This is a genomic window from Kribbella sp. NPDC050124, from assembly GCF_044460355.1.
In the GTDB taxonomy this organism is placed as follows: Bacteria; Actinomycetota; Actinomycetes; order Propionibacteriales; family Kribbellaceae; genus Kribbella.
Map to the genome: position 1 here is coordinate 166,271 of NZ_JBITJU010000001.1, position 224,817 is coordinate 391,087.

General features: G+C 68.7%; 221 protein-coding genes, 1 tRNA gene, 2 pseudogenes and 1 riboswitch (2 of these 225 only partly in view). Of the genes and pseudogenes, 95 read left to right on the top strand and 129 right to left on the bottom strand.

Features of this window, described 5'->3' with window-relative positions; all coding sequences use genetic code 11:
- Positions 1-542 carry the 3' portion of a type IV toxin-antitoxin system AbiEi family antitoxin domain-containing protein gene (locus ACIBL3_RS00865; protein WP_396351071.1) on the top strand. 442 nt of this gene lie to the left of the window's left edge, so 542 of the gene's 984 nt are visible here — the last part of the coding sequence; its start codon lies off the left edge, out of view; its stop codon occupies positions 540-542.
- Positions 543-634: 92 nt separating this feature from the next.
- Here the strand turns inward: ACIBL3_RS00865 and fbaA are convergent, their stop codons facing one another.
- Together fbaA and ACIBL3_RS00875 are read right to left on the bottom strand one after the other, a co-directional pair.
- The gene (fbaA, locus tag ACIBL3_RS00870) at positions 635-1,660 is read right to left on the bottom strand and encodes a class II fructose-bisphosphate aldolase (RefSeq protein ID WP_396351072.1); all 1,026 of its coding nucleotides are present in this window, start codon (positions 1,658-1,660) and stop codon (positions 635-637) included.
- Between the two features lie 192 nt (positions 1,661-1,852).
- The gene (locus ACIBL3_RS00875; RefSeq protein WP_396351073.1) at positions 1,853-2,575 is read right to left on the bottom strand and encodes a GntR family transcriptional regulator; all 723 of its coding nucleotides are present in this window, start codon (positions 2,573-2,575) and stop codon (positions 1,853-1,855) included.
- A gap of 139 nt (positions 2,576-2,714) precedes the next feature.
- On the opposite strand from ACIBL3_RS00875, the gene ACIBL3_RS00880 reads away from it, so the two are divergent.
- Both ACIBL3_RS00880 and ACIBL3_RS00885 read left to right on the top strand, forming a co-directional pair.
- Positions 2,715-3,734, top strand: a complete 1,020-nt coding sequence (locus ACIBL3_RS00880) for an SIS domain-containing protein (RefSeq protein ID WP_396351074.1) — start codon at positions 2,715-2,717, stop codon at positions 3,732-3,734.
- Positions 3,735-3,850: 116 nt separating this feature from the next.
- On the top strand, positions 3,851-4,267 hold the full coding sequence (locus ACIBL3_RS00885; RefSeq protein ID WP_396351075.1) for a VOC family protein: 417 nt from the start codon (positions 3,851-3,853) through the stop codon (positions 4,265-4,267).
- Here the strand turns inward: ACIBL3_RS00885 and ACIBL3_RS00890 are convergent.
- Positions 4,264-5,046 (bottom strand): IclR family transcriptional regulator C-terminal domain-containing protein, encoded by a 783-nt coding sequence (locus ACIBL3_RS00890; protein WP_396351076.1) that lies wholly within the window; start codon positions 5,044-5,046, stop codon positions 4,264-4,266. The genes ACIBL3_RS00885 and ACIBL3_RS00890 overlap by 4 nt on opposite strands.
- Positions 5,047-5,107: 61 nt before the next feature.
- On the opposite strand from ACIBL3_RS00890, the gene ACIBL3_RS00895 reads away from it, so the two are divergent.
- From ACIBL3_RS00895 to ACIBL3_RS00920, 6 genes are read left to right on the top strand one after another with little or no spacing between them, the layout of a single operon-like run.
- On the top strand, positions 5,108-5,938 hold the full coding sequence (locus ACIBL3_RS00895) for a CoA transferase subunit A (RefSeq protein WP_396351077.1): 831 nt from the start codon (positions 5,108-5,110) through the stop codon (positions 5,936-5,938).
- The gene (locus ACIBL3_RS00900; RefSeq protein WP_396351078.1) at positions 5,931-6,686 is read left to right on the top strand and encodes a CoA-transferase subunit beta; all 756 of its coding nucleotides are present in this window, start codon (positions 5,931-5,933) and stop codon (positions 6,684-6,686) included. Before ACIBL3_RS00895 ends, ACIBL3_RS00900 begins: the two co-directional genes overlap by 8 nt.
- On the top strand, positions 6,679-7,719 hold the full coding sequence (locus tag ACIBL3_RS00905; protein ID WP_396351079.1) for a maleylacetate reductase: 1,041 nt from the start codon (positions 6,679-6,681) through the stop codon (positions 7,717-7,719). The genes ACIBL3_RS00900 and ACIBL3_RS00905 overlap by 8 nt, the downstream gene beginning before the upstream one ends.
- Complete coding sequence (locus tag ACIBL3_RS00910; protein WP_396351080.1) at positions 7,716-8,906, top strand: thiolase family protein; 1,191 nt, start codon at positions 7,716-7,718, stop codon at positions 8,904-8,906. The genes ACIBL3_RS00905 and ACIBL3_RS00910 overlap by 4 nt, the downstream gene beginning before the upstream one ends.
- 11 nt (positions 8,907-8,917) lie before the next feature.
- Positions 8,918-9,787: an intradiol ring-cleavage dioxygenase gene (locus ACIBL3_RS00915; RefSeq protein WP_396351081.1), complete on the top strand. Its 870-nt coding sequence runs from the start codon at positions 8,918-8,920 to the stop codon at positions 9,785-9,787.
- Positions 9,784-11,514: an FAD-dependent oxidoreductase gene (locus ACIBL3_RS00920; protein ID WP_396351082.1), complete on the top strand. Its 1,731-nt coding sequence runs from the start codon at positions 9,784-9,786 to the stop codon at positions 11,512-11,514. Before ACIBL3_RS00915 ends, ACIBL3_RS00920 begins: the two co-directional genes overlap by 4 nt.
- On the opposite strand, the gene ACIBL3_RS00925 is transcribed toward ACIBL3_RS00920, so the two are convergent.
- From ACIBL3_RS00925 to ACIBL3_RS00935, 3 genes are all read right to left on the bottom strand, one after another.
- Positions 11,503-11,688 (bottom strand): hypothetical protein, encoded by a 186-nt coding sequence (locus ACIBL3_RS00925; protein WP_396351083.1) that lies wholly within the window; start codon positions 11,686-11,688, stop codon positions 11,503-11,505. The two genes, ACIBL3_RS00920 and ACIBL3_RS00925, sit on opposite strands and share 12 nt — an antisense overlap.
- Before the next feature lie 129 nt (positions 11,689-11,817).
- Positions 11,818-13,008, bottom strand: coding sequence for an alpha-amylase family protein (locus ACIBL3_RS00930; protein ID WP_396351084.1), 1,191 nt, complete (start codon positions 13,006-13,008; stop codon positions 11,818-11,820).
- Positions 13,005-13,625, bottom strand: a complete 621-nt coding sequence (locus tag ACIBL3_RS00935) for a TrmH family RNA methyltransferase (protein ID WP_396352290.1) — start codon at positions 13,623-13,625, stop codon at positions 13,005-13,007. The genes ACIBL3_RS00930 and ACIBL3_RS00935 overlap by 4 nt, the downstream gene beginning before the upstream one ends.
- 72 nt (positions 13,626-13,697) lie before the next feature.
- Between ACIBL3_RS00935 and ACIBL3_RS00940 the strand changes: the two genes are divergently transcribed.
- Positions 13,698-14,387: a DedA family protein gene (locus tag ACIBL3_RS00940; RefSeq protein ID WP_396351085.1), complete on the top strand. Its 690-nt coding sequence runs from the start codon at positions 13,698-13,700 to the stop codon at positions 14,385-14,387.
- Between the two features lie 78 nt (positions 14,388-14,465).
- Positions 14,466-15,455 (top strand): UDP-glucose 4-epimerase GalE, encoded by a 990-nt coding sequence (galE, locus tag ACIBL3_RS00945; RefSeq protein ID WP_396351086.1) that lies wholly within the window; start codon positions 14,466-14,468, stop codon positions 15,453-15,455.
- A 7-nt stretch (positions 15,456-15,462) separates the two neighbouring features.
- Here the strand turns inward: galE and ACIBL3_RS00950 are convergent, their stop codons facing one another.
- The 5 genes from ACIBL3_RS00950 to pyrE all read right to left on the bottom strand — a co-directional run bounded on the left by ACIBL3_RS00950 (position 15,463) and on the right by pyrE (position 21,337).
- Positions 15,463-15,840 (bottom strand): hypothetical protein, encoded by a 378-nt coding sequence (locus ACIBL3_RS00950; protein ID WP_396351087.1) that lies wholly within the window; start codon positions 15,838-15,840, stop codon positions 15,463-15,465.
- Positions 15,841-15,967: 127 nt separating this feature from the next.
- Complete coding sequence (locus ACIBL3_RS00955; RefSeq protein ID WP_396351088.1) at positions 15,968-18,952, bottom strand: AfsR/SARP family transcriptional regulator; 2,985 nt, start codon at positions 18,950-18,952, stop codon at positions 15,968-15,970.
- 213 nt (positions 18,953-19,165) lie between these two features.
- Positions 19,166-20,020, bottom strand: coding sequence for a LemA family protein (locus tag ACIBL3_RS00960; RefSeq protein WP_396351089.1), 855 nt, complete (start codon positions 20,018-20,020; stop codon positions 19,166-19,168).
- A 55-nt stretch (positions 20,021-20,075) separates the two neighbouring features.
- Positions 20,076-20,795 (bottom strand): hypothetical protein, encoded by a 720-nt coding sequence (locus ACIBL3_RS00965; protein ID WP_396351090.1) that lies wholly within the window; start codon positions 20,793-20,795, stop codon positions 20,076-20,078.
- The gene (gene pyrE, locus ACIBL3_RS00970) at positions 20,795-21,337 is read right to left on the bottom strand and encodes an orotate phosphoribosyltransferase (protein WP_396351091.1); all 543 of its coding nucleotides are present in this window, start codon (positions 21,335-21,337) and stop codon (positions 20,795-20,797) included. The genes ACIBL3_RS00965 and pyrE overlap by 1 nt, the downstream gene beginning before the upstream one ends.
- 132 nt (positions 21,338-21,469) lie before the next feature.
- Between pyrE and tdh the strand changes: the two genes are divergently transcribed.
- On the top strand, positions 21,470-22,519 hold the full coding sequence (gene tdh / locus ACIBL3_RS00975) for an L-threonine 3-dehydrogenase (RefSeq protein ID WP_396351092.1): 1,050 nt from the start codon (positions 21,470-21,472) through the stop codon (positions 22,517-22,519).
- Positions 22,519-23,703 (top strand): glycine C-acetyltransferase, encoded by a 1,185-nt coding sequence (locus tag ACIBL3_RS00980; protein WP_396351093.1) that lies wholly within the window; start codon positions 22,519-22,521, stop codon positions 23,701-23,703. Before tdh ends, ACIBL3_RS00980 begins: the two co-directional genes overlap by 1 nt.
- Before the next feature lie 3 nt (positions 23,704-23,706).
- Here the strand turns inward: ACIBL3_RS00980 and ACIBL3_RS00985 are convergent, their stop codons facing one another.
- Positions 23,707-24,639 (bottom strand): hypothetical protein, encoded by a 933-nt coding sequence (locus ACIBL3_RS00985; RefSeq protein ID WP_396351094.1) that lies wholly within the window; start codon positions 24,637-24,639, stop codon positions 23,707-23,709.
- Between the two features lie 299 nt (positions 24,640-24,938).
- On the opposite strand from ACIBL3_RS00985, the gene ACIBL3_RS00990 reads away from it, so the two are divergent.
- From ACIBL3_RS00990 to ACIBL3_RS01000, 3 genes are all read left to right on the top strand, one after another.
- Entirely contained in the window at positions 24,939-25,325 is a 387-nt protein-coding gene (locus ACIBL3_RS00990) for a hypothetical protein (protein WP_396351095.1), read from the top strand.
- Positions 25,326-25,356: 31 nt separating this feature from the next.
- On the top strand, positions 25,357-26,442 hold the full coding sequence (locus tag ACIBL3_RS00995) for a winged helix DNA-binding domain-containing protein (RefSeq protein ID WP_396351096.1): 1,086 nt from the start codon (positions 25,357-25,359) through the stop codon (positions 26,440-26,442).
- 62 nt (positions 26,443-26,504) lie between these two features.
- Positions 26,505-27,329: an aldo/keto reductase gene (locus ACIBL3_RS01000; protein WP_396351097.1), complete on the top strand. Its 825-nt coding sequence runs from the start codon at positions 26,505-26,507 to the stop codon at positions 27,327-27,329.
- 111 nt (positions 27,330-27,440) lie between these two features.
- On the opposite strand, the gene ACIBL3_RS01005 is transcribed toward ACIBL3_RS01000, so the two are convergent.
- Positions 27,441-28,370, bottom strand: a complete 930-nt coding sequence (locus ACIBL3_RS01005) for a LysR family transcriptional regulator (protein ID WP_396351098.1) — start codon at positions 28,368-28,370, stop codon at positions 27,441-27,443.
- Between the two features lie 101 nt (positions 28,371-28,471).
- Between ACIBL3_RS01005 and ACIBL3_RS01010 the strand changes: the two genes are divergently transcribed.
- Both ACIBL3_RS01010 and ACIBL3_RS01015 read left to right on the top strand, forming a co-directional pair.
- A complete protein-coding gene (locus ACIBL3_RS01010) occupies positions 28,472-28,729 on the top strand; it encodes a hypothetical protein (RefSeq protein ID WP_396351099.1) in 258 nt (85 codons plus the stop codon).
- Positions 28,686-29,579 carry a LysR family transcriptional regulator gene (locus ACIBL3_RS01015; protein ID WP_396351100.1) on the top strand — a complete coding sequence of 298 codons (894 nt, stop codon included), beginning with the start codon at positions 28,686-28,688 and terminating at the stop codon, positions 29,577-29,579. Before ACIBL3_RS01010 ends, ACIBL3_RS01015 begins: the two co-directional genes overlap by 44 nt.
- Before the next feature lie 6 nt (positions 29,580-29,585).
- Here ACIBL3_RS01015 and ACIBL3_RS01020 read toward each other — a convergent pair whose 3' ends face one another.
- Both ACIBL3_RS01020 and ACIBL3_RS01025 read right to left on the bottom strand, forming a co-directional pair.
- On the bottom strand, positions 29,586-30,329 hold the full coding sequence (locus ACIBL3_RS01020) for a hypothetical protein (RefSeq protein ID WP_396351101.1): 744 nt from the start codon (positions 30,327-30,329) through the stop codon (positions 29,586-29,588).
- Between the two features lie 72 nt (positions 30,330-30,401).
- Complete coding sequence (locus ACIBL3_RS01025; RefSeq protein WP_396351102.1) at positions 30,402-31,166, bottom strand: SDR family NAD(P)-dependent oxidoreductase; 765 nt, start codon at positions 31,164-31,166, stop codon at positions 30,402-30,404.
- Between the two features lie 54 nt (positions 31,167-31,220).
- Between ACIBL3_RS01025 and ACIBL3_RS01030 the strand changes: the two genes are divergently transcribed.
- Complete coding sequence (locus ACIBL3_RS01030; RefSeq protein WP_396351103.1) at positions 31,221-31,874, top strand: pyrimidine 5'-nucleotidase; 654 nt, start codon at positions 31,221-31,223, stop codon at positions 31,872-31,874.
- 3 nt (positions 31,875-31,877) lie between these two features.
- Here ACIBL3_RS01030 and ACIBL3_RS01035 read toward each other — a convergent pair whose 3' ends face one another.
- Genes ACIBL3_RS01035 through ACIBL3_RS01045 form a run of 3 tightly spaced genes read right to left on the bottom strand, consistent with a single transcriptional unit; the run spans position 31,878 to position 34,979 of the window.
- Complete coding sequence (locus ACIBL3_RS01035; protein ID WP_396351104.1) at positions 31,878-32,714, bottom strand: carbohydrate ABC transporter permease; 837 nt, start codon at positions 32,712-32,714, stop codon at positions 31,878-31,880.
- Positions 32,711-33,661: a carbohydrate ABC transporter permease gene (locus tag ACIBL3_RS01040; protein ID WP_396351105.1), complete on the bottom strand. Its 951-nt coding sequence runs from the start codon at positions 33,659-33,661 to the stop codon at positions 32,711-32,713. Before ACIBL3_RS01040 ends, ACIBL3_RS01035 begins: the two co-directional genes overlap by 4 nt.
- Positions 33,662-33,665: 4 nt before the next feature.
- Positions 33,666-34,979: an ABC transporter substrate-binding protein gene (locus ACIBL3_RS01045; protein WP_396351106.1), complete on the bottom strand. Its 1,314-nt coding sequence runs from the start codon at positions 34,977-34,979 to the stop codon at positions 33,666-33,668.
- Positions 34,980-35,177: 198 nt separating this feature from the next.
- On the opposite strand from ACIBL3_RS01045, the gene ACIBL3_RS01050 reads away from it, so the two are divergent.
- The 3 genes from ACIBL3_RS01050 to ACIBL3_RS01060 all read left to right on the top strand — a co-directional run bounded on the left by ACIBL3_RS01050 (position 35,178) and on the right by ACIBL3_RS01060 (position 39,111).
- Entirely contained in the window at positions 35,178-35,879 is a 702-nt protein-coding gene (locus tag ACIBL3_RS01050; protein WP_396351107.1) for a FadR/GntR family transcriptional regulator, read from the top strand.
- Positions 35,880-35,976: 97 nt separating this feature from the next.
- A complete protein-coding gene (locus ACIBL3_RS01055; protein WP_396351108.1) occupies positions 35,977-37,935 on the top strand; it encodes a glycosyl hydrolase family 28-related protein in 1,959 nt (652 codons plus the stop codon).
- A gap of 24 nt (positions 37,936-37,959) precedes the next feature.
- Positions 37,960-39,111 carry a pyridoxal phosphate-dependent aminotransferase gene (locus tag ACIBL3_RS01060; RefSeq protein WP_396351109.1) on the top strand — a complete coding sequence of 384 codons (1,152 nt, stop codon included), beginning with the start codon at positions 37,960-37,962 and terminating at the stop codon, positions 39,109-39,111.
- 131 nt (positions 39,112-39,242) lie between these two features.
- Here the strand turns inward: ACIBL3_RS01060 and ACIBL3_RS01065 are convergent, their stop codons facing one another.
- From ACIBL3_RS01065 to dnaK, 10 genes are all read right to left on the bottom strand, one after another.
- Positions 39,243-39,842, bottom strand: coding sequence for a hypothetical protein (locus ACIBL3_RS01065; protein WP_396351110.1), 600 nt, complete (start codon positions 39,840-39,842; stop codon positions 39,243-39,245).
- A gap of 108 nt (positions 39,843-39,950) precedes the next feature.
- Entirely contained in the window at positions 39,951-40,304 is a 354-nt protein-coding gene (locus ACIBL3_RS01070; protein WP_396351111.1) for an ArsC/Spx/MgsR family protein, read from the bottom strand.
- Between the two features lie 17 nt (positions 40,305-40,321).
- Positions 40,322-40,897, bottom strand: a complete 576-nt coding sequence (locus tag ACIBL3_RS01075) for a hypothetical protein (protein ID WP_396351112.1) — start codon at positions 40,895-40,897, stop codon at positions 40,322-40,324.
- Positions 40,898-41,090: 193 nt separating this feature from the next.
- Positions 41,091-43,673, bottom strand: coding sequence for an ATP-dependent chaperone ClpB (clpB, locus tag ACIBL3_RS01080; protein ID WP_396351113.1), 2,583 nt, complete (start codon positions 43,671-43,673; stop codon positions 41,091-41,093).
- A gap of 225 nt (positions 43,674-43,898) precedes the next feature.
- Positions 43,899-45,158 carry a hypothetical protein gene (locus tag ACIBL3_RS01085; RefSeq protein ID WP_396351114.1) on the bottom strand — a complete coding sequence of 420 codons (1,260 nt, stop codon included), beginning with the start codon at positions 45,156-45,158 and terminating at the stop codon, positions 43,899-43,901.
- 86 nt (positions 45,159-45,244) lie between these two features.
- Positions 45,245-45,781, bottom strand: coding sequence for a GNAT family N-acetyltransferase (locus tag ACIBL3_RS01090; protein ID WP_396351115.1), 537 nt, complete (start codon positions 45,779-45,781; stop codon positions 45,245-45,247).
- Between the two features lie 249 nt (positions 45,782-46,030).
- A complete protein-coding gene (locus ACIBL3_RS01095; protein WP_360514720.1) occupies positions 46,031-46,486 on the bottom strand; it encodes a heat shock protein transcriptional repressor HspR in 456 nt (151 codons plus the stop codon).
- The gene (dnaJ, locus tag ACIBL3_RS01100; protein WP_396351116.1) at positions 46,486-47,655 is read right to left on the bottom strand and encodes a molecular chaperone DnaJ; all 1,170 of its coding nucleotides are present in this window, start codon (positions 47,653-47,655) and stop codon (positions 46,486-46,488) included. The genes ACIBL3_RS01095 and dnaJ overlap by 1 nt, the downstream gene beginning before the upstream one ends.
- Positions 47,656-47,682: 27 nt before the next feature.
- The gene (gene grpE / locus ACIBL3_RS01105; protein ID WP_396351117.1) at positions 47,683-48,396 is read right to left on the bottom strand and encodes a nucleotide exchange factor GrpE; all 714 of its coding nucleotides are present in this window, start codon (positions 48,394-48,396) and stop codon (positions 47,683-47,685) included.
- The gene (gene dnaK / locus ACIBL3_RS01110) at positions 48,393-50,252 is read right to left on the bottom strand and encodes a molecular chaperone DnaK (RefSeq protein ID WP_396351118.1); all 1,860 of its coding nucleotides are present in this window, start codon (positions 50,250-50,252) and stop codon (positions 48,393-48,395) included. The genes grpE and dnaK overlap by 4 nt, the downstream gene beginning before the upstream one ends.
- A 268-nt stretch (positions 50,253-50,520) precedes the next feature.
- Between dnaK and ACIBL3_RS01115 the strand changes: the two genes are divergently transcribed.
- The 3 genes from ACIBL3_RS01115 to ACIBL3_RS01125 all read left to right on the top strand — a co-directional run bounded on the left by ACIBL3_RS01115 (position 50,521) and on the right by ACIBL3_RS01125 (position 52,605).
- A complete protein-coding gene (locus tag ACIBL3_RS01115) occupies positions 50,521-50,994 on the top strand; it encodes a GNAT family N-acetyltransferase (RefSeq protein WP_396351119.1) in 474 nt (157 codons plus the stop codon).
- A 184-nt stretch (positions 50,995-51,178) separates the two neighbouring features.
- A complete protein-coding gene (locus ACIBL3_RS01120) occupies positions 51,179-51,571 on the top strand; it encodes a phosphoribosyltransferase family protein (RefSeq protein WP_396351120.1) in 393 nt (130 codons plus the stop codon).
- A gap of 158 nt (positions 51,572-51,729) precedes the next feature.
- On the top strand, positions 51,730-52,605 hold the full coding sequence (locus ACIBL3_RS01125; protein ID WP_396351121.1) for a DUF559 domain-containing protein: 876 nt from the start codon (positions 51,730-51,732) through the stop codon (positions 52,603-52,605).
- A gap of 63 nt (positions 52,606-52,668) precedes the next feature.
- Here the strand turns inward: ACIBL3_RS01125 and hutI are convergent, their stop codons facing one another.
- From hutI to hutH, 9 genes are all read right to left on the bottom strand, one after another.
- Positions 52,669-53,832: an imidazolonepropionase gene (hutI, locus tag ACIBL3_RS01130; RefSeq protein WP_396351122.1), complete on the bottom strand. Its 1,164-nt coding sequence runs from the start codon at positions 53,830-53,832 to the stop codon at positions 52,669-52,671.
- A gap of 118 nt (positions 53,833-53,950) precedes the next feature.
- A complete protein-coding gene (locus tag ACIBL3_RS01135; RefSeq protein WP_396351123.1) occupies positions 53,951-55,261 on the bottom strand; it encodes a formimidoylglutamate deiminase in 1,311 nt (436 codons plus the stop codon).
- The gene (locus ACIBL3_RS01140) at positions 55,258-56,445 is read right to left on the bottom strand and encodes an allantoate amidohydrolase (RefSeq protein WP_396351124.1); all 1,188 of its coding nucleotides are present in this window, start codon (positions 56,443-56,445) and stop codon (positions 55,258-55,260) included. The genes ACIBL3_RS01135 and ACIBL3_RS01140 overlap by 4 nt, the downstream gene beginning before the upstream one ends.
- Complete coding sequence (locus tag ACIBL3_RS01145; RefSeq protein WP_396352291.1) at positions 56,442-57,374, bottom strand: ABC transporter substrate-binding protein; 933 nt, start codon at positions 57,372-57,374, stop codon at positions 56,442-56,444. The genes ACIBL3_RS01140 and ACIBL3_RS01145 overlap by 4 nt, the downstream gene beginning before the upstream one ends.
- A gap of 97 nt (positions 57,375-57,471) precedes the next feature.
- Positions 57,472-58,122 (bottom strand): ABC transporter permease, encoded by a 651-nt coding sequence (locus tag ACIBL3_RS01150; protein ID WP_396351125.1) that lies wholly within the window; start codon positions 58,120-58,122, stop codon positions 57,472-57,474.
- A gap of 1 nt (position 58,123) precedes the next feature.
- Positions 58,124-58,783: an ABC transporter permease gene (locus ACIBL3_RS01155; RefSeq protein ID WP_396351126.1), complete on the bottom strand. Its 660-nt coding sequence runs from the start codon at positions 58,781-58,783 to the stop codon at positions 58,124-58,126.
- A complete protein-coding gene (locus tag ACIBL3_RS01160) occupies positions 58,780-59,778 on the bottom strand; it encodes an ABC transporter ATP-binding protein (RefSeq protein WP_396351127.1) in 999 nt (332 codons plus the stop codon). The genes ACIBL3_RS01155 and ACIBL3_RS01160 overlap by 4 nt, the downstream gene beginning before the upstream one ends.
- 128 nt (positions 59,779-59,906) lie before the next feature.
- Positions 59,907-61,562: a urocanate hydratase gene (gene hutU / locus ACIBL3_RS01165; RefSeq protein WP_396351128.1), complete on the bottom strand. Its 1,656-nt coding sequence runs from the start codon at positions 61,560-61,562 to the stop codon at positions 59,907-59,909.
- 16 nt (positions 61,563-61,578) lie between these two features.
- A complete protein-coding gene (hutH, locus tag ACIBL3_RS01170) occupies positions 61,579-63,126 on the bottom strand; it encodes a histidine ammonia-lyase (protein WP_396351129.1) in 1,548 nt (515 codons plus the stop codon).
- 105 nt (positions 63,127-63,231) lie between these two features.
- On the opposite strand from hutH, the gene ACIBL3_RS01175 reads away from it, so the two are divergent.
- From ACIBL3_RS01175 to ACIBL3_RS01190, 4 genes are all read left to right on the top strand, one after another.
- A complete protein-coding gene (locus tag ACIBL3_RS01175; RefSeq protein WP_396351130.1) occupies positions 63,232-64,128 on the top strand; it encodes a GNAT family N-acetyltransferase in 897 nt (298 codons plus the stop codon).
- A complete protein-coding gene (locus tag ACIBL3_RS01180) occupies positions 64,125-64,319 on the top strand; it encodes a hypothetical protein (RefSeq protein ID WP_396351131.1) in 195 nt (64 codons plus the stop codon). The genes ACIBL3_RS01175 and ACIBL3_RS01180 overlap by 4 nt, the downstream gene beginning before the upstream one ends.
- 23 nt (positions 64,320-64,342) lie before the next feature.
- Positions 64,343-65,101 carry an IclR family transcriptional regulator gene (locus tag ACIBL3_RS01185; RefSeq protein ID WP_396351132.1) on the top strand — a complete coding sequence of 253 codons (759 nt, stop codon included), beginning with the start codon at positions 64,343-64,345 and terminating at the stop codon, positions 65,099-65,101.
- Positions 65,102-65,168: 67 nt separating this feature from the next.
- On the top strand, positions 65,169-66,716 hold the full coding sequence (locus tag ACIBL3_RS01190) for a carboxylesterase/lipase family protein (RefSeq protein ID WP_396351133.1): 1,548 nt from the start codon (positions 65,169-65,171) through the stop codon (positions 66,714-66,716).
- Between the two features lie 92 nt (positions 66,717-66,808).
- Here ACIBL3_RS01190 and rpsN read toward each other — a convergent pair whose 3' ends face one another.
- A complete protein-coding gene (gene rpsN, locus ACIBL3_RS01195) occupies positions 66,809-67,114 on the bottom strand; it encodes a 30S ribosomal protein S14 (protein WP_396351134.1) in 306 nt (101 codons plus the stop codon).
- Complete coding sequence (gene rpmG, locus ACIBL3_RS01200) at positions 67,114-67,281, bottom strand: 50S ribosomal protein L33 (RefSeq protein ID WP_360449989.1); 168 nt, start codon at positions 67,279-67,281, stop codon at positions 67,114-67,116. The genes rpsN and rpmG overlap by 1 nt, the downstream gene beginning before the upstream one ends.
- Positions 67,282-67,355: 74 nt before the next feature.
- Here rpmG and ACIBL3_RS01205 point away from each other — a divergent pair, with 74 nt between their 5' ends.
- From ACIBL3_RS01205 to ACIBL3_RS01215, 3 genes are all read left to right on the top strand, one after another.
- On the top strand, positions 67,356-68,462 hold the full coding sequence (locus ACIBL3_RS01205) for a CobW family GTP-binding protein (RefSeq protein WP_396351135.1): 1,107 nt from the start codon (positions 67,356-67,358) through the stop codon (positions 68,460-68,462).
- Positions 68,459-68,704: a type B 50S ribosomal protein L31 gene (locus ACIBL3_RS01210; protein ID WP_396351136.1), complete on the top strand. Its 246-nt coding sequence runs from the start codon at positions 68,459-68,461 to the stop codon at positions 68,702-68,704. The genes ACIBL3_RS01205 and ACIBL3_RS01210 overlap by 4 nt, the downstream gene beginning before the upstream one ends.
- Before the next feature lie 160 nt (positions 68,705-68,864).
- Positions 68,865-70,277, top strand: a complete 1,413-nt coding sequence (locus tag ACIBL3_RS01215) for an aromatic amino acid lyase (RefSeq protein WP_396351137.1) — start codon at positions 68,865-68,867, stop codon at positions 70,275-70,277.
- Here ACIBL3_RS01215 and ACIBL3_RS01220 read toward each other — a convergent pair.
- From ACIBL3_RS01220 to kdpF, 8 genes are all read right to left on the bottom strand, one after another.
- On the bottom strand, positions 70,274-71,485 hold the full coding sequence (locus ACIBL3_RS01220; RefSeq protein ID WP_396351138.1) for an SGNH/GDSL hydrolase family protein: 1,212 nt from the start codon (positions 71,483-71,485) through the stop codon (positions 70,274-70,276). The genes ACIBL3_RS01215 and ACIBL3_RS01220 overlap by 4 nt on opposite strands.
- A gap of 118 nt (positions 71,486-71,603) precedes the next feature.
- A complete protein-coding gene (locus tag ACIBL3_RS01225; protein WP_396351139.1) occupies positions 71,604-72,446 on the bottom strand; it encodes a hypothetical protein in 843 nt (280 codons plus the stop codon).
- A 79-nt stretch (positions 72,447-72,525) separates the two neighbouring features.
- Positions 72,526-73,203, bottom strand: a complete 678-nt coding sequence (locus ACIBL3_RS01230; protein ID WP_396351141.1) for a response regulator — start codon at positions 73,201-73,203, stop codon at positions 72,526-72,528.
- Positions 73,204-73,219: 16 nt separating this feature from the next.
- Entirely contained in the window at positions 73,220-75,799 is a 2,580-nt protein-coding gene (locus tag ACIBL3_RS01235; protein WP_396351142.1) for a DUF4118 domain-containing protein, read from the bottom strand.
- Between the two features lie 17 nt (positions 75,800-75,816).
- Positions 75,817-76,449: a potassium-transporting ATPase subunit C gene (locus ACIBL3_RS01240; RefSeq protein ID WP_396351143.1), complete on the bottom strand. Its 633-nt coding sequence runs from the start codon at positions 76,447-76,449 to the stop codon at positions 75,817-75,819.
- A gap of 13 nt (positions 76,450-76,462) precedes the next feature.
- Positions 76,463-78,499 carry a potassium-transporting ATPase subunit KdpB gene (gene kdpB / locus ACIBL3_RS01245; RefSeq protein ID WP_396352292.1) on the bottom strand — a complete coding sequence of 679 codons (2,037 nt, stop codon included), beginning with the start codon at positions 78,497-78,499 and terminating at the stop codon, positions 76,463-76,465.
- 38 nt (positions 78,500-78,537) lie between these two features.
- Positions 78,538-80,199 carry a potassium-transporting ATPase subunit KdpA gene (kdpA, locus tag ACIBL3_RS01250; RefSeq protein ID WP_396351144.1) on the bottom strand — a complete coding sequence of 554 codons (1,662 nt, stop codon included), beginning with the start codon at positions 80,197-80,199 and terminating at the stop codon, positions 78,538-78,540.
- A complete protein-coding gene (gene kdpF, locus ACIBL3_RS01255; protein WP_396351145.1) occupies positions 80,199-80,288 on the bottom strand; it encodes a K(+)-transporting ATPase subunit F in 90 nt (29 codons plus the stop codon). Before kdpF ends, kdpA begins: the two co-directional genes overlap by 1 nt.
- Positions 80,289-80,586: 298 nt before the next feature.
- On the opposite strand from kdpF, the gene ACIBL3_RS01260 reads away from it, so the two are divergent.
- On the top strand, positions 80,587-81,207 hold the full coding sequence (locus tag ACIBL3_RS01260; protein WP_360514631.1) for a hypothetical protein: 621 nt from the start codon (positions 80,587-80,589) through the stop codon (positions 81,205-81,207).
- A gap of 1 nt (position 81,208) precedes the next feature.
- Here ACIBL3_RS01260 and ACIBL3_RS01265 read toward each other — a convergent pair whose 3' ends face one another.
- The 5 genes from ACIBL3_RS01265 to ACIBL3_RS01285 form a co-directional block, all read right to left on the bottom strand.
- The gene (locus ACIBL3_RS01265; RefSeq protein WP_396351146.1) at positions 81,209-82,018 is read right to left on the bottom strand and encodes a PhzF family phenazine biosynthesis protein; all 810 of its coding nucleotides are present in this window, start codon (positions 82,016-82,018) and stop codon (positions 81,209-81,211) included.
- 63 nt (positions 82,019-82,081) lie between these two features.
- On the bottom strand, positions 82,082-82,474 hold the full coding sequence (locus ACIBL3_RS01270) for a RidA family protein (protein WP_396351147.1): 393 nt from the start codon (positions 82,472-82,474) through the stop codon (positions 82,082-82,084).
- 226 nt (positions 82,475-82,700) lie between these two features.
- A complete protein-coding gene (locus ACIBL3_RS01275; protein WP_396351148.1) occupies positions 82,701-83,576 on the bottom strand; it encodes a GNAT family N-acetyltransferase in 876 nt (291 codons plus the stop codon).
- A 43-nt stretch (positions 83,577-83,619) separates the two neighbouring features.
- Positions 83,620-84,180 carry a cysteine dioxygenase gene (locus tag ACIBL3_RS01280; RefSeq protein WP_396351149.1) on the bottom strand — a complete coding sequence of 187 codons (561 nt, stop codon included), beginning with the start codon at positions 84,178-84,180 and terminating at the stop codon, positions 83,620-83,622.
- Entirely contained in the window at positions 84,177-85,082 is a 906-nt protein-coding gene (locus tag ACIBL3_RS01285; protein WP_396351150.1) for an amidohydrolase family protein, read from the bottom strand. The genes ACIBL3_RS01280 and ACIBL3_RS01285 overlap by 4 nt, the downstream gene beginning before the upstream one ends.
- 113 nt (positions 85,083-85,195) lie before the next feature.
- On the opposite strand from ACIBL3_RS01285, the gene ACIBL3_RS01290 reads away from it, so the two are divergent.
- Complete coding sequence (locus ACIBL3_RS01290; RefSeq protein ID WP_396351151.1) at positions 85,196-86,203, top strand: LacI family DNA-binding transcriptional regulator; 1,008 nt, start codon at positions 85,196-85,198, stop codon at positions 86,201-86,203.
- Between the two features lie 64 nt (positions 86,204-86,267).
- On the opposite strand, the gene ACIBL3_RS01295 is transcribed toward ACIBL3_RS01290, so the two are convergent.
- Positions 86,268-87,101, bottom strand: coding sequence for an SDR family NAD(P)-dependent oxidoreductase (locus ACIBL3_RS01295; RefSeq protein WP_396351152.1), 834 nt, complete (start codon positions 87,099-87,101; stop codon positions 86,268-86,270).
- Entirely contained in the window at positions 87,098-87,934 is an 837-nt protein-coding gene (locus ACIBL3_RS01300; protein WP_396351153.1) for an SDR family NAD(P)-dependent oxidoreductase, read from the bottom strand. Before ACIBL3_RS01300 ends, ACIBL3_RS01295 begins: the two co-directional genes overlap by 4 nt.
- Before the next feature lie 119 nt (positions 87,935-88,053).
- Between ACIBL3_RS01300 and ACIBL3_RS01305 the strand changes: the two genes are divergently transcribed.
- A complete protein-coding gene (locus ACIBL3_RS01305) occupies positions 88,054-88,596 on the top strand; it encodes a helix-turn-helix transcriptional regulator (RefSeq protein ID WP_396351154.1) in 543 nt (180 codons plus the stop codon).
- A 163-nt stretch (positions 88,597-88,759) separates the two neighbouring features.
- On the opposite strand, the gene ACIBL3_RS01310 is transcribed toward ACIBL3_RS01305, so the two are convergent.
- The 3 genes from ACIBL3_RS01310 to ACIBL3_RS01320 all read right to left on the bottom strand — a co-directional run bounded on the left by ACIBL3_RS01310 (position 88,760) and on the right by ACIBL3_RS01320 (position 93,872).
- Positions 88,760-91,474 (bottom strand): M36 family metallopeptidase, encoded by a 2,715-nt coding sequence (locus tag ACIBL3_RS01310; protein ID WP_396351155.1) that lies wholly within the window; start codon positions 91,472-91,474, stop codon positions 88,760-88,762.
- Between the two features lie 80 nt (positions 91,475-91,554).
- Positions 91,555-92,556 (bottom strand): hypothetical protein, encoded by a 1,002-nt coding sequence (locus ACIBL3_RS01315; protein WP_396351156.1) that lies wholly within the window; start codon positions 92,554-92,556, stop codon positions 91,555-91,557.
- 119 nt (positions 92,557-92,675) lie between these two features.
- Positions 92,676-93,872 carry a hypothetical protein gene (locus ACIBL3_RS01320; protein WP_396351157.1) on the bottom strand — a complete coding sequence of 399 codons (1,197 nt, stop codon included), beginning with the start codon at positions 93,870-93,872 and terminating at the stop codon, positions 92,676-92,678.
- A 308-nt stretch (positions 93,873-94,180) separates the two neighbouring features.
- On the opposite strand from ACIBL3_RS01320, the gene ACIBL3_RS01325 reads away from it, so the two are divergent.
- Genes ACIBL3_RS01325 through ACIBL3_RS01350 form a run of 6 tightly spaced genes read left to right on the top strand, consistent with a single transcriptional unit; the run spans position 94,181 to position 100,735 of the window.
- On the top strand, positions 94,181-95,473 hold the full coding sequence (locus ACIBL3_RS01325) for an ABC transporter substrate-binding protein (RefSeq protein WP_396351158.1): 1,293 nt from the start codon (positions 94,181-94,183) through the stop codon (positions 95,471-95,473).
- On the top strand, positions 95,470-96,336 hold the full coding sequence (locus ACIBL3_RS01330) for a carbohydrate ABC transporter permease (protein WP_396351159.1): 867 nt from the start codon (positions 95,470-95,472) through the stop codon (positions 96,334-96,336). The genes ACIBL3_RS01325 and ACIBL3_RS01330 overlap by 4 nt, the downstream gene beginning before the upstream one ends.
- Positions 96,333-97,145, top strand: coding sequence for a carbohydrate ABC transporter permease (locus tag ACIBL3_RS01335; RefSeq protein ID WP_396351160.1), 813 nt, complete (start codon positions 96,333-96,335; stop codon positions 97,143-97,145). The genes ACIBL3_RS01330 and ACIBL3_RS01335 overlap by 4 nt, the downstream gene beginning before the upstream one ends.
- Positions 97,142-97,774 carry a hypothetical protein gene (locus ACIBL3_RS01340; RefSeq protein WP_396351161.1) on the top strand — a complete coding sequence of 211 codons (633 nt, stop codon included), beginning with the start codon at positions 97,142-97,144 and terminating at the stop codon, positions 97,772-97,774. Before ACIBL3_RS01335 ends, ACIBL3_RS01340 begins: the two co-directional genes overlap by 4 nt.
- Positions 97,758-100,253 carry a GH116 family glycosyl-hydrolase gene (locus tag ACIBL3_RS01345; RefSeq protein ID WP_396351162.1) on the top strand — a complete coding sequence of 832 codons (2,496 nt, stop codon included), beginning with the start codon at positions 97,758-97,760 and terminating at the stop codon, positions 100,251-100,253. Before ACIBL3_RS01340 ends, ACIBL3_RS01345 begins: the two co-directional genes overlap by 17 nt.
- Before the next feature lie 17 nt (positions 100,254-100,270).
- Positions 100,271-100,735: a hypothetical protein gene (locus ACIBL3_RS01350; RefSeq protein ID WP_396351163.1), complete on the top strand. Its 465-nt coding sequence runs from the start codon at positions 100,271-100,273 to the stop codon at positions 100,733-100,735.
- Positions 100,736-100,800: 65 nt separating this feature from the next.
- Here ACIBL3_RS01350 and ACIBL3_RS01355 read toward each other — a convergent pair whose 3' ends face one another.
- On the bottom strand, positions 100,801-101,178 hold the full coding sequence (locus tag ACIBL3_RS01355; RefSeq protein ID WP_396351164.1) for a DUF779 domain-containing protein: 378 nt from the start codon (positions 101,176-101,178) through the stop codon (positions 100,801-100,803).
- 4 nt (positions 101,179-101,182) lie between these two features.
- Entirely contained in the window at positions 101,183-102,706 is a 1,524-nt protein-coding gene (gene adh, locus ACIBL3_RS01360; protein ID WP_396351165.1) for an aldehyde dehydrogenase, read from the bottom strand.
- A gap of 90 nt (positions 102,707-102,796) precedes the next feature.
- Between adh and ACIBL3_RS01365 the strand changes: the two genes are divergently transcribed.
- The 5 genes from ACIBL3_RS01365 to ACIBL3_RS01385 all read left to right on the top strand — a co-directional run bounded on the left by ACIBL3_RS01365 (position 102,797) and on the right by ACIBL3_RS01385 (position 109,888).
- A complete protein-coding gene (locus tag ACIBL3_RS01365) occupies positions 102,797-104,248 on the top strand; it encodes a GAF domain-containing protein (protein ID WP_396351166.1) in 1,452 nt (483 codons plus the stop codon).
- Between the two features lie 77 nt (positions 104,249-104,325).
- A complete protein-coding gene (locus ACIBL3_RS01370; RefSeq protein WP_396351167.1) occupies positions 104,326-106,482 on the top strand; it encodes a (Fe-S)-binding protein in 2,157 nt (718 codons plus the stop codon).
- Positions 106,483-106,571: 89 nt separating this feature from the next.
- Complete coding sequence (locus ACIBL3_RS01375) at positions 106,572-107,360, top strand: hypothetical protein (RefSeq protein WP_396351168.1); 789 nt, start codon at positions 106,572-106,574, stop codon at positions 107,358-107,360.
- Between the two features lie 97 nt (positions 107,361-107,457).
- Complete coding sequence (locus ACIBL3_RS01380) at positions 107,458-109,023, top strand: alkaline phosphatase D family protein (protein WP_396351169.1); 1,566 nt, start codon at positions 107,458-107,460, stop codon at positions 109,021-109,023.
- Positions 109,024-109,033: 10 nt separating this feature from the next.
- Positions 109,034-109,888 (top strand): NEW3 domain-containing protein, encoded by an 855-nt coding sequence (locus ACIBL3_RS01385; protein WP_396351170.1) that lies wholly within the window; start codon positions 109,034-109,036, stop codon positions 109,886-109,888.
- On the opposite strand, the gene ACIBL3_RS01390 is transcribed toward ACIBL3_RS01385, so the two are convergent.
- A complete protein-coding gene (locus ACIBL3_RS01390; protein ID WP_396351171.1) occupies positions 109,885-110,679 on the bottom strand; it encodes an SDR family NAD(P)-dependent oxidoreductase in 795 nt (264 codons plus the stop codon). The genes ACIBL3_RS01385 and ACIBL3_RS01390 overlap by 4 nt on opposite strands.
- A 100-nt stretch (positions 110,680-110,779) precedes the next feature.
- Between ACIBL3_RS01390 and ACIBL3_RS01395 the strand changes: the two genes are divergently transcribed.
- The 4 genes from ACIBL3_RS01395 to ACIBL3_RS01410 all read left to right on the top strand — a co-directional run bounded on the left by ACIBL3_RS01395 (position 110,780) and on the right by ACIBL3_RS01410 (position 114,323).
- Positions 110,780-111,523: an Arc family DNA-binding protein gene (locus ACIBL3_RS01395; RefSeq protein ID WP_396351172.1), complete on the top strand. Its 744-nt coding sequence runs from the start codon at positions 110,780-110,782 to the stop codon at positions 111,521-111,523.
- Positions 111,520-112,347, top strand: a complete 828-nt coding sequence (locus ACIBL3_RS01400; RefSeq protein ID WP_396351173.1) for a DUF4097 family beta strand repeat-containing protein — start codon at positions 111,520-111,522, stop codon at positions 112,345-112,347. The genes ACIBL3_RS01395 and ACIBL3_RS01400 overlap by 4 nt, the downstream gene beginning before the upstream one ends.
- 100 nt (positions 112,348-112,447) lie before the next feature.
- A complete protein-coding gene (locus tag ACIBL3_RS01405; RefSeq protein WP_396351174.1) occupies positions 112,448-112,675 on the top strand; it encodes a hypothetical protein in 228 nt (75 codons plus the stop codon).
- A 136-nt stretch (positions 112,676-112,811) separates the two neighbouring features.
- Positions 112,812-114,323, top strand: coding sequence for a hypothetical protein (locus ACIBL3_RS01410; RefSeq protein WP_396351175.1), 1,512 nt, complete (start codon positions 112,812-112,814; stop codon positions 114,321-114,323).
- 51 nt (positions 114,324-114,374) lie between these two features.
- Here the strand turns inward: ACIBL3_RS01410 and dcd are convergent, their stop codons facing one another.
- On the bottom strand, positions 114,375-114,950 hold the full coding sequence (gene dcd / locus ACIBL3_RS01415; protein WP_396351176.1) for a dCTP deaminase: 576 nt from the start codon (positions 114,948-114,950) through the stop codon (positions 114,375-114,377).
- Positions 114,951-115,267: 317 nt separating this feature from the next.
- On the bottom strand, positions 115,268-115,711 hold the full coding sequence (locus ACIBL3_RS01420; protein ID WP_396351177.1) for a MarR family winged helix-turn-helix transcriptional regulator: 444 nt from the start codon (positions 115,709-115,711) through the stop codon (positions 115,268-115,270).
- Between the two features lie 391 nt (positions 115,712-116,102).
- On the opposite strand from ACIBL3_RS01420, the gene ACIBL3_RS01425 reads away from it, so the two are divergent.
- Positions 116,103-116,176 (top strand) — tRNA-Gly (locus ACIBL3_RS01425).
- Between the two features lie 107 nt (positions 116,177-116,283).
- Here ACIBL3_RS01425 and ACIBL3_RS01430 read toward each other — a convergent pair.
- From ACIBL3_RS01430 to ACIBL3_RS01440, 3 genes are all read right to left on the bottom strand, one after another.
- Entirely contained in the window at positions 116,284-116,997 is a 714-nt protein-coding gene (locus ACIBL3_RS01430; protein ID WP_396351178.1) for a phosphatase PAP2 family protein, read from the bottom strand.
- A gap of 69 nt (positions 116,998-117,066) precedes the next feature.
- Positions 117,067-117,822: a CPBP family intramembrane glutamic endopeptidase gene (locus ACIBL3_RS01435; protein WP_396351179.1), complete on the bottom strand. Its 756-nt coding sequence runs from the start codon at positions 117,820-117,822 to the stop codon at positions 117,067-117,069.
- Positions 117,823-117,824: 2 nt separating this feature from the next.
- Positions 117,825-118,445 (bottom strand): TetR/AcrR family transcriptional regulator, encoded by a 621-nt coding sequence (locus ACIBL3_RS01440; RefSeq protein WP_396351180.1) that lies wholly within the window; start codon positions 118,443-118,445, stop codon positions 117,825-117,827.
- A 150-nt stretch (positions 118,446-118,595) separates the two neighbouring features.
- On the opposite strand from ACIBL3_RS01440, the gene ACIBL3_RS01445 reads away from it, so the two are divergent.
- Together ACIBL3_RS01445 and ACIBL3_RS01450 are read left to right on the top strand one after the other, a co-directional pair.
- A complete protein-coding gene (locus ACIBL3_RS01445; RefSeq protein WP_396351181.1) occupies positions 118,596-120,551 on the top strand; it encodes a hypothetical protein in 1,956 nt (651 codons plus the stop codon).
- Positions 120,552-120,638: 87 nt separating this feature from the next.
- The gene (locus ACIBL3_RS01450) at positions 120,639-123,158 is read left to right on the top strand and encodes a polysaccharide lyase family 8 super-sandwich domain-containing protein (protein ID WP_396351182.1); all 2,520 of its coding nucleotides are present in this window, start codon (positions 120,639-120,641) and stop codon (positions 123,156-123,158) included.
- Here ACIBL3_RS01450 and ACIBL3_RS01455 read toward each other — a convergent pair.
- The 9 genes from ACIBL3_RS01455 to ACIBL3_RS01495 form a co-directional block, all read right to left on the bottom strand.
- Positions 123,136-123,612, bottom strand: coding sequence for a MarR family winged helix-turn-helix transcriptional regulator (locus ACIBL3_RS01455; protein ID WP_396351183.1), 477 nt, complete (start codon positions 123,610-123,612; stop codon positions 123,136-123,138). The genes ACIBL3_RS01450 and ACIBL3_RS01455 overlap by 23 nt on opposite strands.
- The gene (locus ACIBL3_RS01460; RefSeq protein ID WP_396351184.1) at positions 123,612-124,214 is read right to left on the bottom strand and encodes a DJ-1/PfpI family protein; all 603 of its coding nucleotides are present in this window, start codon (positions 124,212-124,214) and stop codon (positions 123,612-123,614) included. Before ACIBL3_RS01460 ends, ACIBL3_RS01455 begins: the two co-directional genes overlap by 1 nt.
- Positions 124,215-124,280: 66 nt before the next feature.
- A complete protein-coding gene (locus ACIBL3_RS01465; protein ID WP_396351185.1) occupies positions 124,281-124,673 on the bottom strand; it encodes a type II toxin-antitoxin system VapC family toxin in 393 nt (130 codons plus the stop codon).
- Positions 124,673-124,906, bottom strand: a complete 234-nt coding sequence (locus tag ACIBL3_RS01470) for a hypothetical protein (protein ID WP_396351186.1) — start codon at positions 124,904-124,906, stop codon at positions 124,673-124,675. Before ACIBL3_RS01470 ends, ACIBL3_RS01465 begins: the two co-directional genes overlap by 1 nt.
- Positions 124,907-124,930: 24 nt before the next feature.
- Entirely contained in the window at positions 124,931-126,103 is a 1,173-nt protein-coding gene (locus tag ACIBL3_RS01475; RefSeq protein WP_396351187.1) for an MFS transporter, read from the bottom strand.
- Positions 126,100-127,125: a MerR family transcriptional regulator gene (locus ACIBL3_RS01480; protein ID WP_396351188.1), complete on the bottom strand. Its 1,026-nt coding sequence runs from the start codon at positions 127,123-127,125 to the stop codon at positions 126,100-126,102. Before ACIBL3_RS01480 ends, ACIBL3_RS01475 begins: the two co-directional genes overlap by 4 nt.
- Before the next feature lie 33 nt (positions 127,126-127,158).
- Positions 127,159-127,677, bottom strand: coding sequence for an AAA family ATPase (locus tag ACIBL3_RS01485; protein ID WP_396351189.1), 519 nt, complete (start codon positions 127,675-127,677; stop codon positions 127,159-127,161).
- Between the two features lie 47 nt (positions 127,678-127,724).
- Positions 127,725-128,882: an anhydro-N-acetylmuramic acid kinase gene (locus ACIBL3_RS01490; protein ID WP_396351190.1), complete on the bottom strand. Its 1,158-nt coding sequence runs from the start codon at positions 128,880-128,882 to the stop codon at positions 127,725-127,727.
- 1 nt (position 128,883) lies between these two features.
- Entirely contained in the window at positions 128,884-130,182 is a 1,299-nt protein-coding gene (locus tag ACIBL3_RS01495) for an MFS transporter (protein WP_396351191.1), read from the bottom strand.
- Between the two features lie 151 nt (positions 130,183-130,333).
- Between ACIBL3_RS01495 and ACIBL3_RS01500 the strand changes: the two genes are divergently transcribed.
- The 3 genes from ACIBL3_RS01500 to ACIBL3_RS01510 all read left to right on the top strand — a co-directional run bounded on the left by ACIBL3_RS01500 (position 130,334) and on the right by ACIBL3_RS01510 (position 133,241).
- Positions 130,334-130,828: a SigE family RNA polymerase sigma factor gene (locus tag ACIBL3_RS01500; RefSeq protein WP_396351192.1), complete on the top strand. Its 495-nt coding sequence runs from the start codon at positions 130,334-130,336 to the stop codon at positions 130,826-130,828.
- The gene (locus ACIBL3_RS01505; RefSeq protein ID WP_396351193.1) at positions 130,825-132,183 is read left to right on the top strand and encodes a hypothetical protein; all 1,359 of its coding nucleotides are present in this window, start codon (positions 130,825-130,827) and stop codon (positions 132,181-132,183) included. Before ACIBL3_RS01500 ends, ACIBL3_RS01505 begins: the two co-directional genes overlap by 4 nt.
- A gap of 146 nt (positions 132,184-132,329) precedes the next feature.
- Positions 132,330-133,241, top strand: a complete 912-nt coding sequence (locus ACIBL3_RS01510) for an endo-beta-N-acetylglucosaminidase H (protein WP_396351194.1) — start codon at positions 132,330-132,332, stop codon at positions 133,239-133,241.
- On the opposite strand, the gene ACIBL3_RS01515 is transcribed toward ACIBL3_RS01510, so the two are convergent.
- Positions 133,238-133,759, bottom strand: a complete 522-nt coding sequence (locus tag ACIBL3_RS01515; protein WP_396351195.1) for a histidine phosphatase family protein — start codon at positions 133,757-133,759, stop codon at positions 133,238-133,240. The two genes, ACIBL3_RS01510 and ACIBL3_RS01515, sit on opposite strands and share 4 nt — an antisense overlap.
- Before the next feature lie 190 nt (positions 133,760-133,949).
- Here ACIBL3_RS01515 and ACIBL3_RS01520 point away from each other — a divergent pair, with 190 nt between their 5' ends.
- From ACIBL3_RS01520 to ACIBL3_RS01545, 6 genes are all read left to right on the top strand, one after another.
- On the top strand, positions 133,950-135,809 hold the full coding sequence (locus ACIBL3_RS01520) for an acyl-CoA dehydrogenase (protein ID WP_396351196.1): 1,860 nt from the start codon (positions 133,950-133,952) through the stop codon (positions 135,807-135,809).
- Positions 135,810-136,009: 200 nt separating this feature from the next.
- Positions 136,010-137,224 carry a hypothetical protein gene (locus tag ACIBL3_RS01525; protein ID WP_396351197.1) on the top strand — a complete coding sequence of 405 codons (1,215 nt, stop codon included), beginning with the start codon at positions 136,010-136,012 and terminating at the stop codon, positions 137,222-137,224.
- A complete protein-coding gene (locus tag ACIBL3_RS01530; protein ID WP_396351198.1) occupies positions 137,221-137,877 on the top strand; it encodes a hypothetical protein in 657 nt (218 codons plus the stop codon). Before ACIBL3_RS01525 ends, ACIBL3_RS01530 begins: the two co-directional genes overlap by 4 nt.
- On the top strand, positions 137,874-139,100 hold the full coding sequence (locus ACIBL3_RS01535) for a hypothetical protein (RefSeq protein WP_396351199.1): 1,227 nt from the start codon (positions 137,874-137,876) through the stop codon (positions 139,098-139,100). Before ACIBL3_RS01530 ends, ACIBL3_RS01535 begins: the two co-directional genes overlap by 4 nt.
- Positions 139,101-139,212: 112 nt before the next feature.
- Positions 139,213-139,986, top strand: a complete 774-nt coding sequence (locus ACIBL3_RS01540; protein WP_396351200.1) for a DUF4097 family beta strand repeat-containing protein — start codon at positions 139,213-139,215, stop codon at positions 139,984-139,986.
- Between the two features lie 286 nt (positions 139,987-140,272).
- Positions 140,273-140,521 carry a DUF6458 family protein gene (locus tag ACIBL3_RS01545; RefSeq protein ID WP_360514471.1) on the top strand — a complete coding sequence of 83 codons (249 nt, stop codon included), beginning with the start codon at positions 140,273-140,275 and terminating at the stop codon, positions 140,519-140,521.
- Here the strand turns inward: ACIBL3_RS01545 and ACIBL3_RS01550 are convergent.
- Positions 140,511-142,295 (bottom strand): NHL domain-containing thioredoxin family protein, encoded by a 1,785-nt coding sequence (locus ACIBL3_RS01550; RefSeq protein ID WP_396351201.1) that lies wholly within the window; start codon positions 142,293-142,295, stop codon positions 140,511-140,513. The two genes, ACIBL3_RS01545 and ACIBL3_RS01550, sit on opposite strands and share 11 nt — an antisense overlap.
- An 80-nt stretch (positions 142,296-142,375) precedes the next feature.
- Between ACIBL3_RS01550 and ACIBL3_RS01555 the strand changes: the two genes are divergently transcribed.
- A complete protein-coding gene (locus tag ACIBL3_RS01555; protein ID WP_396351202.1) occupies positions 142,376-143,218 on the top strand; it encodes a hypothetical protein in 843 nt (280 codons plus the stop codon).
- Here the strand turns inward: ACIBL3_RS01555 and ACIBL3_RS01560 are convergent, their stop codons facing one another.
- The 6 genes from ACIBL3_RS01560 to ACIBL3_RS01585 all read right to left on the bottom strand — a co-directional run bounded on the left by ACIBL3_RS01560 (position 143,219) and on the right by ACIBL3_RS01585 (position 149,805).
- Positions 143,219-144,853, bottom strand: coding sequence for a hypothetical protein (locus tag ACIBL3_RS01560; RefSeq protein WP_396351203.1), 1,635 nt, complete (start codon positions 144,851-144,853; stop codon positions 143,219-143,221). It lies immediately after the preceding gene.
- 146 nt (positions 144,854-144,999) lie between these two features.
- Positions 145,000-145,899, bottom strand: coding sequence for a carbohydrate ABC transporter permease (locus tag ACIBL3_RS01565; RefSeq protein ID WP_396351204.1), 900 nt, complete (start codon positions 145,897-145,899; stop codon positions 145,000-145,002).
- Positions 145,896-146,798: a carbohydrate ABC transporter permease gene (locus ACIBL3_RS01570; RefSeq protein ID WP_396351205.1), complete on the bottom strand. Its 903-nt coding sequence runs from the start codon at positions 146,796-146,798 to the stop codon at positions 145,896-145,898. The genes ACIBL3_RS01565 and ACIBL3_RS01570 overlap by 4 nt, the downstream gene beginning before the upstream one ends.
- A gap of 44 nt (positions 146,799-146,842) precedes the next feature.
- Positions 146,843-148,123: an ABC transporter substrate-binding protein gene (locus tag ACIBL3_RS01575; protein ID WP_396351206.1), complete on the bottom strand. Its 1,281-nt coding sequence runs from the start codon at positions 148,121-148,123 to the stop codon at positions 146,843-146,845.
- 205 nt (positions 148,124-148,328) lie between these two features.
- Positions 148,329-149,360: a zinc-dependent alcohol dehydrogenase family protein gene (locus ACIBL3_RS01580; RefSeq protein WP_396351207.1), complete on the bottom strand. Its 1,032-nt coding sequence runs from the start codon at positions 149,358-149,360 to the stop codon at positions 148,329-148,331.
- 4 nt (positions 149,361-149,364) lie between these two features.
- Positions 149,365-149,805 carry a deazaflavin-dependent nitroreductase gene (locus tag ACIBL3_RS01585; RefSeq protein WP_396351208.1) on the bottom strand — a complete coding sequence of 147 codons (441 nt, stop codon included), beginning with the start codon at positions 149,803-149,805 and terminating at the stop codon, positions 149,365-149,367.
- A gap of 58 nt (positions 149,806-149,863) precedes the next feature.
- Between ACIBL3_RS01585 and ACIBL3_RS01590 the strand changes: the two genes are divergently transcribed.
- Positions 149,864-150,325: a MarR family winged helix-turn-helix transcriptional regulator gene (locus tag ACIBL3_RS01590; RefSeq protein ID WP_396351209.1), complete on the top strand. Its 462-nt coding sequence runs from the start codon at positions 149,864-149,866 to the stop codon at positions 150,323-150,325.
- Here ACIBL3_RS01590 and ACIBL3_RS01595 read toward each other — a convergent pair.
- From ACIBL3_RS01595 to paaN, 3 genes are all read right to left on the bottom strand, one after another.
- The gene (locus ACIBL3_RS01595; RefSeq protein WP_396351210.1) at positions 150,313-150,831 is read right to left on the bottom strand and encodes a flavin reductase family protein; all 519 of its coding nucleotides are present in this window, start codon (positions 150,829-150,831) and stop codon (positions 150,313-150,315) included. The two genes, ACIBL3_RS01590 and ACIBL3_RS01595, sit on opposite strands and share 13 nt — an antisense overlap.
- Before the next feature lie 13 nt (positions 150,832-150,844).
- A complete protein-coding gene (locus tag ACIBL3_RS01600) occupies positions 150,845-152,215 on the bottom strand; it encodes a serine hydrolase domain-containing protein (RefSeq protein WP_396351211.1) in 1,371 nt (456 codons plus the stop codon).
- A gap of 148 nt (positions 152,216-152,363) precedes the next feature.
- Positions 152,364-154,034 carry a phenylacetic acid degradation protein PaaN gene (gene paaN / locus ACIBL3_RS01605; protein WP_396351212.1) on the bottom strand — a complete coding sequence of 557 codons (1,671 nt, stop codon included), beginning with the start codon at positions 154,032-154,034 and terminating at the stop codon, positions 152,364-152,366.
- Between the two features lie 109 nt (positions 154,035-154,143).
- On the opposite strand from paaN, the gene paaI reads away from it, so the two are divergent.
- The 3 genes from paaI to paaK are packed head-to-tail and all read left to right on the top strand — an operon-like array spanning position 154,144 to position 157,090.
- Positions 154,144-154,578, top strand: a complete 435-nt coding sequence (gene paaI / locus ACIBL3_RS01610; protein WP_396351213.1) for a hydroxyphenylacetyl-CoA thioesterase PaaI — start codon at positions 154,144-154,146, stop codon at positions 154,576-154,578.
- On the top strand, positions 154,568-155,773 hold the full coding sequence (pcaF, locus tag ACIBL3_RS01615; protein ID WP_396351214.1) for a 3-oxoadipyl-CoA thiolase: 1,206 nt from the start codon (positions 154,568-154,570) through the stop codon (positions 155,771-155,773). Before paaI ends, pcaF begins: the two co-directional genes overlap by 11 nt.
- Before the next feature lie 15 nt (positions 155,774-155,788).
- A complete protein-coding gene (paaK, locus tag ACIBL3_RS01620) occupies positions 155,789-157,090 on the top strand; it encodes a phenylacetate--CoA ligase PaaK (RefSeq protein WP_396351215.1) in 1,302 nt (433 codons plus the stop codon).
- On the opposite strand, the gene ACIBL3_RS01625 is transcribed toward paaK, so the two are convergent.
- The 3 genes from ACIBL3_RS01625 to ACIBL3_RS01635 form a co-directional block, all read right to left on the bottom strand.
- Complete coding sequence (locus ACIBL3_RS01625; RefSeq protein ID WP_396352293.1) at positions 157,049-157,678, bottom strand: hypothetical protein; 630 nt, start codon at positions 157,676-157,678, stop codon at positions 157,049-157,051. The genes paaK and ACIBL3_RS01625 overlap by 42 nt on opposite strands.
- 6 nt (positions 157,679-157,684) lie before the next feature.
- Positions 157,685-158,329 carry a DUF433 domain-containing protein gene (locus ACIBL3_RS01630; RefSeq protein ID WP_396351216.1) on the bottom strand — a complete coding sequence of 215 codons (645 nt, stop codon included), beginning with the start codon at positions 158,327-158,329 and terminating at the stop codon, positions 157,685-157,687.
- Between the two features lie 306 nt (positions 158,330-158,635).
- Positions 158,636-159,319 (bottom strand): DUF433 domain-containing protein, encoded by a 684-nt coding sequence (locus ACIBL3_RS01635; protein ID WP_396351217.1) that lies wholly within the window; start codon positions 159,317-159,319, stop codon positions 158,636-158,638.
- A gap of 200 nt (positions 159,320-159,519) precedes the next feature.
- Here ACIBL3_RS01635 and ACIBL3_RS01640 point away from each other — a divergent pair, with 200 nt between their 5' ends.
- The 3 genes from ACIBL3_RS01640 (at position 159,520) to ACIBL3_RS01650 (ending at position 161,336) form a co-directional block, all read left to right on the top strand.
- Complete coding sequence (locus tag ACIBL3_RS01640; RefSeq protein WP_396351218.1) at positions 159,520-160,050, top strand: DinB family protein; 531 nt, start codon at positions 159,520-159,522, stop codon at positions 160,048-160,050.
- Entirely contained in the window at positions 160,047-160,547 is a 501-nt protein-coding gene (locus ACIBL3_RS01645; protein ID WP_396351219.1) for a DinB family protein, read from the top strand. Before ACIBL3_RS01640 ends, ACIBL3_RS01645 begins: the two co-directional genes overlap by 4 nt.
- A 162-nt stretch (positions 160,548-160,709) precedes the next feature.
- Positions 160,710-161,336 (top strand): TetR/AcrR family transcriptional regulator, encoded by a 627-nt coding sequence (locus tag ACIBL3_RS01650; protein ID WP_396351220.1) that lies wholly within the window; start codon positions 160,710-160,712, stop codon positions 161,334-161,336.
- Here ACIBL3_RS01650 and ACIBL3_RS01655 read toward each other — a convergent pair.
- The gene (locus ACIBL3_RS01655; protein WP_396351221.1) at positions 161,323-164,574 is read right to left on the bottom strand and encodes a BTAD domain-containing putative transcriptional regulator; all 3,252 of its coding nucleotides are present in this window, start codon (positions 164,572-164,574) and stop codon (positions 161,323-161,325) included. The two genes, ACIBL3_RS01650 and ACIBL3_RS01655, sit on opposite strands and share 14 nt — an antisense overlap.
- Before the next feature lie 74 nt (positions 164,575-164,648).
- Here ACIBL3_RS01655 and ACIBL3_RS01660 point away from each other — a divergent pair, with 74 nt between their 5' ends.
- A complete protein-coding gene (locus ACIBL3_RS01660) occupies positions 164,649-165,998 on the top strand; it encodes a serine hydrolase domain-containing protein (protein ID WP_396351222.1) in 1,350 nt (449 codons plus the stop codon).
- 105 nt (positions 165,999-166,103) lie between these two features.
- Here ACIBL3_RS01660 and ACIBL3_RS01665 read toward each other — a convergent pair whose 3' ends face one another.
- The 8 genes and pseudogenes from ACIBL3_RS01665 to ACIBL3_RS01700 all read right to left on the bottom strand — a co-directional run bounded on the left by ACIBL3_RS01665 (position 166,104) and on the right by ACIBL3_RS01700 (position 172,331).
- The gene (locus ACIBL3_RS01665) at positions 166,104-166,502 is read right to left on the bottom strand and encodes an NYN domain-containing protein (protein ID WP_396351223.1); all 399 of its coding nucleotides are present in this window, start codon (positions 166,500-166,502) and stop codon (positions 166,104-166,106) included.
- Between the two features lie 338 nt (positions 166,503-166,840).
- Positions 166,841-167,286, bottom strand: a pseudogene (locus ACIBL3_RS01670) (VOC family protein).
- Between the two features lie 32 nt (positions 167,287-167,318).
- Positions 167,319-167,705, bottom strand: coding sequence for a PPOX class F420-dependent oxidoreductase (locus tag ACIBL3_RS01675; RefSeq protein WP_396352294.1), 387 nt, complete (start codon positions 167,703-167,705; stop codon positions 167,319-167,321).
- A 52-nt stretch (positions 167,706-167,757) separates the two neighbouring features.
- Complete coding sequence (locus ACIBL3_RS01680) at positions 167,758-168,258, bottom strand: pyridoxamine 5'-phosphate oxidase family protein (RefSeq protein WP_396351224.1); 501 nt, start codon at positions 168,256-168,258, stop codon at positions 167,758-167,760.
- A 121-nt stretch (positions 168,259-168,379) separates the two neighbouring features.
- Complete coding sequence (locus ACIBL3_RS01685; protein ID WP_396351225.1) at positions 168,380-169,195, bottom strand: ABC transporter permease; 816 nt, start codon at positions 169,193-169,195, stop codon at positions 168,380-168,382.
- Positions 169,192-170,181, bottom strand: a complete 990-nt coding sequence (locus tag ACIBL3_RS01690; RefSeq protein WP_396351226.1) for an ATP-binding cassette domain-containing protein — start codon at positions 170,179-170,181, stop codon at positions 169,192-169,194. Before ACIBL3_RS01690 ends, ACIBL3_RS01685 begins: the two co-directional genes overlap by 4 nt.
- A 99-nt stretch (positions 170,182-170,280) precedes the next feature.
- Entirely contained in the window at positions 170,281-171,597 is a 1,317-nt protein-coding gene (locus ACIBL3_RS01695) for a nitrate/nitrite transporter (protein ID WP_396351227.1), read from the bottom strand.
- Positions 171,594-172,331 (bottom strand): GntR family transcriptional regulator, encoded by a 738-nt coding sequence (locus tag ACIBL3_RS01700; protein ID WP_396351228.1) that lies wholly within the window; start codon positions 172,329-172,331, stop codon positions 171,594-171,596. Before ACIBL3_RS01700 ends, ACIBL3_RS01695 begins: the two co-directional genes overlap by 4 nt.
- Positions 172,332-172,595: 264 nt before the next feature.
- Here ACIBL3_RS01700 and ACIBL3_RS01705 point away from each other — a divergent pair, with 264 nt between their 5' ends.
- Positions 172,596-174,035, top strand: coding sequence for a S8 family peptidase (locus tag ACIBL3_RS01705; RefSeq protein ID WP_396351229.1), 1,440 nt, complete (start codon positions 172,596-172,598; stop codon positions 174,033-174,035).
- A 107-nt stretch (positions 174,036-174,142) separates the two neighbouring features.
- On the opposite strand, the gene ACIBL3_RS01710 is transcribed toward ACIBL3_RS01705, so the two are convergent.
- The 3 genes from ACIBL3_RS01710 to ACIBL3_RS01720 form a co-directional block, all read right to left on the bottom strand.
- Positions 174,143-174,973: an EamA family transporter gene (locus tag ACIBL3_RS01710; RefSeq protein WP_396351230.1), complete on the bottom strand. Its 831-nt coding sequence runs from the start codon at positions 174,971-174,973 to the stop codon at positions 174,143-174,145.
- Positions 174,974-175,057: 84 nt separating this feature from the next.
- Positions 175,058-175,372, bottom strand: coding sequence for a hypothetical protein (locus ACIBL3_RS01715; protein WP_396351231.1), 315 nt, complete (start codon positions 175,370-175,372; stop codon positions 175,058-175,060).
- Positions 175,373-175,402: 30 nt separating this feature from the next.
- Entirely contained in the window at positions 175,403-176,230 is an 828-nt protein-coding gene (locus ACIBL3_RS01720) for an epoxide hydrolase family protein (protein ID WP_396351232.1), read from the bottom strand.
- 102 nt (positions 176,231-176,332) lie between these two features.
- Between ACIBL3_RS01720 and ACIBL3_RS01725 the strand changes: the two genes are divergently transcribed.
- Complete coding sequence (locus ACIBL3_RS01725; protein ID WP_396351233.1) at positions 176,333-176,908, top strand: CGNR zinc finger domain-containing protein; 576 nt, start codon at positions 176,333-176,335, stop codon at positions 176,906-176,908.
- 100 nt (positions 176,909-177,008) lie between these two features.
- Here the strand turns inward: ACIBL3_RS01725 and ACIBL3_RS01730 are convergent, their stop codons facing one another.
- The 4 genes from ACIBL3_RS01730 to ACIBL3_RS01745 form a co-directional block, all read right to left on the bottom strand.
- Complete coding sequence (locus tag ACIBL3_RS01730) at positions 177,009-178,403, bottom strand: dihydrolipoamide acetyltransferase family protein (RefSeq protein WP_396351234.1); 1,395 nt, start codon at positions 178,401-178,403, stop codon at positions 177,009-177,011.
- Positions 178,403-179,380, bottom strand: a complete 978-nt coding sequence (locus ACIBL3_RS01735) for an alpha-ketoacid dehydrogenase subunit beta (RefSeq protein WP_396351235.1) — start codon at positions 179,378-179,380, stop codon at positions 178,403-178,405. The genes ACIBL3_RS01730 and ACIBL3_RS01735 overlap by 1 nt, the downstream gene beginning before the upstream one ends.
- Positions 179,380-180,546, bottom strand: coding sequence for a pyruvate dehydrogenase (acetyl-transferring) E1 component subunit alpha (pdhA, locus tag ACIBL3_RS01740; RefSeq protein WP_396351236.1), 1,167 nt, complete (start codon positions 180,544-180,546; stop codon positions 179,380-179,382). Before pdhA ends, ACIBL3_RS01735 begins: the two co-directional genes overlap by 1 nt.
- A 352-nt stretch (positions 180,547-180,898) precedes the next feature.
- Positions 180,899-182,098 (bottom strand): phytase, encoded by a 1,200-nt coding sequence (locus ACIBL3_RS01745; RefSeq protein ID WP_396351237.1) that lies wholly within the window; start codon positions 182,096-182,098, stop codon positions 180,899-180,901.
- 153 nt (positions 182,099-182,251) lie between these two features.
- Between ACIBL3_RS01745 and ACIBL3_RS01750 the strand changes: the two genes are divergently transcribed.
- A complete protein-coding gene (locus ACIBL3_RS01750; RefSeq protein WP_396351238.1) occupies positions 182,252-183,199 on the top strand; it encodes an EamA family transporter in 948 nt (315 codons plus the stop codon).
- Positions 183,200-183,689: 490 nt separating this feature from the next.
- Positions 183,690-184,286, top strand: a complete 597-nt coding sequence (locus ACIBL3_RS01755) for a hypothetical protein (protein WP_396351239.1) — start codon at positions 183,690-183,692, stop codon at positions 184,284-184,286.
- A gap of 1,067 nt (positions 184,287-185,353) precedes the next feature.
- Here ACIBL3_RS01755 and ACIBL3_RS01760 read toward each other — a convergent pair.
- Together ACIBL3_RS01760 and hisC are read right to left on the bottom strand one after the other, a co-directional pair.
- On the bottom strand, positions 185,354-186,070 hold the full coding sequence (locus tag ACIBL3_RS01760) for an SDR family NAD(P)-dependent oxidoreductase (protein WP_396351240.1): 717 nt from the start codon (positions 186,068-186,070) through the stop codon (positions 185,354-185,356).
- Positions 186,067-187,146, bottom strand: coding sequence for a histidinol-phosphate transaminase (gene hisC, locus ACIBL3_RS01765; RefSeq protein ID WP_396351241.1), 1,080 nt, complete (start codon positions 187,144-187,146; stop codon positions 186,067-186,069). The genes ACIBL3_RS01760 and hisC overlap by 4 nt, the downstream gene beginning before the upstream one ends.
- Before the next feature lie 188 nt (positions 187,147-187,334).
- On the opposite strand from hisC, the gene ACIBL3_RS01770 reads away from it, so the two are divergent.
- A complete protein-coding gene (locus ACIBL3_RS01770) occupies positions 187,335-188,207 on the top strand; it encodes a dimethylarginine dimethylaminohydrolase family protein (protein ID WP_396351242.1) in 873 nt (290 codons plus the stop codon).
- Positions 188,208-188,253: 46 nt separating this feature from the next.
- Here ACIBL3_RS01770 and ACIBL3_RS01775 read toward each other — a convergent pair whose 3' ends face one another.
- Positions 188,254-188,856: a PEGA domain-containing protein gene (locus ACIBL3_RS01775; RefSeq protein ID WP_396351243.1), complete on the bottom strand. Its 603-nt coding sequence runs from the start codon at positions 188,854-188,856 to the stop codon at positions 188,254-188,256.
- A complete protein-coding gene (locus ACIBL3_RS01780; protein ID WP_396351244.1) occupies positions 188,856-190,454 on the bottom strand; it encodes a phage tail tip lysozyme in 1,599 nt (532 codons plus the stop codon). The genes ACIBL3_RS01775 and ACIBL3_RS01780 overlap by 1 nt, the downstream gene beginning before the upstream one ends.
- Before the next feature lie 183 nt (positions 190,455-190,637).
- On the opposite strand from ACIBL3_RS01780, the gene ACIBL3_RS01785 reads away from it, so the two are divergent.
- Positions 190,638-191,306 (top strand): GntR family transcriptional regulator, encoded by a 669-nt coding sequence (locus tag ACIBL3_RS01785; RefSeq protein WP_396351245.1) that lies wholly within the window; start codon positions 190,638-190,640, stop codon positions 191,304-191,306.
- Here the strand turns inward: ACIBL3_RS01785 and ACIBL3_RS01790 are convergent.
- The 8 genes from ACIBL3_RS01790 to ACIBL3_RS01825 form a co-directional block, all read right to left on the bottom strand.
- Positions 191,290-193,407, bottom strand: a complete 2,118-nt coding sequence (locus ACIBL3_RS01790; protein ID WP_396351246.1) for a hypothetical protein — start codon at positions 193,405-193,407, stop codon at positions 191,290-191,292. The two genes, ACIBL3_RS01785 and ACIBL3_RS01790, sit on opposite strands and share 17 nt — an antisense overlap.
- Positions 193,404-194,618, bottom strand: coding sequence for an enolase C-terminal domain-like protein (locus ACIBL3_RS01795; RefSeq protein ID WP_396351247.1), 1,215 nt, complete (start codon positions 194,616-194,618; stop codon positions 193,404-193,406). Before ACIBL3_RS01795 ends, ACIBL3_RS01790 begins: the two co-directional genes overlap by 4 nt.
- Positions 194,615-195,370 (bottom strand): SDR family NAD(P)-dependent oxidoreductase, encoded by a 756-nt coding sequence (locus ACIBL3_RS01800; RefSeq protein ID WP_396351248.1) that lies wholly within the window; start codon positions 195,368-195,370, stop codon positions 194,615-194,617. The genes ACIBL3_RS01795 and ACIBL3_RS01800 overlap by 4 nt, the downstream gene beginning before the upstream one ends.
- Before the next feature lie 9 nt (positions 195,371-195,379).
- Complete coding sequence (locus tag ACIBL3_RS01805; protein ID WP_396351249.1) at positions 195,380-196,189, bottom strand: carbohydrate ABC transporter permease; 810 nt, start codon at positions 196,187-196,189, stop codon at positions 195,380-195,382.
- Positions 196,176-197,105 carry a carbohydrate ABC transporter permease gene (locus ACIBL3_RS01810; RefSeq protein WP_396351250.1) on the bottom strand — a complete coding sequence of 310 codons (930 nt, stop codon included), beginning with the start codon at positions 197,103-197,105 and terminating at the stop codon, positions 196,176-196,178. Before ACIBL3_RS01810 ends, ACIBL3_RS01805 begins: the two co-directional genes overlap by 14 nt.
- Complete coding sequence (locus ACIBL3_RS01815) at positions 197,102-198,388, bottom strand: ABC transporter substrate-binding protein (protein ID WP_396351251.1); 1,287 nt, start codon at positions 198,386-198,388, stop codon at positions 197,102-197,104. Before ACIBL3_RS01815 ends, ACIBL3_RS01810 begins: the two co-directional genes overlap by 4 nt.
- A gap of 191 nt (positions 198,389-198,579) precedes the next feature.
- Positions 198,580-199,278 (bottom strand): FadR/GntR family transcriptional regulator, encoded by a 699-nt coding sequence (locus tag ACIBL3_RS01820; RefSeq protein WP_396351252.1) that lies wholly within the window; start codon positions 199,276-199,278, stop codon positions 198,580-198,582.
- Complete coding sequence (locus ACIBL3_RS01825; RefSeq protein WP_396351253.1) at positions 199,275-200,423, bottom strand: DUF4185 domain-containing protein; 1,149 nt, start codon at positions 200,421-200,423, stop codon at positions 199,275-199,277. Before ACIBL3_RS01825 ends, ACIBL3_RS01820 begins: the two co-directional genes overlap by 4 nt.
- Positions 200,424-200,571: 148 nt before the next feature.
- Here ACIBL3_RS01825 and ACIBL3_RS01830 point away from each other — a divergent pair, with 148 nt between their 5' ends.
- Together ACIBL3_RS01830 and ACIBL3_RS01835 are read left to right on the top strand one after the other, a co-directional pair.
- Complete coding sequence (locus ACIBL3_RS01830) at positions 200,572-200,958, top strand: phage holin family protein (protein WP_360514317.1); 387 nt, start codon at positions 200,572-200,574, stop codon at positions 200,956-200,958.
- A 1-nt stretch (position 200,959) separates the two neighbouring features.
- A complete protein-coding gene (locus ACIBL3_RS01835; RefSeq protein WP_396351254.1) occupies positions 200,960-201,394 on the top strand; it encodes a low molecular weight protein-tyrosine-phosphatase in 435 nt (144 codons plus the stop codon).
- Here the strand turns inward: ACIBL3_RS01835 and ACIBL3_RS01840 are convergent.
- Together ACIBL3_RS01840 and ACIBL3_RS01845 are read right to left on the bottom strand one after the other, a co-directional pair.
- Positions 201,391-202,602, bottom strand: coding sequence for a pyrophosphate--fructose-6-phosphate 1-phosphotransferase (locus ACIBL3_RS01840; RefSeq protein WP_396351255.1), 1,212 nt, complete (start codon positions 202,600-202,602; stop codon positions 201,391-201,393). The genes ACIBL3_RS01835 and ACIBL3_RS01840 overlap by 4 nt on opposite strands.
- Before the next feature lie 98 nt (positions 202,603-202,700).
- Positions 202,701-203,138, bottom strand: a complete 438-nt coding sequence (locus tag ACIBL3_RS01845; RefSeq protein ID WP_396351256.1) for an Lrp/AsnC family transcriptional regulator — start codon at positions 203,136-203,138, stop codon at positions 202,701-202,703.
- Between the two features lie 87 nt (positions 203,139-203,225).
- On the opposite strand from ACIBL3_RS01845, the gene ACIBL3_RS01850 reads away from it, so the two are divergent.
- From ACIBL3_RS01850 to ACIBL3_RS01870, 5 genes are all read left to right on the top strand, one after another.
- Complete coding sequence (locus tag ACIBL3_RS01850; protein ID WP_396351257.1) at positions 203,226-204,140, top strand: DMT family transporter; 915 nt, start codon at positions 203,226-203,228, stop codon at positions 204,138-204,140.
- A gap of 244 nt (positions 204,141-204,384) precedes the next feature.
- Complete coding sequence (locus tag ACIBL3_RS01855; protein ID WP_396351258.1) at positions 204,385-205,077, top strand: response regulator transcription factor; 693 nt, start codon at positions 204,385-204,387, stop codon at positions 205,075-205,077.
- Positions 205,074-206,726, top strand: coding sequence for a sensor histidine kinase (locus ACIBL3_RS01860; protein ID WP_396351259.1), 1,653 nt, complete (start codon positions 205,074-205,076; stop codon positions 206,724-206,726). The genes ACIBL3_RS01855 and ACIBL3_RS01860 overlap by 4 nt, the downstream gene beginning before the upstream one ends.
- Before the next feature lie 149 nt (positions 206,727-206,875).
- Positions 206,876-208,288, top strand: coding sequence for a S1C family serine protease (locus ACIBL3_RS01865; protein ID WP_396351260.1), 1,413 nt, complete (start codon positions 206,876-206,878; stop codon positions 208,286-208,288).
- A gap of 360 nt (positions 208,289-208,648) precedes the next feature.
- A complete protein-coding gene (locus ACIBL3_RS01870) occupies positions 208,649-209,353 on the top strand; it encodes a pirin family protein (RefSeq protein ID WP_396351261.1) in 705 nt (234 codons plus the stop codon).
- Here the strand turns inward: ACIBL3_RS01870 and ACIBL3_RS01875 are convergent.
- Positions 209,350-209,682 carry an L-rhamnose mutarotase gene (locus tag ACIBL3_RS01875; RefSeq protein ID WP_396351262.1) on the bottom strand — a complete coding sequence of 111 codons (333 nt, stop codon included), beginning with the start codon at positions 209,680-209,682 and terminating at the stop codon, positions 209,350-209,352. The two genes, ACIBL3_RS01870 and ACIBL3_RS01875, sit on opposite strands and share 4 nt — an antisense overlap.
- Before the next feature lie 139 nt (positions 209,683-209,821).
- On the opposite strand from ACIBL3_RS01875, the gene ACIBL3_RS01880 reads away from it, so the two are divergent.
- From ACIBL3_RS01880 to ACIBL3_RS01895, 4 genes are all read left to right on the top strand, one after another.
- A complete protein-coding gene (locus ACIBL3_RS01880; RefSeq protein WP_396351263.1) occupies positions 209,822-210,580 on the top strand; it encodes a VOC family protein in 759 nt (252 codons plus the stop codon).
- Between the two features lie 204 nt (positions 210,581-210,784).
- Entirely contained in the window at positions 210,785-212,689 is a 1,905-nt protein-coding gene (locus ACIBL3_RS01885; protein ID WP_396351264.1) for a penicillin-binding transpeptidase domain-containing protein, read from the top strand.
- A 34-nt stretch (positions 212,690-212,723) separates the two neighbouring features.
- Entirely contained in the window at positions 212,724-213,134 is a 411-nt protein-coding gene (locus tag ACIBL3_RS01890) for a nuclear transport factor 2 family protein (RefSeq protein ID WP_396351265.1), read from the top strand.
- Between the two features lie 82 nt (positions 213,135-213,216).
- Positions 213,217-213,567, top strand: coding sequence for a zf-TFIIB domain-containing protein (locus ACIBL3_RS01895; protein WP_396351266.1), 351 nt, complete (start codon positions 213,217-213,219; stop codon positions 213,565-213,567).
- Between the two features lie 28 nt (positions 213,568-213,595).
- Here the strand turns inward: ACIBL3_RS01895 and ACIBL3_RS01900 are convergent, their stop codons facing one another.
- Positions 213,596-214,009, bottom strand: coding sequence for a PaaI family thioesterase (locus ACIBL3_RS01900; protein ID WP_396351267.1), 414 nt, complete (start codon positions 214,007-214,009; stop codon positions 213,596-213,598).
- A 28-nt stretch (positions 214,010-214,037) separates the two neighbouring features.
- Positions 214,038-214,352 (bottom strand): WhiB family transcriptional regulator, encoded by a 315-nt coding sequence (locus tag ACIBL3_RS01905; protein ID WP_396351268.1) that lies wholly within the window; start codon positions 214,350-214,352, stop codon positions 214,038-214,040.
- Positions 214,353-214,427: 75 nt separating this feature from the next.
- On the opposite strand from ACIBL3_RS01905, the gene ACIBL3_RS01910 reads away from it, so the two are divergent.
- Positions 214,428-214,895: a GNAT family N-acetyltransferase gene (locus tag ACIBL3_RS01910; protein WP_396351269.1), complete on the top strand. Its 468-nt coding sequence runs from the start codon at positions 214,428-214,430 to the stop codon at positions 214,893-214,895.
- Positions 214,896-214,927: 32 nt separating this feature from the next.
- Positions 214,928-216,001 carry a DNA polymerase IV gene (locus ACIBL3_RS01915; protein WP_396351270.1) on the top strand — a complete coding sequence of 358 codons (1,074 nt, stop codon included), beginning with the start codon at positions 214,928-214,930 and terminating at the stop codon, positions 215,999-216,001.
- A gap of 29 nt (positions 216,002-216,030) precedes the next feature.
- Here ACIBL3_RS01915 and ACIBL3_RS01920 read toward each other — a convergent pair whose 3' ends face one another.
- The 3 genes from ACIBL3_RS01920 to ACIBL3_RS01930 all read right to left on the bottom strand — a co-directional run bounded on the left by ACIBL3_RS01920 (position 216,031) and on the right by ACIBL3_RS01930 (position 218,612).
- Positions 216,031-216,600 carry a dihydrofolate reductase family protein gene (locus ACIBL3_RS01920; RefSeq protein WP_396351271.1) on the bottom strand — a complete coding sequence of 190 codons (570 nt, stop codon included), beginning with the start codon at positions 216,598-216,600 and terminating at the stop codon, positions 216,031-216,033.
- An 84-nt stretch (positions 216,601-216,684) separates the two neighbouring features.
- Positions 216,685-217,524: an amidohydrolase family protein gene (locus ACIBL3_RS01925; RefSeq protein ID WP_396351272.1), complete on the bottom strand. Its 840-nt coding sequence runs from the start codon at positions 217,522-217,524 to the stop codon at positions 216,685-216,687.
- On the bottom strand, positions 217,521-218,612 hold the full coding sequence (locus ACIBL3_RS01930; protein ID WP_396351273.1) for a mandelate racemase/muconate lactonizing enzyme family protein: 1,092 nt from the start codon (positions 218,610-218,612) through the stop codon (positions 217,521-217,523). The genes ACIBL3_RS01925 and ACIBL3_RS01930 overlap by 4 nt, the downstream gene beginning before the upstream one ends.
- 131 nt (positions 218,613-218,743) lie before the next feature.
- Between ACIBL3_RS01930 and ACIBL3_RS01935 the strand changes: the two genes are divergently transcribed.
- The 4 genes and pseudogenes from ACIBL3_RS01935 (at position 218,744) to ACIBL3_RS01950 (ending at position 221,186) form a co-directional block, all read left to right on the top strand.
- Positions 218,744-219,439, top strand: coding sequence for a GntR family transcriptional regulator (locus ACIBL3_RS01935; protein WP_396351274.1), 696 nt, complete (start codon positions 218,744-218,746; stop codon positions 219,437-219,439).
- A gap of 25 nt (positions 219,440-219,464) precedes the next feature.
- Positions 219,465-220,316 (top strand): fumarylacetoacetate hydrolase family protein, encoded by an 852-nt coding sequence (locus tag ACIBL3_RS01940; RefSeq protein ID WP_396351275.1) that lies wholly within the window; start codon positions 219,465-219,467, stop codon positions 220,314-220,316.
- Between the two features lie 80 nt (positions 220,317-220,396).
- Positions 220,397-220,804, top strand: a pseudogene (locus ACIBL3_RS01945) (class I SAM-dependent methyltransferase); the annotation flags it as partial.
- A gap of 4 nt (positions 220,805-220,808) precedes the next feature.
- On the top strand, positions 220,809-221,186 hold the full coding sequence (locus ACIBL3_RS01950; RefSeq protein ID WP_396351276.1) for a VOC family protein: 378 nt from the start codon (positions 220,809-220,811) through the stop codon (positions 221,184-221,186).
- A gap of 314 nt (positions 221,187-221,500) precedes the next feature.
- Here the strand turns inward: ACIBL3_RS01950 and ACIBL3_RS01955 are convergent, their stop codons facing one another.
- The 4 genes from ACIBL3_RS01955 to ACIBL3_RS01970 all read right to left on the bottom strand — a co-directional run bounded on the left by ACIBL3_RS01955 (position 221,501) and on the right by ACIBL3_RS01970 (position 223,471).
- Positions 221,501-221,884 carry a hypothetical protein gene (locus tag ACIBL3_RS01955; protein ID WP_396351277.1) on the bottom strand — a complete coding sequence of 128 codons (384 nt, stop codon included), beginning with the start codon at positions 221,882-221,884 and terminating at the stop codon, positions 221,501-221,503.
- A 90-nt stretch (positions 221,885-221,974) separates the two neighbouring features.
- A complete protein-coding gene (locus tag ACIBL3_RS01960) occupies positions 221,975-222,523 on the bottom strand; it encodes a histidine phosphatase family protein (protein ID WP_396351278.1) in 549 nt (182 codons plus the stop codon).
- Positions 222,520-223,269, bottom strand: a complete 750-nt coding sequence (locus ACIBL3_RS01965; RefSeq protein WP_396351279.1) for a CbtA family protein — start codon at positions 223,267-223,269, stop codon at positions 222,520-222,522. The genes ACIBL3_RS01960 and ACIBL3_RS01965 overlap by 4 nt, the downstream gene beginning before the upstream one ends.
- Positions 223,270-223,273: 4 nt before the next feature.
- The gene (locus ACIBL3_RS01970; protein ID WP_360478643.1) at positions 223,274-223,471 is read right to left on the bottom strand and encodes a CbtB-domain containing protein; all 198 of its coding nucleotides are present in this window, start codon (positions 223,469-223,471) and stop codon (positions 223,274-223,276) included.
- 52 nt (positions 223,472-223,523) lie between these two features.
- Positions 223,524-223,589: riboswitch (cobalamin riboswitch) on the bottom strand.
- A gap of 107 nt (positions 223,590-223,696) precedes the next feature.
- Here ACIBL3_RS01970 and ACIBL3_RS01975 point away from each other — a divergent pair.
- On the top strand, positions 223,697-224,338 hold the full coding sequence (locus tag ACIBL3_RS01975; RefSeq protein ID WP_396351280.1) for a LysE family translocator: 642 nt from the start codon (positions 223,697-223,699) through the stop codon (positions 224,336-224,338).
- Here ACIBL3_RS01975 and ACIBL3_RS01980 read toward each other — a convergent pair.
- A protein-coding gene (locus ACIBL3_RS01980; protein ID WP_396351281.1) for an MFS transporter crosses the window boundary here: on the bottom strand, positions 224,319-224,817 show its 3' end. It continues 890 nt past the right edge of the window; only the last 499 of its 1,389 coding nucleotides appear in the window; its start codon lies beyond the right edge, outside the window; it ends in the stop codon at positions 224,319-224,321. The genes ACIBL3_RS01975 and ACIBL3_RS01980 overlap by 20 nt on opposite strands.

The window sequence follows — 224,817 nt, forward strand, 5'->3', positions numbered from 1 at the left end:
CGACGGCACCGGGCCCGCCTGCCGTCGTCCTGACTGAAGCCGCTCTGTACGCCGGTTTGGTCACCAGCCGGTCGCTCAAACGCGCTGTGGCCGACCACGGCAACGATCGCGCGGTCAAGGCGATCTCGCGCGCCGGCCTGGAGTCCGCGTCGGTGGCAGAAGCCCGGCTCCGACTCATCCTGGCCGACGCCGGCCTGCCTGCACCCGCACCCGTGCCACCGCCAGATTCCATGGACGGCGACGACAGCGGTACGGCGGGCTCCGTCGACGTCCCGGATGCCCTCTGGTTCCCCGACGAGCGCACCGTGATCGAGTTCGAGCCGCGTTTCCCGTTCTGGTGCGAGGCGTCCGAGCCGGACGAGGGGGAGCCGGCGGCGACGGTCCCCGATCCGGCGGCGCCCGACCCGATCGAGCGCTGCGCGATCTCCTGGAAGGACCTCGACGACCCACGACTCGTCGTCGACCGGGTCAGAGCCGCCTTCACCCGAGCGTCCCGCCGTACCGGCATCAGGCAGTTCAACCTCGCCCGCGCCCGAATGTGAGCGAAGGGCATTCAGCCCGGATGTGAGTGAGGGGCCGACCGCAAGTGCGGTCGGCCCCTCGAAAACCTCAACTCTGTCAGGAGGAACAGATGTCAGGCGTTCAGCGACGTGCCCGTGGAGCGGAGGCTCTCGCAGGCCTCGGCGACGCGCTCGGCCATGCCGGCCTCGGCCAGCTTGCCCCAGGCGCGCGGGTCGTAGGCCTTCTTGTTGCCGACCTCGCCGTCCACCTTCAGCACACCGTCGTAGTTGCTGAACATGTGGGCCGCCGCCGGCCGGGTGAACGCGTACTGCGTGTCGGTGTCGACGTTCATCTTGATCACGCCGTGGTCGACCGCGGCGCGGATCTCCTCCAAGGTCGAGCCGGAGCCGCCGTGGAAGACGAGGTCGAACGGGCGGTCCTTGCCGACCTTGGCGCCGACCTGGTCCTGGATCTCCTTCAAGATCTCCGGCCGCAGCTTGACCGCACCCGGCTTGTAGACGCCGTGCACGTTGCCGAAGGTCAGCGCGGTGATGTAGTGGCCGTTCTCACCGGTGCCGAGCGCCTCGACCGTGGCCAGGCCGTCCTCGACGGTGGTGTAGAGCTTCTCGTTGATCTCGTTGGCGACGCCGTCCTCCTCACCGCCGACGACACCCACCTCGATCTCCAGCACGATCTTCGCCGCGGCCATCTTGGCCAGCAGGTCCTTGGCGATCTCCAGGTTCTCCTGCAGCGGCACGGCCGAGCCGTCCCACATGTGCGACTGGAACAGCGGGTTCTCGCCCCGGGCGACGCGCTCGGCGGAGATCTCCAGCAGCGGCCGGACGAAGCCGTCCAGCTTGTCCTTCGGGCAGTGGTCGGTGTGCAGCGCGATGTTCACCGGGAAGTTCTTGGCGACCTCGTGCGCGTACGCCGCCAGCGCGACCGAGCCGGTCACCATGTTCTTCACAGTAGAACCGGACAGGTACTCGGCGCCGCCGGTGGAGACCTGGACGATGCCGTCCGAGCCCGCCTCGGCGAAACCGCGGATCGCGGCGATCAGCGTCTGCGACGAGCTGACGTTGATGGCCGGGTAGGCGAAGCGGTTCTGCTTGGCCTTGTCCAGCATCTCGGCGTAGACCTCAGGGGTGGCAATAGGCATGTCTCGCGGTACTCCTCACAACACTGTTTCTGTGGGTTGAGCTCCAGTATCGCCGTCGGGTACCTCGTCGTACCCGGCGGCCCGCCTGCCGGACCGGCCCGGTGGCCGGGGAGCGTTCGGCAGGGATGCAGACCAGTTGATGAACAGGACCGGTCCAGTTCGTTGCGTCCCGATGACGTCTTCGGGTCGGGCTCAGGCCGACGACCCGGACCTCGGTCCGCGCGGGGTCAGGGCCATGTGCAGCCGGTAGCGGTCGGCCCGGTAGGCCGACCAGGACAGTTCGACGACCTTGCGGCCGGCGAAGGTGGTGCGCTCGAGGACCAGCAGGGGTGCCCGCCTGGCCACGCCGAGGACCCGGGCGACGTGACCGTCGGCGTTGTCCGCCCGGACGGTCTGCTCGCCGGAGGTGACGACGACGTCGTACTCGCTGGCGAAGACGTCGTACAGGGTGCCGAGCTCACGGCCGAGCAGGCCGGGGAAGAGCGCGGACGGGTAGTAGCCGATCTCGTACGCCATCGGCGACGCGTCGGCGGTGCGGAGGCGTTCGACCCGGATCACCTTGGTGCCCTTGGCGACCCGCAGTCCCTTCGCGGTCTCCTCGGAGGCCTCGATCTCGGTGGCCGACAGCACCACCGTGCCGGGTTCGAGGCCGCGGGCCCGCATCTCCCGGGAGAACGAGGTGAGGTGCAGCTGAGAGTCGACCTGGGGACCGGTGACGAACGTCCCCTTGCCGTGCACGCGTTCCAGCGCGCCCGACTCGACCAGGTCGCTGATCGCCTGCCGGACGGTCACCCGGGAGACGTTCAGCTTGTCCACCAGGGCGCGTTCGGAAGGGATCGGGTCCCCGGGGTGCAGCTCGACGTCGATCAGCCGTTCCAGCACCGATCGGACCTGGGCCCGCTTGGTCGCCACCATCGAATCTCGATCCTCCAGACCTGGGCGGGTCTCGGGGGTGCCCCGGGACGCCGCTCACTGCTATCGTGCGCAGCATACCTGTTAAGACCAGATAGGACCAGTGATCGTAGTGGTGTCTGTTCCCGCCCAGGAAACCCAGATGGCGCGCGAGATCGCCGAGCAGCCGGCCGCGCTGGCGGCCACGTTCGAGCACGTCCTGCCCCTGCGGCACGACATCACCCGGCTGGCCGCCGGGCGCCGGCACGTGATCTTCGTGGCCCGCGGATCGTCGGACAACGCCGGCGTCTACGGCCGCTACCTGACCGAGATCCACGCCGGCCGGCAGGCGTCGCTGGCGGCCCCTTCGGTGGCCACCCTGTACGGCGCGAACCTCGACCTCTCGAACTCGCTGGTGGTCGCGGTCAGCCAGTCCGGCGCGACCCAGGAGATCGTCGACACGGCCGAGTGGGCCAAGCGCAACGGCGCCGCGATCGTCGGCATCACGAACGACGGCGACAGCCCGCTCGCGTCGACGGCCGACGTCGCGCTGATCACCCAGGCCGGCCAGGAGCTCGCCGTACCGGCGACCAAGACCTACACCACGCAGCTCGCGGCGATCACCGTCGCCGTCGACGCGCTGGCGCAGAAGCCAGGCACCCTGGACGCCGACATCGCCCGGGTTCCGGACGCCGCGTCGCAGATGCTCGAGGGCTCGGTCGAGGAAGCCGCGGACCTGCTCGCCGGTGCGCAGGACGTCCTGGCCAGCGGTCGTGGCCTGACCTTCGGCACCACGCTCGAGGTCGCCCTCAAGCTGGAGGAGACCTGCCTGCAGCCGGTCCGCGGTCTGTCGTACGCCGATCTGAAGCACGGACCGATCGCGGTCGTCGACGCGGACCTCGTCACGATCCTGGTCGCCGCCGGCGAGGGCCCCGCGCTGCCCGGCATGACCGAATTGGCCGGCATCGTCCGCGAGAAGGGCAGCAAAATCCTCGGCATCGGTGGCGACCCGACCTTCGCGTCCCGGTGCGACGTCAACCTGGCCGGCCCCGACCTCCCCGAGACGCTCGCTCCCCTGGCCCTTGTCATCCCCGCCCAACGAGCCATCGAGTCCCTCGCTCGCAAGCTGGGCCTCAACCCCGACGCCCCCCGAGGCCTCCGCAAGGTCACCCAAACCGACTGACGGGAACCGTCAGCAACCTGCTCGAGAAGTCGCCGGAAAAAGTGCTCATTCGGTGAGCACTTTGGGTGGAAAAGTAGTGGTCATCAACCGGGAGACACCGAGGAAGGACCACTGAGATGTTGCGAGGATTTGCGACCGTCAGCTTCTACGCCGCCGACCTGGGGGCCGCGCGGGAGTGGTACACGAAGTTGCTGGGGATCGAGCCGTACTTCGCGGTGCCGAACGTCGACAACCCGGCGTACCTGGAGTGGAGGTTCGGGGACTTCCAGTGCGAGCTGGGGATCATCGACGCGAAGTACGCCCATCACACAGTTGCGAACGGCCCGGCCGGCGCGATCATCCACTGGCACGTCGACGACCTGGAAGGCACCCTCGACCGCCTGCTCGCGCTGGGCGCCACCCTGATCGAAGGCATCACCGAACGCGGCGACACCGGCTTCCGTACGGCGTCCGTCGCCGACCCGTTCGGCAACGTCATCGGGATCATGAACAACCCGCACTACCTGGAGGTCCTCGCCGAAATGAAGGCTTAGAGATGGCCGCGGTGGGTCAGGGCGGTGGTGATCTGGCCGGCCGTGGACCGGAGGTGGGGAAGGACCTCGGTGCAGAGCGAGGTCGGGGTGGAGCGGGAGGCGTGGGCGGAGACGTTGAGAGCGGCGATCGTGCGGCCCCGGGAGTTGTGGATCGGGGCCGCGATGGAGCGGAGGCCGAGCTCGAGCTCCTGGTCGACAAGGGCGTACCCGTCAGTGCGAGCGCGCGTGATGACGTCCCGCAGCTCGTCGGGCGAGGTGATGGTGCGGTCAGTGAGCGGTTCGGGCTCGACGGATGTCAGGTAGGCGGTCAGCTCGTCCTCGGGCAGGCCGGCCAGGAGGACGCGGCCCATGGAGGTCGCGTACGCCGGCAGCCGAGCGCCGACGCCGAGCGCGACTGTCATGATACGGCTCGTCGGCACGCGGGCGACGTACACGATGTCGGGTAGGTCGAGGGTCGCGATGGAGCAGGACTCCCGTGTCGTCGCGCTGAGCTCCTCCATGAACGGACCGGCGAGCTCGCCGAAGTCCAACGACGACAAGTAGGCCCAGCCGAGCGCGAGCACACGCGGCGTCAGCGAGAAGCGACGGCCGTCACTGCTGACGTACCCGAGCTCCACCAGCGTCAGCAGGATCCGGCGCGCCGTCGCCGGCGTGATCCCCACGTCGCGCGCGACCTCGCTCAGCGTCAGCGACGGCGCGTCCGCCGAGAACGCGCGGATCACCGCAAGGCCGCGTTCCAGGCCTTGCAGGAACGTACCTGTGGACGCCTCACCGGCCATCGGCTAGCCTTTTCGTTGAAAGAAGAACTTTTCGCTCAGCGAAATCCTAGCGGAGCAGCGCATGCCAAGTCCAGTTCCACTCGGCGAAGCGATCGCGGCCCACGTGCACGACGGCGACACCGTGGCGCTCGAAGGCTTCACCCACCTGATCCCGTTCGCGGCCGCCCACGAGATCGCCCGGCAAGGCCGCCGGCATCTGACGCTCGTCCGGATGACACCCGACCTCATCTACGACCAGCTGATCGGGCTGGGCGTCGCGGACGAGCTCGTGTTCTCGTACGGCGGCAACCCCGGCGTCGGCTCACTCCACCGACTCCGTGACGCGGTCGAGAAGCACTGGCCGCACCGGCTCGTCGTCCACGAGCACAGCCACGCCGGGCTCGCCAATGCGTACGTCGCCGGTGCGGCTCGACTGCCGTTCGCCGTACTGCGGGGATATCGCGGGACGGATCTGGAGGAGCAGCGGGACATCATCAGCCGGGTCACCTGCCCGTTCACGGGTGAGGAGCTGGCCGCGGTGAAGGCCGTGACGCCGGATGTCGCCGTGATCCACGCCCAACTGGCGGACCGCGACGGCAACGTCATGCTCTGGGGCATCACCGGCGTACAGCGCGAGGCGGTGCTGGCGGCGAAGCGGGCAATCGTCACCGTGGAAGAGGTGGTGGACGAGTTCCCGGACCGCACCGGCGCGGTCGTCCTGCCGAACTGGGTGCTGTCGGCGGTGAGCGTCGTACCGGGTGGGGCCTGGCCGTCGTACGCCGCCGGCTACTCCGTTCGCGACAACGACTTCTACCAGCAGTGGGACGCGATCTCCCGCGACCGTGCGGCGTTCCTGGAGTGGGCGCGGGCCAACGGACTTCCGGCGGCGCAGGAGGTGACTGCAGATGCCTGACAACTGGGACAGCGCGGACATGATGAACGTGGCGGCTGCGCGTGAATTGCTGGACGGGGACGTCTGTCTGGTGGGGGTCGGGCCGCCCAATCTCGCGGCCAACCTGGCTCGGCGGACGCATGCGCCCAACTGCCGGTTGGTGTACGAGTCGGGGGCCATCGATGCGAAGCCGCGGCGGTTGCCGTTGTCCATCGGGGACGACGATCTGGCCGCGACGGCGACCGCCGTGGTGTCGGTGCCGGAGATGTTCAACTACTGGGTCGGCGCCGGGCGGATCGACGTCGGGTTCCTCGGGGCGGCGCAGATCGACCGGTTCGGGAACATCAACACGACGGTGATCGGCGAGCACGAGAACCCCAGGACCCGGTTGCCGGGTGCGGGCGGAGCGCCGGAGATCGCGGCCGCGGCTGGGCGGGTGATCGTGATCGTGAAGCAGTCGCCGCGCACGTTCGTCGAGCAGGTCGACTTCGTCACCTCCGTCGGGTACGGCCCGACCGGGCGCGAACGGCAGGCGCCCGGTGCCGGTCCCACGCTGGTCATCACCGATCACGGCGTACTCGAGCCGGATCCGCAGACCAATGAACTCACGCTGACCAGGCTGCATCCAGGCGTCACCGTCGAGCAGGCCCGTGCGGCGACCGGCTGGCCGCTGAAGGTTGCCGACAGCATCAAACAGATCGATCCCCCGACCAGTACCGAGTTGGCCGCCCTCCGCCGGCTCCGCAACCGGGAGGACCTCGATGCCTGAGACAGCGGGTGGATTCGAGCACACGTTCCTACCAGGCCGGGTGGTGCTCGGGGCTGGATCCCTGGATCGAGTGGCCGCTGAGGTCGAGGGGCTCGCAGTACGGCGGGTGCTGCTGATCGCCACCCGGTCCGCGCGAGATGCGGCGGACGTGGTCGAGGTCGAACTGAGGGACCGCTTCGCCGGCCGGATCGACGGTGTGACGCAGCATGTTCCGACCGAGGTCGCCGAGAACGCACGAACAAAGGCACGAGACATCAACGCCGACGGGGTAGTTGCGATCGGTGGCGGATCGGCAATCGGGCTGGCGAAGGCGATCGCGCTGGCCACCGGAGTGCCGATCGTGGCAGTTCCGACGACCTACGCGGGGTCTGAGATGACGCCGGTCTGGGGACTGACGTCGAGCGAAGGCAAGACCACCGGATCGGATCTCACGGTCCTGCCGAAGGTTGTCGTCTACGACCCCATCCTCACGCTCCAGCTACCGAAGAACGTCACGGCAGCAAGCACGGCCAACGCGCTCGCCCACTGCGTCGAGGCCGTCTGGACACCGAAGGCCGACCCGATCACGGAGACCCTCGCGGTCGAAGCGGCCCGAGCACTCACCACCGGACTCAGAGCAGTCCTGCAGGAGCCAACCGACATAGATGCCCGAAGCAATCTCCTGTACGGCGCGTGTCTGGCCGGCCAGGCGTTCGCGAACTCGGGCTCGGACCTGCATCACAAGCTGTGTCACTACCTCGGCGGCACGTTCAACCTCCCGCACGCCGAGACCCACGCAGTGGTCCTCCCCCAGGTTGCAAGGGTCAAGGCGCCGGCCGTCCCCAGAGCGAAAGCCCGGTTGGAAGACGCCTTGCAGACAAGCGATCTGGCCACCGGCCTGTTCGACCTGTTCGCCGAGGCCGGCATCCCGACCAGCTTGAAGCAACTCGGCCTCACCCAGGACCAGGCACGGGATGCCGCCAAGGCCTTCGACGCCGACGACATCCTCACCCGCGCCTGGCAAGGCACCAGGCCTGAAGGAGTAGCCAGATGAGATCCGCCTACATCCTGGACGCCGTTCGCACCCCGGTCGGCAAGCTGGGCGGCGCCCTCGCGTCCGCTCGCCCCGACGACCTCGCCGCGGCAACCCTCAAGGAACTCGCGACCCGCAAGCAGCTCGACCCCGCCGAGCTGGACGACATCTTCCTCGGCAACGCGAACGGCGCCGGCGAGGAGAATCGCGACGTCGCGCGCATGGCCGCGCTGCTCGCCGGCTTCCCCACCAGCGTTCCCGGTACGACGGTCAACCGCCTCTGCGGCTCCGGCCTCGAAGCGGCGATCCAGGCGGCTCGGGCGATCGAGACGAACGATGCCGACCTGGTCATCGCCGGCGGTGTCGAGTCGATGAGCCGAGCACCGTGGGTGCTGCCGAAGCCGGACCGCGCGTATCCGCACGGCAGCCTGACGGCCGAGTCGACGTCCCTCGGCTGGCGGCTGGTCAACCCGAAGATGCCGAAGGACTGGACGATCTCGCTCGGCGAGGCGACCGAGCGCTTGGCGGAGAAGCACAACATCAGCCGCGAAGCCCAGGACGTGTTCGCCCTCGAGAGTCACGAGAAGGCCGCCAAAGCCTGGGCAGCCGGCACGTTCGACGCGGAGCTCGTGCCCTGGGACCGTCTCGACGTCGCCGGACCACCGCTGACCAGGGACGAGTCGATCCGCGACGGTGGCACGCCGGAATCCATGGCGAGACTCAAGCCGGCGTTCCGCCCCGATGGCACCGTTACAGCGGGGAACGCCTCGACGTTGAACGACGGCGCCTCGGCCGTGCTGATCGGCAGTGAGGAGGCTGCTGACCGGCTGGGCGCGGTACCGATGGCGCGGATTGTCAGCAGGGCGGTTCATGCGGTCGATCCGCAGTACTTCGGCATCGGACCGGTCGAGGCGTCCGAGAAGGCACTGCGCAAAGCAGGCATCGGCTGGGACGACCTGAAACTCGTCGAGCTGAACGAGGCGTACGCGGCTCAGAGTCTCGCGTGCCTGCAGCAATGGCCCGGGCTGGACCGCGACAAGGTGAACGTGAACGGCGGAGCGATCGCCCTCGGCCATCCGCTCGGCAGTTCCGGAACCCGCATTCTCACCACCCTCGCCCACGAGTTGGTCCGGCGCGGCGGTGGCTACGGCCTGGCGACGTTGTGCATCGGCGTCGGCCAGGGCCTGGCGATGGTGATCGAAGCATGAGGAGCAACCAGATGGATCTGCAAGGCGACGACCTCACCGAGGCGGTGGTCGCGAGCTTCGACCAGAGTGTCGATCCGCGCACCAGGACCGTGATGAGCGCGCTGGTGCGGCACCTGCACGCATTCGCCCGCGAGGTGGAGCTGACCGAGGAGGAGTACTTCACCGCGATCGACTTCCTGACCCGGACCGGACAGATCTCGACCGGAACCCGACAGGAGTTCGTGCTACTGGCCGACGTACTCGGGCTGTCGATGCTGACCGTGGGCCTGGAGAACCGCAAGCCGCCGCAGGCCACTCAGTCGACGGTGTTCGGCCCCTTCTTCGTCGAGGGATCGCCGGAAGTCGAGCTCGGCGGCGACATCGCGAACGGCGCGCCCGGACAGCCCTGCCTGGTGAGTGGGCGCGTCCTGAACACCAAGGGCGAGCCGATCGCCAAGGCGAAGGTCGAGACCTGGCAGGCCGACGAGGAGGGCTTCTACGACGTCCAAAAGGACCTCGACGGACCGCAGAACCGCGGCCACCTGACGACCGATGCTGACGGCAACTACTCCTTCTGGGCGGTGAAGCCGGTCGCCTACCCGATCCCGGACGACGGCCCGGTCGGCGAGCTGCTCCGGGCCGGCGGCCGTGGACCGATGCGGCCGGCCCACATCCACTTCATGGTCACCGCCCCCGGGTACGCGCGGCTGATCACCCACGTGTTCGCGGCCGGTGACGAATTCCTCGCGAACGACGCGGTCTTCGGCGTCAAGGACTCGCTGATCGCCGACTTCACCGAGCATCCGGCCGGCGCGCCGGTACCGGACGGCAAAACTCCCGACCAGCCCTACTTCACCGTCCACTACGACTTGGTGCTCGCCACCACCGAGGAGACTCAGTGATCACCACGGATGTCCTCATCGTCGGCAGTGGCCCGGCGGGCGGCGCGGCGTCGCTGTTCCTGTCCACGTACGGCGTCGACAACGTCGTCCTCACCCGGTACGGCTGGACCGCCAACACCCCGCGTGCCCACATCACCAACCAGCGCACGATCGAACTGATGCGGGACATGGGCATCGAGGACCAGGTGATGGACAAGGGCACCGAGCACGCGCTGATGGGCGAGACCGCGTTCTGCACCAGCCTCGCCGGCGAGGAGATCGGCCGGATCCGCACGTGGGGCACGCATCCGCGCCGACTGGCCGACTACACCGAGGCGAGTCCGACGCTCCCGGTCGACCTGCCGCAGACGTTGTTCGAGCCGATTCTGCTCAGTACGGCGGCCAGTCGAGGCGCCCGGTTGCGGTTCAACACCGAGTACCTCTCGCTGGAGCAGGACGACGACGGCGTCACCGCGACCGTCCGCGATCGCTTGAGTAACACGACGTACCAGATCCGGGCGAAGTACCTGATCGGCGCGGACGGTGGTCGCAGCAAGGTCGCGCAGGACGTCGGGCTGCCGATGGCCGGCGCGATGGACATTGAGGGCTCGATGAACATCGTCTTCGAGGCCGACCTGTCTCGATACGTCGCCCACCGCCCGAGCGTCCTGTACTGGGTGCTGCAACCGGGCGCGCAGATCGGCGGCATCGGCGCCGGACTGATCCGGATGGTCCGGCCGTGGAACGAGTGGCTGATCGTGTGGGGTTACGACATCAACCAGCCGGCGCCCGTGGTCGACGAGGCGATGGCGACCGAGATCGTGCACAACCTGGTCGGCGACGACACCATCGACGTGAAGCTGAAGAGCACGTCGGTGTGGAGCGTCAACCACATGTACGCCCAACAAGCCACGGTCGGGCGCGTGTTCTGCATGGGTGACGCGATCCACCGGCACCCGCCGAGCAACGGCCTCGGCTCGAACACCTCGATCCAGGACGCGTACAACCTGGCCTGGAAGCTGTCGCTGGTGCTCAAGGGCCACGCGTCGCCGGACCTGCTGACGACGTACGACGAGGAACGGGTGCCGATCGCCCGGCAGATCGTGGAGCGGGCGAACAAGAGCCGCACGCAGTTCGGCCAGATCTTCCGCGCCCTCGGGATGACGCCGGACGCGCCGCCCGGGCGGACGATCGAGTCCCGCAAGGACGAAACCCCGGAGGGCGCCGCCCAGCGCGAGGAGCTGCGGACCGCGATCGAGCTGAAGGACTACGAGTTCAACGCCCACGGGGTCGAGCTCGGCCAGCGGTACACGTCGGACGCGGTGATCGGTGACGGTACGGCGGAACCGTCGTACGAGCGTGATCCGGAGCTGTACTACCACCCGACGACCTGGCCGGGGGCCCGGATTCCGCACTGCTGGCTGACCCGCGGCTCGGAGACCGTGAGCACCCTCGACGTCGTCGGCAAGGGCCGGTTCACGCTGCTCACCGGGATCGGCGGCGACGCGTGGGTGAAGGCGGCGCAGTCCGTCTCGGAGCATCTCGGCGTACCGATCGAACCGTTCGTGGTCGGCCCGGGTCATGAGCTGGATGATTTGTACGGCGACTGGGCCCGGGCGCGCGAGATCCCGGACGAGGGCTGCCTCCTGGTCCGCCCGGACGCGCACATCGCCTACCGCGCTTTCGACCTCCCCGAGGACGCCACCGACGTACTCGAGCAAGTCATGAACACGCTGCTAGGCCGCTGAGGTTTCGGCCTCCCGGAGGATCCGGTCGAGGATCGCCGCGATCTCGGCGGTCTCGGCGTCGAGCAAGGTGATCAGGGCCACCCGCGAGGTTTCCGTGCGCGCCTCGAGCGCCGCCGCGCTCAGGGCGCGCACGGTCCCGAGCTCATGGATCAGCTCATCCCACAGAGAACTCATCAACTACCCCCTTTTCCCGTCACAAACCCAGTACGGCATGCACGATGCACGCCGCCCCGCCCGAGTTGGGGCTGACTTTGGTCGAGAAGCCTCACTGACACCTCAACAACGCCGAGGCGGCTGCGGAGGTTACGGAACCGTCAGGAATCTCCAGCTGTGCGCCGGCACCTCGGCCGCGTGATCCGGGAAGGACTGCGCCGCGTCCGAGATGTTGAGCAGCAGCACCAGTTCCGAGTCGCCATCGGTCGACCGGAGCGCGATCGTCTCGTTGGTGAGGTGCTCGACCTTCGTCCGCGCCCGGGTGAGCCACGGGTGGCGCCGCCGTACGCCGATCAATTCCTGATGCAACCGGTACGTCGGCCAACCGCCCGGCTCCAGCCCACCGGGAGTGTCCGGGAACTCCGGCCGGATCGCGTCGTCACCGCCGACCCGATCCTCCTTCAGCCCACGAAAGCCCTGCTCGTCACCGGAGTAGATGCTCGGTACGCCGCCAACCGCGAACAGAATCGCGAGCGCATGACCAAGATGCCGCCCATCCTCCAACTGGGTGGCGATCCGGGTCACGTCATGGTTGCCGACGAACGTCTGCGGCACGAACGTGTCCAGCAACGCGTCATGCCGCCCCAGTGCATGAGCGAGCTCGTAGAAGTTCCCGTCGTTCAACGAGCTCCAGATCGCCTTCCACAACTCGTACTGCGTAACCGAGTCCAGCCCGCTCTCCGCGACGTACGCGGCGTAGTCCCCATGGATGACCTCGCCGAAGAACCACGCGTCCGGATACGCCGCCCGCGGGATCACCGCCCGCCAGAACTCAGGCGGTACGGCGTACGCGACATCGAGCCGCCACGCGTCGACACCACGGCCGAGCCAATGCGACAGGACGTCCTTCACGTACTGCGCGACCGCGGGCTGACCGTGATCCAGCGCGACCAGATGCTCGTGTCCTTCGAAGGTGTCGAACGACCCGTCCGCGCGCCGACGGAACCATTCCGAGGGCCCGTTGAAGGACCAGGCGACGTGATTGAACACTCCGTCGAGCGCGACGCGGAGACCACGCTCGTGGGCTTCGGCGATCAGCCGGTCGAAGTCGGCGTCGTCGCCGAGCCGCGGGTCGATCCGGAAGTGGTCCACGGTGTCGTAGCCATGCGTCTCGGACGCGAACACCGGGCCGAGCAGCAGTCCTGTGCAGCCAAGCTCGACCGTGTAGTCGAGCCAGCTCTCCACTCTGCCGAGGCGGTGGACGACGGCTGGGCTCGCGGTCTGCTCTGCGCCGGTGAAGCCGAGGGGGTAGATCTGCCACCAGATCATGTTGTCGGTCATGGCTTTTGGTCGAAGGTGTGGCGGCGGATCCAGGCGTGCAGGGCGATCGCGGCGGCGGCGCTGGCATTGATCGAACGGGTGGAGCCGAACTGTGCGATGGAGAGAACGGCGGTGCAGATCGCGTGCGCCTCTTCGGTGAGGCCCGGTCCTTCCTGGCCGAAGAGCAGGACGCAGGCGGAGGGGAGTTCATAGGTCTCCAGCGGGACCGAGCCGGGCAGGTTGTCGATGCCGATCACGGGCAGCTGGTGCTCGGCGGCGTACGACGCCAGGTCCTCGAGGCGGGGGTGGTGGCGGACGTGCTGGTAGCGGTCGGTGACCATCGCGCCGCGGCGGTTCCACTTGCGGTTGCCGACGATGTGGACCTCGGCGGCGAGGAAGGCGTTCGCGGTCCGGACGACCGAGCCGATGTTCAGGTCGTGCTGCCAGTTCTCGATCGCGACGTGGAACGGGTTCCGCTGCTTGTCCAGGTCGGCGACGATCGCCTCGAGCGTCCAGTACCGGTACTTGTCGACCACGTTCCGTCGATCACCGTGCGCGAGCAGTTCCGGGTCGAGCCGCGGATCGTCCGGCCGCTCGCCCTGCCACGGCCCCACGCCGACCTCGTTCGGGCCGACCATGTCCGCACCGATCAGATCCCGCTTTGAGTCTCCAGGAAGCTCACGCACAGGTTGGGACGCTACCCTGTCCGCGTGCTTTCTCTTGTCGCGATGCTGATGCCGAACTGGATGGACCCGGAATACCTGCTGACCTGGCTGGGTGACTGGGCCCTCTGGGGCACGGCAGCGGTCGTGTTCATCGAGTGCGGGTTGCTGTTCCCGATCCTGCCCGGTGACTCGCTGCTGTTCGCCGTCGGCCTGTTCATCGCGCACGGCACGATCGACGTGCCGTTGTGGCTGGCCTGCGTCATCCTCACTGTCGCGGCGTTCCTCGGCAACGTGTCCGGCTACTACATCGGCCGGGCGCTCGGGACCACCCTGTTCACCAACCCGAACGCGCGGTTCCTGAAGCCGAAGTACATCGAGCAAACGCATGAGTTCTTCGAGAAGTACGGCCCGCGCGCGCTGGTGCTGGCCCGGTTCGTCCCGATCGTGCGCACCTTCATCACGATCGTGGCCGGCGCCGGCAAGATGGACCCGCGGAAGTTCTTCGTCTGGACCGGCGTCGGCGCCGTCCTCTGGGCCACCGGCCTGACCCTGCTCGGCCACGCCCTCGGCCAGGTCAAGTTCATCCACGAACACCTCGAGTCCGCGATCCTCCTGATCGTCCTCGTCTCCGTGGTCCCCATGTTCGTCGAATGGTTCCTCGCCAAACGCCGCGCCCGCAACACCCCCGCCGACCCCACCCCCAAACACGCCGCCACCAACAACGTCAGCGAGTAGCCCCACCCCACGCGTGCAGCAGCTCCGGAGCGGGTAGGTAACACTCCCGGGGCAGACGACGCGGAGCTGGGGGCGACGATGAGCTGGTTGGTGACCGGAGGCGCGGGCTACATCGGCGCTCACGTCGTCCGCGAGTTGCAGCACGCAAACGACAACATAGTCGTCGTGGACGACCTGTCAGCAGGCCACCGAACTCGGCTGGATCGCAGCGTGCCATTTGTCGCCGGGTCGGTCCACGACACTTCGCAGTTGGTCCGGGTGATGGCCGCACACAACGTGGAGGGTGTTGTCCATCTCGCTGGTCACAAAGGCGTCGCGGAGTCGACTCGCCATCCGCTCGATTACTACCGCCACAACGTGCACGGTCTCCACAGCGTGCTGACTGCCATGCTGCGCGGCGGTGTCCGCCGGATCTTGTTCTCGTCCAGTGCGGCGGTCTATGGCCCAGTCACACCGAGTCCGGTCACTGAAAGCGCTGTCACCCAGCCGGCCTCGCCGTACGGATCGACCAAGCTGGCTGCCGAACATCTGCTCCGGGACGCGGCAGCCGCCCATGGCGTCGATTGGGCGGTACTGAGGTACTTCAACGTCGGTGGCGCCGCCGCACCGGCGCTCGCCGACACAGGCGCGGACAATCTCATCCCGCGGTTGCTCGATGCCGCGGAAACGGGCGATGCCGTCGCGGTGAACGGCATCGATCATCCGACTCGGGACGGCACGTGCGTGCGGGACTACGTTCATGTCGCCGACGTCGCCCACGCGCATCGCTACGTGCTCGACCAGCTGAGGAACGGTCCGCTTGCCACGATCTACAACGTCGGGAGCGGTATCGGCGCCAGCGTCCTGGAGGTCATCGACGCGGTACGCCGGGCCACTGGACGGCCGGTGCCCTGGCGCGCGACCGAGCCTCGGGTCGGCGACGCAGCTGAGGTGGTCGCCAACCCGGCGAAGATCCGAACGGAACTGGGCTGGTCTGCAGTTCACGATCTTGACGACATCACCCGCAGCGCCTGGGCGGCACGCGCCACCGGTCGCGCACGAACGCCTCATGGCGGTCGCGTGACGTGACCGCCGGTCAGTGGGCGAAGGGGAAGTGGGGGTGGGACCAGACCCAGTCGGTGGTGAGGGTGGTGAGGGGGGCTACTTCTACTGGGGGGCGGAGGAGGGGGCCGACCACCTGGCCGGAGCCGAGTGAGCAGGCTACTCGGATCCGGTCTGCCGCCTGGTACCAGACCAGCGCCCCCCGTGGCGCCGCGCCCTCCTGGAGGAGGGCATGGTGGTCGAGCCATCGCACCGCGTCGACGGGATCGTGCCAGCCGCTGTCCTGGGCGTAGCCGAAGGCCATCCGCTGGAACTTCAGCGGCCAGTCCTGCCAGGCCGCCGAGCCCACCCGTTCCAGCTGCCAGTTCAGCGCCGCCTCGACGTCCCGCGGGTTCGCCACCCGCCGTTCCACGACAACCTCCCCCCAGCGCGGAGCACTTCGGCCATAGCCAGTCCTTCCCCCGAGTCCCCGAAACCCGACGGCCTGTGTTGCCGTGGTGGGACAGATCCTGGTCGGCGGGGATACACCCGCCGTACATTCAGCCCGCGGCCGAAGTGGCGTCGAAGCTGGCGAGCTCGCGCCGGCACTCGGCGGCGCGGACGTCGTTGCCGGCCTGCTGCCAGACCCGCGCGGCCCGGTCGAGAGTACGGCGGGCCGAGTCGAGGTTGCCCGTGGACAGGTACAGCTGCCCGAGGTGCTGCGCCGCTTGCCCCTCGACGCTGCGGTCGCCGAGCCGGTGCCCGATGTCGATCGAGTCCAGCAGCATCTTCCGCGCCGCCGCGACCTCGCCGCGCTCCATCAGGGTCTGTCCGAGATCGGCCCGGGTGTACGCCGCGCAGTGGTCGTCGCCCATGCCGTTGAAGATCTTCAGCGCCGTCCGCAGTTGCCGCACGGCGTCGTCGTACCTGCCCTGACGGGCCCGCAGTGCCGCGATCCGTCGCCGTACCTTGGCCTCGCGGTGGCTGTCGACCCGCCGTACGGCGATCAGGAAGGCCTGGGCCAGGTAGCGGCCGGCCGTCGCGGTGTCGTCGCGGGCCAGCCAGATGTTCGCGATCGCGCTCCGGGCGAGCGCCTCGGCGTTCGCGTTGCCGGCCTCGACGAACGCCTCGACGGCCTGCTCGTACTGCTCGAGCCCTTCGTCCGGCCGGCCGCGTTCGCGCAACCAGGTCCCGAGGCCGACCTTCGCGATGCCCTCGCCGAGCCGGTCCCCGACCTCGGCAGACAGCTGCGCGGCCGCGTCGAGGTGCCGCCAGGCGGTGTCCCAATCGTCCTGGTACAGCGCGAGTTGGCCGAGGTTGCGGTGCATGATCGACTCACCGCGCCGGTCTCCGCAGGCGATCGCGCTGAGCAGACCCTGCTGGTGCGACCCGTTCCAGTCGTCGAAACCGGCCCGCATGTCCAGGTACGGCGCCCACGCCGAGGCGATCCGCCACGCCTGGTCGTGCAACCCGTTCTGCGCGGCGGCCCGGATCGCCGGCACGAACGTGCTGCGCTCACTGTCGAACCACGCGATCGCGTCGGTCTCGGTGAACGGCGAGGGATCCGGTCCGGTCACCGGACCGGTGTGCTCCAAGGCGCCGAAGTACACGAAGGCGAGCGCGGCGTTGGCCCGGCGGATCTTGTTCAGGATCGCGTCCAGCACGGTCGTGACGTCCTGGACCGCCTGTGCTTTCTGCTCCTCGTCGCCGACCCCGATCGCGTGCAGTCGCAGCAGGTCGTGGACCCGGTAGCGCGCCGTACCGCGGTGGTCGACCGAGCTGATCCGGACCAGGTTGACCTCGATCAGCCGGTCCAGACTGCGCCGTACGGCGGCCTCCGACGCAACTGCCTCGAGCGCACGCGCCGAGAACACCCCGACCGCGAAGTGGCCGATCAGCCGGTAGAGCCGGGCCTCCTCCGGGTTGAGCGCGTCGTAGCTGAGATCCGCACTCGTCCGTACGGCGAGCTCGCCGATGCTGAGCTCGTCGAGCCGGGACGTCTCGTCGCGCAACCGGCGGGCCAGCTCGCGCGGACTCAGGTCCGGCCGCTGGGCCAGCCGGCTGCCGACGATCCGGATCGCCAGCGGCAGGTTCGCGCAGGCAGCCAGGATCTCCTCCGCCGCGGGCGACGTCCGGTCGACGCGACCGGCGCCGGCGACCAGGTCGAGCAGAGCGGCTGCCTCGGCGTCGTTGAAGGTGTCGAGCGGCATGCTGTCCGCACCGGCCAGGTCCATCAGCCGGTTGCGGCTGGTGACGACGACGGCGGACGCTCCGGTACCGGGCATCAGGGGCGTCACCTGGCTCGCCGTGGCCACGTCGTCGAGGATGATCAGCACCCGGCGGCTGGCCAGCTCGGACCGCAGCATCGCCGACCGCCGCTCGGGGTCGGCGGGGATCGCGTAGTCGGGCAGGTTCAGGCTGAGGAGCAGGTCGGTGAGGGCTGCCGCCGGATCCCGCGGCTGCGTCGCACCGTGCATGTCCAGATAGATCTGCCCGTCGGGGAAGGACTCCCGGACCAGATGGCCGAGCCGAACGGCCAGCGAAGTCTTCCCGGTGCCGGGTGCACCTGAGATGACCGCGATCGGCGGACGGACCGGGTCGCGGCCGCAGACCAGGTCGCGCAGCTGGTCGAGCTGATCCTGGCGACCGCTGAAGTCGGGCAGGTCGAGCGGCAGTTGGCTCGGCGGTCGCTGCGGATCGGTCAGCTCCGGCGCCGACATGGGGCCTGGCTGTGAGACGTCCGGCTGGCCGCGTTCCGCGGTACGTGCGTCTGGGATGCCAGGGTTCGGCCAGTTGGCGGAGCGTCCGTTCTGGGCGCGGGCGCCGGCCGCTTCGAGCTCCGGACCGGGCTTGATGTCGAGCTCATCCGCGAGCGTCTGCACTGCTTTCGCGTACGCCGCTCGCGCTTCACCGACCCGTCCAGCGGCCAGGAGCGCGTCGACGAGTCGCCGCCAGAGCTGCTCGTCGTACGGGTCATCAGTGAGGCGCGCGCTGAGCAAAACGGCCGCACCACTCGCGTCGCCCTGCTCCAGCCGCAGGTCAAGCAGTGTGTCGACCAGACCGCGGTGCTGCGCCTCCAGCCGGGCCAGGGAGCCCTCCCACGCAGCCGGGACGGACAGGTCCTCGAGCGGGCGACCGCGCCAGAGCGAATAGGCCCGCGACAGCACCTGCATGGCCTGGCGACCCTCACCGGCGTCGCGGAGGTGCCCGCCTTCGGCGAGCAGCGACTCGAACAGGCTGGCGTCGAGCTCGTCGACACCGACCTCGATGCTGTAGCCGGCGGCCGACGTGTCGATCGGCGCGGGCAGCCCGGCCTCCTGCAGGACACCACGCAGCGCCCGGACATAGGTGCGGATGTTCGCGGTCGCCGAACGCGGCGGACTGTTCTCCCAGAGCGCGTCGGCGATCAGATCGGTCGAGACGAACCGGTTCGGGTGCAGCAGCAGCGTGGCCAGCAACTGACGCGGCTTGGCCGCCCGGAGCGGCTGGCCCTGGACATGGATCAGGCGCAGAGGTCCGAGGATTCCGTACCTCAGACTGTCCACATGCCTGCCCTCTCCGCTCGGACGACCTATCGTGGCATCCCGCCGTGCCCGCCGGAAGGACCGATGTACGCCGGATGTATCTCAGTGCGGCAGTGTTGACATCGGTACCGGGGGGAGGCAGGCCCGGGTGTGGCGACTGACCGCCGTCGCTCCCGGGTCTGGCACTGGGCGAGAGTTCGGGTTCGGGGGACCCGGACCACGGGGAACCGGTGCCTACTGGCCACCGGTGAACGGCGGCTGGCCGTCCTGCGGGCTGGGGGAACCCGCAGGCGGGCCGCCCACCGGTGGCTGGCCCTGGAACCCGGGCTGGCCCTGGTACTGACCCGGCTGGCCCTGGTACGGCGCCTGCCCCTGGCTCTGTTGCTGCGGATAGGCCGGGAACTGCGGCTGCCCCTGGTAGTTGCCCTGGTCACCCGGAATCTGCGGGTGGATCTGGCCGGACGACTGCGGCCCGGCCTGCATCTGCGGCGGCGCCTGCTCACCGGCGACCGATCCGATGGTGCCGAACGAGACCTGCGGGACCGAACGGACCTGCTCGTCGTTCACCTCGAAGTAGCCGGCCTTCTCGAACTTGAAGCCGTTCGCGATCAGGTTCGACGGGAACGCCTCGACCCGGGTGTTGTAGTCGCCCACGTTGGCGTTGAAGAACCGCCGCCCGGCCGCGATCCGGTCCTCGGTGTCGGTCAGCTCACGCTGCAGGTTGAGGAAGTTCTGGTTCGACTGCAGCTGCGGGTAGGCCTCGACCGAGACCATCAGCTGACGCAGCGCACCGGACAGCTCGCTCTCCGCCGCGGCCCGCTGCTCCGGCGGGGCGCCCTGCACGTTGACCGCCTGGGTGCGCAGCCGGGCGACCTCCTCGAACACGTGCCGCTCGTGCGCGGCGTACGCCCGGACCGACTCGACCAGGTTCGGGATCAGGTCGTAGCGCCGGTGCAGCTCGACGTCGATCTGCCGCCACGACTCCTGGATCAGGTTCCGCTGCTTGACGAACCGGTTGTACGACACGATCAGCGCGATTCCCACAATCACGACGACCGCAACGACCGCGATGACGACGAAGGTCAGCATTCCCCTGCTCCCGAGTGTTGGCGATGCTCAGAAGCGACTCTACGGCTGATCCGTGTCAGTAGGTCTGTGGCGGCTGCGGAGCCCGCGGGTCCACACCCGCGTAGTCGCGCCAGACGTACGGCGGAACCTGCTCGAGTACCTGCTGCAGCAGGGACAGCCGGTTCATCACCTCGGCCGGGTTGTGCGCGCCCTGGTCCCAGCCGACCAGGGAGTTGCCCTCCATCCGCCAGCCGATCTCGCCGCGGGCCAGCAGCAGCTCCATCATCCGCGGCGTCACCACCGCGTGCCCGAACCGCTCGTCGTCCGCCTTCACCCGGAACGCCCGGTTGAACTGGTCGCTCTCGAACTGGAGGTCGCGGAACCCGAACGCGTTCGCCACCGCCCCGCCGAAGATCCCCTCATGGGTGACCTCCAGGTGCGGCAGCGCCCCGGGCAGCTGCAGTACGACGACGCCGAACTTGTGCGTCGTGGTCCGGCGGTGGCCCTTCGAGTTCCTGGTGTGCGTCTGGTAGCTGTAGTCGAAGGCAACCATCTGGTGCCCGTTGAACGCCCCGGACAACACGTTCGTCGCCCGCCGGTTGTCCCCGGTCTGGAACGGCGTACCCGCCCACTGGTTGGCCAGCCCGTTGTTGGCCGGCACGTACGACCAGCCGTTCTGGCCGGCGAACGCGGCGAACTGCTCGCGGCGCTTCTTCGCCGCCAGGTAGTTGAAGTAGAAGATCCCGGCGCCGACCACGAAGGCGATCAGGATCATGACGACCGGGTTGAGCTCCATCAGAGGCCCAGGTCCTCGAGGCCGAACACCGAGCGGTACTCCAGGCCTTCGGACTCCACCGTCTCCTGCGCCCCGGTCGCCCGGTCCACGATCACCGCGACCGCGACCACCTCGGCGCCGGCCTCGCGCAGCGCCTCGACCGCGGTCAGCACCGAGCCACCGGTGGTGGACGTGTCCTCGACCGCGAGCACCCGGCGGCCCTTCACGTCCGGCCCTTCGATCCGCCGCTGCAGACCGTGCGTCTTCTCGGCCTTGCGTACGACGAACGCGTCCAACCGGCGGCCTTGCTGGGCGGCGGCATGCAGCATCGACATCGCGACCGGGTCGGCACCGAGGGTCAGTCCGCCGACGGCGTCGTACTCGAGGTCCTTGGTCAGCTCGAGCATCGCCGGGCCGATCAGCGGAGCCGCGGCGGCGTCCAGCGTGATCCGGCGCAGGTCGACGTAGTAGTCGGCTTCCTTCCCCGACGCCAGCGTCACCTTGCCGTGCACGATGGCCTTGGTTTTCACCTGCTCCAGCAGGCCGTCCCGGTCGTAGCTCATGGCGCACCAGCCTAGACCCGCGTGGCGGACAAGCATGCAGAGGATCTGCAAAGGCTGTGTACGACGTGTCGATGGACGCCGGTGGTTGCCCGGGACGACGATGTGGACGATCGTCGAAGGTGGAGGTGTGCCGTGAAGGCACTGGTGAAGGCCGAGGCAAAGCCCGGCCTGTGGTTGCAGGACGTGCCCGAGCCCAAGATCGAGGCCGACGAGGTGCTGATCAAGGTGCTCCGCACCGGGTTGTGCGGCACCGACCTGCACATCCAGAGCTGGGACCACTGGGCGCAGAAGAACGTGCCGGTGCCGATGGTGACCGGGCACGAGTTCGTCGGCGAGGTGGTCGAGATCGGCGTCGGTGTCCGCGACGTCGCTGTCGGTGACCTGGTCAGCGGCGAGGGTCACCTGGTCTGCGGCCGCTGCCGCAACTGCCGGGCCGGCCGCCGCCACCTGTGCATCAAGACCCGCGGCCTCGGCGTCCACGTGCCGGGCGCCTTCGCCGAGTACGTCGCGCTGCCCGCGAGCAACGCGTGGGTGCACAAGGACCCGGTCGACCTGGATGTCGCGGCGATCTTCGACCCGTTCGGCAACGCCGTACACACCGCGCTGTCGTTCCCGCTGGTCGGTGAGGACGTGCTGATCACCGGCGCCGGGCCGATCGGCGTGATGGCCGCCGCGGTCGCGCTGCACGCGGGTGCGCGCAACGTGGTGATCACCGACCTCTCGGAGTACCGGCTGGACCTCGCTCGCAAGATCGGCGTCACCCACGCGGTCAACGTCGGCGAGGAGTCGATCGCGGACGCCCAGCAGAGCCTCGGCATGCGGGAGGGGTTCGACGTCGGGATGGAGATGTCCGGGCAGCCGGCCGCGCTGCGGGACATGCTCGCGAACATGACCCACGGCGGGCGGATCGCGATGCTCGGGCTGCCCTCGGACGAGATCGCGATCGACTGGAGCACGGTGGTGCTCAACATGCTGACCATCAAGGGCATCTACGGCCGGGAGATGTTCGAGACCTGGTACTCGATGTCGGTGATGCTGGAACGCGGCCTGGACCTGACCCCGGTGATCACCCACCGGTTCGGGTACGGCGACTTCGAGCAGGCCTTCGACGTTGCCCGGCAGGGGCAGTGCGGCAAGGTGATCATGGACTGGACTCGGGACACGTTGGAGGAGAAGCACTGATGTTCGGGCGGATGCGGGACGACCTGACGGTGACCATCGGCGAGATCCGGGACGCCGGGCTGTACAAGTCCGAGCGGGTGATCACCTCACCGCAGCAGGCGTTGATCTCGGTTGCCACTGGCAACGAGGTACTCAACTTCTGCGCCAACAACTACCTCGGCCTGGCCGACCACCCCGAGGTGATCGCGGCCGCCCGGGCCGCCCTGGACCAGTGGGGCTTCGGGATGGCGTCGGTGCGGTTCATCTGCGGCACGCAGCAGATCCACAAGGACCTGGAAGGCGCCCTGAGCAACTTCCTCGGCAGCGAGGACACCATCCTCTACAGCTCCTGCTTCGACGCCAACGGCGGTCTGTTCGAGACGCTGCTCGGCGCCGAGGACGCGGTCATCTCCGACGAGCTCAACCACGCCAGCATCATCGACGGCATCCGGCTGTCCAAGGCCAAGCGGTACCGCTACAAGAACCGCGACATGGCCGACCTCGAGGCCCAGCTCAAGGACGCCGCCGACGCCCGCTACCGGCTGATCGCCACCGACGGCGTCTTCTCGATGGACGGGTACGTCGCCCCGCTCGACGAGATCTGCGACCTGGCCGAGCGGTACGACGCCCTGGTCATGGTCGACGACTCGCACGCGGTCGGTTTCGTCGGCCCGGACGGCGCCGGCACCCCGTCCCTGTTCGGCGTGAAGGACCGCGTCGACGTCATCACCGGCACCCTCGGCAAGGCCCTCGGGGGCGCGTCCGGCGGCTACGTCTCCGGTCGGCGCGAGATCGTCGAGCTGCTCCGGCAGCGCTCCCGCCCGTACCTCTTCTCCAACTCCCTGGCTCCCTCGGTGACCGCTGCGTCGCTGAAGGCCCTGGAGCTGATCGGCGGCTCCAGCAACCTACGCGACAAGCTCACCGCGAACACCAAGCTCTTCCGCACCAAGATGACCGAAGCCGGCTTCGACGTCCTGCCCGGCGACCACCCGATCTCCCCCGTCATGATCGGCGACGCCGCCGAGGCGGGCCGGCTCGCGGACAAGCTCCTCGAGCTCGGCGTCTACGTCATCGGCTTCTCCTACCCCGTCGTACCGCACGGCAAGGCCCGCATCCGGGTCCAACTGTCCGCGGCACACTCCACCGAAGACGTCGAGCGCGCCATCGCCGCCTTCATCGAAGCCCGCGCGGCCCTCGCCGGGTAGGCGTCACGCCAACGGGTCCGGTACGCCAAGGACCTGCTCGAGCCGCCAGGCGACCGCGCCGAGCTCTTGGCTGAACGTGTCCGGACGGCCGGATGCCAGCAGGTCCCGGATCTCGCCCCGTGCTGCCCGTACGGCGTCTCGCAAGGTGATCGCCCGTTGTTGGGCGGACTCGTCCGGTGCCGCCGGTTCGAGAGCTGTCAGGCGATCCTCGACCGCGGCGACCCGGCCCTCCGCGATGTTCCAGGCGCCGGCCGCTGCCGCGGGCGACGGTTGCTGACGGAGTTCCGGAATGAGCACCCGGGCGAACCACGCGACCTCTTCCTCGGCGGCGGCGAGGTCGGCCCGCCAGTCACGGCGGTGGCTCGCCCTGACGAGCAGGGGTATGCCGACGGCGAGCGCGAGCACGATCAGTCCTAGCACCCACAACCAGGCGGGCGTGCCGTCCGACTCGGCCGACGTGGGCTCGACCGACGGCGAGATGGTCGACGGCGGGCCTGTTGGGCTGGCCGCCTGGGTCGGAGCGGTGGTCTGCGCACGCTCCGATGACTCAGCGGAGGTCGGTTCTTGTGCAGGCTGAGTCGGCGACGGGGCCGCCTGGGGTACTGAAGACCGGGCGGGGCTGGGCGGCGCCGCTTGGGTCGGCGATGGGGCAGCCTGGGTTTCGGACGACCGGGTGGACTCCGGCTGGGTTGGCGACGGGGGCTCCGACCTCTCGGGTGGCGACGTGGTCTCGCCGCGCTCCGGTGACCGGGTACGCGTGGGTTCGGCGCTGGCCGTGGTCTCCTCGCGGTCCGGAGAGCGGGTGGGCTCCGGGAGCGTCGCCGTCGGCGACGGCACCGATCGCGTCGCCGTCGGCACCGGCCGGTCGGCAGATCCGGTGTCTCCGCACGAGCCGAGCAGCAGGGCGGTCACCGCCAGACCAACCGCTCGCACCATCAGCGACACCGGAGCCCCTCCGTTCTCTCCGGACGAACATCGCATCCCCGCCGCGCCGCGGCCTCATCCACCTGGGGCGATCTTCGGAGCTGCGGCTAGTCTGATTCGGTTCATCCTGGTGAGGGAGCGTCATGCGTCGGGTGCTGGTTGTTGCCGGGGTTGTGTTGTTGTGCGTCGTGGGATGCGGTGAGGAGCAGCCGGTTGCGGTCACTTCGACGAGTACGCCGGTCGCAACCCCCAGCGTGGTGACTCCCACCGTGGCGCCGAGTGCTCCAGCGGCGACGACCAAGCCTCGGCCGTTGAGCATGACTGCGGCGGCGAAGCGGTACCTCGAGGTGACTCGGCCGTACAACGTGGCGCTGGAGCGTTTCGAGAAGGCGGCCAACAGCGGCGCCTCGGTGAAGACTTTGCAGGCGCGGGCGCGAGCGGTCGCCGCCACGAACCTCGCGGAATCGCGAGCGCTGCAGTCGATCGCCTGGCCGGGCGAGGTCTCGGCTCAGATCGCGGCACTGGCCCGCGCCGACGCGGCCGCCCGCCCGCACTGGTTGCAGGTGGCCGCGGCCGACGGCCTCTCGGAGATGGCCCGGCACGTGAAGCTCGCTTCCGCAGAGAGCGGCAAGGCCCCCGCCGCCGAGATCCGCCGGCTGCTCGGTCTCCCGAAGTACGACGAGAAGGACTACAGCTGACTTTGTCGGTGCTGCCGGGCAGGATTCCTGCATGGCGGTTCTGAGTGCGAAGGCGGTCAATCGGGCGACGCTGGCCCGGCAGATGCTGGTGGAGCGCGCCGACGTGTCGGCGGTGGATGCTGTCGGGCGGCTCGCGGGAATGCAGGGGCAGGAGCCCAAGCATCCGTACGTCGGGTTGTGGTCCCGGGTCGACAGGTTCGCCGAGGCGGACTTGGATCAGGCCGTCGAGGAGCGAGCCGTCGTACGGGCGACGCTGTTCCGCGGCACGCTGCATCTGGTGACCGCGGAGGACTATCTGCGGTTCCGGACGACCTTGGCGCCGGTGCTCGAGGCGGGGCTGCGGATGCTCCAGGAGCGCGGCGAGGGGCTCGAGCCGGAGAAGGTGGTCAAGGCTGCGCGGAAGCTGCTGGCCAAGGAGCCCTTGACCTTCACCGAGGTGCGAGACGCGTTGCAGAAGGAGTTCCCGGCGGTGAACGAGCGGGCGCTCGGGTTCTGCACCCGGATGATGGTGCCGCTGGTGATGTACCCGACCGGCGCCCGCTGGGGCTGGCCGGCGAACGCGCGCTTCACGCCGGCCGAGGAGTGGGTGGGCGGGAAGCTGCACACCAAGGCCGAGCCGGAGGAGCTCGTCGTTCGCTACCTGGAGGCATTCGGCCCGGCGACGCCGGCGGACTTCCAGACCTGGTCCGGCCTGCCGAAGGCGAAGCCCTTGTTCGACGGACTCGAGCTCGAGGAATTCACGGACGAGGCCGGCAAGCCGCTGTACGACGTACCGGATGGGCCGCGGCCGGATCCGGACACGCCGGCCCCGGTCCGGTTCCTGCCGGAGTTCGACAACCTGCTGCTCGCGCACGCCAAGCGGGAGCGGATCATCGCGGACAAGCACAAGCCGGCCGTGTTCACGAAGAACCTGCGGGTCAAGGCGACGTACACCGTGGACGGCGTGGTCGCGGGCCTGTGGACGGCGGCGACCAAGCGTGGTGTGGCGACTCTCACGCTTACGCCGTTCGGGCGTACGACGAAGAAGACGATGGCCGAGCTGGAGCGCGAGGGAGCCGGACTGCTGCGGTTCCTGGAGCCAGATGCGAAGACCCATGAGGTGGTTACGGACAGCTGATGAGGTTGTTGTCACACGTCGGATGACTGGGCCGGAACCCTCCGGCCCGGTGGAATAGACGAATGAGCACAGTCCCCACCATCACTCTGGACAACGGTGTCGAGATCCCGCAGCTGGGCCTGGGGGTCTGGCAGATCGAGGACGACCTCGTCACCGATGTCGTGACGACCGCGTTCGAGACCGGCTACCGGCACATCGACACGGCGGCGATCTACGGCAACGAAGCAGGCGTCGGGCGGGCGATCGCCGCGGCGGAGCTGCCCCGCGACGAACTCTTCATCACCACCAAGCTCTGGAACAGCGACCAGGGCTACGACACCACGCTGAAGGCGTTCGACGCGAGCCTGGAGCGGCTCGGTCTCGAGTACGTCGACCTGTACCTGATCCACTGGCAGTCGCTGAAGAAGGACAGGTACGTCGACACCTGGAAGGCGTTCGAACAGCTGTACGCCGACAAGCGGATCCGCGCGATCGGGGTGTCGAACTTCCACGAGCCGGCGCTGCGGCGGCTGTTCGACGAGACCACGATCCGGCCGGCGGTGAACCAGATCGAGCTGCACCCGGCGCTGCCGCAGGACGAGCTGCGCGCGTTCAACGCGGAGAACGACATCGTCACGCAGGCCTGGAGCCCGCTGGCGCAGGGCGAGCTGCTGAGTCAGCCGGCGTTGAAGACGCTGGCCGAGAAGCACAGCAAGACCCCGGCTCAGGTCGTCATCCGCTGGCACCTGCAGCTCGGCAACGTGGTGATCCCGAAGTCGAAGACGCCGAGCCGGATCCAGGAGAACTTCGAGGTCGTCGACTTCCAGCTGGACAACGACGACATGGCCGCGATCGCCGACCTCGAGACCGGCGTCCGCACCGGCGCCGACCCCGACACCTTCGGCTGACCCCTCCCGACCCGCCACCACCCCTCCCGACCCGCCACCATTCCAGGGGATAACCCCTGAGCTTGTGGGTTATCCCCTGGTATACGAGCAGAGAACCCTGCATTCGAGGGGTTATCCCCTCGAACGCGGGGAGGGGGTGGCGGCGGGTTGCAGGAGGTCCAGGAAGCGCGACAGAACCGGGGATCGGTTGTCCGGGGACCAGGCGACGCAGAGTTGCCAGGGTGGTAGGTCGTCGGACAACTCGCGGTAGACGACCGCCTCCGGGTTCGACGGCGGGGTCGGGCCGATCAGCAGGGAGACACCGAGGCCGGCCGCGACCAACGACACGATCGTCTGGACGTCGGCGGCCTCCTGCTCGATCCGCGGCGTGAACCCGGCGGCCCGGCAGTAGCCGACGATCGAGTCATGGACGACGGGCCCGCTCAACCGGGTGTAGAAGACGAACGGATCCTCCGCGAGCTCCTCGAGCCGGATCCGCTTCCGCCGCGCGAGCCGATGTCTTGCCGGAAGTACCGCGACCAACGGGTCGTTCGACACCACCCGGGTCAGCAGACCGTGCATCCTTCCGGCCGTGGTTCGCGCACCTTCCGGGGTCGTCGGGCGCATCAACCCGACGTCGATCCGGCCGTCCCGCAGTGCCTCCGTCTGCCGGATCGTCGTCACGCTCTCCAGATCGAGCACGACCTCCGGATAGGCCTGCCGGAACGTGCCCAGCAACCGCGGCAGCACCTCGAACGTCGCCGACTGCACGAACCGCAATCGCAAGGTCCCCAGCTCACCCCGCTGCGTCCGCTGTGCGGCCCGGACCGCCTCGTCGGACCGCCGCAGCAGATCCTGCGCATCGGCCAGAAAACTCTCGCCGGCCGCGGTCAGCACGAACCGGCGCTTCACCCGGGCGAACAACTCGACACCCAGGTCGCGCTCCAGCGCCGCGATCTGCCGGCTGAGCGAAGGCTGGGTGAGATGCAGCCGTGCGGCGGCCCGGCCGACGTTCATCTCCTCGGCCACCACCACGAACGAGCTGAGCTGGCGCAGTTCCATGACGACGATCATGCACCAGACACATCAACTGTGCGAAGAACTTTCATTGGACGTATCAAGACTCCGGTTCCTAGTGTCGAAGGGTCGAAAGGAACCACCTGATGTACCTCTTCCCAGTCACTGTCATCGAAAAGGTCGCAGCGGAGTCCCGGTCCGGGCTGGCCGGCGCGCCCACCGTCCCGTACGAACCGCCCCGTCCACGCCGCCACCCGCTCCGCGCCGTCCGTCGCCTGCTCAAGCCGGAGGTCGTCGAGACTCGTCCAGCGCTGACGTTGCTGGACGGCGGCGGCCAGGAGCTGTGCGAAGCTGAGCTTCGTGATCGAGGTTCGAAGGTTGCGGGTGCTGCGCGCGCTTGCTGATCACGGCACCGTGACCGCGGCCGCCGAGGTGCTGCACCTGACGCCCTCGGCGGTCTCGCAGCAGTTGGCGGCCCTGGAGACCGAGGTCGGCCAGGAGCTGCTGGAACGCCGCGGCCGCCGGGTCGCGATCACCTCGGCCGGGCGCTTGCTGCTCGCCCACACCGACACGATCCTCGCCGAGGTCGAGCGGGCCGAGGAGGCCATGCGGCTGCACGCCAACGGCGCGACCGGCGAGGTCCGGGTCACCGCGTTCGCGACCGCAATCACCTTGCTGGTCGCGCCCGCCCTGGCCCGCCTGCGCGAGACCAACCCCGGCCTCGACCTCGTCATCCGCGACGCTGAAGGCCACCAGGGCATCACCCAGTTGCTCGACGGCGACGCGGACATCGCCATCGCCGTCGAGCACCGCGGTTCCCCCCGCCCGGACGACCAGCGGCTGGTCCGGATTCCCTTGTACGCCGAGCCGTTCGTCGCCGTACTCCCGCCGTCCCACCCGGCCGCGGCGGCCGACGTGATCGAGCTGCCGATGCTCGCCGGTGACGACTGGGTGATGCCGTCGCCCGGCAATCCGATCCGCGACGTCGTCCTGCTGGCTTGCGAGCAGGCCGGCTTCCAGCCTCGCGTCGTCCACCAGTCCGACGACTTCCACGCGGTCGCGGCCCTGGTCGCGGCCGGCGGTGGCGTGTCCCTCGTCCCACGGCTCGCCGTACCGGCGCTCGCGGTCACTCGCCCGCTGACCGAGCCCGTCCCCACCCGCCGCGTCTACGCCGCCGTGCGCTCGAGCCGGGCGGATCACCCACTCGTCACCGCAACCCTCGCAGTCCTCGCCGAGGTTGCCGAGAAGCTCTGACCCGGCTCAGCTGAGTCGGTCGGCGGCTGTGCGGGCCAGCTTCTCGAAGTTGGCGGCCTTCATACCGTCGCCCATCTCGCTGAAGGCGAGCACCGAGACGACAGCGCCGTCCCGCGTGACGGCGTACGGGAAACCGCCCGGCTCGCTGCCGGGGTCGGACGGGAGCGGGTAGTCGTACCAGCGCAGGATGACGGTCGCGTCACCGACCGGCAGCGTCCGGTTCTCGGTCAGCTCGCGGGCGTGCGTCGGCGCGGGCACGAGTGCCTTGCAGGACTTGATCGTCGCGACGATCTTCGCGTACGCCGCCTTGGCCGCGGCCTCGTCGTCGTACCGGGTGATCCACTGGCCGCCAATCGCGTCCATCCCGGTGCTGAAGTTCCGGTTCAGGCTGCCGCGGACGCCGTTGCCGCGAATCGAGGACGGACCGCAGATCGGGTCGGCCGACGCCTTCGTCGCATCCCAGCCCCACTGGGGATCCGCCTTGTCGACATCGGCTCCGGTCAGCAGCATCGAGTTCTTCAACGTCGCGGTCGTTGCCTGCTGCACCGGCTTCGGCACCGCCGACGGCGTCTCCGCCGGCTCCGGAATCGACCGCTCCGCCGACGGCGGCGTCGTCGTCACCGTCACCGTCGTCTGCCCGCCCGCCGTCGGCGTCCCCCCGTCGGATTGGTTGCCACAAGCCCCCAAGACCAACCCCGCCGACACCACGGCGACCGCCGTCACCAGCCGCCGCATTCCCCCAGTACCCATGATTTCCTGACCCTCTCCCCTGTTGGATGTGCCCGATAAGACGCACCCCAAGAGGAGTTGGTTGGAACTCGGTCAGCGGCGGCGGCCGTCGAGGCCGACGGTGGAGTAGCGGGCGATCAAGGTGCGGGGGACGTAGCGGGCGGCGGCGGTGAGGAGTTTGTAGCGGATGGAGGGGACGGAGATCGCCTTGCCGCGCATCAGGTCCTTCCAGGCGGCGTCGACCAGATCGTCCGCGTCGAGCCACAGGAACGACGGGATGATCGTCTTGTCCATCCCCATCCGGTCGTGGTACTCCGTGTGCACCAGCCCCGGGCACAGCGCCATCACCGCGACCCCCTTCGAGTGCAGCTCGGTCGCCAGCCCGGCGGAGAACGTCGTCACCCACGCCTTGTGCGCGCTGTAGGTCCCCCGCTGCAGGAACCCGGCGATCGACGACACGTTGATCACCGCACCCGACCCGCGCTCGATCATCGGCAGTACGGCGGCATGCGTCAGCCGCAGCACCACCCGGACCAGCAGGTCGAACTGCTTCTCCTCGACCTCGACCGGGTTGGCCCAGAACGGCTTCTTCTGCCCGAACCCGGCGTTGTTGACCAGCACCTCGATCGGCCCGGTCCGGAACCGCTCCTCCACCTTGGCGAGGTCGTCCCGGTCGGTGAGATCGGCGGCCAGCACTTCGCAGGCGACCCCGTGCAACCGGGTGAGCTCGGTCGCGGTTTCCTTCAGCCGTGCCTCGTCCCGCGACACCAGCACCAGGTCGTAACCCTCCAGCGCCAGCTTGTCCGCGAACGCCCGGCCGATCCCGGTCGCCGGCCCGGTGATGAGCGCAGTCGCCACGTTCTCTCATCCTCCCGTCGATGACTCCTCCCAGTCTGTCACTACTCTGGACGGGTGCTGGCGGACATCGACACCTGGGTGCTGGATCTCGACAACACGCTCTACCCTGCCGACTCGGCGCTGGCCGAGCAGGTCACGCACGGCATCCTGTCGTCGGTGGCCGAGTTCTACGGCACCGACGTGGTCGGCGCCCGGCAGATCCAGGCCGAGCTGGTCGCGCAGTACGGCACCTCGCTACGTGGTGCGATGACGACGCGGAACATCGACCCGCACGAGTTCCTCAGCTTCGAGCGGCGGATCGACTACACCGTGCTCACGCCGGACCCGGCGCTGGCGAAGGCGCTCGGCGCGCTCCCGGGACGCCGGTACGTCTACACGAACGGGTCGGCGTACCACGCCGAGCAGGCGCTCCGGCAGCTCGGCCTGACCGCCTGCTTCGACGGCATCTTCGACATCCTCGCCGGCGACCTGATCCCGAAGCCGTACGAGGAGAGCTTCGACGCCTTCCTCGCCCGCTTCACCGTCGATCCCGGCCGGGCGGCCATGTTCGACGATCTCCCGGTCAACCTCCAGGTCCCGTACGCGCGGGGCATGGCCACGGTCCTGGTCTCGGGCTTCGTCGACGGCGGAGCGCCGTACCGGGAGATCGGGAGCAGGCAGTGGCAGGTCCGGGACCTCGCCGCCTTCCTCAGCTCTCTGAGGAACTAGTCTTCACTCCTTGACGGCGCCCGCGGTCAGGCCCTCCACGATGTAGCGGCTGGCGACGGCGAACAGGATCATCGTCGGCACGATGCTCAGGACTGCGGCCGCCGACATCGAGCCCCAGTCGATGTTGTAGCTGCTGATGAAACCGTTCAGCGCCGCCGGGATGGTCTTGTTGCTGTCGCTGTTCAGCAGCGTCACGGACAGGAACAGCTCGTTCCAGCAGTTGACGAAGTTGAAGATGTACGACGCCGCGATCCCCGGCGTCATCACCGGCACCAGCACCCGGAACAACGCCGACAACCGCGAGCACCCGTCCACCATCGCCGCCTCCTCCAGCGAGGCCGGCACGTTCTCGAAGAACCCGCGCAGCATGACCGTGCACAGGGGGATCGACATCGCGACGTACACCAGGACCAGGCCCCAGCGGTTGTCGACGAGGTACATCCGGGTCATCAGGATGTAGAGCGAGCCGAGCGCGATGAACCCGGGGATCATCTGCGTCACCAGGAACGCGCCCATCACCGCGCCCTTGGAGACGAACTCGAACCGCGCCAGCACGTACGCCGACAGGAGTGAGACCACCGTGGCCAGCGCAGCCGCGACCGTGGACACGATCAGGCTGTTGCCGACGAAGACACCGAAGTTCGAGGTGCCGAACAGGCCGCGGTAGTTCTCCAGCGACCAGGCACTCGGCCAGTACTTCAACGGGTAGGCGAAGATCGTGCCCGGGTCCTTGAAGGACGTGATCAGGATCCAGTACAGCGGGAACACCGTGAAGACCAGGCAGATCCCGAGCCCGCCGAACTTCACGATCCGGCCGGCCAGGGTTTCGGAGCGGATCATCGGAGCGCCTTCCTCGGCCGGATCGCCATCAGGTAGAAGACGGCGAACAGCAGCAGCACGAACACGACCATCACGCCCATCGCGGACGCGCGCCCGTAGTCACCCTCCTGGGTCACCTGGATCATGTACGACGTGACGATGTGCGTCTCGTTCGCCGGACCGCCGCCGGTCATACCGAAGATCAGCTCCGGTGAGTTGAAGATCCAGATCACCCGCAGCAGCACGGTCAGCGCCAGCGTGGTCCGGATCGACGGGATGGTGATGCTGAACAGCGTCCGGACCTTGCCGGCGCCGTCGATCGCGGCCGCCTCGTACAACTCCTCCGGCACCGACTGCAGCGCCGCGAGGATCATGATCGCGAAGAACGTCACGCCGTACCAGACGTTCGCGACGATGACCGCGAACATCGCGTACCGGGCGTCGGCCAGCCACGGCACCGGGGCGTCGATCAGGTGCGTCTTCATCAGCAGGTCGTTGACCACGCCGAACTCGCCGTTGAACATCCAGCGGAACAGGATGCCGATCAGGAACCCCGACACCGCCCACGGGAAGAACACCAGCGCCTGGTAGGTGCCGCGGAACCGGAACCGCCGGCGCAGCCAGAGCGCCATCGTGAAGCCGATCAGGAACTGCGGCACCAGCGAGCCGACCACCCAGACGACCGAGTTCTTCACGGTGCCGCGGAACATCTCGTCGTGCAGCAGCGTCCGGAAGTTGTCCAGGCCGACCCACGAGGTGTCCGACAGGTCGTTCAGGTTGTAGTTCCGGAACGCCATCTGGATCCCGCTCAGCAGCGGGTAGTACGTGAACAGGCCCACGAACACCAGCGCGGGCAGCATGAACGCGAACAGCACCAACGCCGTCCGCCCGGTGAACCGCTTCCTGCTGACCGGCCGCCTGGTCGCGGGTGGCTGCACAGCCGGCCGGTCAGTTTCAGTCAAAGCCATCGGCTCAGTTCCCGGCCCACTTCTTCGTCCAGTACTCGTCCCAGCTCTTCAGGATCTCGGCCGGCTGCGCCTTCCCGGTGATCAGCTTCTGTACGTCGGCATCGGCCTTGTTGCCCCACTCCGTCGACCACGGCACCCCGCGCGGCTGCGTCACCACGACGTAGGTGTCCGGCGACTCGTTCATCGCCACGTACGACGCCCACGGTCCGTCCTTGAAGAACGGGTCGTCAGCCGCCGACTTCAGGATCGGGACCAGGCTGTTCTCCTTCGAGAACGTCATCGCGGAGTCGCCGGAGGTCAGGAACTTCACCAGTTCCACGGCCTCCTTCTTGTGCGTGCTGCCCTGCGCGACACCCCAGCCCGCGTTCGCCAGCGGTTGCGCCGCCTTCCCGGTCGGTCCGACGGGGAGAGGCGCCGTACCCCACTGGTCTTCCTTGATCGTCTTGGACTGCTTGACGGTCGCGATCACCTCGGGGTCCTGGAGCAGGAAGCCCGTGGTCCCGGAGGTGAAGCCCTGCACCATCTCCGGGTAGCCCCAGCTGACCGACGACGGCGGCGCGGCGCCCTTGAACAGGTCGAGGTACAGGTTGAGCGCGTCGACCGCCTTCGGCGACGAGAAGATCGTCTTGCCGTTGGTGAGCTTGAACGCGTTGTCCCGGTTGATGTCGTCGATCACGTAGCCGGAGATCACCGCGATCGCGTTGCCGCCGGCGCCGAGACCGCCGCGGAACGAGTACCCGTACACGTTCTTCGACGGGTTGTTGATCTTCTTCGCCTGCTCGACCAGCTCGGCCCAGCTCTTCGGCGGGCCGCCGAACCCGGCCTGCTGGACCAGGTCCTTGCGGTAGAACAGGGACAGGCCGTAGAAGCCGTACGGGACCATGTACGACTTGCCGCCCTCCTGGGCGACCTTGAGCGCGTTCGGGGTGAGCGCCTGCAGGCCGTCCCAGCCCTTCAGGTCCGGCGCCATGTCGTAGATCCACTTGTTGGTCGAGAACGGCCCGACCGTGGTGTCCCGCACCTCGAGTACGTCGACCCCCTTGCCGGACTGCAGCATCTGCTGGATCTTCTGGTCCGCCTGGTTGGTCGGCGGCGAGATCAGCTGCACCTTGACGCCGGCGTTCTGTCCCTCGAAGTCGGCGATCAGCTTCTTCAGCAGCGTCGTCCGGGTCGGGTTGGTCAGGCTCTCGACCATCTGCAGCGTGACCTGACCGTCGGCCTTCTCGGCCGGGCCGGGACCGCAGGCGGTGAGCAGCAGCGCGGCGGCCGTCGCCGCGGCGGCAAGCGGTGCGAACATCGTGCGTGGCCGGTGGGGCATGGCACGTCTCCTCAGGGGATGTGGGCCAGGGGATGACTTTTCTGGCATCAGATGACTTTGGCCTGACATCTGATGAATCGGTCGACCGTCTCTGCACCCTAGCGACCGTCACGCGGGAACGACAAGATGTTAGCGAGAATGTGACCACGAGTGGTCTGAGGACTTACTCTTTCAGGTGAAGACCCGAGGAGGTGGCAGATGGCAGCCACGGACAAGGCCCTGGCCGGCCTGCGCCAGATGATCGCGTCCGGCACGCTCGGGCCGGGGGCGAAGTTCCCGCCGGAGCCCGAGCTGTGCGATCACCTCGGCGTGTCCCGCAGTTCGCTGCGGGAGGCGGTCCGGTCGCTGGCCGCACTCGGCGTGATCGAGTCCCGGCACGGCTCCGGGACGTACGTCTCGGCCCTCGACCCGGCCGAGATCATCAGCCGGTTCTCGCTCTCGGTCGAGCTGATCCCGCTCGAGGGCGTGCTCGAACTGATGGAGGTACGGCGAGTGCTCGAGGCACACGCCACCGCGGCGGCCGCCGCCCGGCAGGACCCGGACCTGGAGCGGCGGCTGAGCGAGATCCTCGACAAGCTGGAGGCGACCACGGACGCCACCGAGATCCAGCTCCTGGACGCCGAGTTCCACGGTGCGATCTGCACCGCCGGCGGCAACCCGACAGTCACCGCCCTGACCGGCGTGATCCGGGGCCGCGGCGGTCACTACCGCATCTTCGAACCCGGCGCCGACTTCGACGCGATCAAGCAGACCAGCGACCGCGGCCACCGCGCGATCCTTGCGGCGATCGCCCGCCGCGACCCCGCGGCCGCAGCCACCGCCGCGTCCGCCCACATCGCCCAGACCGAACTTTGGCTCCGGGCACTCCGTCCGGAACCTCAAGTCGAGCCCTCTGGGTGACTGGCAAGAAATTTCTCAAGACTGTCGAGATCTTGCGCAGTGCTGCGCGGGTGCATAACCTCCAGGCGCCGGTTGTTCGTCTGGAGGGGATCCGCCAATGTCCCGATCACGCCTACGTGCCGTCGCCGTCGTCCTGACGACCGCTCTTCTCGGAGCAGTTCTCACCGCTCCCGCTGACGCCACTCGCCCGGCGCCGAGGATCACCCGCGCCGGACTCGATCCCGCCTTGGTCGCGGGACGCGGCGCGGACGTCGCCTTCGTCGAGCAGGAGGCCGAGAACGCCTTCCACACCGGGGAAAAGCTCGGACCGAGTCGCGAGGCCTACACGCTCCCGGCCGAGGCTTCCGGACGAACCGCAGTACGACTGACGTCGACGCAGTACGTCGAGTTCACCCTGACCGGGCCGGCCAACGCGTTGACCCTGCGCTACAGCATCCCGGACGCGCCGGCGGGCGGCGGGATCCAGGCGCCGCTCGACGTGACGGTGAACGGCAAGCACCGGCAGACGATGACGCTGACGTCGGAGTACGCCTGGCTGTACGGCATGTATCCGTTCTCGAACGACCCGAACGTCGACCCGATCCCCGGCTGGTGGAAGCCCGAGCCGGACCCGGTCGCCAAGCCGTTCCGGCCGAACCACTTCTACGACGAGCAACGCCTGCTGCTGGGCCGGACCTACCAGCCCGGCGATCGGGTCCGGTTCGCCGTACCGCGGAACACTCCGGCTGCCTGGTACGTGCTGGACCTCGCCGACTTCGAGCTGGTCGGCGCACCGAAGCAGCAACCGCGGAAGTCGCTGTCGGTGCGGTTGTTCGGCGCCGACCCGACCGGACGGCGCGACGCGGCGCCCGCGATCGAGCAGACGATCGCCGCGGCCAAGAAGATCGGCTGGTCGGTGTTCATCCCGCCGGGCACGTACCAGGTCAACCGGCACATCGTGGTCGACCAGGTGACCGTCCGCGGCGCTGGCAGCTGGTGGACGATCATCAAGGGCAAGGTCCTTCCGCTGCCCGAGCCCGCGCCGGACAAGTCGGTGCACAGCGCACCCGGTTTCTACGGCAAGTACGCCGCGGACGGCGGCAGCACCCGCGTCCACCTGGCCGACTTCGCGATCGAAAGCGACGTACGGGAGCGGATCGACACCGACCAGGTGAACGGGATCGGCGGCGCGATCGGCGGCGGCTCGATCATCGAGAACCTCTACCTGCACCACACCAAGGTCGGTATCTGGCTGGACGGCCCGATGGACGGGCTGCTGATCCGGAACAACATCATCACCGACGCGATCGCCGACGGCATGAATCTGCACCTCGGCGTCTCGAACGTCCGGGCGACCAACAACTTCGTCCGCAACAGCGGTGACGACGGGCTCGCGATGTGGTCGGAAGCCAACCCGGACGGCCTGGTCAACCACGACAACGTCTACGACCACAACACCGTCCAGACGCCGGTCCTGGCGAACAACATCGCCATCTACGGCGGTCGTGACAACGCCGTCACCGACAATCTCGTCGCCGATCCGATCCGCGAGGGCAGCACCCTGCATGCGGGCTCGCGGTTCAACTCGACGCCGTTCGAGGGCACGCTGACGTTCGCCCGCAACACCACCGTCCGCGGCGGTCCGCGCGACCTGAACTGGGATCTCGGCCTCGGCGCGATCTGGTTGTACGCCTTGCAGTCCACGATGTCCGGGCAGATCGAGATCCGGGACAGTTCGTTCCTGGACTCGACGTACAACGCGATGCTGTTCGTCGTCGACTGGCCGGTGAAGGACACCTACGCGATCGAGAACGTTGCGGTGCGCAACATCAAGGTCGACGGCACCGGGACGAACGTGGTCAACGCCCGGGTCGGCGGCTGGGCGACGTTCGAGAACGTCGACGCCCGTAACGTCGGGGCGCCGTTCGTCAACAACTGCGGGACGTTCCAGTTCGACGGGACGCCGGAGTTCGACGTACGGCTGCTGTCCGGCAACGACGGCGACTGGACCGGCGCAACCTGGTGCGAGGACCGGCCGGCCGTCGTACCGCCCCCACCACCTGCTCCCTGGAACTGATGGTGTCGCGCTAGTGTCGGGGGCATGCGCGGACACGCTCAGCGGTTGACGGGGCTCGGGACGACGATCTTCGCGGAGATGTCGGCCCGGGCGGTGGCGACGAACTCGGTCAACCTCGGGCAGGGGTTCCCGGACCGGGACGGGCCCGACTCGCTGCTCGAGGACGCGATCAGCGCGATCCGGGCGGGCGCCAACCAGTACGCACCGGGTCGCGGCGTACCGGTGTTGCGGCAAGCGATCGCCGATCACCAGAAGCGCTTCTACGACCTCTCGTACGACCCTGACACGCAGATCCTGGTCACCACCGGCGCGACCGAGGCCGTCGCCGCCGCGCTGCTCGCGTACGTCGAGCCCGGCGACGAGGTGATCGCCTTGGAGCCGTACTACGACTCCTACGCGGCCGGCATCGCGTTCGCGGGCGGACGTCGCGTCCCGGTCACCCTGCGCGCGCCCGACTTCCGCCTCGATCTCGACGAACTCCGCGCCGCCGTCACCCCGCGCACCAAGGTCCTGCTGATCAACTCCCCGCACAACCCGACCGGCACCGTCCTCACCGACGACGAGCTCCGCGGCATCAGCACGATCGCCGTCGAGCACGACCTGGTCGTCATCACCGACGAGGTCTACGAACACCTCGCGTACGACGGACTCGAGCACCGGCCGCTGGCGTCGTACGACGGAATGGCCGAACGCACCGTGTCGATCAGCAGCGCCGGCAAGACGTTCGCCGTCACCGGCTGGAAGATCGGCTGGGTCACCGGGACGCCGGACGTGGTGACCGCGGTGACCACGGCCAAGCAGTTCCTCACCTTCACCTCCGGCGCGCCGTTCCAGCCCGCCGTCGCCGGTGCGCTTGCCCTAGGCAACGAGTACTACGACGCCCTGCGCGCCGACCTGCAGTCCCGCCGCGACCTGCTCTGCGACGGCCTCGAGGAACTCGGCTTCGGCGTCCACCGCCCGCAGGGCACCTACTTCGTCACCACCGACATCCGCCCCCTCGGCCACACCGACGGCATCGACTTCTGCCGCATGCTCCCCGAACGCACCGGCGTCGTCGCCATCCCCCACCAGGTCTTCTACGACAACACCACCACCGGCCGCCCCCTGGTCCGCTGGGCCTTCTGCAAACAACCCGAAATCCTCCAAGAAGCCCTAACCCGCCTCCAAAAACTCTGACGCCCGGCGTGTGGATGTCACACGACAGCCGCCGCTCCCTTGTGGCATACTCGAGCTAGCTCGCCACGCGCTGCTTGGTGAGAAGTGAAGCTGGGATTCCCACCGGATGATGGGGCCCAGCTTTCGCGCTTCTACCGCACCACGATGCGCTGAACGCTGACCACCTCGGACAACGCCAGCAGCCACCGCGGCTCTCCCAGGTTGGCCGCCGTCACGGCACCTGCCACTGCATCCGGCAACCAGAGCATTGGTTCCTGTAGCGGCCGTGCGAACTCGATCGAGGTCCGGTATGACAACAGGCCCTTGCGCCGCGCACTGTCGACCAGGCTGCGGTCCCGCTTGTCTTGTGAGGGCGCTCGCGACTCGAGCCACGCCTGGCTGACACCGAGTTGATCCAGCTCGTACAGGAGGTGTTCGAGGCAACAACGTCTGGCGCGTTCCTGCTTCTGACGGTGGACTGGCGAGCCGACCACGACGATCGCCATGACGCTGAGCGCGGCGACAGTCTCGGCGATCAGGTCCCTGCGCTTGGCGGATTCGGCCACCCAGTGCAGCCGCACGATCTTTCGCTCCGTTAGCGCGAGAAGCTGCGTACGGAGGTCGTCGATTGCGCCTTGGTCGGCAAGGACTGCTGCGAGCGTGTACGTGCCTGACAGGTGATCGTTGCCGACGATGACGGATTCGTCGACCCAGGCGATCAGCGAGTGGTCCGGCGCAGTTGGGGTGGGCACCCGTCGGATTGTGCAGGAGTTGGCGGGTGCTTGCGTGGCGCCATCCACAGGGGTGGTGGGGCAGCCTGGGGCAGGGCGGGGCAGATCGGGTCGAGGCCCGGGGTTCGGCTACTTCGGGAGGAAGTGGGAGAGGGATTCGGGGTCTCGGGTTATGGCGGTGGTGTTGTCGTCGGCGGTGAGGATGGGGCGTTGGATGAGGATGGGGGTTTCGACCATGGCCTGGATCCAGGTGGGGCGGGTTTGTGGGGTTCGGGGGAGGGTGCGGAGGGGTTTGGCTTCGGGTTCGTTGTGGCGGACGAGGTCCCAGGGTTCGAGGTTGAGGCGTTTGAGGACGGCGGTGAGTTCCTCGGCGGTGGGCGGGTCGTCGAGGTAGCGCCGGACGGTGTAGGAGATGCCGGCTTCGTCGAGGGTCTTGGTGGCGGCGCGGCATTTTGAACAGGCTGGATTGATCCAGATCTCCACGGAGTGCAGTCCTTCGGTCAGCGGTGGTGGAACCAGAGCTTGGTCGGTTGCTGGAGCATCAGGACCAGCAGCGTCACGTGGATGGCGAGGCCGAGGATGCTGTTGGGGAGTGCCATCAGGCCGCCGGCGATGCCGGTCGCCGCGACGGCGATGAGCATGTAGCGCGCCCAGGCGTGGCGTCTGCGGATGTAGATGGCCGGGAGGATGTAGGCGACCGCGCAGACCAGGATGACCCCGACGACCAGGCCTTTCGCGTCCTTGGAGCCGGCGACGATCTCGGCGACCTGCTCACCCGCGGAGGTGAGCGCCAGGCCGCCGAGGAGGATGCACAGGGCGCCGAGACCGAGCGAGATCACGGAGGCGATGGTCACCTGCTTGGGTGGCCCCGGCTTCTGGGCGTACGGGTTCTGTCCGGCTCCGTAAGCACCGCGGTACGCGCCAGGCCGATCGCCGTACGTGCCCGGCCGGTCGCCGTACGGCGGTCCGCCCGGCGGCTGTGATCCGGGAGCGGGCGGCCCTCCGGGTGCGCCGAAGACGCCCTGGTACGGCCCGGGGCGGTCTTCGCCGGAGTTGTTGCCCTGCTGCTCGGTCATGCCCTGAAGAGTTCCTTCCACCAGCCCCCTGCCCTGATCCTCCCAGATAGACCAAACCCCGCCACCTTCATCGCACGATGATGTCCAGCTGGGGGAAGGCCAGGCGGGGTTGGTAGGCGATGACGTAGAGCCCTAGGTGATTCTCCGGTAGCTCGCAGGTGGTGCAGGTGTGCACCACCTGCGAGCTGTTGGGTCAGGCGCGGGTTACGTCGAGGGCGTCCTTGGCTTCGTTGAGGGTCACCTGGACGGTGTCGCCGTCCCGGATCTCGCCGGCGAGGAGGTTGCGGGCCAGTTCGTCGCCGATGGCGGACTGGACCAGGCGGCGGAGGGGGCGGGCGCCGTACACCGGGTCGTAGCCGGTCATGGCGAGCCACTCCATCGCGCCCTCTTCGACGTCGAGGGTGATCCGGCGGTCGGTCAGGCGGCGCTGCAGGGCGGTGATCTGGAGCGCGACGATCTGGGTCAGCTCCTCGCTGCCCAGGGCGTCGAACAGCACGATCTCGTCCAGCCGGTTGATGAACTCCGGCTTGAACGACTGCCGCACCACCGCCATCACCTGGTCACGCTTGGCCTTGTCGTCCAGCGCCATGTCGGCCAGGTACGCCGAGCCGAGGTTGCTGGTCAGGATCAGGATCACGTTGCGGAAGTCGACCGTACGACCCTGCCCGTCGGTCAGCCGACCGTCGTCCAGCACCTGCAGCAGGATGTCGAAGACCTCGGGGTGCGCCTTCTCCACCTCGTCGAGCAGGATCACCGAGTACGGGCGCCGCCGGACGGCCTCCGTGAGCTGGCCACCCTCCTCGTACCCCACGTAGCCGGGCGGGGCACCGACGAGCCGCGCGACACTGTGCTTCTCGCCGTACTCCGACATGTCGATGCGGACCATGGCGCGCTCGTCGTCGAACAGGAAGTCCGCGAGCGCCTTCGCCAGCTCGGTCTTGCCAACACCGGTCGGACCGAGGAACAGGAAGCTGCCGGTCGGGCGGTCCGGGTCGGAGATCCCCGCCCGGGCGCGGCGGACGGCGTCACTCACGGCCGTGACCGCCTCGCGCTGGCCGATCAGCCGGCGACCCAGCTCGTCCTCCATCCGGAGCAGCTTGCCGGTCTCGCCCTCGAGCAGCCGGCCGGTCGGGATGCCGGTCCACATCGCGATCACCTCGGCGATCTCGGTCGGGCCGACCTCCTCGTTGACCATCGCGTCGGGACCCTCGGTGACCTCCGGCTCGGCGTCTGCCTCCTCGAGCTCCTTGGTCAGCTGCGGGATCTCGCCGTACAGGATCCGGGCCGCGGTCTCCAGGTCGCCGTCGCGCTGGGCGCGCTCGGCCTGGCCGCGCAGCTCGTCGATCCGCTCCTTGATCTCGCCGACCCGGTTGAGGCCGGACTTCTCCCGCTCCCAGCGGGACTCCAGCGCGCGCAGCTCCTCCTCTCGGTCGGCGAGGTCGGCGCGCAGCCGCTCGAGCCGCTCCTGGCTGGACGGGTCCTCCTCGCGGGACAGCGCGAGCTCCTCCATCTTCAGCCGGTCGACGGTACGGCGCAGCGAGTCGATCTCGACCGGGGACGAGTCGATCTCCATCCGCAGCCGGGACGCGGCCTCGTCGACCAGGTCGATCGCCTTGTCCGGCAGCTGGCGGCCGGTGATGTAGCGGTGGGACAGCGTCGCGGCGGCCACCAGCGCGCTGTCGGAGATGGCGACCTTGTGGTGCGCCTCGTAGCGCTCCTTCAGGCCACGCAGGATGGCGATCGAGTCCTCGACCGACGGCTCGCCGACGAACACCTGCTGGAAGCGGCGCTCCAGCGCCGGGTCCTTCTCGATCCGGGTCCGGTACTCGTCCAGGGTGGTCGCGCCGATCATCCGCAGCTCGCCGCGGGCCAGCATCGGCTTCAGCATGTTGCCGGCGTCCATCGCGCCCTCGCCGGTCGCGCCGGCGCCGACGACGGTGTGCAACTCGTCGATGAACGTGATGACCTGGCCATCGGACTCCTTGATCTCGGTCAGCACCGCCTTCAGCCGCTCCTCGAACTCACCGCGGTACTTCGCGCCGGCCACCATCGCGCCGAGGTCGAGGCTGATCAGCCGCCGGCCGCGCAGCGACTCGGGCACGTCACCGGCCACGATCCGCTGGGCCAGCCCCTCGACGACGGCGGTCTTGCCAACGCCGGGCTCACCGATCAGGACGGGGTTGTTCTTCGTACGGCGGGACAGCACCTGGACCACCCGGCGGATCTCGGAGTCCCGCCCGATCACCGGGTCGAGCTTGCCGTCCTTGGCCCGCTCGGTCAGGTCGACGCCGTACTTCTCCAGCGTCTTGGTGGTGCCCTCCGCCTCCGGGGAGGTGATCCGGCGGTTGCCGCGCATCCGGTCGAACGCCTGCAGCAGCGCGTCGGCGGTCACGCCGAGCGCGGTCTTCGCGTTGCCTTCGACGGTCGCGAGCGAGATCAGCAGGTGCTCGGTGGAGACGTACTCGTCCCCGAGCCCGAGGGCCCGCTGCTCGGCCTGGTTCAGCACGTCAGTGGTCTTCGGCGACAGACTCGGAGCCTGCACGCTGCCGCCGCTCGCCTTCGGCAGGCGAGTCAGGAACTCGGCGGTCCGGCGGCGTACGGCGTCGAGGTCGGCGCCGGCGGCCTCGAGCAGACCGACGGTGGTCCCCTCCGGCTGCGCGAGCAGCGCGGACAGCAGGTGAATCGGCTCCACGGTCGGGTTGCCCGCCGCGGAGGTCTGACGGATCGCGACCGACAGGGTTTCCCGGGCCAGCGTCGTCAACCGCTGAACGTCCATCTGGTTCCAGCCTTTCAAGCTCAACTAACAGCAGTCACTGGTTACAACCTATCCAAACTTGAGTCCATTCCACTCAACTTTGGAGAATCCTGGGGAGATCTCAGGGTTCCCCGGGGCTCTCGTGACAAGTTGTATCCGTTTGACGACCGTCGGCTGAGGCGACTTCGCAACCTGTGGACAAACAAGCGGCTGGGGCAGCCCCCAGGCCACCCCAGCCGTCAACTGTCAGTACTGATACGCGCCCGCGTCCCAGTGGGTCGCGGTGGAGATGTCCTTCCCTGCCAGGTCGTAGTCGTACCCGGTGTCCTCGCCGCGAGCGATGGCCGGGCTGCCGGCCTTCAAGCGGAGGTCCGTGGCGCTCGTGTAAAGCGGATCCGCCTTCACCGAGTGCGTGCCAAGCGTGAACTGGTAGACGCTGCCCTGGTACACACCACGGTCCTCGTCGGCCGCGTCGGCCGGGTTGCCGGTGTCGAACGAATCGTCGTACCCGACCTTCTTGCCGACCTTGACGATGTTGTTGCGCAGCTTGAGGATGTCCGGCCCGCACCCGGCGTCACAGCTCCAGCCATTGCCGTTCGGCAGGTTGACCGAGTTGTTGACGGCGACCGTCCGCAGTACCGGCCCGATGTTGCTCTGCGCACCCCGGGTCACCAGGAACGAGCCCTGCGGCTTGCTGGAGGTGACGCTGTTGTAGGCGAACACGTTGTCGTCCGCGGTCGCGCCCTCTTCGTGCCCCAACTCGGTGAACGTCTCGTTCTCGCGGGTGACGTTGAACTCGATCCGGTTCCGGTTGCCGTTGAAGATCTCCACCGCGGCGCCGTCGGCGGTGTAGTCGTAGCTGAACGCGTAGTGCCCGCTGATCGTGTTGCGGCTGATCAGGTTGTCGTCGCCGTGCACGAGGAACCCGAACGCGCCGGAGTCGTCGTCGGGATTGACCTCCTTCGGCGTGAGCACGCTCATCTTGTTGTTGTCGACGATCGTGCTCCAGCGGACTGTGTTCCAGTCCGAGCCGTCGACGATCGAGACCCCGACGACGTTGGCATCGGCCTGGACCGTGTCCATCACGATGCTGTCGCCGACCAGCTCGAACCCGGCCCAGTTGCAGCCGCTGGCGCGGAGGTCGCCGATGAAGATGTCCGAGCCGGTGACGTTCACGCAGTTCAGCACCGGTCCGCCGATCTTCGGCAGCGCGCCGCTGCCGTAGGCGCCGATCACGATCGGCGCGTCCGACGTACCGGAGCGGGACAGTTGCAGCGTGCCGGTCCAGGATCCGCCGCGCTTGAACAGCACCTGGTCGCCGGGCTGGAGCGCGCGCCCGTTGACCTTGGCCAGGCTCTTCCACGCGGTCGAGGTGCTGGTCCCCGCGGCGGCATCGTTGCCCGCCGCGGAGTCGACGTAGTAGGTGGTCGCCGCCGGCGCGGCGTGCGCGACACCAGGAGCAGTGATGAGAAGGGCGGTTGTCAGTACTGCGGCTAGCTTGTGCACATGGTCCTCGTTCTGAACGAGGGCGCGGACCACAGCGGCGTCGCAGATATCTTTGAGTCAACCACCCCTGGTAGTCAACCGCTCACTCACTCGGTGAACTCCGAGGCCCGGATCCGGTACACCTGCAGCGTCAGGTCGTAGTACTTGTCGGTCTCACCGACCCACTCCATGCCCAGTCGTCCGGCGGTGGCGATCGCGCGTTTGTTGGTCGGCCGGGCGACGGCGAACATCTCGTCGACGTCGCCCTCCTTGAACGCCCAGCGCATCAGCGCGTGACTGGCCTCGGTGGCGTACCCGTTGCCCCAGGCACTCGGCCGCAGCTGCCAGCCGATCTCGAGATCTTCCTCGTACGGCGGCAGCAGCCGGATCAGCAGGCCTCCGACCACTTCGCCGTCCTCGCGCCGGGTGACCGCCCAGCGGCCGGCCGGCGGGACGAAGTTCGGCTGGGCCTCGATCCACGCCTGCAGGATGGCCCGCATCGTGGTCGCGTCGGTGACCTGGTCGATGGCCGGTGAGAGCCAGGGGGCCACGTCGGGAGAGCCGTAGATCTCCAGCGCGGCTTGTGCGTCGTCTTCTTCCCAGTCCCGGATCAGCAACCGGTCCGTCTGCAGGGTCAGCGTCACCTTGCCAGAGTAGGTCGGCGAGTGCGGCCAGACGAGAGAACCGCAGGGCGGTCCGGGAAGGACCACCCTGCGGGGGCCGAAGGGCGCCCGGGGGAAGGCGCGCCTTCGGCGGTGGAGACATCGGGGGTACGACGTCTCCACTGACCGGAGGCTCCGAGGGGGGAGTCGGTCGCCTCCGGGTTCATGGGCCCGGAGAGTCCGGGCCCGGGTTTCGGTGGGCTCAGCACAACCGGCCTGAGCCCAGGCTTGTCAGCGGGGGCCCAGCTCCAAGGGCTGGGTCCTGATCCAGCGCGTCGTGGTCTGCTGCCGGCCCATCGCGATCACGTCGCCGGCCGGACCGGCCGAGAACACCCGGCTGCCGGTGGTCTGGCGGGACGCACCGACTCCGCGCTGCACTTCTGCGAGCAACTGGTTGACCCGCTTGCGCAGATCCTCCACTTCGGACTGTAGCGCGAGGATGTGCCGAATTCCCGCCAGGTTGACACCCTCTTCCTGGGACAGGTGCTGCACGTACCTCAGCTTCGCCACGTCGTACGCCGAGTACCGCCGGCCACGCCCGGACGCCCGGCTCGGCGTGACCAATCCGAGCCGGTCGTACTGGCGTAGCGTCTGCGGGTGCATACCGGCCAGCTGGGCCGCCACCGAGATCACGTAGATCGGGGTGCGATCGTCCCAGGTCGGCACCTGGCTGAACGGGATGCCCATCAGGAGCTCCCGAACAACCCGGACCGCAGGTCAGGCTGGTCCGACGCGGAGCTGAACTCCTGCAGCTTGGCGCGCTGCTCGTCGCTCAGCTCGTGCGGAACCTGCACCTCGAGGGTCAGCAGCAGGTCGCCCTTGGTGCCGTCCCGCCGGACCGATCCCTTGCCACGGACACGCAGCTTGCTGCCGTTCGCCGTACCAGCGGGGATCCGGACCGTGACGGGCAGGCCGTCCAGGGTCGGGACCTTGATCTCGGCGCCCAGCGCGGCCTCGGTGAAGCTCACCGGGACGTTCAGCGTCAGGTGCTCGCCTTGACGGCCGAAGATCCGGTGCGGCTTCACGTGCACCGTGACGTAGAGGTCGCCCGCGGGGCCACCCCGTTCGCCGGCCGCGCCCTTGCCCTTGAGCCGGATCCGCTGACCGTCCTGCACGCCCGCCGGGATGCGGACCTGCATGGTCTTGCTTGACTGGCCGCGGCCGGAGCCGTGGCAGGTCTCGCACGGCTGGTCGACGACCAGGCCGCGACCCTTGCACTCGGTGCACGGCTCGGTCATGGCGAACACACCGCCCTGGACCGAGGTCTGCATACCCGTGCCCTCGCACTTCAGGCAGACCTTGGGCACCGTCCCGTACTTCGCGCCGGTGCCACGGCAGGTCTTGCACGGCTCGTCGCTGGTCATCCGGAGCGCCACGGTGACACCGTTCACGGCCTCGGCGAACTCGATCGTCGCCTCGGTCTCGATGTCCGCACCGCGCCGCGGCCGGGCCGTCGACGTGGTGGTCGTGGTCCGGCCGCCACCGCCGAACATGCCGCCGAGGATGTCGCCGAGGCCACCACCGGCCCCGGTCCCACCGCCGCGGTTGAACAGGTCGCCGACGTCGAAGTTGAAGCCGCCGCCCGAACCACCGCTGCCCGGCATCCGGAAGCCGCCGCTGCCGAACAGCCGGCGCGCCTCGTCGTACTCCTTGCGCTTCTTCGGGTCGCCGACGACGTCGTAGGCCTCGGAGACCTCCTTGAACTTGGCCTCCGCGGTCGCGTCACCGGCGTTGGAGTCCGGGTGGTACTTGCGCGCCAGCTTCCGGTAGGCCTTCTTGATCTCGTCGGCCTCGGCAGTCTTGGAGACGCCGAGAACCTTGTAGAAGTCCTTCTCGAGCCAGTCCTTCGTGCTCATGCGACGCCTCCCCTCCCGCCGTGTCGGTCACTCCGCAGACGTGTCTGCGGACTTGTCGTCATCTGTTTTCTCCACCGGTACGCCGTCCTGCGCAACGTCGGCCGGGAGCTGCTCGGTCGGCTCCGAGACGGCCACCCGGGCCGGCCGCAGCACCCGCTCACCGAGCCGGTACCCCGGCTGCATGACCATCGTCGCGGTCGGGCCGTCCACCTCGTCGGAGTAGTTGTGCAGCAGGGCCTCGTGGATGCGCGGGTCGAAGGGGTCGCCCTTCTCGCCGTACTTCACCAGGCCGAGCTTCTCGGTGACCCGCTCGAGCGACTCCGAGACCGCCTTGAAGGCGCCCTCCAGCTCACCCGCCTCGCGGGCCCGGCCGATGTCGTCCAGGATCCCGAGCAGCTCGGTCAGCACCGAGCCGATCACGAGCTCCCGGGACGCCTCCCGGTCCCGGTCCACCCGGCGCTTGTAGTTGACGTACTCGGCCTGCAGCCGCTGCAGGTCCGCCGTACGCTCGGCCAGCGCCTCGGTCAGCAGAGCCTCCTGCGCGGACGGGCCGATCAGGTCCGACGGGTCCCTCGGCGGTTGCGCGCCCGGGGTGCCCGGCAGGCCCGGTGCGGCGCCGGTCGCGGGAGCGTCCGACAGGGACGGCTCCCGCAGCTCGCCGGTGTCCGGGTCGAGCCGGCGCTTGTCCCGGACGACGGGGTCACCGTCGCCGAACTCGCTGCCAGTCGGTCGATCCGTCACTTGTCCTCCGTCTTGTCCTGCGGCCGGTCCTCGTCCACGATCTCGGCGTCGACCACGTCGTCGTCGTTGCTCGTGGAGCTGTCGGAGGCGGACGCGCTCTCGTCGGCGGAGCCGGCGGCCTGGGCGTTCGCATACATCGCGGCGCCCATCTTCTGGCTGGACTGGGCGAGCTTCTCCGACGCGGCCTTGATCACCTCGGCGTCGTCACCCTCGAGCGCCTTCTTCAGCTCCGCGACACCGTCCTTGACCTCGGTCTTGACGTCGTCCGGCACCTTGTCCTCGTTCTCGGACAGGAACTTCTCGGTCTGGTAGACGAGGCTCTCGGCCTGGTTGCGGCTCTCCACCGCCTCGCGGCGCTTGCGATCGTCCTCGGCGTACTGCTCGGCGTCGCGGACCATCTTGTCGATGTCGTCCTTCGGCAGCGCCGAACCGCCGGTCACGGTCATCCGCTGCTCCTTGCCGGTGGCCATGTCCTTGGCGTTGACGTGCACGATGCCGTTCGCATCGATGTCGAAGGAGACCTCGATCTGCGGCACGTTCCGCGGCGCCGGCGGCAGGCCGGTCAGCTCGAAGTTGCCCAGCGACTTGTTGTCCCGGGCCATCTCGCGCTCGCCCTGGTAGACCTGGATCATCACCGACGGCTGGTTGTCCTCGGCCGTGGTGAAGATCTCCGAGCCCTTGGTCGGGATCGTGGTGTTGCGCTCGATGATCTTGGTGAACACGCCGCCCTTGGTCTCGATGCCGAGGCTCAGCGGGGTCACGTCGAGCAGCAGGACGTCCTTGACCTCACCCTTCAGCACACCGGCCTGCAGGGAGGCGCCGACCGCGACGACCTCGTCCGGGTTCACGCCCTTGAACGCGTCCTTGCCGCCGGTCAGCTCCTTGACCAGGTCGGCCACCGCGGGCATCCGGGTCGAGCCGCCGACCAGGATCACGTGGTCGATCTTCGACACGTCGATGCCGGCGTCCTTGATGACCGCCTTGAACGGGGCGCGGGCGCGCTCCAGCAGGTCGCTGGTCATCTTCTGGAACTCGGCCCGGGAGAGCTTCTCCTCCAGGTGCAGCGGGCCGGACTCGGTCAGGCTCAGGTACGGCAGGTGGATCGTGGTCTCGGCCGCCGCGGACAGCTCGATCTTGGCCTTCTCGGCGGCCTCGGTGAGCCGCTGCATGGCCATCTTGTCACCGGACAGGTCGGTGCCGTTCTTGTTCTTGAACTGGGTCACCAGCCAGTTGACGATCCGCTGGTCCCAGTCGTCACCACCGAGGTGGTTGTCACCGCTGGTCGCCTTCACCTCGAAGACGCCGTCGCCGATCTCCAGCAGGGACACGTCGAACGTGCCGCCACCAAGGTCGAAGACCAGGATGGTCTGCTCGTGACCTTTGTCCAGGCCGTAGGCGAGCGCCGCGGCGGTCGGCTCGTTGACGATCCGGTGCACCTTCAGGCCCGCGATCTCGCCGGCCTCCTTGGTCGCCTGACGCTGCGCGTCGGTGAAGTACGCCGGCGTGGTGATGACCGCGTCGGTGACCTGCTCCCCGAGGTACGCCTCGGCGTCCCGCTTCAGCTTCTGCAGGACGAAGGCGCTGATCTGCTGCGGGGAGAACTTCTTCCCGTCGATGTCCACGCTCCAGTTCTCGCCCATGTGGCGCTTGACGGAGCGGATGGTGCGGTCGACGTTCGTGGTGGCCTGGCGCTTCGCCACCTCGCCGACCAGGACCTCGCCGTTCTTGGCGAAGGCCACCACCGAGGGCGTCGTGCGCGCTCCCTCGGCGTTGGGGATGACGGTGGGCTCGCCACCTTCCAGTACGGCGATGACGGAGTTCGTCGTACCGAGATCGATACCGACCGCGCGGGCCATGTGCTTACCTCCACACTGTGTGAGTCCGGGGGACAACCCCCGCACCCCGGAAACTTGAGTGATGCGGACTCAATGTTGCCGTTCAGTCGCCCCGGTTTCAAATCCGTGACCGAACAAACTTGAGTACACCTGACTCAACATGTCATACGGCCGGGCCATTCCCAACCTCGACCCCCTGATTTCGGGGTCCTGGCCAGGGTGCGGCCAGGGCGACCCCTGCCGCGGCAAAGGCTTTCCGTGGGATGGTGGAAGGGTGAAGCTCCGCCCCATGACCTCCGCTGACGACGCCGCGGTTCTTGCCCTGAACGCCGCCTCGGAGGGCTGGGTCGAACCCCTCGGCCCGAACCGGCTGGACTGGCTGCGGCTGATCGCCGCGCACGCCGCCGTGGTCGAGGTCGACGACGAGGTGGCCGCCTTCGTCCTCACCTTCGCCCCCGGGTGCGCGCACGACGGCCTCGAGTTCCAGTGGTTCACCGAGACGTACGCCGACCGCTTCCTGCACCTGGACCGGATCGTCGTCGCCGAGCAGCACCGGCGCCAGGGCATCGCGACCGCGGTCTACCGCGCGGTGGAGCGGTCCGCCAAGCCGTTCGATCGGCTGGTCTGCGGCATCAAGTCGGACCCGCCCGACATCGCCGGCCTGGCCTTCCACGCCGGCCGCGACTTCGTCGAGGTGGGCAAGCTCGGTCGCCCCGACGGCACCACCACCGCGCTCTGCGCCAAGGAGCTCGCCACCGACTAAATCGGGTGCGAGGGCGTCGAAGACCGGTCACCCTTGGTTCATGAACATGCAGGAGCGGTTGCGCGAGACCTTCGTCTGGCGGACGGATCGCGGCGCCTGAAGCAGCTACGCCGACGTCACCGGCTGGTGGCGCGACGCCGAGCTCCTGCGTGACCTGGGCCCCGCACTGGCCCGCCTGTACGACGTGACGCCGACGGTCGTGGTCGGTCCGGTGTCACGCGGGTCGATGCTCGGCGCGTTGACGGCCGCGGCGCTGGGAGTCGGGTTCGTCGAGATCCGCAAGGACGGCGGTCCGGCGACGGACAGCGATCGGTGGGTCCAGCGAACCACCGGACCGGACTACCAGGACCGCCACGTCGTCTTCGGCTTCCGCCACGGCCTGGTCAAGTCCGGCGACCGCGTCCTCATGGTCGACGACTGGGCCGACACCGGCGCCACCGCCCTAGCCACCCGCGCCCTGATCCGAGACTGCAGCGCCCACTGGATAGGCGCCGCCTGCATAGTCGACGCCCTAGGCAACGCCCGCCTGCGGCATGAGCTACCGCTGCGCGCCCTGATCGACGTCCGGCGACTGTAGGGCCCGGACCGCCAGCACTCACCATCACCGCCGATGCGCCCTTTCGCAGGCTCAACTCCAGCCCAGCGCGCTCCGACGCGGAGCTTGGTGAGTGGTGGCGGTCCGCCCATGTGGATAACGGGCGCGGCGGCTGAGCGGATCCCGTCACCATTGGAGCCATGGCGGATGTGGTCGAGGTCCTTGGCAGACGCGGTGGTGCAGCGGCGTTCGCCGAGCTTCGGTCGGTCGTCTCGGCACGGGCGATCCGGAACGCACTGACCGCAGGCGAGATCCGCCGGGTCGCCAAGGGCGTTTACGCACTGCCGGCGGCGCCATCCGCGCTGGTGGCCGCGCGCAGCCAGGGTGGAGTGGTGTCCCACCTGAGCGCAGCGCAGCACTGGGGCCTGGGCGTGATCACGCCACCGCGCCTCCCGCACGTCACGTTGCCCCCTGGTCGAGTTCGTCGGCGCACGGGACTCCCGTGCGTCTTGCACTGGGCCAATGTGCCGGTCCTGGGCGACGTAACCACGCCACTGCAAACGCTGCTCGACTGCTTTCGGACTCTCCCACTGGCCGATGCACTCGCCGTCGCGGACTCGGCACTGCACACTGGCCTCGTCCAGCCGGACGAGTTGTTCGATGCGGCCGCCAGGTTGCGCGGACCGCATCGACGACGCATCCGGCAGGCCGCCGCCTTGGCCGACGGACGCTCCGAGTCAGTCCTCGAATCCGCGTTGCGGACGCTGCTGATCGAGCACGGGCTCGGAGGATTCGTCCCCCAGTGGAAGGTCGCAGACGCTGACTTCTCAGCTCGGATCGACTTGGCGAACCCGCAACTGCGCGTCGGTCTCGAGGCAGAGGGGTTCGAGCATCACGGCACCCGCCGGGCGTTGGTCAAGGACTGCAGGAGAAACGTCAACCTGGTCATCCGGGGTTGGACGATCCTCCGGTTCAGCTGGGAAGACGTGATGTACGACGGCACCTGGGTGGTGGACGCGGTCGCAAGGGCCACCGGACGTCCCCCACTCACCAACGCCCTCCGCCGGGCGGCTTGAGCGCGTCGGCAAGCCCGCCTCCAGGCGCGGCGCAGATCTTGGTGAGTGCGGTACGTTCGGCCCTCACACCGGGCGGCCGCCCAGGAAGGTTTGGGTTACCAGGGGTACACCCGGGCGGTAGGCGAGGTGGAGGTAGGAGGGGGCGTCAAGGACGGCTAGGTCGGCGCGGGTGCCGGGGGTTAGGTGGCCGATGTCGGTGCGACGGAGGGAGGCGGCGCTGCCGGCGGTTGCGGACCAGAGGGCCTCGGCTGGGGTCATGTGCATTTCGCGTACGGCCAAGGCGATGCAGAGCGGCATGGAGGAGGAGTAGCCGGAGCCCGGGTTGCAGTCGGTGGCCAGGGCTACGGTCACTCCGGCGTCGATGAGCCGGCGGGCGTCCGGGTACGGCGATCGCGTGGAGAACTCGACCGCCGGAAGCAACCCCGCGACCACGCCCGTTGAGGCGAGTCCGTCGATGTCGGCGTCGGTGAGATAGGTGCAATGGTCAGCCGCAGCCGCGCCGACCTCACAGGCCAGCTGGACACCCGGCCCTTCGCCGAGCTGGTTGGCGTGGACCCGAGCCTGCAGGCCCTTCGCCTGACCCGCGGTCAGGATCGCCCGCGCCTGATCCCCGTCGAAGGCGCCGCGTTCGACGAAGACGTCGACCCACTTGGCGTGCTCCGCGGTTGCCTCGAGCATCGGCCCGGTCACGAGCGACACGTAGCCGGCCGGGTCCTCGGCGTACTCAGCCGGTACGACGTGCGCCCCCAGGTACGTCGTCTCGTCGGTGAACTGACGCGCGATCCGCAACCCGCGCGCCTCGTCGGCGACCGTCAGCCCGTAGCCGGACTTGATCTCGACCGTCGTCGTACCCTGCCGGCGCATCTCCGTCACCAGCCGCGCCACGTTGGCGGTCAGCACCTCGTCCGTGGCCTGCCGGGTCGCCGCGACCGTGGTCCGGATCCCGCCCGCGGAGTACGGCGTACCGGTCATCCGGGCAGCGAACTCCTCGGCCCGGTCACCGGCGAACACCAGGTGCGCATGCGAGTCGACGAACCCCGGGATCACCGCCCGCCCACCCACATCGACAGCCTGATCCGCGGCCGGCGCCTCACGACGGGCACCGATCCACGCGACCTTGCCGCCCTCGATCACCAGCGCCGCATCCCGCACCTCACCGAGCAGCCCACCGCGCGCCGGATCGTTCGTCACCAACGAACCGATACCGGTCAGCACCAGCGAGGTCATGGGGCCTCCCGGCCTGGACTGAGGAGTGGAGGGAGCGAAGCGACTGGAGGGACGAGGGAAGGCCGGGAGTTCCAGCCCCATGACCGCGCCGGCGCCGGAGGCCCGGCCAAATGCACAGTCACTCAGTCACCGCCTCAATCGATGCGGCCAGCTCACCAGCGACGTCCAAGGTCACGTGATTGCCCTCCGCAACTACCTGTTGGCCGCCTACCACCACGTCGGTCACGTCGGCGGCCGAGGCGGCGAAAACCGCTGTCTCCACGGTGTTTCCGGTCCCCGCCGTGCGGACGCTGTCCAGCCGTACGGCGACCAGGTCCGCGCGAGCGCCCACCTCGATCACCCCCGCGTCGTCGAACCCGAGTGAGCGGTGCCCGTCCACCGTCGCCGCCTTGAGCAGCTCGGCTGCGGACCAGTGGCCGCGCTCGTGCGAGGCGAGCCGTTCGTCGAGCTCCACCGCGCGCATCTCCTCGAACAGGTCGATCACCGCATGACTGTCCGACCCGAGCGTCAACGGCGACCCGGCGTCGCGCAAGGCCGACGACGGGCCGATGCCGTCGGCAAGGTCCCGCTCGGTGGTCGGGCAGAAGCACGAGTACGTCGCCGAGTTGCCGAGCAGACCCACATCGACGTCGGTGAGGTGAGTCGCGTGGACGGCGCTCGTCCGGCCACTGAGAAACCCGGTCTCATCGAGGACCTGGGCCGGCGTCCGACCGTAGGCGTCCAGGCAGGCCGCGTTCTCGCCGACCTGCTCGGACAAGTGGATGTGTAACGGCGCGTCGGGCAGTGCCGCCGCGACCGCGCCGAGTTGCTCGTGCGGAACACCTCGGATCGAGTGCGCCGCCGTACCGATCACGACATCGTCGGCGCCGGTCAGCAGGCCGACTCGGGAGGACCAGGCCGCGGCGTCGCCGTCGCTGAAGCGTTGCTGGATCGAGTTGAGCGGCTGGTCGATCCCGCCGGCGACGTAACACGTGTCCAGCAAGGCGATCCGGATCCCGGCGTCCCGGGCGGCCGCGATCAATGCCGTACCCATGGCGTTCGGGTCGTCGTACCGGCGTCCGCCCGGCGCGTGGTGCAGGTAGTGGAACTCGCCGACCGCGGTGATCCCGGCCAGCACCATCTCGCCGTACACGGCGCGGGCCAGGCGGTAGTACGACTCCGGGGTCAGCATCGACGCGACGGCGTACATCTGCTCGCGCCAGGTCCAGAACGTGCCGCGCTCGGTCTGCGTGCGACCGCGGAGGGCGCGGTGGAACGCGTGACTGTGGCAGTTCGCGAGGCCGGGGAGCACGAGGCCGTCCAGCCGGATCGCGTCGCCCGGGTCCGCGTCCGCCTCGACCGCGGTGAAGCGTCCGTCGGCGATCGTCACCAGCACCCGCTCGGCGACCCCGGACGGCAGCAGCGCGCGCGAGCACCAGTACGACGTCACGTCGCGAGATCCTTCAGTACGGCGGCCAACGCGTCCACGCCGGCCAGGCAGTCGTCCATCTCGGCGTGCTCGACCGGCGAGTGCGAGATGCCGGTCGGGTTGCGCACGAACAACATCGCGGTCGGGATCCCGGCGGCCGAGAACACACCGGCGTCGTGGCCGGCTCCGGTCGGCAGGACGGGCGCGCCGTCGAGTACGTCGACGAGGCGGTCGCGCAGACCTGCTGGGAAGTCGACGATCGGCGACACGGACTCGGGGACGACTTCCAGCGTCGTACCGTCTCGTTCTGCGCGTTCAGTGGCTTGCTTGGTGATTGCTGCGAGCAACAACTCCAGCGTGGCCTGGTCGGCGGCGCGGGCGTCCAACCAGGCAGTGACCTGCGACGGCACGGCGTTGGTGCCGTTGGGCTCGACGGACAGCCGACCGAAGGTCGCACGGGCGCCGGCCAGGCGGGCCTGTTTGTTGGCGGCCAGCGCGGTCATCGCGTAGGTGAGCATCGGGTCGTGCCGGTCCTCCATCAGCGTGGTGCCGGCGTGGTTCGCCTCACCGCCGAACGTGAACCGGTACCGCCCGTGCGGCCAGATCGAGCTCGCCACCCCGACCGGCGCGGTCAGCCCCCGCCCCTGCTCGACGTGCAACTCGACGAACGTCCCCATCCGCTGCACCAGCGGCGACGGGCCGACTCCCGCCGGATCAATCCCCGCCTCCTCCAAAGCAGCCGCCAACGTAACCCCCGCCCGGTCCGTCAACGCAAGTGCACGCGACGCCGGCAACACTCCCGCCGCAACGCGAGACCCCAAACAAGGCATCCCGAACCGCGACCCTTCCTCCTCGACAAACGCGCCGATGCCGATGGGCACCGAAGGCACAAAACCCTCGGCCCGCAACAGATCCACCGCAGCCAGCGCTGACACAACACCCAGCGGCCCGTCGAAGGCACCACCATCGATGACCGAGTCGAGGTGACTGCCGGTGACCACTCCAGGCTCACCCGACGGACCCCACCAGGCGATCAGGTTGCCGATGCCGTCGGATTCGAGGGTGAGGTTGCGGGCGGCGCACTGGTCGGTGAACCAGTGCGTCGCCTCGCGTTCGGTGGGGGTCCAGCCGCCTCGGTGGTAGCCGCCGGTGGCGGGGTTCCGGCCGATGGCGGACTGGGACGCCCACAGGGATTCGAAGCTCAAGACAGCGGGTTCTGCGTCAGCCAGTCCTTGGCGACCGCGTTCGGCGACTCCTTGCCGACGTCGATCCGCTTCACCATCTCGGTCAGCGCATCCGTGGTCAGCTTCGCCGAGACCGCGTTCAGCGTGGTGGCGACGTCGTCCGACTTGTGATCGGTACGGATCAGCGGAACGATGTTGTTCGGCGGCAGGATGTTCTCGGGGTCCTCCAGCTGGACCAGGTTGTTGTCCTTGATCAACGCCTGGGTGGTGAAGAAGTTCGACACCTGGATCTGGTTGTCCAGCAGCGCCTTCAGGCTCAGCGGCCCACCGGCGTCCAGCGTCTTGTACTCCTTGCCGAACTCGACGCCGTACTTCTCCTTCAGGCCCTTCAGCCCGGCGTCCCGCACCTTGAACTCCGAGCTGCCGCCGGCGGCCATGTCCTTGGCGACCGGCTTCAGGTCGGCCAGCGACTTCAGGCTGTACTTGTCCGCGGTCGCCTTGGTCACCACGATGGTGTCCTCGTCGGCGGCCGGGGACTTCTCCAGGACCTCCAGCCCGGACGGCAGCGAGGCCTTCAGCGCGTCGTACGTCGCCTGGTCCTCGGTCTCGGTGGCGTCGGTCTTGAAGTAATGCAGCGCGGCGCCGGTGTACTCCGGCAGCAGGTCGACCGAGCCGTCCTTGATCGCGGCCATGTAGGTCTCGCGGTTGCCGATGTTCGGCTTCTGCTTGACCTCGATCCCCTTCGCCGCCAGCGCCTGGCCGTAGATCTCCGCGAGCAGCTGGCTCTCGGAGAAGTCGGCGGACCCGACGGTGAGGCTGGTGACCTTGTCGGGTGCGGGCGAGGAACCCGCATCGCTGTCGCCCAGCTGATCGCCCCCACCCCCACAGCCGGCCAGGCCGAGCACGGCCACCCCGGCGATCGCAGTACGGATGAGCGTGGATCTCAACACGAGAGCCTCCAGTGTCTCGTCAGCCACCGGCCGCTGCCGGCGGATGTTTCGATGGGGCGGATGATCTTCGGCAAGTTCATCAGGTACGTCGGACAGTTCAGTCGGTCTTGAGCCCGTCGGACACCGCGATCCGGCCGGCCACGGCGAACATCACGTCGAGCAGGATGGCGAGCAGGGCCACCAGCAGGGCGCCGGTGAACATCTGCGGGAAGTCGCGGAGCTTCAGCCCGTCGACCACGTAGCGGCCGAGGCCGCCGAGTGACACGAGTGCGGCGATCGTCGCGGTCGAGACGATCTGCAGGGTCGCGCCACGCAGACCGGAGATGATCAGCGGCATCGCGATCGGGATCTCCACCTTGGTCAGGATCTCGCGTCCGGTCATCCCCATTCCCCGGGCCGCGTCGATCGTGGCCGGATCGACACCGGACACACCGGCGTACGTGGAGGCCAGGATCGGCGGGATCCCGAGCGCGACCAGCGCGATCAGCACCGGCAGGAAGCCGATCTGGTCAGTGATCAGCACCGCGAGCATCAGCAGGCCGAGGCTGGGCAGGGCCCGCGCCGCGTTGCCGAGGTTGATGGCCAGGAACGCGCCCCGGCGGGTGTGCCCGATCCGCAGCCCGATCGGCAGCGCGATCGCCGCGGAGAGCCCGAGCGCGGCGAACGTGTACCAGATGTGCTCGATGATCCTGGCCCAGATGCCTTCGGGCCCGGACCAGTTGTAGGGGTCGGTCAGGTATTCCCACATGTCAGGCCACCTCCACCGGCGGAGCGGAGATCACACGGGACCAGGGTGTGAGCAATCGCTGCAGGCCGACCAGGATCAGGTCCGCCACCAGCGCCAGCAGCAACGACAGCACCACACCGACCACGACCGGGGTGAGGAAGTCCTTCTGGAAGCCCAGCGTGAACAGCTCGCCGAGGCCGCCGATCCCGATCACGGCGCCGACGCTCACCATCGAGATGTTCGCGACGGTGACCACCCGCAGACCCGCGAAGATCACCGGTACGGCGATCGGCAGGTCGACCGCGACCAGTCGGTGCAAGGGGCTGTACCCGACCGCGACCGCCGATTGCCTGACCTCGACCGGCACGGAGCGCAGCCCGTCGATCACGTTGCGAATCAGCAGGGAGACCGTGTAGATGGTCAGCGCCACGACGATGTTGACCGGGGACAGCACCTTGGTGCCGAGGATCGCCGGCAGCACGATGAACAACGCGATCGAGGGCAGTGAGTACAGCACGCCGCCGAACGCGATCAGCGGGTTCGCGAGCCAGGAGAACCGGGTCGCCAGGTACCCGAGCGGCACCGAGAGCAGCAGCCCGAGAATGACCGGCACGATCGACAGGTAGATGTGCTCGAGCAGTTGTTCCCAGATCAGCCCGAGGTTGTCGGCTATCCAGCTCATGACCGGAGCGCCTCTGCGACGATCGACTGGTCGAGGACGCCGACTGCCTTGCCGTCGTCGTCGACGCAGACGCCCCAGCCGGTCGGTGAGGTCAGTACGGCGTCCAGCGCAGCACGCAGCGAGTCACCCTGCTTGAAGACGGCGCCGACCGGCAGGATCTCGTGGTCGTTGCGCCAGCCGACCGGCACGCCGTCGTCGTCGAGCACGAGGTCCGGCGGCAACGGCTTCAGCGGCAGGTCTTCGGGGTGGACGAAGGTGAGCGCGCGGTACCCGCGGTCCTGCCCGACGAAGCCGCGGACGAAGTCGTCGACCGGGTGTCCGAGTAGGTCGGACGGCGGCGCGAACTGGGCCAGCTTGCCGCCGACCCGCAGTACTGCCACGTTGTCGCCGAGCTTGATCGCCTCGTCGATGTCGTGGGTGACGAACACGATCGTCTTGCCGATGTCGCGCTGCAGGCGGAGCAGCTCCTCCTGCAACTGGTGCCGGACGATCGGGTCGACGGCGCTGAACGGCTCGTCCATCAGCATGATCGCCGGATCTGCCGCCAGCGCCCGCGCGACGCCGACTCGTTGCTGCTGGCCACCAGACAGCTGGGCGGGATACCGCTCGGCGAGCTTCACGTCCAGACCGACCCGCTCCAGCAACTCCATCGCGGTGGCCCGGGTCTTGCGCTTGTCCCAGCCGAGCAGCTTGGGCACGGTGGCGATGTTGTCCACCACCGTCTTGTGCGGGAACAGGCCGGCGTGCTGGATCACGTACCCGATCCCGCGCCGAAGCGTCACCGGGTCCTTGCCGTTGATGTCCTCGCCGTCGATCGAGATCGTTCCGCTGGTCCGCTCGATGGTGCGGTTGATCATCCGCAACGACGTGGTCTTGCCGCAGCCCGACGGCCCGACGAACACGGTGATCTGATTGCTCGGGATCCGCAGGGACAGTTTGTCGACGGCGACGGTGCCGTCCGGATACCGCTTGGTGACGTCCTCGAACTCGATCATGGCGCCCCTTCGCGCTCGTCGTCGGTCGCCCGATCGACCCTAGCGGAACGAGAGACCGAAGCCACGCGATTCTCATTCCCGGGAAAGTGCACCGTAACAATAGACAATGCCACGGTCGCACTCTGCGATCAGACCTCCTGCATCGGAACTCTGACTCCCCGTGCGGCCGCAACCTCTGCCGCCTTGTCGTAACCGGCGTCGACGTGCCGGATGACACCCATCGCCGGGTCGTTGGTGAGCACCCGCTCCAGCTTCTGCCTTGCAAGATCGGTGCCATCGGCAACCGACACCTGACCGGCGTGGATGGACCGGCCGATGCCGACGCCGCCGCCGTGGTGGATCGACACCCACGACGCGCCGCTGGCCACGTTCACCATCGCGTTCAGCAACGGCCAGTCCGCGATCGCGTCCGAGCCGTCCAGCATTCCTTCGGTCTCCCGGTACGGCGACGCGACGCTGCCGGTGTCCAGGTGGTCCCGGCCGATCACGATCGGCGCCTCGAGCTCGCCCGCGGCAACCATCTCGTTGAACCGGACCCCGGCCTTGTCCCGCTCGCCCTGGCCGAGCCAGCAGATCCGGGCCGGCAGGCCCTGGTACGCGACCCGCTCACCGGCCATCTTGATCCACCGGGTCAGGTGGTCGTTGTCCGGGAACAGGTCCAGGATGGCCTGGTCGGTCTTCGCGATGTCGGCCGGATTGCCGGACAGCGCCGCCCACCGGAACGGGCCCTTTCCCTCGCAGAACAAGGGCCGGATGTACGCCGGCACGAAGCCGGGGAACTCGAACGCACGCGAGTACCCGGCCTTGCGGGCCTCGTCACGGATCGAGTTGCCGTAGTCGAACACCTCGGCGCCCGCGTCCTGGAAGCCGACCATCGCGGCGACGTGCCGGGCCATCGAGGCCTGCGCGCGCTCGGTGAAGCCGGCCGGGTCCTTCTCCCGGGCGGTCGCCCAGTCGTCGAACTCGATCCCGACCGGCAGATACATCAGGGGGTCGTGCGCCGAGGTCTGGTCGGTGACGATGTCGATCGGCGCGCCCAGCTCCAGCAGCTCCGGCACGATCACCGCGGCGTTGCCCAGGACACCGATCGACAGCGGACGCCGAGCCTTCTTGGCCTCCTCGGCCAACCGCAGCGCCTCGTCCAGCGAGTCGGCGCGGACATCGAGGTACCGGTGCTCGATCCGCCGGTCGATCCGGGAGGAGTCGACGTCGATGCAGATCGCCACACCGTCGTTCATCGTGACAGCGAGCGGCTGCGCACCGCCCATACCGCCGAGCCCGGCGGTCAGCGTGATGGTGCCGGCGAGCGAGCCGCCGAACTTCTTCTCGGCCACCGCGCCGAACGTCTCATAAGTGCCCTGCAGGATGCCCTGGGTACCGATGTAGATCCACGAGCCGGCCGTCATCTGGCCGTACATCGTCAGCCCCATCGCCTCCAGCTTGCGGAACTCCTCCCAGGTGGCCCAGTCGCCGACCAGGTTGGAGTTCGCGATCAGCACCCGCGGCGCCCACTCGTGCGTCTGCATCACGCCGACCGGACGGCCGGACTGCACCAGCATGGTCTCGTCGTCCTTCAGCGTGGTCAGCGTCCGGACCATCGCGTCGAACGAGTTCCAGTCCCGGGCCGCCTTCCCGGATCCGCCGTACACGACCAGCTCGTCGGGGTGCTCGGCAACCTCGGGGTCGAGGTTGTTCTGCAGCATCCGCAGTGCGGCCTCCTGCTGCCAGCCGCGGGCGGTCAGGGTGGTACCGCGGGGTGCGCGCACGGGACGGGGTCCGGACATGGGTGATCCAGCCTTTCTAGGAGAGCGGGCCGGTGACGGCCTCGGTCGCTTGGATATAGGTGCCGTCAGCAACGAGGCGGACGGAGTGCTCGATCTCGGGGGCGAGGTGCCGGTCGGTGCCGGGCCCCTCGACGTACTCCCGGAGGGCGGCCCGGACGGCGGCGGTGGCCGGCGCCGGGGTCAGCGGCGCGCGCAGGTCGAGCGCCCGCGCGGCGGTCAGGATCTCGATCGCGAGCACCCGCTGCAGCCCGTCGATCGCCTTGCGCAGCTTGCGTGCGGCCGACCAGCCCATCGAGACGTGGTCCTCCTGCATCGCACTGCTCGGGATGGAGTCCACACTGGCCGGTACGGCGAGCCGCTTGAGCTCGGACACGATCGCGGCCTGCGTGTACTGCGCGATCATGTGACCGCTGTCCACCCCGGGGTCGTCGGCCAGGAACGCGTTCAGCCCGTGGTTCCGGGCGACATCGAGGAAGCGGTCGGTACGGCGCTCGCTGATGCCGGCCAGGTCCGCGACAGCGATCGCGAGGAAGTCGAGCACGTACCCGACCGGGGCACCGTGGAAGTTGCCGTTCGACTCGACCCGCCCGTCCGGCAGAACGACCGGGTTGTCGATCGCGGCGGCGAGCTCGTGGTCGGCGACCGTGGCAGCGTGCGCCGCGGTGTCGCGGGCGGCGCCGTGCACCTGCGGCGAACAGCGCAGCGAGTAGGCGTCCTGGACGCGGTTGCACTCGGGACCGCGGTGGCTCGCGACGATCGCGCTGTCGGCGAGGATCGCGCGCAGGTTCGCCGCGGCAGAGCGCTGACCGGGATGCGGCCGCAGTGCCTGCAGATCGTCCGCGAACACCCGATCGGTGCCGAGCTGCGCCTCGACGCTCATCGCGGCGGCCAGGTCGGCGGTCTTGAACAGGCGGTCGAGGTCGGCCAGCGCGAGCACCAGCATGCCGAGCATGCCGTCGGTGCCGTTGATCAGCGCGAGACCTTCCTTCTCCGCGAGTACGACGGGGGTCAGGCCATGGGCCCGCAGTGCGTCGCCGGCGTCCAGGAGGTTGCCTTCGGCATCTCGTACGAAGCCCTCACCCATCACGGCGAGCGCGACGTGGGACAGCGGCGCGAGGTCACCGGAACAGCCGAGGCTGCCGTACTCGTGCACCACCGGAGTCAGGTTGGCGTTGAGCAGACCGGCGTACGCCTGGGCCGTCTCGACCTTCACGCCGGTGCGGCCGGTCGCGAGCGTCGACAACCGAAGCAACGCGAGGGCGCGGACGACCTCGGTCTCCACCTCAGGGCCGGAACCGGCTGCGTGCGACCGGACCAGGCTGCGCTGCAGTTGCGCCCGCAACTCCGGCGCGATGTGCCGGGTCGCGAGGGCGCCGAAACCGGTCGAGACCCCGTAGTGCGGAGTGTCCGCGTGCGCGAGGGCGTCGATCGCGGCCCGCGACTTCGCGATCTCCTCGAGCGCCTGGTCGCCGATCCGCACCCGGGCCCCGTGCCGTGCCACCGCCACGACGTCGGCCGCGGTCAGCGGCCCGACGCCGACGACTACCTCGTTCTGCTCATCCACCCGTTCATTCCACCGCGCGGCACGGACAACCGACAGCAGCGCCAGGCACTTTCTGTCTCGGATCTGAGACACGCTGATGGACCGCCCGACACATAGAGTGAAGGAATGGTGTTCGAGATCCGGCCGGCGAGGCCGGAGGACGCGGCCGGAATCGCCCGGGTCTGGGCAGCCACGATGCCGCAACTGGTCAAGACAGCCCGCGGGATCGAGGCCCAGCTGCGAACCGGCAAGAGCCAGGTGATGCTGGTCGCTGACGACGGCCGAGACGTGGCCGGTTTCGGGACCGTCTACCTCCCCGACCCCGACGAGCGAGGCCCACGGGTCCGGATCGCCGTGGAGGTCCCGCCGGCGGTGCGAAGGCGTGGCATCGGCGGCGCGCTGACCGAGGCGGTCGGTGCCGAAGCGGTCAAGGCGGGCGCCACCGCACTGCTGGTCGTCGTCGCGGACGAGGCCGAGTCGAAGCAGTTCGCGACCCGGCACGGGTTCACCATCGGTCGCCGGATGTCCCACTCCCGAGCCGATCTGAGCGCCGTACCGCCGCCGGCTGCCGCACCTGCGGGGCTGCGCCTGGCCGACTACGACCAGGTCGATCCGCGAGAGCTGTGGCAGGCGGTCACGGCGGTCACCGGCGGCGATCCGAGCGGGCTGTCGTTCTCGCTGCCGTACGACGAATGGCTGGCCGTCGACTGGGGACACCCGGATCTGCGGCGCGATCTCAGTTTCGCCGTCCTCGACGGCGACACAGTGTTGTCGTTCGTCACGACGACGGCCGACCCAGAGCGGAAGGTGACCTGGTCGAACCTGACCGGCACCGTTCCGTCCGCGCGCGGCCGCGGTCTGGCGAAGGCGGTGAAGTCGGCCGCGCTGGCGCGGGCCCGGGACGCGGGCTTCGTCGTTGCGTACACCGGCAACGACGCGGGGAACGCCCCGATGCTCGCAGTGAACACCTGGCTCGGCTACGAAGTGTCGTCGAGCGCCTGGACCGCGGAGAAGGCTCTGTGACTCGAATCGTTGTGTCCCTCACGTTCTTCGGCATCCTCGCGGTGGTGGTCGGCATCCTCACCTCCGGCGACGACCAGGACATCGACTGGGCGATCACCGGCGGCCTGTTCGGGATCGCGCTGGCCGGCGAGGGAGTCCGGCAGTGGCTGCGCCGCAGCCGCGCCAAGTCCCGGGAATCGTCCGGAATCTGAGACTTCGCGGCTACGCTGCCGTTGTGAGCGGCAACGTTCCCGCCTCGACCCGGACGCTGCGGGTCCTGACGTTCCTGGCCACCCAGCCCGGACCGGTGCCGATGGAGCGCATCGCCTCCGCGGTCGGCCTGCCGCGCTCGTCGACGTACCACTTGCTGCGAGCAATGATCGACGAGGGGTTCGTCGTACACCTGCCCGAGGAGAAGCGGTACGGGCTGGGGGTGGCGGCGTTCGAGATCGGGTCGGCGTACCTGCGGCATGATCCGCTGGAGCGGTTGGCTCGGCCTCTGCTCGTTCAGTTGGTGGCGGAGGTGGGGCAGACCGCGCATCTCGGCGTACTGCATGGGCGGGAGCTCGTCTACCTCCTGAAGGAGCAGCCGCCGCGCCCGGTCACGCTGGTGACGGACGTCGGCGTGCGGTTGCCTGCGACGCTGACTGCCTCTGGTCGTGCTCTGCTGGCGGAGTTGCCGCCGGCTCAGGTTCGGGCGCTGTTCCCTGGCCCGGAGAGCTTCGTACGGCGGACTGACGTCGGACCGCAAACGCTCACCCAACTGCGCCGCCTCCTCGCCGACGAGAAACGCCAGGGTTTTGCGGTCGAGGACTCCTTCATCAGCCCAGGCTTCTCGTCCGTGGCGAGCGCCGCGGTCGACCACGCAGGCCACCCAGTCGCCGCCATCAGCGTCACCTTCCGCACCGACGCCGTACCCCCCACCGACCGCCGCCTCCTAGCCCACCGAACCCGCCAAGCCGCAACCGCCCTCACCCGCCGCCTCCACGGCTGATTCCCCACGCTGGCAGCTCTCACCTCCGTTCGAAGCCCACAACTTAGTGGGGCTAGCACCACCTCTTATGGGGACGTGGGCTGACTGTGTGGGCGGGCTGTGGGCGAAAGGGTTGGGTCTGCCGTCATACAGGAGGAGGAGCGTCGTGGTTCGTGGGTTGGTGGCTGTGGTGGGGGCGGTTGCCCTGGGGGTTGTGGGTGTGGGGACTGCGGCCGCCGCTGGCGGTGAGGTGGTCGGGACGGAAGGTGGGTTGATTCGCGGGATAGTGCAGGACGACGTCCGCACCTTTCGAGGTATCCCCTATGCCGCTCCGGCCGAGCGATGGCGGTCGCCGCGGCCTGTAGAGCCGTGGACGGGTGTGCGTGACGCCACGGAGTACGCGAACAGTTGCGCCCAACCCGAGCACCCCGTCGGCGTGGCGAGCGCCAATGAAGACTGCCTGTATCTGGACGTGACAACGCCGAGCAAGAGTGGGAAGAAGCGTCCAGTGATCGTCTGGATTCACGGGGGCAGCTTCACGAACGGCGCGAACAGTCTGTACGGGCCGAACAGGTTCGCAGCTCGCGGTGACGTCGTCGTGGTGCAGGTGCAATACCGGCTGGGTGCGTTCGGCTTCCTCGCCAGCCCGCTGTTGGGCAGCGACTCCGGTAACTACGGACTCGAGGACCAGCAGGCCGCGCTGCGATGGGTCCGGAAGAACGCCGCCGACTTCGGAGGCGACCCCCGGAACGTGACTCTGATGGGTGAGTCGGCCGGCGCGTACAGCGTCTGCGATCACCTCGCGTCCCCGACCGCGGCCGGCCTCTTCGATCGGGCCATCATCCAGAGCGGTCCCTGTGCGCAGGAGTACTCCGCGATCAACTACGCAGCCCCGAGACCGCGGTCAGTCGCCTACGACTACAGCCGCCGTCTGGCGACCGACCTCAACTGCAAGACCGCAGCCTGCCTCCGCAGCATCCCCGCCGACCGGCTGCTCGCAGCGACCGAGGCCGCCGAGTTCGGCCCGGTGCTCGGTGGGCGGGTCCTCCCACACCACCCGGCCGAGCGGATGGTCAACAAGGTGCCGGTCCTGCACGCCGTCAACCACGACGAGGAGTCCGGTCGGTACGGCGCTCAGGAGGTCTTCGGCCAGCCGATCACGCAGGCGGACTACGAGACCGCCGTACGCGACACCTTCGGCTCCGAGGCCGACAAGATCCTCGCCGAGTACGCCGACGTCCGCCCCGCCGGCCGCGCCCTCGCCACGGTCATGACCGACTCGCACTGGTCCACCCCGGCGGCAAAGACCAACCGCCTGCTGTCGACGCGCATGCCGACGTACGCGATCGAGTTCGCCGGCGAGGCGCCCTGGTACGCCGGAGCGCCCAAGCCGGACTGGCCCGTCGGCTCGCACCACCTGAGCGATGTCGCCTACTTCTTCGACCTGGACGTCCTCGAGCCGCCACAGCAGCAGTACGCCGACCACCTGATCACCACCTGGGCCGACTTCGCCCGCACCGGCACCACCCCCTGGCCGCGCACCCGCCCGGACGACCGGACCGTCCAGTCCCTCACCCCGACCGGCGCCACCAGAACCGACTTCATCACCGACCACCGGGTCCGCTTCTGGCAGTGATCGACCACGTACAGCGGCCCTCCGCGAAGCCACCTGACTTCGGGGAGGGCCGTCGTACGCCCGGGCCGCGGCATCCACGTCGCGGTGGGGCACTACCAGGAGGACTTGGTGATGCCGGGGAGTTCGCCGCGGTGGGCCATCGCGCGGAAGCGGACGCGGGAGATGCCTGCCTTGCGCAGGTAGCCGCGGGGCCGGCCGTCGGCGACGTCGCGGTTGCGGACCCGGATCGGGCTCGCGTCCCGCGGGAGCTTCTGCAGCGCGAGCTGTGCCGCGCCGCGGTCCTCGAACGACGACTGCGGGTCGGCGATGATCCGCTTCAGCTCGGCCCGGCGCCCGGCGTACCGGGCGACGGTCCGTTTGCGCTGCTCGTTCTTGGCGATCTTGCTGGTCTTCGCCATCAGCGCTCTTCGCGGAAGTCCACGTGCTGCCGGACGGCGGGGTCGTACTTGCGCATCACCAGGCGGTCGGGATTGTTCCGCCGGTTCTTGCGCGTTACGTAGGTGAAGCCGGTGCCCGCCGTACTGCGGAGCTTGACGATCGGGCGGAGGTCGTTGCGCTTGGCCATGCTGGGGTTCCTTTCCTCAACTGCGGTCCTCAGTGTACATTGTACTGGTAATCATTTTCAATAAGGGAGTATGGATGCTGCCGGTGACCTTGCTCACGGGGATCGACGAGCGGTTCCGCGGCGCGGTGGCGGGCAACCTGCTGGCCGCCGCCGGCTCGCGCGGCGTACTGGTCGAGTACGACGTCAGCGGTCTGGCCGACGGGTCCGTCGTACGGATCGCCCGGACTGCCGGCGGCGTGATCGACCGCGAGGTGATCCAGATGAGCCACCCGTGCGTCTCCTGCGCGATGCGCGGCTCCCTGGTCACCCTGCTGGTCAGCATCGCGGCGGTGGAGAGGTACGACGCCGCAGTCGTGTCGGTGCCCGGAGCCGGAGACACCCAGGCGGTCGCCGAGGAGATCGCCCGCGACGCCGGCGGCGAGCTCCGGGTGGACGCGGTCGTCACAACGGTCGACACCGGCAGCGTGATCGACGATCTCACCGGCGACCAGCTGATCCAGGACCGCGGGATCCCGACCGCCGCCGAGGACAGCCGTGCGATCGCGGAGGTGGTCGCCCGCCAGCTCGAGTACGCGAACGCAGCCGTGCTCAGCAGCGACGACGAGACCGTCCGGGCGCTCACCCAGGCGATCAATCCACAACTTCTGGTCCGGACCAGTCCGGCCGGGTTGCTCGGCGTACGGCTGCACGATCCGGACGCCGCCGAGACCTGGACCGAGCCCGGCTCGATCTGCGCGACGACCGAGAGCGGACCGGTGCGGACGCTGGTGTGGCAGGCGGATCGCCCGTTCCACCCGGAGCGGCTGTACGACGCCTTGGAGGACCTGGTCGCCGGTACGGCGCGCGGCCGCGGGACAGTGTGGATCGCCACCCAGCACCGCAACCGCCTGAGCTGGGACAGCTTCGGCACGAATATCGCGATCGGCGTGCTCGGCCCGTGGCTGGCCGACCTCCCGGCCGACCGCTGGCCCGGGGTCGGGCAGCAGCACCAGGCCCGGTCGGCCCTCGAGTGGCACCCGGATCACGGCGACCGGGCGTCGTACCTGTCCATCACCGGGGTCGGGCTGGACGTCCGGGAATTACGCGAGCGTCTGGATGGTTGTGTCCTGCGTGCGGACGAAGCGGTCCACCCGCTGACCGACCCGTTCGCCCCTTATCTGGAAGGAAGTACTGCAGCATGAAGAAGGACATCCACCCCGACTACCGCCGGGTCGTCTTCCGGGACAAGTCCGGCGACTTCAGCTTCCTCACCGGTTCGACGCGCGAGAGCAACGAGACCATCGTCTGGCACGACGGGAACACCTACCCGGTCGTCGACGTCGAGATCTCGGCCGCGACGCACCCGTTCTATACGGGTCAGCAGCGCGTGATGGACACCCAGGGCCGGGTCGAGAAGTTCAAGAAGCGCTACGGCAAGTCGTAAACCCCGGACATCTTGCGGGGACCTCGGACATCTGACCTGATGTCCGAGGTCCCCGTTGCATGTCCGGGGTTCGGGGAGGGTCTCGGATCCGAGACGGTGACCTCGGCCGGGTTGCTGCCCAACGGTGGTGTCGCGGCTCACACTGAGGACTGTGGAGCCGGTGGAGATTCTGGGTGTCGGATTGACCCCGTTGGAGGCCGTGGCGTTGGGTCAGCGGCGGACTGCGGTGCGGTTGGGTGACGTCGCGCGAAAGCGGATGCACGAGTCGGCACTCGCGGTGGCCGAGGTTGCTCAGCGGCGGCCGGTGTACGGGCGGACCACGGGAGTCGGCGCCAACCGGGATGTGCTGACCTCCGACCCCGAGCACGGCGCCCGGTTGCTCGGATCCCATTCCACCACCGGTACGACGTCGTACCCGAAGGACGTGGTCCGGCTCGGGCTGCTGATCCGGGTCAACCAGCTCGCGTCCGGCGGATCCGGGCTCGAGCCCGAGGTCGCCGACGCGATCGTCGCGCTCCTCAACGACGACGAGCTGCCCGACCTGCACCGCGGCGGCGCGATCGGGACCGGCGATCTGGGTCCGCTGGCCGAGCTGGGTCTCGCCCTCGGCGCCGTCGTGGACGGGACCAGCGCACTGCCCCTGCTCTCCAGCAACGCGCTCACCTTGGCCGAGTGTTGCCTCGCGTACGTCGAGGCCGCCACGCTGATCAACGTCGTACCGCTGGTCGGCGCCCTGTCGCACGTCGCCCTGCGCGGCAACGCCGAGGTGTACGACGTCCGCGTCCACGAAGCCCGCCCGCAGCCGGGCCAGGTCCGGGTCGCACGCCGGATGCGCCTACTGCTCGACGACCTGCCGATCGCACCGGCCCGCGTCCAGGATCCGTTCGGCCTCAGAGCTTTCGCCCAGGTACTCGGACCGGCCGTCGACCATGTCGATGCGCTTGGCAACAGTCTCCGGATCGACATCAACGCCTCCGCCGAGAACCCGCTGGTGGCCGGCGACACCGTGCTGCACAACGGCAACTGGCACGCGATGCCGATCGCGCTCGCCCTCGACTCACTGCGGCTGAGCCTCCACAGCGTCGCGACCTTGTCGACGTCCCGCGTCGCGAACCTGGTCGACCCGGAGTTCACCGGGCTGAGCCGGTTCCTGGCCAGCGGCGCGGAGGCGAGTTCGGGCGTGATGATGATCGAGTACGTCGCCCACGACGCACTCGCCGCCGTCCGATCGGCCGCACAGCCCGCGACTCTCGGTACCGCGACGCTGTCGCGCGGCGCCGAGCACCACGCCAGCTTCGCGCCACAGGCCGCCGTACTCACGGCTCAGCTCCTCGACGCGCTCCGTGAGGTGCTGGCGAGTGAGCTGGTCACCGCTGTGCGAGCGATTCGCCTTGCAGGCTTGACGCCTGACGACCTCGCGCCGGCTGCGGTCGCGCCGTGGTTGGCCGACGCGCTGGCCTCGTTGCCGGGTGATCTCACCGACCGATCGCTGCGGGAGGACCTGGAGATCGCCCGCGGTCTGCTCACGCAGTGGGGCGATCGCCAGGTCGAACATCCCGCGGAAGCGGGCTAGAACTCCTTGAGGTCGAAGGCGTTTGCCATCGCCTTGAAGCCCTCGGCGTTCGGGTGCAGGTGGTCGCCGACGTCGTACGCCGGCAGCATCTTGGACGGCGCCGCCGGGTCGCGGACCGCCTGGTCGAAGTCGACGACGGCGTCGTACTCACCGGACGTCCGGATCCAGTGGTTGAGCGCCTGCCGGTCCGCTTCACCCTCGGGCGTGTAGTAACCGGCGCCCTCGTACGGCGTCAGCGTCGCGCCGATCACCTTCAGCCCGGCCTGGTGCGCCCGCTCGATGAACTGCCGGTGCACCGCGATCAGCGCAGCCGGCTCGACCGCGCCGCGGCTGCCACCGATGTCGTTGATGCCTTCCAGCAGTACGACGGTCTGCACACCGGCCTGCCCGATCACGTCCCGGTCGAACCGCGCCAGCGTCGAGTCCCCCGCCGTACCGGCGTTGTTGAGCAGGCGGTTGCCGCTGATCCCGGCGTTGAGGACGCCGAGCTCGCGGTACGCCGGTTGGGCCAGCAACCGATCGGCCAACTGGTCCGGGTACCGCAGGTTCTGGTCGATCGGCGACACCACGCCGTCGGTGATCGAGTCGCCGAACAGCACGACCGAGCCACGCACCCGACTCCGCACGTCGACACCTTCGACGATGTAGCGGGCCATCCCGGAGATCGCCTGGTACTGCGACCCGTCGCCGCCGGTCTGGTCACCGGTGGCCCGGAAGCCCGTCGCGTAGCCGGCCGGGTGTTGGGTCAGCGGGCCCGTTGGACCGGGGAAGTACGTGCTGATCACCAGGTCGGTGTCATCCGGTACGACGACGTGCACCGGGTCGGACACCCACTCAGCACCTACCGGGATCGTGACGGAGGGCTGGCCGCCGAACAGCACCGGGACCAGCTTGGCCGACTCGACTGTCGGCGTACCGGCGAGATCGTCGTCCCGCGGCGTCAGCGTCACCTTGCCGACGACGAGCGGGGACGTGCCGTAGACGTTGGACAACCGCAGCCGCAGCTCCGAGCCACCGATGCTCAGGTGAGCCACTTGCCGCAGGGTCGTGTCGGTGACACCGGTCGCCGAGAGACCCGACGTACCGGGTGGAGTGACGGCGACGGCCCAGCTGCCGATCCAGTCAGGCGACAGCGAGGCCGAGGCGGTGGGAGTGAGCGGAATCGCGAGCAGAGCCAGAGCGGCGACGAGCTGTTTGAGACGACGCATGAGACCACCTTCGTCTGGGCGGAAACGGGGTGTTCCCTTCGATCTCACCCAGAGTCGCCACTCACTCGCAACCGGTCATCGGTGAACGGTCGATCTTCAGAGCCGAACGCACATCCTGTCAGAGCCGGTTGTAGGCCTTCAGGGTTCGGAGGGCGGCGATGGTGACGCGGCCGCGGTACTCGAGGGTGGCGGTCTGGCTTGGGGGTTCCCAGGTCAGGGCCCAGCCGCCGTCGGGTTGCTGGTCGGCGATCAGGCGGTCGAGGTGGGCCTCGATCTGGGCGTCGTCGAAGAGCGGGCGCCAGAAGCTGTCCGGCGTCGGCGCGAAGTGCAGCGGGGTGACGCCGTACGTCGGGTCCGCGGCGTCGGCGCGGTACCAGTTGAGCTTCGGCAGCCAGTCGCGGACCTGGTCCAGGTCGACGCCGTCGGTGTGCTCGAGGAACTCCATCGAGACGTGCATCCCGTGCGCGTCCTCCGGGAAGCCCTTCGCGAGTTCGGCGGCACACCACGCGGCGGCCTTGTCCCGCCACGGGTGCTCGAAGCCGAACTGGTAGAGCTGCCCGACCAGACCGGCCGTCGGGTTGAGGCTCGGCTCGTAGGTCCACTCGCTGATGTGCTCGGCCCGCGGGTAGCCCTCGACGGCCGGGCCGCACAGCGGAACCGCACCGTCAGGCGTCGCGATCGACTGCAGCCAGTCGACGGCGCGCCGGATCATCTCCTCGTCTCGCGCACCCGCCGTCAGCAGCGTCTCAAACGCGACCTGCACGTCGAGCGGCAAACTGTCCGGGCAACGCTTGTCCGGCTCGAGCCCATGCCCGAACCCACCGTCGGCGTTCTGGTAACCGCGCAACGCGTCCACGACCCCACCCGAGTCCGCCCCCTCGAACACAGCCGCAAACACCCGCGACTCCAGCAACCGCGCTTCCCGCCGTACGAAATCCCGTCCCGCACCGAAGATGTCCATACCCCCACCCTGGCGCACCCCACAGACAAAGTCTTGAACAAAACAGACACGAGCCGCCAGGCGTGGGCTGGCACCAGGATCACGGTTCGAAGCGGTAGCCCATTCCTGGTTCGGTGAGGAGGTGTTTGGGGCGGGCCGGGTCGGGCTCCAGTTTGCGGCGGAGTTGGCCCATGTAGAAGCGAAGGTTGCCGCTCGCCGTCTCGTAGCCGGGGCCCCAGACCTCCGTGAGCAACTGGCGTTGGGACATCAGCTTGCCGGGATGCCGGACGAGCACCTCGAGCAGGTGCCACTCGGTGGGAGTGAGCCGGACGTCCTCGCCGTTCTCCAACGTGACTCGCTTGGCAGCCAGGTCGACCGACGCGCCGCCGACGGTGACGACCGGCTGGTCCTGGGAGAGGTTGCTGCGCCGGAGTACGGCGCGCATTCGGGCGAGCAGCTCGTCGATCCCGAACGGCTTGGTCACGTAGTCGTCGGCGCCGGCGTCCAGCGCCTCGACCTTGTCCGTCTGGTCGGTCCGCCCGGACAGCACCAGGATCGGCGCCTCGGTCCATCCGCGCAGGCCGCGGATCACGTCGACGCCGTCGAAGTCCGGCAACCCGAGGTCGAGGATCACCAGCTCCGGCGGGAGCTGCGCCGCGACCTTCAACGCCGCCGTACCCGAGCCGGCCAGATGCACCTCGTACCCCCGGGCCTTCAGATTGATTTGCAAGGCCCGGACGATCTGTGGTTCGTCGTCGACCACCAGAACCCTCGTCATCGGGCCTCCCGGCCTGTCATTCATGCACCTCCGGTGCGGAGCGTTCCCGGGCGCCTGGGACCGGCGCGTCGGCCGGCCGCAGGGTCGCCGCCGGGATTGCGACCACCATGGTCAACCCGCCGCCGGGGGTGTCCTCCGGCTGCAGCGTGCCCTGCATCGCCTCGGTGAGACCGCGGGCCAGGGCCAGGCCGAGCCCGACGCCGACGGTGTTGTCGGTGTCGCCGAGCCGCTGGAACGGCGCGAAGACGCGGTCCCGGTCCTCCTGCGGGATCCCCGGTCCGCGATCGACCACCCGGATCTCGACGGTCTCGCCGAGTGAGCTCCCGGTCAGCAGCGGCGACCGCCCCGGCGGCGAGTAGCGGATCGCGTTCGCCACCAGGTTGGCGATCACGCGCTCCAGCAGGGCCGGATCGGCCTCGACGAGCGGCAGCGTGTGCGGGATGTCCACGATCACGCTGTCCCCGTCGTCACCGAGCTCGGTCAGCACGCCGGGCATCACCTCGTCCAAGGCCATCGGACGGGTGAAGACGGGCAGTACGCCGGCCTGCAGGCGGCTCAGGTCGAGCAGATTGTCCACCAGTCGCGACAACCGGTCCAGCGACTCGTCCGCAGTCTCCAGGAGCTCGGCCCGCTCGGACTCACTCCACTCGACGTCGTCACTACGCAGGCTGGTCACCGACGCCTTCGCCGAGGCGAGGGGTGACCTGAGATCGTGGCCGACGGCACGGAGCAACGCCGTACGGAGCTTGTCGGCCTCGGCCAGCGGCTTCGCCTCGGCTGCGGCTTCGCTCAACCGGGCCCTGTCGACCAAGGCAGCCGCGTGATCGGCGAAGGCTCCGACCAGCCGCCGTTCGTCCGCGGCCAACTGGTGGCCCTGCAGGACCAGGACCAGATCGTCGCGGGCCGGGATCTCCGCGTCGGCTTCCTCCGGCCTGCTGCAGGTCAGCGTGCCGGCCGAGGCCAGCGGGCGCCATTGCTCGGTCAGCTCGTCGTCGTCCACGCGCTCCATCAGGCAGGCGCCGGTCATCCCGAAGGCCTCGCGAACGCGCTCGAGCAACGCGGGCAGCGCGGTCTCGCCGCGCAGTACCGACCCGGCCAGTGTCGCCAGCGTCTCCGACTCGGCGGCCGCTCGGGCGGCCTGTCGGGTCCGTCTGGCCGCCCGGTCGACGACCGAGCTCACCATGGCCGCGACCAGCACGAAGATCGCCAGCGCGAGCGCGTTGTTGAGCTCCGCGATGGTGAAGGTCCGGGTCGGCGGGGTGAAGAAGTAGTTGAGGACGACAGAGCCGCCGATCGCGGTCACCATCGCAGGCCACAACCCGCCGACCAGCGCGACGACGACCACGGCGAACAGGAACGCCAGCACGTTGCTGGTCAGGTTGAGGTTGTCGCCGCCGAGACCGAGCAGCAGGGCCAGCACCGGCGGCAGCAGGACCGACAGCACGAAGCCCTGGATCTTGCGGCGCCGGGACAGACTGCCGCGCAATCGGGGCAGCCGGCCGCGGCCCATCTCGGCGTGGGTGACGATATGGACGTCGATGTCGCCGGAGTCGCGGATCGTGGTCGCCCCGATGCCAGGGCCGGTGAACAGGGAGCCGAACCGGGACCGGCGACTGCCGCCCAGCACCAACTGGGTGGCGTTCTCGGCCCGGGCGAACGTCAGCAGCGCGCCCGGGACGTCGTCACCGACCACCTGGTGATAGGTGCCGCCGATGCTCTCGACCAGTTTGCGCTGCTCGGCGAGCCGTTTCGGGTTCGCGCCGGTCAGGCCGTCGGAGCGGGCGACGTGGACTGCGAGCAGGTCCACTCCGGAGGACCTGGCGGCGATGCGGGCGGCACGCCGGATCAGGGTCTCGCCTTCGGGGCCGCCGGTGAGGGCGACCACGACACGTTCGCGGGCTTCCCAGGTCGACTCGATGTCATGTTGGGCACGGTACTGCTGCAGGCCGGCGTCCACCCGGTCGGCGAGCCAGAGCAACGCGAGTTCGCGTAGGGCGGACAGGTTGCCGACCCGGAAGTAGTTGCCCAGTGCGGCATCGACCTTGTCGGCGGCGTAGACGTTGCCGTGCGCCATCCGGCGGCGCAAAGCCTCCGGTGTCATGTCGACCAGTTCGATCTGGTCGGCGGACCGGACCACCCGGTCCGGGATCGTCTCCTGCTGGGGTACGCCGGTGATCTTCTCGACCACGTCGTTGATCGACTCGAGGTGCTGGATGTTGACCGTCGAGATCACGTCGATCCCGACGGCCAGCATCTCCTCGATGTCCTGCCAGCGCTTCTCGTTCCGGCTGCCCGGCACATTGGTGTGCGCCATCTCGTCGATCAGCGCGACGTCCGGCCGGCGGGCCAGGACGGCGTCGATGTCCATCTCGGTGAAGCTGGCGCCGCGGTAGTCGATGATGCGCCGCGGTACCAGTTCCAGGCCGTCGAGCATCTCCGCGGTGTGCTCGCGGCCGTGGGTCTCGACGAATCCGACCACCACGTCGGTGCCGCGGGACATCCGCCGCTGTCCCTCGCCCAGCATCTTGTAGGTCTTCCCGACGCCGGGCGCGGCACCCAGGTAGATCCGCAGATGCCCGCGGCCGCTCTTGCTCATACCCCTATGCTCTCAGGTCAGCCCTGCGCAGCCAGAGCGTTGTTGAGCGTGACGACGTTGACCCGGGGCTCACCGAGGAATCCGAGGGTCCGGCCCTCGGTGTTCTCCTTCACCAGCTCCTGGACCTTGGCCACGTCCAGGCCGCGCTCCCGCGCGACCCGGTTGACCTGCAGCGCGGCGTAGGCCGGGCTGATGTGCGGGTCGAGGCCGCTGCTGCTGGCGGTGACCGCGTCCGGCGGAACCTGTGACGGGTCCACGCCTTCGAGCTCCGCGACCGCCTTCTTCCGCTCCTCGATCGCCGCGAGCAGATCGGCGTTGTTGGGTCCGTAGTTGGACCCCGCGCTGCCCATCGCGTCGTAGTCGACCGCGGACGGCCGGGTCTGGAACCACTTCGGGTCCGCGACCATGATCGGGTTGCCTTCGTCGTCCTTCTTGCCGCTGTCCTGGGTGTAGGCCTGCCCGATCAGGTCGGACGCGGTGTCCTTGCCGTCGACCTGGACGATCGAGCCGTTCGCGTTGTCGTTGAACAGCGCCTGGGCCACCCCTGTCATCACCAGCGGGTAGAGGATGCCGAGGGCAATGGTAAAGAACAGCAGCGCCCGGATCGCCACTCCGAACTGCCGGACCGAGCCGGGCAGATTGCTTGCCATGAACAACAGCCTTTCAGCCGATACCCGGGATCAGCGAGATCACCAGGTCGAGGAGTTTGATACCGACGAACGGCGTGATCAGGCCGCCGACGCCGTACACCAGCAGGTTGCGGCGCAGCATCGCCGAGGCCGAGGACGGCTTGTACTGCACACCCCGCAAGGCGAGCGGTACGAGCGCCACGATGACGAGGGCGTTGAACACGATGGCCGACACGATCGCCGACTCCGGCGTCTGCAGCTGCATGATGTTCAGCTTGTCCAGCCCCGGGTACGCCGCCGCGAACAACGCCGGCAGGATCGCGAAGTACTTGGCCACGTCGTTCGCGATCGAGAACGTGGTCAGCGAACCGCGGGTGATCAGCAACTGCTTGCCGATCTCGACGATCTCGATCAGCTTGGTCGGGTTGGAGTCGAGGTCGACCATGTTGCCGGCCTCCTTCGCGGCCGACGTACCGGAGTTCATCGCCACCCCGACGTCGGCCTGGGCCAGCGCCGGCGCGTCGTTGGTGCCGTCGCCGGTCATCGCGACCAGCCGGCCACCCTCCTGCTCCTTCTTGATCAGCGCCATCTTGTCCTCGGGCGTCGCCTCGGCCAGGAAGTCGTCGACCCCGGCCTCCTCGGCGATCGCCTTCGCGGTCAGCGCGTTGTCACCGGTGATCATCACGGTCCGGATGCCCATCGCACGCATCTGGTCGAACCGCTCCCGCATCCCTTCCTTGACCACGTCCTTGAGGTGGATGACGCCGAGCGCGCGAGCCTTCCCGTCGACGCTCTCGGCAACCACCAGCGGCGTTCCGCCGGAGGCCGAGATCCCGTCGACGATCTCGCCGAGCTGCCGGTCCGTCGTACCGCCCTGATTGCTGATCCAGGCGTTGACCGCACCGGCCGCGCCCTTGCGGACCTGCCGACCGTCCACGTCCACACCACTCATCCGGGTCTGCGCGGTGAACTCCACGAAATGGGCGTGCGGCAGCTCGCCGGTGTGCCGTTCCCGCAGTCCGTACCCGGTCTTCGCCAGTACGACGATCGACCGGCCCTCCGGCGTCTCGTCGGCCAGACTGGACAGCTGGGCCGCGTCCGCGAGCTCGGTGTCGGTCACCCCCTCGACAGGGATGAACTCCGACGCCTGCCGGTTGCCCAGCGTGATGGTGCCGGTCTTGTCGAGCAGCAGTGTGTTCACGTCGCCTGCCGCCTCGACCGCGCGGCCGGACATCGCCAGCACGTTGCGCTGGACCAGCCGGTCCATCCCCGCGATACCGATCGCGGACAGCAGCGCGCCGATGGTGGTCGGGATGAGGCAGACCAGCAGGGCCACCAGGATCACGATGCTCAGGTCGGTCTTCGCGTACGACGCGAACGTCGGCAACGTGACCGTGGCGACCATGAACACGATGGTGAGGCTGGCCAGCAGGATGTTCAGCGCGATCTCGTTCGGCGTCTTCTGCCGGGACGCGCCTTCGACCAGGGCGATCATCCGGTCGATGAAGCTCTCGCCGGGCTTGGTGGTGATCTTCACGACGATCCGGTCCGACAGCACCTTGGTCCCGCCGGTGACCGCACTGCGGTCACCGCCGGACTCGCGGATCACCGGCGCGGACTCGCCCGTGATCGCCGACTCGTCGACACTGGCCACACCCTCGACCACGTCACCGTCGCCGGGGATGATCTGACCGGCCTCGACCACGACGAGGTCGCCGAGCTGCAACCGGGTGGCCGGCACCTCCTCCTCGCGATCGCCGACCAGCCGGCGCGCGGTGGTCTCGGATTTGGCCCGCCGCAGCGTTTCGGCCTGGGCCTTGCCCCGGCCCTCCGCGACCGCCTCCGCCAGGTTGGCGAAGATGACGGTCAGCCAGAGCCAGACCACGATCCACCAGACGAACACGCTGGAGTCGGTGACGGCGATGATCGTCGACGCGACGGCGCCGACCTCGACCACGAACATCACCGGGTTCTTGACCATCACCCGCGGGTCGAGCTTGCGCAGCGCGTCCGGCAGGGAGGTCAGCAGCATCTTCGGGTCGAACAGACCCGACGGCGCTTTCTTCGCCACCTTCTCCGGGGCCGGAGGAGGGGTCTTGACGAGCGTGGTCACAGTCCCTCCGCGAGGGGTCCGAGGGTGAGAGCGGGGAAGTAGGTCAGCCCGGTGACGATCAGCACGACGCCGACCAGCATGGTCACGAACAGCGCCTTGTGCGTGGGCAGCGTGCCCTGGGTCACCGGCACCGGCGCCTGCTTGGCGAACGAGCCGGCCAGCGCGAGCACGAGCACGATCGGCACGAACCGGCCGAGCAGCATCACCAGGCCGAGCGCGGTGTTGTAGAAGGGGATGTTCGCACTGATGCCGGCGAACGCGCTGCCGTTGTTGTTGCCGGCCGAGGTGAACGCGTAGAGCACCTCGGAGAAGCCGTGCGGACTGTCGGTGTTCCAGATCGAGGCCCGCGCCACTGCCAGGCCCATCGCGATCGAGGCACCGGCGAGCACCAGGGTCGGCGTGGTCAGGATGTACAGCGAGACCAGCTTCATCTCGCGGGCGGTGATCTTCTTCTTCAAGTACTCCGGCGTGCGGCCGACCATCAGGCCCGCCACGAAGACCGTCAGCACAGCGAGCACCAACATGCCGTACAGACCGGTGCCGACACCACCTGGCGATACTTCGCCCAGCATCATGTGGAACAGCGCGGTACCGCCACCGAGTGGGGTGAACGAGTCATGCATCGAGTTGACCGCACCGGTCGACGTACCGGTCGTCGAGGTCGCGAAGAGAGCTGACGCCCATTCGCCGAAGCGGGTCTCCTTGCCCTCCATCGCGGCGCCGGCGGCCTGGGTCGCCGTACCGGCGCCCTGGTTCTCGAAGAAGGTGGCCGAGAAGGTGAAGGCCGCCCAGAGGACGCCCATCACACCGAGGATCGCGTAGCCCTGCCGCTTGTCCTTGACCATCACGCCGAAGGTGCGAGTGATGCAGACCGGGATCACCAGCAGCAGGAAGATCTCGAACAGGTCGGACAGCGGGTTCGGGTTCTCGAACGGGTGCGACGAGTTCGCGTTGTAGTAGCCACCGCCGTTGGTGCCGAGTTCCTTGATCACTTCCTGGCTCGCCACCGGGCCGCCCGGGATGGTCTGCGACTGGCCGACGACCGAGGTGACCTCGTGACCACCGGAGAAGTTCTGGACGACGCCCATCGCCACCAGCACCAGCGTGCCGACGATCGCGATCGGGAGCAGCACCCGCAGCACGGTCCGGGTCAGGTCGACCCAGAAGTTGCCGAGCCGGTCGGTCTTGCTCCGGGCGAAGCCGCGGATGACGGCGACCGCGACGGCGATGCCGACGGCCGCGGAGAGGAAGTTCTGCACCGCGAGGCCGGCGAACTGGACCAGGTGGCCCATCGTGACCTCGGGGACGTACGACTGCCAGTTGGTGTTCGAGACGAACGACGCGGCGGTGTTGAACGCCAGGCCGGACTCGACCCCGGGCAGGTCGTTGGACAGCGGCAACTGCGACTGCAGCCGCTGCAGCAGGTAGAGCAGGACGACGCCGAGGGCGGAGAAGGCGATCAGCGACCGGGCGTACACGGCCCAGGTCTGGTCCGCCTTCGGGTCGACCCCGAGCAGCTTGTACGCGCCGCGCTCGATCCGCAGGTCCTTGTCGGACGTGTAGACGTGCGCCATGTAGCCGCCGAACGGCCGGTACACAGCAGCCAGGAGCGCGACGAGGAGGCCGACCTGTAACAGGCCGGCTGCGGTGTCGGACATCAGAACCTCTCGGGGAAGATCAGGGCGGCGACGAGGTAGAGGACCAGGCCCGCCGCGACCACCAGGCCGGCGATGTTCTCGGCGCTCACAACTTCTCCACTCCACGCAGCGCGAGCCAGACGGCCGCGAAGACGACGACGGTGACGGCGAGGTAGATCACGTCAGACATGACGACGCCACCTCACAGCGAAATTGCTCATGGACCCACTGCACACCGCTGGCTGCCTGCTCAGGAGAGTTCTCACAGTCCTCTCACAGCGCCGCACGGAACCTCTGACAGGCCTCTCACGCCACGGATTCCGGACAGAACTTCGTGAGCAGGCGGCGAGTCCGCATACTTACGGCTGGCAATCACCAGCCCACTGATTGATAAGGGAAGAACAGCTAGTGACTGAACTGGATATCGCCCCAACCGAGCAGTTCTTCTCCGCGGAGACCCGGGAGGCGCTCGCCGAGGCGAGCCGCCGGCTGGCGGAGCGGCTCCAGGCCCACACCGAGGCCCTGCTGGCGATGACCGGCGACGAGGAGCAGACCGCGATCTACGACCAGAATGCGGCGCTCGAGGAGCTCGTCGAGAGCTGGAACGACGCCGTCTTCGAGCACACCGGTACGGCGCCGCTGCTGCTGGAGGACAGCGCCGACGACGAGGACGACGAAGAGGTCGAGCAGGACCAGGTGATCAGCGTGGTGTCACGCTTCGACCTGCGCGTGGTCGACCTGGACGCGCTGCTCGAGGCCGGCCGCGCCGCGCAGGAGCGGCACCCGGCCGAGCTGGACGAGACCGGCGAGAAGGACCCGGTCGACTCGGCCGAGCAGGCGATCTACGAGATCAGCCGTGAGGTCGGCGAGGCGTGGTTCGAGCTGCCGGGGATCGAGATGGTGGCCGGCGCCCGCGCGTACGTCGTACCGGAGCACCCGTTCGAGCCGCTGGACGCGGACGCCGAGGACGTCGTCACCGAGCTCATCGCCCCGAACGGCGTCGCCACCCACGCGGAGACCTGGGCCTAGGTCACGGCCTCATCAGAAGTTCACCGTCCAGTGTGGTGACCGCGCTGCCGCTCAGGTAGACGCGGTCGCCCGCTGCGGTGACATGCAGGACACCGCCTCGGTCGGAGGCCTGGTAGCCGACCAGGTCGTCCCGTCCGAGGCGCCCAGCCCAGTACGACGCCAGCGCGGTGTGCGCGCTGCCGCAGACCGGGTCCTCGGGGATGCCGGCGGCGGGCGCGAAGAACCGCGAGACGAAGTCGTACTCCTGCCCCGGCGCGGTGACGATGGTCCCGCGGTTGCCGTCGCGGCGGTTGACCGCCTCCACTGCGCCGACGTCCGGGGTGATCGCCCGTACTGCGGCCTCGTCCGGAAGCACCACGAGTACGTCGGTCAGCGCACCGGTGCTGTGGACGCTCTCCGGCTGCACGCCGAGCGCCTCGACCAGACCATCCGGTACGGCGATCTCCGTGGTCGGCGAGATCGGGAAGTCGAGCGTGATCGCGTCGCCGACGGACGCGAGCAGGATGCCGCTGCGCGTGCTGAACCGGACCTTCCCACCGACCAGCCCGTCGCCGGCCAGCACATGCGCGGTCGCGAGGGTGGCGTGCCCGCACATGTCGACCTCGATCGTCGGCGTGAACCAGCGCAGGTCCCAGTCCGCGTCGGACTGCTCGGACGGCCGCGCGAAGGCGGTCTCGGACAGGTTCATCTCCGCCGCGACGTCCTGCATCCACCCGGCGTCCGGCCACTCACCGGCCGCCAGCACGCACACCGCCGCCGGGTTCCCGCCGAAAGCCCGCTCCGCAAACGCGTCGACCACCCTGATCCTCATGCGCCCGACGCTAAGTTCCTGACAGCCTTGAATCCATAGCCACTTGCGAACCCGGTGGACCGGTCACGCCATCGCAACGGCCTCGATCTCCAGGAGCCAGTTCTCCGAGTAGATGTCGCAGATGATGACCGTGAGTGCGGGTGCGTGGTCGCCGAGGACCTCTTCGCGGATCTTCGAGTTGAGCGCCCGGAACTGCCGGTCCGACAGGTAGGTCGTCACCTTCACCAGGTTCTTGACGCCCATCCCGGCCTCGGCCAGCACAGCGAGCACGTTCCGCCAGACCATCCGGCACTGCGCCTCGAAGCTCTCCGGCACCCGCCCGTGCTCGTTGCCCCACGGCACCTGACCGCTGACGAACACCATCCGCCGGGCGCCGTCCACCTGCACGCCGTGCGTGTAGTTGCCCGCAGCCGCCGGCAGGATCGCCGGATTCAACGGCGCGATCGCAAACGCCATACGTCCCCCTCCACTCCACTAGTCCCCGCCCCCGGGTGTCAGTACTGCCCTCATGTCTACCCTGCCGACCCCGCCAACACACGCATCGGCCTGGATCGATGAGGAACCGACAAACAAGTGACATCCCGGTCGGTAGGGTCCCCGGAATGGAGCAGCCGGTGGTTCGAGGAACTGGCCGGGAACATGCAGCTGCGCTGGGAGGAGGCCCGTCGGCCCCCCCGCGGGTTCAGGCTTTCAAGGACTTCTCGAACCAGTGATGGGCGTAGGGCTCGTCGTTGAACGCGGGAACCTCGGTGTAGCCGGACGCGCGATACAGGCTGATCGCCTCGACCAGGTTCCGGTTGGTCTCGAGCCGTACGGCGCTCGCGCCCCGAGCGACCGCCTCGCGTTCGAGCTCGGTCAGCAGCCGGCGTCCGAGCCCGAGGCCGCGCGCGTCGGGTGACACCCACATCCGCTTGATCTCCGCGGGCTCGTCGCCGTGCAACTTCAGGGCCCCGCAGCCGACCGGCTCCGAGTGCAGCGTCGCGACCAGCAGCAACCCGGAGGGCAGCGTCAGCTCGGCGTTGTCCGCCGAGATGCTCCGGGTGTGGTCGAAGCCCTGGTCGAACCGGTCGCGGAGCTCGTCGAAGTACGACTGCACGCAGTACGCCGCCTCCGGCTGCCGCGGATCGACGATCGCGACCTCCACCATCGAAGCGGTCAGCAACCGGGCCACGTCGTCCATCGCCGCGACCAGCCGCTCGCGCTGCGCCTCGCTCAACGGCGCCAGGATCGACGCCGCCAACTCGTCCGACCGCTCGTCCAGCACCCGCCGCTCGGCCGCTCCCCTCTTGGTCAGCCGCGCGATCCGCACCCGCCCGTCCACCCCACTCGGCTCGACCCGGACCAGCCCGTCCCCCTCCAACGACCGCAACAACCGACTCAAGTACCCGGAATCAAGATCCAGCCGAGCCCGCAACGCCCGTACATCACTCCCGTCCCCGATCTCCCACAACACCCGAGCCTGCCCCAACGACCGATCCCGAGCCATGTACGCATCACTCAACGCCCCCACCCGCTGAGTGACCACCCGATTGAACCGCCGAACCTCAGCCACACCCATCCTCTGACCATAGTCAGAGAATGGGTGTGCTGGCAAAGAGGGTTCAGTCCAACGGGCGGAGTTCGTCGGCGTAGGAGACGGAGACTCGGCGGAGGACGCCGTCCTTGACGGAGTACTGGCCCATGCGCCAGAGCGGGGGGCTGTAGGCGTGGACGGTGACGCTGCCCTTGTCGAGGCCGGTGAGGCGGTGGATGTGGTCGGGGCCGAAGCCGTAGACGTCGCCGGCTTCCACCTCGGTCTCGATCGACTCGGTGCCGATGGCCAGGTTGTGCTCGACGAGCTTGCCCTTGGCGACCGCGACCGCGCCCGAGGAGACGTCGTGGTCGTGCCAGCCGGTGTCGTTGACCGGCGTCCAGCAGATCAGCCAGACGTCGACGTTGGCGTCGCGGTGCAGCGAGGCGAACACCCGCTCCTCGTCGCTGTAGGCGACCTTGTCCTCCCACAGGTGCGGCTGCGCGGCGATGGACGACGCCAACTCGGACAGCTCCTGCGGATCGAGGTCCCGGCCCGGAAGGTCGTCCAGCGAAAGACAGTTGTTGAGATCCACAAGCCGGCTGGGCTGGCGCGCCGGGACGTTCGGGACGTCGATGGGCTGAGCAGTCACTGCACTCCCCTCTCAGGAGATGGTTTCCCGGCCCCGTACAGGAGCCGGTGCGGGTTGTCGTGGCGGATCACCGCGGTCGCGGCGGCGCCTTGGCGGTGGTCGGTGATCCCGGCGTACGGCCGGTCGGTGCCATGCACGACCTGGTCGATGCCGAGGACCCGCGCGACCGCGTCGATCCCCTGCGGGCCGTAGCTCGAGGTGTCGACGTACAGGTTGGGGTCGATGGTGCCGAGCCGACCGCCGCGGGCGGCCAGCCGTTCGTGGTGCACCGGCGCGAGGCCGGCCGCGGCGACGAAGCACAGCCGCAACTGCGGGAACTCGCGTCGGCCGCCGTACGCGTGCCAGGCCCACCATGCGGCCTGCAACTGGTTCGCGTAGTCGACGACCGGCGCCCACCAGCCAGGAGCCGCGTCGACCGGCTCGGCCGTGCCCGGGTGGACGAGGATCGGCTTGTTCAGCCGCTCGGCAATCGCCAGCAGCTCAGCCTGCGCAGCCCATCCGGCCGGCGTGCCGAGGACATGCGCGGGCAGCTGTACACCGAGGAATCCGTTGGTCAGCAGGGATTGCAGGTCCTGAAGATCGGGCTCCAGCAGGCTGATCGACGCCCAGGCCTTGAACGGCTCCGGCAGTGCGGCCCCGCCGATGTGCCACGCGTCGAGGAGCGCACGATCGCCGAGCTGCTCGACACCCAGCGGACTCGACAGCGACACCACGGCGAGCGCCGTACCGGCGTCCTGCTCGATCGCCACCCGCTTGTCGATCGCATGCGCGGCCGGGTCGCACTCGTACGGCGCTTCGGTCGTGGTGTGCAGCGTCCAGCCGTCGAGGTACGGCGCCGTACGGCGAGCGCGGAGCCGGTCGACGAACTCCGCCGGCCACAGATGCTGGTGGACGTCGATCACGGCTTCACCTCCCGGACCTGATCAGATTGAAGCGCTTCAGGATGTGTAGAGTGAAGCGCTTCAAAGGACCGGTTGTCAAGTTTCTGTCCGAGCCATGCCCTAGGGTTCGAGACATGTCCGGAAATGCCCGGAGGCCGACCCTCAAGGACATCGCCGCGGAGACCGGTCTGTCGATGGCAGCGGTGTCCTACGCGCTGCGCGGACTGCACGGGACGCCGGAGACCATCCAGCGGGTCCAAGACGCCGCCGAGCGGCTCGGATACCAAGCGGACCCGGTCGCTCGAGCTCTCGCCTCCGGCAAGAGTGGCTCGGTCGGCGTGCTCTGCGCCTCCCTCGAGGACCTCTGGCAGCAACGTCTCGCGGCAGCGCTCGGCCGGGAGCTGCTGGCGCCCGACCGGAACGCCTGGATCATCGACTCCGCCGGCGACGCCGACCGTCAGCTCGAGCTCGCCCAACACCTGGTCGACCATCGCGCCGACGCGATCGTCGTGATCCCGGTCAACCCGGCCGCGAAGGGCTGGACCAAGATCGCCCAGCAGGCCCCGGTCATTGCGATCGGTGACGCGCTGCCCGGAGCGAAGGCGAAGTCCGAGGTGATCTTCGACAACGAGAGCGGAGTCAGTACGGCGCTGCGTCGCCTGGCCGACGCTGGACACCGGACCGTGGCGGTGCTCAGCCCGTCGCACCGCTTCGAGATCCAGCGCCCGGCCGAGGAGATCGCTCAGCGGGTCGCCTCCGGCCTCAAGCTGAAGGTCCGCATCATCCCGTGCCCACACGACCTTCCCGGCGCCACCGAGGTCGCCCGCGAGCTGCTCAGCAGCACCCCGCGCCCGACCGGCATCCTGGCGCTCGCCGACTCGATGGCCTTCGGTGTGTACGCCGCCAGTCGCGAGCTCGGCCTCCGAGTCCCGGAAGACCTCTCCCTGCTCGGGTACGACGACCAGCCGCTGAGCCAACTGCTTACGCCGCCGCTCTCCACCTTCCACTGGCCGCTCGACGAGCTGGTCGCCGACGTGGTGGCGCGGGTCACGTCTGCGGTCGACACCAACCGCCGGGTCCGCCGTACCACCGTCGTCCCGACCCTGATCGAGCGCGGCTCGGTCGCCGCCCCGCCCACCTGAGCGGCGCGGCGACGACCACTGAGCCACAACATCCACCCCGTGAAACTAAACCAATTCGATCGACTTACTTCTCCGCGTCCACGATGTGGTCAGCCCGTCCGGCGTACGGCCGCAGCTCCGCGGTCGCCTGCCAGACCCGGCGGGCCAGGTCCTCGTCGTACGAGGCTGCCGACGACCGGACCGGCGTGAACCGGTCGTAGTACCCGCTCGGCCGCTCGGACCCGACGGCCAGCCGGACGACCGGCTCGGCACCGCGGCGCGCGGAGAGCGCGAACGCGTGGATGGCCGCGACCTGCAACCGCGGGAACTGACGACCGAGGCTCGTCCGGACGACACCTGGATGGACGGCGACCACGCTCAGATCCGGTCGGCGACGCTGGAGCTCATAGGTGTAGAGCAGGTTGGCCAGCTTCGACCGGCTGTAGGTGAGGAACGGGTCGAACTCGGCCGGACCGTCCTCCAGCCGCGCCGGGTCGATCCGGACCACACCGCCTCGCATCGGCGAACGATGTCCCTCGGAGTTCACATTGACGATCCGGCCGCCCGCCGGAATCAGTGGCAGCAGCAGCGCCGTCACGGACCACGGCGCGAGGTGGTGGACCGCGAGGTTGAGCTCGATCCCTTCGGCACTGACTTGCCGCGACGGCGTCATCACCCCGGCGTTGTTCACCAGTACGTCGACCCGTTCGGTGGCCGACGAGATCACGGCAGCCACCCTTTCCACCCCGGACAGCACCGACACGTCCGCCGCGATCACTGTTGCATCAGGCAACCGCTTGGCCAGCGCGGCCGCGCGGTCCGGATCCCGCCCGATCAGGAACAGACGATGCCCGGCCAGTTGCTCGGCGGCCTGCCGGCCGAGGCCGGACGTGGCGCCGATCAGGACGACCGTGCTCACGCCTTGAGTCCGTTCAGGCCCAGCGCGCTGGTCACCGCCTTGTCTCGGAGGCCGGCGGGGAGTCTGGTCAGGATGGCGCCCAGGGTGCGGGCGTCGCCGACGGTGTAGCGGCGCTTGGGGCGACGAGCCTCGACGGCACGGACGATGACGTCGGCAACCTTCTCGACCGGCCCCGGCTTGAATCGGTCGGCCGCCTTGGCGTAGGCGTCGAGGTGCGGGCGGTACAGCGCGACCCGGTCGGCGTCGAGCCGGCCGCGCGCCTCCTGCTCGGCCACGCCCGCCTTCGTGAAGATCGCGGTCGCGGTCGATCCCGGCTCCACCACGACGACCGGGATGCCCCATGCGGCAAGCTCCAGTCGCAGCGCGTTCGACAACGCCTCCAACCCCGCCTTGCTGACGGACAGCGCACCGAGCAGCGGAAACGCGACCCGCCCGGTCGGCGCGCTGACGTTGATGATCCGCCCCGCGCCGGCCCGCACCAGCGGCAGGAACTCCCGTACGACGGACGCCGGGCCGAGCGTGTTCACTTCCAGCTGCCGCCGCCACTCGTCGGCCGGCACCAACTCGATCGGCCCCTGCACGATCACGCCGGCGTTGTTGACCACGGCACGCAACCCACCGACCTCCTCGGCGAGTTGCTTGGCCGCCGCGGCGACGCTCTCCGGATCCGCGACATCGAGGAGCACCTCGCGCGTCGTGGAATCACGGGAGGTCTGCCGCACCCCGCCGTACACGGTGAACCCGCGGCGGCGCAGCGCCGCGACCGTGGCGGCGCCGATGCCGCCGGTCGATCCGGTGACGAGGACCGCACCGCGTTGCTGACTGTCTGGCATTCCCGCTCCTTGGGGTCAAATGTTCCCCTGGACATGTCCCAAGGGACATATGCGAGCATGCACATGTCCGCAGGGACATGTCAAGATGCTTCTCGCAGGACGATGACGAAGGAGGCGGCATGTCGTTGCGGCACGGGCTGCTCGGGCTGCTCGCCGAGGGACCGGCCAGTGGGTACGACCTGGCCCGGCGGTTCACCGAGGTGCTGGGGTCGATCTGGCCGGCGCAGCACCCGAAGATCTACGCCGAGCTCGGGAAGCTCGCGAGCGAAGGCCTGGTCGAGGTGGAGAGCGAGGGACCGCGGCGGCGGAAGGCGTACAAGATCACCGACGCGGGTCTCGCCGAGGTCAAGCGCTGGCTGACCGAGGTCGAGGTGGATCACACCATGCGGCTGCAGCCACTGCTCCGGTCCCTCTTCTTCTGGCTGATGGACGCCGTCGACCTGCAGAGACATCTGCAGGCCGAGGCGCGCTTCTACAACCAGTTGGCCGAGCAGTACCGCCAGTACGCGGCCGCCAAGGACCGCGGGGACTTCGGCTACAGCCCACAGACCCAGTCGCTTCGAGTCACCGTTGAAGCCGGCATCCGGCTCTACTCGGCGCTTGCCGACTGGGCCGAGTGGGCGCAGACGGTGCCGCCGGCCAAACCGTCCGGAACGGACTGACGGTCAGCGCTGGAGGCCGCGGTCCGTGGGGCGGGCGTCGAAGGAACGGTTCGGGATTCCTGGGGTGGCCACGGCCTGGGCGGCGGTGCCCTCGGAGTCCTTCGAACGTCGGAAGGCCGGCCGAGCGGTGCACGCTCGACCGGCCTTCGCGGGGTGACGCAGGTTACTTGGTGCCGAAGACCTGGAGCTCGGTCAGGTCGGTGAACTGGCAGACGGCGTAGCCGCCCGCCGGGCAGTTCGTGGCGAAGTCCGGGACCTGCGGGCTGAGCAGCCAGATCCGCACGTACTGGACGTCGGTCGCGTTGCCGCTCGGGGTGAGCAGGTTGTACTTGCCGACGTTGGCCGCGGTGAAGGTGCCTTCATGGGCGGTCGCCCAGGTGGTGCCGTCGGCCGAGGTCTCGATCCGGTACTGGCCGGTCGCCGCGTCCTCCGGGTCACCGCAGGTGTTCGACGGGTCGACGTTGAACGCGCTGATGTCGACCTTCTCCGGCAGCTTGACGACCACGTGCTTCGGCACCATCACGCCGGTCGGCGTGCCGTTGTCGTCGCCGGTGGTGCTGCCCCAGCCGGTGCCCTGGGCGTTGTCGATCGCCCCACCCGGGCCGCAGCCGAAGTCGGTGTAGTCCGGACCGTTGAAGTCCGTCACCGAACCGCCGCCGGAGGTGGCCGCCCAGTTGCGGCGCGGCGCGAAGTCGGCCTTGCCACCGGCGTTGACGGTCACCTTCTGGACGATCAGCTCGTAGCCGGCGCCGGCCACGACCACCTTCGGGTAGGTGCCCGGGGCAACGTTGGTGATGGTGTACTTGCCGGTCGCGTCGGTCACGCTGGAGTAGTCACCCGCGTAGCCGGAGGCGTGACCGCCGATGTACACCAGCGCGCCGGCCACCGGAGCACCGGTGTCCTTGTCCGTCACGGTCCCGGTCAGGGTCGTGGTCGCACCTGTCGGCGGCTTGTGGAAGTCCTCCGCCGGGAACGCGTCGCCGCCGTCGACGACACCGGCGTACCAGCCCATGCCGCGGTTGGCGAAGACGGTCCAGATGATGCCGGCGTTCTTGCCGCCGCTGGCGACGAGGTCGGCCTGCACGATCGCGTTGCGCATGTCGAGCATGGTCGGGTCGGCCGGCGACAACTCCATCGCCCGGGTGATCAGGCTGACCGCGTAGCTGCGGCCGAACCGCTCCCGCAGGTCCCACAGCGTCTGCGCCCAGACCTCACCGGACGTGTGCACCTCGGGCGATCCACCGATCGTCGGGAAGTCGCCGTACGTGTAGCCGCCCTTCGAACCGTCCGGCTGGACGCAGTTCGGGCTGACGGACTTGACCCGGCAGTCGATCGCCTGGGTGCGGATCGAGCCGCCGTTGGTGACGTACTTGCCCTCGAGCACCTCGCCCGGCGCGGTGGTGTCCTTCTCCAGGCCGTGCGAGACCAGGTAGTCGAGCGCGTAGAAGTCGCTCCAGGCCTCGCCCATCGAGCCGCCCTGGATGCTGTTCAGCGTCGAGTTGCCGGTGGCGTCGACGACCAGGCGGTTCGACAGGCCGTGGGTGTACTCGTGGTAGAGGATGTCCGCCGAGCTCGACGAACTGCTCGGCACGAACCCGCCCTTGAACAGGTACATCTGCATGGTCGGCGGGGTGCCGTCCGGCGGGGTGCTCATGTTCGCGTTGTTGTCGTGGTTGGCGTCCGGCCCGCCGTCGGCGCCGGTGGCCGCACCGTCGAGGGCGTTCAGCAGGACCGGGTCACCGCCCGCGGCGTCGAACGAGCCGGCCGCCGGGGTGAAGCTGATCGGCGGCTTGGCCAGCCAGTCGTGGAAGTTGCTGGCCAGGTAGAACGCGTTGGTGACGTCCTGGTTCATGTTCGTCTTCCAGGAGTCCGGCTTGGCCGGGTCCCAGGTGCAGATGAACGACGTCGAGCAGGACGACGCGGCGTTCGGGAACGAGACCAGCGTGAACTCGGCGGTGGTCTTGGTGCCCGGCACCTTGACCGTCTCGCCGGCGTTCGGCTGGTTGTCGTCGTTCAGATCCGCGAAGGCGGCCACCGAGGTGCCCTCGAGCAGGCTCTTGGCGTTCTTCGGCAGCCACTTGTTGTAGACCAGGTTCTCGACCCGCTGCGTGCCACCCTTGGCGGCGCCCGGGTAGTTGTCCGCCACGAGAGCGTCGCCGAGGCCGTCACTCGACAGGTTCCGGCGGTACAGCAGGCCGCCGGTCTGGGCGTCGATCACGTGCGTGTAGATCTTGGTGCCGCCGGTGTTGACGTAGGTCATCCAGCCCTTGCGCAGGCCGTCCGCGGTGTGGAACCACACCAGCTTGGCGGTGTCGCCGTTGCTCCACTTGGTGTCGGCGCCGGTGGACTTCGCGGTCGCCGACTTCGCCGTACCGCCGATGTCCTTGGCCGCGGCGGTGCGAGCCTCCGCCGCGGTCAGGCTCGGCGCGGCCGCGGCGGACCGGCCCTGCGCCTGCGAGGTCAGGCCGGCCACCGGGGCGCCCATGACCGAGATGAGCTGGCCGTTCTTGGTGACGTTGGCCTTCAGGCCGTTGCCGAACACCTCGACGCCGTCGACCACCTGGGACCAGAAGACGTGGTGGGTACCGAGGTCGTCGACGTAGTCCTTGCGCAGCTTCAGCGTGGCCAGGTCGGCCTCGGAGAGCTTGAAGACCTCGGGGTGCGCCTGCACGTAGTTCAGCGCGATGTCCTGGGCCTTCTTGGCGCTCCGGCCGGTCAGGAAGCCGTCCAGCGGGCCGACGAGCCCTGGTCCGGGCCGGCGGTCTGCGCGGCCGTGGCACCGCCGGCGGCGGTCACGACCAGCACAGTGGCTGCGGAGACAGCGGTGGCTGCCAGGAGCCCTCGCCCTCTGCGTGATGTGGTCACTGCAACGCTCCATGGAGTTGGGTGCGCGGATCGCCCTCCACGATCCGTCCGGGGGCGACCATAGGCCGCAGAGAGGTTCCCGAGAAAGGAAAATCACCGGTACGGGGTGGAGACGAGGGATGTCCTTCGTGCCCGGAACAGTACTAGGAGGGAAAGCAGAATGGTTGCACCCAGCCACGAAGCTCCCGCCGTGAGTGTCGCGCCGCCCGGATGCACGACCGACTCACCCCGCAGCGCCTGCCAGGTGACCAGCCAGATCAGGCCTGCGTACGACGCCGCGCCGACGAAGACCAGTGCGGTCCGCGGACCCTCCGGCCGCAGGATCGCATAGCGGCGGGCGAGCAGAACGAGGCCGAGGGCAACCAGCGGGATCGCCTGCAACGCATGCACACCGAGGAAGTGACCGATCCTCAGATCCCCGGCCTGTGTGCTCCAGCCGGTGATCGGCAGTCCGGCCCCACCGTCCTCGACGCCGACCGAGTGCGACCCGAAGTGCAGTTGGTTGCCTGCCTCGGCAGCTTCCCTTCCCTGCGCGGGAGTCACCCTGAACATCAGGTTCCCGAGCAGCATGCCGCCGAGCGTCGTACCCAAGGCCAGCCGGATGCTCCAGCGCAGCGCCCGGTCGCCGGGCTTGTCGAACAACAACTGGACCGCGACCACCAGTACGGCGGCCCACACCAGGTAGATCGTGGTCGCCATGATGTTGTGGATCAGCTGGTCGGTCGGCGTCGACATGTTGAAGTGCAACTGCCGGCCACGGACCACGACCTGCCCGGCGATCAGCACCATCTCGGCCGCGACACCCACAGCCACAACCGTGCCCATCCACCAGCCGAGCCGCCGGGCCTTGGTCTGCAGGGACAACATCCAGGCGAGCGTCACGCAGTAGATCCCCAGACTGATCGCGAACTTCAGCGGCTTCATCCAGATCGGGTGCCCAAGCAGGACCCGGTCGTCGAACAGCGCGCCGCCGATCGCGACCAGTGTCGTGGCGGCCAGCCCGATCGAGACCCAGAGCAACGGCCGGTGCAGCCGTCGTGGCTTGCCAGGAAGAGTCGGTACGGCGTCCGGCCGCGCGGTGGTCGTGGTTGTCATGACTCGATCCTCGGCACTGCACAGCCGTGGATCAGGAGCGTCACCTCCACTCGAGAGGTGGACCTGGACCTACCCCTAGAACGGGCGGACCCCAATCGCGGGAGGGTCCGCCCGTTCGCTTAGAAGGCGCCGGCTCCGTTCGGAGTGCCGAGCCCGGTCGGGCCGTCCCAGCCGGTGCGCGCGGTGCACCATTGGGTCGTCGGGCAAGTCCCGTTGCTGCCGCTCGTCACGTCGAACAGCGAGCCCGGGTGCGCGTACGGCAGTGCGTTCGCGTACCCGCTGGTGTTGCCGGACAGCGCGTAGACCGCAGCGATGATCGGCGCCGCCTCACTGGTCCCGCCGAACTGCGCCCACGTCGACGCTGTCTTGCTGGTCGGGTAGTAGATCGCCATGCCGCCCTTGGCCGGGTCGGCGGCGGCAGACACGTCGGCCATCGCCCGCTTCGAGCAGCCGGTGCCGAAGCTCGCGGCCGCACTCAGCGCCGTGTTGTACGTCGAGCAACCCGAGCCGGCACCATCCCACACCGTCTCGCTCCAGCCACGACTGTTGCTTGCCGCAACAAGCGAGGTACCGCCGACGGCTGTCGTGTACGACGACGAGGCCGGGTAGCTGCCGCCCTGGTAGCCGTTGTCACCGGTCGATGCGGTGACAGCGATGCCCGGGTGGTTGTAGTAGCTGCCGTACGTCGCGTCGGAGGCGTCGCCACCGCCGTAGCTGTTCGAGATCGCGACCACACCCGGTTGCTTGGACGCCGTCACGACCGCGGTGCCGAGGTCGGCGAAGCTGGCCGAGTTGGCCTGGACGACGACGATCTTCGCATCGGGTGCGGCGGCCGAGACCGCGTCGACGTCGAGGGCCTGCTCACCGGCCCAGCCCGCGTTGAACCGCGGCAACGACGTACCGCCGGTCTGGTTGATGATCCGCAGGCATCCGTTGGCCGTCGTACACGCGGACAGGCCGAACTGGGAGCGGTAGACGCCGAGGTCGCGCTCCAGGTTTGGGTAGCCGTAGGCGTCGACGATCGCCACTGTGCGGCCGCCGGCGCTCAGGCCGTTGAGCTTGTACGCGTCCCGCAGGCCGGCCGGGGTGAGCCCGGTCGACGGCGGAGTGGTCGACGCCGGCGCGACACCTTTGTCGTTCACCAACTTCTCCGCGTTGCACGTCGCGGTGTGCGCGGCCTTGGTGGCCGAGCAGACCTTGGCCGCGTGCTTGCCCGCGGTGTACGGGGTGGGGGCCGCGACGGCCCCTTGTGCTGTCAGACCCGCGACGGCTAGTGCGCCGACGCCCAGGGCGGACACGAGAATCCGTTGCCTCAACAGAACTCCTCGAGCTGGGCAGGTCGCCGCCCACGGACCAACATCTGGCCGGGGGCGGAGACCGGCATGGGTGGGTGCTCGAAATCGTCCGCCCCCGCCGGGGCCGGAATCCAGCGATCGGATCCACGACAAATGTCATGGGTTTGAACCCGGTTCCGGCCGGAATTCCGCGTGCTGACGGGGATTCCGGTCCGCAGCCGGGGCCGAAGGATTCCCCCTGTCTTTTCCGCGGCCGACCCTTGACACGGTTTCACCCTTCGGGCGTAAGGTGACGAGAAATCGATTTCCCGCCTGCTGGAGGTCCACCGATGTCCGAGCTCAGCCGTCGACGTTTCCTGCAGGCAGCCGGCGGTACGGCGCTGGCCGGCGCGCTGGCCGGATGTGGTGGTGGCGACGGCGGCGGAGGTGGTTCGTCGACCAGGCAACTGTCGTTCGTCTACATGGGCACGGCCGAGCAGCAGGCCACCTGGAACAAGCTGTTCGCCAAGTTCGGCGAGCAGCACCCGGACATCAAGCTCAAGGCCGAGGGCATCCCGCTGTCCAACTGGGGCGACTTCTTCAACAAGCTGTCCACCCGGCTGGCCGGCGGCCAGGTGCCGGACGTGATCCAGGTGGCGACCGAGGGCCAGCGGCTGTTCGCGTCCAAGGGGCTGCTCGCGCCGCTCGACGACTACATCGGCAAGGACAAGGCGACGATCGACGAGTACTACGCCGACATGGACCCGAACCTGATCGAGTGGAACAAGAAGTACAGCTCCACCGACGGCAAGACGTACTACCTGCCGGGCGAGTTCAACACCATGTGCATGTGGTACTCGAAGGAGCTGTTCGCGAAGGCCGGTGTCCCGGAGCCGGCCGCGACCTGGACCTGGGACGACTTCCGCAGGGCCTGTGAGCAGATCAAGGCCAAGACCGGCGCCTTCGGGTACGCCGCCGGCCCGGAGTACTTCGCGGCGATCATGCCCTGGCTGCTCACCAACGGGACGAGCAGCTTCAGTGACGACTGGTCGAAGCCGACGTACGACGACCCGGCCGTGCTCGAGGCGGCCGAGTTCAACCGCGCACTGGTCGCGGACAAGTTGTCGCCGCCACCCGGCGGCACGTTCGACGCGACCACCGCGGCAGCGCAGGGCAAGCTGGCGATGTTCGGCGGCGGCCGGTGGCCGATCATCAGCATCCGCAACCTCAAGGCGACCGCGAAGATGGGCATCGTGCCCTGGCCGACCAAGGTGAAGCAGGGCTCGCCGGTGGGCTGGAACGGCTACCCGATCATGAAGGCGTCGAAGCAGAAGGACGACGCCTGGACCTTCATCAAGTTCCTGATCTCCAAGGAAGGGTCGTCGTTCTTCGCCCAACTCGGCGGCACCATCGTCCCGGCCCGCAAGTCGATCGCGAGCAGCGAGTCGTTCCTGACCGACGCGCCGAAGGGGACCGAGTATCTGTACCAGGCGCTGAGCTACGCGACGCCGATCCCGTCGCCGGACAAGGGCGCCGCCGTACAGAAGGCTGTGGAGGATGGCTGGAAGCAGGTGCTGACCGGCAACGCGTCCCCGGCCGATGCCCTCGGCAAAGCGCAGACCACGCTCGAGGGACTGGTTTGAAACCACAGCGGCGGGACTGGCTGCCCGGCTACCTGTTCATCAGCCCCGCCGTCCTGCTCTTCGTGGTCTTCGTCGCCGCTCCCCTGGTCGCCGCTTTCGGCCTGAGCTTGTTCCACTGGGACCTGCTCAGTACGCCGGAGTTCGCCGGGCTGGACAACTTCCGGCAACTGGTCACCGACGAAGACACCATCCGCGCGGTGATCAACACGTTCGTGTTCGCGATCTCGTCGGTCGTCACGCATATCGGCTTCGGCATGCTGCTCGCGCTCGGCGTGCACCGGACGATGACGCGCGGAACGAAGTACTTCGTCCGGACCGCGTTCTTCTTCCCGTTCCTGGTCTCGTGGGCCGCGGTCGCGCTGGTCTGGAAGTACGTCCTGGACCCGACGTTCGGCCTGGTCAACCACTACCTCTCGGCGACGACCAACTGGCTGGCCTCGCCGACGTGGGCGTTGCCGACGCTGATCGTGGTCGACTGGTGGCACACCATCGGCTACACGTTCATCATCTTGCTGGCCGGGCTGCAGACGGTGCCGGCGCAACTGCACGAGGCGGCCCGCGTCGACGGCGCCAACGCGTGGTGGCGGTTCTGGAGCGTCACGATGCCGGTGATGTCGCCGACGATCTTCTTCGCCACCGTGATCACCTTCATCGGCGCGTTCCAGATCTTCGACCCGATGGTGATCATGACGCAGGGCGGGCCGGACGGCGCGACCCGGAGCATCGTGATGTACACCTACGAGAAGGGCTTCCAGTCCTTCGAGGTCGGGTACGCCGCCGCGCTCTCGCTGGTGCTGTTCGTGGTGATCATGATCGTCACCGGGTTGCAGTTCCGGCTCAGCCGCCGGTGGGTGCACCAGTGAGGGGCAAGCTGATCGACCTCGTGCTGGTGCTCGGCGGGTTGCTGATGATCGCGCCGCTGGTCTGGCTGATCGTGAACGCGTTGTCCGAGCCGATCGACGCGTTCCAGCTGCCGCCGCGGTGGATCCCGCAGCCGCCGACGCTGGAGAACTTCCAGCAGGTGCCGGACCTGATCCCGTTCGCGCAGATGGCCTGGAACAGTCTGCAGATCGCGGTCATCACCACGGCCGGGGCGTTGCTGACGAGTGCGCTGGCGGCGTACGCGTCCTCCCGGTTGCGCTTCCCGGGCCGTGACCAGATCTTCTCGGTGCTGCTCGCGGCGCTCGTCGTACCGGTGCAGCTGACCGTGGTGCCGATCTTCATCCTGATGCGGTGGTTGCACCTGGTCGACACCACGGTGGCGATCTGGCTGCCGGCGCTGGTGAACGTGTTCGGCATCTTCTTCCTGCGCCAGTACATCGCCTCGATCCCGCGGGAGCTGGACGAGGCGGCGATCATGGACGGTGCCGGGCACGTCTGGATCCTGTTCCGGGTGATCCTGCCGCTGGCCCGGCCGGGGCTGACCGCGCTCGGGATCTTCGTCTTCGAGGCGTCCTGGAACAACTTCTTCTGGCCGTACATCTTCCTGTCGTCGCCGGAGAAGATGACACTGCCGGTCGGGCTGGTGTCGTTGCAGGGGGCAATGGGCGGTGGCCCCGCGGTGGTGCTGTTCGCGGCGATCACGCTCGTCGTGCTGCCGATCCTCGTGCTGTTCCTGATCTTCCAGCGGTCGTTCATCGCCTCGATCGCATCCACCGGGCTGCGCGCATGACCGACTACCTGCCTACCGCTTTGCGCGCCATGTGGCACGAGCTGCCGCTGGTCGCAGCCGCTGGCTTCCTGGTGTGTACGGCGTCCGGAGTCGTCGTGCTGTTGATGCCGGGGGTGTCTCCGGTCAGCGTCCTGATCGGAGCGCTCGTGATCGGGCCGGTCTGGGCGGCTGTGGTCGCTACGACTGACTCTGTCGTGCGTGAGGATCGCGGTGGTGTGTGGTTGCTGCTCCGCCACCTGCGGAAGTACGGCGTCGCTGGTCTGGAGGTGGCCGCGGTACCTGCCGTGATCGCTGCGGTCGCTTTGCTCAACCAGGCTGTCTACAGCGGTCCGCTCTTCGCGGTCCCGGTGGCTGTCAGCGGCTGTGCGACCGTACTGGCCTTGTTGGCGTCCTGCTACGCGTTCAGTCTGCGCGTGACCGCCGGCTTGCGCGGGAAGACACTATGGCTGACCGCACTTCACCTGGTCGCACGCGCGCCAATGGTTCCGCTCGGCGTGCTCGCGTTGGCCTTCGTCGCGCTGCTGCTCGGCACGTCGGTCACTGCGTCACTGTTGTTGCTCGCCCCTGGGCCGGTGGCGCTGTTCGCCTCGGCTGGTACCTGGACGGAGAATCATGCACTACACCGGTGACAAGCTGACGCACTTCGCGCTCCCGTTGGGAGGTCTGGGGACCGGGACCGTCGCACTGGCCGGCAACGGCGCGTTGCGGCAATGGCAGCTGCACAACATCGGCAACCACGAGGCGCATGTACCGGACAGCTTCTTCGCGCTCCGGTTGTCGCAGGTGGAGCCGCCGATCGACGAGATCCGTTTGCTGCAAGGGCCGTTGCGGGAGCCGACTGACACGCCGCTGGTGACGGATGACGTCGTACCGGCTGGTGAGCGGCGGCTGCATGAGCTGCTGCGGCCCGTGGGTGAGGCGACGGTGTCGGCGGTGTATCCGCGGGCGCGGGTCGAGTATGCGACCGATCTGCCGCTGGACGTCAGCATGGAGGTGTTCAACCCGCTGGTGCCTGCTGACTCGGCTGCTAGCTCGCTGCCCGTCGCGGCGTTCACGTTCACGCTGCATAACCGCGGTCGCGTCGCCGTGCATGGTCTGCTCGGTGGCGCGTTGCAGAACTCGGTGGGCTGGGACGGGGTCACTCCGATCGACGGGGTCTCGTGCTCGCTGTACGGCGGCAACACGAACCGAGAACGGCGTTCCGGTAAGTGGACAGCGCTCGTCTTGGAGAACACTGTTCTCAGTTCGGATCACCCGGGCGCTGGGCAACTGGTGTTCTCGACCGAGAACAGTGATGCCTTGAGTTATCCCCAGTGGTCGACGGTGGAGCAGTTCATCACCTTCCTGGCCGGTCGCCCGACCCGTCGGCCGTTCCCCGCCGACGGGCCGAGTGCCCCCGGGACGACCTGGAACGGCGGTCTGGCCACGCCGTTCCGTCTCGAGCCGGGCGAGACCACGCAACTGCGGTTCCTGATCGCCTGGCACTTCCCGAACCGATATGTCGACTTTCAGCAGTTCGGCCCGAAGCGCGACTACGGCCACAGCCGCTTCTGGCTCGGCAACGCGTACACCCGCCGTACACCCGACGCAGTCGCAGCGGCCGACTCCTTCGTCAACCAGTGGCCGGAGCTCGAGGCACGCACCGCAGCATGGGCAGATGCGTTCGAGGCGAGCACTCTGCCCGGTGAGACCGGACCACGGCTCGCTGCACTCGTTGCCGACGTACGCAGCCCAACCGTCTTCCAGACGGACGACGGCACGGTGTTCGGCTTCGAGGGAGTGCTCGGTGCGTCCACCGGCATGTGGGGTGGCCGGTACGGCGGCTCCTGCCCACTCAACTGCACCCACGTGTGGAACTACGAGCAGACCCTGTCCCGTCTCTTCCCAGCGCTGGAACGGAACATGCGCGACACCGAGTACGACGTGATGCAGGCACCCGAGGGCTACATCCCCCACCGGGTGATCGCGCCGACGTACCACCGGCAACTGTGGGGCGTGGTCATCGGCGGTCCGGAAGAGCCCGCGCTGGACGGCATGCTCGGCAACGTCCTCAAGACCTACCGAGAGGTTCGGCAGGGCGCAGGACTTGACTGGCTCGCCCAGCGGTGGCCGAACGTCGAGCGGCTGCTGACCCACATCCGGACCAAGTGGGACCCGGCGGCGACCGGCGTACTGCGTGGCATTCAGCCCAGCACGCACGACATCGACCTGTGCGGCGTCAACACGTTCATGGGCACGCTGTGGCTCGCTGCACTCCGTGCTGCCGAGGAGATGGCCCAACTGCTGGGTGCGGACGGCAAGGACTACCGCACGCTCTTCGAAGCAGGCAGCAAGGCGTACGACGAACTGCTGTTCACCGGCGAGTACTACAAGCAGGTGCTGTCCCCAGACGAGAAGCCGGACTTCCAGTGGGGCGACGGCTGCCTCGCGGACCAACTCGTCGGCCAGTGGTGGGCACACCAACTCGACCTGGGCTACGTGCTCCCCGCCGACCACGTCAAGACCGCGCTACGCAACGTTGTGCGGCACAACCTGCGCACGAACTTCGAGGGCTTCGACCACCCCTACCGTGTCTTTGCCGACGGCAACGACACCGGCCTGCTCATGTGCACCTGGCCGTACGGCGGCCGCCCCGACGTCCCCACCCGGTACTGCGACGAGGTGTGGACCGGATCCGAGTACCAAGTCGCCGCCCACTGCCTCTACGAAGGCCTCGTCGACGAAGGCTTCCAGATCCTGCAAGGCCTCTGGGATCGGTACGACGGCAGCCGCCGCAACCCCTTCAACCCGATCGAGTGCGGCGACCACTACATCCGCAACGCCGCCGGCTGGACCGTCCTCGAAGCCCTCGCCGGCTTCCGGTACGACGCCCTGTCCGGCACCCTCACCTTCGCCCCACTCGACGTAGCGCGCTCCGCCGACAACTGGCAACTCCCCTTCGTCACCGGCACCGGCTGGGGCGTCGCCACCAGCACCCCCGACTCCCTCACCCTGACCTGCCACGCCGGCCACCTCGACGTCCACACAATCCACATCGACGGCACCCCACTGCCCGCCCCGGAAACCGCCGTACGCCCTGGAAAACCGTTGGTGATCCCCAGGACCTGACCTCTACCGTCAACAACATGTCGCTCGTCGAACAAGCCCAGGCCCTGCAGGAGGAAGCGCACCAACTGGCGGACCGCCTGGACCTCGCAAGCGCCTTCCCCTGGCAGCCAGTGCTGATCGGAAGCGCCCTGTCGGGCCTCATGGTCGTCCGCGACCTGGACATCATGTTCGACGCCCCCGACGCCACCGCCACCACAGTCCTGCAGGGCCTGGCCACGCTGTCCCGCCGCGTCGACCTCCTCAGCATCGACTTCCAGGACGAACGCGGCGACCGGCGCCCGACCCCGGCGATCAGCGACGAACGCTTCTACGCCGTCCTGCACACGGAGACGTGGAAGATCGACCTGACCTTCTGGCTGCACGTCGTCGACCGCCCCCACGTCACCGACGCCCTCCGACTCCGCGATGCGCCGGCGGACAAGCGCCTGACCATCCTGCGGTTGAAGGCGGCCGGCGCGGACCTCGGGAGCTCCGGCATCTAGACGCCGTACTCGGGACCTGAAGAGTGCCGGCCGTCCGGCAACGCCACCGGACGGGCGGCACTCGTTCAGGGGAGTCCTAGGGCTGCGGACTCTTGGTCGGTGAAGAGGCGGGAGCGGATCAGGAAGCGGACGCCTTCGGGGGCCTCCACGGAGAAGCCGCTGCCGCGGCCCTTCACGACGTCGACGGTGAGTTGGGTGTGTTTCCAGTACTCGTACTGGGCCGCGGACATCCAGAACGGGATCGGCCGGTCGAGGCCGGCCACCGTCAGGTCGCCGAGATGCACGTCCGCCGACCCCGTGCGAAATTCCCCGTCCTGGTAACACATCGGCGAGCTGCCGTCGCAGCACCCACCGGACTGGTGGAACATCAGGGGACCGTGCATCCCGGTGAGGCGGCGGAGCAGCTCCGCCGCCTCGTCCGAGAGCAGCACCTTGTCGACCATGACCTCAGAAGAACCCGAGCTTGGACGGGCTGTAGCTGACCAGCAGGTTCTTCGTCTGCTGGTAGTGGTCGAGCATCATCTTGTGGTTCTCGCGGCCGATGCCCGAGCTCTTGTACCCGCCGAACGCCGCGTGCGCCGGGTAGGCGTGGTAGCAGTTCGTCCAGACCCGGCCGGCCTGGATCTCGCGACCCGCCCGGTACGCCGTGTTGATGTCCCGCGACCAAACGCCGGCCCCGAGGCCGTAGAGCGTGTCGTTGGCGATCTTCATGGCGTCGGCGTAGTCGTCGAACTTCGTCACCGCGACGACCGGCCCGAAGATCTCCTCCTGGAAGATCCGCATCTTGTTGTCGCCCTCGAACACGGTCGGCTGGACGTAGTACCCGCCGGCCAGGTCGCCGCCGAGCTCGGCGCGGCCGCCGCCGGTGACGACCCGGGCGCCTTCCTGCTTGCCGATCTCGATGTAGGCGAGAATCTTCTCGAACTGGTCGTTGCTGGCCTGCGCGCCCATCATCGTGTCAGTGTCGAGCGGGTCACCCTGCTTGATCGCCTGCGTCCGGCCGACCGCGTCGGCCAGGAAGTCGTCGTAGATCGACGACTGGATCAGCGCCCGGGACGGACAGGTGCAGACCTCGCCCTGGTTCAGCGCGAACAGCGTGAAGCCCTCCAGCGCCTTGTCGTAGAAGTCGTCCCGCGCCGACGCCACGTCCTCGAAGAAGATGTTCGGGCTCTTGCCGCCGAGCTCGAGCGTGACCGGGATGATGTTCTCCGACGCGTACTGCATGATCAGCCGGCCGGTCGTGGTCTCACCAGTGAACGCGACCTTGGCAACTCTGTTGCTGGAGGCAAGCGGTTTGCCGGCCTCGACGCCGAACCCGTTGACCACGTTGAGCACACCCGGTGGCAGCAGGTCGTGGATCAGCTCGAGCAGCACGTGGATCGATGCCGGTGTCTGCTCGGCCGGCTTCAGTACGACGGCGTTCCCGGCGGCCAGCGCGGGCGCCAGCTTCCAGGTCGCCATCAGGATCGGGAAGTTCCACGGGATGATCTGCCCGACCACGCCGAGCGGCTCGTGGAAGTGGTACGCGATCGTGTCGTCGTCGATCACCGAGACCGAGCCCTCCTGGGCCCGCAGCGCACCGGCGAAGTAGCGGAAGTGGTCGATCGCCAGCGGCATGTCCGCCGCGAGCGTCTCGCGCACCGCCTTGCCGTTGTCCCAGGTCTCGGCGACCGCGAGCGCCTCGAGGTTCGCCTCGATCCGGTCGGCGATCTTGGTCAGGATGGTGGCCCGCTCGGCCGGCGAGGTGCGGCCCCATCCTGGTGCGGCACCGTGGGCGGCGTCGAGGGCGCGCTCGACGTCGTCCGCCGTACCGCGGGCGATCTCGGTGAACACCTCACCGGTGACGGGAGTCGGATTCTCGAAGTATCCGCCCTGGACCGGCGGCACCCATTCGCCGCCGATGTAGTGCTCGTAGCGCGATTTGTACGCGACCGGGCTGCCATCCGCCCCGGGAGCTGCGAAAATCGTCATCGGTCCTCCTTCACGTGGTCGGAACCTGACGGTGGACCGAACGTAGGTGGCGCTACGTTGCACGGACGTTGCAACCCGGAGTGAGGCTGGATGGACGCACCGGAGCAGGCACGCCGGTTGAGCAGGCTGTACGACGAGGTGCTCGGTGGCAACCGGGTGCCCGGCGCACCACGCCCGCTGGTCGCCGCCTCATGGGAGCGATCTCTCGCCGCCTCGGTCGATCCGGAGCTGGACGCGCCGCCGGTGGTCGTCGACGCGGACCTCCTCGAACGGCTCCGGGAGAACCATCCGCTGAGCGTCGTACTGCCGGTGCTCCGCCAGACGCTGACGTCGATCGCCGACGAGGCGTCGCACATCATGATCATCACCGACGCCCAGGGCATGATCCTGTGGCGCGAGGGCGCGGCCGACGTACGGCGCCAGGCCGACCGGATCGCGTTGTCCGAAGGGGCCGTGTGGTCGGAGGACCAGATCGGCACCAACGGCATGGGTACGACTCTCGCCGTCGGGGAGCCGGTTCAGATCCACTCGGCGGAGCACCTGGTCCGCCGGATCCACGAATGGACCTGTGCCGCCGCTCCCGTACACGACCCGGACACCGGCAAGCTGCTCGGTGCCGTGGACGTCTCCGGTCCGCTGCGCACGGTCCACCCGGCGATGGTTGCCCTGGTCACCGCCGCGGCCCAGTTGGCCGAAGGACAGCTACGTGTCCGGATGGCGGCGGCCGACGAGCTCCTCCGGGCCCGCAACATGCGGCACCTGCACGCGCTCGGGGGCGAGCCCGGCGCCTTGCTGACACCGACCGGGCGCGTGCTCGCCGTCCAACCGCTCGAATGGTTGCCCGATCGCCTCGAGGTCCCCGACGGCGCGTCCCGGATCGACCTCGGCGACGGTCGCGAAGGCGTGATCGAGCAACTCGACGAAGGCTTCCTGCTCCGCCTGCCCGGGACGCCGGTCCGTCGGCCGCGGCCGACGTTGCGGCTCAAGCTCCTGGGCGCCGGCCAGCCGATCGCGACCGTCGGCGACCGCGAGATCGCGCTGACGTTGCGGCGGGCCGAAGTACTCGCACTGCTTCTGCTGCACCCGGCCGGGCTCACCGCCGAACAGCTGATGCTCCAGTTGTACGGCGACGAGGGCAACCCGACCACGGTCCGCGCCGAGATGCACCGCCTGCGGAACCTACTCGGCGGCGGGGTCCTCGACACCAAGCCCTACCGGATCATCGCCGACGTCTCCGGTGACGTCACCGACGTACAGACCGCGCTGCATCACGGCGACCTGACCGCGGCGCTCGAGCTCTACACCGGACCGCTGCTCGCGCGATCTGATGCTCCGGCACTCCGGGCCGAGCGCGACGAACTCGACGTCACCGTCCGCCGCGCAGTCCTCGACACCGGGGACGCCGACCTGCTCTGGCGCTTCGCCCAAACCCCCACCGGCGCCGAGGACCAGGAGATTTTCGAGACCCTGCTAGCCGTCCTCCCACCCACCGACCACCGCCTACCCGCCGTGGCAGCCCGCCTTCACCGGCTCGCGGAGTAAGTGAGACGGGACACGCGGGGCGTGATGAGGACCGCATCGACATGACTGACGAGTAACCAACCAATAACATCGCTGGTATGCAGATCCTCGCCATCGTCGTCTCGCTCGCGATCACGGCTGTCGGCATCGCGTTGTTCGGCAAGACGATCGGGCACATGGTGTCCGTCATCAAGCTCGGCCAGCCCACCGCGGGCCGGACCGGCAATCCGGGGCAGCGTACCGTCACGCTGGCCAAGGAGACGCTGGGCCACACCCGGATGCTGCAGTGGAGCCACGTCGGCATCCTGCACTGGTTCGTCGCGTTCGGCTTCATCGGGCTGTTCCTCAGCCTGGTGACGGCGTTCGGTCAGCTCTTCGACGCGCACTACGCGCTGCCGATCATCGGGCACTGGTTCGTCTTCGAGTGGGTGACGGAGTTCCTCACCTGGACCGGCCTGGTGTCGATCATCGGGCTGATCGTGATCCGGCTGCTCAACCTGCCGAAGGGTCACCTGGCCCGGTACAGCCGGTTCTTCGGGTCCCGCGCCTGGCAGGCGTACTACGTCGAGTACACGATCCTGGGCGTGCTGGTCTGCATCCTGCTGCTGCGTGGACTCGAGTACGAGCTCGGCGCCGGCGACAAGTTCCACTTCCCGGGCACGTACTTCATCGGCGAGGCCCTGTTCGGGGACTTGAGCGAGCAGGGGCTGGAGAACGCGGTCTACCTGGTCGCGATGATCAAGATCCTGATCTCGTTCGCCTGGATGATCACCATCTCGCTGAACGCGACCATGGGTGTCGCCTGGCACCGGTTCACCGCCTGGCCGAACATCTGGTTCAAGCGCGAGGCGTCCGGCAGTACGGCGCTCGGCGCCCTGCAGCCGATCATGGTCAACGGCGCGCCGATCGACTTCGAGAACATCGAGGAGCTGGACGAGGACGCCGCCCTCGGTGTCGGCAAGGTCGAGGACTTCACCTGGAAGGGCCTGCTCGACTTCACCACCTGCACCGAGTGCGGCCGCTGCCAGTCGCAGTGCCCGGCCTGGAACACCGAGAAGCCGTTGTCACCCAAGCTGGTGATGATGAACCTGCGCGAGCACGCGTACGCCAAGGCGCCGTACCTGCTGGCCAGTGACGACGACACCCGCAAGTCGCTGCCCGAGCTCGTGCTCGCCGAGCAGGACAAGCCGCTGGTCGGCCCGGCCGACGTCGCGGTCATCGACGAGGAAGCGCTCTGGGCGTGCACGTCCTGCGGCGCGTGCGTGCAGCAGTGCCCGGTCGACATCGAGCACGTCGACGCGATCATGGACATGCGCCGCTACCAGGTGCTGATCGAGTCCTCGTTCCCGTCCGAGCTCAACGGGCTGTTCAAGGGCCTGGAGAACAAGGGCAACCCGTGGAACATGAACCCGTCCGGCCGGATGGACTGGGCCAAGGACCTGCCGTTCGAGGTCAAGCAGGTCGGCGCCGACATCGAGTCGCTGGACGAGGTCGAGTACCTGTTCTGGGTCGGCTGCGCCGGCGCTTTCGAGGACCGCGCGAAGAAGACCACGCAGGCGGTCGCCGAGCTGCTGAACATCGCCGGCGTCAGCTTCGCCGTCCTGGGTGACGGCGAGACCTGCACCGGCGACCCGGCCCGGCGGTCCGGCAACGAGTTCGTCTTCCAGCAGCTGGCGATGCAGAACGCCGAGGTCTTCAAGGAGACCGGCGTACGCAAGGTCGTCTCCACCTGCGCGCACTGCTTCAACACGCTGAAGAACGAGTACTCGCAGCTCGGCGTCGAGCTCGACGTCATCCACCACACCCAGCTGCTGAACCGGCTGGTCCGCGACGGCAAGCTGACCCCGGTCGCCCCGGCCGACAGCTCGCTCAACGGCCAGAAGATCACCTACCACGACCCGTGCTACCTCGGTCGGCACAACCAGGTGTACGACGCCCCGCGCGAGCTGCTCGACATCATCCCGGGCGCCGAGTACGCCGAGATGCCGCGCAACCAGACCAAGTCCTTCTGCTGCGGCGCCGGCGGTGCCCGGATGTGGATGGAGGAGAAGATCGGCAGCCGGATCAACCTGAACCGGACCACCGAGGCGGTCGAGACCGGCGCGGACAAGATCGCCACCGGCTGCCCGTTCTGCCGGGTGATGCTGTCCGACGGCCTCACCGCGAAGCAAGCCGACGGCTCCGCCCGCGAGTCCGTCGAGGTCGCCGACGTCGCCCAGCTCCTGCTCGCGTCCGTGAAGCGTGGCGAGAGCTGACCTGCAAGATCCTGCAAAACCCCTTCCTCCTCAGGTGGTCCAGACCATAAGATCCGGCGTCTGCATCATCTGGGGAGGAATCCACCGCCATGAAGTTCCGCTTCGCGCTGTCCGCGGCCGCGACAGTGCCACTCGTCCTCGGCCTGGCCGCCTGCGGCGGCGAGCCGGCCGCGACCGGCTACAAGCCGTCCACACCGGTGTCGACGCCGGTCACCACCGCCGAACCGCAGAAGGTCGTCCCGGCCGCGCACCTCGACTCGGCCAGCTTCATGCCGGCCGTGAAGGAGGGGATGGTCGGCAAGGACACCTTCAAGGTCGCGATGACGATGGAGTCCGGCGGTGAGAAGATGACCATCACCGGCGAGCAGTCGATGAATCCGGTCAAGGCGAAGATCGACCTGAAGGGCGCCGCGTTCGGTGGCCGGATGAAGCTGATCCTGGTCAACGACATCGCGTATGTGCAAACGAGTGACCTGCCGAGGGGCAAGTACCTCGAGATCGACCCCAACTCGGACCACCCGATGGCGGCCGAGGTCGGGAAGATGCTGGAGGACATGAGCCCGACCAAGACCTTCGACGCGTTCGACGCCGGCCTGACGAGGGTGGAGTACATCAAGACCGAGGCGCTCCAGCGCCGCAAGGTCGACCGCTACGAGGTCACCGTGGACGCGGCCGCGGCGATGAAGGCACAGGGCCAAAAGGTGCCTGCCGGCCTCCCGAAGGCGATCGTCTACACGATCTGGATGGGCCAGGCCGACCACCTGATGTACAAGATGTCGTTCAACCTGATGGGCGCCAGCGCGACGATGACGGTCTCCGACTGGGGCAAGCCGGTCAGCATCAAGGCGCCCGCGGCGGAGGACATCGTCAGTCAGTGAGACCGGAACCGGTCAGATCCCACCCGATCGTGAGAACTTCTCGTAATCTCCCGTTACGGAAGTGATCACCTACGGATGATCGGGTGGGCTGGTGCCGATGCGAAGTACTCGACGAAACTTCCTGACCGTGACCGGGGCGGCTGCCGCACTGGCCGTGACCGGCAACCTTCCCGACGTGCAGCGGGCGTTGGCCGGCGCGACCGGCGGCCCCGACCGGCGGGATCCGTACACCCTCGGGGTCGCCTCCGGTGACCCGCTGCCGGACGCGGTGGTGATCTGGACCCGGCTCGCCCCGGAGCCGCTCGCGCCGTTCGGCGGGATGGACCGGCGGCCGGTCGACGTGGAGTGGCAGGTCGCCGAGGACGATCGGTTCCGCCGGATCGTCCGCGAAGGCACGACCCAGGCCCGGCCCGAGTCGAGTCACTCGGTGCACGTCGACGTACGTGGTCTGCGTTCGTGGCGGCACTACTGGTACCGCTTCCGCGTGAACGGGAAGCTCAGCCCGGTCGGCCGGACCCGGACCGCGCCGCCGGCCGACGCGTACGTTCCTGAGATGTCGCTGGCGTTCGCGTCCTGCCAAGCCTGGTGGGAGGGCTGGTACACCGCGTACGCCGACATGGCCAAGCGCGACCACGACGTAGTGTTCTTCCTCGGCGACTATATCTACGAGTTCGGCATCGACCGTGGCATCCGGCCGAACTCGAACGAGCCCTGGATGACCCAGCAGACCGTGACGCTGGACGAGTACCGCGTCCGGTACGCGTCGTACAAGATGGACCCCGACCTGCAGGCCGCCCATGCAGCCGCGCCCTGGGTGGTCACGCTCGACGACCACGAGGTGGTCGACAACTGGGCCGACGAAGCGCATCCGAGCGCGCCGCCCACGCAGTTCCTGGTACGGCGAGCCAACGCCTTCCGCGCGTACTGGGAACACATGCCGCTGCGGCTCGCCCAGCTGCCGAAGGGCCCGGACATGCAGCTCTACCGGCGGATCCAGTACGGCCGGCTGGCCGAGTTCAGCGTGCTCGACACGCGCCAGTACCGCTCCGACCAGGCGTACGGCGACGGCACCAAGGCGCCCGGTCCCGAGACGAAGGACCCGGCCCGCACGATCACCGGCGACGCGCAGGAGAAGTGGCTGCTCGACGGCTGGGCCGCATCCCAGTCCCGCTGGAACGTGCTGGCCCACCAGACCGCGCTCGCCCGGCTGGACACCAAGGAAGGCCCCGAGGTCCTGGTCCCGATGGACACCTGGGACGGGTACGAAGCATCGCGTGATCGGGTTCTCGGCGGCGCCGTACAGCGCAAGGTCCGCAACCTGGTCTCGATCGCCGGCGACCTGCACCGAAGCGTCGCCTCGGACCTGAAGCTGGACTTCGCCAACCCGGACTCGCCGACCGTCGGCACCGAGTTCGTCGGCACGTCGATCACGTCCGGCATCGACGGGATGGACCTCGATCCCGGTGGCGCGACCCTGCTCAAGGAGAACCCGCACATCAAGTTCGGCAACTTCCAGCGCGGCTACGTGAGCTGCAGCATCACGCCGCAGCGCTGGATCTCCGACTACCGCGTGGTCGACAAGGTCAGCGTCCCGAACGGCACCGTCAGCACCCGCGCCCAGCTCCTCGTCGAGGACGGGCGCCCGGGGATCCAGACCCTCTGAGGAGAGACCGATGACGATTCGATGGCAGTCGGCGCTCGCCCTCGGCGCCGCGGTCGCGACCGGCGTGGTCGCCTCGACGACCGGCGGTGCGCCGCGCACCGACGTACAGATCTCAGTCGCTCCGCAGCAGCTGAGCGTCGTGGGCCTGCCCTGCTTCCCGGGCACGCTCAACCTCACGATGACGAACACCGGCAGCGAGGACAGGTACGCCGACCTGACGCTGGACCCGAGCGGTCCGTTGCAGCTGTCCCGGGAAGTGTTCTCGTCCTGGCTTCCTGCGGTCGACCCCGACCAGCCGGTCAGCGCTCCGGTCGAGGTGCGGGTTCCACGGGACACGGCACCCGGGAAGTACTCCCTCGACCTCGAGGTCGACCGGTCCGAGCTGACGGTCCCGGTTACGGTGAATCCGCTGCCTCCCAAGGGCCCCGGCGACAACCTCGCCCTCGGCGAGCAGGCGTCGGCGTCGTCGACGCACGGCAACTTCGCGCTCTGCGGCGCGGTGGACGGCGACAGCGACTCCGAGCACTGGGACACCCTGACCGGCTGGAACGACGGCACCCGCGCCGCCTTCCCGGATAGGTACGACGTCGCCCTGGCCGAGCCGAGCACGATCAACCGCGTCGAGCTCTACACCCTCGACTCGGTGAAGTACCCGGCGCCGGCCAACGGTCTCCGCGACTGGGACGTCCAGGTCCGCGACGGCACCGGCGACTGGCAGACGGTGGCCCAGGTCCGCGGCAACACCGCCGGCCACGTCACCTCGACGTTCACCCCGACCCAAGCCACCGCCGTCCGAATCCTCTGCCTGGCCGGCAACGGCAACACCTACTCCCGCATCGTGGAGTTGGAGGTCTACGGCTCTTAGTGAAGGTAGGAGGCGCCGTTGAAGTCGAGGACGGCGCCACTGGACCAACCGGCGTTCGGCGAAGCCAGCCAGTAGACGGCCTCGGCGACCTCCTCGGCGGTGGCGGTGCGGTTGAACGGGCTCTGCGCCCGGATCGCGTCGCCACCGGGACCGCTCAGGACGGACTCGGCCATGTCGGTGGCGATGAATCCGGGCGCGATTGACGTCACCGTGATGTCATGCGGCGCCAGCGACACCGCCAAGGACTGTCCGAGCGAGTGCAGTCCCGCCTTGGAGGCGCCGTACGCGGGAACGTCAGGCTCACCACGGTAGGCACCTCGCGACCCCACGTTGACGATCGCGCCCCGCGGTACGCCCTCAGCCGGGTCCTTGTCGAGCATCTGCCGGGCAACGCACCAGCTCACGTGCGCCGCCCCTTCCAGGTTCACCGCGAGCGTACGGCGCCAGGCCGCCACCCACTCGTCGTACGACGTCTCGGCGAGCGGATGCCCGATCCGCCGGGACCCCGAGACCGGCTCGTCCACGAACAGCGCCGCGTTGTTCACGATGACGTCGATGCGACCGAGCGCTTCCGTCGATTCCTCAACCAGGGCAGGGATTGCGGCCGCATCACCGAGGTCGGCCGCGATCACCGCATGACCGTCTCCGGGTAGTCCGGCGCGCACCTCCTCGGCCCGGTCGACCGCTCCGCGGCAGTGCAGCACGACCCGGTCGCCGGCCTGCGCGAACACCTTCGCGACCGCCGCCCCGACACCCCGGGACGCACCTGTGACGAGTACCCCTCTGGACACGCTCTCTCCCTGTCGTCGACTGCCCTCCATTCTGCCGTGGCGGCGTCATGACATCAGAAAGGGTTGACAGTGACGTCATGATGACGTCATAGTTGCAGTCATGGAACTTGATCACTATCTCGAATCGGTCCGGCGGAGCGTGGAGAACGCCACCGCCCTGGCCGACGACCAGACTCGCTCCGTGGCGCAGCGCCTCGGAGCCACGCTGGATGACGCGGGCCGGCTGGCCCTCATCTCAGCCCTGTCCGACGCCGCCGGGGAGATCAGCCGCGAGCTGTCCCCCGGTTCGGTCGAGCTCCGGATGGCCGGCGGCCGTCCCGAGTTCGTCGTCACGCCGGCCCCGAGCCAGCTGACCGGACCCGACGACCATGACGACATCGACGAGGAGGAGACCGACGAGCCCGCCGAGGCGATCGCGCCGGAGGCGGACGAGCCGACCGCGCGGATCACGCTGCGGCTGCCGATGTCGGTGAAGAACAAGGTGGACGAGGCCGCCGCGGCCGAGGGCATCTCCTCGAACGCGTGGCTGATGCGCACCGTGATGACCGCGCTGAGCGACCGGGGCCGAGGCGGCCGTGGTCCGCGCCCGCCGCGGCCCCCGCGGGCTCCGCGGGGCGGCTTCTTCGGGCCTGAGGGCCCGCTCGGCCCGAACGGCCCACTCGGTCCCGACGGCGTCTTCGGACCGGACGGTGTGTTCGGCCCCGACGGCCCGTTCGGCGACGAGGGCGTGTTCGGACCGGAGCGCGGCCGGCGCGGCCGGGACCGGGACCGGGACCGAGGCCGGCGTGACCGGGACCGCGGGCGCCGTGGCCCGGGCCAGCGGATGACGGGGTGGGTCCAGTGAGCTTCACATCGCAACTGACCGAGGACGCGAGCAAGATCGACCGGCTCCGGATCGAGATCGGCTCCGGCCTGGTCGACATCCGGCCGGCCGACGGCGACCAGACGATCGTCGACCTGGAGGTCAGCTCCGGCGACGAGAACGACGTCATCTTCGAGGTGCGCGACGGCGAGCTGATCGTCGAGGGTCCTCGCGACGTCCGCCGCGGCCCGGAGATCCAGGTCCGGATCGCCACCCCGGCGACCCTGGACGCCCGGATCAAGACCGGGTCCGGTGACATCACCTCGCGAATGCCGCTGGGCACCGCCCGGCTGGGCACCGGCTCCGGCAGCATCACGCTCGACCGGGTCGAGGGTGACCTCGGCGTCAGCACCGGCAGCGGTGACGTCCGGGTCGGGCACGCAGCGGGCGCAGTCCGGGCCGGCACCGGCTCGGGGTCGATCGACATCGACGAGGCCGGCGACGCGCTCGGTCTGAGCACCGGTTCCGGTGACGTCCGGATCGGCGACGCGGCCGGCCGGACCACGGTCAAGGTCGGCTCGGGTGACATCACCATCGAGCGGATCCGGGACCACTCGGTCGCCACCTCCGGCTCCGGCGACGTCCGGGTCGAGCTCGCCGACGGACCCAGCGTCCAGGCCGAGACCGCGCGTGGCGACGTCCAGATCGGGGTGCCCGACGGCGTCCCGGCGTACCTGGACCTGAAGACCGTCACCGGGCGGATCCGGTGCGATCTGGAGCCCGGCGAGCAGCCGGCCGAGGGCGAACGCGCGCTGATGCTGCGGGCCCGCACGGTCTCCGGCGACATCAGCGTCGTCAAGGCCTGACCGATCCACCCAGAAGGTCCCGCCGGCGAAGGGGTCCGGCGGGACCTGGGCGAAGCACTGCCGAAAACCAGCACGGGGATGACGTGAGGGGAGCAGGACGATGATCACCGAGTACCAAGAGGTCGCGCGTTACCGGGTCGAGGACCGGATCCACGCCGCCGAGAAGCGGGCCCAGCGCAACGAACTGCGAGCGGCCGCGAAGGCCGGCCGGGTCAGCGGTCCGCGGCACGAACTGGCCGCCGTACTGCGCCGGCTCGCCGACCGCCTCGAGCCGCAGCAGCGGAACCGCCGGCCCGGGCTCACCGTCGTCCGATCGCAGGTCCACTGATGAGCGCGGTGACCTGCGCGACAGCCCGGGTTTGCAGGTTCCTGCAGCGCGTGGGGTTGGTGGCCGCGAGGACCCGGAGTCACTGCTAGCGTTCAGGCGATCATTCCGGGTTCTGACTTCGGGAGAGTAACCAACGATGCTGCGTCCGACGACCGCAAAAGCAGTCGCCACCGCCGCCACCGCCCTCGTCCTCCTGGCCGGCTGCGGCGGAGGCGACGACAACGGCTCCGACTCCAACTCCTCGAGCGGCGGCGACCAGACGTCGAGCACCCCGTCGGCCCCGCAGGTCGCATCGTTCGACCCGCCCAAGGCCTTCGCGACCAGCTCCGCCTTCGGTGTCGAGCCGACCAAGAAGGACAACCAGTACACGTTCACCGCCGGCATGGTCGGGCAGACCACGCTGATCGCCGGCCTGGAGGGTGTCAGCGGCCGCAACATCGCCGCCCAGGGCAAGGCCTGGTTCTACCCCGCCACCGAGGCGGCCGAGACCACCGAGACGCTGGACCTGAGCAAGCCGATGGGGGTGCAGGTCGACGGCAAGGACGTCGTCGTGATGGCCTACATCCAGAACGACAAGGGCAACGGGACCCAGAAGTCCAAGGGCCAGGTCGTGGTCCAGTGGATCGACGCCGCCGAAGGCACCAAGGTCGCCGAGGTGGTCGCGGACCTGACCCCGGTCTTCGGCCCCGGCGAGGGCGGCGACGACGTGGTGAGCCAGGCGTACGACGCCGCCACCGGTCAGGTCGCGATCGGTGTCTCGGCCGGTTCCCAGGCGGCCGCCAAGAAGGCCGACGTGGTCACCGTCTACGCCGACCCGAAGACGCAGAAGTCGACGCTGATCCCCTTGGTCCGGCCCGCCGGTGTGCTGAACGGGATCGTCGCCGGTTCGAAGGGCGGCAACAACGAGAGCGCGAAGGACGGCACGATCGTGATCGCCGACGGCGCCGGCGGCAAGATCACCAAGCAGACCCCGACCAAGCAGGACTACCTGTTCCCGGCGAGCGAAGGCGGCACCAAGCGCGCCTACCTGAGCGGTCACTCCTACGTGGAGACGGGTGGGATGGAGGACAAGTACGACAACGTCCTGTACTCGGTCGACATCGCGACCGGCGCCGTCGTACCGACCAAGTCGAGCCTCGTCGAGGACGACATCAACTACCGGTGCCTGGGCGACCGGGCGAACGCCGTGGTCTGCACCCAGGGCGAGGGCAACAGCAGCGAGATCCTCGGCCTCGACGACACCACCGGCAAGAAGACCTGGGGCTACACCAAGGACTCCGCGAGCCGGATCATCCCGAGCGTCACCGCGGCCTTCCACGGCATCGTCTACGCGCAGACCGACACCCAGCCGGTCCTGATGGACGCCGCCACCGGGAACGACGTGAAGAGCGGACTGTCCACACCGTCGGAGGGCGCGACCCCGACCGACGGCTCCACGCCGTCCTCGACGCCGTCCTCGACGCCGTCGGAGGGTTCGGCCACGCAGCAGGGTCCGGACCCGGGCAGCGCGAACGGCTCGGACATGTCCCTGTTCGACGGCACGATGCGGTCGCCGGTCGCGGTCACGCAGTACGGCGGAACCTACCTGCAGAACAAAATGGGCAGCGGCTTCTACACGATCCTGATCGCGCTGACGCCCACCGCCTGACGTCGAGCATCGAAAAGGCCCCGGTCGATCGACCGGGGCCTTTCGTCGGCACTAGACGTCGGTGCGGTGGAAGTTCTGGTACGAGCGAGACGGCGTCGGGCCGCGCTGTCCCTGGTAGCGGGAGCCGTACTTCGCGGAGCCGTACGGGTGCTCGGCCGGGGAGGACAGCCGGAAGAAGCACAGCTGGCCGATCTTCATGCCGGGCCAGAGCTTGATCGGCAGCGTCGCCACGTTCGACAGCTCCAGGGTCACGTGCCCGGAGAACCCCGGGTCGATGAACCCGGCGGTGGAGTGGGTGAGCAGCCCGAGCCGGCCCAGCGAGGACTTGCCCTCCAGCCGAGCCGCCACGTCGTCGGGCAGTGTCACCAGCTCGTACGTCGATCCCAGCACGAACTCACCGGGGTGCAGGATGAACGGCTCCTCCCCCTCCGGCTCGACCATCCGGGTCAGGTCGGGCTGTTCCTCGGCGGGGTCGATGTGCGGGTACTTGTGGTTCTCGAACACCCGGAAGAACCGGTCCAGGCGGACGTCGACACTCGACGGCTGCACCATCGCAGCGTCGAACGGGTCCAGCTGAACCCGCTTCCCGTCGAGCTCGGCCAAGATGTCACGGTCGGAGAGCAGCACGACCGCACGTTAGCAGCGCCTCGTCCCCCAGCCCAGCGCCAGCCTCGGATTCCGGTCTGGCCCGGGTGGTCCTGGTGTGGCCGCCGACGGGCGACCACACCGGACCTTCGTCCGTCGACAGCCGGCCCACGATCGGGATCGCGGTGCCCGGGGGCGGTTGTCCGGAGCCCTCAGCTCTCCGGCGTCACCACTCCTCCGGGCCCTTCCGCGTCCACCTCGTCCCTCGTCCGGCCGTCGTACCCGATCCGCCGGCACCGTTGCGGAGTCCCGGCGACCTCGGGGCCTGAGGCAACGAACCCGCCTCAGGTGCGGCTACCTCAGCCGGACAGCTTGTTGAACCGCGACACCTGGGTGGCGAAGGTCTTCACCTGCGCCGGCGACCAGTCCTTGAGCAGGTCCTCGATCACCTTGTGCCGCTTCTTCCGGGCTGCCGCGAGCTTGCGCTTGCCGGCCGCGGTCAGCGTCAGCAGGGTCGCCCGGGCGTCCGACTTGTCGGCCGCACGCTTCAGCAGACCCTCTTCCTCCAGCCGCGCGCAGGCCCGGCTGACCGGGCCCTTGTCCACCTCGAGCGCAGCCACCAGGTCGGCCATCCGCACCGGCGCCAGCTCCTCGACGTGGTTCAGCAACGCGTACTGCGCCGGCTCCAGGTCCGGGTGCGCGTCGTCGGACAGCCTCCGCTGCAGACCACGCAGCCGCCGTCCCAATGTGACGAGCTCCTTCTCCAGGTTGTCCAGCACGTCACTCGTGTCTGTTGCCACCATTCACCCCTTCATCCAGTTGCCCCGCAACCATCTTGTCCGGTCCAGGTGCGGACCGCATCCTCACGTTGCGTCGAAATGTTGCCCCCGGCAACGCGTTTCTAATCTGCCAGAAGATGCCGGACCTGCCCAGTCCTGGGCGCGCCCTTTGTGGAAAACTGCCCAGGAACCCATCCCGCAAACCGCCCACCACCCCGTTTTCGATGCATCCGGCATCAGTTCGCCTGTCCGACTTTGTGCACGAGACTTCCGTCCGGAGCGCGCCGACGCACTCGGGTGGTGCACAAAGTCCGCCTGATGGGGTGCAGTGGCGGCGGCGCGCCGGGGGCGGCGTGGCCCGGGGACCGGGCATCGGCTATGCTCGTCTCCGCCTGCTGGTCCGACCGCCAAGCATGCGGGTGTAGTTCAATGGCAGAACATCAGCTTCCCAAGCTGACAGTGCGGGTTCGATTCCCGTCACCCGCTCCATTTGTCAGGACATAGTTCGAGCCCGGGTCTTCAGGACCCGGGCTCTTCGTCGTTTCGGATTGGTTGCCTCGGACCCCTACTTCCGACAATCCGCCTTTTCGGGTTGATCAAACGGTTGAGCTAGGCCAGTGTCCGGCGGGCTCGCGGTTGAGCAGGAGGCTGACGAGTTTGGTGGTGAGTGGCATGGCGACGAGCAGGAGGGCGATGACGACGGTTGCGCCGAGGGTGGCGCCGGCGGCGACGTCGTGGGGGTAGTGGACGCCTGCCGCGACTCGGGCCAGCACTGCTCCGGCTGCCAGCGGCAAGGCGAGGGCGGCGAGCCGGGGACCCAACATGGCGATGCCGACGGCCAGGCCGACCGCGAGGGTGGCGTGGTTGCTCGGGAAGGACCAGTCACCGACCGCGGGACAGTGCGCAATCACTTCGGCGCCGGGAACCGTGCGGCACGGACGTGCCTGGTCGACCACCAGCTTCAACGCCTCACTGAGGCCGTAGGCGACGACCGTCCCGACGCTGGTCAGCAGTACGCCGGCCAGAGTCCGGGCGTCGCGATAGCGGTACGCCGTCCACAGCAGGAGCAGCCCCAGCGCGACCACCAGACCATCACCCGCGCGGTCGGCCAACGACCCCACCCAGGACGGCGCGTCCGCCACCACCTCATTCAACCTCCGGAACGCCGACGCGGAGTCGCCGGACGTCACCCGCACCGGGACGGTCGTCCCCAAACCGCCCGGAGCGAGCAGTACGACGACAACCGTCCCCAGCACCAGCGCGCCGACCGAACCCAGTACCCGACGCACTCCGTCGTACCTCCGTGTCATGGACTCGATGCTAGGAGCGACCACAAGCGACCGCAGTGAGCCAAAGTCCTGCCCGTGCCCTGACGATCGTCAGGTTGTTGCCTGGAGCACCTTGGTACGCACCGGAGCGCCCCGGCCGCGCAGGGTCAGGTGGACGGCGGTCGCCGCGACCGTCCACAGGGTTGCGACCACAGCCATCGGAAAGACCGCGCCGGACTCCTCGACGAACACGAGCATCATGCCGAGGTTGACGGCGGCGTGCGCGGCGGTCGCGACGACGAGGTTGGTACGGCGGGCCTCCTGCAGTACGGCGCCCATCACCACCGAGATCGCGGTCGCCATCACCACGAACAGCCCCATGTAGACGAGCCCGTGCTGGAACCCGCCGATGTGCCAGAAGCCCCAGAGCAGGCCGACGATCAGCGACGAACGCAGTACCGAGAACCGGGTCTGCAGGTACGGCTGCAGGTACGAACGCCAGCCCAGCTCCTCACCGGCCGCGCCGATGATCATCGTGACCACGAGCACTCCGAACGGGAACGGCAAGCTGTCCGCCCGCCAGTCCCGCCCGGCGAGCACGTGGACGAGCACCGAGGCGAGCAGCGTCGCGATCACGATGCCGACCACCAACGCGCTCCGCCCGGCGGCCACCGCGACCGGGGTGAACCGCGCATCGACCCGCGTCGTACGGCGGAACAGCAAGAACATCACGCCGACGCCGAGAGCCGGCGCGAACTGAACCAGCTGGATCAGGTCCGGATCGGGCCCGGTCGCCGCCTGCAGCGCGTTCAGCACGCCGCTGAAGACGAAGGTGACCAGGGAGAACACGAACACCCGCAAGAACATCCTCACTCCTGACAGAGATAGGGCGCGATCATCAGGTCCAGCTGCTCGGTCATGAACTCGCGCAGCGAGCCCCAGCCGTTCACCGCCCAGACCTGGAGCGCGCCGTTGAAACAGACAAGGGTGTGGCGAGCCAGCGCCGGTACGTCGGTGTCCGGCCGCAGCTCACCGGCCTCCCGGGCGGCCAGGTAGAGGCGGGCGCAGCTGTCCACGATCGCCGCGGAGTGCGCCAGCGCGTGCGCCCGGAACTCCGCGTCGGCGACGTCGAGCTGGACGAAGCCGAGACCGTTGCCGAGCTCCTCGCGGTGCTTGATGTGGGCAACCGCAGTGAGCGCGAAGTCCCGCAGGGACGCGAGCGGGGAGGTGCTCCGCGCCTCCGCCTCCTCGACCGCGCGGAGCACCATCAGCGGCGACCGGGCCGCCGAGGCGAGCAGCAGGCCGCGCTTGGAGCCGAAACGCTGCATCAGCGTCGGCGGGGCCAGCCCGACCCGCTCGCCGACGGCGGCGAGGGTCAGTTTCACCGGTCCCAGCTCGGCGAGCACCTGGCGAGTCGCGTCCAGGATCGCGTCGTCACTGACCAGCCGCGGCCGGGCCACTCCACCACCTCCGAGTTTGTGAATCGCCATTCGTTAATTCTGGAACAGTAACAGATCCTTGTGCGATCAGTTATCCAGGGCAACGGGTGAACGACGGGACCCGAAGAGGGCCCGTCCCTGGAGCCCGTTGCCCGGTCACCCGCCGCGGGCCGGGCTCGTCGTACCAACGGGAGCCTCTTCATGCGTTTCGCCCGCACCGCCCTGGGCCTGTTGCTGACTCTGGCCGGCCTGGTGGTCACCCTCGCCGGAGCGGTCGCCGCCTTCTGGCTGGTCGGCCCGGACAACACGGTCACCACCGCGAGCCGGCAGTTCACCAGCCAAGGCCTGGCCGTCATCACCGCGCCCGACCTGCTCGACCGGCACGGACCGACCCTGCACGTGACCGCGACCGGCGACAAACCGGTCTTCGTCGGCGTCGGGCAGGACCTGGACGTCGCCGACTACCTGTCCGGCGCGGCCCACACCCGACTGATCTGGTTCGACCCGCCGGCCACCTTCGGCACGCAGGAGATGCGCGGCCGCAGCGCGCGGGTGACGCCGCCGGCCGACCTCGACTGGTGGGTCGCGGAGGCCAGCGGTTCCGGCAGGCAGTCGGTCGCCTGGCCGATCCAGGACGGCCGGTACGACGTGGTCGTGATGAACGCGGACGGGACCCCTGCCGTGGGCGCCGATGTGCAGTTCGGTGTCGAGGTGGATCGGGCGTTCGGGGTCTGCCTGTTGGTGCTGGGCGCCGGCCTCCTGGTGCTCGCCCTCGGCCTGGTCCTGACCTTCCGCCGGCGCCAGTCGGTCGCCGTCGCACCCATCGCCCGCCTGTCGCCCGCGCTTGCCGCGGCGCCGCCGTCCCAGCCCTCCGCTCTGCCGGTTGTTGCGGCGGAGCCGGTCGTGCGGCGGCCGGAGCCACTACTTCCGGAGCCGGTCGGCGCTGCGCCGATGTTGATGACGCCGTCCGCGGTGGCCAGGGCCAAGTCGCCGGCGTTCCTGGTCGCGGTCGGCGCGGTCCGGGGCGACGACGAGCCCTTGTACGACGAGGCGCCGTACGACGAGACGCCGTACGAGAGCGCCTGTGAGACCAGGCACGAGATCAGCTACGCGATCACCGAGTACGACGAGGAGCCGGCGACCGTGCGGCTCGAGGAGTCGCCGGAGTTCGAGCGCAGCGACGAGGCCGTCCGGAAGACCGCCGCGCTGCTCGCCAGCGGCGCTTTATTGCTCACGACAACGAGTTGCGGACTGCTGCCGGCCAAGAACAGCGTGGCCGCACCGGAGACCCGGCCGGCCGTCACGCTCGCCGACGCGCAGGCCGTGGTCGCGAAGTACAACCAGGTCAACAACCAGGCGAACCAGGCCCGCGACGCCAAGCTCGCCGAGACCTTCGAGGCGAACCCGACGCTGGCCCAGACCCGGGCCGGGTACCTGATCGGCGCCAAGCTCGACCCGGCCGGCAAGGACAAGAGCAAGCCGTTCACGTACACCGATCCGCAGATCGGGGCGCCCGAGTTCGGGTCGTACCCGATGCGGTTCGTGGTCAGCTCCGGTGTCTCGACCGACCCCGGCAGCCGCCAACTCGGCGTCTGGCAGCGGCAGAGCGCCGGCGCGCCGTGGCTGCTGACGAACTCGGTCTACCCGCTCAAGACGGTGAAGCTCCCGTCGATGGAAGGCCTGCGGACGCCGGACCAGACCGATCTCGACAAGCTTGTCAGTCAGCCGTCCACGGTCGGCGCCGCGCTCGCGTCGTACCTCTCGACCGGCGGGAAGTCGAGGCTGTTCACCCCCTCCCCCGGGACGACGTCACTCCTCGAGCGGCGCGCGAAGTCGAAGGTGGCGGACGCCCAGGAGACGTACATCGCGAGCGTCACCGACACCTTCGCGGCGACCGGCGAGCCGCTCACCTTCATCACCTCGACCGGCGAGGCCCTGGTCTTCCTCTCCCTCACCGAGCAGTACCTGCAGCGCGTCGAGCCCGGCTCCAACGCCTACTGGACCAGCGGCGAGGCGACCGCCTTCAGCAGCATGGTCAAGTACACCCAGACCATCCACCAGGACTACCTCTACCAAGCCGCCCTCCTCATCCCCGCCGCCGGCCCAACCCGCATCCTCTCCCTCGACGGCCAACTCGTAGGCGCCGGCGGTTCCTGAATCATCAGCATGCAAGCGCTTGCCGAAGGATAGTTCCGGCTGATTGACTCCCGGGGTGAGGTTTTTCCCATCCGCCCGGGAGTATCAGTGGACATCACCCGCCGCCGCCTGCTGTCGTTTGTGCCTGCTACCGCTCTGTTGACCGCGGTCAATCCTGCTCCGACCGCCCGCGCCGGCGCGACGATTGCTGCCTTGGAGGCTGACGCGAGTCAGCTGCTCGCCAACGCAGTCGCGGTCTACGCCGGTACGGCGGAGTCGAACGCCCGGCCCGAGGTCGCGGCGAAGCTCGCCAACCTGGACGCGACCGCGCGGACCTGGTTGGCCGCGATGGATCGGGCGCAGGCGAACGAGCTCTTCGCCGGTCTCCCGCTCGGGACCAGCGATCCGAATCTGAATGCGTCGTACCAGCACCTCTACGAGATCGCGCTCGCGACCAAGCGCCCCGGTCAGGCGTCCGACCTGCAGGGCAACGAGCAGGTGCGCGCCCGGGTCGCCGAGAAGCTCGCCTGGCTGCACGAGAACTACTACGGCGACCAGTCGAAGGGGTACTACGGCAACTGGTTCACGTGGGAGATAGGCATCTCGACCCACGTGTCGAAGACGCTCGCCCTGCTCGACGCGCCGGCTGCGCTGATCGCGCAGTACGTCCCCTCGATGGACGCCTACCTGCGCAACGGCAAGGACGGCGACGTCGACCTCGACTCGCGGTTCCACACCGGCGCGAACCTCGTCGACATCACCGCCAACCGGATCCTCCAAGGCGCGCTGATGGGCGACGACGCGCGGATCCGGAAGGCGCTGCAGGACCAGTTCACCGTGTTCGCGACGGTCGACCCGTACAACCTCCAGCACGGCGTGACCGACGGCTACTACGCCGACGGCTCGTTCATCCAGCACTCGTCCGTCGCATACACCGGCTCGTACGGGAAGGGCCTCCTCAGCCGGGTCGTCCAGACCATCAAGGTGCTGGCCGGCACCGAGTACGCCCAAGGCGACGACCTGGTCGGCGTGGTCCAGGGCTGGGTCGAGCACGGGTTCGCGCCCTTGATCTTCGAGGGCTGGATGATGGAGATCGTCAAGGGCCGCGCGGTCTCCAGGACCACCACCGGGTACGCCGACGTGGCGGTCGTGGTCGAGGCGATCGTCGACCTGGCCGACTACGCGACCGGCGACGACGCGAACCGGCTCAAGGCGTTCGCGAAGTTCACCGCGCAGCCGACGATCAACCCGGTCAGCTTCGTCTCACCGGTCAGCATCGCCCGGTTCGCCGACCTCAAGGCCGACCCGGCCATCGTGCCGGCCGACCTCAACCCGGCGGCGAGCAGTACGGCGTTCAACGCGATGGACCGGACCGTGCACCGGCGACCCGGGTACGCCTTCGCGCTGGCCCGGAACTCGGAGCGGATCAGCAAGTACGAGTACATGAGCGGCGAGAACCTGCTGCCGTGGTTCCAGGGTGACGGCGCGCACTATCTCTACCTGGCCGGCCACGACCAGACCCAGTCGTTCGGAATCGACTACTTCACGACGGTCTCGCCGTACGCGCTCGGTGGTGTGACCGCGCCGGTCGAGGCCCGCAAGTCGATCCCGGAGCTGTACGGGACGGCGTACTACGACAACCCGGACCACCCGCTGAACTTCACGCCGTCGAGCGAGTCGCAGAACAGGTACGTGTACTTCCCGGTCGGGACGAACGCGTACTCCGGCGGCGCGACGCTCGACGCCTACGGCGCGGTCGGGTGGGTCCAGTCGAGCGACTTCGCCTACGAGTCGCGCGACCAACTGCCCGACGACTTCGTGGTCTACCGCAACGCCGAGGCGACCAAGTCGTGGTTCATGCTCGACGACGAGATCGTCGTACTGGCAGCCGGCGTCACCGACGACACTCGCGCAGTGACGACGACGTTGGACACCCGTCTCGCGGCTCCGGGTGATGCGGTGTCGATCACCGGCGTCCGGCGGGACGGCACGGCGTGGACCGGGACGGGTACGACGGATCCGTGGTGGCTGCGATACGCGAACGGCGGAACGTCGATCGGGTACTACTTCTTGCAGCCGAGCCAGGTGTCGGTGGGTCTGGAGCAGGTGACGCGGAGCCGGCGGGTGGTGCGGACGTCGAACCCGGACACCGCGGCCACCAAGCAGGTCTTCGGGCTGACGGTCGCACAACCGGCCGGGTCCAAGCGCTCACTGGCCTACGCTTTGGTGCCCAATACAACGGAATCCGGGCTGCGGTCCTACCAGCACGGACGCGTGGTCGTGCTGTCGAACACTCCGCGATTGCAGGCGATCACGCATGTCGGACTGCGGCTGACCGGCGCCAACACCTTCGGTCCCGGTCAGCACAACTTGCCTGGCCTCACCATCGACGGACCGGCGTCGGTGCTGCTGCAACGACAGCAGGACGGCTCGATCACGGTGGCCGCGGCCGACCCGACCACGGCGCGCGACACGGTCACGGTGAACCTGTGGGCGCAGTACCTGAAGGCCGAGTCCACCGTTCCCGGTGTGCAGGTGGTGCGGACGGTGACCGGGACGCGGCTGACGTTCGCCACGCATCACACCTACGGGCGAAGCCTGGCAGTCAGGCTTCTTCCAGCGTGGTGATCAGGGTTTGCATGGTGGTGAGCGTCGTACGGAGCGCGTCGAGATCGACGGTGGCGGCGAGCCTGTCGACGAACGGGTGCTGGGCGAACGAGATCTGCCGGATCGCCCAGTAGCCGGCCTCGGTGCAGGCAAGCAACTTGGCGCGGCGGTGGGCCGGGTTCGGGCGGTACTCGGCCAGGCCGCGCTCGACCAGCAGGTCGGCGATCCGCTGCACGCCCTGCCGGCTGACGCCCATGATGCGGCCGACCTCCGCGACGGATCGCGGCTCATCCAGGACGCCGCCCAGGACCTGCCACCACGCGGCGGTCAGCCCGCCGTGCGCGGCGAGGTCCTGGGCGGCCTCCATCAGCCGCGCGTTCAGCCGGAAGGTGGCGAGGACGACGTCCGTCACCAGCGCACCACCTTCCGACTGCGGATCCGGCTTTGGCCAGTCCTCGCGTGGTGGAACAGTCATCAGCCGACCAGAGCCGGGTACGACGACGGGTCGGCGCGGTGGAACACGCCTTCGTACGCGTCCAGCTTCTTCTCGTCCGCCAGCCCGAGCCGGTCGAGTGCCGCCCGCGCGAACTGCACCGGCGAATCCGGACCGGCCGTGATCAAATCGCCGTCGACGACCGCGCGCTCGTCCACGTAGTTGTCGCCACCTTGGTAGCCGGTCGCCAACAGGTACTCCTTGACTGCGCTCGTGTGCTTCCGCTCGTCGAGCAGCCCCTCACGCGCCAGCCCAGCTGTCGCCCCACAGATCGCCGCCACCGGAATGCCGGCCTCGAGGAACCGCCGCGCCAACTTCGCGAACGCTTCCCCCTGCCCCTCATCCCACAGCGCCGACCCAGCCAGCACCAGCAGATCGCCGTCCGTGGGCTCGACGTCCCCCACCACCACATCCGGCACCACCCGCAACCCACCCATCGTGGTCACCGGCTCCGCGGTCTCCCCCACCGTCACGATCTCCCACTGCTCCCCGGTGAACCGCCCGGTCCGCAACTCGACCAGCAGATGCCCGATCTCCCAGTCCGCCCACGTCTCGTAAACACCCACATAAGCTGTCTTCGTCATAGACAACATGTTGTCATATAGACAACGTGTTGTCAAGACTTGATGATGGCCTCAGCCCGCACCAACTCAGGTGGGTGCATCGACGGGCAGTTCGGCGGCTCGCGCCGCGTCGGCGAGGCGTTTGTCATAGGTGACGAACGAGGTGAGGCTGGGGCGGATGCGGAGAGCCGTGGCCAGGTGAATGGCATCCAAGGTGCGGACGGTCGCCGGCCGGACCGTCTGGGCCAGGATGCGGGTTCCGGCGTCCAGCTCAACCAGGTCGATCAGGTCGAGAACCGGGTGGAGCCGGGAGACTGCACCTGGCGCGTATCGACCGAGCGCCCGGGACGACTCGATCTCCGCCAGGACAGAACTCGTCCACCCTGTCTCGGCTCGCTCGTCAAGCCAGTCACGCAGCGCCTGCGACTCGCTCTCCGCGTGTACGAGCTTCACGATCGCCGCAGAGTCGAGATAGATCATCAGCGCTCACCCTCGCGGGCTCGGGAGATCTCCGCGGCGACGTCGATGCCGTCCGGCTCACCGAGCGGCATCCGCAGGACAGCACGGCGCATCGTGGCTGCCCGTTCCCGGCGCAGCGCAGCTTCAAGTACCGCCTGCCGGACAGCCGCCGAACGGGAAATGCCGTCGTGGGTCAGAACCTCCAGTGCATGCTCGGTCTCCGCATCGGTGCGAATGGTGATCGTGTCTGCCATACCTCCAATGTAAGACAAATTGTCTTACAGAACCAGTTCGAGGTGCCTGCGTTCCAAGGAGAAGAGTGCGAGGCCGGCGAGGGCGGTGCTGGTGGCGCTGAGGATCAGGGCGTGGTGGATGTCGAGGGCTGCCAGGAGGTTGGTGGAGGCGATCAACGGGATCGTCTGAGCGAGGGACAGCAGGGACTGGAGGCGGGTCAGGTGGGAGCGGGGGGTGGCGCGGACGAAGAGGGGAGCTAGGTGGGAGGTGAAGAGGCCTACGCCTAGGCCTTGAAGGAGGGCTGAGACGGTGGCTGGCCAGGGGGATGAGGCAAGGGCCAGGGCGGTGATGCCTGCGGCGGCGAGGAGACAGCCGAGGCCGGCGGCGGCGCCCGAGCGCGTGAAGGTGCCGAAGCGCGCGACGAGCGGCGTCACGAGCAGGCTGCCTGCCACGGTGGCGCCGACGACCACGCCGGTCTGGGATGCGGGCCAGCCGTGGGTGCGGGCCAACAGCGGGATGCAGAGCGAGGTGACTGGCAGGACGAAGGCGGCGACGACGGCGACCACGAGGAGGATGGTTCGGAGGGTCGGGTCCGACCAGGCGACGCGGATGCCGTCGAGGGCGTCGCGGGCCACCGACTTGCGGTCCGACTGCGGCTTCACGTCGTACGGCGGCTTGATGGCGAGCAGGACGCAGAACAGTACGGCGAAGGTCGCGCCGTCGATCGTCAGTGCGCCGGCCAGGCCGAGGGATGCGACGAAGAGTCCGCCGATCGGGCCGCCGGCGAGTCTCACGAGCTGGTTGGCCGACGTACTCAGGGCCATTGCCTTTGGCAGTTCGTCGTCGGTGACGAACAGGCGCGGCAGGGCGCCGGCTGCCGGGAGGGCGAAGGCGTCGACGGTCCCGATGGCGGCTGCGGTCAGGATCAAGAGGGTGGCTGAGGTGCCGGCGAGTGCTACGGCGGCAGCCAGGCCGAAGCAGCAGGTGCCGACAATCGCCGAGCAAGCGATGAGGATGCGGCGGGGACCCCAGCGGTCGCCGAGGACGCCGCCGAGCAGCAGGAGTACGGCGCGCGGCAGGGTGAACGCGGTCAGCACGAGGCCCGCGACGTGCGGGGCGATCCCGGTCGCGGCCCAGCCGAGCGCGAAGAAGAGCGCGCTGTCGCCGAACGCCGAGAGTGTGGACCCTGCCAGCCAGCCGTAGTACGGCCGGTTCACCCGTCCAGCCGGACAGGCATCACCAGCGTGGTGAACGTGCCTTGGTCGGCCGAGCGTACGACGACCGGCCGGTCGGACGCGCCGATCTCGAGCAGCACGTCCGGCCCGACACTCGCCTCCAACGCGGCCGCGAGCAGGCCCGCCGTGAACCCGATCCGCGCCGACCCGGACCCGATCACGTCGAGCTTCACCTCACCGTCGATCCGGAGCTCCACCGGGTCGATGTGAAAGGCAACAACATCCCGCCCTTCCAGAACCGCCCGCAACCCACCCCGATCCATCACAACCCGACACGTCGGCGGCGTCAGCCCATCCAGAATCCCCTGGTACGCCGGATACTCCCCCGAAACCACCGTCAGCCCGCGCACTTCCCCGTCCCGCGCGAGCTCCAACTCGCCACCGGCAACCTCGACCCTCACCTGCTCCCCGGCGGTCAGCCACCGGATCAACTCAGTCAGCTCGGTCGCCGGCACCAGCACACTCGTGGGCGCCCCACTGAAGTCCACGGGCTGAACGGTCCGCACCGACAACCGATACCGATCGGTCGCCACCAACCGCACCTCGTCGGCGGTCAGCTCCAACCGCACACACTCCAACACCACAAGTTGGGGATCGGCATCAGGTGAAGCGGCGGCGGGGGTTACCTGGCGGATGGCGCTGGCTAGTTCGGGGGCGCCTAGGACGGCGACCGTGCGGTCGGCCAGGAGGGTGGAGAGGAGGTGGTCGGCGGCGGTTCGGGTGGCGGTGGTTTTGGCTTCGACGGTGCGGAGGTGGGATTGGATTTGGGCGGCCAGGGCGGCGGGGTCGGCGTCCAGGGCGGTGCGGACTTCGGGGAGGGGGAGGCCTATTTCGCGAAGGTTGCGGAGGAGGCGGGCTCGGGGGGCCTGGGACGGGGTGTAGTAGCGGTAGCCATTGGTTACGTCGACTTCGGCGGGCGGGAGCACGTCGCAGTCGTCGTAGAAGCGCAGCGCGCTCGGCGCCAGGCCCACCAGCCGGGAGAACTCACTGATCGTCAACCTCATGCCGCGACCCTCAGCCCTGCACCAACTCGAAGGTCAACTCCGCAGCCGTCCCCACAACCCCAGCGTCTTCCCGAGCCGCTCACCGCGGATCCAGTCCAGGATGCCCTTCGCCGACCGCTCCGGTGACACGTCACCACGGACCGAGCGCGGCACGTGCATCCGGATCTCGGCCGCGTCCGCGATCGCCTCCTCGATCTGCGACTCCGGCCAGCCGCGCTTGGCCAGTCGTTTCCGCCGTACGTCGTCCGGACAGTCCAGATGCAGCCACCGCCCCTCGGGCAGCTCCTTCGGCAGCGCCGGCGAGAGCAGCAGCACCGGGATCCCGGACCGGCGGATCAGCTCGGTGATCCGCAACCACAGCGCGTTGTACGCCGGCCAGATCGGCGACGCCGTCGGAGTCGCGATGTCGATCCCGAGCAAGCGGCCGTGATCGTCCAGCAACTCGTCCATGTCCATCACGACCATGTTGCCTGGACTCAACCGCACCAGTTCCGGCACCACCGTCGACTTCCCGGAACCGGGCGCACCCGTCACCACGAAGAGCCTCGTCACGAGACTAGTGTCGCGTGCGCGTGGTAGCTCGGCGATGGTGGTGTGAGTCACTCGATCCGGAGACTCACCGGGGGTCGCGGGTCTCCCGCGACAACCGGCAGTCCCCGGGCTCCGGGAGTGATCGACCCGAGGACGCTCGAGTGCCGTGCACCCGTGCAGCTCGGGACCGTCCCGCCGAGCCCGTTCACGGTCAGGAACCCGAGTACGGCGAACGCGTACGCCTCCTTCGCCGCCGACGGCAACCCCAGCTCGTCGGTACTGCGGACCGGCACCGACCCGAGCTCCGACGCCAGCATGTGCATCAGCACCGGGTTCCGGATCCCTCCCCCGGACGCGACCACCTCGGTTCCGCCGTACCGCCGTACCGCCTCCGCGACGGTCCGGGCGGTCAGCAGCGTCACCGTCGCGACCAGGTCGTCCGCCGGGACCTCCGACGACAGCCCTTCGAGCGCCCCAGCCAGGCACGCGAGGTTGAACAGCTCCTTACCCGTGCTCTTCGGCGCCGACCGGGCGTAGTACGGCTCGTCCAGCAACCGCTTCAGCAGCTCCCCGTGCACTCGGCCACGACCGGCCATCGCGCCGTCCACGTCGTACGGCCGACCGGTCAGCTCGGTCACGACGGCATCGATCAGCGCGTTCGCGGGCCCGGTGTCGAACGCGACCGGCTCGCCGTGCACCACGGTGATGTTCGCGATCCCGCCGAGGTTCAACGCGATCGGTACGCCGGTCCGCCCGCGCAACCAGAGCACGTCGATGATGCTCACCAACGGCGCACCCTGCCCGCCAGCTGCGACGTCGCGGGCTCGCAGGTCCGACACCACCGTCGTCCCGGTCGCCTCGGCGATCCACGCCGGCTGGCCGAGCTGCAGCGTCCCCCGGACCGTACCGCCGTCGACCCAGTGGAACACCGTCTGACCGTGCGACACGATCAGGTCTGCCGAGCCGCCGCACAGCTGCTCCACCGCTTGCCGCGCAACGTCCGCGAACGCCTGCCCGATCCCGGTGTCCAGCCGGCACACCTGCTCCATCGACGTATTTGCCGGCGGCAATGACCCCTCCAGCGCATCACGAACCGAGGAAGGATAGGGCTGACTCAGCAGACCGAGCGGTGTCAGCACCAACCGGTCCCCGTCCAGCCGCAGGTCCGCGGCGGCCGCGTCGATCGCGTCGTACGACGTCCCGGACATCAGGCCGATGACTCGCATGTCAGTCCCGCAACTCCCGTCGATGGTCGTCACCGCGCAACGTGAGCAGCGCGATCACGCTCACCGCGCAGGTCACGGCCACGTAGTACGCGGGGATGTCGATGTTCTTGGTCCGCTTGATCAACTCGGTGATGATCAGCCCGGCGCACCCGGAGAACACCGCGTTGGACAGCGAGTACGCCAGCCCCAGACCGGTGTAGCGGGCCCGGGTCGGGAACATCTCCGCCAGCATCGCCGGCCCCGGGCCGGCCATCAGCCCGACCACCAACCCGGCGACGAACACGGCCGCGCCCTTGGCCGCATTCCCGGACTCCTTGTCCTGCAGCAGGTTCATCAGCGGGAACGCGAGTACGACGACCAGGGCCGCGCCGGTCACCATGACCGGCCGCCGCCCGATCCGGTCGCTGAGCCGGCCGGCCGGCAGGATCGCCGCGGCGAACCCGGCGTTCGCCAGCACGGTCGCGACCAGCGCCTGCTGGAACGATGCGTTCAGCGTGGCCTGCAGGTACGACGGCATCACCACGAGGAACGTGTATCCGGCGGCCGACCAGCCCATCAGCCGGCCGATGCCGAGCGCGATCGCCTTCGCGACCTCACCGGTGCTTGCCGGTCGCGGCTCCTCCTGCTGGACCCGGGAGAAGTTCGGCGTCTCGTCGAGCCGGAGCCGCAGCCACAACGCGACCAGGCCGAGCGGCAACGCGAGCAGGAACGGCACCCGCCAACCCCAGTCGGTCAGCGCCTCCTTGCTCAGCACGGTCGCCAGGATCGCGGCCAGCCCAGCACCCGCGAGCAGTCCGAGTGCGACGGTGAACGACTGCCACGCGCCGTACAGACCGCGCTTCGTCTTCGGCGCGAACTCGGTCATGATCGACACCGCGCCGCCGAACTCACCACCGGCCGACAACCCCTGCAGGGCCCGGACCAGCGTCAGCAACCAGGGCGCCGCGGCGCCGACGGTCGCGTACGTCGGCAGCAGGCCGATCAGCGTGGTCGACAAAGTCATCAGCAGCAGAACCAGGATCAGGGTCGGACGCCGGCCGATCCGGTCACCGACCCGGCCGAACACGGCAGCGCCGATCGGCCGGAAGAAGAACGCCAGCGCGAACGAGGCGTAGGTCTTGATCAGGCTCTCGGCGTCGCTGGTCGACGTACTGCTGAAGAAGTTCGCCGCGATCACGGTCGCGAAGAAGCCGTAGGCGCCGAACTCGTACCACTCGACGAAGTTGCCGACCGTGCCGGCGACCAGGGACCGCCGGGTCCGCGGGTCGGCCACGGTCTGACCGGTTGCTGCTGCACTCATCGGGTCCTCCTTGGACAAGGCCCCCGTAAGTTTTTCCCACCCCCACTACTCATCTTCGTCCATAACTTCCCAGTCGCGCGACCCGTGATGCAACCTTCCGTGAGCCGCCGGTGTCTACCTACTACCAGATCAGCTGACGGAGGAGGGGCGGATGGTCACCCGCGGTGACGATTTCGACGAGTTCGTCCGGGGGAGCTCGACCCGGCTGCTCCGGACCGCCGTACTGCTCACCGGCGACCGGGCGGCGGCCGAGGATCTCGTCCAGGAGACGTACGAGCGGGTGTACGTGCGCTGGCGGCGGATCCACGGCGCGCCCGAGGCCTACGCCCGCAAGACCCTCGCCAACCTCGCCGCGAACCGGTGGCGCAGCCGCGGGCGCAAACCGGAGACCGCGCTGATCGACCACGACGTCGCCACCCCGGACGGGACCGAGGGCTTCGTCGTTCGCGACCAACTGCTGTCCGCGCTCCAGGAGCTACCGCCGCGGCAACGAGCGGTCGTCGTCCTCCGGTACTACGAGGACCTCACCGAAGCGCAGACCGCCGAGGCGCTCGGGTGTTCCCTCGGCACCGTGAAGAGCCAGGCCTCCCGCGCTCTGGACCGGCTCCGCCTGATCACCGAACCAGCCCTGGAAGGACTCCGATGACCGAGACCGAACTCAAGCAGCGGCTGAGCGCCGGCGTCGACGACGTCGAAGCGCCCCCGGACCTGCTCGGCCGGGCCCGCCTGGGAGGTGCCCGGCGACTCCGCCGGCGCCGCTTCCTCACCCTGACCGCGAGCACCCTCGCCGTGGCCGCCGTCGGCGGCGTCGCCGTCACCGCGCCGGCCGTTCTGGACCGCATCCGGGACACACCGGTCGCGTCGACACCCGTCGCCGCCGATCTGTACAGCTTCCTGATGGCGACGCCGACCCGCGGCGACCTTGCGGACGACCAGGCATATCTCGACCAGGTGCTCACGGTCTGGCGCACCAGCCACCGCAAGTCGGCGAACTACGACCGCGGCATCTTCGACCACCTGCAGGGCAACGCGAAGGTCTACTGGGCCGGCAACACCCCGGCCGGCCGGGTCGCGATCGTGGCCGAGCACTCCTACCTGCGGCACCACGACAACATCCAGCTCGACAAGGAAGGCATCTACACCCTCGTCGGCTTCGTTGTCGACGGCAAGGACGGCAAGCCGGCGATGCTGTCGGACAGCTACCCGGCGCCCGGTGTCGGCCTGATGACCGGGATGGTGGCGACGAAGGGCGACACCAAGGCGCTCGTCGTCCTCGACACCGGCAAGAAGACCGGGTGGTCGGCGGGCCGGACGTACCCGGCGGACGGCGGCAGCCGCCGCGAGTACACCCCGCTGCGCTTCAAGGACGGCGTCGCTGTGGTCGAGCTCCCGCGCGACACCGGCCTTCCGGATCTCAGCATCAGCGGACTTCCGGCCACCGGTGAGACCTACCAGGGGATCGTGAACGGCGGCGTAGAAGCCGCGAAACCGGAGCAGAGTCCCGGCGACCGGCGGCTGTGGAGCGACTTCACCGAACTGGTGACCTGGCCGATGACCGCGAACGCGGACAAGCTGAGCACGATCGCGGCGAACCGGTTCGAGACCGCCCTCGACCCCGTCACGGACAAGAGCTACTACATGCTCGGACACTCGTTCTGGACCGCGTACGGCGTGACCGCGAACGGCTCGTCGGTGTACCTGGGCGAGCAGCAGATCGACAACGATCCGACGCGCGTGTACGCCGTACTCGAGCCCAAGACCGGCAAGCGCACGATCATCCCCGGCGGCGTCCCCGACGCGAACACTCCGCTGCCGGTGTCGATCAAGCTGCCCGCCGGCCAGGGCTGGGCCGTCGCGCACAAGGACGCGAAACTCTCCTACCGGTACGACGGCGGCGCCTGGAGCACACCGCGGACGAACGCGGTCCTGGTGCCCGCCGGCGACAAGGCAGAGGTCAAGGTCGAGGCGACCGGGATGACCGAGGTCGTCACGCTGCGCTGACGACCTCTTGACAGCGGGTTCACTCCGATCGATGATCGTGCTTGCTATACCGGTTTATCTTCTCTCGCCGCCTGGCCATTCCGCCAGGCGGCGAGAGTGACTTAACCGATATAGCGAATCCCGCCCCGATGCCGAGGAGTCGATCGATGAGTGCACCGCGCATGCGCCGAAGGACCCTGCTGTCAGCCCTGGCCGCGACCACCGCCGCCGGAGTCGCCGTACCGACCGCCGCCAGCGCCTACGCCAGGCCGCGGCCGCGCGCCAAGACCGGGCCGATCTCGGTGGTCTACATCGAGGTCAACAACGAGAGCATGACGAACGCCGCCAGGTACACGCTCAGCAAGGGCGGCGCGCAGGTGTTCGACGTCGCGGTCATCTTCGCGGCGAACATCAACTACGACGGCGCCAACGCCTACCTGCACTTCAACGAGAACGTGCAGAACGTGCTCGACAACGTGGCGACCCAGGTCCGGCCGCTGCAGCAGAAGGGCATCAAGGTCCTGCTGTCGATCCTCGGCAACCACCAGGGCGCCGGCTTCGCGAACTTCCCGTCCCAGCAGGCGGCCGACGCGTTCGCCCAGGAGCTCGCGGACGCGGTCAACCAGTACGGTCTCGACGGCATCGACTTCGACGACGAGTACGTCGAGTACGGCACCAACGGCACCGGCCAGCCGAACGACTTCTCGTTCGTCTACCTGGTCCAGGCGCTGCGCCAGAAGCTGCCGAACAAGCTCATCACGCTCTACGACATCGGCCCGGCCTCCGACCGGCTGAGCTACAACGGCGTGAGCATCGCGAACACCTTCGACTACGCCTGGAACCCGTGGTACGGCAGCTGGATGGTCCCGAGCGGCCCGAGCGACAAGGCCCGGCTGTCCCCCGCCGCGGTGTCGATCACCGCGACCAGCTCGTCCACCGCGGCAAGCCTCGCCCAGCGCACGGTCGACGAAGGGTACGGCGTCTTCCTCACCTACAACCTCACTTCGACGACCACCGCGAGCTACATCTCGGCGTTCACCAACAAGCTGTACGGCAGCTCCGCGATCTACACGCCCTAGAGGACGTACTCCCAGCCTGGTCGCCACTCGAACGGAGCGGCGACCAGGTCTTCGAGCGACGCGCGGCTGCCGAGCAGGTGGTCGAGCGACCAGCGGTTCGCGGAGTGCGCGACGATCAGCACGACCTGGCCGTCGTGCCAGCGCTTGAGGTCCTCGAGGAACGAGCGCGTCAGCTCCATCACCTCCCAGTAGCTCTGCCCGCCCGGAAACGGTGTCTGCACCCGGTTCACCCGCGGCTCGAGCGCTCCCCGCGGCGCGCCGTTCAGCGAGCCGTAGTTGCACTCGCGCAGCCGCCAGTCCTGGAAGTGCGGCGCGGTCAGGCCGGACGCCTCGACCGTCTGCACGGCCCGCCGCAGGTCCGAGCTGAACACGACATCGACGTCCTTGCGGCGCGCACCCAACTCGGCCGCCTCCCGGTGCCCCGCGGCGGAGAGCTCCCCGGGTAGCCAGCCGGTGGCGATCCCCTGCTCGTTGTCGAGCGTCGTCGAGTGCGTCTCGTAGACCAGCCTCAGCTTCACGGGACAAGTCTCCTGGATCACGTCCCGGACAAACTTCTTTGTCTTCGTTACCCGCGGGTATATACTTAAGTTACTCGTGAGTACAACGCTGCCAAGAGGTAGGGGACCCCTGTGAGAGAGCGAAGCGATCGAACAAATATGCACAGCAGCCTCTGGCTCATGCCGCAGCCGAGCGAAGCGAGGTGAAGGCGTGAGCCACTACAAGTCGAATCTGCGGGACATCGAGTTCAACCTGCTCGAGGTCCTGGGCCGGGACGAGGTGCTCGGGCAGGGCCCGTACGCCGAGATGGACGTCGACACCGCCCGTGAGGTGCTGGCCGAGATCGACCGGCTGGCCAAGCACGAGCTGGCCGAGTCGTTCGCCGAGGCCGACCGCAACCCGCCGGTCTTCGACGCCGAGGCGCACGAGGTCCGGATGCCGGAGGCGTTCAAGAAGAGCTACCACGCCTACATGGACGCCGAGTGGTTCAAGCTGGAGCTGCCGGCCGAGCTGGGCGGCCAGCCGACCCCGCCGTCGCTGCGCTGGGCCGCCGCCGAGCTGGTGCTGGGCGCCAACCCGCCGGTGCACATGTACGCCGCCGGCCCGAACTTCGCGCACGTGCTGTGGCGCAACGGCGTCGACCGTGACAAGAAGATCGCGCACCACATCATCGAGCGCGGCTGGGGCGCCACCATGGTGCTGACCGAGCCGGACGCCGGTTCCGACGTGGGCGCCGGGCGGACCAAGGCCACCCTGCAGGACGACGGCAGCTGGCACATCGAGGGCGTCAAGCGGTTCATCACCTCCGGTGAGCACGACCTGACCGAGAACATCGTGCACCTGGTGCTGGCCCGGCCGCAGGGCATCCAGGGCGTCGGTGGTCCCGGGACCAAGGGCCTGAGCCTGTTCGTCGTGCCGAAGCACCATTTCGACCTGGAGACCGGCGAGCTGACCGGGGAGCGCAACGGCGCCTTCGTCACGAACGTCGAGAAGAAGATGGGCATCAAGGTGTCCACCACCTGCGAGATCACCTTCGGCGACGGGATCCCGGCCAAGGGCTGGCTGCTCGGCGAGGTGCACGACGGCATCGCGCAGATGTTCCAGGTGATCGAGTACGCGCGGATGATGGTCGGCACCAAGGCGATCGCGACCCTGTCCACCGGCTACCTGAATGCGCTCGAGTACGCCAAGGAGCGGGTCCAGGGCGCCGACCTGACCCAGCCGGCCAAGGACGCGCCGCGGGTCACCATCACCCACCACCCGGACGTCCGCCGCTCGCTGCTGACCCAGAAGGCGTACGCCGAGGCGCTGCGGGCGCTGGTGCTGTTCACGGCGACGTACCAGGACCGCGCCGAGCAGGCTCGGTACGCCGGTGAGCACGACGTCGTCGCCGTGGGTGTGAACGACCTGCTGCTCCCGCTGGTCAAGGGCTACGGCTCGGAGAAGTCGTGGACGCTGCTCGGCACCGAGTCGCTGCAGACCTTCGGCGGCTCCGGCTTCCTGCAGGACTACCCGATCGAGCAGTACGTCCGGGACGCCAAGATCGACACCCTGTACGAGGGCACCACCGCGATCCAGGGCCAGGACCTGTTCTTCCGCAAGATCATCAAGGACCAGGGCAAGGCGCTGGGCCACCTGGCCGAGCAGATCCAGGGCTTCGTCGCCTCCGAGGCCGGCAACGGCCGGCTGAAGGAGGAGCGCGGGCTGCTGGCGAAGGGCCTGGAGGACACCCAGAAGATCCTCGGGGTGATGGGGCAGGCGCTGATGGCGAGCAACCCGCAGGCGGAGAACGGCGACCCGCGCAACATCTACAAGGTCGGCCTGAACACCTCGCGGCTGCTGTACGTGCTGGGTGACGTGGTGTGCTCCTGGCTGATGCTGCGGCAGGCCGAGGTCGCGCTCGACAAGCTCGGCGGCGAGCTGTCCCCGGCCGAGCAGGACTTCTACACCGGCAAGGTGGCCGCGGCCCAGTGGTTCGTCCGGACCACGATGCCGTCGGTCCGGGCCGAGCGGGTCAAGGCCGAGCTCACCGACCTGGACGTGATGGACCTGCCGGAGTCCGCCTTCTGAGTTTCCCGGCTCCTCCGGCTCGATCACTTGCGCGGATCGAGCCGGAGGTCGGGGCAGATGCATCTGCCCCGGGTTGCCCCGCGATCTGCCCTGGTGAAGAGGCTGTCTGTAGAGGAACGTTTCTGCCCGTGGCACCCAGCGACCCTGGCTCGGCTTCCCCTGTCCGAGCCAGGGCCCTGCCATTTCGTACCCTGTTCCGGATGTCCGCCACCCTGCGCCGCCTCGCCCTCCTGTTCGCCGTGCTGGCGTTCGTTCCGGTGCTGCCCGCGCGGGCAGCGACGCCACAGCTGCCGGACCGGATCGCAGCCGCCTGGCGGACCGACAAGATCTACGTCGACGAGCGGCTCCGCCCGATCCCTGAGCTGGACCGGATCCGCGCCGAGGCCGGGACCGTCGACTTCCCGGTGTACGTCGCGCTGGTGCCACAGTCGCCGCACACGCGGGAGAGCTCGAGTGACCTGACGACGTTGCTGCAGGCACGGGTCGGGCAGCCGGGGCTGTACGTGGTGGCCGTGGTCGCCGACGACTACTGGTCCGTCGCCGAGGAGCTGTTCCGGCCGGCGGGGCTGAGGGGCCGGGACCTCACCGGCGTCCGGCTCGACGACGAGCAGTACTACGACATCGTCAACGACCGGCCGGTGCCGCAGATCGTGCGGACGATCCAGCATGCGGCCACGGCGTACGACGGACGGCCGCTGCCGGCGATCCCGGTCAGTGACCTGGATCCGCCCTCGACGCGGAGCGGGCCGTCGACCACGGATCGGGAGGACCAGTCCGTGTTCACCGGCCTGGGGATCGGCGTCCTGGCCGGGTTCGCGCTGACGCTCTGGATCGCCCTGCGGCGGAAGGCCCGGCCCAAGAAGCGCTTCTCCGCCGAGCCGCCGCCGATCGCGGCTTCGGACATGCGGGGCCGCGCTGACGACTGGATCGAGCGGGCGCAGCAGGCGATCGACCGGCTCGACAAACGGCCGCGGAAATCGGTCAAGCTCCTCGACCAACGTGACGACGCCTGCCGTCGCCTGGATGCGGCCCGCAAGCTGCGCGACGGTGACACCGACGATCTGCTCACGATGACCGGTGCCTGGGTCCTGGCCTGGCAGGCCCAGCGGGGCGCCAGCGGGGCGAGCGTGGCGCGACCATGTTTCTTCGATCCGACGCACCGCTCCGGGACGGCGACGGTCGACTGGTCGGACGGCATCGAGGTGCCGGCCTGCAAGCAGTGTGCGCGGATCCTCGGCAAGGGCCAGACGCCGTACGGGCTGCAGGTGTGGAAGCGGTCCGGCCTGATCGGGCGCGAGCAGGTGCCGTACTGGACGCTGGATCCGGAGGACAACCTGATGGTGGCGACCGGGTTCGGCGCGCTCTCCGACGACCTGCCCGAACGGGTGGCCGGGCTCCAGGACGACGTCCGGTGAAGCGGCTCATCCTGTTGCTTGTGGCAACTATGGTCCTGGTGCCCGGGGTTGCGTGGGCCGCGGTTCCGTCCGACCCGCGGATCACCGCGGCCAAGGCCACCTGGGCGACGTCGCCGTTGTACGTCGACCCTGACTACGCGGCCGTGGTCGACGCGACGCAGTCCGCCGAGCTGCTCCGCGAGATCAAGGCGGCGCCACTTCCCGTGTACGTCGCCGTCGTACCGACTGGGGAATGGTTCGACGAGCAAGGGGACACCACATTGCTGGCCGGCTGGCTCGCGGCCGCGCACGGCAAGCCCGGGTTGTACGTCGTGATGGACGGTGACACGACGTACGGCGTGGAGCACGAGATCGCGGCGTGGGCGCCGGAGAGCACCTGGGCGGAGGCGAGGCAGTCGATCGCCGGCCAGCTCGCGGAGTACCTCGAGGACGTCAAGGTGGACGACGACCGGTACGACGCCAAGCCGGCTCGGACCGAGCCGCTTCCGCCCAGACCGGAGAGGAGCTCGACCAACGAGCCGTTCACGGTTGGCAAGGCGATCGGCAACGGGGTCGGCGGCGGCGTACTCGGCCTGATGGGTGGCGCGTCGCTCGCCGCGGTCGTGCTCGGAGTAGCGGCTCTGGTCGCCCGACGACGTGGAGGAACTCAGTGAAGACGCGGGTGGCCCTGACTGTGCTGTTGACGTTGCTGGTGTCGCTGACCGCCGTACCAGCTCGAGCGCAGACGCCGGCAGAGCGCTCCCGCGAGATCGCGACGGCTCTGGCCAAGGACCCGCTGTACGTCGACCCGGCGTACAGGTCGGCGCTTCCGGAGAACCAGCTGGCCGACGTACGCGCCAAGGCGAAGGCGCTCGGGTACCCGGTCTACTCGATCGTGCTGCCGCTGTCGCCGAGCGACCCGTTCCGGGGCGAGGAGCGGAACGTGCTCACCCTGGTGATCGATGCCCTCGGCAAGCCCGGGCTGTACGTCGTGGTCGACGGCGGTGGCCATTTCCCGTGGTACGAGGCGCACTCGCTGCCGCAGGTGGACGACGACAAGCTGCGGGCGGCCCGGGAGCGGGCGCTCGACGATACCGGGTACGACGCCGGACCGACCGAGGTCCTGTCCAAGATGTACGACCTGCTGGCGGCTCCGGAGCTGCCGGCGGCCAACCCGACGTCGAGCACCCGCCCGTCAAGTTCCGATGAGCCCGAGGAAGAGTCCTCGGCCGGGTTGATCGCGTTGATCGTCGGGCTGGGGATCGCCGCGCTGGTCGGGCTGGGGTTGGTGATCGGCCTTCGTCGGCCTGGCGTCGACCGGCCGCGGCGGGAGAAGCCGTTCAGCATTCCGCCGCATGTGGCTGCGACAGTTGCTCTGGAGAGACGGCGTCGGCTGACTCGCGAGACCGGGCTGGAGCTGACCAAGCTGGGGTCGGAGCTGGCCGCGCTGCCTGCGGCTTCGGGAGACGAACTGCGGCATCAGCAGGCAGCGCTCGATGCGCATCACGCCGCTCGGAAGGTCCTCGACTCGTCGGAGGATCTCGTCGACGTGGTCGGCGCGATGGTGCTGCTGGACAAGGCTCGGCGGGAGTACGACGCAGCCGTGGCGGTGGCGGCCGGCCGGAAGCAGGACGCCGTACCGGAGCTGTGTGCTTTCAACCCGCTGCACGGAAGGTCGGCGGGGCGGCCGACGCAGGTGGACGCCGACGGGACGACGTTGACGCTGCCGCTGTGCGCCGAGTGCCGGCAAGCGCTGAAGCAGGGCAAGGCGCCGGCCTCGCTGCCCGGCGACGACGGTCCCTACTGGCACGGCGACGACCTGTGGGCGCGGACCTTCTTCGGCAGCATCGACGACGACCTCGCCGCCGCGGTCTCCCGGGGCGAGTACCGGAGCTGACCTCCGGCGTCCCTGAGGTCTGGTTCAGGGACGCCTCGGGGGATCTGCCGGATCCTCCGTCACTGCCACCCGGCCTACTGTCGAGCGGACAGGATGGGACAAGAAGGGGCGGATGATGGCGGAGACCAAGCAGCTGGGGGCAGTGCTTCTGGTGGCCGGGGCGGCGTTGGCGTTCTGGCAGTTCGGGGACCGGGACTCGACCGACGACCACGAGCTCGGCGACCGGATCAGCACGGTCCAGCTGGCCGCCAAGAGCTCCGACATCACCATCAAGGTCTCCGACGACGACAAGACCACCGTCCAGGAGAAGCGCCAGTTCTGGCTGTGGAAGCATGGTGACGCCTACTCGGTCGACGACGGCGTCCTGAAGCTCGACGGCGACTGCGGCTGGCAGTGCAGCGCCGACTTCGTGGTGACGGTTCCGCGCGGGACCAAGGTGACCGGCGAGAACGGCAGCGGAGACGTCTCGATCACGGGCGTCAGCGGGGTGGACGCGCAGTCGCGGTCCGGGACGATCGAGATCAACGACGTCACCGGCGACGTGAAACTCGACCTGACCTCGGGTGACGTGGTCGTGAACGACCTGACCGGCAAGCTGGACGTGACCGCGACCTCTGGCGACGTCGAGGCGTCGGGGTTGAAGGGCGGCGCGGTCACCGCGGAGACCACCTCCGGTGATCTCGAGCTCCAGCTGGCCGAGGCAAACGACGTTCGGGCGAAGGGCACCAGCAGCGATATCGAGGTGATCGCGCCGGCGGGCGGCTGGAACGTCAGCACCGAGACCCGCAGCGGCGAGGTCGACAACACCCTCGGCGACGACCCGAACGGCTCCCACACCATCACCGCCACGACCACCAGCGGCGACATCGAGCTCAAGACCCACTAGGGCCTGCCTGCTGATCCCGCGCCGTAGCGAGCAGGTGCTCGGTGCGGTGCATCGGCGTGCTGGAGCGGAGGTCTCGATGCGGAGCATCGTGGCCTTCGGGCCAGTGCGGCGAGGTGCCGTGCCGAGTGCCGCGCAGTAGGCGGGGGATCAGCAGGCAGGCCCTTTGGGCGTTTACGCACGGGTACCTAGTTGTCGTTCGTGGTGTAAGAGACATGCGTTATGGATGGATTACACCGTGCGATCAGAGTAGTTTCGAAGGTGAGGAACACTTCGCTAGGAGGCTCGGATGAGCATCGGTGTGGGGATCTTTCTGATGGTGGTGGGCGCCATCTTCGCCTTCGCCGTCCAGGACTCATGGGACGCTGTCAACCTGACCGTGGTGGGCTACATCCTGATCCTCGCCGGACTGGCCGGGATCGTGCTCTCCTTCTACATCACCAACCGGCGCCGTCGGGTCGAGACCGACGCGATCGATCCGGCGATCGAGGAGGAGTACCGGGTGGTCGAGGAGCACCACCGCGACGTCAAGGAGTAGACGCTCCGGACAGCACCAGCTCGAGCCGCGTGGCACCTTCCGGGGTCACGCGGACCGGGACTCCCCAGTCCTGCCGATGCATGTGACAGGCCGGGAACTCGACCTCCGCGGAGTCGTCGCACGATGCAGCCTGTACGGCGACATGTAAGACGCCGTCGCCGACCCGCTCGTCGATCACTAGCGTGCGGGCGAGATCCGTCGAGTCGCCGGCGCCGTCGCGGAGCAGGCTCTCCGGGGTGGACGACACCAGGAGCCGGGTCGACGGGCCGTAGCGGTCGTCCAGCTTCTGCCCCGGCGGTGGCGTGAACACGACCTCGAGCGTGACCTCGCCGGCCGCGACGTCCATCGGTGGACGTTGGGTCCGGGTGCTGAACTCGTCCGCGGTCGCCGAGGCGCCGAGCGGGATCCGGGTCAACCGGTGCGCGGCGGACTCGACCACCAGCAGTTCGTTGCCCACGACAACAGCACCGCTGGGCTCGGCGAGGCCGGTCGCCATCGTGTCGACCACGTCGGCGCGCGGGTCGTACCGCCGTACGGCGCCGTTGTAGGTGTCGGCGATTGCGATCGAACCGTCGGGCAGCACGGTCACGCCGAGCGGGTGCTGCAGCAAGGCCTCACTCGCCTTGCCGTCGCGTAGGCCGAAGTCGAACAGGCCGGTGCCGACGGCGGTGTGCACCTCGGTGTCGATCCAGCGCAGCGCGGAGATCTCCGAGTCGGCCAGCCAGAGGCGGTCGCCGTCGACGGCGAGCCCGCTCGTCTGCGCGAACCAGGCCTGGTCGAGCGCGCCGTCCTTCAGGCCTTCGTTGGTGGTGCCGGCGGCGACTTCGGTGACCCTGGTGACCGGGTCGAAGGTCCAGAGCTGGTGTACGCCGGCCATCGCGATCCAGACCTTGTCCTGCCACCACGCGACATCCCACGGGGAGCTGAGGACCTCGGTGCCGTCGCCGTCCATCCACTGCTTGCCAGTGCCGACCAGGGTGCTGACGTGGCCGGTCTCCAGGTTGATCCCGCGCAGGGCGTGGTTCACGGTGTCGGCGACGACCACGTCGTACCCGAGTTCGGTGGCGACGTCGGCCGGCAGGCGGGTGAGGCCGTTCGGCTCGGAGAAGGCGGCCTCGTCAGCGGCGCCGTCGGCGAGTCCACGGTGGCCGGTGCCGAACCGCCGTACCACGGTGGTCGCGTCGTCCGCGAGCTCGACGATGCTGTGGTTGCCGGCGTCGGCGACCAGGAACCCGTTGTCCAGGGCAATCACCTTCGCCGGGAAGCGGAGGTCGGTGGGCTCCGGCTCCGGAGCGACGTACGGCGACTTGCCCCGCGTCAGCGTCCCCGCCTGCTCATGCTCGGCGATCAGCTCCGCCAGCTGAGCGTCCAACGCGTGCGCGTGGCCCTCACCGGAGTACTGCGCGACGATGTAGCCATTCGGATCCACCAGCACCAGCGTCGGCCACGCCCTGGCGGTGTAGTTCTGCCAGGTGATCAGCTCCGGATCGTCGAGCACCGGATGCCCTACCTCGTACCGCTCCACCGCGGCACGGACCGCGGCCTCCTCCCCCTCGTGCGCGAACTTCGGCGAATGCACCCCCACGATCACCAGCGCGTCGCCGTACTTCTCCTCCAACGGCCGCAACTCGTCCAGCACGTGCAGGCAGTTGACACAGCAGAACGCCCAGAAGTCGAGCAGCAAGAAACGCCCCCGGAAGTCCGAGAGCGACAACTCCCGCCCACCCGTGTTCAACCACCCACGACCCTTGAGCTCCGGCGCACGCACATGCATGTCCCCCATTGTCCGCCGGGGCTCAACACGGACCGCGGTCGGCCCAGCATGCGACCCGGCGCCGCTGACAGAATGTCCCGGTGCCAGACCTGGACCAGAGCGAGCCGCCGCCCACCGCTCCCGCGAAGCAACCGTGGTCTTCCTGGCTCAAGGACGCCAACAAACTCGCCCTGGCCGCGCTGATCGTGGCCGTCGTCGTCCTCCTCGTCGGCGACGACCTGGTGTCGCGGGTCGGCGGCTGGATCAAGGGGAGCCCGAGTCTCGACGAGCGCGTCCGCGCGGCCATCGAGGAGTGCCGGCAGGACGGTTTCGAGTGCAAGACCTCCAAGTCCATCGTGATCGCCAACGGCGCCGGTGAGTTGACCGCGGTCGGCGTCGACCTGGTCACCAAGGAGGAGCTGAGCAGCTCGGCGGGGTCCGCGGTGCTGGTCTTCGACAAGTCTGGTGACCTGCGCTGGAAGTCGCCAATCCAGTCGTTCCTGCCTGGGTACGGACTGACCGCGCTGGACACCGACGTGACGAACCACCTCTTCGTCAGCTTCGCGGTCACCAACCACAGCGGCATCGCGTGGGTGATCGACCCGTCGGCCACGCCGCCGCAGACCTTCGGCAGCGTCGGTGGAACCGGCCTGGTGGTCGACGCCTACGAGGAACCGACCTTCGCCGGGGTGCGCCGCCTGATCACCTACCGCGAGGGCTGGCCGGCCAACACCCGGAACCCGAGCACCAGTCGCGACGTGTTCGAGTGGAACGGAACGGCGTACGTCCACAAGTCCTGTGAAGTCGTCGGTCCGATCGATGCGAACGGACGACGCCAAGTGCTGCGCACTCTGCAGGCGGGTTCCGCCAAGTGCCTGCAACCGGTCGGGAAGTACTCGGTCGATCTCGACGGCGAGCGGAAGCCGACCGCGGATCCGCCCTGATCAGCGCGGGAGGATGAGGGTGTCGGTGAGGAGTTTGGCGGTTTTGCGGAGGGTGGCGGGGGAAGACGCGAGGTCGGTGGCCAGGGAGTAGGGGGTGAGGGGTTCGCCCGGGCCGACAAGGCGGTGCCGGTGGGCGAGGAGCCAGACGATGGCTCGGGGCCAGGTGGACAGGCGGGCTTTGGCGAGCAGGTCGGGGGCGTCGCGGACCAGGCGTTCGGCGATGTCGAAGGCGTCGGGGGCGTACGTCGTACCCAGGGTTTCGCCGGCCATCAACCAGGCGTGCGGTGCGAGGACGGACAGCGTCGCCGCCTGGGACTTGTCCAGGCCGCGCAGGTCCGGTTGGGGTGGGGTGCCCAGGCCGGACAGCGCCCGGTAGGCGTCCTCCAGGTCGTTGGTGGTCTCGTCGAGGAAGACGCGTTCGCCCGGCTTGGAGCCGACCGGGTCGACCATCGCCGCGGCCTCCAGCGCCGGCGTCCAGACGTCCACCGCGTCGACCGCCTCGTCGATGGCGTCCAGCGCCAGCTGGGTGCGGTCCCCCGCGAACTCCAGCCAGGCCTTGACCACCATCGGCACCGCCCTGAAGTAGGTGCTATCGGCAAGCACCTTGCGCGGCAGCCAATGCGCCAGGAACAGCTCCACCAGTACGGCGCTGACCCGCAGCGGACCGCCGACCGTGTGGTCCACCGCGTGGTCGATCCACAGTCGCACGATGTCCGCCGCGTCGCCGGGCAGCCCATCGGCGTACGGCGACGCCAGGAACTCTTCGACCAGTTGGTCGCGCTGCTTCGGTGACAGCAACGGCCGGATCGGCGGGCGGATCGGGCGCTCCGGCAACTGGGTCAGCCGATTCACCAGCAGGCCGGAGAAGAACTCGAAGTCCTCGGTCACCGGCGGGTCGTCGTAGTCGTTGGTCTCGCCGAGCGCCTGCAGGATGATGCCGGCGGCGGTCGGTGGCCGGACCGTCCGGATGGTCACCCGGCCGCCGCGCTGGTACGCCTCGAGCACCCGGTCCACCGGCGGGCCGACGAACACGTCCTTCACGATCGCGCCCAGGTTGTTGTCGATGAACACCACGACCGTGTGCGGATGCTGCTCGTCGTCGTAGTCCAGGACGACGCTCAACCCGTCGCCGGTGATGTCCTCGGAAACGATGGCGCTGGTCAGCCGGAACCCAGCGATCCGGGTCACCCATTCCGGCACCCAGTTCTCGGTCCGCAGCCGGGACAGGTGGGCTCGCTGCAGCGGCAGCCGCCCGGCCGGCCCGACCGTGCGGGCCAGACTCGTCAACAGAACAAAGGATTCCGGGTCGCGGCGTTCACCGAGCACACGGGCGGCGTCGGCCCAGAAGAACCGCTCCACCTCGCCGATCTCGTCCGGCCGCCCGGCCGGCCACAGCTGGTCGGCGAGCATCGCGGCGGACCGCGCCACCGAGGCCTCCGCGATCACCGGGTGCAGAGCCCGCGGCGCAGCGGCCAGGTCGAGGGACAGCGTTTCCAGCAGCGTTTCCAGTACGGCGACACTCGGCGTGGCGTCGACGTCGACACCTACCGTGGGTCGCGAGGGCGGGGCCGGGGTCGAACCGACCAGCCGCAGGTGGCTTGGTCGACCGCTCCGGCCGCGTGGTGACTTGGTCACGTCCGCGACATTACCGCCCAGCCCCAGTCCGCCGCAGGCCCGTGCGCGCGTCCTGTGGATAACCTTGTCGACACGCCGTCACCACACGACTGCGGCCCGTGCATCGAGTAGCACGGGCCGCGAACGCCGTACGTCGGCTCGCCAGGTCAGCCCTTCAGGGCGCCGGCCATCAGGCCGCCGATGAACCAGCGGCCGAGCAGGATGTAGACCAGCAGCGTCGGGAACGACGCGATCAGCGCGCCCGCCATGCTGGCCGCGTAGTCGACCTTCTGCCCGCCGGCCAGCGCCGCCAGGCCCAGCGTGATCGGGCCGTTCTGCTGCTGGGTGAGGAACAGCGCGAACAGGAAGTCGTTCCACACCGAGGTGAACTGCCAGATCAGCGTCACCACGAACCCGGAGATCGAGATCGGCAGGATGATCCGAGCGTAGGTCTGGACCAGCCCGGCGCCGTCCACCCGGGCCGACTCGATGATCTCGTTCGGCACGATGGTGGCGTAGTAGTTCCGGAAGATCAGCGTGCAGATCGGGATGCCGTAGATGACGTGCGCGATGATCAGCGTCGGTACGCCGCGGGTCACGTCCAGCTCGGTGAACGTGGTCCGCAGCGGCAGCATCACGGCCTGGTAGGGGATGAACATCCCGAACAGGATGAACGCGAACACCAGGTTCGCGCCCGGGAACCGCCAGCGGGCCAGCACGAACCCGTTCGCGGACCCGATCATCGACGAGATGATCGCGGCCGGGATCGCCAGCGAGAGCGACCGGACCATGTACGGCTGCAGCGTGTCCCAGGCCTTGCGCCACGGCTCCAGCGTCCACGTCTCCGGCAACGACCACTGCGCGGCGGCGGTGGTGTCGCTGGACGTCTTGAAGCTGCCGATCACCACGACGTACACCGGCGTCAGGACGAACAGCAGGAAGAGCAGCAGCAGGAGGTAGCGAATCGTCCGGCTGCGGCGGGTCGAGCCGTCGGAGATGACCGACCGCTGCGGTTTCCGGCGAATTGCCGCGGCGGCCTGTCCGGTCGCGGCCTCTGCGGCGGTCATTCTTCACTCTCCTGCTTGACGGTGTAGGCGACGTACGGGATGACGAGTACGGCGACCACCGCGAGCATCACGATCGCGATCGCGGCAGCCTTGGCCATGTCACCGCGGAGCAAGGTGTTCCACATGTAGATGGACGGCACCTCGGTGCGGAACTGGTTCGGCCCGGTGATCGCGTAGATCAGGTCGAACAGCTTCAGCGACATGTGTCCGAGGATGATCAGCGCCGACAGGGCGATCGGCGACAGCTGCGGGAACAGCACGTGCCGGTACAGCTTGAACTCGCTCGCACCGTCGACCCGGGCCGCCTCCCGCAGCTCGGGCGGGATGCCCCGGAACCCGGCCAGGAACAGCGCCATGATGTAGCCGGACAACTGCCAGACCGCGGGCAGCGCGATGGCCATCATGGTCGTCCATCTACTGCCGGCGGTCCACCAGGGATTCTCCAGGAAATTGAGCTGGAGGATCGAGAACAGCCGGTTCAGGCCGCGCGCGTCCTCGCCCTGGGACGGGTTCAGCAACCAGCCCCAGACCACGCCGGAGGCGATCATCGAGACCGCCATCGGGAACAGGAAGATCGACCGGAACACGCCCTCGCCGGTGACCCCCTTCTCCAGCAGCAACGCCCAGAGCACGCCGAAGATCAGCGTGCCCACGATGAACGCCACCGTGAGCACGCCGAGGTTCTTCAGCGAGTTGAGGAACCGCTCCTCGCTGAACAGGTTCGTGTAGTTCTCGAACCCGACATAGTTGGCCGAGCCGCCCCTGCGGGCGGTGTGCCGGTCGGTCAGCGAGGTGTTGAACGTCCAGGCGATCAGCCCGTAGACGAAGTACCCGAGCAGCAGCACTGTCGGCAGCAGCACCAGGGCGCCTGGGCCCCAGGTGCGGATTCTTCCGTGCATGGCTCAGTCCTCCGACCCGACGCCGGCCCGCAACTCGGCCGGCATCAGCTCGTCTTCATCGCATTGCCGAGCGCCGTCTGGAGTTGGGCTACGTTCTGGCTACCGCTGAATTGGCTGATCGCGGACAGGATGTCGTTGTTCTGGCCGAGCGTGCAGGCGGCGCCGTGCGCGCAGGACGGAACGATCTTGTCCTTCTTCCAGTCGGCCATCGCGCTCTGCTGGTACTTCGGGTAGTCCCCCGGAACCGCGTCCGAGCGAGCCGGGATCGAGCCCTTCTTGGTGTTGAACGCCTTCTGGCCCTCGGCCGAGCCGGTGACCTTCAGCCAGCACTTCGCGCCGTCCGGGTTCTGCCCGTCGGTCGGCAGCGTGAAGGAGTCCGCCAGGTACTGGAAGTTGCCCGCCGTCCCCGGAGCCGGCCAGTAGGTGTACGCCGTGTCCGGGACCTTGTCGGCCAGCTGCTGCGCGGCGACCCAGTCACCCATCAGCGTGTAGCCCGCCTGACCCTTGTTCACGTACTGCAGCGCGTCCGGCCAGTCGATCGCCTCACGGTCGGCGTTGGTGTAGGACAGCAGCTTCTTGTACTTGTCCAGCGCGGCGGTCACGTCGGCGCCGGCCCAGTCGGTCTCGCCCTTCCACAGACCGGTGAACTTGTCCGCGCCGAGCTCGGCCAGCAGTACCGCCTCGACCAGCATCTCCTGGGCGAAGCCCTTGGAGATGGCCAGCGGCGCCTTCACGCCGGCAGCCTTCAGCTTGTCCATGTCCGCGATCCACGCGTCCACGTTCGCCGGTGCGGTGGCGGCGTCGAGGTTCGCCTTCTTCAGCACGGTGGGGTTGGCCCACACCACGTTCGCGCGGTGCACGTTGGCCGGGATCGAGTAGATCTTGCCGTCGACGGTCAGGTTGTCGATCAGGCTCTGCGGGAAGGCCTTGTCCAGACCGAACTCCTGGTAGAGGTTGCTGACGTCGTCGACCTGACCGGCCTTGATGTAGTCGCCCAGCTCGGCGCCCGCGTGCGCCTGGAACGTCGACGGCGGCTTGCCCGCGGCGAGGTCGTTCGCCAGCACCTGCTTGGCGTTCGACCCGGCGCCACCGGCGACCGCGGAGTTGACGAACTTGAAGTCCTTGCACTCGGTGCCGAACACCGAGACCAGTCCGTCCAGACCGGCCTTCTCACCACCGTCGGCCCACCAGGTGAAGACGGTGACGTCCTTGGTCGCCGCCGCGTCCCCACCGCCGCCACCGTCGTCGCTGTTCCCGCAGGCGCTGACCGCGAGAAGACCCGCCGCACCCAGCACCGCGACGGCCTTGCTCAGACCACTACGCATGTTTTCACTCTCCGATCAATTGATGGAGCCGCCTGTGACAACGATGCCCCCTTGACGGCCCAACTCTGGGCACGCCGCGCGCCGGGTGTCAACGATCCGCGCAAGCGCGTTGCGCAGCCGTGACCCCCGGTGGGGCTAGCGTGTGAGAGCGCGCACATCGAGCGCTCGAGCGGGCACCGCGCGCACTGAGCTTGCGCGTTTGTGACTACGGTTTGAGCAGAACCTTGACCGCGCGGCGCTCGTGCATGGCTTTGTAGCCCTCGGCCACTTCGGCCAGCGGGAGCTCGGCGTCGAACACCAAGCCGGGGTTGATCTCCCCGGCCAGGACGTCGGCCATGAGCTCGGGCAGGTACGCCCGCACCGGCGCCATCCCGCCGGCCAGCCCGACGTTGCGGCTGAACATGGTTCGGATCGGCACGTCGACCCCGTGCGGCACCCCCACGAACCCGACCGTGGCCCCGGCTCGCGCGACCTCGAAGGCGGTCGTCATCGCCTGCCCGGTCCCGACACACTCCAGTACGGCGTCCGCCCCGACCCCACCGGTCAGCTCGAGTACGGCGTCCCGCGCCGCGTCACCGCGTTCGGCAATGATGTCCGTGGCACCGAACTCCACCGCAAGCTTCTGCCGAGGTTCATGCCGCGACATGGCAACGACCCGCTCGGCGCCCATCCGTGAGGCAGCCAGTACGCCGCACAGCCCGACGGCACCATCGCCCACCACCACGACCGTGTCACCGGCCTTCACCCGGGCGGCACGGGCAGCGTGCCAGCCAGTGCCCATCACATCGGACAGCGTGAGCAGCGACGGGACGAGCGAGTCGTCCGGCAGCTCAGGCGTTGCGACGAGCGTGCCGTCGGCGTACGGAAGCTTGACGTACTCGCCCTGGCCGCCGTCGGCCCGGCTGCTGCCGTAGCCGACCAGGTTCTGGCAGGCGGTCTGGTAGCCGGCCTGGCAGTGCGGGCAGGTCCCGTCGCTCACCACGAACGGCGCGATCACGAAGTCGCCCGGCTTGACCGTGCGGACGTCGCTGCCGATCTCCTCGACGATGCCGACGAACTCGTGCCCGATCCGGCTGCCCGGCCGGATCTTGTTCTCCCCGCGGTACGGCCACAGGTCCGAGCCGCAGATGCACGAGGCAACCACCTTCACCACCGCATCCGTCGGCCCGTCGAGCTTCGGGTCGGGGACGTCGCTCAGCCGGACGTCGTACGGCGCATGGATCGTGGTGGCTCGCATGGACTCACACTACGAGAAAGACCACCGAACCCGGCGCGGCAGCTGCGAACTCGTCAGGGTCGGCACTCGTGACGGCGCCGACGTGGATGAAGAACGGCACCCCGTTGGGGACCGCGGCCGGAAACGCCCGCAGGACCGCCTCCTTCTCGACCGGATCCGTCACCTCCTCCAGCCGGACCCGCGTCGACTTCCGGCCGGCCGCGAGCAGCCCCCACCCGGCCGCCTGCGCATTCCGCACCCAATCGGAGGACGGCACCGGACTCAGGATGTAGCGCTTGCCGTCCACGGTCAGCGGCGACACCGGCGTCGTCCGCATCGCGCCGCTCGAGCGGCCGGGCACGGACAGGACATGGATGGTGCCGAGCGGCAAGCCGACGCGGGACAGCAGTCTGACCAGCCGATTCACCGGCTTCAGCCAGCCGGGCAAGGGCGTCGTGACAGCCATCGCGATCTCCCATTTATTTCGACGATCGAAACATTGGATCAAGGGTAGACTATTTCGAGTGTCGAAACAAAACCTGATCGGGGAGATCGTCGAGGCGGTGGTGCGGTTCCAGAACGCCACCGATCGGGTGGACGCCGCGGCGGCTGCGGTGCTCGGCGTGAACCGGACCGATCTGCTGTGCATCGGGCTGCTTTCGATCAGCGGTGGGCTGACCGCCGGGCAGCTAGCGGTCGAGGCAGGGCTGAGCCCAGCCGCGACGACCGCTGCGATCGAGCGGCTGGAGAAGGCCGGGTACGCCGTACGCACGAAAGACGACACCGATCGGCGCCGGGTGCTGGTGACGGCGACGCCGTTGGCGGAGGAGCGGGTGGAGAAGCTGTACGGTCCGGTCAGGCCTGCCGGGACGGCGGCGCTGTCTCGCTACACGCGAGCGGAGCTGGAGACGATTCACCGATTCCTGGTGCAGGGTGAAGAGCTGCAGAACCGGCAGGCCGAGCGGATCCGGAATCAGAGCGTGTAGTAGCGGCCGCGGCGGTGGACCAGCGCGGGAGTCTCGTCGGGCGAGAGTTCGACGTGGACGATCTCGAGCTGGACCTGGAGCGCCCAGCCGACTTCCGGCGGATCCGGGGAGACCAGGGTGCAGCCGGCCCAGGTTTCGACGCCGACCGGCGCCGGGCCCCACTCCGTGTCGGTCCAGTCGATCATCTTGAACGGGCCGCCGGGCGCCGGGGCGACGTACCCGAACGCGTCGGCCAGCCGGCGGTGCGGCTCACCGAGCAGGGCGACCACCGCGGTTCTTGCCTGCCGCAACGTTTCCCAGAGGTCCGAGTCCGGGTCGATCAGGCCGACGACGTACCCCGGGTCACCGTCCGCCACGACCATCGACGCGACGGTCAGGCCGGCGCGCTTGCCGTCGTACGCGGTGGTCCAGAGACCGACGGGTGACGCCAGCCGGCCCCGCAACCGCCGTACCGGGCTCCGCTCGGACTCGGGTGGCAGGAACGGATGATCGCCATGGATCGTCATGCCAGCACGGTACTCAGCCGTTCGTCACCCGCGACGGCAGGGCGAACTGTTCGATCGGCTGCATGCGCAGACCGCCGGCGGACCGGATCGACTCCGGACGGCCGTCCGCGCCAAAGGTGAAGTGGTACCGCTGACCGTACGAGCCGCCGCCGTGGTCCTCGGTGACCAGCAACGTGTCGCCGTCGACCTCCAGCGTCGGCGGCTTGTCCGCCGGGTCGCCGAGCGTGGGATCCACGGTGTACAGCCGCCCGCCGAGTTGCACGATGTCGGCGACGCCCCAGAGCCCGGCGTAGCGGCCAGTGAAACGGCTCAGGTCGGCGGACTGCTCCGGGCGGTCCTTCGACTGCGCGAGGTCGAGCAGCTTGAACAGGCACTCGGCCAGCTGCTGCGCCGGGCCGTCGATCGCGTTCGTCAGCACCGACACCGCGATCCCGGCCCTACCGTCGACCAGCGACCGGGTGATGTGGCCCGGGTAGCCGCCGCCGTGACCGAACAGCTCCCGGTCGCCGGTCTTTGTCAGCTGCAGACCGAGCCCGTACTTCGGCCAATCGTCGGTCCCGACACTCCACTGTGCATGCTGCATCTGCCGCTTGGACGAGTCGGTCAGGAGCCGGTCGTCGCCAGGCAGGTGCGCGGAGAAGTAGGTGACCAGGTCGGTCGCGGTGCCGTAGAACCCGGTGGCGGCGGCCAGCGCCCGGGTGTCGACGTGGTCGATCGGCACGCGGGTGTCGGCGTACGCGAGAGAGCTGTAGCCGGTGGCGTACTCCGCACTCCGCGACGGATCCAGCTCCGGCCCGAGATCGGACAGCCCGAGCTTCTCCACGATCTCGATCCGGACGTGGTCGTTGTACGACCGGCCGGTCGCGCCCTCGATCACCAGCCCGAGCAGCCCGTAGCCGATGTTCGTGTACTTGAACCGCTCGTGCTCCTCGATCACGGCAGCCTGCGGCGACCGCAGTACGGCGAGCAGCTCGTCGCGATCGGGGAACGGCTGCGCGAGCTGCCAGAAGTCCGCGTCGTCGCTGTCCCGGGTCAGACCGCCGGCGTGACTCAGCAGGTCCCGCAGCGTCAGCTTGCCGGCCGGGGCATCGACCAGCTCGGTGACGTGCATCTCCGCCCTGTCGTCGAGCCGCAGCCGGCCCTTCTCGACCAGCTGCAGCACGGCCGTCCCGGTGAACGTCTTCGAGTGCGACGCAATCCGGAACAGGTGCCGCTCGGTCAGCGGTACGGCGCCCTCGACGTCGGCCAGACCGTACGCCGCTGAGAAGGCGACCCCGCCCGTGGCGAACACGGCCGCCTGCACTCCGGGCACCCTCCGGTAGCGCTGGTTGAACGCCAGCCAGCGGTCGTAGTAGGCGAGTACCTCGGTCAAGCTCTGGGTCACGGCGGTTCTCCTGGACGGGTCGGCGGATGGAGAGTCTGGAAGGTGCTGGTTTCGCACACCTCCAGCTTCAGCGTCCGCTCAACGACACTTCGCCAGCAACTTGAGGACCGCGAGTCCCGCGAAGAGCAGGGCGAACCCGTCCCGTCGATCACGCAATGTGGCGGCGGGACTGGATGACGCGGAAGCGGCTCGCGACGTAGGCGCCATCGGTGTAGGTCGCGTTGGCGGCCGGGTTGGCGCCGGTGCCGTGGAAGTCGCTGAACGCAGCCGACTGGTTCACGAACACCTGGCCGGTCAGGTTCTCCGACAGCGCGACGCCCGCGTCGAGGGCGGCATCCCGCGCCGCGTCCAGGACGTTGGTGTCGGTCGAGTAGATCCCGGCCGTCATCGCGCCGCCCTCGGTGACGGTCTTGCGGAACAGGTCGATCGACTCGTCGGTGTCGGTGGTCCTGACCAGGAAGGACACCGGCCCGAAGCACTCGCGCCCGTACACCTCCTCGTCCTTGGCGTCGATCGCGACCAGGAGCGGCGTGCGGACCACGGCGTCCGGGAAGGCCGGGTGCTGGATCGACCGCGACTCCAGGACGACGTCGCCGTACTCCGGAGCGAGCTCGAGCCGGCTGATCACGGCCTGGTTCACGATGCCGCCGAGGATCTCGACGGCGCGGGCGTCGTCCCCGAGCAGCTTGCCCATCGCGGCGGCGATGCCGGCACCGACCTCCTCGAAGGACCTGTGCCCCTCGTCGGTCTCGATCCCGCCGGCCGGGATGAAGAGGTTCTGGGTGGTGGTGCACATCTGGCCCGAGTACAGCGACAGCGTGAAGGCGAGGTTCCCGGTCAGTGCCTTGAACGCGTCGGTCGAGTCGATGATGACCGCGTTGACACCGGCCTTCTCGGTGAAGACGGTCGCCTGGGTCGCGTTCTGCTCCAGCCACTCGCCGAACTCGCTGCCGCCGGTGAAGTCGACCAACTTGACCTCGGGCCGGGTCGCCAGCGGCTTGGCCAGGCCGTCACCGGCCCGCTCGGCGGCCAGGGTCACCAGGTTCGCGTCCAGGCCGGCCTCGGCGAGCACCTCACGGCACACCTGGACGGTGATCGCCAGCGGGAGGACGGCCAGTGGGTGCGGCTTGACCACCACGGCGTTGCCGGTGACCAGCGACGCGAACAGGCCGGGCCAGGAGTTCCAGGTCGGGAACGTGTTGCAGCCGATCACCAGCGCGACCCCGCGACCGGCGACGGTGAACGTCTTCTCCATCCGGATCGGGTCACCCTTGGCCGGTTTCTCCCAGGTCGCCTCGGCCGGGTACCGGTTCATCTCCTCGTAGGCGTACGCGACCGCCTCCAGCGCCCGGTCCAGCGCGTGCGCGCCACCGGCCTGGAACGCCATCACGAACGCCTGACCGCTGGTGTGCTGGACTGCGTTGGCCAGCTCGAAGACCCGCTTGTGCAACCGGTCGAGGATCTCCAGCGTGACCCCGGTCCGGCCGTCGATTCCGGCGTTGCGCCAGTCCTTGAGCCCGGCTTGTGCGGCCGTGAGCAGGTCGTCGAGGCCGTCCTCGACCACACGCGGGTAAGCGATGTCCAGCTTGATCCCGTACGGCGAGTGCTCGGTGACCACCTCGCCGCGCGAACCCGGGATCTCCAGCGGGAACGTCGCACCGAGGTAGGCCTCGAACGCCGTCTTGCCGTCGGCGGCGGCGGTCTCGCCGTACACCCGCGGACTGGGCGACTCCGGGAAGGCGGAGTGGTAGCCGCGGCCGCGGATCGCCTTCAGCGCGTCGTCGAGGCGCTCGCGGTGGGTCGCCAGCCAGTCGGTCATGGATCCTCCAAGCTCGGGGTCTGCGTCTGTGATGTTACAGTCGTTGGCGCGACCGGGGGTAGGGTGTCACAAGCCAAATTATTGAGCACTGTTTCTCGATAGGGCAGGTATGGCTGACGATTTGGCGGCCCGGGTGGCCGCGGCGATGTGGGCGGAGGACACCGCCAGTGCCGGCCTGGGGATGCGGCTGGCCGAGGTCGGCGACGGGTTCGCCCGGATCGAGATGCCGGTGCGCGAGGACATGGTGAACGGGCACGGTATCGCGCATGGTGGATTCGTGTTCTGCCTGGCCGACTCCGCGTTCGCGTTCGCGTGCAACTCGCGCAACCAGGTCACGGTCGCGCAGACCTGCGACATCGTCTTCGTCGCCCCGGCCAAGCACGGTGACGTGCTCGTCGCCGAGGCCCGCGAGCGGACGTCCTACGGCCGGAACGCGATCTATGACGTGACCGTCCGGCGCGGCGCCGAGGTGATCGCCGAGTTCCGCGGCCGCAGCCGTCAGTTGTCCGGCACGATCATTCCGGAGGAGAGTCATGACGCGTGAGGCGTTCTTGGTGGATGGAGTGCGGACGCCGATCGGCCGGTACGGCGGTGCGCTGGCACCGGTCCGCCCCGACGATCTTGCCGCTGGGGTCGTGTCCGCGTTGCTGGCCCGGCACCCTGCTCTTGATGCGCGGTCGATCGACGACGTGATTCTCGGCTGCGCCAACCAAGCCGGCGAGGACAACCGGAACGTGGCCCGGATGGCGGTGCTGCTGGCCGACCTTCCCGCCGAGGTCCCGGGTACGACGATCAACCGGCTGTGCGGGTCCGGGTTGGACGCGGTCGCGTCGGCGGCCCGGTCGATCATTGCCGGGGACAACGAGGTCGTCGTCGCCGGTGGCGTGGAGTCGATGTCGCGAGCGCCGTTCGTGATGCCCAAGGCAACGACCGCGTTCGCCCGGCAGGCGGAGATCTTCGACACCACGATCGGGTGGCGGTTCGTGAACCCGGTGCTGCAGCAGCAGTACGGGATCGACTCGATGCCGGAGACGGCCGAGAACGTCGCCGCGGACTTCGAGATCTCCCGCGAGGACCAGGACTTGTTCGCCCTGCGCAGTCAGCAGCGCGCGGCGAAGGCACAGGCGAACGGGCGGCTGGCCGAGGAGATCGTGCCGGTCTCGGTCCCGGGCAAGCGCGGGGCCGTGACGGTCGTGGAGGCCGACGAACACCCTCGGGAGACCTCGCTCGAAGCATTGGCTGGACTGAAGACGCCGTTCCGCTCCCCCGGCACGGTCACCGCAGGCAACGCCTCTGGTGTGAACGACGGTGCGGCCGCGCTCTTGGTGATGAGCGGTGCGGCGGTCGAGCGGCTCGGGGTCACGCCGTTGGCCCGGATCGTCGGTACGGCGGCGGCCGGCGTGCCACCGCGAATCATGGGAATCGGTCCGGCTCCGGCCACGCGCAAACTGCTCGACCGGTGTGGTGTCGCGTTGTCCGACGTCGGTGTGATCGAGCTGAACGAGGCGTTCGCGTCGCAGTCCCTCGCCGTACTGCGGTCGCTTGGTCTGCCTGACGACGCGGAGCACGTGAACCCGAACGGCGGCGCGATCGCGCTCGGCCATCCGCTGGGGATGTCTGGTGCTCGTCTAGCTCTGACCGCCGCCCTGGAGCTGCGCCACCGCGACGCCGGGTATGCGCTGGCCACCATGTGCATCGGGGTGGGCCAGGGCATCGCGACCCTGCTCGCTCGTCCGTGACCTGGAGGTGTCGTAATGCTCGGTGAGCCCTGTCCCGAGGACCTGCGTGACGACGGTGAGCGGCTGTCCGTCGACGAGCTCCGCTCTCGTCAGCTCTCGCTGCTGCAGTCGACGGTCGCGTCGGCGTACGAGAGCGTTCCGCACTACCGGGCGGCGCTGTCCGCGGTGGGATTTGCGCCGGGCGACTTGCGGTCGCTCGAGGATCTGAGCCGGCTGCCGTTCACCGCGAAGGCGGATCTGCGGGAGAACTATCCGTTCGGGATGTTCGCCGTACCGCGGTCGGACGTGGTGCGGGTCCATGCCTCCTCGGGTACGACGGGACGGCCGACGGTGGTCGGGTACACCCGGCGGGACCTCGACAACTGGGCGGACTTGATGGCCCGGTCGATCCGTGCGGCGGGTGGCCGGGCGGGTGACGTGTGCCATGTTGCCTACGGGTACGGGCTGTTCACGGGCGGGCTGGGCGCGCACTACGGCGCCGAGCGGCTCGGGTGCACCGTCGTACCGGTATCCGGCGGGATGACTGAGCGGCAGGTGGACCTGATCCGTGACTTCGGGGCGCGGATCATCATGGTCACCCCGTCGTACTTCCTCGCCATCGTCGACGAGATGGAGGCCCGTGGCCTCGACCCGCGCGACACCTCACTGCGGATCGGGATCTTCGGCGCCGAACCCTGGACCGAGCAGATGCGCGCCGAAGTCGAACAACGTACCGGCATGCACGCCGTCGACATCTACGGCCTGTCCGAGGTGATGGGCCCCGGCGTCGCGCAGGAGTGCGTCGAGACCAAGGACGGCCTGCACATCTGGGAGGACCACTTCTACCCCGAGATCATCGACCCCGTCAGCGGCGAGGTCCTCCCCGACGGTTCGGTCGGCGAACTGGTCTTCACCACCCTCACCAAGGAAGCCTTCCCGGTCCTGCGCTACCGCACCCGCGACCTGACCCGCCTCCTCCCCGGCACCGCCCGCCCCGGCATGCGCCGCATGGAGAAGATCACCGGCCGCACCGACGACATGATGATCGTCCGCGGCGTCAACGTCTTCCCCACCCAGATCGAGGAACAAATCCTCCTCGTCGAAGGCCTCACCCCGCACTACCTCTGCATCCTCACCCGCCCCGCCCGCCTCGACGAACTAACCGTCCAGGTAGAAGCCGCCCCCGACCTGGCCGACCCCACCACCGCCGCCACCGCCCTGACCCACCGAATCAAAGACCGAGTAGGCATCACCGCCACCGTAGAAGTACTCCCACCCCACGCCCTAGAACGCTCCCTAGGCAAAGCCAAACGAATCAAAGACAACCGCGGCCTGTAACGCCACGCGGTTTCCGGCTGTCGCCGGGGCGACCACCACGTCGGCGTGGTCCGCGGACGCGATCGTTGGTCGCACCGTTGCCGAGACTCGGGACCTGACACACCCTCTGGTGGGGTTGAACACGAAATAGCTTGTCGAAGCCCACCAGTTCCTGTTCAAGCCCCACGTTCGAGGCGAGGTCTGACGCTCACCGCTGGCGGCGATCGTCTCCGCGGCGACAGCTAGAAGCGGAGATCCTGCAACCGGTCGGCGTACACGCCACACACGAACGGACCCGGCTGCTCGCACCGTTTGAGGATGGACGGCCACAAGCGCTCGAAGCGTAGGACCTGTTCCGCCTTCGTCAGGTTCCGCGTTGGTCAAGCAAAAGACCCGCAAGCCGGACCTGGCCAACGCGGCACGCTCGAGCGGTCGCCTCCGGATCGCATCGTCCTTCGTCAGCACCACGAGATCCTCAGCATCGGCCCAGGCGATCCACTCGGTGTCCTCGACGGTCCGGCGTCCGAACACCTCGTGCTTGGTCAACGCTTTGCTGCCCAGTCGACGGACCAGTTCAGGGATCGCGATACCGCCAAGACCGACGTCGATGAAGACCTAGGCTGCTCTGATGTGCGGTCTGACAAGGGCCTCGACCTCGGCGGTCTGGATGCCGAACTCGTCGGCGATCAACTGGTAGGGCTCGCCTGCCCGTGCCAGGTCTACGACATCTTCGACGCGCACGCCTGCGCCGGCCAGAATCGGCTGGCCGAACGAGACCAGTGGATCAACCACCACGTCGGCCCCTCGATACGCGACCAGCCGAAGTCTGCTCGCATAGTCGTCAGGCGCCCACTCGACAGACTTCAGACCGAGCTCGACCACGCCAGGCAGCCCACCTTGGCTGTCGCGAATCCGCTCCCACGAGGCGCCCTCACCTTCAGCTGCTATCTCGGCCAGGAGGTCACGTCCGTCGTGGGCAATTCGTCGCCAGGCGAGCGGATACGGCCGGTCGAGCTCGGTGCGCAGCCGGATGGCAGCGTCGCGAATCGCACCCAATGACAGACCGGACTGGCGCAGCTGGCGAAGCATGTGCGTCTCGACCAGGCTCGCGAAGGTGATCGACGCGTCGCTGGCTCGTGGTCGCTCGACGATGTGAAGTGCCCGGGTCTTCACCCAGTAGCCGAGGGTCGAGGGAGGCAGGTCCAGATGGCTCGCTGTCTCTGCGCGCGTGAGGATCGGCAGGTCGAATCGCGGATCCATCGGCACACCTCCTTCCGTGATCACAGCCTGTCAGTGACCAGGATGCCAGGCCAGGCGGACAGCGTGCGGTCGGTTATCCACAGACGCGGAGGCGTGTTGGACGGTGCCGCCCCAGGCATGCGGTGTGCGGATCGCGCCGGCCTGGTGGTCGGGCGCGTGCGACGCGAGAAGTGTGCAGGCCCGGCGGTAGCCGGGAGCGAGGCGGCAGCCGGAAACCTCGCGGGCGGCAGCGCGCAAGGAAGGTTGGGTGGGTGGGAGCGGGCGTAGCGGGGCGACATCGGAGCCGCGGCGTAGCGCGCGTGGGTTCTACAGGAGGGGTTCGGGTTGGGGGTGTTTGGGGCGGCGGAAGGTGGGTGGGCGGATGTGGGGGCGGACCAGGGCCTCTACCTCGAAGTCTTCCAGGTTGTATTTGGCGGCTAGGTCGCGGTACGACGTGCCGGTGCGGACTCGGTCGATGATCTCTTCGACGCGGACTTCGGAGCCGTCGACCAGGGGGTGGCCGTGGGAGCGGTGGGGGTCCGCGATGACGTCGATGTCGTGGTAGATGACGAGGCGGAGGGTGGTGGCGTAGCCGTCGTCGGACCAGGTGATGGCGGCTGAGCCGCGGCGGAGTACGCCGGGGAGGCCGCCTTGGCTGTCGCGGATGCGTTCCCAGCCTTGGTCGCGGCCTTCGGCGGCGATCTCGATCAGGAGGTCGCGGCCGTCGTGGGCCAGGCCGGACCAGGCCAGCGGGTAGTGGCGGCCGGCGCGGGAGCGCAAGGCGACTGCGGCTTCGCCGATCGCCTGCAGGGACAGGCCGGCCTGCCTGAGATGGCGGAGCATGTGGGTCTCGACCAGACCGGCGAACGTGATGGTCGGCTCGCCGCGACCGCCGCTGTGGGATTCCAAGGCGCCGGACCGGAGCCAGTCGCCGAGAGTGGTGGGCGGTAACCCCAGGTGAAGTGCGACCTCGGCGCGGGTGTACAGCGGAAGGTCGAACCGTGGATCCACGTCTCACCTCTTCGCGCGGTGCGGGCGCTGTCCCGGCCAAGACTGCCAGAAACCGAGTTCCCGGCCCGGCGATTGTGCGTATAGGGTGCTGCCACCAGCGGAGAGGAGGTGAGCGCGATGTCCTGCAGTCCGGCAGTCGTGCCGCCTGTCCGCCGTACCCGCGGCTGAGATCGGGTGGCTCCACACCTCAGGAGCTTTGAATGACCGAAGTACAGCGTCCGCCGCTGACCGCCGATGAGCGCACTCAGTTGACCGGATGGCTCGACCTGCAACGTTCCTTCGTCCGGATGAAGTGCGAAGGACTCTCCGAAGAAGATGCCCACCGCAAGCTTCTGCCGACGTCACCGTTGATGACGGTCGCGGGGCTGGTGGCGCACCTGCGCTGGAACGAGTACGCGTGGTTCCAGCTCAACATGGCCGGCGTACCGGACACCGGCCAGACGCCGTGGACAGAGGACGGACATCCCGACGCCGAGATGTTCGTGGACGACGTGCCACTGGCCCAACTGCTCGACGAGTACGACGCCGAGTGCAAGCGATCCAACGCGGCAATCGCCGGCCTCCCACTGGAGACCGTCGAACGCGCGCAACCAGCCGACAAGGCAGCCTCGTTGCGCTACGTCCTCTGCCACATGATCGAGGAGACCGCGCGGCACGTCGGCCACCTCGACATCATCCGCGAACTCCTCGACGGAGCCACCGGCTACGTGCGGATGGCGGACCCCACATGAGGCCACCGTTGGCCGCCGATGAGCGGACCCAGTTGATCGGCTGGCTGGACCATCAACGGTCGCTGGTCCGGCCGAAGTGCGAAGGTCTCGGCGAGATCGATGCCCACCGCAAGTTGTTGTCCACCTCGCCGCTGATGACAGTGGCGGGACTCGTCGCCCACCTGCGCTGGGTCGAGTACTCCTGGTTCACCGAGAACCTCCTCGGTACGCCGGACACCGGCCAGACCCCGTGGACCGAAGGCGGCCATCCGGATGCCGAGATGTTCGTCGACGACGTGCCGCTGGCCCAACTGCTCGACGAGTACGACGCCGAGTGCAAGCGGTCCAACGAGATCGTCGCCGGCTTCTCGCTCGACGACGTGGAACGGCTCGTGGTCCGCGACGCGGGACGGGCGTCGGTGCGCTACATCCTCTGCCACATGATCGAGGAGACCGCGCGGCACCTCGGGCACCTGGACATCATTCGTGAGGTGCTCGATCGGGTGAACGGGGACTGACGGGAGCGGACCGCCAGGCCATCACAATTGCGACTGCGGGACCGGGTGCCGCTCGGCCCGGCTCCGGTCCGCGATTTGTGATGGCCTGGCGGACCGCGACAGTGACGGCGAGTGGTGGATAGGATGTCCGGCATCTGGCACGGGGTAGCGACAAGAGGTGTGATGAGGGAACCCTCCGTACGCCGTTATTCCGGGCGGTCAGTCGAGGAGTGGAAGGCTGCGCGGCGCGAGCGGTTGCTGGCCGCCGCGCTGGAGTTGTTCGGGACCGAAGGCTATCCCGCGACATCGGTGGAACGCCTGTGCACACAGGCGAAAGTGTCCACCCGGCACTTCTACCACGAGTTCCAGAACAAGGAAGCCGTGCTGCTCGCGGTGCACGCGCAGGTGATCGAGCTTGCGGTGCGCAGCACCGGCGACGCCCTGCGGCAGACTGTCGATCGGCCGGTCCGGGAGCGGATCGAGGCCGCGGTCGACAGCTACCTGGCGACGATCATGGCCGACCTGCGCCGGGCCCGGATCTCGTTCGTCGAAGTGGTCGGGACCAGTCCGGCGGTCGAGGAGCAGCGGATCGCGTTCCGGGAGCTGCTGATCGGCAGCGTGAAGGACCTCGGTGACGCGGCGGTCGCGCGCGGCGAGATCAAGGACAAGGACTTCCGGTTCATCGGATTGTGCTTCTTCGGCGCGGTGAACACGGTCGTCTACGACTGGATGCTGGCCGACCCACGACCGCCCGAGCAAAACGTGCAGCAGGCGTTACGCGAGCTGGCCGTCCAACTCATGACGGGCTGAAGCGCTTGCGCAGCTCGGCGATCGCGTCGTCCCGGCTGAGCGTCGCGCCGCCGTCGTACGCCTCCTCGAACGCAGGCTCACCCAGTACGGCGCGCAGTCGCTCGAAGCTCGCGCGAACGTCGGCGGTGGGGATGCTGCGCACGCCGCGCAGGGCCGCCGCGAGACCGAGGGTCCGGGCGGCGAGCTCGGTGTCACCGGCGAGCAGGTCAACCTCCGCGGCACCTTCGACGATCCCCGAGGCCACCGGCATGTCCTCGGTGCTCAGGCCCAGCTCCATCGCCTGCCGGTTGTAGTCGACAGCCTGGTCGAGCTCGCCACGCGCAACGCTCACTCGGCTCAGCTGGGACAGCATCATCGCCTGGCCGTGCGGCGCCATCCGCTCGGACTCGAGGTCGAGCATCGAGTACGCGAGCTCGGCCAACTCCTTGGCGTCGTCCAGCTGTCCGGTCCGCAAGGCGATGCGTGACATGCCGGCGTACGCCATGCCCTGGCCGCTGCGCGAGCCGGTCTCCTCGGCCAGCCGCATCGCCCGTTGCAGGTCGGCCCGCGCGCCGTCCAGGTCGCCCAGCTCGATCCGGCTCATCGCGCTCTGGCCGAGGATCTGCGGCAGGCCTTCGACAGTGCCGAGCTCCTCGAGCAGGCTCATCGACTCGTCCAGCGCCTCGAGTGCGGCCTGGTGATCACCCTGATTGCCCAGGTAGCTGGACAGGCCGCGCAACGCCAACGAGATGCCCCAGCGGTCACCGATCGCCCGGAATCCGTCCAGCGCGAGGGTCAGGTCGGCGGCCATCTGGTCGACCTCGCCCTCGTTCTCACGGAACATCGCGGTCATCATCACGCCCATGTTCCGCGTCCACGGGTCCTCATGCTCGCGGGCCTGCTGCAAGGTGTTGAAGCAGGCTGCCTTGTCGCGGCGGATCGCCGACCACACCGCGTTCGTGAACAGGCCGACGCCTGCGTTGGCGACCTGCTCGTGCCGCCGGCTCAGCCAGCGAACCTCGGCCAGCCCACGCACCGCCTGCGGGAACGAATCGGTCTGGTCCTCACCACTCGACAGCGTGCCGAGTGCGAACAGCATCAGCGCCGTCGCCCGGTCGAGCGGTGAACTCGGACCAGGTACGGCGAGCGCCGCCCGCATCCACGTGACACCTTCGGCCGGGCGACCGCACATGTTCCAGTACTCGCCGAGAGCCGATACCAGTTGGACCGCCAACCGGGCCGACCCGCTGTCGATCGCCGTACGCAGGGCGTCGAGGAGGTTCTCGTTGTCCGCGGTCAGCCGGGCGATCCACTGGATCTGTTCGGCTGACCGGAGCTTCGGCCGGGCCTGACGCAGCAGGCGGCTGAAGTACTTGGTGTGTGCGTCCCGGAAGCGCCCGTACTCACCCGAGTCCTTCAGCTGCTCGCCGGCGTACGCGCGGACCGTCTCTAGCATGCGGTAGCGCACCGACCGGTCGTCGGCGGCGGCCTCGACGAGCGACTTGTCGACGAGGGACGCCAGCACGCCGAGCACGGACTCGGGCGGCAGGTTGTCGTCGTTGCACACCTGCTCGGCGGCCTCGAGCGTTGCACCACCGGAGAAGAGGGACAGCCGCCGCGCGACCGCCTGCTCCTCCGGATCGAGCAGCTCCCAGCTCCACTCCACGACTGCGCGCAGCGTTTGGTGCCGGGGCAACGCCGTACGCGATCCGCTGGTCAGCAGCCGGAACCGGTCCGCCAACCGGTCGACGATCTGCGCCGGGGTGAGCGCCCGCAAGCGTGCTGCCGCCAGCTCGATCGCCAGCGGCATCCCGTCCAGCCGCCGGCAGATCTCCGCGACCGCTGCGCGGTTCGCGTCGGTGAGCATGAAGTCCGGACGTACGGCGCGGGCCCGGTCGACGAACAGCTGCATCGCCGGATAGTCGCCGTCGTCGGCGTTGTCCTCCGGCGGGAGGCCCAGCGGCCCGACCGGATGCAGGTGCTCGCCCGGGATGCTCAGCGGCTCGCGGCTGGTGGTGAGCACCCGCAGCCGCGGGCAGGCCGCGAGCAGTGAGTCGACCAGGCCGGCGACCTCGTTGACCAGGTGCTCGCAGTTGTCGAGCACGAGCAGGATGCGGCGATCGGCGATCACCTCGACCAGTCGCTGGGTCGCGGCCCGGCTGGTCGGGAAGTGCTTGGGTGCGAGCGCCGTACCGAGCTCGTCGACGTACTCGGTCGCGCCGAGCGCGGACAGCAAGGCCGGCGCGACATCGGCCGCATCACCGAGCGGCGCTAGCTCGACGAACCAGATGCCGTCACCGCTCTGCTCTATCAGCGAGCGCCCGGTCTCGGTCGCCAGTCTGGTTTTCCCCGCGCCACCGGGGCCGACCATGGTCACCAGGCGCGTGCCGTCGCTCACTAGGCGAGCCAGCTCGGTCACGTCGTCCCGCCGCCCGACGAAGCTGGTCAGTGGCGCGCGCAGGTTGCTGCGCGGCTTCGGCGCGACCGGCGCCGGTACGACGGTCGTCGTGGCGGGCGGATCGATCGAGTCACCCCGCAGTACGGCGACATGCAGCTCACGGAGCCTGGTCCCGGGGTCGGCGCCGAGTTCGTCGGCCAGGGTCTCGCGGACTCGCTCGTACGCTGCCAACGCCTCGGCTTGGCGACCGTCGGCGTACAGGGCTCTGATCAGCAGCTCATGCAGTCGCTCGCGCAGCGGGTGGGCAGCGGCGAGGCGCTCGAGCTCGGTGATCAGCTCACGGGCGTGCCCGCAGCCGACCGCAGCTTCAGCGAGGTGTTCGGTGGCGGCGAGCCTGAGCTCGGCCAGACGGTCGGCCTCGATCGCGGCGAACGGCAGGTCGCGGAGGTCGGTGAGCGCTTCACCACGCCAGAGCTTGTCCGCCTGGGTGAGCAGGGTCCACGCCTTCTCCGGGTCGGAGCCGATCAGCCCGCGGCCGCGCCGTACCAGGTCCTCGAACTGGAGGGCGTCGACGCAGTCCGGAGCGATGGTCAGCGTGTAGCCGGCCGGGCCGGACTGGACGGAGACGCTCGACTCGGTGGCCGGGAGACCGGCGCGCAGGCGGGAGACGAGGGACTGCAGCGCGTTGGCGCTGGGCGCCTCGGTGCCCCACAGGCCGTCGACCAGAGTCTCGACGCTCACCGGCTTGCCCGCGCTCAACGCGAGCCGGGCGAGCAGTCCGCGCAGCCGGACTCCGCGGACGTCCAGCGGAGTCCCGTCGGCCGCCCACATCGCGAGAGGCCCAAGCACCGCTATGCGCACCCGTCCAGCCTCGCACATGACCCCGACCAAATACCCCTGCCTTTTGTCATTGCCTTCCCTTAAGGTCGGCAGTCGTGACTGATATCGCCGCGCAGACGCAGACTGCGCTCACCCGCCTCGTCGCGGAACGTCAGAGCAAGGGGCGCGTGCCCGGTGTCGTCGGGGCAGTCGCCCGCGACGGGTCGCTGGCCTGGTCCCACGGCGCCGGCTCGGCCGACCTGGACGCTCCCGGCGTACCGCCAACGGCCGACTCGCAGTTCCTGATCGCCTCGCAGAGCAAGACACTGACCGCGGTCGCGATCATGGCGCTGCGCGACGAGGGCAAGCTCTCCCTCGACGACACCGTCGAGAAGCTGATCCCGGAGAGCAAGCACGAGGGCGTCACCGTGCGGCAGATGCTCAGCCACGCCAGCGGGATGCAGCGCGAACCGGTCGGCGACGTCTGGGACGTGATGAAGTTCCCGGACCGCTCCGAGCTGGTGGCAGGCTGGAACGAGGCCGAGCGGGTCGGCAAGCCGCACCATCGGTTCCACTACTCGAACCTGGTCTTCTCACTGCTCGGCGAGATCGTCGCCCGGCTGGACGGACGGTCCTGGTACGACGCGATCAAGGCCCGGATCCTGGATCCGCTGGAGATGCGCCGTACGACGGTCGGCATGGACGGCGGGCCGACCGCGGTCGGGTACTACGTGCCGCCGTTCTCCGACGTGCCGGTGCGTGAGCAACTGCTCGACATCGGCTCGATGGACGCCTGCGGCGGGCTCGCTTCGACGGCAGAGGACCTCGCGAAGTGGGCCATGTTCGTCGCGAACCCGGTCGACGAGGTGCTGTCGAAGGACACCCTGGACGAGATGTGCCAGGTCCAGATCATGGCCGACATGGACCGCTGGCAGCTCGCCTTCGGCCTGGGTTTCATGCTGCTGCGACGAGGCGACCGGATCTTCGTCGGCCACGACGGCGGCATGCCCGGTCACATCACCTCGACGTTCGTGCACCGGCCCTCCGGTACGGCGGGGATCGCGCTGCAGAGCTCGACCTCCGCGCCGGCGCCGAGCCTGCTGGCCACCGACCTGATCATCAAGGTCCTCGAGGACGACCCTCTCCCCGCCGACCCCTGGCTCCCCGGTACGACGGTCCCGGACGAGCTCACCGGCGTCCTGGGCACCTGGTTCTCCGAAGGCACTCCGTTCGTCTTCTCGGTCAAGAACGGCGAGCTCCAGGCCAAGTCCCCGGCGGCGGCCGAACACCTCGCCCCAGCTGTCTTCACCCGCCTCTCCGAAGACCTCTACCGCACCACCTCCGGCCGCGAAACCGGCGAACTCCTCCGCATCACCCGCAACACCACCGGCACCCCGGTGAAGTTGCACTGGGCAACCTACCTCTGCACCAGAGCCCCCCTGTCCTTCGGCGAACACCTGCGCTGAGTGTTCTCAGTTGCCCAGGGACTGCTCGTCGGTTACGCTCTGGGTATTCCCCCAGTTGCTTCGGTGGCTGGGCGCGAGGCCCCACTTCGGTGGGGCTTCTGCTTTTCACCAGTCCTGTGGCTTGTGGATGACCGAGCCCAGGGAATCCATGACTTTCTGCGGGAACTGGCTGGCGCCCAGGACACCTGGCCTGATCGGCTTGGTGAACGTCGGTCGGCACCGCAACAGTCGCTGACTCGGAACCGGCTGAGGGTTGAGCAGCCCGACCACCATGCCGAGCTCATGGCGCACGATCCGGATCGGCTCGGTCAGGTCGGAATCGTTGCTGACGACGGCGAACGCCTCGGCATCGTTCCGGAAGGCATCCACCAGCAGATAGGTCGCCAGGTTGACGTCGGAGCCCTTTTCCTCGGTCTTGATCACCTCGATGGTCCGCGGCCCGGTGGCGGGCGGGTTGGCCAGCATCATCCGCGTCGGCTTCGTGAGAAAGCTGCCGAAGTGCACGTCAACTCTCGGCAGCGTGCCGAGCGCCCGCAGATAGGCTGCTGCCGAACGGGCGCTCGGAGGTTTCCCGGACGTTCCTTGACGTGCGCCGTGAAGTACCGGATCCGCCCGAGCTCGAACCGCGGCAGCAGCAGCTCGCACATCCTGTCGAGGTTCAACCACTTGTACGGCTGACCCTTGAGACAGCCGTAGTACAGGTTGAAACCATCGATGTACACGTTGATCCGCACCGAGCCAGGCTAGCCGCGGTTCAGGCGATTTCCTGGCTTCCGAATCCCCTTGTGGACAAAAGGGTTTGATCTGCCCGGGGATGGCCGGGCCATCCCCGAACGCAAGTCTCAGACGACGCAGAAGTCGTTGCCTTCGGGGTCGGCCATCCAGAGGTGGTCGAGGTCGGCGGAGGCGTCTTTGGGGATCTCGTGGACGATGGTGGCGCCGGCTTCGACGAGGGTGGCTGCGACGGCGCGGATGCGTTGTTCGCGCAGCGGCTGGGGTTCGGCGCGGCCGCCGCTGACCTGGAGGTCCAGGTGGAGGCGGTTCTTCTCGACGGGCGTGGCTCGGGGACCTTGAGGAACGAGATGGCGGGCAGTACGCCGTTCGGGTCGGACAGGCTGGCTCCGTCGTTCCACTCGTCCTCGGGCACGTTCTGGTCGGTGAGGAACGCCTCCCAGGTGTCCCAGCCCTTCGGCGGATCCGAGTCCACGTAGCCCAGCGCCGTACTCCAGAAACGCGCGAGCCGGACCGGGTCCGCGCAGTCGATCGTCATCGTCCATCTGGTCGTCATACCGCCACTCTGACGGACGGCATGGACAGGTTTCAGCCGAGACCCGACCGGGCGATGACGTTGGTGATGCTGATGCGGACCGCGGTGAAGCCTTCCTGCACGAAGGTTTCGGCCAAGGCCGCTGCCGGTCGAGCGGGGTAGTAGCGGTCGGCGATGCCCGCGGCGACGCGTTTGACCTGGTCCGGCTCGGCTGAGGTTCGCGCTTGTCCTTCGATGGTCACGAAGCTGTAGGGCTGCTGCTCGTCGCTGACGCAGACCGCGACGCGCCGGTCGTGAGCCAGGCTCTTGCCTTTGACGCTCCCGGGCGACAGGGCGAAGGCGAGTTCGTCGCCCTCGAGGATGAAGCAGACCGGGGTGACATGCGGTCGCCCGTCCGCGCGGGTGAGGGCTATGTGGGCAAGCCTTGTGCCCGCTGTCAGGAAAGGTTCGCCATTCGTCGGCGGTCATGGTCGGCATTGAGGTGCTTCCTTTCTAGAAGCGCCAGCGGCTGGCGCTGAATCCGTGCTCCTTGCCGAAGGCGAACACCTGAGCCGGCTCGACCGCGTAGACGTGCCGCGGATCGTTCAGTGCAGTGTCGGCGGGGTCGTAGAACTCGCCATCGCTGACGAACGGATGCCACCACGGATACTTGGCCGGATACAGGTCCGCGACCTTCTGCAGCCGGTCTGCGTCCCGAACGAGTTGGGCGGTTCCTTCGAGAACCAGGTCGACCTCCCGACCGGGCACGGTGACCGCGCAGCCGAGGTTTCGCTCGAGGTTGCGCGTCTTGCGGGACCGCCGGAAGGTGACGAAACAGAACGTTCCTTCGAGCGACACCCCCAGCACCGGGACCACGTGCGGCCGCCCGTCCGGATCGGTCGTCGCGAGCAGGAAGTCCTCTGCTTCGGCTACGCGCGTCTGCACGTCCGCCCAAGTGAGCGCTGTCAGGGGTGTGCCGGGCGGGCTGGACAGTTGCTCGGGAATCGGCTCCATGCCAACGACACTATGGCCGACAGGTGCATTGCGAAAAGCGATGGATTTCGATCGACTTGATCGCTACCGACGATGTCAGAAGGGGCCGGGAAGCATCCCCGGCCCCTTCCATTCGGGTCGATCAGGTACGGCGGCGGTACGCGCGGATCGCGAGCGGCGCGAAGACCGCGATCAGGCCGGCCATCCAGGCGAGCGTGATCAGCAGCGGCTTCTGGATGTCGCCGCCGAGCATCAGCGCCCGCATCAGGTCGACCAGGTACTTGACCGGATTCACGTTCACGAACGCCTGCAGGAAGCCCGGCAACGTGCTGGTCTGGACGAACACGTTGCTGCCGAAGGTGAGCGGGAACATCACCAGGAACGCGATGCCCTGGACACCCTGCGCCGTCCGCAGCGTCAGCCCGAGCCAGACCCAGATCCAGCACATCGACAGCGCGAACAGCAGCACGATCAGCAAGGCGAGCAGGCCGTAGCCGACGCCGTTCTGGAACCGGAACCCGAGCACGAACCCGGTGCTCATCAGGATCACGATCGACAGCGTGTACCGGACCGCGTCGCCGAGCACCGCACCGATCAGCGGAGCCACCCGGGCGATCGGCAGGGCCCGGAACCGGTCGAAGACGCCCTTCGCGAAGTCGTCGTTGAGCCCGACGCCGGTGCCCATCGTGGAGAACACGACGGTCTGCACCAGCAGCCCCGGCAGCAGGAACGGCAGGTAGTCGCGCCAGGTCCCACCCTGGGCGATCGCACCGCCGAACACGAACAGGAACAGCACCAGGAAGATGATCGGCTGGAACGTCACGTCCGCCAGCGCTTCCGGGTTCTGCCGGATCCGGACGATGTTGCGCCAGGCAAGCGTCAGGCTCTGCTCGACCCAGGCGAACGGCCGGCTCCGGCGGCTCGCGTGGGCCGGGGTTTCCAGTGTTGCGGTGGTCATCGACCCACTCCTTCCAGTACGGCGTCCTGCTTCTTCTCCTCGGCGGTGTGCCCGGTGAGGGCGAGGAAGACCTCGTCCAGGCTGGGCAGCCGCAGGGCCAGCTCGGTGACCGCGATCCCCTCTTCGTCGAGGCGCCGTACCACCACCGGCATCGGCGTACCGTCGCTGACCGGTGCGCTGACCAGGGTGTTCACCACGTCGACGGTCGGGCGGACACCCACGGACTCGGCGACGATCGCGGCGACGCGCTCGAGGTGTGCGGGCTCGGCAGGGCGTACGTCGAGCGACTGCCGGCCGGCCTGGGCCTTGAGCTCGGCCGGGCGCCCGGAGGCGACGACCTGACCCTTGTCGAACACCACGATCGAGTCGGCCAGCGCGTCGGCCTCCTCCAGGTACTGCGTGGTGAGCAGCACCGTGGTCCCGTCGAGCACCAGGTTCCGGACCGTCTCCCAGACGCCGTTGCGGGCGTGCGGGTCGAGTCCGGTGGTCGGCTCGTCGAGGTAGAGGATGCTCGGGTTCCCGACCAGGCTGGCCGCGAGGTCGAGCCGCCGGCGCATACCGCCGGAGTACGTCTTCGCGATCCGCTCCGCCGCGCCGGTCAGCTCGAACCGCTCCAGCAACTCGTCCGCCTTGGCCCGGGACTGGGCCCGCGAGTAGCCGAGCAGCCGGCCGATCATGACCAGGTTGCGGCGGCCGGACATGTCCTCGTCGACCGAGGCGTACTGCCCGGTCAGGCCGATGATCCCGCGGACCTTGCCGGCGTCGCGGACGACGTCGTACCCGCCGACCGTGGCGTGGCCGCCGTCCGGGCGGATCAGGGTGCCGAGGATGCGGACCGCCGTGGTCTTGCCGGCGCCGTTCGGGCCGAGGACGCCGAGCACGGTGCCGGTCGGCACGCTCAGGTCGACGCCCGCGAGCGCGGTGGTGTCGCCATATTTCTTGACCAAGCCGACCGCCTCGATGGCGACCTGGTTCGTTGTGGTCATCGGTTCCTCCCAGTGGACTCACTTCACTGGGACTACCGTGCGACGCCGTACTGGCACCGCCCTGGCACTCGGCTGACAGCCCATGCCAGGGCGCTGGCATCAGCTCTTCAGGGGGACGATCTGGTTCGCCAGGAGGGCCTGGTAGGCCTCGGGGTTGTAGCGGGCCAGGTGGCCGCGGGCCTTGCGGCGGTACTTGAGGATCTGGCGGGTGCCGATCGCCCACAGCACGTACTGGAAGGCCAGCGCCCACTTGAAGTCGGTGATGGTCTGCGGCGCACCCTCCGACGACGCGTCGAGCAGGATGCCGACCATGCCGATGCAGACCAGCGTGGCGATGAAGCCGCCGGTGTTGACCATCCCGTTGGCCGCACCGAACCGGGTCGCCGGGTTGAACGTCCGGGCGTAGTCCAGCCCGAGCATCGACCCAGGACCACCGGCCGCCTGTACGACGATCAGCAGCAGGAGCACCGGCAACGGCGCCTGGCCGGGCCACAGCAGTACGACGGTCCACATCAGCACAGAGCCCGCGATCACAGCCAGCACGATCCAGGACCGGTAGAACGGAAAGCGAGCGGCGTACCGACCGACCAGAGGCCCGTAGCAGAGCCCGGCGAGCACCGGCAGGATGAGCATCGCGGCAGCCGTGGTCGGAGCGAGCCCCTGGCCCTGGACCAGGAACGGGAAGCCCCACAGCAGACCGAACGTGCTACCGGAGAAGCTGGTCGTGAAGTGCGTCCACAGGCCCAGCCGCGTGCCCGGCTCCTTCCAGGCCCGACGCAGGTTGTTCCGGACCTCACTCAGCGACTGCTTGGCCCGCTTGAGCGGCACGTCGTACGGCGTGTCCCTGATCAGGAACAGTACGGCGACACCGCTCAGCAGACTCAGCACACTGGCACCGGCGAACGTGGTCGTCCAGCCGAAGCTGTGGAACGCGGCGGCCATCGGCACCGTCGAGACGATCGCACCGACACCACCGAGCATTCCGGTGGCCTGCGACATCACTGGCTGCCGCAACGCCGGGAACCAAGACATGACGACCCGCAAGACGCTGATGAACACCAGTGCGTCACCGACTCCCAGGACCGCACGTGCGGCGAGGGCCGCCGGGTACGACTCGACCAGGCTGAAGGCGGACTGCGCTGCGAACAGCAGCACCGACGATGTGATCAGCAACCGCTTCGAGCCGTACCTGTCCAGCAGTACGCCGACCGGCACCTGCATGGCGGCGTACACAGTGAGCTGTACGACGGTGAAGCTGGCCAGCGCGGATGCGGAGATGTCGAAGCGCTCCGCGGCTTGCAGACCGGCGACGCTCATCGAGCCGCGGTGCAGCACCGTCACCAGGTAGGTGAGGACAGCAGTGATCCACACCGCCCAGGCACGCCGTCCGCCCAGGGGGTAGAGAAGCTCTGTCACCGAGTACTCCGCAGGTCGGTGGCGGCTTCGTTGATGTGGGTGACGACGAGCTCGCGGAACCGCTGCACGCTGTCGCCGTCGAGGGCGTCGATCATCTCCTGGTGCCCGGTGATGGACTTGTCCATCCGCTCCGGCCGCATCTCGATCCCCGGCACGCCCATCCGGACCTGGCGGTCGCGCAGGCTGTTGTAGAGCTTGGCCAGGATTTCGTTGCCCGCGGCACCGACGATCGCCTCGTGGAAGGCGCGATCGGCCTCCAGGAAGCTCTTCGCGTCGCCGGTCCGGCGGTGCGCGCGCATCTCCTCGACGCGCTGGGTCAGTGTCTCGACCAGCTGCTGGCGCCGCGGCCAGACCTTGGCCGCCGCATGCGTCTCGATCAGCTCGCGGGCCTCGAGCACGTCGTCGATCTCCTGCGGGAGCACCGGCAGGACGAGCGCGCCCTTCTTCGGGTACAGCTTCACCAGGCCGGACTCCTCCAGCCGGAGCAACGCCTCCCGGACCGGGGTGCGCGACACCCCGACGGCCGTGGCGAGCTCACCCTCGGTGAGCAGCTCTCCACCCGGGTAGGTCCGGTCCAGGATCGCGGCCTTCACGTACGCGTAGACGCGCTCGGCTGCCGGGATCTTCTCCACCCCCGGCGCCGCCTCGACCACGACGCGCGCGATCTCCGCGGTCTGGTCCCCCAGTTCGATGTCTGCTCTCGCCGGCGCATCTTCCGGCACCCCGCCTGTCACTGAATCCTCACCCATACGACTCGTATCTCTGTTGTATCTATCCTACAACAGCGCACCGTCCACCGCTGTTCCCCAGCTTGTCCACCAGTTATCCACAGGTCAATCCACAGATGTGGGCAACTCCCTGTGAACAAGTGAACCGTGTGTAGTGACGATCTCCGCCCAGTGCAGGGTTTCCCCTGCGTTGTGGATGAAGAACTCCGCGCGTCCGGAAACGGCTCTAGAGTCTCCGATTACCGTGCTCGACGTCCTCGAGGAGACAGCGTGACCCGAACTTCCCGCCCCCGGCGGCTGACCGCAGGCCTGGCCGCTGCCGCCCTGGCCCTGACCGCACTCGGCACCGCGACGGCGAACGCCGTACCGACCGCTGAACCGACTTCGGCGGCGGCCGCGCCTGGGCCGCTGATGAACTACGTGGTCAACACCAAGGCGTCCGCCGGGCATGTGAAGAAGGTCGAGAAGGCCGTGGCCGAGGCGGGCGGCGTCGTCGTCCAGTCGTACCGGCAGCTCGGCGTGGTGATCGCCCAGTCGACGAACGCCGACTTCAAGACCGCCGTCCGCAGTGGGAAGTACGGGCGGGACGTGCAGTCCGTCGGCGCCACCCGGACAGCTGCTGTGAGCGAGGGGCCGGCCGGCGCCGCTCAGGCTGGACTGAAGTCGCTCGGCGAGGTGGAGGCCGCGCCGGCGCCGGACCCGTTGGAGAAGGACCAGTGGGACATGGTCCAGATCAAGGCTGACCAGGCCCACGCGGTCACCGACGGCTCCCGCGGCGTCCTCGTCGGCATCAACGACAGTGGCGTCGACGACACGCACCCGGACCTCGCGCCGAACTTCGACAAGGCCGACTCGGTGAGTTGCGTGGACAACGGCGTACCGGACGCCACCGAGGGCGCGTGGCGGCCGACCACCAGCTCGCACGGCACCCACGTCGCCGGGACGGTCGCCGCAGCCCGGAACGGCGTCGGCATCGTAGGCGTCGCGCCGAACGTGCGGATCGCCTCGGTGAAGGTGGTGAACAACGACGGCTTCATCTACCCGGAGTACGCGATCTGCGGCTTCGTCTGGGCCGCCGAGCACCACATGGACGTGACCAACCACAGCTACTTCATCGACCCGTTCGAGTTCTGGTGCAAGGACACCGGTGACCAGGGCGCCGTCCAGGAAGCGGTACGGCGGGCCGTCGACTACGCCACGCATCGCGGTGTGCTGTCCGTGGCCGCGGCCGGCAACTCCAACTACGACCTGGCCAACAAGACCACCGACTCGAACAGCCCGAACGACTCGACGCCGGTGACCCGGACCATCAACAACGACTGCCTCGACATGCCGACCGAGCTGCCGGGCGTCGTCACCGTCGCGAGCACCACCCAGGCCGGCGCCCGGAGTGGGTTCTCCAACTTCGGCCTGAACAAGATCGACGTCGCCGCACCGGGCAGCTCGATCCTGTCGACGGTCTGGCCGGGCGGCGGGTACGGCCGGATGAGCGGTACGTCGATGGCGTCGCCGCACGTGACCGGTGTGGCCGCGCTGATGAAGTCGACCCACCCGTGGTGGGGCCCGAAGCAGCTCGAGTCCGCGCTCCGCACGCAGGCCGACGACACCGCCTGCCCGACCACCCCGGACCCCCGCTGCACCGGCACCACCGCCAACAACGCCTTCTTCGGCGAAGGCCTCGCCGACTCCCTGGACGCCGTAAACCCCTAACCAGACCGAGTGGGGGTCCACCGCCCGGACCCCCACTCCTGGTAGTCCATCCGACGCGCGGATCGCGCTCCTGTACGCGCTGCCGTGTGAACCCGCGGCTCCTGTTGTCAGCCGAGGGTGATCAGGGCGATGCCTGCGACTACTACGGCGGCGGCTAGGGCTCGGCGGGGGCCGAAGCGTTCGCCGAAGAAGAGGGCGCCGATGATGGCGCCGAAGATGATGCTGGTTTCGCGGAGGGCGGCGATGGCGGCGAGGGTGCCTCGGGTTTGGGCCCAGAGGACCAGGCCGTAGGCGACCATCGATACCACGCCGCCGCCCAGGCCGGACAGTACGGCGGATCGGGGCTGCCTGAGCAAGCTCGGTCCGCGCCAGGCGAGCACCACCAGCGGCATGATGAAGCCCTGGAGCATGAACACCCAGCCCATGTACGTCAGCACCGGCATCTTGTGGACCGCCAGCCCGTCGACGACCGTGTACGCCGCGATCGTCAGCCCAGTCCCGACAGCCGCCAGCAACGCCGGGACCTGCCGACGCCCCGGCCGGCCGATGAACACCAGAGCGATCAGCCCCGCCGAGATCAGCAGCACCCCCGCGAGCTCGCCCACGGCCAGCGCCTGATGCAGCACCACGATCGAGACCACAGCCACCACCCACGGCGACGTACCCCGAGCCAGTGGATACATCTGGCTGAACTGACCCAGCTGGTACGACGCGAGCAGGCCGGCCAGATACGCGAGGTGCAACACCGCCGACGCGATGATGTAGCCCCAGGTGTCCGCCGGCGGCACGCCCATCACCAGTACGGCGACCAGCCCGATGATCCCCGCCGCCAGTTCGAACAACGCGAGCCCGGCCACGCGATCCGGCGCACCGTGAGCCATCGCGTTCCACGTGGCGTGCAGCACCGCCGCCCCGAGCACCACCATCAACACGAGCACCGCTACACCCTCTCACCGCCCCGCCCAGCGGTCAGACGGTTTTCCCCACCAGCAGACGAGCCGGGCGGGCGACGCCGACCGCGGTCACCGAGTAGCGGCCAGCACTGCCGCGAGGCCTTCTTGGAGATCGTTGACGAAGAACTCGGGTACCTCCAGCGACGGGAAATGTCCTCCGCGTTCGGGCGACCTCCATCGGACGATCTGCCGGTACCGCTCCTGCGCCCAGGGGCGCGGATACTTCTCGATGTCGCGGGGATAGATGCTGATCGCCGACGGGACGTCGACCCGAAGGTCGGGGTCCAGCGAGTTGTGGCTTTCGTAGTAGATGCGGGCCGCCGATGCGCCGGACCGCGTCAGCCAGTACAGGGTGACGTCGTCGAGAATTCTGTCTCTGGACATCGTCTCGAACGGGCTGTCCTCGGTGTCCGATCACTCGGCGAACTTGTCGAGGATCCAGGCCAGCAGCCCGACCGGGGAGTCGACGAGCGAGTACCCGATCGTCTGCGGTCGGGTCGCCTGCTGCTTCGCGTACGCCGCGCGGTGGTGCCAGAAATCGTGGGTTTCCTCGGCCCACCGGCGCTCGTCCGCGGTCAGCCCGTCCGTTGTCAGCCCGGGTGGCGCCTCCGCGAACGTGGTGTGGATGCCGAGAACGTGCTCCGGGAACCTGCCGCCGAGGACCGTGGTGATATTGCCTCCCCAGTCGCCGCCATGGGCCGCGAACTTGCGGTAACCGAGCCTTCCCATCAGTTCCACCCACGCGGCCGCGATCTTTTCGGTCCCCCACCCGGTGGTGGCCGGCTTGTCGCTGTAACCAAAGCCTGGCAGCGAGGGAACGACGACATGGAACGCCGGCGCATCCGCAGCTTCCGGATCTGCCAGCTCGTCCACTACATCGACGAACTCGGCGATGCTGCCCGGCCAGCCGTGCGTCAGGAGCAGAGGAGTGGCATCTGCGCGCGCGGATCGGCGGTGCAGGAAGTGGATTCCCAGCTCATCAATGGTCGTGCGGAACTGACCGATCCGGTTGAGGCGCGCTTCGAACGACCGCCAGTCGTACTCGGTGCGCCAGTAGTTCACGAGATCGACGAGGTCGGCGAGCGGAACGCCCTGTTCCCATCGGCGCGGGTCGGGCGCGGCGCGATAGACCGTCTCGACTTCCGGTAGTCGCGCTGCGGCCAATCGCGCGCGCAGATCGTCGAGATCAGCGTCGGATGCGCGGGCTTCAAAGGCTTGAACGTCGTTGGCTGGACGGGACATGAGACCTCCTGGCCATCGTGGAACCGGCTACCGCCGATTGCGAACCGGCTAAGACGGTTCTACCACGTCTGGCCGTGCGTGTGAACCTGCTAAGGTGGTTCCATGCGTGCTGGGTTCCCTGACTTTCGCCTTGGCAGTGTGCTGGCGACCAGCTTCACGGGCACTCTGTCGGAGCGTCATGGCAACGCTGTGGAACGCATTCCCACGCCGCCGCGACTCATCGACTGGCTCGCGGTGTACGGCCTTGCCGTGGACTCCTGCACCACCGCCCAGCTCGACCTCGCTCGGGAGTTGAGGGAGTCGATTCACGCCGCCGCGACAGCGGCAGCGCTCCAGGACGCTCTCCCTGCGTCTGCCGTCAAAGTCATCAATGACTGCAGCGCTCAGGGTCGGGCCGCAGCGATCCTGACGCCCGAGGGTCAGCGGCAATGGCAGCTCAGCTCGGCTTCCAGCGTGGAAGATGCCCTCAGCGTGATCGCCGCCGACGCGATCAGCATCATCGCCGGCGAACGCGACGGACGGTTGGCCTTGTGTGCATCACCAACCTGCCAAGCCGCCTTCTTCGACACCAGCCAAAGTCGCACCCGCAGGTGGTGTGACATGAACACGTGCGGGAATCGCCAGAAGAAGGCGCGCTTCAACGCCAACCAGAGCAAGAAGCCCAGCTCAGCGGAGTGATCGCCGGCTTCCGGAACCACACGGCGCGCGGAGCGGGCGGGGAGGACATGCGAAGGCCCGGGTGGCTGTTCACCCGGGCCTTGCGTCGTACGTCGTACTGCTAGAACATCAGCGCGCGGGCCGGGTCCTCGAGGATGCTGGCGACGTCCGCGAGGAAGGTGGAGCCCTTCTCGCCGTCGATCATCCGGTGGTCGAAGGACAGCGCGAGCGTGGTGATCCAGCGCGGGACGATCTCGTCGTCCACCACCCACGGCTGCTTGCGGACCGCCCCGAAGGCGAGGATCGCGGCCTCGCCCGGGTTGATGATCGGCGTCCCGGCGTCGACCCCGAACACGCCCACGTTCGTGATCGTGAACGAGCCGCCCGCCTGATCGGCCGGCTGGGTCTTGCCCTCGCGCGCGGTCGCGACCAGGTCGTTCAGGGCGCGGCAGAGGTCGGGCAGCGTGAGCGAGTCGGCGCTCTTGATGTTCGGCACGATCAGCCCGCGCGGGGTGGCCGCGGCGATGCCGAGGTTCATCGAGCCCTTGTAGACGATCTCCTGCGCCGGCTCGTCCCAGGCGGCGTTGACGATCGGCGTACGGCGGGACGCCAGGGTGACCGCCTTCGCGACCACCAGCAACGGCGACACCTTGAGCTCCCGGAACGCCTTGTCACCCTTGAGCCGCTCGACCAGCGCCATCGTCTCGCTGACGTCGACGGTGATCCACTCGGTCACATGAGGCGCCGTGAACGCGCTGGCCACCATCGCCTGCGCCATCACCTTCTGCACACCCTTGATCGGCACCCGAGTGTCACCCTGCCCACTCATCACAGGCACGGCCTCGACCGGAGCAGCAGCAACCGCAGGCTCGGCAGCCTGCGCACCGGCGGCATGCGACTCGACATCAGCCCTGGTGATGATCCCACCAGGACCGCTCGCACTCACAGTCGCGAGATCGATCCCGAGATCCTTCGCCAGCTTCCGCACCGGCGGCTTCGCCAACACATGCACGGAGCCCGCAGGACCATTGCTCTTGGCAACAACCGGCTCGGGCTCGGGCTGAGGCGCGACCACAGGCTCAGGAACCTGCACCGGAGCCGGCGCTGAGGCGGCGGGGGCTGCGGAGCCCTTGCGGGGGCGGCGTTTGGCTTCTGTGGTTCGGGGGCCGTAGCCGACCAGGACGGCGGTGCGGCCGCCGGGCGCTTCGCCGCCGATCTTGCCGGCCTCGGGCTCGTCCGGGATGGTCGGGACGATGTCCTCGGTGAGGATCTCGGACTCGGTCTGGACGGCGATGATCGGCGTACCGACCGGGACCGTCTCACCTTCGGGCACGAGAAGCTCGGTGACCGTGCCGGCGAACGGCACCGGGAGCTCGACCAGCGACTTCGCCGTCTCGATCTCCACCACGGTGTCGTTCAGCTTGACGGTGTCGCCCGGCTTGACCTTCCAGCTGACGATCTCGGCCTCGACCAGGCCTTCACCGACGTCGGGGAGGCGGAACTGCTGGATGCCCATCAGTACCCCATCACCCGGTCGACCCCGTCCAGCACCCGGTCCAGGTCGGGCAGGTACTCCTCTTCCATCCGCGACGGCGGGTACGGGGTGTCGAACCCGGCCACGCGCAGCACCGGCGCCTCGAGGTGGTAGAAGCACTCCTCGGTGATCCGGGCCGCGAGCTCCGCACCGGGACCGAGCGTGTACGGCGCCTCGTGCACGACGACCGCCCGCCGGGTCTTCTTGACCGACGCGAAGATCGCCGGCAGGTCCAGCGGCGAGATCGTGCGCAGGTCGACGACCTCGAGGCTGCGGCCGTCCTCGACGGCGGCCTCGGCCGCCTGCAGGCTGGTCTTCACCATCGGGCCCCAGCAGAACAGCGTCGCGTCGGTGCCCTCGCGGACCACCTTGGCCTGGTGCAGCGGCAGCGCCGGCGGCACGGTCTCGTCCAGCTCGGCCTTCTCGTGGTACCGGCGCTTCGGCTCGAAGAAGACGACCGGGTCGTCGGAGGCGATGGCCTGCTGGATCATCCAGTACGCGTCCACCGGGTCGCCGCAGGAGACGACTTTGAGGCCGGCCACGTGCGCGAACAGCGACTCCGGCGACTCGGAGTGGTGCTCGACCGCGCCGATACCGCCGCCGAACGGGATCCGGATCACGACCGGCATCTTGATCTTGCCGAGCGACCGGTAGTGCATCTTCGCGACCTGGTTGATGATCTGGTCGTACGCCGGGAAGACGAAACCGTCGAACTGGATCTCGCAGACCGGCCGGTACCCGCGCAGCGCCAGGCCGACCGCGGTGCCGATGATGCCGGACTCGGCCAGCGGGGTGTCGATCACCCGGTCCTCGCCGAAGTCCTTCTGCAGGCCCTCGGTGACCCGGAAGACACCACCGAGCTTGCCGATGTCCTCACCCATCACGACGACCTTCGGGTCGGCCTCCATCGCCGCCCGCAGGCCCATGTTGATGCCCTTGCCGAGGCTGATCTTCGCCATCAGTGAGCCTCCCCCTCGAACGAAGCGGCGTACGCGGCGTACTGCTGCTTCTGCTCGGCCAGCTGTGCGGTCTGCTCGACGTACACGTGGTCGAAGAAGTCGGTCAGCGACGGGTCCGGCATGGACAGGCAGCCGGCCCGGAGCTCGGCGGCGATCTTGTCCGCCTCGGTGTCGATCTCGTCGAACCACTCGGCGTCGACCTCGGCCGAGCGGGTCAGGTACGCGCGGACCCGGGCGATCGGGTCCTTGAGCTTCCAGTGCTCGAGGTCCTCGTTCAGCCGGTACTTGGTCGGGTCGTCGGAGGTGGTGTGCGCGCCCATCCGGTACGTGTAGGCCTCGACCAGGGTCGGGCCGCTGCCCTCGCGGGCCCGCTTCAGCGCCTGCTGGGTGACGGCGTACGTCGCGAGGACGTCGTTGCCGTCGACGCGGACGCCGGGGAAACCGAAGCCGGCCGCGCGCTGGTAGAGCGGGATCCGGGTCTGCCGGTCGATCGGCTCCGAGATGGCCCACTGGTTGTTCTGGCAGAAGAACACGATCGGGGCGTTGAACACCGAGGCCCAGATGAAGGCCTCGTTCACGTCACCCTGGCTGCTGGCGCCGTCGCCGAAGTACGCGATCGTCGCCTCGCTGTTCTCGGCGTCGCCGATCGCGTGGTCGCGCTGCTGGCCCATCGCGTACCCGGTCGCGTGCAGCGTCTGGGCGCCGATCACGATCGTGTACAGGTGGAAGTTGTTGTCGCGCGGGTCCCAGGCGCCCTGGTCGACGCCGCGGAACAGGCCGAGCAGCCGCAGCGGGTCGACGCCCTGGCACCAGGCGACGCCGTGCTCACGGTAGGTCGGGAAGACCATGTCCTTGCTGTTGAGGGCGCGGCCGGAGCCGATCTGCGCGGCCTCCTGGCCGAGCAGCGACGCCCAGATGCCGAGCTCACCCTGCCGCTGCAGGGCGGTCGCCTCGGTGTCGATCCGGCGGACCAGGACCATGTCCCGGTAGAAGTTCTTGATCGCCTCGTCGTCCAGGTCGAACGCGTAGTCCGGGTGCTCGACGCGCTCACCTTCGGGCGTCAGCAGCTGGACGAACTCGACCTCCTCGGAGGCCTGGGGCGGACTGACCGGCGCCTCGACGGGCGCGAACACTTCCGGGGCAATCCCCGGCACCGACTCACTCACATGCACTCCTCGGGTTCGAGCGCGGGATCGCCGCGACCGCAACGTTGCACGGGGGCCGGCCCTTCAGCCGGGTGAGGCTTCGCAGGCAGGACCGCGTGGATCCAGGGGTTGATGCACTGTCTCTCTACCAGTAGACCTCCTCACCGGCCTCACTGGCTGCACTACTTGCCGGACACCGTACCCAGCGGTTGCCTGATCCGCTAACTGTCTGGACGCTCGCGGGTACCGCGGTACCGAAACTGGTCCTCGGCTGAGACACCAGTCCATCAACTGGTCATATCTTCGCGCGTCTTGCCGCTCATGTGACAGACCATGGGTGATCGATGCGAGATGTGTCACAACTGGGTACCGATTACGGCAGCTTCTCCAGCCGGACGAGCTTGAAGTTCGTGCCCTCGCGGTCGCCGTCACCGGGCGTGTTCTCGCCGTCATGCACAGCGAACAGCCCGTGCGGGAACAGCGGCCCGAGCGACTCGGTCGTCACGGCCGCACCGTCACTGTGCTGTACGCCGTCCGTCCGCGGCCCGTCCGCCACCTGGAAGCCGGCGCGATAGACCAGCCGGCGCCTGTCGATCCGATAGCTCGCGAACGTCGAGTCGCCCTGGCTGGACGCGTACAGAGTCCGTACGCCGTGCCGGTAGGCGATCGTCAGCCCTTCGGCGTCCGCGCTCAGGTGCTTCCCGGCGTCAGGGCTGACCGGACCGGTCGGCTCGCACTCCTCGGTCTCCTCGTTGTACGCAGCCGGCTGACCGAACTCACGCACCTTCTCGAGCAACTCGGGCTTCCCGTTCAGCGGGATCCGCCAGACGCCGACGTCCTCCTGGGCGGCGTACAGGTCGTTGGTGGTCCGATCGAACACCATTCCTTCCAGCTGCGGCCGGTCGCCCGGCTCCTCGCAGGGGCTCCAGGTGCTGCCGTCGGTCAGCTTGAAGCTGCTCGGCAGGTCGACCTTCGTGATCGGGCGGTAGGTGACCTTGCCCTTGCCGTCCGGGACCAGCCGGAAGAAGCCGACCCGGATCTCGCTGCGCCGGGTCACCGCGACGACCGGCTGGCCGCTGACCACAGTCGCGGCCAGGCCGTACGCGGTCCGCTGCTCCTGGACCTCCTCGGTGTCCTTGCTGAACACGAGTGGCGCGTCGGCGCTGGTCACGTCGGTGAGTCGGCCGGCCTTCACGGCGTACGTCCGGAGTTGGTCCCGGCCACGGTCAGTCACGACGGCCAAGTTGCCGACCAAGTCGACGTTGTTGAACCGACCGGGCTCCTGGTCGGGCGCGGGCGCCGGTGGCGTGGCGAACCGCTGCACCTCCTTGCCGGTGAGGTCGAAGACGGTCAGCCCACCGTTCTTCAGCGTGCCGAGTACGACGCTGCGCTCGGGGTGCTTGGTGTCGATCCAGATGGCGGGGTCATCGGCGTTGGCGTTGCCGCCCGCATCGTCGTCCCAGTTCGGCGCGGTCTCGGCCGACGCGGTCACTCCCGGAAGCTCACTCGCGTACGCCGGCTGGACACCCAGCGTCACGATCAGCGCGCCAACCACCACACCAGCGACCCGCATCCCACTCTCCTCACTGTCGGCAGCAGGGGCACCCTGCCCGGTCCCGATGGCGTGGCGGGAAACAGCGGATTGCTGGCCGGAAACCGCCTTGCGCCCACCTCAGGGAGGTAATTATCGTTCTTGCATTACACCCCTGACACATCGAGGATGAGGATGGCTACCGCTTCCCCCGCCGTACTGCCTGAGACCGGTGGTCGCCAGGCGTCGACCGCGATGATCTGGTCTGCGCTGGCGGTCGTGTACGTCGTCTGGGGTTCGACGTACCTCGGGATCCGGGTGGTCGTCGAAGCCGAGATCCCGCCGATGCTCGGGATGGCGGCCCGGTTCCTGGTGGCCGGCCTGCTGCTGGCGGCGTTCCTGGGACTGAAGTCGGGCTGGCGGCGACTGCGGGTGACCAAGCAGGAGGCGTTCGGCGCGGCCGTGGTCGGCCTGCTGCTGCTTGCCTTCGGCAACGGTGCGGTCGCGGTCGCGGAACAGACAGTGCCGTCCGGGCTGGCCGCGCTACTCGTGGCCGCGATCCCGCTGTGGCTGATGCTGCTGCGTGTCGGGGGTGGCGATCGACCACGTGCACTCACGTGGGTCGGCGTACTGATCGGCTTCGCAGGTGTCGCGCTGCTCGCGTTGTCTGGTGGCAACACGAGCGCGAAGCCGCTGTCGGTGGCGATCCTGGTCGTCGGCACGATCTGCTGGGCGACTGGCTCGCGGTTCTCGCCGCAACTCGGCCTGCCGCGCGATCCGCTGGTGGCGGCGCTCTACGAGATGCTGTTCGGCGGTACGGCGATGCTGTTGCTCGGCGTACTGCGGGGAGAGCCGGGGCGGTTGCACCTGGACCGGATCGACGGTTCTGGGTGGATCGCGCTGGGGTACTTGGTCGCATTCGGGTCGCTGCTGGCGTACACGGCGTACAGCTATCTCCTGGCGAACGCGCCGATCTCGTTGATCGGGACCTACGCGTACGTGAACCCGGGGGTCGCCGTACTGCTCGGATGGCTGATCCTCGACGAGCACGTGACCTGGCAGATCCTGTTCGGCGGCGGAGTCATCATCATCGGCGTGGCCCTGGTGGTGACGGCCGAGCGGCGTCCGCGTACGACGTCCTGACCGTCGGCTCTTGAAAAGGAAGAACCCGGGCCCCTGAGGACCCGGGTCTCCCACCGCTGCCGATGCGCGCGGCAGCGGGACCTGGTTGCCGGCCGGCGCCCTGCCCCGAAAAAACACGGCGCGAAACTGCGGCAATGGTTCCAACGATATTCCGATTCATCATGGTATTGCCAATTCGGCGACCACCGAGCCCACCGATGACAATCTTCTGAATCACCGGGTTTCATCCGTCACCCGCGCACACTCAACGACGGACACCGGCATCGGTTACGGGCGATCGCCGGTAAAAGTGAGGACGTCTCCAACCGCGCCTGGTTACCGGCAAGTTGCCTGGTCAGAGCGGGTTCGTTGCCTTGTCAGCGAAGTCATCACGCGACGGCTATGAGGCCCCCCGTGGATCAAATAGTTGACGAAAAAGTTTGTAACCGCCTCCAGCAGGTGTCGTTACCACTAAGACGAATCCGTCAAACCCGAAAGGAAACCTGGCATAATGCAGGTAACTCGCAAGATCGCCGCCGCCGCGGCCGTGGCGACCGTCGCCACGCTGGGCCTGGCCACCGTCGTGAGCGCGAACGTTCTCGACGACGCGCAGCAGAAGGCTCAGGGCACCGGCCTGGCCGACGCGGCGTCGCTGGCCAGCAAGGGCTACGACAAGGGCGGCAAGCACTGGTACTGGGTCAAGCGCGACGGTGGCCTGGTTGCCGTTGACGACAACAACCTCGGCCCGTTCCAGGCCTGCCACAACTTCGGTTCGGGCACGGGCATCGGCGGCAACGTTCCGGTGAGCGACGTCGTCGGCGTCGTCGGCCTGGGCAACGACGGCAACTCGGTGACCGCCGTCAAGACCTGCGAGTCGGACTCGGAGCAGAACAACTCCAAGTGGTACAAGGTCGGCAACGACGGCCTGGTGTCCGTGAGCCGCAACAACGTCGGCCCGTGGCAGGTCTGCCACAACGAGTTCTCCGCGACCGGCATCGGCGGCAACGTGCCGATCACCAACCTGAGCGGCGTCCTGGGCCTGGACAACGACGGCAACTCCATCGACTCGCTGAAGACCTGCGAGCAGGAGTCCGAGCAGAACAACTGACCTCCTCCCTGGTCAGTGATGCAGGACCCGAAAGAGTCACCTCGGTGGGGTGACTGATTCGGCAGCACCACCCGCGGCGCCGGGAGCAAGCCTCACTCCTCCCGGCGCCGCCCAACCGCGAGGACGCGATCGAGCAGCCACCTGTCGCCGCCGGTGCTGTCTGCGGCCGTGGGACGCCACGCAGCTCCCGGCCTCCCGTCCGCCGCGGGCGGCCTCCTTTGTCCGCGCGGTTGACTGACTGGCCGGCGCTGGTGGTGCAAGCAACCGGGGGCTCGCGCGGGAACGGGTGGACGTGCACAGGAAATGACAGCTCTTGTGTTGGATGTGTGGGTCGCAGAAGTCCTGCTGTCCCCGTGCAGGCTGGTGCGCTCGCCGCAGCAGTCCTGCCTGTCTCCGCGCGGGGTGCGTGGACTCACCCCAGCAGTCCTGGAGCCGCTGGTTGGCGGGTTGTTTCACCGCTGCCCTGCTGCATCCCGCCAGCGATCACCCAACCCACCAGCCGCGGCCGGAGCCGCGTCAGCGGTGGCGTGTGAGCTGGATGAGCACCGCGTCAATCCCAGCAGGCGGCCGGTTCGTCCGGATGCTGGTCGGTGCGGGGGGGAAGGCGAGAGCTTGAACACCGTCTGGTGGGTGAGGACAGGAAATTAGCAGGTCCCCGCCCACGGGTTCCTGTCCGAGCCCCCGGTGACTGTCGCGGGGCTCGCGTGCATCTGATCGGCTGCGGGATCGACAGGTGGTGTCCCGGGGCCGGGTAGTGCACCTGAGCGCGGCGTCTGCGGGGGCGTACGCCGTGACGCGGTGCACTACCTGTCGAGCTGCACGCTGACCCGACACCGCATCACCCACACATCCAACACAAGAGCCGTCATTTCTTGTGGACGGCCACCAGACCCTGCCTCAGGCCCCGAGTCCCGTCGCAACTGTCAACCACGCTCGCCCACGGTCGTCGGTGTGGATGCCAGCTGGCTGCTCCACGGTGTGGTCGGTGAAGCGAGCACCGCGGGTGGGTGGGAGCGCCCGGGCAGCACGCGACGGAGGAGTGGGCGTAGCTGGCGCGTGGGGTGGATCTACAGGTTTCGCAGGTCTACGCAGGAGCCGTTGGGGAGTTCGCGTGACAGCAAGGACCAGATGCCGGTGGCTGCTTCCGTGGGGGTGCTGAGGGCGCCGGATTCCTTGAGTTCGTGGAAGCGGGCTACCGACGGGAAGGCCTGCTCGGTTGTCGAGCGGATCTCGGACTGCATGGCGGTGTCGACTACGCCCGGGGCTACTGCGATCACGCGGCAGCCGCCCACGGAGTCCTGCTCGGCGCCGACCGTTCGGACCCAGTGTTCGACGGCTGCCTTCCCCGCGTTGTACGACGACCAGCCCGCGTACGCCGTCTTCGCCGCGCCGGATGACAGCAGCACAAGATGACGCTCACACGTCAGTCCGGCGGTTGCCTGCAGGAACGCCTGGCCCAGGACCTGCGGAGCAGCTGAGTTCAGCAGGACCGCGCGGCTGTAGTCGGATGCGTCGACAGCGGACGCCGGCCCGATCGGGGAGATCGTGCCGGCGTTGTGGATGAACACCACGCGGTCACCGTCGTAGCCGGCCAACTCCTCATTGAAGTGTTCCGCGACGCGCGCCCAGTCTGCCGGGTCCGACAGGTCGGCTTTGAGGTGTTCGGCCGGTCCGCCGCCGCGGCGTGATACGTCGATCACGCGCGCGTCGCCGTAAGGGACCGTTGCGACCAGCGCCGCGCCGATCCCGGCCGAGGCGCCCGAGATCCAGATCAGCGAGGTCACTGGCGCCAGGCGCGGGCGACGGACAGGAACAGGTCGTTCGCTTCGCGTTCGCCGATGCTGACCCGGGCGCCGTCGCCGGGGAACGGCCGGACCGACACACCCTCGGCCTGCACCGCCTCCGCGAACGCCACGGTGTCGTCGCCGAGTGGCATCCAGACGAAGTTCGCGTGGGTCTCGGGGACGTCCCAGCCGGCCGCGCGCAGCTCGTCGACCACCCGGGTCCGCTCGGTCACCAGCGCCTCGACCCGCTCGAGCAACTCCTCCTCCGCGGCCAGCGAGGCGATCGCCGCGGCCTGCGCGACGTGGCTGACGCCGAACGGCAGCGCGCACTTGCGGATCGCCGACACCACCGGCGGGTGTCCGACGGCGTACCCGACGCGGAAGCCGGCCAGGCCGTACGCCTTGGAGAAGGTCCGGAGTACGACGACGTTCGGGCGGTCGCGGTAGACGTCAATGCCGTCGATCACGTCGGGCTCGCGGACGAACTCGCGGTACGCCTCGTCGATCACGACCAGCACGTTCGACGGTACGGCGTCCAGGAAGGCGAGCAACTCGTCACGCCGTACCACCGGTCCGGTCGGGTTGTTCGGCGTACAGATGAGGACGACCTTGGTCCGCTCGGTGAGCGCAGCCTCCATCGCCTTGAAGTCATGCCGCGCGTCGTCGGTCAGCGGCACCTGGACCGACGTGGCGCCGGTCAGCTGGACCGCGATCGGGTACGCCTCGAACGAGCGCCAGGCGTAGACGACCTCGTCACCGTCCGAGCACGAGGCCTGCAGCAGGTGGTAGAGCAGCGCGACGGAGCCGGTCGCGACCGCGAGGTCACTCGTCGGTACGCCGAACCGCGCCGAGAGCGCCTCGAGTAGGTCGACCGCGCCCATGTCGGGGTAGCGGTTCATCTGGGCCGCGGCCTCGGTGGCCGCGGCGAGGACGCCGGGCAGCGGCGGGTACGGGTTCTCGTTGCTCGACAGCTTGTAGGTCGGCCGGCCATCGGTCCGGGCAGGCGGACGACCGGGCTTGTAAGCCGGCACGTCGTCCAGGCACGCACGGAACCGCACCACATCCTCTGCGCTCATGCCCGCAGGCTAGCTCCAACCTCAGTCCCGAACCACCCTCCCGGACGTGGCCTGCCCCACCCGGTGACCGGACGTTTGACTCCCGGCGATCCGGACTGCACACTGACGGATTGTCGGACAATCAGGGGATCTGTCAATAGATCTCAAGGCACCGCGGCCGTCGGCCGCGGGTTGGGAAGGGAGTGCTCATGGGTCAGTCGCTGGAGTGGGGTCGCCGGTATCTGATGGTCCGCCCGGACCACTTCCGGATCGACTATGTGATCAATCCCTACATGTCCACCCACGACCAGCCCGATCCCGAGCTGACGCTGAAGCAGTGGGACTCGCTGCGGCAGGCGATCGTCGACGCCGGGGGTGCGGTCGAGGTGCTGGCGCAGCGGCCGGACTCGCCGGACATGGTGTACGCGATGAACCTCGGCCTGGCGACCGCGGACGGCCGGGCGATGCTTTCGCACATGCGGTTCGAGCCGCGGCGGAAGGAGTCGCTGACCGCGGCTGACTGGTTCGTCGGGCACGGGTTCACGCTCGACCGGACCGGGTCGGGCGGGGTCGGGCCGCACTTCGAGTCCGGCGACGCGTTCGTGTACGGCGACAGCCTGGTCGTCGGGTACGGACCGCGGACCGAGCTCGGCGCGCTCAAGCGGCTCGCGGCCGAGTGGGGCATCCGGGTTCGCGGGCTGCGGATCACGCACGAGGGGATGTACCACCTCGACCTGCCGTTCTGCCCGGTGGACAGCACGCACGCGATGATCTACCCGGCGGCGTTCGACGCGGAGAGCCAGGCGGAGCTGTTCCGGATCGTGCCGGACCCGATCGTGCTCACCGACGAGGAGGCGTTCGCGTTCAGCGGCAACTCGATCGTCGTGAACGAGACGATCATCATGCCGGCCTGCTCCCCGCGCCTGCACGAGATCCTCACCGGCCTCGGCCTCCGGGTGGTCGTCCTCGACCTCACCGAGTTCCACAAAGGCGGCGGCTCCGCCCGCTGCCTCACCAACCCCCTGGACTTCGACCTCACCCCCGCCTCAACCCCCGGCGGCGAACTCATCCTCCCCGCCTGACCCCGCCGTACGGCGGTCGCCCCACAGCCGACCGCCGTGCCGGCGGCTACTTCGTGTAGATGAGTTCGAGCTTGTCGGGGTTGTAGCCGTGGCCGGTTAGCCATTCGAGGGCTTTTTTCTGGCCTTCGGAGTCGGTGATCTTGATGTAGAAGGCGAGGTACTCGGGGTCGCCGGGGTGAGCTTGGGACAGGCCCTGGTTGATGGTGAAGCCGGGGCCGATGTACGGGAGTTCCTGGAGGATCGGGTACTTCGCCGCGAGCCGGCGGTTGAGCTCGTCGAAGCGGCGGCCGGACTCGGCCTCCGCTTCGAGCTGCTCGCCCGGGTGCGTCTTCTCCCAGGCGCGGCCCTCCGCGCTGTTGGAGAACAGGTACATCTTGTACTGCGAGTCCTCGCTGATCTCGACCGTCTCGGTGTAGCTCTGGAAGCCGCGCCGTTCGCCGGTCAGCGTGTGCTTGCCTTCCTTCAGCTTGATCTCGCCGTTGGCCGGGACCTGCTTGCCGTCCACGGTGAGGGTCAGGTCGTTCGGGATCGACTTCACGGTCAGCGTGTGCTCCGGGTTGCCGCGGAACAGCAGAATCCCACCGAGCACGATCAGCGCGATCACCACCACCGTGCCGCTGAGCACGAACAGCCGCCGGTTCTCATCCATCAGTCCGATGCTCCTGATTGCTTGAGCCGGGCCACCGTGTAGTGGCCGCGGTCGTCGGAGAAGTACACGTGCGAGGCCTCCGGCACGTGACCGTGCAGCGACGCCGACGCCGCGTTGTACGTGCGTCCGTCACCGCCCTCGTAGTTGCCGGTGTAGAGGTAGGTGTGACCGTCGATGATGAAGATGTCCCCAGGTTTCAGCTGGCCCTCGTTGTTGAGGTTGTCGAAGATGTCGTACTTCCCGGAGCTGCGCAGGTACTCCATCTGGACGGTCGTCCCGCGCGGGGCGTAGTCCTTGTCGACTCCGCTCATCCGCATCACGGTCGCCACGAACACGCCGCAGTCGGTGAGCACGTCGTCGCCGGACGAGCCGTTGTGGTCCTCCACCGCCTGCGCGTAGGTCGGGTTGATCGGCTTGGGGTTGTGGCCGTGGTTCGGGGTGTCCCAGGCGAGTTGGAGCGCGGTCCTCACGATGTCGCCGTTGCCCGCGCCGCAGGCGCCGGCGCCGCCCTCGGACGGCGCGGTCCCGCCGAAGGTCTCCAGCACCTCGCGGGCGGCGGTCTTGCGCTGGGTGTACCGCTCGTGGTTGAGGTTGTCGGAGCCCAGAAAGCGTTCGTAGTACCGGCCGAAGGCGACCGCGGCGTCCTCGACCGTCCGCGCCTGCTTGAGCATGTCACCGGCGTGCTTCTCCGGGATCGCGGTCTGGCCGGCCAGCTGCTTCTTGAGGAACTCCAGCTGGTACTCAAGCGAGCCGATCACGGCGTCGTCGACGCCGGACTCGCGGGACGGGTTGATCATCTTGCCGGCCGGCGTCCACTGGACGATGCCCCAGCCGCCGGAGAACTCGACCACGTCGGACGGGTTGGTCACCGTGCCCGGCGCGGTGCCCTCCTTCCGCCCGGGCTCCACGCCGGACTCGTGGATCATGTTGCCGACGATCCCGGCGGCCTGCTCCTTGGTGTACCCGTTCGAGGCGAAGTAGTTGAACGCCTTCTGCTGGTTGTTCGACCCGGACAGGTCGCTGCAGCCGCAGCCGCCGCTGTCGGCTCCGCCCTCGTCGCCGAACAGGTTGTCTTCCTCAGGCTCGGTGTTGACCAGGTTGCCGTCGTTCTCCTTGTCGATCCACAGCTCGAAGTGCAGGTGGGCACCGGTCAGGCCCGGAGTGGACTCGTCCTCGGAGCCGACGGTGCCGATCGGGTCGCCGCGCTTGACCGTCTGCCCGTTCCGGACCGAGATGTCCTTCAGGTACTTGTACCGGGTCTCGACACCCCGGTCGTGCTTGATCCGGACCTGCCGGTCGGCCGTGGAGACGATCTCGCCGTCCTCGCCCGCGTAGACCTTCTTGCCCTCGTCGATCTCGAAGTCGACCCCGGAGTGGCTGTTGCCCTCGGAGTCGGGATCCGACCAGCCCTGGTCGATCTCGTGCCGGTCGGTGGGCCAGGCGAAGGTGGCGCCCTCGGTCTCGGACGGCACGCACTGGGCCGCCGCCGTGTCCATGCTGGCCAGGCCGCCGACAATGAGCGCGACCACGACGATCAGCGGCAGGACCAGCACCAGCATGACGCCGCCGACGATCGGCAGTGCTTTGCTGTCACCCACGGTCGGCTCCTCGCTGGCTCAGTGGCCCTCCGCGGCGAATCGTGGAGAGGGGCGGCCACTGGGGAAAATGCTGCCCGAAAACCGGGTCATCATGTCGGGAGTTATCCACAGGTTGTACGGCGGGTGGTCCGCCGACGCCGGGTCGCGCGCGACAACGGACCTTGACTGGACGAGAATCTCCCCATGTACGAACGGCTGCGGGTGGATCGCTCGACCACGGTGGACCGGGTGGTCGACGCTCTACGCGCTGCCCTGTTCGCCGGCGACCTGGAGCCCGGTACGCCGTTGCGCGAACAACCGCTGGCCGAGGCGCTGGGCGTTGCCCGGAGCACCGTCCGCGAGGCGATGACCATGCTGGTCACCGAGGGTCTCGCGATCCGGGAGCCGAACAAGGGTGTCAGCGTCGCGATCCTGCACCCGGAGGCGGTGGCGGACATCTGCCGAGCCCGGTTCGTGCTGGAGTCGGCCGGTATCAGGGCCTGGTTCGACGCCGACGAGGCCGCGCGAGAGCGGGTCCGGGAGGCGATGCGGACGTTCGCCGCGACCGCCAAGGACGGCGCCGACCCGGAGGCGATGACCGAGACGCACCTGGCCATCCACCGCAGCCTGGTCGCGCTGACCGGCAGCGAGCGACTGATTGCGACCGCCGACGCGATCACCGGCGAGGCACGGCTGGCGCTGGCCCGCGTGGACGCCCTCCGCCAGGACGCCCGGCAGCAGGTCGCCTCGCACCGCAAGCTCGTCCGCCTGCTCGAGCGCGGTGAGCTCGACGAGTGCGTCGAGGAGCTAAGCCGCCACCTCGCAGGCGCGCAGGAGTCCTTGCTCGAGGCGATCGCTACTCCACCGCGCTGACCGCGCCCTCCCCGCTGACCGTGCCCGCGAGGCTGACCAGGCCGTCGGCGCTGACCAGGCCGTCGGCGGTGACCAAGCCGTCGGCGGTGACGTCGTACGTCGCCGATCCGACGCGGAGCCCCGTCAGGCGAGCCCCCGGGTCCAGTGCGCTGACCTGCGGGTTCGCCGTGACGGTGCCGTCCAATGCGACATCCAGGCCGAAGACACCCTCCAGGACCAGGCTGACCCAGGAGCCGGACGACGAGCAGGACCAGTCGATCAGGTACGGGAACTGCGGCGGCGACTTCCGCGCCCCACCGGCCATCGCCGGCGCCGCCTCCTCCACGAAGTGCGCCTGACCAGTCGGCCCCTGGTTGGCAGTCCGCGCCAACCCCGGCAGCCAGTCCAGCAACACGTCACCGCGACCCAGCGCGAACAGCGCCCGCCCCGCATCCGCCGGCCAAGCCGGATACGCGCCGTTCCACTGGTGATCCGGCCGCACGCTGAAGGCAGCATCGGCGTCGTACGGCGACAGCGCACGCATCCACGTGGGCGTCTGCAACTCCCGCTGGAAGAACGCGACCATCTCGGCTCGCTGCGCCGGCGAGAGGTCGGACGCCATCGTCGTACCCACGATGTTGAAGTCGTAGCAGTGCCGCACCGGGACCATCGCGCCGTCCGGCTGTCGTGCGTGCCAGAAGCCGGTGCCCTCGATGTACAGCTCGTTGACGTGGCCTGCCTGCTCGTCGGCTTCCTTGCGCAGCAGCGCGGCGCGGTCGTCGTCTCCGGAGCGTTCGGCGACCTCAGCGGCGACCCGCAGGCACCAGACGTTGGCGGCGTTGAAGCTGGCCACCTCGTGCACGTAACTGCTCACGCACTCCAGCAGGTTGTCGATGCCGCCATAGTCCGCCAGCGGGTGGTCACCACGCAGACCGCGCCAGGCGGTCGCCCAGTCGTGCAGGTGCTCGGCCACCGGCTTGGCACCCACTGAGGCGTCCAGGAAGCCGACGTCACCGGTGAACCGCACGTAGTCGCGGACCAGCCGCGTCATGGCGAAGTCGTTGACCGAATACCAGTAGCCGACCGGACCACCGGTCAGCCACTCGGTCCCGAAGTGCTTGTGGGTGTCCAGGTCGATCCAGTGCTCGATGTGCCGCCGCATCGGCTCCGGGTCGAGCAGCGCATGCGTCAGCGAGGACAGGCTGTAGTCCCAGATGAAGGTGGTGGTCTGCCAGTACCGCGGCATCAGCGTGTCGTACGTCCGCCCGAGCACACTCGCCGGGTTGTCCCGCCGGAACCACACCACTCCGAGCACGCCCCACCAGTACAGCTTCCGCAACGCCTCGTTCGACGTCTCCAGAATCGGCAGCGACCCGCTGAACCCGTCACCTGCCGGGTCGAACGCGTCCGCCAACGCCTTGTCCCACGCAATCTCGGCCCCCGCGAAGACGGCCGGCACGTCGGCAACACAGGCGTCGAAGTGCGACGTCGCCTCCGCCAGATCCCCAGCCAACACATGCACATACCCCACCCGCGCCTGCCCCGACGCATCCAGCACAACAGTTGCCTCAAGCATCGACCGGTCAACGGAAGCCGGTACGTCGACACCCTGCAAGCTCACCGCGGACCCGGACGCACCCGTGCCGACAACCCGATTGTCAACAATCTGCAGGGTGTTGGGCTCCGACGGAGGCTCAGGCTTCAACCAGCCACTCCCCGACCGGGTCGCCGTACTGTCCAACGCAAACCCAAGCCGCACCGAGCGCCCAGGCTCACCGGCCACGTCCAGCTGCACGACGACGGCAGGGCGACCAGGAGCGCAGGCGGTGGTCGTGCGCAGCGTCAGCCCGTCGACAACCGTCGACCGCACCACGCAGTCGGGGCGCCACACCACCTCGACCACGCCGCCGTACGAGCGGGCCAGCCGCCCGTCCACATACAGCTGACCGGTGATGCAGTCGCCATGCGAGTACGGCGGGAAGTTGACGCTGCGGATCGCGAACACGTCCAGATCCACCTGCGCGGTGCCCAGGAAGTTCGTCAACCCGGGCGGGTTGAACATGTCGTCGTACGTGTGGGTCAGAACGTCGCTCGCGAGGTCCGCGCTGGACGGGATCGTCATGAAGGGTCGGCCCAATCGGTGTTCGGTAGCAGGGGGTACCAGTCCGGTCTGGCCGGGTCCCGGTCGTAGGGGTAGGGGCCGAGCTCGCGGAACAGTTCGGCGTACTCGGCGAGTTTGTCGCGGTCCAGCTCGACCCCGAGCCCCGGTCCGTCCGGTACGGCGATCGCGCCGCCTTCGTACGGAAGTTTGCCGCCGGCAATGATGTCGTCGCGCAGGTGGTGGTAGTGCGCGTCGGCGGCGAAGGACAGGTTCGGTACGACGGCGCCCAGGTGCAGCATCGTGGCCAGCTGGATGCCGAGCTCGCCGGAGGAGTGCACGGCGACGCCGAGCTGGAAGGTTTCACAGACGCCGGCCGCCTTGATGCACGGCCGGATGCCGCCCCAGAACGTGGTATCGAGCAGGATCACGTCGACGGCGGGGTCACGGACGTTCGCGGCGAGTTGCTCGAAGTTCACCACGACGGTGTTCGTGGCCAGCGGGATCGACGTCTTCGAGCGGACCCGGCGCATCCCGTTCAGGCCCCAGGTCGGGTCCTCGAGGTAGTCGTTGTCGAGGTCCTCGATCCCGCGGGCGAACCGGATCGCCTCCTCGACGCCGAAGGCGCCGTTCGGGTCGAACCGGACCCGGTGCCCGGGGAACGCCTCGGCCAGCGCCCGGAAGCACTCGCGCTCGTAGTCCGGCGGAAAGACGCCGCCCTTCAGCTTGTGCACACTGAACCCGTGCTGGTCGACGAGCTCGCGCGCGTGCTTCACCAACTGTTCCGCGGTCCGGATCTCGCCGGTGCCGTCGTCGGCCGGATGCCGGAAGAACAGGTAGCTCGCGAACGGCACCTTCGACCGAACCTTGCCACCGAGCAGCTCGTGCACCGGCACGCCGAGGTGCTTGCCCTGCAGGTCGAGACAGGCGAACTCGACCGCGGCCAGCAACTGCGTCCGGTTGTTGTAGAGACTCGCGGTCGGGTTGGCGAGCATCCAGCGCAGCGCCTCGGTGCGCGCCGGATCGTGGCCGACCAGGTAGGGCTTCAGTCCGACTACGGCAGCCTCGGCACTCTGCCCGCCGCCGCCCATCTCGCCAAGGCCGATCAGCCCGTTGTCGGCCTCGATCTCGACCACGGTCCGCACGAAGCGCCCCCAGTGCGCACCGTTGCTGTGCCGCAACGGCGCCTCCAGCGGCATCGTGACGGTAGTGGCCCGGATGTCGACGATCTTCACTTCGAATCCTCCGGCAGTACGACGGCCAGCCCGGCGGTCAGGCCGCCGTCCACCTTCACGTCCGCTCCGGTCACGAAAGCCGCAGCCGGAGATGCGAGGAAGTGGATGACCTCTGCAACCTCTCCCGGCGTCGCCACCCGGCCGAGCGGATGCGAACGCCCCCACTCCGCAACCACCTCGTCCGTCGACCGCCCACCACCGAACTGGGCGGCCGAGGCCCGCAACATCGGCGTGTCCACAGACCCCGGGCAGACCGCGTTCACCCGGATCCCGTCCGGAGCGTGGTCCACTGCCATCGCCCGGACCAGGGACAGCAACGCACCCTTGCCCATCGAGTACGCCGCCACGCTCTTCTGAGCCGCATACGCCTGCACCGACGCGACCACCACGACACTGCCACCCCGAGGAAGCTTCGGCACAAACGCCTGGCAGGCAAAGAACACGCCCCCCACGTTCACCGCCATCACCTCGTCATAGACGGCCGCCGGCGTGTCCGCGACGGTGCCATACCGCTGCACCCCGGCCGCACAAACCAGCACATCCACGCTGTCCAGCTGCTCAGCAGCTCCTGCCAAGGCACCCCGGTCACCCACGTCGACAGCGATCCCCTGAACGCCCAACTCGTGCAGGCCCGCAAGCGCATCTGCATCCCGATCCAGCACCACGACGTGGTCGCCCGCCGCAACGAATCGTTCGACCGCACCACGGCCGATACCGGCGGCTCCCCCGGTGACTACAACTGTGCGACTCATGTCCGCCTTTCAGAACTGACCGAGGGCCAGGCCCCGGGAGAAGAAGCGTTGTGCGGCAAGGAACAAGATCACCGTCGGCAGCGACACCAGCAGGCCGCCCGCCAACACCGTGGGGAGAGCGGCGCCGCCGTACGTGCTCTGCAGGCCGGTCAAGGCGGGCATGATCGGGCGGACCGACTCGGACTGGCTGAGCGTCAGGCCGAGCAGCAGGTCGTTCCAGACGAAGGTGGCCTGCAGGATGAAGATCGCGGCGAGCGCGGACCCGGCCATCGGCAGGTAGATGCTGCGGAAGATCCGGAACAGCCCGCCGCCGTCGACCACCGCGGCCTCGAACACGCTGCGCGCGATCCCGGTGAAGAAGTTCCGCATCACGAACGCCGAGAACGGCACGCTGATCGCGGTGTAGACGATCACCATCCCTAGCCGGGTGTCGTAGAGACCGGAGTCGGCGAACCCGGAGAACAGCGGCATCAGGATCATCTGCAGCGGGAAGATCGTCCCGCCGAAGATGAAGACGAACCACAGGAACCCGCGCCGCAGCCGCAGTACGACGATCGCGTAGCCGGCCGCGGCGCCGATCAGCACCGCGAGCACCGGAGACACCACGCTGTAGAGCGTCGTCGCCACCAGGGTGTCGCCGAGCGCGGCCTTGCTCCACGCGTCCGCGAAGTTCGCGAACAGGGCGAACCCGTCCGGCTTCCACACCGAGGCCGGGTCGTACCCGTCCACAGCCTTGGACGCGTTCACGATCAGCAGGTAGACGGGCGCGAGCCACAGCAACCCGAGAACGACGAGGACTCCGGTTCTAACCTTGCTCACGCGAGTCCCCCAGTTGGTAGCGCAGGTACAGGATCGACGCGGCGAAGGTGACCAGGCTGAGGAACAACGCGATCGCGGAGCCCTGGCCATAGTCGTTCAGCACGAACGTCTCCTTGTACATGGAGAGTGCAAGCGTCTCGGACGACGTACCAGGACCGCCCTGGGTCATCACCCAGACCACGTCGAACGTCTTGAGGCTGCCGACGATCGAGAGCCCGATCACCACCGTGGTGATCGGCCGAAGCTGCGGCCAGAGGTGGTGCAGGAACAGCCGGAACCCCTCGGCGCCGTCCAGCCGGGCAGCCTCGAGCGGCTCGGCCGGGATGGACTGCAACCCGACCACGAACAGCAGTGCGTTCACACCGGCCGCCTGCCAGGTCACCGCCACGATCATCATCAGCGTGTTTCCCGGACCGGCCTGCAGCCAGCCGGTGTGCTCACCAGGCAGCCCGAAGAACCCGAGCGCCTGACCGAGCGCGCCGTCCGGCTGCAGCACAAAGCCCCAGATGACGCCGACGGCCACACCGGAGATCGCGTACGGCAGCAGGAACGGCAACCGCAGCCACGTGCCCCACTTGTGCCCATACGTCAGTACGGCGACCAGTAGCCCGAGCACCACGGGGAGCGTCACCATGCCGGCGACCCACAGCAGCGTGTTGACCAGCGCCCCGACCAGATCGGGGTCGCTGAACATCGCCTTGTAGTTGGCCAACCCGGACCAGACCGGCGACGCCAGCCCGTCGTAGTCGGTGAAGCTGATGTACGTCGTCCACAGGAACGGCAGGTAGAGCAGCAGTGCGACCACGCCCGCGGCCGGCAGCCCGAACAGGGGCGCGACCCGCGCACCCGTCCGGGCTGACTGCTGGGCGGTGGCCCGCTGCTTGGTGGCAGCGGGCCGCTCGATGGTGGAGGTCACTTCTGCTTGGCCCAGTACGCGTCCGCTTCGGCCTGGATCTTCTGCAGGCCCGGCATCGGGTCGCCCGGCTTGGTGACGAACGCGCCGAACACCTCCAGCGCCTTGTTCGCGACCGGCACCGGCGTCGCCTCGAACCAGCGGTTGATCAGGCGGTAGCCTTCACCGCCGACGTCCTTGTTCAGCGCCGCCAGGCTCGGGTCCTTGACCTCGGCCTTCGGGTTGAAGGACAGGTCGCCGCGGGAGTTCGCCCACGCGGTCTGCGCCTGCGGGGTGACCCACCAGTCGGTCCACTTCTTGACCGTCGAGGAGTGCTCGCTCTGAGCCGCCGAGCACACCGGTCCGGTCTCGAAGATCATCGAGGTCTTCGGCAGGTCAGGGTTGACGTTCGGGATGACGAAGAAGTCGTAGTCGGTGCCGGCCTTCATCTTCAGCGAGTTCAGGTTGCCGCTGAACCAGGTGCCGAAGTTGATCATCGCCACGGAACCCTTCTTCAGCTGCGCCTGCGGCTCGGTCTTCGAGCCCGGGTCGCTGAAGTAGCCGGCGTCGATCATCTTCTTCCACTCGTTCATCACCTCGACCACACCCGGGTCGGTCCACTTCGCCTTGCCCGCCGCGAGAGCGTCGTACAGGTCTGGGTCCTTGCCCGCGAGCAGCGTCTCGAACCAGACGAAGCTGAACAGGATGTTGGTCTGGTAGAACGGCTTCACGCCGGCCGCCTTGACCTTGTCCGCGATCGCCACCAGGTCGGCCCAGGTCTTCGGGTTCTCGGTGATCCCGGCCTTCTTGAAGACGGCCTTGTTGTAGTACAGCACCCAGTAGCCGGCGTTCAGCGGGACGCAGTACTGCTTGCCGTCGAAGGTGAAGTACTGCTTGAGCTGCTCCGGCACGTTGCCGTCGGCAACCGCCTTGGTCCACTGGTCGGTGGTCTCGGCGACCAGCTTTTGGTCGACCAGGTCCTCCAGCTCCTTGCCGGTGTGCCAGGTGAACAGGTCGGCCTTCTCCTTGGTCCGGAACGACGACCGGATGAAGGCGGTGTAGGTGTTGGAGTCGGAGTACCCGACCGGCTCCATCCCGACCCCGACGTCCTTCTTGCTGGCCGCGCCGACCTGGACGAAGGCGTCCTTCCAGCCGCCCTTGTCGTTGTAGAACTTCAGCGAGTCGACCGGCTTGTCCTCGCCCTTGGCGGCCTCGGCGCCGCCGCCACCGCCCCCGCAGGCGGACAGCACGAGCGCACCGGCCACCGCCAGAGCGGTCAGTGCTTTCCGATTGGTGATGCGTTGCATGGTGCGTCCTCTCAGCTTCAAGGGTGCAAGTGCCGTGTGGTGGATCTCGTTCGAATGATTGCGGTGTCCAGGTGCGTGCATCGCGGTGCTTGAGCAGTGGCCTCGATGCGGAGCATCGTGGGCGCTGGGCAAGTGCCGCGAGGTGCGTGCCTGGGCGCCGCAAGCGCCGAAGGAGATCCACCACGCGGCACTCATAGTCGGTCGTTGATGACGGCAAGGACTCCGTCGAGGTGTTCGCGGGTGAGGCGTTCGGCCAGTTCGGGATCACCGGCCAGTACGGCGGCGTGGATGGCCCGGTGTTCGTCCAGGTCGGTCTGCCGGTCGCCGTGGATGTGCAGGATCTCCAGCTGCTCCCGGACGTTGACCACGGTCACGGACTCGACCACCTCGGCCAGCGTCGCGTTCCCGGACGCCTGCGCGAGGGAGCGGTGGAAGTCCATGTTGACCTCGGCCAACTGGGCGTGGTCGCCGGAGGCGATCAGCTCGGCGGCCACGGTCAGGTCGCGGTCCATCCGCTGCAGCGCGGCCTCGGTCCGGACCCGCGCGGCCAGGGCGGCGACCGGGGGCTCGATCAGGGCACGCGCCTGCAGCAACTCGATCAGGCGGTCCGACGACGGCGTCGGCGCCAATGGGTTCGGCAGCACCAGGCGGCCGATGTGCGGACCGACGTACACACCGGATCCGTGCCGCAGCTCGACCGCACCGGTGGCCTCGAGGCGCCGCAGCGCCTCCCGGACCGTCGGCACGGCGACCTTGAACCGGTCGGCCAACGACCGCACCGACTCGAACTGGTCACCAGCCGCCAGCTTGCGATCGGCGATCAGCGCCAGCATGGACGTGGCCAGGTCGTCGAGCAGACTCCGCCGTACGACGCCACCCGGGGTGCTCATTGGGCTGCCGCCAGGGTGACGGCGACGAAGCGCGGGCGGTAGATGCTCACGTCGGCGTACAGGTCGGTGTTGGCGTCCAGGCTGTTGACGTTGTAGCTGACCAGGAGCTCGTCGCCGCGGCGCCGGTCCGGATGGTCGTGGGAGTTGTAGGTGATGATGTTGGCGTTCTCGTAGCTGCCGTCCGCACCGGTCTCCGGGGTCTGGTAGAGCTCGACCGGCTTGACGAACGGACCGGTCGGCGAGCAGGAGAAGTACCCGAGGACGCGCTTGCTGAACAGCTCGGTGGTGTCGTGCGTGACCAGCACGTAGCCGTCACGCCACCGGGTCACGCTGTGCTCGTTGGCGACGCCCTCCAGTACGCGCACCGAGGCGCTCTCGTCCGCCGACCAGCCGCTGCCGGTCCAGTACTCCCACGGCTTGGCCGTCAGGTCGTCGCCGCGGACCCGCGCCACGTGCTGGTACTTCGATGCGCCCAGGTCCTCGACGCCGTAGATGTAGGTGTAGCCGCTGTCCCGCTGCAGCCACGCGGACCACTGCACGTTCGCGGCGGACGGGATCGGCGTGAGCTTGCGGAGCTTCAGGGTCTCGCTGTCGAAGCGGGCGATGTAGTTGCTGGCCCAGCGCCAGTCCCACTGCCCCGGACCGGTCTTCTCGAACCGCAGGGCGACGACGTCGAGGTTGCGACCCGCGTCACTGGTCTGCGCGGCGCCGAACCAGTACCAGCCGTTGGCCGGCGGTGGTACGAGCGCCGTCGGGTTGGCCGTCGTACCTCCGGTCACGGTCTTTAACGAGTCGCCGCGCTGCACGACGAACGAGTTGTTGATGAACGGCGTCGTGGTCGGACGACTGCCGTCAGGATTCACCGGACCAAGGAACGTGTCGGAGAAGATCCACACGGTCCGACCGCCGGAGAGCTTGACCGAGTTGGTGGTGTCGCCGCCCGTCCAGCCCTTGCCGGTGTTGCTGTAGGCGTTGAGCTGGCTCTCCGGGTCGGCCTGCGGCGCCGCCTGCGCCGTCCAGTTGGTCCGTACGGCGTCACACTCGGCGGCCCCGTCCGGAGTGGCAGCCTCGGCCGCCGGCACGCCGACCGCGGTCGCTGTCAGCGACAGCACGGCTACTGCAGACACCCAACGACGTGGTGACATCTTGGCTCCCAGCTCCGGTTTCCCGGCAGTCATTCACCTCACAATGAAAATGATCTGATCACTTGGTCATTAGCCTGTCAAGAGCCAGGGGTGAACCAGGGCGCGGCAGGGGGCTGGGTGTTACCCGCGGGGTGGGAGGATCGACGGCATGAAGAACTTGATCATCAAGTTGCTCGCCAACGCGGTCGCGCTCGCGATCGCGGCCTGGCTCATCAGCGGGATCACCATCCAGGGCGCCACCACCGGCCGGCGGATCCTCACGCTGCTGATCGTGGCGGCCATCTTCGGCCTGGTGAACGCGATTGTGAAGCCGATCGTGAAGCTGCTGTCGCTGCCGTTCATCATCCTGACGCTGGGCCTGCTGATCTTCGTGATCAACGCCGCGATGCTCCTGCTCACCTCGTGGATCACCGGGAAGCTGGACGTCCAGTTCCACGTCGACGGCTTCTGGGCGGCGTTGCTCGGATCACTGGTGATCACGGTCGTCGGCATGCTGCTGAACGCCGTACTCCCGGACAAGGCGGAGATCCGCTGACGTGAGACACGTCGAGATCGTCTGCACGGGCAACATTTGCCGGTCACCGATGGGTGAGGTCGTGCTCCGCGCGAAGCTCGCCGCGGCGGGGATCCTCGACGTCGAGGTCACCAGCTCGGGCACCGGCGCCTGGCACACCGGTGATCCGATGGACCCACGGGCCGCGGCCGCGCTGCAGCACCGAGGATATGACGGCAGCGCACACCGGGCCCGCCAGTTCGAGCAAGGGTGGTCGGCCGAGCGAGACCTGATCCTCGCGATGGACTCGGGCCACCTGGCCGCGCTGAAGCGGCACCGCGGCGACATGCCGGTCCAGTTGTTCGCCGATCTCGACGTACCCGATCCGTACTTCCACGACGCCGCCTTCGACGACGTCCTCGACCAGATCGAGAAGGCGGCCGACGTATGGGTCGGCCGCCTCCGGTCAACGCCTTAGGACTGGCCGAGCTCGGCCTTCAGGCCGACGAACCAGTCGACCCCCGGGTCGAACTCCTTCCCACCGGCGATCCGCGGGAACTCGATCGCGCGCAGCTCGTCACCGCGCTCCTCGTCGTGGCCGACCACGCCGCTCTCACCGCGCAGCGCCGCGTCGACCGCGTAGTCGGTGCACTCCTTGATCAGCGCGAGGTCGCGGTCGTTGGCCGCGGCCGAGCGGCTGAAGTAGCCGCTCTTCTGCACCATCGTCTTCTCGGCGCCGATCCGCTCGGCGAACTGCTTGGCGAACCAGGCGCCCGGGTTGATGGTGTCCAGCTTCACGTGCCCGAACGGGTCCCGGCCGACCTCCTCGCCGCGGGCCTCGAGCTCGGCCACGATCGACTCGACGCCGGCGCCCTCGGACAGGAAGATGTTGACGCAGTCGGTCTCGTCCATCACCTTGCGCAGCCGGTCCGCCTCGGCGTCCAGGTCGATCGTTGCCTCCGGCACGTACACCGCGTGCACGTCCCAGCCGGGCGCGTCCAGGCCGATGCCCGGGTTCCAGTCCTGCTGCTTCCACCAGTCCCGGTACGCCTGCGCCGTCGCCGCGGTCAACCATCCGCAGTTGCGGCCCATCACCTCGTGCACGATCAGCATCCGGGGGTTCGAGGAGTGCTCGGCGATGATGTTGCGGGCGTACAGCGCGCCCTGCTCGGCCGCGGTCCAGGCGCCCAGGCTCTGCCGGATCGGGATCACGTCGTTGTCGATCGTCTTCGGCAGGCCCACGACAGTCAGCTCGTAGTCGTGCTCGTGCAGGTACGCCGCCAGGTCCGCGGCGGTCGTGTTGGTGTCGTCGCCGCCGATCGTGTGCAGTACGTCGACACCGTCGGCGACCAGCCGCTCGGCCGCGACCTGCAGCGCGTTCTGGCCGTCGGCGATCAGGCCGCGCTTCACCAGGTCGGCGGTGTTGGTCAGCTTGACCCGGCTGTTGCCGATCGGGCTGCCGCCGAACTTGTGCAGCAGGCCGGCCTTCGCGCGTACCTCGGGGGTCACGTCGAGGTGCCGGCCGCTGAGCAGGCCGTGGTAGCCGTTCAGGTAGGCGATGATCTCCACGTCGGGCGCCACCTCGGTGTAGCGCTCGATCAGCCCGCCGACGGCGGACGACAGGCAGGGCGCGAGCCCGCCGGCGGTGAGCAGGGCAACTCTGCGGACAGACTTGTCGGCAGCCATGGGTCGGGTCCTTCCAAAGGTCGCTGAAGTCGCCACCAGACTAGTGATGCAGACCACTCCCGAAAGTGGTTGGGGCCCACCCTTCGGACAGCCCGAACTCAGCTGAGTGGGACCGAGCGGGGTGGCACCGGGGTGGACACGACGAACGAGCTGTTGGTACGGCCGTAGGGGCCGAAGCGGTCCAGCAGGTCCTCGAGCTTGTCGATCGCGGCGACCTGGACCCGCATCAGGAAGCAGTCCTCGCCGGAGATCCGGTGGCACTCGACGACCTCCGGCGTACTCCGGGCCAGTTCGGCGATCCGCAGGACCTGACCAGGTCCCGGCTGCAGCCGGACCCAGGCGGCGACCGGCCGCCCGAGCGCGGCCGGATCGATGTCGAGCCGGTATCCGCGGATCACGCCGGACTCCTCCAGCCGGGTGACCCGCTCGCGCACGGTCGGCGTGGAGACTCCGAGCCGGCGGGCCAGCTCGGCGGTCCGCAGCCGGGGATCGACTTCGAGCTCCTGGAGAATCCGGATGTTCAACTCATCCAGCAATCCGCTTTTCGTTTCGGTAAGCAACCCAGCCTCCTAGCCTCCGTATCAGCATGGCAGACCCAATTGATCCTTTCTACCGTGGTGGGCATGAATCCCACCGCACTCGGTGCCGCCGGCGTCAGCGTCGTCCTCTGGGCCTCGTCGTTCGTGGCGATCCGGCACCTCGGGACCGAACTGTCGGCCGGTCCGCTGTCACTGGCTCGGCTGCTGGTCGGCAGCGTCCTGCTAGGGCTGGTGCTGCTGGTGAAGCGGGAGCCGTTCCGGATGCCGAAACGACGCGACTGGCCGCTGCTGCTGGCGTGCGGCCTGCTGTGGTTCGGCGTCTACAACGTCGCGCTCAACGCGGCCGAGCGGCGACTCGACGCAGGTACGGCGGCGATGCTCGTCCACATCGCACCACTGCTGGTCGCGTTGCTCGCCGGACTGACGCTGGGCGAGGGGTTCCCGCGGCAGGTGCTCGTCGGCAGCCTGATCGCCTTCGGTGGCGTGTTCTTGATCGGCATGGCGACGTCGACCGGTCGGGCCGAGACCTGGGGTGTCGTGCTGTGCGTGACAGCCGCCATCTCGTACGCCGTCGGCGTGGTCACGCAGAAGCCTTTGCTGAGTCGGCTGCCCGCTGCACAAGTCACCTGGCTCGCCTGCATCATCGGCACAGCCGTCTGCCTTCCGTACACCCCCGGACTGGTCGAAGAGATCGGTACGGCGCGACCGGCCACGCTGTGGTGGGTTTTCTACCTCGGTGCGTTCCCGACCGCGCTCGGCTTCACTACCTGGGCCTACGCGTTGTCCCGGACCAGCGCGGGTCGCATGGGCGCGACGACGTACCTGGTGCCGATGGTTGCCATCCTGCTCGCGTGGATGTTCCTCGGTGAGACTCCGGCCGGTCTGGCGTTGGTGGGTGGTGCGCTGTGCCTGGTCGGTGTTGCGGTCAGCAGGTCAGAGCGTCGCCGCAAGGTCGCGGAGGTACCGGTGGGTGCCGCTGTACACGTCAGCCGCCGGTAACAGCCGCTTCGGAACCTTGGTGAGGGCAGCGGGTCCTGCAGTGTGGCGGTGCGGTCGGTGCTGGTCAGGCCGCGGCGCCCTCGACGTGGAACGGGCCGGTCTGCGGGTTGACGAACGGCATGGTCAGCGAGGCGCTCGCGAGGTGTTGGGCGAGCGATCAGCGGGTTCTCAGGCGATTCTCACAGAGACGGCCTAATCTCGACAAAGATTGAACTGGTCCTTCGAGCGAAGCGGGGAACGAGAGATGCGCGTACTGGTGGTGGACGACGACCGGGCGGTCCGGGACTCGCTGCGCCGTTCGCTGGAGTTCAACGACTTCGAGGTGGTGACCGCGTCCGACGGCGCCGAGGCGCTGGCCGTGATCGGCAACGTCGAGCCGGACGTCGTGGTGATGGACGTGATGATGCCGCGCCTGGACGGCCTGGAGACCACCAAAGCCCTGCGCGCCGCCGGCAACAACGTGCCGATTCTGGTGCTCACCGCGCGGGACGCGGTGGCCGACCGGGTGGACGGCCTGGACGCCGGCGGTGACGACTACCTGACCAAGCCGTTCGCCCTCGAGGAGCTGCTGGCCCGGCTGCGCGCCCTGCTCCGCCGCAGCACCGCGCCCGGCGAAGGCGGCCAGCGCGGCGAGGTGCTCCAGTACGCCGACCTCGTCGTCGACGTCGACGCCCACGAGGTGCACCGCGGTGACATCCCGATCCCGCTCACCCGGACCGAGTTCTCCCTGCTCGAGCTGCTGATCCGCAACCCGCGCCGGGTGCTCGAGCGCGCGGTGATCCTGGACGCCGTCTGGGGTTACGACTTCCCGACCACCGCGAACTCCCTCGAGGTCTACATCGGCTACCTGCGCCGCAAGACCGAGGTGAGCAACCTGCCGCGACTCATCCACACCGTGCGCGGCATCGGCTACGTCCTGAGAGACACCCCACCGTGAGTTCGTCCAACCCCGACTTCCCGTCGTACACCGATCGCCCGGCCCCGCAGGCCGGTCCGCAGCACCCTGCTCCGCCCGGCCAGGACGCCGTACCGGTCAACCGCGGTCCCGCCCAGGGCCCACCACCTCCAGGCCCCGTTGCCAATGGCAACGGGAATCGGGTGGCGGCGACCGCTGCCCAGACCAGGGACTGGTGGCAGGACAAGCTGCACCGGCTGAGCCTGCACGCCCGTGTCACCCTGCTGGCGGCCGTCGCGGTCGGGCTCGCGGTCGCGATCGTGAGCATCGCGGCGTACATCACCGTGCGGCAGCAGATGTACCAGAACCTCGACGACAGCCTGATCGACCGCGCCGGCGCAGCCGCCCAGAAGGGCGTGCTGACCAACCTCAGCAACCTCGAGCGGGTGCCTTCGGACGCACTCGGGCTCAGCGACATCCGGGTGGGCATGGTCGGCGCGGACGGGCAGACGTTCGGCGCGCGGAACAGCCTGCTCCCGCCGATCGGACCGGCCGAGCTCGAGGTCGCCAAGAACCAGGGCAACGAAGCCAGCCTCCGGACCGTCGGCGTTCGTAACGGCGGGTCGCACTTCCGGGTGGTCGCCGTACCGGCGCGCTACTGCCCGCTCGGCGCGGACTGCGAGGACGACCCCGGGCTGTACCAGCCGGCCGCGCTCGTCGTCGCGCAGTCGCTCGGATCGATCGACCGGACGTTGCACAACCTCGGCGTCGTCCTGTGGGCGTTCGGGCTGATCGGCGTGATCGGCGCCGCACTCGCCGGCAACGCGATCGCGCGGTCCGGTCTGCGGCCGCTCGCGCGGTTGACCCGGGCTGCCGAGCACGTCGCCAGGACCGAGGATCTGAAGCCGATTCCGGTCTCCGGATCGGACGAGATCTCCCGGCTGGCGGTGGCGTTCAACGCGATGCTCGCGGCACTGGCGCGATCCCAGGATCGGCAGCGCCGGCTGGTCGGTGACGCCGGGCACGAGCTGCGGACGCCGCTCACCAGCGTCCGGACCAACCTCGACCTGCTCGCCCAGGCGGACAAGCGGGGCGGTCTCCGGCCCGAAGACCGGCAGCAGCTGCTGGACGACGTACGGGCGCAGATGGACGAGCTGACCACGCTGATCGGCGACTTGACCGAGCTGGCCCGCGACACCCCGCAAGTGCGCAACGCCGAGCTGATCGAGCTGCAGAACGTGGTCGAGGACGCGGTGATGAAGGTACGGCGCCGCGCACCAGGCCTGGAGTGGGACGTCCAGCTCACTCCGTTCCCGGTGTGGGGTGACGAGCGGTTGCTCGGCCGAGCGGTGACGAACCTGCTCGACAACGCCGCGAAGTACAGCATCCCCGAGGACACCGCCGTACGAGCGGACGGACAGCCGGTCGGCCGGGTCACGGTGCGGCTCCAGGACGGCGTGCTCACCGTGACGGACTCCGGTCCGGGCATCGCCGAGGCGGACCTGCCGCATGTCTTCGAGCGCTTCTACCGCTCCAGCGAGGCGCGCAGCCGCCCCGGCTCAGGGCTGGGCCTCGCGATCGTGAAGCACGCTGCCGAGCAGCATGGAGGCATGATCTACGCCCGCAACGCCCCCGGCGCAGGCGCTCAGTTCACGCTCTGGCTGCCGCACGCCGCCACCCAGACCCGCTGAGTCGTAGCAGGCCCCCGGTACGCCGTACCGGGGCTTGTGCGTGTCTGAAGAAGAGCTGACAGATCCTTCAGCGGATCTTCATGGAGTTCTTCGGCAGCTCTGACGGGATCTTCAGGGCCTTCTCAGGTCCAACCAGGAAAGTACTCGTCATGAACGAGAACCAGCCGCAGCAGCCGCAGAACCAGCCGGGCCCGAACCCGCAGCAGCCGGAGCGGACGCAGCAGTTGCCCGATCGGACGCAGCAGCTTCCGATGGGCGGCTACGGCCAGCACCAGCAGCAGCAGTTCGCGCCCCAAGGTGGGCAGCCGCGGCAGGGTCAGCACCCGGGCGGGAGTGCTTACCCGCAGTTCGGGACGCCGGGGACGCATCAGGGGACGTCTCCGGGCCCGAACTGGCCCTTCGGTCCGCAGCCCCCGCAGGGCGGCGCGCAGACCGGGGCTCCCACGTCCGGTGGCAAGCCCAAGCGGCTCGGCCTGGCCCTCGTGGCCGCCACTGCCCTTGTGGTCGGCACCGCCAGCGGTGTCGGCGGCGCCGCGATCTACTCGGCGACCAACGACTCCACCAGCAACACCCCGTCGGTGACCGCGCCGCTGAACGGCAACCAGGCCGCACCGGCCTCGGCGCCGGACGGCTCGGTGCAGGCAGCCGCCGCGAAGGTGCTGCCGAGCACGGTGAAGATCGCGGTCGCGACGTCGCAGGGCGCCGGGACCGGCTCCGGCATCGTGATCAGCAAGGACGGCCTGATCGTCACCAACAACCACGTGGTCGCGGGCGCCGGCAGCGGCGGCGACATCTCGGTGATCCTGAACGACGGCCGGACCGTCAAGGCCACCATCAAGGGCACCGACCCGCTCACCGACCTCGCCGTGATCAAGGCGGACGCCACCGACCTGACCCCGGCCACCCTCGGCAGCAGCGGCAAGCTCGCCGTCGGCCAGGGCGTGGTCGCGATCGGCTCGCCGTTCGGCCTGGAGGCCACCGTGACCAGCGGGATCGTCTCCGCGCTGAACCGGCCGGTGACGTCGGGCGACGAGGAGCAGGACAGTACGACGGTTTTCCCAGCAATCCAGACGGACGCCGCGATCAACCCGGGTAACTCCGGCGGCGCCCTGATCGACCTCGCCGGCCAGGTGGTCGGAATCAACAGCGCGATCAAGACCGCCGGAGGATCGGGACAATCCGAAGGCGGGAACATCGGCCTGGGCTTCGCAATCCCGATCGACCAGGCCAAGCCGATCATCGACGAGCTGGTGGCCAAGGGCAAGGCCACGCATGCGCGGCTCGGCGTCCAGGTCGGCGACGCGCAGTCTTCCGGCGGGCTCCCGAACGGAGCACGCCTCGGCGAGGTGACGCCTGGCGGTGCGGCGGACAAGGCCGGTCTGCAAGCGGGTGATGTGGTGACCGCTGTGGACGGCAAGGCGATCGCGTCAGGGGACGCGTTGGTCGCCGCGGTCCGTTCGCACCGCCCGGGCGACGAGGTGAAGCTCACGCTGACCCGCAACGGTCAGTCCCAGACGGTGACCGCCACCCTCGGCTCCGACAACGGCAACCCCACCGGCTGACCTCCGCCATCCTCCCTGATCCGGGACTGCGGCCGCCCACCGAGCGGCCGCAGTCCCTTTGGATTTCTGTGCGAACCCACCCTCGGGACGCTACGGTCCGGCCATGACACTTGCTGGACGGCCGTTAGGGGTACTACTAGATGCCTTGACGTCCTCCCACCACCTGAAGGCAGGGGATTCCAACCCAGACGGGTTGAGGTTCGCGGTTCACAGCCATGCCTTACTGCGCAAGAAGGCTCCCCGCGCTGCCACGGCCCGCCCGACCGCGGTTGCTGCTGGTCCTGCGACTGCCGGTTGCTTGGCTATCGCAACCGGTGAGGATGCTACCCGACTGAGCCGACAAAACCTGAAGGGCTGGGGATGAGTGTGGAGATCCGGCGGGCCGGTGAGCGATTCCAGACGTCGAGTGAGTGGCTGGACTCGCGGCACTCGTTCTCGTTCGGACCGCACTACGACCCGGCGAACATCGGGTTCGGCTTCCTGGTCGCGCACAACGACGACACGGTTGCCCCCGGCACCGGGTTCGACACCCACCCGCACCAGGACCTGGAGATCGTCACCTGGGTCCTGCGCGGCGCCCTCGCACACCGGGATTCCGAGGGCCACACCGGCGTCGTGCACCCCGGTCTGGCGCAGCGGATGAGCGCCGGCTCCGGCATCCGGCACTCCGAGTGGAACGACGGCGACGAGCCCGCGCACTACGTGCAGATGTGGGTACGCCCGGAGCAGTTCGACCTCACGCCGTCCTACCAGCAGTCCACGGTGGACCTCTCCTCCGGCGAGCTGGTCCCGATCGCATCCGGTCTCCCGAAGCACGCGAGCAGCACCGCGATCAGCATCAACCAGCGCTCCGCCGGGATGTCGGTCGCCCGGCTGGGTCCGCGTCAGGCGGTCGACTTGCCGGCGGCGCCGTACGTCCATCTCTTCGTTGCCCAAGGCACCGTGAACCTGGAAGGTGCGGGTGACCTCGGTACGGCGGACGCCGTACGACTGACCGGGGTCGACGGACCACGCGCCGCCGCAGGAGCCGACGGGGCCGAGCTGCTCGTGTGGGAGATGTACTAGTCCCGCTGCTCGCTCATGGTCCAGACGTGGCGGAGCGCCTGGCCGGCCACGCCTTCGGGGTTCTGCGCGAAGCCCTCGACGAACCGGCTCATGTGCTGCTGCCAGCGCTGGTCGATCGGGTCGTCCTTCAGTTGCGCCACGGCGGCCTCGAAGTCGGCGCACACGACCAGGTGGAACAGGTCGCGGCCGCTGCGCCAGATCGACCAGTCCTCGATGCCGGCGGCGCGCATCACGGTGATCAGTTCCGGCCAGACGCGGGCGTGCTCGAGCTCGTAGGCCTCTTCGGTGCCGGGAATCAGCCGGCTGTGCAGAGCTAGGCGGGTCGTCACAAGGCAGGAGAATACGCCGGGTGACGGCACCGCGGTGACCGAACCGTTACCCATCCCGAGGGCTGGATTCCCTCGACGGGAGCGTGACCGGCTGGCAGGTTTGGGCTTCGATTCGGACAACGTGTTCCCGGGAGGCCTGATGCTGGAGCGGACCCGGCCGACTGGTACGCCGGCCTGGGTGGACCTGGCCGCCGACGACCCGGTGGCGGCGACGGCGTCGTACGGCGAGCTGCTCGGCTGGACGTTCGACCGGCCCGGCGACCGGGAGTACTGGTTGTGCGCACTGGACGGCCGGGACGTCGGCGGCATCGGCTCGAAGCGCATCGGGGAGCTGCCGAGCCGCTGGACGACGTACCTGGCGACCGACCAACTGGAGCGGACACTCGCCTCGCTCGTGGCCCACGGCGGTCGGGTCGAGCAGGGGCCGTACGAGATCGACGAGCACGGGCGGCTGGCGATCGCGTCCGATCCGGGCGGCGCGCGCTTCGGTCTCTGGGAGGCGAGCGGGCACAGCGGCACGTCGCGCCGTACTGATCCTGGGTCGCTGGTGTGGAGTGAGGCGCTGAGCCGGGACTTCGAGGAGGCGAAGGCGTTCTACGTCGCGGTGTTCGGCTACGAGGCGGAGGAGATCGGCGGCGACGGTCCGCGGTACGCCGCCTTGTACGCCGGTGGACGGCCGGTCGCCGGGGTCGCCGAGCTGCATCCGGACCTGCCGGCGGGATCGTTGCCACCGCAGTGGCTGCCGATCTTCTCGACCACATCCACCGATGTCGCGGTCGCCACGGTGTGCGCGGGCGACGGGCGGGTCGTCTGCGCTCCGTTCGACACCGACTTCGGCCGGATGGCGATCCTGGCGGACGCCGAGTCCGCGCCGTTCGCGGTCATCACGCTGGGCTGAGGCGATTCGTCCTGCCTCTTGCCGCTGATTCGCCGCGGCGATCGATAGCTGCCCCATCAGGAGAATTTGCCGGTGACTGCCAACTCCGGAGCCGGAGCGCGCGTCGTAACTTGAGCGGCTTGAGTAGTTTCGCCCTCGTGGCCTGAGGCCACACGCCGAAGACTGTCCCAGGTCTCCATCCGTCGTCATGCGAGAGTTGAGAACGTGAAGCGAACCACTGCGATCGTCTGTCTGAGTAGTCTGCTGATCACCGCCGGTTGTTCGGACAGCAAGTCCGGCAGCGACGGCAAAGCGGATCCCAACGACGAGAAGCAGGCGTCCGCCGAGGTGGTGAAGCAGTTCGCCACCGCCTGGGTCGCCGCGTGGGCCCCAGACGGGAAGCCGGACGCGGCCGGTGCGCTGACCGACAACCCGACGGTCTTCGCCAAGCGGCTGGACGACGTCGACTCCGCCCTGGTCGCAAGCACCGTGAAGGTGACACCGCAGGGCGACCCGAACTGCAGCGACGGCAGCAACTGCACGCAGGAGCTCGCGGTCGAGGCCGAGCTGCGCGGCATCGGCACGATGAAGTGGACCAGTACGGCGACCGCAGTGAAGGTCAACGACGCCTGGAAGATCAAGGCCTCCGGCGACACCATCTACCCCGGTCTCGGTGACGCGAACTACCTGAAGCGGGTGCGCGCGCTGCCCGCGCGGGCCTCGATCCAGGACCGCAACGGCGTCGCGCTGACCGCGAACCGGCCGATCGTCATCGTCGGTGTCGCCTCGGGCGCCAAGGCGACGGCAGCGACGTACGCCGCCTTCACGAAGTATCTCGACGTGGACGGCGCGAAACTCGCCGCCCGCGCCAAGGCGGCGCCGGCCGGTCAGTTCGTCGACGCGATCACCATCCGCGCCGAGGAGTGGGAGACGCTGCGGCCGACCATGGGCAAGCTGCCGGGCGTGCTCACGATGGGTGGCACGCAGTCGCTGCCGCCGACCGCGTCGTTCGCCCGGTCGATCATCGGCACGATGAAGACCGCGACCGCGGACACATTGAAGAACGCCGGTCCGAATGCGTCCGCGCAGGACCAGGTCGGGACGACGGGCCTGCAGTACGCGTTCCAGCAGCAGCTCGCCGGGACGCCGGGCGGGACGGTGACGCTGCGGGACGGCAAGACCAAGATGACCATCAAGACGGTCTTCAGCCAGAAGGGCACCGCCGGGAAGCCGGTGAAGACCACGCTGGACACGAAGCTGCAGGTTGCCGCCGAGGCCGCGCTGGCGACCAGCAAGCTGCCCGCGTCGCTGGTCGCCGTCCAGGCATCGACCGGTCAGATCCTGGCGGCGGCGAACGGACCGCAGCCGACGAACTACAACCGCGCCTTCCAGGGTCGTTACGCACCGGGGTCGACGTTCAAGATCGTCACGTCGGCGGCGCTGCTGGGCAGTGGTGAGACCGCGGCAACCTCGCTGCCGTGCTCGAACACGATCACCGTGTTCGGCAAGTCGTTCAAGAACTACGACGGGCTGGCGGCGTACGGCGCGGGCACGATGCAGAAGGCGTTCAACGAGTCGTGCAACACCGCGTTCATCTCGCAGCACGGCCGGCTGCCGAAGGACGGGATGACGAAGGCGGCCGCGATGTTCGGCCTCGGTCCGGACCTGAACCTGGCGATCCCGGCGTACGGCGGCTCGGTGCCGGCGCCGAAGGACGACGTCGCCGAGGCGGCGTCGATGATCGGCCAGGGCACCGTGACCGCGAGCCCGCTGGGCGTCGCGATGATCGCCGCGACGGTCGACCACGGGACCGCGATGAAGCCGGTCCTGGTGCCGGGCAAGGACGCCGCCGGCCCGGCCGCCTCTCCGTTGCCCCCGGCAACCGCCGCGGCGCTGCGCACGTTCATGCGGACCACGGTCACCGGCGGTACGGCGAAGGTGCTGGCCGGCAACGGCGCGGTCGCCGCCAAGACCGGCACCGCCGAGGTCGTCCAGAACGGCAAGGTCGTCACCAACGGCTGGATGACCGGCTACCGCGGCGACATCGCCTTCGCCGTCATCGTCGAAGGCGGCGAGTCCGGCAGCAAAGCCGCCGGCCCGATCCTCAAGAACTTCCTCAGCCGCTTCTGACAGAACTGTCGGCGCCCCGGGCTAGCGTTCGGCCATGAGTGAGACCGAGCGCACCCGGGGTGTGGCACAGCAGTACTTCGAGACGATGCGCGACCGGGACTGGGACGCGTTCGGGCAGGTGCTGGCCAAGGACGTTGTGTACGAGCTGCCGCAGACCCGGGAGCTGATCTCGGGGCGGGAGAAGTACCTGGCCTTCAACCGCGAGTATCCGGGTGACTGGCAGTTGACGCTGACGCGGTTACTCGTGGACGGACAGTCGGCTGCTGGGTCGATGAACTTCACGGTCGGCGATCAGGAGCTGGTCGGGGTGGTGTTCCTGGAGGTGCGGGACGGTCTGGTCGCGCGGGTGACGGACTTCTGGCCGGAGCCGTACGAGCCGCCGGCTGGGCGGGAGCACCTGGTCGAGCGGGGGCTCGCGAAGGTTGACCGGCTTTCGGGTTGCTGAGGGGTCAGGGGTGGCGGGCCAAATCCCTGAGAGTTCCCTGAACTCGCGGTGTTTCGGGGAAATTGTCACCTAGGGTGGCGGGATGGAGAGTTTGACCTGTCCCAAGTGCCGAGGCGCGATGCGTGCCTACGAACGCAGCGGCGTCACCGTCGACCAGTGCACCGAGTGCCGCGGGATCTTCCTGGACCGCGGTGAGCTGGAGCGGCTCGTCGACGCCGAGCTGAAGTACAACGCACCGCAGCCGCGCCGCGAAGAGAAGCGGTACGACAACGACCGCCGCGACTACGACGACCGGCGGGGGTACGACGACCGCCGCGGCGACGACCGGCGCCGGTACGACGATGACGACCGTCGCTACGACCCGCGGTACGGCAACCAGGGCTACCCGCACAAGAAAAAGAAGAAGTCCTTCCTGGAAGAGCTCTTCGACTGATCCCGAGCATCGGCGCTGTGATCGCCCGTCATCGACGCGCGGCGATCACAGTGCCCTGCGCGACGGCGCACAACGTGGCGGCGCCGTCGCCGTCGATCGTCGACAACTCGCAGGTGCAGGTCGCCTGCCGGCTGCCCGCGTGCGCGACCTTCGCCTCCGCACGCAGCACAGCGCCCCGCGCCGGGCGCAGGTAGCTGATCGTGAAGCCACCGGTCAGCACCTCAGGCCCCATCGCCGACCCGGCCGCGAACGTGATCGCGTTGTCGGCCGCGTAGCCGAGGACGCCACCGTGCAGGAAGCCGTTCTGCTGCTTGAGGTCGTCCCGGATGTCGAGCTCGAGGGTCGCCCCGCCGTCGCCGAAGGCAGTCAGCCGGGCGCCGACCAGCACACTGAACGGCTGCGCGGCCAGGACCTTCTCGGCCACCTCGTAGGTCAGCTCCATGCCGTCCAGGTTAACCGGCGGGTAACCGTCAGTGCGGCCGAGCGTGCAACGCAGGTTCGCGCTCCTCCTCGGTGGTGCCGCCCCAGACGCCGTACGCCTCCCCGACGACCAAGGCGTGCTCCCGGCACTCACGCCGTACCGGACAGGTCCCGCAGAGCGACTTGGCGAGCGTCTCGCGGGCGTGCTTGCGCAGACCGCGTTCGGACTCGGCGGCGAAGAACAGCTCCGGGTCGACGTCACGGCACGCGGCCTCGTCCTGCCATGCCCAGTTCTCGATCAGCGGGTACGGCAGACCGGCCGGCGCCTTGGCCACTGCGCCAGCGGGCGGTTTGCGCCGTCTCATCCCGGTTTCCTCACCTGCGTCCACATCACGTGTTCAGGTACCCGCCGCCAAACGCGGGGGCAGTAAGGTCGGCAGATGACCACGACGCCGCCCGTCACGCTCCGTCCGATGACCGAGACCGAGTTCGAGGCCTGGAAGCACCGCAACGCCGAATCGTTCGCCGCCGGGATGGGTCCGGCCCGTGGGTTGAGCCCGGAAGAGGCGCTCGAGGTCGCACACCGTGAGGTCGAGAAACTGCTGCCGGACGGTCGCGACACCGAGCAGCACGTGATCTGGATGGCCTGCGACGGCGACGAGCCGGTCGGCAGCCTGTGGATCACCACCAAGCCGCGGATCCCGTTCGTCTTCGGTCTCGAGGTCGACAGGTTGCACCGCGGGAAGGGCTACGGGCGCTCGATCATGCTGGCCGGCGAGGAGGAGGTCCGTCGCCGCGGCCATGCCCAGCTGGACCTGAACGTCTTCGGCAACAACACCACGGCCATCAACCTCTACACCTCCCTCGGCTACACCGTCACCTCGCAGCAGATGCGCAAGAAGCTCTGAGCGTTGTCGGCGGGCTGTGGTTACCTGTCCGTATGAGCTGGTGGCTCCTGCACGTGGACATGGATCAGTTCATTGCGGCTGTGGAGATCCGGCGCCGCCCGGAGCTGGTGGGGCTGCCGGTGGTGGTCGGCGGGTCCGGGGATCCGACCCAACCACGGCAGGTGGTGGCCACGGCGTCGTACGAGGCTCGTGAGTTCGGAGTGCACTCGGGGATGCCGGTGCGGGCGGCGTACAAGAAGTGTCCGCAGGCGGTGTTCCTGCCGTCGGACCCGGCCGCGTACGAGGCGGCGTCGACCGAGGTGATGGACACGCTGCGCTCGTTCCCGGTGGTGGTCGAGGTGTGGGGCTGGGACGAGTGCTTCGTCGGCGCCGAGACCGAGGATCCGGAGGGGCTGGCCGCGGAGCTGCGGAAGGCGGTCGTCGAGCGTACGACGCTCACCTGCTCGATCGGGATCGGTGACAACAAGGTCCGCGCCAAGCTGGCGACTGGCTTCGCGAAACAACCGCGGTCGCACGCGACACCCTTCGAAGAAGCCGGTACGGCGCAGGTCGACGGCGTCTACCGCCTCACCGCCGCGAACTGGCGGGAGGTGATGGACCACCGCGCGGTGCGGGAGCTCTGGGGCATCGGCAGCCGGATGGAACGCAACCTCAACGAGCTCGGCATCGGCACCGTCGCCGACCTCGCCGCCGCGGATCTCGACATGCTCCGGAAACGCTTCGGCCCGAAGATGGGCGCCTGGTACGCCGCCCTCGGCCGCGGACTCGGTGACACCCAGGTCACCGACGTACCCCGCGAACCCGTCTCCCGCAGTCGCGAGGAGACCTTCCCCGAGGACCTGGCCGAGCCCTCGGAGATCGTCGAGCAGGTACGCCGGATCGCCGTCGAGGTGACCCGGGACGTCGTGGCCGAGGGCCGCAGCATCCAACGCATCGCGGTGAAGGTCCGCTTCAAGAACTTCTACACCCCGATCAAGAGCCGCAAACTCCCCGAAGTCACCCAGGACCCCGAGGTGATCGCAGCCGCCGCCCTCGAGGTCCTGCAGAAGTTCGACCTCAACCGCCCAGTCCGCCTACTGGGCGTCCGAGTCGAGTTCGCCCCCTGACCAGATGCTGAGTAGCTCGACACATCACGTCAAGCCGGTACTCGCGTGGGCCGGTATCGCATCGCGACCGCCCCCGACCGGAACTCATGGCGATCCACGAGCTCGAGCTGGATGCGCTCGCGCAGACCGGCGAGCAACGTCGGCCCGTGTCCGGCAAGGACCGGTTGCACAAGGAACACGTACTCGTCGATCAGTCCTAGATCTGCCAACGCCAGGGGGAGCGTCACGCCACCCACGAACAGGCTCTCGCCTGGCTCCTGCTTGAGCCGCTGAACCGCTTGCCCCACGTCGCCTCGCACCAGCTCGGCATTCCAGTCGACCCCGCTCAGCGTGCTCGACACGACGTACTTCTTCGTCCGGTCGATGGTCTCGGCGAACGGGATCTCCCACTCACCCATCCAGTCAGGCCACGTGCCCGAGGCCGGCTGCCGCCACGCCGACTCCATCATTTCGTAGGTCACCCGGCCGAACAGCAGGGCATCGGCTCGTTCCATCTCAGCGGTCCAGTAGCGCATCGACTCTTCGTCGGGCGGGAGCCCTGCCTCGTGATGGACGCAGCCGTCGAGTGTGACGTTGATCGAGTATCGAAGTGGTCTCATCTCGTTGCTCTCCCTTGATGCGCGCAGCGCATTTTCACCGGACCGTACTCAACCTACTGTCGGGCCGCGTGGGTCAGCTCGTGATCAGAGCTTGTAGGTGTGGGTGGCGGTGGTGTTGAAGACCGCGTCCTGGTCGGTTGGGCTCAGGGTGGCTGTGAGGGTTTCTGCGGTGGTGACGACCTCGGCGTAGGAGGCGGCGAGTAGGCAGACGGGCCAGTCGGAGCCGAACATGGTGCGGCTTGGGCCGAAGGCTTCCAGGACGGTGTCGGCGTACGGCTGGAGGTCGGCGGGCTTCCAGGTGGACCAGGGGGCCTCGGTGACCATGCCGGAGAGTTTGCAGGTCACGTTGGGGAGCGCGGCCAGCTCGCGCAGTTGGCCGGCCCAGGGCTCCAGCGGCTCGCCGATCACGGGCTTGGAGATGTGGTCGACGACGAAGGTCAGGCCGGGATGGGCTCGCGCGGTCTCGATCGCGGCGGGCAGGTGTGGGGTCTTGGTGAGCAGGTCGTAGACGAGGCCGGCATCCGCGACCGCGGCGAGACCGCGTTGCACCTCGGGCCGCAGCAGCCAGTTCACATCCGGTTCGTCGTGGACCTGGTGGCGGATCCCCTTCAGATAGGCGCCATCCGGTCGCGCCTGCAGCCCGGCCAGCACGTCGGCGATGTCAGGAGCGGCAAGGTCCGCCCAACCGACCACACCCGCAACCAGATCGTTGCTGGCAGCAATCTCCAGGAACTCCACCGTCTCCTCGACCAGCCCGACGGTCTGCACCAGGACGGTCGCGGTGACGTCGGCCGCCGCAGCCAGAGGCACCAGGTCGTCGATGCCGAAGCTGCGCCGGATCGGGTCCAGCTCCGGACCGACCATCCAGCTCTGCTCACGGACCGTCAGGTCCCACACATGATGGTGAGCGTCGACTCTGCTCATCCGACCCGCCTGTCGTCGATTGCGTCGTTGTCCCAGTCGATGCCGAGCCCGGGCGTGTCCGGAGCCACCGCGTGACCGTCGGCGACCACCATCTCGGAGCGCGTGATCGCCCGCAACTGCGGGATGTGCTCGACGTACCGGCCGTTCGGTACGGCGGCCGTCAGGCTGACATGCAGTTCCATCAGGAAGTGTGGACAGACCTCGAGGTTGAACGTCTCGGCCAAATGCGCGACCTTCAGCCACGGCGTGATCCCGCCGACCCGGGCCACGTCGACCTGAACGATCCCGGCTGCACCGGCAGCGACGTACTCCCGGAACTGCGACACCGAGTACAGCGACTCACCGACCGCGATCGGGATCGACGTGGACTCCGCCAGCCGGACGTGGCCGGTCAGATCGTCCGCGGGGAGCGGCTCCTCGAACCACGACAGGTCCACGGCTTCGAAGGCAGCGGCCCGCCGTTTGGCCTCGGCGTACGTCATCGACTGGTTCGCGTCGACCATGATGTCCATCGACGGTCCGACCGCGTCGCGCACCGCCTGCAGCCGCTCGAGGTCCTCGTGCACCCGCGGCTTGCCGACCTTGAGCTTGACCCCAGGCCAGCCGGCCTTCTGCGAGGCGATCGCCCCGGCGACCAGTTCGTCGGTGGTCAGGTGCAACCAGCCACCCTCGGTGTCGTACAGCGGCACCCGCTGCCGGTACCCGCCCGCCAGTCGCCACAACGGCTCGCCGGCCCGGAGGCACCGCAGGTCCCACAACGCGGTGTCCACCGCCGCCAGCGCCAGCGACGTGATCGCGCCGACCGTGGTCGCGTGCGTCGACCAGAACAGGTCCGACCACAGCGCCTCGACGTTCCGCGCGTCCGCACCCACGAGCCGCGGGAGTAGATGGTCTCTCAGCAGCGCCAGTACGGCGGTGCCGCCGGTGCCGATCGTGTAGGAGTACCCCAGCCCGGTGATCCCGTCGGCCGTCTGCAGCGAGACGAAGATCGTCTCCTGCTTCAGGAACGACTGCACCGCGTCGGTCCGGACCGTCTCGACCTCCAGGTCGACGAGGAAGGCCTCGGCCCGGGTGATCGTCGTACTCACGGTGCGCTCGAGGGACGCGGGATGGTCATGGGCGGCTCCAGATCCTATAGGATATTGCGAACCTGATGCTGCCGCTTCACACTGGAGCCGTCAAGTGTGGGGCAGAATGAGAGCCTCTGGGAGGAGCGACGGTGACGGATGCGCATGTGGGTCTGGCGGGACAGCTCACGCGCCTGCCTCAGCGACAGGTGCTGAGCGACGATGTCTACGAGACGGTCAAGGGCCTGATCATGGACAGCGTGGTCGAGCCCGGCACCCGGCTGAACATCGACGCGCTGACCCGGGAGCTGGGCATCTCGCAGACCCCGATCCGGGAGTCGCTGGCCCGGCTGGAGTCCGACGGCCTGGTGATCAAGGAGCCGCTGCGCGGTTACCGGGTGTCGTCCCGGCTGACCCTGGCCGAGTTCGAGGACCTGTTCGAGTACCGGCTGCACATCGAGCCGTGGGCGGCCGGGCGCGCCGCCGAGCGGGCCGGAACCGAGGACCTGTCCCGGCTCAAGGCCGAGATGCTGAGCTACACCGACGTACCGGACCGGCCGGCGTACGAGAGCTACCGGGCGATGGCCGCGCACGACCAGCGCTTCCACGACCTCGTGCTGGAGCTGTCCGGCAATGAGACCGCGCGGCTGTCCTTTGCTCGGACACACTGCCACCTGCACCTGTTCCGCCTGTACTACGGTGGCGGCATCGCGACGAAGGCGTTGCGTGAGCACAAGGCAGTCGTGACCGCCGTCCGGAAGGGCGACGCGGGGGACGCGGCCGAAGCGATGCGGGCGCACATCGAGGCCTCCCGGGCCAGGTTGCGGCCGATGTTCGACAAAGAGTGATCCGTCCTCATCCAGGGAGATACCTGTGGAACTGCTGCGCCTCGGCGCGGTCGGCGAGGAGCGCCCGTACGTGCGCGCCGCCGATGGCACCGTTCACGACCTGAGCCCGCTCACCGCCGACATCGACGGAGCCTTCCTCGCCTCGGACGGCATCGCCCGGACCCGGGCCGCGCTGGCAGCCGGTGAGCTCCCGGTGGCCGACGTCGAGGGCCTGCGGATCGGCGCCCCGGTCGCCCGCCCGCCGGCGGTGGTCTGTATCGGCCAGAACTACGCCGCCCACGCGGCCGAGTCCGGCGCCGAGCCGCCGAAGCAGCCGATCGTCTTCTTCAAGCACCCGAACACCGTCGTCGGCCCCTACGACGAGGTGCTCGTCCCCCGTGGATCGGCCAAGACCGACTGGGAGGTCGAGCTCGCGGTCGTGATCGGCAAGGAGGCCCGGTACGTCGAGACCGACGAGGACGCGCTGGCCTGCGTCGCCGGGTACGCGGTCTCGAACGACGTGTCCGAGCGCGCCTTCCAGATCGAGCAGTCCGGCGGCCAGTGGTCGAAGGGCAAGTGCTGCGAGACCTTCAACCCGCTCGGCCCCGCGCTGATCCCGGCCGACGAGGTCGACGACGTCCAGAACCTCGAGCTGAAGTCCTTCGTGAACGGCGAGCCGCGGCAGGCCTCGAACACCCGGGACATGATCTTCACCGTGGCGGCACTGATCCGCGACCTGTCGCAGTACATGACGCTGAGCCCGGGCGACATCGTCAACACCGGCACCCCGGAGGGCGTCGCGCTGTCCGGCCGGTTCCCGTACCTGGCGCCCGGCGACACGATGGAGCTCGAGATCCAGGGTCTCGGCAGGCAGAAGCAGACCCTCGGCAAGGGCTGATCGAAACTGTCCCCGGCCGGCCTTAGGGTCGGCCGGGTGGACTTCCTGGCTGACATCCGGACCTCGTACGACACGGGCGCGGCCTGACGGTGATCGGTGTCGACCTGTCCCCCGGCATGATCGAGATCGCCCGGCGCGACCATCCGGGCCCGGACTACCGCGTCGGGTCGATGACGGCCCTGGACCTGCCGGACGGCTCGGTCGGCGGCGTGATCTCCTGGTGGTCGATCATCCACCTGCCCCGCGAGGTTGTCCCGGACGCGTTCGCCGAGTTCCACCGCGTGCTCGCCTCCGGCGGCGTCCTCTGCGTCGGCTTCCACGTCGGCACCGAGACCACGCACAAGACCTCCGGGTACGGCGGCCATCCGATGAACATCCACGTCCACCGGTGGACGGCGGACGCCCTCACTGACCTCGCGGTCGCCGCCGGCTTCACGCCGTACCTGGATCCTGTCCTCGCCGACGACCGCCTCTTCTTCCGGAAGTGATCCCATGACCTCACGCGTGCGCACCGTGACCTTCGACACCCACGACCCCTACGAGCTGGCCGGCTTCTGGCTGAAGGTCCTGAAAGCTCCCCGCCCCGACGACGACCAGCCGGGCGACCCGTACGCCGCCGTCGTGACGGACTCGATGACGCTCCTGTTCGAGCAGAACGACGACGAAAAGGTCGTCAAGAACCGCGTCCACCTGTGCCTCGAGCCGGACGGCCCGCGCGACGAGGAGGTCGAGTGGCTGCGCACCCTCGGCGCCACCATCGCCCACGACCGCCGCGAACCCGACGGCACCGGCTGGGTCGTCATGCAGGACCCCGAAGGCAACGAGTTCTGCGTCCTCCGAAGCGCCACCGAACGAGCCGCCACCAGCTGACCAGCCCACGCGTGCTACGCCGCCGCTCCGCCCCAATCCCGCCGGTTGGCGCTGGAACGCTGTCAGCAGCGAACAGCCCCGCGACACTCCCCGGGCGAAGGGAGCGCCAACTCCCGGGCGGTCACAGCGGGGCTGCTCTACCCCGGGGCCGCCCATCATGCGGGCACCCGGGGTTCTGTACGTCTACCCAAGATCCGCATCGGTAATCCGCGCCCAGACGAGGCCGGCAACTACAACTGATCGGCCGCCTCCTCGAAAACGCCACCCGCCGGGTGCCAGTCATGACGCGTGGATAGGAACCGTGTGCGGAGGAGCTACAGGTCGTCGGCGGCGGGGGTTTGGCCGGTGAAGGTTATGCGCCAGTCGGTGTTGTGGGCTTCTACGGTGAGGTCGTAGCCGTCGCGGTGGGCGAGGACGCGGTACATGCCGTCCTCGGCGGGCTCGTCCTCGACCTTCCAGCCGCGCGCCTCCAGCGTCTCGGCGGCAAAGCTGATCAGGGCCTCGGGGTCCGGGGAGGTCGGGTCGCCGGTCTCGACCGTGATCGTGCACACCGACTCCGGCCCGCGGTCGTCGGACAGGGCGCCCGGGCTCACCGGACCGACATCCTGGGTCACCGCGGGTGTCTGGTCCGGTACGACGGTCGCCGCGACCGCTAGCAGTTCCGAGCGGAGGAAGTTGCGGGCCTGGGTAAGCGTCATACGGGTGGTCCTTTCGGTGACACCAACCGTCATACACCTTGCCTGCCAACTCCCGCGATGCCAAGCCGCGATTCGCCTTCGGGTTGCTCCTCAGGTGAACGCGAGCGACCAGGATGCGTTGTGGACCGAGAGGGTGACTGTCGCGAGCGGACGGACGTCGACGTGGCGGAGCGACTCCGCGGGAGCATCGAGCACGTAGAGCACGATCGCCCTCACGACCGCGGGGTGGACGACGGCTACGACCGTACGGCGCTCCTCCTGCTCGCCGAGGTCACCGAGCCAGTCGGCGACCCGGGTCAGTACGTCGTTCTCGGTCTCGCCACCCGGTGTCGCGGTGTGCGGATGCTCGAGCCAGGCGGCGACCCGCTCCGGCTCGGCGGCCAGCAGCTCCTCGAGTTCGCGGCCGGACCATTCGCCGTACTCCCGGTCCCGTAGCGCCTCCTCGACGACCGGGGTCAGGCCGAGGGCCTCTGCCGTGCGTACGGCGGCCACCTCGGGCCCGGCGTACACCGCGTCGGCCTCGAGCTTGCGCTCGCGGGCGGCCGACAGGCTGGCCGGGTCCGGCTCGGCGTCACCACCGAGGACGAGGCCGCGCAACGCGGGAGTCAGGGCATGCGCGACCAGCGTCAGCGTGCTCATGCAGTACGCACCTTTTGTCGGGACAGCCGGTGGTCCACGGCGGCGGCGTACCCGAAGCCGAGCAGGAGCCACAGCGTCGCCTGCGTACCGAGCGAAGCGAACCGGAACTGCCACAGCAGCGTAGCGGGGAACGACCCCGGAACCTCGTTGATCGCGGGCAGGATCAGGTACGCCGCGACGATCGTGACGAGGAAGGCACCGACCCCACCGGCGAGCCGCGCGAGGTCGCCGTACCGGGCGGCCCAGCGGGACGCGGCGACGCCGGCCCACACTGCGAGCAGTCCGATCACCAGGGTCAGCAGATAGGTGACGGTACGGCGGGTGATCGTCTCGGGGTCGCCGACGGCCGGCGGGTTCGGCGGGTACTTCAGGAACGGCACGAGGACGATCCCGACGAACCCGGCCGCGGCCAGACCGAGAGCGGCGTACGAGTCGTTGCCGGTCCGCAGCTTGCGCCGGAGCAGGGTGTACCCGACGGCGAAGATGCCGCCGAGGGCGACGCCGTACAGGGTGGTGGCCAGGAACAGGCCGGCCCGCTGGCCGTCCCGGGAGACGAGCGGCTCCTCCTCAGCTTCCTGAGCAGTGCCGTCGTCGTGGTCATGGGTGTGCGCGCCGGCGGCCTCCTCGATCGCGATCGCGGCGTCGATGTGCGGCTCGCCCATCGTGTATGCGAAAGCTCCGGCCAGCAGGCCGGCGAAGAGTCCGACGATCAGTCCGCGCACCAGGAGCGATCCGAAGGTGCGCATCGGGCTAGTGACAGGGGACGCCGAGCAGGTGCCGGCCGTCGTGCATCAGCTCGTGCAGGTACATGCCCGACTGCGACACGGCGCCCTGGTCGAAGGCGACCAGATAGCCGAGCAGGAGCAGCAGGCCGACGCTGAGCAGCGCGACGGCGAGCAGCCGGGGTGAAATGGCCGGTACGGCGACTGTGCGGGCAGGAGCTGCCATCTGAACCTCCTGGGGAAGTGCGCGTCCCCTTCGAAAGGCTGCTGGTGCCCGAGCGTCCTGACTCACGAGCAGTGCTCGCTCACAGTGGCGCGGCCGTGCCGGACTCTCACCGGCTTCCCTCATGGCACCGCAGGTTGTCCCCCGAACCGTAGCGGTGAGGTCGGAGGGGGGTCAACGCGTGGACAAGTGGGGTGACGTTCCCCACCTCGCACTTAACCTGGGCAGATGCCGTCCGCTCATCATCTGGTCGCGTTCGCGATCACCGCGTTCATCATCATCGTCGTCCCCGGTCCGAGTGTGCTGTTCATCGTCGGCCGGGCGCTGGCGGTCGGGCGGCGGGAGGCGGTGCTGACGATGGTCGGCAACACCGTCGGCGCCGCAGTGCTGCTGATCGCGGTCGCGCTCGGCCTCGGCACCCTGATCGCCGCGAGCGCGATCGCCCTGACCGCGGTCAAGCTCGCGGGAGCGGCGTACCTGATCTATCTCGGCGTGCAGGCGTTCCGCAGCCGCAAGTCGCTGGTCGAGGCGATGACGAGCGGGGTGAAGCCGGGCAGCAGCCGCCGGACCATGCGTCAGGGGTTCCTGGTCGGGATCACCAACGCCAAGACGGCGGTGTTCTTCGCCGCCGCGCTGCCGCAGTTCGTCGACCCGGGCGCGAGCAGCCCGGCGTGGCTGCAGATCCTGCTGCTCGGCCTGATCTTCATCGCGATCGCCCTCGTCTCGGACAGCGTCTGGGCCCTGGTCGCCGGCACCGCCCGTGAGTGGTTCGCCCGCTCACCACGCCGCCTCGAGCTGGTCGGCGGCACCGGCGGCCTGATGATCATCGGCCTCGGCGCCAGCATCGCGGTCACGGGCTCGAAGGAGTAGTACGGCGGCCCGCCTGGACGCCAAGGAGTGCGAGTAAGGCTGGGAGGGCGAAGGCGACCAGGTAGGCGGTTGGGGCGGAGTGTGGTTCGAGGGCGGCGAAGAGTGAGCCGCCGACGGCCAGGACCGTTGCGGTGGACAACGAGTCGCTGAGCTGGAGGGCCGAGCTGTTGGCACCCTGCTCGTCGCGCTCGGAGTACTCGAGCACCAGGACCGACAGGGTCGGGAAGACCGTACCCATGCCGAGGCCGGTGAGGCTCCAGCCGAGGATGCCGACGACGACCGGGACGTTGTCGTTCAGGGTCAGCGCCGCGGTGACGATGCCGAGCAGGATCGCGACCATGCCCGCCTGCAGGAAGACCGCGTGAGAGTACGGCTGGTTGGGCCGGCCGCGGTACCAGGAGGCGGCGGTCCAGCTCAGCGCGCTGACGGTCAGCACGAGACCGGCGACCGCCGGAGACAGCCCGCGCTCCCGGGTCAGC

Excerpts from the sequence above, each read along its gene's own strand:
- fbaA (WP_396351072.1), bottom strand. The coding sequence starts at position 1,660 with ATGCCTATTGCCACCCCTGAGGTCTACGCCGAGATGCTGGACAAGGCC.
- ACIBL3_RS00875 (WP_396351073.1), bottom strand. The coding sequence starts at position 2,575 with ATGGTGGCGACCAAGCGGGCCCAGGTCCGATCGGTGCTGGAACGGCTG.
- ACIBL3_RS00880 (WP_396351074.1), top strand. The coding sequence starts at position 2,715 with ATGGCGCGCGAGATCGCCGAGCAGCCGGCCGCGCTGGCGGCCACGTTC.
- ACIBL3_RS00885 (WP_396351075.1), top strand. The coding sequence starts at position 3,851 with ATGTTGCGAGGATTTGCGACCGTCAGCTTCTACGCCGCCGACCTGGGG.
- ACIBL3_RS00890 (WP_396351076.1), bottom strand. The coding sequence starts at position 5,046 with ATGGCCGGTGAGGCGTCCACAGGTACGTTCCTGCAAGGCCTGGAACGC.
- ACIBL3_RS00895 (WP_396351077.1), top strand. The coding sequence starts at position 5,108 with ATGCCAAGTCCAGTTCCACTCGGCGAAGCGATCGCGGCCCACGTGCAC.
- ACIBL3_RS00900 (WP_396351078.1), top strand. The coding sequence starts at position 5,931 with ATGCCTGACAACTGGGACAGCGCGGACATGATGAACGTGGCGGCTGCG.
- ACIBL3_RS00905 (WP_396351079.1), top strand. The coding sequence starts at position 6,679 with ATGCCTGAGACAGCGGGTGGATTCGAGCACACGTTCCTACCAGGCCGG.
- ACIBL3_RS00910 (WP_396351080.1), top strand. The coding sequence starts at position 7,716 with ATGAGATCCGCCTACATCCTGGACGCCGTTCGCACCCCGGTCGGCAAG.
- ACIBL3_RS00915 (WP_396351081.1), top strand. The coding sequence starts at position 8,918 with ATGGATCTGCAAGGCGACGACCTCACCGAGGCGGTGGTCGCGAGCTTC.
- ACIBL3_RS00925 (WP_396351083.1), bottom strand. The coding sequence starts at position 11,688 with ATGAGTTCTCTGTGGGATGAGCTGATCCATGAGCTCGGGACCGTGCGC.
- ACIBL3_RS00930 (WP_396351084.1), bottom strand. The coding sequence starts at position 13,008 with ATGACCGACAACATGATCTGGTGGCAGATCTACCCCCTCGGCTTCACC.
- ACIBL3_RS00935 (WP_396352290.1), bottom strand. The coding sequence starts at position 13,625 with ATGGTCGGCCCGAACGAGGTCGGCGTGGGGCCGTGGCAGGGCGAGCGG.
- galE (WP_396351086.1), top strand. The coding sequence starts at position 14,466 with ATGAGCTGGTTGGTGACCGGAGGCGCGGGCTACATCGGCGCTCACGTC.
- ACIBL3_RS00960 (WP_396351089.1), bottom strand. The coding sequence starts at position 20,020 with ATGCTGACCTTCGTCGTCATCGCGGTCGTTGCGGTCGTCGTGATTGTG.
- ACIBL3_RS00965 (WP_396351090.1), bottom strand. The coding sequence starts at position 20,795 with ATGGAGCTCAACCCGGTCGTCATGATCCTGATCGCCTTCGTGGTCGGC.
- pyrE (WP_396351091.1), bottom strand. The coding sequence starts at position 21,337 with ATGAGCTACGACCGGGACGGCCTGCTGGAGCAGGTGAAAACCAAGGCC.
- ACIBL3_RS00980 (WP_396351093.1), top strand. The coding sequence starts at position 22,519 with ATGTTCGGGCGGATGCGGGACGACCTGACGGTGACCATCGGCGAGATC.
- ACIBL3_RS00985 (WP_396351094.1), bottom strand. The coding sequence starts at position 24,639 with ATGGTGCGAGCGGTTGGTCTGGCGGTGACCGCCCTGCTGCTCGGCTCG.
- ACIBL3_RS00995 (WP_396351096.1), top strand. The coding sequence starts at position 25,357 with ATGGCGGTTCTGAGTGCGAAGGCGGTCAATCGGGCGACGCTGGCCCGG.
- ACIBL3_RS01000 (WP_396351097.1), top strand. The coding sequence starts at position 26,505 with ATGAGCACAGTCCCCACCATCACTCTGGACAACGGTGTCGAGATCCCG.
- ACIBL3_RS01005 (WP_396351098.1), bottom strand. The coding sequence starts at position 28,370 with ATGGAACTGCGCCAGCTCAGCTCGTTCGTGGTGGTGGCCGAGGAGATG.
- ACIBL3_RS01010 (WP_396351099.1), top strand. The coding sequence starts at position 28,472 with ATGTACCTCTTCCCAGTCACTGTCATCGAAAAGGTCGCAGCGGAGTCC.
- ACIBL3_RS01020 (WP_396351101.1), bottom strand. The coding sequence starts at position 30,329 with ATGGGTACTGGGGGAATGCGGCGGCTGGTGACGGCGGTCGCCGTGGTG.
- ACIBL3_RS01035 (WP_396351104.1), bottom strand. The coding sequence starts at position 32,714 with ATGATCCGCTCCGAAACCCTGGCCGGCCGGATCGTGAAGTTCGGCGGG.
- ACIBL3_RS01040 (WP_396351105.1), bottom strand. The coding sequence starts at position 33,661 with ATGGCTTTGACTGAAACTGACCGGCCGGCTGTGCAGCCACCCGCGACC.
- ACIBL3_RS01045 (WP_396351106.1), bottom strand. The coding sequence starts at position 34,979 with ATGCCCCACCGGCCACGCACGATGTTCGCACCGCTTGCCGCCGCGGCG.
- ACIBL3_RS01050 (WP_396351107.1), top strand. The coding sequence starts at position 35,178 with ATGGCAGCCACGGACAAGGCCCTGGCCGGCCTGCGCCAGATGATCGCG.
- ACIBL3_RS01055 (WP_396351108.1), top strand. The coding sequence starts at position 35,977 with ATGTCCCGATCACGCCTACGTGCCGTCGCCGTCGTCCTGACGACCGCT.
- ACIBL3_RS01060 (WP_396351109.1), top strand. The coding sequence starts at position 37,960 with ATGCGCGGACACGCTCAGCGGTTGACGGGGCTCGGGACGACGATCTTC.
- ACIBL3_RS01075 (WP_396351112.1), bottom strand. The coding sequence starts at position 40,897 with ATGACCGAGCAGCAGGGCAACAACTCCGGCGAAGACCGCCCCGGGCCG.
- clpB (WP_396351113.1), bottom strand. The coding sequence starts at position 43,673 with ATGGACGTTCAGCGGTTGACGACGCTGGCCCGGGAAACCCTGTCGGTC.
- ACIBL3_RS01095 (WP_360514720.1), bottom strand. The coding sequence starts at position 46,486 with ATGGGCATCCCGTTCAGCCAGGTGCCGACCTGGGACGATCGCACCCCG.
- dnaJ (WP_396351116.1), bottom strand. The coding sequence starts at position 47,655 with ATGAGCACGAAGGACTGGCTCGAGAAGGACTTCTACAAGGTTCTCGGC.
- dnaK (WP_396351118.1), bottom strand. The coding sequence starts at position 50,252 with ATGGCCCGCGCGGTCGGTATCGATCTCGGTACGACGAACTCCGTCATC.
- ACIBL3_RS01115 (WP_396351119.1), top strand. The coding sequence starts at position 50,521 with ATGACCTCCGCTGACGACGCCGCGGTTCTTGCCCTGAACGCCGCCTCG.
- ACIBL3_RS01125 (WP_396351121.1), top strand. The coding sequence starts at position 51,730 with ATGGCGGATGTGGTCGAGGTCCTTGGCAGACGCGGTGGTGCAGCGGCG.
- hutI (WP_396351122.1), bottom strand. The coding sequence starts at position 53,832 with ATGACCTCGCTGGTGCTGACCGGTATCGGTTCGTTGGTGACGAACGAT.
- ACIBL3_RS01150 (WP_396351125.1), bottom strand. The coding sequence starts at position 58,122 with ATGTGGGAATACCTGACCGACCCCTACAACTGGTCCGGGCCCGAAGGC.
- ACIBL3_RS01155 (WP_396351126.1), bottom strand. The coding sequence starts at position 58,783 with ATGAGCTGGATAGCCGACAACCTCGGGCTGATCTGGGAACAACTGCTC.
- ACIBL3_RS01160 (WP_396351127.1), bottom strand. The coding sequence starts at position 59,778 with ATGATCGAGTTCGAGGACGTCACCAAGCGGTATCCGGACGGCACCGTC.
- hutU (WP_396351128.1), bottom strand. The coding sequence starts at position 61,562 with ATGTCCGGACCCCGTCCCGTGCGCGCACCCCGCGGTACCACCCTGACC.
- ACIBL3_RS01175 (WP_396351130.1), top strand. The coding sequence starts at position 63,232 with ATGGTGTTCGAGATCCGGCCGGCGAGGCCGGAGGACGCGGCCGGAATC.
- ACIBL3_RS01190 (WP_396351133.1), top strand. The coding sequence starts at position 65,169 with ATGGGGACGTGGGCTGACTGTGTGGGCGGGCTGTGGGCGAAAGGGTTG.
- rpsN (WP_396351134.1), bottom strand. The coding sequence starts at position 67,114 with ATGGCGAAGACCAGCAAGATCGCCAAGAACGAGCAGCGCAAACGGACC.
- rpmG (WP_360449989.1), bottom strand. The coding sequence starts at position 67,281 with ATGGCCAAGCGCAACGACCTCCGCCCGATCGTCAAGCTCCGCAGTACG.
- ACIBL3_RS01205 (WP_396351135.1), top strand. The coding sequence starts at position 67,356 with ATGCTGCCGGTGACCTTGCTCACGGGGATCGACGAGCGGTTCCGCGGC.
- ACIBL3_RS01210 (WP_396351136.1), top strand. The coding sequence starts at position 68,459 with ATGAAGAAGGACATCCACCCCGACTACCGCCGGGTCGTCTTCCGGGAC.
- ACIBL3_RS01220 (WP_396351138.1), bottom strand. The coding sequence starts at position 71,485 with ATGCGTCGTCTCAAACAGCTCGTCGCCGCTCTGGCTCTGCTCGCGATT.
- ACIBL3_RS01225 (WP_396351139.1), bottom strand. The coding sequence starts at position 72,446 with ATGGACATCTTCGGTGCGGGACGGGATTTCGTACGGCGGGAAGCGCGG.
- ACIBL3_RS01230 (WP_396351141.1), bottom strand. The coding sequence starts at position 73,203 with ATGACGAGGGTTCTGGTGGTCGACGACGAACCACAGATCGTCCGGGCC.
- ACIBL3_RS01235 (WP_396351142.1), bottom strand. The coding sequence starts at position 75,799 with ATGAGCAAGAGCGGCCGCGGGCATCTGCGGATCTACCTGGGTGCCGCG.
- ACIBL3_RS01240 (WP_396351143.1), bottom strand. The coding sequence starts at position 76,449 with ATGGCAAGCAATCTGCCCGGCTCGGTCCGGCAGTTCGGAGTGGCGATC.
- kdpA (WP_396351144.1), bottom strand. The coding sequence starts at position 80,199 with ATGTCCGACACCGCAGCCGGCCTGTTACAGGTCGGCCTCCTCGTCGCG.
- ACIBL3_RS01265 (WP_396351146.1), bottom strand. The coding sequence starts at position 82,018 with ATGAGGATCAGGGTGGTCGACGCGTTTGCGGAGCGGGCTTTCGGCGGG.
- ACIBL3_RS01270 (WP_396351147.1), bottom strand. The coding sequence starts at position 82,474 with ATGGCGTTTGCGATCGCGCCGTTGAATCCGGCGATCCTGCCGGCGGCT.
- ACIBL3_RS01275 (WP_396351148.1), bottom strand. The coding sequence starts at position 83,576 with ATGGGTGTGGCTGAGGTTCGGCGGTTCAATCGGGTGGTCACTCAGCGG.
- ACIBL3_RS01290 (WP_396351151.1), top strand. The coding sequence starts at position 85,196 with ATGTCCGGAAATGCCCGGAGGCCGACCCTCAAGGACATCGCCGCGGAG.
- ACIBL3_RS01300 (WP_396351153.1), bottom strand. The coding sequence starts at position 87,934 with ATGCCAGACAGTCAGCAACGCGGTGCGGTCCTCGTCACCGGATCGACC.
- ACIBL3_RS01305 (WP_396351154.1), top strand. The coding sequence starts at position 88,054 with ATGTCGTTGCGGCACGGGCTGCTCGGGCTGCTCGCCGAGGGACCGGCC.
- ACIBL3_RS01310 (WP_396351155.1), bottom strand. The coding sequence starts at position 91,474 with ATGGAGCGTTGCAGTGACCACATCACGCAGAGGGCGAGGGCTCCTGGC.
- ACIBL3_RS01315 (WP_396351156.1), bottom strand. The coding sequence starts at position 92,556 with ATGACAACCACGACCACCGCGCGGCCGGACGCCGTACCGACTCTTCCT.
- ACIBL3_RS01325 (WP_396351158.1), top strand. The coding sequence starts at position 94,181 with ATGTCCGAGCTCAGCCGTCGACGTTTCCTGCAGGCAGCCGGCGGTACG.
- ACIBL3_RS01340 (WP_396351161.1), top strand. The coding sequence starts at position 97,142 with ATGACCGACTACCTGCCTACCGCTTTGCGCGCCATGTGGCACGAGCTG.
- ACIBL3_RS01345 (WP_396351162.1), top strand. The coding sequence starts at position 97,758 with ATGCACTACACCGGTGACAAGCTGACGCACTTCGCGCTCCCGTTGGGA.
- ACIBL3_RS01350 (WP_396351163.1), top strand. The coding sequence starts at position 100,271 with ATGTCGCTCGTCGAACAAGCCCAGGCCCTGCAGGAGGAAGCGCACCAA.
- ACIBL3_RS01355 (WP_396351164.1), bottom strand. The coding sequence starts at position 101,178 with ATGGTCGACAAGGTGCTGCTCTCGGACGAGGCGGCGGAGCTGCTCCGC.
- adh (WP_396351165.1), bottom strand. The coding sequence starts at position 102,706 with ATGACGATTTTCGCAGCTCCCGGGGCGGATGGCAGCCCGGTCGCGTAC.
- ACIBL3_RS01365 (WP_396351166.1), top strand. The coding sequence starts at position 102,797 with ATGGACGCACCGGAGCAGGCACGCCGGTTGAGCAGGCTGTACGACGAG.
- ACIBL3_RS01370 (WP_396351167.1), top strand. The coding sequence starts at position 104,326 with ATGCAGATCCTCGCCATCGTCGTCTCGCTCGCGATCACGGCTGTCGGC.
- ACIBL3_RS01375 (WP_396351168.1), top strand. The coding sequence starts at position 106,572 with ATGAAGTTCCGCTTCGCGCTGTCCGCGGCCGCGACAGTGCCACTCGTC.
- ACIBL3_RS01380 (WP_396351169.1), top strand. The coding sequence starts at position 107,458 with ATGCGAAGTACTCGACGAAACTTCCTGACCGTGACCGGGGCGGCTGCC.
- ACIBL3_RS01385 (WP_396351170.1), top strand. The coding sequence starts at position 109,034 with ATGACGATTCGATGGCAGTCGGCGCTCGCCCTCGGCGCCGCGGTCGCG.
- ACIBL3_RS01395 (WP_396351172.1), top strand. The coding sequence starts at position 110,780 with ATGGAACTTGATCACTATCTCGAATCGGTCCGGCGGAGCGTGGAGAAC.
- ACIBL3_RS01405 (WP_396351174.1), top strand. The coding sequence starts at position 112,448 with ATGATCACCGAGTACCAAGAGGTCGCGCGTTACCGGGTCGAGGACCGG.
- ACIBL3_RS01410 (WP_396351175.1), top strand. The coding sequence starts at position 112,812 with ATGCTGCGTCCGACGACCGCAAAAGCAGTCGCCACCGCCGCCACCGCC.
- ACIBL3_RS01420 (WP_396351177.1), bottom strand. The coding sequence starts at position 115,711 with ATGGTGGCAACAGACACGAGTGACGTGCTGGACAACCTGGAGAAGGAG.
- ACIBL3_RS01430 (WP_396351178.1), bottom strand. The coding sequence starts at position 116,997 with ATGACACGGAGGTACGACGGAGTGCGTCGGGTACTGGGTTCGGTCGGC.
- ACIBL3_RS01435 (WP_396351179.1), bottom strand. The coding sequence starts at position 117,822 with ATGTTCTTGCGGGTGTTCGTGTTCTCCCTGGTCACCTTCGTCTTCAGC.
- ACIBL3_RS01440 (WP_396351180.1), bottom strand. The coding sequence starts at position 118,445 with ATGGCGATTCACAAACTCGGAGGTGGTGGAGTGGCCCGGCCGCGGCTG.
- ACIBL3_RS01445 (WP_396351181.1), top strand. The coding sequence starts at position 118,596 with ATGCGTTTCGCCCGCACCGCCCTGGGCCTGTTGCTGACTCTGGCCGGC.
- ACIBL3_RS01455 (WP_396351183.1), bottom strand. The coding sequence starts at position 123,612 with ATGACTGTTCCACCACGCGAGGACTGGCCAAAGCCGGATCCGCAGTCG.
- ACIBL3_RS01460 (WP_396351184.1), bottom strand. The coding sequence starts at position 124,214 with ATGACGAAGACAGCTTATGTGGGTGTTTACGAGACGTGGGCGGACTGG.
- ACIBL3_RS01465 (WP_396351185.1), bottom strand. The coding sequence starts at position 124,673 with ATGATCTATCTCGACTCTGCGGCGATCGTGAAGCTCGTACACGCGGAG.
- ACIBL3_RS01470 (WP_396351186.1), bottom strand. The coding sequence starts at position 124,906 with ATGGCAGACACGATCACCATTCGCACCGATGCGGAGACCGAGCATGCA.
- ACIBL3_RS01480 (WP_396351188.1), bottom strand. The coding sequence starts at position 127,125 with ATGAGGTTGACGATCAGTGAGTTCTCCCGGCTGGTGGGCCTGGCGCCG.
- ACIBL3_RS01490 (WP_396351190.1), bottom strand. The coding sequence starts at position 128,882 with ATGCGAGTCATCGGCCTGATGTCCGGGACGTCGTACGACGCGATCGAC.
- ACIBL3_RS01495 (WP_396351191.1), bottom strand. The coding sequence starts at position 130,182 with ATGAGTGCAGCAGCAACCGGTCAGACCGTGGCCGACCCGCGGACCCGG.
- ACIBL3_RS01500 (WP_396351192.1), top strand. The coding sequence starts at position 130,334 with ATGGTCACCCGCGGTGACGATTTCGACGAGTTCGTCCGGGGGAGCTCG.
- ACIBL3_RS01505 (WP_396351193.1), top strand. The coding sequence starts at position 130,825 with ATGACCGAGACCGAACTCAAGCAGCGGCTGAGCGCCGGCGTCGACGAC.
- ACIBL3_RS01510 (WP_396351194.1), top strand. The coding sequence starts at position 132,330 with ATGAGTGCACCGCGCATGCGCCGAAGGACCCTGCTGTCAGCCCTGGCC.
- ACIBL3_RS01525 (WP_396351197.1), top strand. The coding sequence starts at position 136,010 with ATGTCCGCCACCCTGCGCCGCCTCGCCCTCCTGTTCGCCGTGCTGGCG.
- ACIBL3_RS01540 (WP_396351200.1), top strand. The coding sequence starts at position 139,213 with ATGATGGCGGAGACCAAGCAGCTGGGGGCAGTGCTTCTGGTGGCCGGG.
- ACIBL3_RS01545 (WP_360514471.1), top strand. The coding sequence starts at position 140,273 with ATGAGCATCGGTGTGGGGATCTTTCTGATGGTGGTGGGCGCCATCTTC.
- ACIBL3_RS01550 (WP_396351201.1), bottom strand. The coding sequence starts at position 142,295 with ATGCATGTGCGTGCGCCGGAGCTCAAGGGTCGTGGGTGGTTGAACACG.
- ACIBL3_RS01565 (WP_396351204.1), bottom strand. The coding sequence starts at position 145,899 with ATGACCGCCGCAGAGGCCGCGACCGGACAGGCCGCCGCGGCAATTCGC.
- ACIBL3_RS01570 (WP_396351205.1), bottom strand. The coding sequence starts at position 146,798 with ATGCACGGAAGAATCCGCACCTGGGGCCCAGGCGCCCTGGTGCTGCTG.
- ACIBL3_RS01575 (WP_396351206.1), bottom strand. The coding sequence starts at position 148,123 with ATGCGTAGTGGTCTGAGCAAGGCCGTCGCGGTGCTGGGTGCGGCGGGT.
- ACIBL3_RS01580 (WP_396351207.1), bottom strand. The coding sequence starts at position 149,360 with ATGCGAGCCACCACGATCCATGCGCCGTACGACGTCCGGCTGAGCGAC.
- ACIBL3_RS01585 (WP_396351208.1), bottom strand. The coding sequence starts at position 149,805 with ATGGCTGTCACGACGCCCTTGCCCGGCTGGCTGAAGCCGGTGAATCGG.
- ACIBL3_RS01595 (WP_396351210.1), bottom strand. The coding sequence starts at position 150,831 with ATGACGATCCATGGCGATCATCCGTTCCTGCCACCCGAGTCCGAGCGG.
- paaN (WP_396351212.1), bottom strand. The coding sequence starts at position 154,034 with ATGACCGACTGGCTGGCGACCCACCGCGAGCGCCTCGACGACGCGCTG.
- paaI (WP_396351213.1), top strand. The coding sequence starts at position 154,144 with ATGGCTGACGATTTGGCGGCCCGGGTGGCCGCGGCGATGTGGGCGGAG.
- pcaF (WP_396351214.1), top strand. The coding sequence starts at position 154,568 with ATGACGCGTGAGGCGTTCTTGGTGGATGGAGTGCGGACGCCGATCGGC.
- paaK (WP_396351215.1), top strand. The coding sequence starts at position 155,789 with ATGCTCGGTGAGCCCTGTCCCGAGGACCTGCGTGACGACGGTGAGCGG.
- ACIBL3_RS01630 (WP_396351216.1), bottom strand. The coding sequence starts at position 158,329 with ATGGATCCGCGATTCGACCTGCCGATCCTCACGCGCGCAGAGACAGCG.
- ACIBL3_RS01640 (WP_396351218.1), top strand. The coding sequence starts at position 159,520 with ATGACCGAAGTACAGCGTCCGCCGCTGACCGCCGATGAGCGCACTCAG.
- ACIBL3_RS01645 (WP_396351219.1), top strand. The coding sequence starts at position 160,047 with ATGAGGCCACCGTTGGCCGCCGATGAGCGGACCCAGTTGATCGGCTGG.
- ACIBL3_RS01650 (WP_396351220.1), top strand. The coding sequence starts at position 160,710 with ATGAGGGAACCCTCCGTACGCCGTTATTCCGGGCGGTCAGTCGAGGAG.
- ACIBL3_RS01680 (WP_396351224.1), bottom strand. The coding sequence starts at position 168,258 with ATGGAGCCGATTCCCGAGCAACTGTCCAGCCCGCCCGGCACACCCCTG.
- ACIBL3_RS01685 (WP_396351225.1), bottom strand. The coding sequence starts at position 169,195 with ATGACCACCGCAACACTGGAAACCCCGGCCCACGCGAGCCGCCGGAGC.
- ACIBL3_RS01690 (WP_396351226.1), bottom strand. The coding sequence starts at position 170,181 with ATGACCACAACGAACCAGGTCGCCATCGAGGCGGTCGGCTTGGTCAAG.
- ACIBL3_RS01715 (WP_396351231.1), bottom strand. The coding sequence starts at position 175,372 with ATGTCCAGAGACAGAATTCTCGACGACGTCACCCTGTACTGGCTGACG.
- ACIBL3_RS01720 (WP_396351232.1), bottom strand. The coding sequence starts at position 176,230 with ATGTCCCGTCCAGCCAACGACGTTCAAGCCTTTGAAGCCCGCGCATCC.
- ACIBL3_RS01725 (WP_396351233.1), top strand. The coding sequence starts at position 176,333 with ATGCGTGCTGGGTTCCCTGACTTTCGCCTTGGCAGTGTGCTGGCGACC.
- ACIBL3_RS01730 (WP_396351234.1), bottom strand. The coding sequence starts at position 178,403 with ATGGGCATCCAGCAGTTCCGCCTCCCCGACGTCGGTGAAGGCCTGGTC.
- ACIBL3_RS01735 (WP_396351235.1), bottom strand. The coding sequence starts at position 179,380 with ATGGCGAAGATCAGCCTCGGCAAGGGCATCAACATGGGCCTGCGGGCG.
- ACIBL3_RS01745 (WP_396351237.1), bottom strand. The coding sequence starts at position 182,098 with ATGCGGGTCGCTGGTGTGGTGGTTGGCGCGCTGATCGTGACGCTGGGT.
- ACIBL3_RS01750 (WP_396351238.1), top strand. The coding sequence starts at position 182,252 with ATGGCTACCGCTTCCCCCGCCGTACTGCCTGAGACCGGTGGTCGCCAG.
- ACIBL3_RS01755 (WP_396351239.1), top strand. The coding sequence starts at position 183,690 with ATGCAGGTAACTCGCAAGATCGCCGCCGCCGCGGCCGTGGCGACCGTC.
- hisC (WP_396351241.1), bottom strand. The coding sequence starts at position 187,146 with ATGAGCGCAGAGGATGTGGTGCGGTTCCGTGCGTGCCTGGACGACGTG.
- ACIBL3_RS01770 (WP_396351242.1), top strand. The coding sequence starts at position 187,335 with ATGGGTCAGTCGCTGGAGTGGGGTCGCCGGTATCTGATGGTCCGCCCG.
- ACIBL3_RS01775 (WP_396351243.1), bottom strand. The coding sequence starts at position 188,856 with ATGGATGAGAACCGGCGGCTGTTCGTGCTCAGCGGCACGGTGGTGGTG.
- ACIBL3_RS01785 (WP_396351245.1), top strand. The coding sequence starts at position 190,638 with ATGTACGAACGGCTGCGGGTGGATCGCTCGACCACGGTGGACCGGGTG.
- ACIBL3_RS01790 (WP_396351246.1), bottom strand. The coding sequence starts at position 193,407 with ATGACGATCCCGTCCAGCGCGGACCTCGCGAGCGACGTTCTGACCCAC.
- ACIBL3_RS01800 (WP_396351248.1), bottom strand. The coding sequence starts at position 195,370 with ATGAGTCGCACAGTTGTAGTCACCGGGGGAGCCGCCGGTATCGGCCGT.
- ACIBL3_RS01815 (WP_396351251.1), bottom strand. The coding sequence starts at position 198,388 with ATGCAACGCATCACCAATCGGAAAGCACTGACCGCTCTGGCGGTGGCC.
- ACIBL3_RS01820 (WP_396351252.1), bottom strand. The coding sequence starts at position 199,278 with ATGAGCACCCCGGGTGGCGTCGTACGGCGGAGTCTGCTCGACGACCTG.
- ACIBL3_RS01825 (WP_396351253.1), bottom strand. The coding sequence starts at position 200,423 with ATGTCACCACGTCGTTGGGTGTCTGCAGTAGCCGTGCTGTCGCTGACA.
- ACIBL3_RS01830 (WP_360514317.1), top strand. The coding sequence starts at position 200,572 with ATGAAGAACTTGATCATCAAGTTGCTCGCCAACGCGGTCGCGCTCGCG.
- ACIBL3_RS01840 (WP_396351255.1), bottom strand. The coding sequence starts at position 202,602 with ATGGCTGCCGACAAGTCTGTCCGCAGAGTTGCCCTGCTCACCGCCGGC.
- ACIBL3_RS01850 (WP_396351257.1), top strand. The coding sequence starts at position 203,226 with ATGAATCCCACCGCACTCGGTGCCGCCGGCGTCAGCGTCGTCCTCTGG.
- ACIBL3_RS01855 (WP_396351258.1), top strand. The coding sequence starts at position 204,385 with ATGCGCGTACTGGTGGTGGACGACGACCGGGCGGTCCGGGACTCGCTG.
- ACIBL3_RS01865 (WP_396351260.1), top strand. The coding sequence starts at position 206,876 with ATGAACGAGAACCAGCCGCAGCAGCCGCAGAACCAGCCGGGCCCGAAC.
- ACIBL3_RS01870 (WP_396351261.1), top strand. The coding sequence starts at position 208,649 with ATGAGTGTGGAGATCCGGCGGGCCGGTGAGCGATTCCAGACGTCGAGT.
- ACIBL3_RS01880 (WP_396351263.1), top strand. The coding sequence starts at position 209,822 with ATGCTGGAGCGGACCCGGCCGACTGGTACGCCGGCCTGGGTGGACCTG.
- ACIBL3_RS01890 (WP_396351265.1), top strand. The coding sequence starts at position 212,724 with ATGAGTGAGACCGAGCGCACCCGGGGTGTGGCACAGCAGTACTTCGAG.
- ACIBL3_RS01895 (WP_396351266.1), top strand. The coding sequence starts at position 213,217 with ATGGAGAGTTTGACCTGTCCCAAGTGCCGAGGCGCGATGCGTGCCTAC.
- ACIBL3_RS01900 (WP_396351267.1), bottom strand. The coding sequence starts at position 214,009 with ATGGAGCTGACCTACGAGGTGGCCGAGAAGGTCCTGGCCGCGCAGCCG.
- ACIBL3_RS01905 (WP_396351268.1), bottom strand. The coding sequence starts at position 214,352 with ATGAGACGGCGCAAACCGCCCGCTGGCGCAGTGGCCAAGGCGCCGGCC.
- ACIBL3_RS01910 (WP_396351269.1), top strand. The coding sequence starts at position 214,428 with ATGACCACGACGCCGCCCGTCACGCTCCGTCCGATGACCGAGACCGAG.
- ACIBL3_RS01915 (WP_396351270.1), top strand. The coding sequence starts at position 214,928 with ATGAGCTGGTGGCTCCTGCACGTGGACATGGATCAGTTCATTGCGGCT.
- ACIBL3_RS01920 (WP_396351271.1), bottom strand. The coding sequence starts at position 216,600 with ATGAGACCACTTCGATACTCGATCAACGTCACACTCGACGGCTGCGTC.
- ACIBL3_RS01925 (WP_396351272.1), bottom strand. The coding sequence starts at position 217,524 with ATGAGCAGAGTCGACGCTCACCATCATGTGTGGGACCTGACGGTCCGT.
- ACIBL3_RS01950 (WP_396351276.1), top strand. The coding sequence starts at position 220,809 with ATGACCTCACGCGTGCGCACCGTGACCTTCGACACCCACGACCCCTAC.
- ACIBL3_RS01955 (WP_396351277.1), bottom strand. The coding sequence starts at position 221,884 with ATGACGCTTACCCAGGCCCGCAACTTCCTCCGCTCGGAACTGCTAGCG.
- ACIBL3_RS01960 (WP_396351278.1), bottom strand. The coding sequence starts at position 222,523 with ATGAGCACGCTGACGCTGGTCGCGCATGCCCTGACTCCCGCGTTGCGC.
- ACIBL3_RS01965 (WP_396351279.1), bottom strand. The coding sequence starts at position 223,269 with ATGCGCACCTTCGGATCGCTCCTGGTGCGCGGACTGATCGTCGGACTC.
- ACIBL3_RS01970 (WP_360478643.1), bottom strand. The coding sequence starts at position 223,471 with ATGGCAGCTCCTGCCCGCACAGTCGCCGTACCGGCCATTTCACCCCGG.
- ACIBL3_RS01975 (WP_396351280.1), top strand. The coding sequence starts at position 223,697 with ATGCCGTCCGCTCATCATCTGGTCGCGTTCGCGATCACCGCGTTCATC.